The following is a 230,686-nucleotide window of genomic DNA, read 5'->3' as shown; positions in this document are numbered from 1 at the left end:
CCAAAGTTCCGTTATTAACGAGGATTTATCAACAAAAACCACTCTAAGGTATGAAAAAAGTGCGTAGTATTGGTCCATTCCTGACCAAGCTAATGGTGACAGGAATCCTGCTAAGCGCAGGATGGGCGTGTAAGGACGATGATCCCGTCAATCCCAAGACGATTACGGATGTGGTGTTCGATAGTCCCGATTTCACTATCCTGGGTACCGCTATTCGGTACGCCGGGATGAGCGATGCGCTCAAGACGCAGGATTTGACATTCTTTGCTCCCAACGATGCGGCTTTTAAAGCGTCGGGCTTTGCCGATGCGGCGGCCATTACGGCGCGGCCTGCCGCCGAAATACGCGAAATTCTCAAATACCACATCATCGGTACCGCCCTGACGGTGGATCAGCTGGAAGCTCAAGGTACCCCCTCCTACCAGAATCTGGCGATGAAGCCTACCTATATCACGCGCAACTCGGGCGGTGTTTTGATCAACGGAGTGCGCATCACGACACCCAACATGAAGGCCGACAATGGCATTATCCATGTGGTGGAGCGGCTACTGATGCCTCCTACAAAATCTCTGTTGGAAATTATTCAGAGCAATAGCGATCTTACTTTTTTGCTGGCGGCGGCTACCCGGGCCGCGCAGACCAACCCAACCCTTGGTAACGCGCTGTCCTCGCCCCTGAGTACCTACACGCTGCTGGCTCCTTCCAATGCGGCGTTTATGGCGGCGGGCTTCACTTCGACGGCTTCGTTCAACGCCGCCGATCCGACTACGCTGGCGAATATTCTGCTGTACCACGTGCTGCCGGGACGGATTTTCTCCAACAATTTTACCAGTGGTACCCTGACGACCGTATCCACCAAGACTATCAAAGTGGATGTGAACAACGGGGTCAAAATCACCGGCAACAAAAACACGGCCCCCGCTACGCTCACCCAAACCAACCTGCTGGCGACCAACGGCGTGATTCATATCATTGACCGGGTACTGATGCCGTAACCATTCACTAAGATTTTTCAACATAAAAATCCAATCACGGCAACCCGTGGCTCGCTTTTTATGTTGAAGAAGGTACAAAGCGTTTGAATGGACAGTGAAGTGTAGCAAACATGAAAGGTAAAAAGAGGATTTGGTTGCGGTGGGTGCTGGGCATCCTGATTATTGCGTTGATAGGTTCCTGGTGGATGGCGCAGCGGGTCGATTTTCGCACCAGCGACAGCGAATTGACGGCGCTTTTTACCGCCAAATCCATGCCGATCAAAATTCATCGCTACAAAGTCGAGAAACGCACGGTACGATTCGTAGAGTTCGGACAGGACAGTCTGCCGGTCACGATCCTGGTGCACGGCGCTCCGAGTTCATTGAGCTTCTTCAGTTCGCTTTACTCCGATACCTCAGTTACTAACCATACTATGCTCGTGGGCGTGGATCGCCCCGGTTACGGCTATTCTGATTTTGGTCAGTCTGTGATTTCCGTCAAAAAACAGGCGCATTTTCTCCAGCCTCTTATCGATCACTATGCCCGGCAAGGCCGCAAGGTAGTGCTGGCGGCTTCTTCGTACGGAGGCTCGGTGGTAGCCAAGCTGGCAATGGACAATCCCGATGTAGTGTCGGGCATTCTTTTCATTTCGTCGTCTCTGGCCCCCGGCCAGGAATATACGTACCCCATTAGCTATGTCATCGACTCCCCTTGGTTTGGCTGGTTTTTCCCGACTATTCTGCGGGTAGCTAACGATGAGAAGCTACATCACCAAAAAGCGTTGGAAGATATTCAGGACGGCTGGGAGCGCATTCGGTCACGAATCATTATGCTGCACGGCAATGCCGATCAGCTTATTTATTTTTCCAATGCCGAATATGCCCAGAAGCATTTGATCAACGCCGCCTCGTTTACGCTGATTCCGGTAGAAGGAATAGGCCATACACTTATGTGGGATCGCCCGGAGCTGATTCGGAAAAGTCTGCTGGAATTGATCAGAAAACCAAAACTAGAGCACCTGGCCGGGAAGTAAACGGTGCCGATTCTGGGAGTCATAAGCTTAGGTCAGAGTCTTTTGCTCATATATACAAAAAGGGTCTGGATTCAATCGAATCCAGACCCTTTTTCACTTATAGACCCTCTCTTGTTCTAAAACTGCTCGGTACCCGAAAAGAAGAAATTCCCTTCGATCGTGGCGTTTTCATCAGAGTCGGAGCCGTGGATGGCATTGGCCTCAATGGACTTGGCAAATAGCTTACGAATCGTTCCCTCGTCGGCATTGGCCGGGTTGGTGGCACCGATCAGCGTCCGGAAATCAGCTACGGCATTGTCTTTTTCCAGGATCATGGGTACAATGGCACCCGACGACATGTACTTGCAAAGGTCGGCATAAAAGGGCCGTTCCTTGTGTACTGTGTAGAACTCGCCGGCCCGTTCGGGAGTCAATAAAGTCTTCTTCAAAGCCACAATACTGAAACCCGCTTCTTCAATCATTTTGATGATCGCCCCCGTATGGTTTTCGGCTACGGCATCGGGCTTAATCATCGTAAAAGTTCTGTTCCCTGACATATTGAATGCAAAATTTTATTTGGCCGCAAAACTAACCATTTTCCCCATAAAACCGACAACAGGTCGCAAATCCCAACAGTTTTGTTAATTTTGTGCGCCCATACTGAACCGCCCGGCGGGCGGGCGGGGTGGCTACTCTCATCAGGCAACTTTTTATTTGCGCTGGTCTTTTACTACAAATTCTTGTGAATCAACCTTTTGACGCACTACGCGCTGTATTAGCTTCTCCCCAAAAAGTCGTAATCACGATGCACCGCGACCCTGATGCTGACGCCATGGGGTCTTCACTGGGCTGGGCGTTGTATCTGGAAAAGAAAGGGCACCAGGTGAGCGTCATCAGCCCCACCGACATCGCTTCCAACCTACACTGGTTGCCCACGGCCGACCGCGTGCTGGTGTTCGAAGGTACCAACGCCAAAGCCCGCGAATGCCGGGAAGTGATTCAGGAAGCCACATTGGTGTGTTGCCTTGATTTTTCGGCTATTTCCCGTCTGAAGGAATTGGGACGCTGGGTCAATGAGTCCACGGCTACCAAATTGCTGGTGGACCACCATATCGAACCCGAACCGTTCGCCGATATTATGCTATGGGATACGGGTGCGGCCGCCACGGCGCAGTTGATTTTTGAAACCATCCGATACCTTGACGGCACAGCAATACTCGACGTCCCAATGGCCGAGTGCCTGTACGCAGGCATTATGACCGACACAGGTTCGTTCCGGCACGGAAATACCACTCCTGAGGTACATCTGGCGGTTGCCGAACTCATGCGGACTGGTCTGGAGATCAATAAAGTGCACCGGATGATTTTTGATAACTCGCCCCTGCTGCGCATGAAGCTGCTAGGCCATGTGCTGAGCAATCGCCTACAGGTACTTCCTGAGTACCGGACGTCCTACATGACTCTGACCGCCGCCGAATTGGAAAAGTACAAATCGGGCACGGGTGATACCGACGGTATCGTGAACTACGGCTTACAGATAGAAGACGTGGTGATGACGGCCCTATTTATCGAACGGAAAGGGGAAGTCAAGATCTCGTTCCGATCATTTGGGGATTTTTCGGTGCGGGACCTGGCGAGTGCGCATTTCAATGGTGGCGGCCACCGCAATGCCTCCGGGGGACGCACGACGCTTTCTTTGCAGGAAACGGTGGATCAGTTTCTGAAATTTCTGCCTTTTTACAAAGCCCAGCTCCTGAGCGTGGAGAAATGAGGCGTTTTTTTGATTCCTTTGCACAAAAATCGGAGGATGCACGTTATAGGTAGTATTATTTCGCAATCAACTCAAAATCACTAACTACTCTATTTTATATTTAACCAGAAACCAATGAATCTTAAAACAATCGGCTTTGTGCTGGGCATCTGCATCCTGGCCGCCTCCTGCAATCAGCATCGGGTACAGGTAACAGAGAATGGACTAAAATACCAGTTTCATGAGCAAAACGAAGATGCACGCAAAGCCAAAATGGGCGACATTATGTCGTTTCACTTGGTCCTTAAAAACAGCGAGGACTCCGTGCTGCGCGATACCTATAAAGAAAATATGCCCGTGAAGCTGGTACTTCAGCAGCCTCCTTTCAAAGGTAGCTTTGAAGAAGGGCTGGCCATGCTGGCCAAAGGCGACAGTGCTACCTTTTTTGTGAGCGCTGACACGCTGTTTGCCAAGATGATGCAGCCTATGCCTCCTATGGTTAAAAAAGGTACTGACCTGGCATTTACCGTAAAAGTACTGAATATCCAGACTTCCGAAGAATTCCAGAAAGATCAGGCCGAGCAGGGAGCTGCCCAGAAAGGTATCGATGCCAAAACCATCGATAAGTACATCGCTGACAACAGTCTTCAGGGCAAAGCGCAGAAAACAGATTCGGGCCTGGCTTACGTGGTGCTGTCGCCCGGCTCGGGCCCTACCCCTAAGCAGGGTGATGTGGTGAAAGTCCACTACACCGGCAAACTGCTCGATGGTAAGGTTTTCGATAGTTCTATCAATAATCCACAGACCCAGGGCCAGCCCATTGATTTCCGGGTAGGGGTAGGTATGGTGATTCCCGGCTGGGAAGAAGGCATCATGTCCATGAAGAAAGGCGAAAAGCGCATGTTGATTATTCCCTCGGGCTTGGCGTACGGAACCGAAGGGTCAGGGCCTATTCCTCCCAATTCCGTGCTGCTTTTCGACGTAGAATTAATTGATTTTTCCACTCCGGCTCCGGGTGATAACTCGGGCATGCCGCAACAACCGGGTGGCCTGCAATAGGCTTCGCCCGTAGCGATATTTATGAACGCAGCAAATAGATACGGTTGGCTTGTGGCGATTGGCGTTCTCCTGGGTGCTTCTCTAACGGCCTGTAAGGAGGCTTCGGATCCGATCGGTGATGAGAAGAGAATCCAGAACGATGAGGAAATCAAGGCTTATCTATCCACGAATGACATTTCGGCCCAACGTACTCCCGAAGGCCTGTACTACAAGGTAGTTTCGAAAGGTACCAGTACCCAAAAACCCGTCATCGGTGATGAGGTTCGGGTTACGTATATAGCGCGGCGCCTGGATGGTGTGCTGGTGGATAGTAGCGAAATAAGCCTCAACAAGCCCGTTCGGGCCGTTTATGGCATCAGTAAGATTCCGTTTTTGTCCGATCAGGCGATGAGTCTCCTCTTTGAGAAACCCCTACTTACCGAGGGCGATTCGGCTATTCTGTTTTTGCCTTCGTATCTTAGTTATGGAGCCACAGGTACTCTGCTGTTTCCAGCTTATACCCCTGTACGGCTCGAAATGAAGGTAGTGTCTATCCGCACTGAAGCGGAGCAGATAGACGATTTTGTGAAAGACCATTCCATTCTGATCACCGAAACTACCGAGAACGGACTGCGATTTGGCAAAACCCTGTCGCGGCCTGATTCCGCCGAAATTAAAGATGGCAGCGTGTTGCAGGTGAAATATACGGGGCGTCTAATGGATTACACGGTTTTTGACTCGGGTACCCTGAGCGTCACCGTCGGAAGCACCAGTCTGGTAACGGGCTTTACGCAGGGTCTGCTGAAGATGCGGGCGGGCGAAAAAGCCAACTTACTTTTTCCATCCACTCTGGGCTATGGTACCCAGGGAAGTAGCCCTTCCATTGGCCCATTTGCCCCCTTGTACTTCGAGGTAGAGATTGTGTCCAAGACCAAGTAATTCGCATATTTTTTTTGTAAAAGAGGCTACTCACCGGGTGGCCTCTTTTGCTTTTGTTTCAAGTAAAAAAACTGTCCTATGCAACTTTGCTTTGCTACAAATAACGCCCACAAACTCACCGAGATTCAGGCCTTGCTGGGTTCGGATTTCGAGTTGAAAACCCTCGCCGACATTGGTTGCCTCGAAGAAATTCCCGAAACCCAACCTACCATTCCCGAAAACTCCCGTCAGAAGGCCGAGTACGTGTGGGACAACTATGGCATAGGTACCTTCGCTGATGATACGGGTCTGGAAGTATACGCGCTCGATGGGAAACCGGGCGTCGATTCGGCCCATTATGCGGGTCCGCAGCGCAACGCCAACGATAATATCAACCGCGTGTGGGAGCAATTGGCCGCTACTGGCCACACCTTTCCCACGCCGGCGCGTTTTCTTACCGTCATTACGCTGGTGGTAGAAGGTATCTACCACCAGTTTGAAGGTACCGTAGAGGGTACCCTCATCAACGAGAAACGTGGAGGCAACGGATTTGGCTACGATCCTGTCTTTGTGCCTGAGGGCCATGAACGGACTTTTGCCGAAATGAGCCTGACCGAAAAATCCCAACTCAGCCATCGGTCTCGGGCATTTGCCAAGCTGGTGGCGTTTCTACGGCAACGGTAGTTTGTATAAACGGGTTTTTATAGCCAAATTAGGCACCCTACCTAGCTTTTCCCCAACTTTTTAAATCCCTGCATCATGTCCAAATTCAAGTCCGAAGACTTTCGCTACAATGGCGATAAAAAATTCAGCCTGAAAAAGGTGGATACCAAGATTCCCGACCTCTACGAGGACAAGGACGAATACAAAAAGATGCTGGAGGATAACGCCGACGAACTGGACGAACTGCAAAGCATGATGTACGCTCACAATCGCTATGGTTTGCTGGTGATTCTTCAAGCCATGGATGCGGCCGGTAAAGATGGTACCCTAAAGCGGGTTTTTGCGGGTGTAAATCCCATCGGTGTAAGAATACACTCGTTCAAGCGGCCCAGTGAAAACGAACTGGGGCACGATTTCATGTGGCGGAGTTCAGTGCTGTTACCGCAGCGGGGTACCATTACGGTGTTTAACCGCAGCTATTATGAAGAGGTACTGGTCGTAAAGGTACATCCCGAAATAGTGACCCATGTGCAACGCCTACCTGCTGAACTCACCGAAGATCTGGATAAACTCTGGGAAAATCGCTACGAGGACATTAAGAATTCAGAGAAGTACCTCTACCACAATGGTATCCGGGTAGTGAAGTTTTTTCTGAATGTATCCAAAAAGGAGCAGGCCGACCGCCTGATCGCCCGCATCGAAGATCCTTCTAAAAACTGGAAGTTCGAAGAAGGAGATGTGAAAGAGCGCGAATCCTGGGATTCGTACATGGAAGCATTTGAGGAGTGTATCAACGCCACCGCTACCGAAAAAGCACCGTGGTACGTGATTCCGGCCGACGACAAGAAGAATATGCGGATTATCGTAGGACGGATCATCACCGAAGAAATGAAAAAACTGGATATGCGGTATCCCGAAGCCGACGAAAAACGCCACGACGAGTTGCAGGGTTTTATCAGTGTCATAAAATCCCAGAACAACGACTAATAAAAAAACGCGGACGGCGCTTTGAGCGCCGTCCGCGTTACTATTCAGATACTTTATCGGTTATTCACCCTTAGCGAATTACGAAGTTACCTCCACCAATCCGGTACCCTTCGGCGTACAGTTCGACGCTGTACTTACCAGGCCGGAATTGCGATGTGTTGTCATACAGCATCTCCACTTTCTGGTTGTTATTAAGGTAAGCAACCGACTCGCGGGAAGTGAATTTCGTCTCCTGACCGTTTACTTCGAACTCACCAGAACCTGTGGCATCATCGGCCAATACGGCTCCGTTGGGATCCAGTACCCGCACATAGATATCCTTCGTTTCCTGACGTGTCAATGGGTTTTCAGGTAGATCGAACACCAACTTGATTTTGTCGACACGCTTCGCTTTGTAGGCGTCGTCATCACGGGTTTTACCCTTCGAAGTTACCGCCAGAACTTTCAAATTCTGTGCTTTCAAAGCAGCAGCACGATTTACTTTCTCCGATAGCTCCTTGTTCTGAGCCGTATAGGTCATTACGGAATCCGCCAGCTCGGTTTGACGTTGCACGAGAGTCTGACGCTCGGTCTGCAGTGAGCCTACCTGTACGTTCAGCGAATCGTTTGAAGAAGCCAACATTTGGTTTTCTTCGCGTAGTTTGGCAATTTCGGTATCTTTCTCAGCCAGGAACGTTTCGTATTCCTTGATCTTGGCCAGATACTTGTTTGTTTCCACTTTCTTACTCCGCGAGAGGGCCAGTTTATCAGCCTCAAGCTGTGCTTTCATTTTGTTAAGTTCTTCTACATCACCACCTAGTTTCTCGACTTCAGCGATTTTCATGTTCAACACCGTCGAAATGGAATCCAGTTTAGTGCGTGTTGAAGCTACTTCTCTTACTTTTTCCATTACTGTTGCTTCCTGATCCGTAAGTTCAGCCCTCTGCTGAAAAAACAGGAAACCTAACGCCGCTACGGCAACCGCCAGGATTGCGACAATCACCCACGCCGTACTTTGCTTTTTCTGTTCTTCGGTTTGCATTTTGATTTACGTTTAGAGTTAAAAATTAAAGAAAAAGTGTACAGGTCTCATACATCCTCATTCGCTGTTTGGTTGGTTAACTCTTTCGTATACGTTGGATTTGAATTATTATTTTCTGAACCGGCAATTATATAGGAAGTATAGTTTTAGAGGTCCTTCTCTCAATCTTACTTGGCCACACTGAATTGCCTGATCATGGACTCTCATTATAAAAGATCATACCCACACAAAATTTTTGTGAAATTTACTTTCTATCACCCAAGACACTAATAATCAGACTTTTAAAGTGGGATTTCTGCTTAAAACGAAATAAAAAACATAGGCCATTTGTCAAATTATGGCCAAAATTATTTCATTTTCGTTTCCAAGGCATGTAGAATATGATCCCCAATCTGTACATTTTTGGGGTGGAAAAATTATTTTTTTACCGTTTCGGAATATAATTTTCCCTAATTTCCATAAAGTTTTTGAGCGGCCTCCTCGTATTTATCACCTTTGATCCATTGCGGTACCTGACTGCGATCGGCGATCAAACGAGAGGCGTAGGCATAGGCCTGGCAGAATTTAAGCAGGTAGTCAAAATCGATGGTCTCTGGATTATCGGAAGCCTGGTGGTAATTCTTCATCAAATCGGCATCAAAAGTCCGGAATCCGGGCGTAATTGTGGGCGCAGGAATTCCTTTAATAGCAAAACTCACATTGTCGGATCGATCGAATAATCCCTGCTCAGGTGCCGGATCGGCCACTACATCCAATCCAAAAGCTTTGCTGGCTGCTTCGATTTCTGCCCGTGCCCCCGTGCGATCCAGTCCGATCACCGCCAGAATACTGGTATCATTATAGCCCGCGCCGTCGGTATTGAGGTTGAATACACAGTTTTTGAGGGGTAACAGCGGATGACTGGCGTAATACTTACTGCCCAGAAGACCCACCTCTTCGCCCGTCAAAGCTACCAATACTACCGACCGCTTCGGTGGGTTCTGCGCCAGCGCTTCGGCAGCAGCCAACAGCGATACGGTGCCAAAGGCGTTGTCGCGCGCGCCATTGAAAATGCTATCCTCGGGCGTATAAGGCTGACCGCCCTGCTTACCCACGCCTACGTGATCATAATGCGCCGAAAGCAGTACATACTCGTTTTTCAATTTGGCATCGGTACCTTCGATGTAAGCCACTACGTTGTACCCATTGACCGTTTGCACCGGGCGCCCATCCGTTTGGAAACGAACGTCTGACGCCACACGCAGGAGCTTGGTGAACCTGGCCTCTTGCCCGTTTACCCAGGCATGCGGCAGCGAAACGGGGGTACCTTCAGCCGCCAGGGCGATGCGATCGCCTGAAAAATATTTGGTCACAAAATTCCAGGGAACAGGAGCCTTGAATAATTCGATTATGGCTACGGCTCCCTTTTGGGCAGCCAGTCTTCGTTTCTCATTTGATACGCTGATAATTTCCGACGGTGTGGTGGCATCCGGTGAGCCGCTTTGCACCAGCACAATTTTCCCTTTCACGTCCAGCCCTTTGTAGTCGTCCCAGCTTTTGGCTGCATCTTCCAGTCCAAAACCTGCATAGACCAACGGAGCACGCACATCCGTAGCCTTACCCGACATCAAAATCCAGTCTTTTTCCGAAAGCAACGTATCGTTTCCTACGTATAAGGTACCCTTCTGCAAAGCGGCCATCTTTTCTAAAGGTACAGCTTGCATATAAGTAGACTGCCCCGGCACGGGTCGCAGGCCGTAGCGTCGAAACTGCTCGGCCACGTAACGGGCGGCTACAAGATTTCCCGGTTCGCCCGTGCGGCGTCCCATCAGTTCGTCCGAAGCCAGAAACCGCATGTGCGCTTCCAACTCACTTTTTTGGAGAGAAAATTCGGGCAATGTGTTTTTCTTTTGCGCAAAGCCGGGAATCAGAAGAGCCAGAAGGAAGAGAAGAGGTAAAAGCTTTTTCATACTGAGAGATTGGCTTTTAAATGACTTGATATGACCTTAGTGTACCTCAGCCTGCACATCAAAAAGCTTGCGGTCACTGATCACCAATTCCTGGAAGCCTTTGATTTGGTAGGTAGCCACGCGCCATTGACCTGAATTTTTGGCGCAGTGCATTAACAGGTTCTTTTCGGACTCAAATAATTTGTTTTCGGCCAGAATCCTGGCTTCAATCAGGGCAGGTTGTCCATCGGCCTGATCGAGTACTACCTTTAGATAACGAACAGGCAGGTCTTCCTGAGTTTGAATAGTATACTCATACGTCAGCGAATCGGGTCGTGCAATGGCGTAGCTTTGTCGATAGGCGGGCTTATTGATGTCAGCCTGCACAAAAAGTTCCAGCTCTTTCTCCCAGTTCACTTCACTGGTGCTACGCTTTTCCTGACCATTACCCACCACCATCGTTTTTTCCACAACGGGTTTTTGCTGGTTCAGTAGTTGAATCTGACTTTGAATAAAGCCCTTTATATCATAGTAAACGGCGGGCTCATCATGCTTTTCGGCGGGTGTTTGGCAGGATGCAAGCATCAGGAGTATTGCAAAGCCCGCCGTTCCGAAACGGAGCAAGTCTTTCACTTTTCCAATCGGTTTGGAATCAAAAATGGGTAGTCGCACGGTATATGAAAAGTAGTTTAAAAAAATCAGAGAGCCGATTTGGCTCTCTGACTAAGCTAACACCTGAAAAAGCCGGATAGTTTACAGTAGGCTCTCACCCGCCATTTCTCCGGGTTTAGGGATACCCATCAAGGCTAGAATGGTAGGTGCCACGTCGGCCAGCTTACCGTCGTGAATCGGTTGGGAATAGGTACTATCCACCAGGACGCAAGGTACCAGATTGAGAGAGTGGGCCGTGTTAGGCGAACCATCGTCATTGATCATATAGTCGGAATTACCATGATCGGCAATAATAATGGACGAATAGCCATGCGCCAAACCTGTCGTCACTACAGCTTCGGCGCATTGATCCACGGTTTCGGCCGCTTTTACGGCGGCTTCAAAAATACCCGTGTGACCCACCATGTCAGTATTGGCGAAGTTGAGGCACACGAAGTCCACCTCTTCCTGTTCCAGTGCCGGTACAATGGAATCGCGAATGTCCCGCGCCGACATTTCCGGCTGCAAATCGTAGGTAGCTACCTTGGGAGAAGGACAGATCATCCTGCTTTCGCCCACAAATTCTTTTTCCCGCCCTCCCGAAAAAAAGAAGGTCACGTGGGGGTACTTTTCGGTTTCGGCAATGCGAATCTGCTTCTTCCCTGCTTTTTCCAGTACTTCTCCCAACGTATTGGTCAGGTTGTCCTTATCGAAAATAACCCCTACGTTCTGAAACGATTCGTCGTAGTTGGTCATCGTAATATAACGCAGATTCAGTTTGTGCATATTCTGCTCATGGAAATCGCGTTGCGTCAAAGCTTCGGTAATCTCGCGCCCCCGGTCGGTCCGGAAGTTGAAGCATAGTACCACATCACCATCCTCGATGACAGCCACGGGTTCGTTCTGTTCCGTGACGGCTACAATCGGCTTGATAAACTCGTCCGTAACATCGTTGGCATAGGAGGCCAACACGGCCTCCATCAGCCCGCTTTCAGGTACCTGCGCCCCTATCCCGTTTACCATGGCATCGTAGGCCAGCTTCACCCGCTCCCAGCGCTTGTCGCGGTCCATGGCGTAGTACCGGCCCGTGATGCTGGCGATTTTGCCGGTTGTAGTAGCCATGTGTTTTTGCAAATCCTCCAAAAAGCCCAATCCGCTCTTCGGATCGCAGTCGCGGCCATCAGTAAAAGCATGCACAAATACATTGTCCAGTCCGGCCTGATGTGCGAATGTACAAAGACCTTTGAGGTGATTGATGTGCGAATGTACCCCCCCATCCGATACTAAACCGATAAAGTGTACCTTCTTACCCGTAGTTTTGGCGTAGTCAAAGGCGTTGGCCAGAACGGGTTCCTTCGCCAGGGAGCCATCCTCGACGGCCAGGTTTATTTTTACCAGATCCTGATACACGACGCGCCCGGCCCCGAGATTGGTATGCCCCACTTCGGAGTTACCCATCTGCCCATCGGGTAGTCCCACCGCCAGGCCGCTCGCCTGTAGGGTACTGTGGGGGTACCTTTGCAAGATACTATCATAGAAGGGCGTGTTGGCAGCAAGAATGGCCGAGCGATTTTCCTCGCCCTGCTTGGCAATGCCCCAACCGTCCAGGATAATCAGTATGACTTTCTTATTCATCGTTTCAAATTATTTTTTTCAATTATAAATTCTAAAAAGCGGGTTCCGCAGCGCTCTACAATCCGATATACTTCTTCAAAAAAAACGATATCTTCGTAATAAGGATCCGGGACACTGAAATGCTCCCGTGGGTCCGAGGCTTGCACTTCGGAATCGAATTCCCGGTACAGAAATAACCGATCTTCGGGGAAATAAAATCCACTGCTACGGTAGCTTTGATTGCGGATATCCTCAAAGTTGGCCTCATCCATGGCCACGATATAATCGAAATTATAGAAATCATCACCCGCTAATTTCCGGCTTCTGTGCGTTAGTACCAAACCCTTTTCCTGCCCTATCTGCCGTATGCGGCGATCGGGTAAGCTACCAATGTGGTAGGAGGCGGTACCCGCCGAATCGCATTGAATGTGGGTTGAGAGACTCGCCTGTTGTATCAGGTTATTGAAAACAATCTCCGCAAGTGGCGATCGGCAGATATTCCCCAAGCAGACAAAGAGTACCTTGATCAATTGAAAGTTGAAACCGGGTCGCCGGCGATTGAAAGTTGAAAATGCGGAATTTCACGAATGGAGCCACTTCTTTGCTCCGAGAATAACCGCGTCCTTACTTTAATTTCTCAATAGACTGTCCGTTTTCATCCACGATTACGTACACATCTTCTGTAGGTTTGCGCATGAGGTACTTTTCCCTGGCCCACTTTTCAACCATGGCCTGATTGCCGAATACTTCCTGCCGCTCTTTCTTTACCAACCGCACCTGTTCCTGATAGTACAACCGGTCCTGCTCCAGATCCTTCATTTTTTGCCGATTGCTTAGCACCACAAAGATGTTGTTATCGTCAATAAACACAACCCACACCACCCAGCCCACTAAGGTGGCTATGTAGAAGTTACGCAGGTAGCGCATCAGGCGCAGAAGCCAGTAGGGAAGTCGGGCCATTTTCTGGAGGTAAGTTGATGGATAGCTACGAAGCGGGTTCTATTATTGGCACAATCGTGAAGTACATCTAGCTCAGGCAGAGTACCCTATTAAAAAACCGGGACACCAGGCCCCGGTTTTTTACTCGAACGGTTTAAAACTTCAAACCTGGGAAGTAGGCGGTTTCGCCTAGTTCTTCCTCGATGCGAAGTAGCTGGTTGTATTTCGCCATGCGGTCAGAACGCGAAGCCGATCCCGTTTTGATCTGTCCGGTGTTCAGGGCAACGGCCAGATCGGCAATAGTTGAATCTTCGGTTTCGCCCGAGCGGTGCGACATGATATTCTTGTAGCTGTTGCGCTTGGCCAGGTTTACAGTATTGATCGTTTCGGTCAACGAGCCGATCTGATTCACTTTGATCAAAATCGCGTTGGCGATTTTCTGATCGATCCCTTGCTGCAAACGGTCCACATTGGTCACGAACAGGTCGTCACCGACCAACTGACACTTGCTACCGATACTTTCAGTGGTTGCTTTCCAGCCGTCCCAGTCGTCCTCGTCCATGCCGTCTTCGATCGAAATGATGGGGTACTTACTAACCCAGTCAGCCCAATAGCCCGCCATTTCGGCCGAGGATAGTTTGCGTCCGTCAGATTTTTTGAAGTGATAGACACCATTTTCGTAAAACTCGGAAGAAGCCGCATCCATTGCAATAAAGATCTCTTCACCGGGTTTGTAGCCCGCTTTTTCAATCGCCTGAATTACAATTTCAATCGCTTCTTCGTTGGATTTGATATTGGGTGCAAAACCGCCTTCGTCACCGACATTGGTCGAATATCCTTTGCTTTTCAGTACTTTCTTCAAGGTATGGAACACTTCCACGCCCATGCGGAGGGCATCAGAGAACGTATCGGCTTTGGCCGGCATTACCATGAATTCCTGGAAGTCGATGGAATTATCGGCATGGCTACCACCGTTCAGAATGTTCATCATCGGCACGGGCAGCGTGTTGGCGTTGGTACCCCCGATGTAACGATAGAGGGGTAGGTTGGCTTCCTGCGCGGCGGCTTTGGCTACGGCCAGCGAAACACCCAGAATGGCATTGGCACCCAATTTTCCTTTGTTGGAGGTACCATCAAGCTCGAGCATGATCTTGTCAATAAGGTTCTGCTCGTAAACCGACAGACCGATCAGTTCGGGATAAATAATATCGTTGACGTTCTCTACTGCTTTCAGTACGCCTTTGCCGACATACACTTTATCGTCGTCGTCACGCAATTCTACGGCTTCGTGCTTGCCTGTGGAGGCGCCGGAAGGTACGGCGGCACGGCCCAGATAGCCATTTTCGGTACGAATATCAACTTCTACTGTAGGGTTTCCTCGTGAATCCAGAATTTGTCTGGCGTGTACTGACTGAATAGTACTCATGTGCAGCTTTGGGTTTGTATGGGTAAATGGTTAATTTTAACAGAACAAAAATAACGTAAAATATTGGGAACCGACATGAAACTCCTGAAATGCATCATATTGCTCATGCTGACGTTGGCATCCCTGGCCGGAACTGCCCAAACGCCCCTATCGGTTGAAGCCTTTGATCAAAAACTCGCCGGTGCGCCACAGGGTCAGCTCTTGGATGTTCGAACACCCGCCGAGTACGTGCAGGGACACCTACCCCGCTCTTCTAATTTTGATTTTCGCGATCCGGTCTTTGTGCAGAAGATAGCAACGCTGGATAAAGACAAACCTGTCTTCGTCTATTGTCTGTCCGGTGGCCGGAGCGGACAGGCCGCCAAGCTATTGGCTCAGAATGGTTTTAAGGAGGTATATGATATGCAGGGGGGTACCTTAAATGGTCAGCGGCCAGTATGCCTTCCGAGAAAAACGAGGGTACCTCGGAAGTTCCGGCAGGAATGAGCCAGGATGAATTTCAGAAACTGATTGCCTCGACCCAACCCGTACTCATTGATTTCTTTGCTCCCTGGTGCGCCCCCTGCAAGCAGATGGCACCTACCCTGGAAAAGCTTACGAAAGAATACGCGGGGAAAGCAACCATCAAAACGATCAATTACGACGACAATAAAGCTCTGGCACGAAGCCTACAGGTCGATGAAATCCCAGTTTTTCTTCTTTACAAAAATGGGATGTTGCTGTGGCGAGGAATGGGTCTAATGCCGGAGAAGGAGTTTCGTGAGGTGATTGATGGGGCTTTGTGAGGACATATTGGAGTCAGGTGTTTCCACCTGACTCCACTGCTATTATCAAATCAAACTTCCTTACGCCTCGGCCAGCAACCGCGCGAACTCATCGAACAGGTACCTTGAGTCATGGGGACCGGGCGATGCTTCGGGATGGTACTGTACCGAGAAAGCCGGACGATCCTTGCGGCGGATGCCTTCGATGGTCTTATCATTGAGATTCACATGCGTTACCTCCACATCGGGGTGATTCAGGATTTCGTCAGGATTTACGGCAAAGCCATGGTTCTGGGAAGTCACTTCGCATAAGCCCGTAATAAGATTCTTAACAGGATGGTTCAATCCCCGGTGTCCGTGATGCATCTTGTAGGTAGAGATACCACTCGCCTCGGCCAGCAATTGATGACCCAGGCAAATGCCAAACAGGGGTTTGTTGGATTCAATCATTTCCTTTACCGTTTCCACAGCGTATAGCATCGCAGCGGGATCGCCGGGGCCATTAGAAATAAAGAACCCATCCGGCTGCCATTCCATGATTTCGGAAAAAGGCGTTTGGGCGGGAAATACCTTGCAGTAGCAGCCGCGCAGAGTCAGGTTTTGCAAGATGCTTTTCTTTATGCCGTAATCCATTACCGCAATGCGCCAGCGGCTTTCCATTTCGTCGCCCACAAAGTAGGGTTCTGTGGTACTTACTTCGGAAGATAATTCCAGGCCGGCCATGGAAGGTACCTTTCGTAATTCCTCCATCAGTTCATTCTCATCCAGTATTTCAGAAGAGATGATGGCGTTCATAACGCCTTTTTCGCGCACATGACGTACCAGGTGACGGGTATCCACATTGCTGATCCCCACAATATTGGCACGTTCAAAGTACTCCTGTAATGAAAAGTCGGCAGTATACCGAGAGTATACATTGGAAAAAGTATTGCATACCATTCCCTTGATTTTCACATAGCTTGACTCTTCTTCACTGTTGAGCTGTACCCCGTAATTCCCGATGTGTGAGGTGGTGTTCACCACAATCTGACCGTAGTACGAAGGATCCGTGTAGATCTCCTGATATCCGGTCATACCCGTATTGAAGCAGATTTCTCCGCCCGCAGTTCCCTTTTTTCCCAAGGCCAAGCCCCGGTAGGCCGTGCCGTCTTCCAGTAGTAATAAGGCTTCTTGTGTTTCAGTCATATTCTATCGGTACAAAAGTGTAGTTTTCAAAAGTAGTAGTTTATACACAAAAAAAGGGGTTAAACGAAAACGTTCAACCCCTTTTATCAATTGCTTACAATCATTTCTGATTTCTGTTCTATCAATTTTCTCGTCCTCCGTCCAATTCGTCCTGCCAGGCTTTCAACTCATCCCATTTACCATCTGCCGCCAATTTGGCTTGTTGTGGCCAGGTTGCGGGATCATGCGAAGCAAATTGTGAACCTGCCTGATCCAGAATTTCGCGAATGGTTTCCGGCGTAGAATCAGCTAATTTGGCGAAAGTATCAACACCTGCCTCAGTGAGTACTTCGGCAATTTTGGGTCCGATTCCTTCTACTTTTTCCAGGTCATCCGCTTCGACAGCATTCTCTTCCTGGACAGCTACTGGCTCAGCTTTGGTGGTTTCTTCCACGACAGCGGGGGTACCCTCTTTCGTTTCGCTAGATGCTTTTGCTTCGGTTGTCTCAGCGCTGTCAGCTTTCTTACCACCTCCCCGACGGCTCCGACGGGTTTTGGCAGGCTTCTCGGCAGTGGCCAGTAGCATGGTTTCGTTGAAGTCAACCAACTCCATGATACAAACGTCAGCTGCATCTCCCTGGCGGGTACCTAGCTTCACAATACGCGTGTACCCTCCGGGACGATCCGCAATTTTGTCAGCCACTACGTTGAAAAGCTCTTTCACTGGTTCTTTGTCACGCAGATACGAGAAAACTACCCGGCGGCTGTGCGTGGAGTCATCCTTTGATTTGGTCAAAAGTGGCTCGACATACTTGCGCAGGGCTTTGGCTTTAGCCACTGTCGTTTCAATACGTTTGTGCAAAATCAATGAACCTGCCATGTTCGATAGCATGGCATTGCGATGGGAGGCCGTTCTTCCTAAGTGGTTAAATTTCTTTCCGTGTCTCATTTTTCTAATTATGTGGCAGCTTCGAGCGGCGGTTGTAACGCGCTACAGAACACATGCCGGTTTGACCTTATTTATTACTCCTCATCGAGGCGGTACTTACCTACTTCCATACCGAAAGTAAGCCCTTTTTCTGATACCAGTTGTTCTAATTCCGTCAGTGATTTCTTGCCAAAATTGCGGAATTTCATCATATCTGAAATTTCGAGCCTTACCAAATCACCCAATGTTTTTACATCGGCAGATTTCAGGCAGTTGAAAGCCCGTACGGAAAGGTCCAACTCAGCCAGTGAAGTTTTGAGTAGTTTGCGCATGCGCAGCATTTCCTCATCCACCTGATTATCCTCTTCGGCTTTCTGTTTCTCAAACGTCATCGTTTGATCCGAGAAGAGCATGAAATGCTGGATCAAAATATTGGCGGCTCCCTTAAGTGCTTCCTCGGGATGGATCGAACCGTCAGTTTGAATGTCGATCAGCAGACGCTCATAGTCGGTTTTCTGCTCAACCCGCGTGTTTTCAACACTGTATTTTACATTCTTAACGGGTGTATAGATTGCATCCATTGCCACATGGCTGAAAGGCAGTTCATTGGCACGGGGCTCATCGGCTGGTACATATCCACGGCCTTTATCCACAAGCAATTCCATCTCAAACTCTTTCTTGTCGTCAAGATGGCAAATTACCTGATCAGGATTCAGAACCTGGTAGGAACTCGTAAATTTACCTATATCCCCCGCCGTAACGACAGACACATTCTTCAGGTTGACCGTTATACGGTTTTCCACCAGGTCAACCACTTTCTTAAAGCGAACCGTTTTCAGGTTCAGGATGATTTCTGTAACATCCTCCACGACCCCTTCTATGGTCGAGAATTCATGAAGCACCCCGGGGAACTTCACACTCGTAATGGCGTATCCCTCTAATGACGAAAGCAGGATCCGACGCAACGCATTTCCAATCGTTACGCCATAGCCTTTTTCCAAGGGTTTAAACTCAAACAACCCGTGAAAGTCGTCGGCTTTTTCCATTACGACTTTATCAGGCATTTGGAATGCTAATATTGACATAGTCTTTGTTTACTTTTTGTGTAGTAAATGACGATTGATCAGGTCGTCGTTACCTTTGCGATCGCAAACGTTTCCGCTAGTGCGGGTACAAGGATGCCCCGGACAAGCCGGGGCTATGTATATAAGTAAGAAGCGTGCTCTTACTTCGAGTACAATTCAACGATGAGTTGCTCGTTGACATTTTCAGGGATTTGGTCGCGTTCGGGGTAGGTAATGAACTTACCCGTCATTTGCGATCCATCCCACTCAAGCCAATTGAATCGTTTTGCAGAGTGACCGGACAAACTATCTGTGATCGCTTCTAATGATTTGGATTTTTCCCGAACCGTTACAGTCTGACCTGGGCGGAGAGTATATGAAGCGATATCTACGATTTCGCCATCCACCATAACATGCTTATGACCGACGAGCTGACGGGCAGCACGGCGCGTGGGAGCGATACCCAGACGAAATACGGTATTGTCGAGCCTTGCCTCACACAGCTGAAGCAGGTTTATACCCGTGATTCCATCTTTTACCGCAGCGCGGTGGAAGATATTTCTAAATTGTTTTTCCAATACACCATACGTGTACTTCACCTTTTGTTTCTCCATCAGCTGGAGCGCGTATTCCGATTTTTTGGAACGACGCCCCCGGCCATGAACGCCGGGTGGGTAGTTTTTCTTATTGAGCGCCTTACTGGTTCCCATCACGGGTTCACCATAACGTCTCGAAATTTTTGCCTTAGGACCTGTATAACGTGCCATCTTATGATTTTAAAATATTACTGCTACTAATTGGATAACCCCAGTTCCTAAATTATCAATTGGGTAACAGCTACTGATTAAACTGATTAAACTCTTCTGCGCTTGGGAGGGCGGCATCCATTATGTGGCAGGGGGGTAATATCCCGAATGGACGATACTTCGATACCGGTATTCTGAATCGTTCGGATAGCTGACTCACGTCCTGAACCAGGTCCTTTCACAAATACCTCAGCCTTCCGCATACCTAGGTCGTAAGCAACCTGAGCGCAGTTTTGAGCGGCTGTTTGAGCTGCGTAGGGCGTATTTTTCTTTGAACCACGAAAGCCCATCTTCCCAGCCGAAGCCCAGGAAATCACTTGCCCATTATTGTTCGTAATCGAAATCATAATGTTGTTGAAAGTAGCCTTGATATGTACCTGGCCCACCGATTCAACTACCACTACTCTCTTTTTTGCCTTGTCTTTTCTTTTATTCTGTGCCATTGTGCTATGGGTCTATTGTACAAGCGTGAAGCCACGCTCATGGATTATTTCGTAGCTTTCTTCTTGTTTGCAACCGTCTTACGCTTGCCTTTCCGTGTACGCGAGTTATTTTTGGTACGCTGTCCACGTAGAGGTAAGCCTTTCCGGTGACGAAGTCCACGATAGCAAGCAATGTCCATCAGCCGCTTAATGCTAAGCTGCACCTCTGATTTTAGTGCACCCTCCACTTTGTATTCGCTCGCAATAATCGAACGAACTGCGCCTGATTCTTCATCAGTCCAATCGGATGCTTTTTTCTCCAATGGAACTCCTGCCTTCTCCAAAATAGTCCGGGCGGCGCTACGGCCAATTCCGAAGATATAGGTTAGGGCGATTTCGCCTCTTTTACGATCGGGAATGTCTACTCCTGCAATACGTGCCATAATTCTTATCCTTGTCTTTGTTTGTACCGAGGATTTTTTTTGTTGATTACGTAAATCTTGCCTTTGCGGCGGATTACCTTGCAGTCGTCACTGCGTTTTTTTACAGATGCTTTTACTTTCATGTTTATTTAGGATGTTCGCTTAATAGACAAGCGATGTTCTCAAACGGTTATTTGTAACGATACACAATGCGTGCTTTGGTTAAGTCATAAGGAGACATCTCCAATTTGACCCGGTCGCCAGGCAAAATTTTAATATAGTGCATCCTCATTTTACCCGAGATATGCGCTATTACTTCATGTTTGTTTTCCAATTGAACCCGAAACATTGCGTTTGACAATGCTTCAATGATTACGCCATCTTGTTCAATGGATGCTTGTTTGGCCATTAGTTTATTTCTATAATTCTATTTTCAGGAAGCATCCACCATTAGACTAGTGTTTGCCGTTACTTGTTCTATATACTCGAAGGTTGTCAGAATTTCGGCTTTTCCTTTTCTGACTGCCACCGTATGTTCAAAATGCGCTGACGGCTTGCGGTCCGTAGTCCGTATGGTCCACCCGTCCTTTTCTTGTACTACACTTTTCTTCCCCAAATTGATCATAGGCTCAATTGCGAGCACCATGCCTTCTTTGAGTTTGATTCCCTTACCACGTTTTCCATAATTGGGAACCTCCGGGCTTTCGTGCAAATTTTTGCCAACGCCGTGTCCTACAAGCTCCCTAACTACCGAGTAGCCATATTTTTCAACGTAGTCCTGAATGGCGGCTCCTATATCCCCTATCCGCATCCCATCAAACGCCTTTTCAATTCCCAAATAAAGCGATCTTTTCGTTCGTTTTAATAGGGCCAATACCTCATCAGATACTTCACCTACCGGATATGTATAGGCACTGTCGCTATGGTATCCGTCAAGCTTTACCCCACAATCAATCGATATAATATCGCCTTCACGTAATTCATAGCCACTGGGGAATCCATGCACTACTACTTCATTAACCGAAATGCACAGTGAAGCGGGAAATCCATTAAACCCTTTAAAGGATGGGCTTCCCTTATGATCTCGGATATACTCTTCGGCTACGGTATCCAAACGCTTTGTAGTGACCCCGGGCTTTACCCACTTTGCTACTTCCGCGTGCGCTTTCCCTAGAACTAAGGCGCTCTTTTTGATCAACTCGATCTCCTGATCCGTTTTCAGGTAGATCATAGCTTAAACGGCTAAGCTTTCAGTCCGGCCTTTGATCCGACCTGACTTCATTAATCCCTCGTAGCGGCGCATCAGCAAGTAGCTTTCGATTTGTTGCAGGGTGTCCAAGACAACCCCTACCATAATCAATAAAGAAGTACCTCCAAAAAATTGTGCAAATGAACTCGTCATTCCCAATAAGCTGGCAAAGGCGGGTAAAATGGCTACCAACGCCAACATAATTGATCCTGGAAAAGTAATTCGATCCAGAATGGTACTGATGTAATCCGAAGTTTGCTGTCCAGGCTTAACGCCGGGGATAAAACCACCGCCCCGCTTCATATCATCTGCAATCTGCTGGGGATTGACCGATATGGCCGTATAGAAAAACGTGAACACTATGATCAAAACAGCAAACAACAGGTTGTATTGCCAAGTAGTATAGGTAGCAAAAGCAGTAGCTATATTACTAGCAAAATCACTGTTTTCGGCAAACAGACCAGCAATCGCGGCAGGCAAAAACATCAATGCCTGCGCAAAAATGATGGGCATTACGCCGGCCGCATTAACTTTTAGAGGTAAGTATTGCCTCTGTCCTACCCCAACGGCCCGATTGCCTACAACCTGCTTAGCATATTGGATAGGTACCCGGCGAACCGCTTGCGTAAGCATTACCGCTCCCATAATAACAAAGTAGAGCGCTACAATCTCTAAAACAAATATCAGTATCTGGGCACTTCCCCGAGAAGAAAATTCTTGGTAAATAGCACCCGGAAAACGCGATACAATGCCGATCATGATTAGCATTGAAATGCCATTTCCTACACCCTTGTCAGTAATTCTTTCGCCAAGCCACATGCAAAACATGGTACCGGCAATCAAAATAAAGATGGACGATACAGTGAAAATACTCCGCGAAACCAGCAGCGCTTCGTCGGGTACCGTTGTGCTCAAATACGTAAGTCCTTGGGCAAAAGTTACAACGATAGTCAGAACCCGGGTAATTTGGTTGAGTTTCTTGCGACCCGACTCTCCCTCCTTCTGCATTTTCTGGAAGTAGGGCATTGCCATCGTCAATAGTTGAATGGCAATTGAAGCTGAAATGTAGGGCATGATACCCAGAGCGAAAATTGACGCTTTACTGAAGGCACCTCCCAAAAAAGTATCCAACAGCCCGAGTAATCCCTGGGTCGATACGCTCATCAAGTCGGGCTCGATGCCAGGCAACACCACATAGGACCCCAGACGGAACACCGTAATAAACAAAAGAGTATTGAGAATGCGAGTTCTCAATTCCTCAATTGAAAAAATGTTCTTAATGGTATCGAAAAATCGTTTCATAAGAAAAGTCTTATATGACCTGGAGTCTGTTCAAATGGTAAAACCGGCAAACTTCGCCAGATTATAATTTGACTGCTTTTCCTCCGGCCTTTTCAATCGCTTCGACGGCACTCTTGGAAAAACCGTGGGCATGTACCTCAACGGCAGAACTCACCTCACCTCGGTTAAGGATTTTGATCAGATCGTTCTTACCAGCCAGTCCATTGGTACGAAGCGTTTCTACATCTACAACGTTACTTCCTACTTTTTCCACCAATTCCTGAATTGCATCCAGGTTAATGGCTTTGTATTCCACACGGTTCATATTGGTAAAACCAAATTTAGGAACACGACGCTGTAGGGGCATTTGCCCGCCTTCAAAACCACGCTTGCGGCTGTATCCCGAACGTGACTGAGCACCTTTGTGACCGCGGGTAGAAGTACCTCCACGTCCTGAACCAGTACCGCGACCTACTCGCTTATTATTCCGAACTGATCCAGTCGCCGGTTTTAATGAACTTAGATCCATAACTAATATATCTTTTAAATTTCTTCTACTTTAACCAAATGGCTGATCTTGCGGATCATTCCCGCAATGGAATCGTTGTTCTCTTTTTCAACCGAACGATTGATCTTGCCCAAGCCTAACGCTTTTACGGTGCGCTTTTGTCTCTCCGGACGGCCGATCGTACTTCTAACCTGAGTGATACGTACTTTTGACATGATTGCTTAAAATTGGGATAGGATACTCTGACGAGCTTACCCGTTGAATACTTTTTCCATCGTTACACCACGCTGGAAGGCTACTTGATGCGGAGCCCGCATCTTCATGAGGGCATCGATTGTAGCCTTCACCACATTGTGAGGGTTTGAAGAACCCTTCGATTTGGCTAACACATCATGAATACCCGCGGCTTCCAAAACGGCACGCATGGCACCTCCGGCAATAACACCCGTACCGGGAGCTGCTGGTTTAATGAGCACAAAACCACCACTGTATTTTCCTTCCATTGCATGGGGAACGGTAGTTTTGAGCAAAGGAACCTGGAAAAGGTTCTTTTTGGCATCGTCAATCCCCTTGGCAATTGCATCGGTAACTTCATTGGCTTTACCCAGCCCATATCCTACCACACCTTTACCGTCACCTACTACCACAATGGCAGAAAAGCTGAAACGACGACCTCCTTTTACAACCTTGGCAACACGGTTGATCGCGACAACGCGCTCTTTAAGCTCTGATTCATTGACCTTGGTAGGCCGATTGAGATTCTGCATAATCGTTTATCTTAGAATTTAAGACCACCCTCGCGGGCTCCGTCGGCCAATGCTTTCACTTTTCCATGGTAGAGATATCCGTTACGGTCAAATACAACCGCCGAAATCCCTGCCTCAATCGCCTTTTCCGCGATTTTTTTACCTACCAAAGCCGCAGTTTCAACATTGGTATTCCATTTTTTCTCACCGAGTTCGTGGGAAGAAGCACTGACTAAGGTTATGCCTTTCTCATCATCAATCACCTGCACATAAATGTTGGTGTTGGAACGAAATACCGACAAACGGGGCCGTTCTGCACTACCATTTACTTTTTTGCGAATGCTATATTTGAGGCGTTGTCTTCTGTCTGTTTTTGCCGTCGCCATTATCTATATCGTATAAACTGTTTAAAAACTTTCCTTACGGAATTGCACTATTTCTTAGAGGCAGCCTTTCCTGCTTTACGACGGATTTGCTCACCCACAAACCGGATTCCTTTTCCTTTGTAAGGCTCGACTTTACGCATTGATTTGATTTTGGCGGCCACTTGACCAATCAATTCCTTATCGATTCCTTCCAGGATCACTTTGGGGTTCTGACCTTTCTCAGTGACCGTAGATACCTTAATTTCCTCGGGAACAGCCATGAAAATGCTGTGTGAGTACCCTAAGCTCATTTCCAGAACATTGTTCGCAGAAGTGGCCTTATAACCTACACCTACGATCTCGAGTTCCCGACGGTACCCTGTGTTCACCCCAACCACCATATTGTTGATTAGGGACCGATACAGACCGTGAAGAGCTTTATGGCGCTTTTGCTCCGTAGGGCGTTCTACCTTCAGTTCGTTACCTTCAATATTGATGGACATATCGCTGTCCACTTTCTGTGTTAGGGTTCCCTTCGGACCTTTCACAGATACCACATTGTCGTCGTTCACCGAAATGGTAACACCGGCAGGTACCTCTATTACTTTTTTTCCTATTCGTGACATTTCTATCTGGGATTTACGATTAGTACACGTAACACAACACTTCTCCCCCTACGTTCATTGTCCGGGCTTCCTTGTCGGTCATTACTCCCTTTGAGGTAGAAATGATTACCGTTCCTAAACCGCTCAAAACACGAGGAATCTCGGTAGAACCAGAGTATTTACGGAGTCCAGGCTTGCTGACCCGCTGGATTTTCACAATAGCGGGCTGTTTGGTTACGGGATTATATTTCAGTGCTATCTTGATAGACCCCTGAGGGCCATTATCGTCAAACTTATAGCTTTGAATGTACCCCTTTTCAAACAGTACTTTCGTAATTTCTTTCTTTATGTTGGAAGCAGGTATCTCAACAACCCGGTGCTTCGCCTTGATGGCGTTTCTGATTTGAGTCAGATAGTCTGCTATGGGATCCGTTACCATTTTAGTGACTTGTTTGAGCACCACTCAAAAAGGGGTGCAAAGTTAAGTAATTGAAATCAGAATTGAAAGGGTTATTACCAGCTTGCTTTAGTGACACCTGGAATTTTTCCCTGAGATGCCATATCGCGAAACAAGACCCGTGATATGCCAAACTTGCGCATGTACCCACGGGGCCGGCCGGTAATTTTGCACCGGTTGTGCAGGCGTACAGGTGAAGAGTTGCGGGGTAGCTTGTCCAATCCGACCCAATCACCGGCTTCTTTCAACTTAGCGCGCTTGTCGGCATATTTGTCCACCATCCGCTGCCGCTTTCTTTCCCGGGCTTTTACTGATTCTTTTGCCATTGTATATAAATATCTTTATCTTAAAACTATTGGTTGTTTTTCGCAGCGTTGGTGAAGGGCATGCCCAAGGCTTTCAGCAATTCGTAGCTTTCCTCATCCGAGTTGGTAGAAGTCACAAAAGTGATGTCCATTCCCGTGATTTTATTGACTTTATCAATACTGATTTCAGGAAAGATGATTTGCTCCTTCACACCAAAGGTGTAGTTTCCCCGACCGTCGAATCCTTTATCGCTGATTCCTTTGAAATCACGTACCCGGGGCATTGCAATCGCCGTAAGGCGGTCCAGGAATTCATACATGCGGTCACCGCGAAGAGTTACCTTCGCACCAATGGGCATGTTTTCCCGCAATTTGAAGTTAGAAACTGCTTTCTTCGAAATTGTAGCGATCGCTTTCTGACCCGTGATGAGTCCGAGTTCTTCTACTCCGGTGTCTACCAATTTCTTATCCGCTACTGCCGCCCCGATCCCCTTATTGAGAACAATTTTGGTAAGGCGGGGTACCTGCATCACAGATTTGTACTGAAACTTTTCTTTCAGCTGATCTTTTACTTCGTTTTCGTATTTTTCCTTTAATCTGGGAGTTGCCATCTTGATTTTGACACTTGTTAGTGGATTTCCGACCCACTAGGGTTGATATATAATTTGACGCCTGTCAGCAAACGCGTTTAGATAAACTTGTCTGTCTTCTTCGAAAAGCGCTGTAGTTTGTTGTTATCGTTCAGGCGGCGGCCAGTGCGGGTCGCCTCACCTGTTGCAGGGTCGATAAGCATCAAATTGCTGATATGAATGCTGCCTTCACGCTTTTCTATACTTCCCTGAGGATTCTGAGCATTGGGCTTCAAATGCTTGGTAATCATGTTGGCCCCTTCTACAATAGCCCTTTCCTTACTTACCAGTACGGAGGTTACTTTACCCGTTTTTCCTTTGGAATTGCCGGCAATTACCTTCACCGTATCTCCTTTGCGGATATGGAATTTCGGCTGCATTTTTTTCTTATTTTCCATCTTTACTTTTCTTTATTCAGTTCAGAGAACGTGGGCTTGCCGTATAAAATTAAAGAACTTCCGGGGCCAGAGAGACGATCTTCATAAATTGCTTCTCACGCAATTCACGGGCTACGGGGCCAAAAATCCGTGTTCCCCGCGGCTCATTGTTAGCATTCAACAACACCGCTGCGTTGTCTTCAAAACGAATGTAGGTACCATCCTTACGGCGGATTTCCTTCTTTGTGCGCACTACAACTGCTTTGGAAACCGTACCTTTCTTCATATTGCTGGAAGACAGGGCGGCTTTCACCGTTACGACGATCTTATCGCCTACTGAAGCATAACGCTTGCCAGTTCCACCCAGCACCCGTATTACGAGTACTTCCTTGGCTCCGCTATTATCGGCTACGGACAATCTTGATTCTTGCTGTACCATTATTACTTCGCTCTTTCAATGATTTCTACTAGTCTCCAACGCTTATTCTTACTAAGCGGACGGGTTTCCATTACACGGATTGTATCTCCAATCCCGCACTGGTTGTTCTCATCATGCACCATGAGTTTGGTAGATTTTTTCATAAATTTACCATACATAGGATGCTTCACCTTACGTTCAACCGTGATCACGCAAGACTTTTCCATCTTGTCGCTTACTACACGGCCCACACGTTCTTTCCGTAAATTTCTTGTCAGTTCCTCCATGATTTCTTTCGCAGCTGATTATTTCTGTTGGGAAGATTTTACCGTTAGCTCTGTCAGAAGGCGGGCGATTTGCTTACGCGCTGCCCGGATACGGAGTGGATTCTCAATAGGAGAAACCGCGTGGGCAAACTTCAATCTCAACAAGCGTTCCTTCTCCTGGGCGATCTGCTCTTTTAACTGGTCAGCAGAGAGATCTCTTATTTCTTGATTCTTCATTGGTTGGTCAATTTGTATAGTTCAGAAATCCTATCTGAATAGCTGCTATTCCTGGTAATCGCGACGAACGATGAATTTGGTCTTGATCGGCAGTTTCTGTGCAGCCAGGCGAAGCGCTTCATTGGCTGTATCAAGGTTTACACCAGCGGCTTCAAAAATAATCGTCCCGGGCTTCACAGTGGCAACCCAATATTCGGGTGCACCTTTTCCCTTACCCATCCGTACTTCTGCTGGTTTCTTGGTAATGGGTTTGTCTGGAAAAACCCGAATCCAGACCTGGCCTTCGCGTTTCATAGCGCGCGTTACCGAAATACGGGCAGCTTCAATCTGACGAGCGGTCAACCAGCCTGGCTCAAGGGCTTTGATAGCAAATGATCCGAAGGAAATCTGGTGACCACGGGTTGCGATTCCGTTGAAAGCACCTTTATCTTTCTGCTGCTTACGAAATCTGGTTCTTTTCGGCTGTAACATGAGGTTCTAATCTATTAGTACCAGCGCCCGGCGCTGTATATCGTTCTATTTACTTTTTCCTACCTGTATTGGCACCGCCCCGATCATTACGGTCATTACGGCCACCTCCACTACGCTTCCGGCGGTCGCCACGGTCGGCACCTCCCCGATCATTGTCACGTCCACGACGATCACCACGTTCACTACGGTCACTCCGATCGGCCTGAGCAGTCGCAGCGCTTGGTGTAAGATCCTGCTTACCGTAAAGCTCTCCTTTGAAGACCCATACTTTGATCCCAATTTTTCCGTAGATAGTCTGGGCTTCGGATACGGCGTAGTCAATATTGGCACGTAAAGTATGTAGCGGAATACGACCTTCCTTATATTCTTCAGTACGAGCCATTTCCGCTCCTCCCAAACGACCCGACAAGCGAATCTTAATACCTTGTGAACCTACCCGCATAGCTGATGAAATAGCTTGCTTCATGGCTCTACGGTAAGAGATACGTGCCTGAAGCTGCTGGGCAATTGCCTCACCTACTAGTTTGGCATCAATTTCGGGGCGCTTAATTTCGTAAATATTGATCTGAACGTCCTTGCCCGTAATTTTTTTGAGCTCTTCTTTGATCTTATCTACCTCGCTACCTCCCTTACCGATCACAATACCCGGGCGGGCTGTGTGAATGGTAAGCGTAATACGCTTCAGGGTACGCTCGATCACTACTTTGGAAATCGAACCTTTGGGGATACGCGCCTGGATGTAGTTGCGGATTTTTTCGTCTTCAACTAACTTGTCAGAGAAGTCTTTTCCACCATACCAGCTTGAGTCCCATCCTCTAACAATGCCCAGTCTCAGACCTATTGGGTTTACCTTTTGTCCCATTCTAATTTCAGATCGTTTATGATTCAGTATTAGTTTCTTCCGCTTCTACAAAGTCAGTCTCTGCTGAAGCATCGTCAATGATAATCGTGATGTGGTTGGACCGCTTCCGAATCCGGTGCGCGCGTCCTTGGGGAGCGGGGCGAAGACGCTTCAGCATCCGGCCTCCATCCACAAATATTGTTTTTACATAAAGATCCGCGTCTTCGATTTTGGCATCCTCATTGCCCTGTTGCCAGTTGGCAACTGCTGAAAGCAGTACCTTGTGGAGAATCGGGGCGCCTGAATTAGGCTGAAATCGTAAAAGGGCCAAAGCTTTGCTGACTTTCTGACCGCGAATCATGTCGGCTACCAGCCGCATTTTGCGAGGCGAGGTAGGTACATTTTTAAGAATTGCTCTTGCTTCCATGTTCTTTCAATTTAGCCTTTCCGGACCAGATGGACGGATGTGGCAGTCAACAAAGTTTAACGTCTTCCCTTATCTTTTTTCGCTGTATGGCCACGGAAGTTACGGGTCGGGGCAAATTCACCCAGTTTATGCCCTACCATGTTCTCAGTGACATACACAGGGATAAACTTATTTCCATTGTGGACGGCAAAAGTATGTCCGATAAAATCGGGGGAAATCATAGACCGGCGTGACCATGTCTTAATGACCGATTTACGGGTTGCATTGTTCATCGCCTGAATTTTATTATCAAGGCGATAGTCTATATAGGGTCCTTTTTTTAATGAACGTGCCATGTAGCTATCTTACTTTTTACGTCTGCTAATAATCAGTTTTTCAGAATGCTTGTTACGCTTCCGGGTTTTGAGCCCCTTCGCGAACTGTCCGTTGCGTGAGCGCGGCTGGCCACCCGAAGCACGTCCCTCGCCACCACCCATCGGGTGATCTACTGGGTTCATGGCTACACCACGGACACGAGGACGACGACCCAACCAGCGTTTGCGACCCGCTTTACCCAAATTCACGTTCATGTGCGTGGAGTTGGACACGGTACCTACCGTGGCTACGCAGGCCGACAGAATCATACGCATTTCTCCAGAAGGAAGGCGTAGTACAGCATACTTGCCTTCCCGCGCTACTAACTGAGCGTATGTTCCGGCTGACCGGGCAAACTGCCCACCTTTACCCGGAGTAATTTCTATATTGTGGACAATCGTTCCGATTGGCATAGCACTCAATGGAAGCGCGTTTCCTACTTCAGGGGCAACACTAGCGCCAGAAATAATTTTCTGACCTACATTTAATCCGTTGGGAGATAGAATATAACGCTTCTCTCCGTCCTCATACTGCACCAGCGCAATCCGAGCGGAACGGTTAGGATCGTATTCAATTGTCATCACCTCAGCTACATCCTCAAAACGATTACGCTTGAAGTCAATAACCCGATACATGCGTTTGTGACCACCACCAATGTGGCGTGCAGTACGATGTCCCTGACTATTACGACCACCCGTCTTTTTGATGGGCTCGATCAGGCTACGTTCGGGCTTTGAAGCTGTAATTTCCGTAAAGGCGGGAGCCACGCGAAAACGCTGTCCTGCACTTGTTGGTTTTATTTTTTTAACTGCCATTGCTATATGCTCGTCAATGTTATAAATGCGTCAGCTATTTCTACACCTCACCGTAAAGATCAATGATCTCACCTTCGGCCACAGTAACAATAGCTTTCTTATACGTTGATGTTTTGCCCGAGATGAATTTGCCGGATGAGATACGGGTTTTAGTTTTTCCGATGCAACGCATGGTATTTACGCTTTCAACGGTCACTCCGAACATTTTCTCAATGGCTTTCTTAATTTCAAATTTGTTCGCCGTTTTTTCTACCTCAAAGGCATATTTCCGCAGGGCTCCCTGAGCGGTTACCTTTTCGGTTATAATCGGACGTTTAAGTACGTTCGTCATTGCTTATTTGTTCAAAAGAGTTTCCAATACATCCAAAGCAGGGGTGCTGATCAACAGACGGTCCGCGTGCAAGAGTTCATAAGTATTGACCATGTCGGCCGTCATAATCCTGGTCTTGGGTATGTTACGTCCAGACAGGTATACGTTCTTGTCGGCAGCACCGAGAATCAGTAGCGTTTTCTGTCCTGTCACGGAAATTGCATTCAGAAACTCCAGATAAGACTTTGTGCGCGGCGCATCGAACGTAAATTCTTCTACAATCGAAACCGAGTCGGCCTGGGCTTTCGCAGCCAAAGCCGATTTGCGAGCCAGTACTTTGACTTTCTTATTCAGCTTGAAGCCATAGTCACGGGGACGAGGTCCAAAAATCCGGCCGCCACCTACAAATACAGGCGATTTGCGGCTACCCGCCCGGGCACCACCCGTGCCTTTCTGACGCTTAAGTTTGCGGGTTGAATAATTAACCTCGGCGCGTTCCTTGGATTTGTGGGTACCCTGGCGCTGATTGGCCAGGTACTGCTTCACATCAAGGTAAACGGCATGCTCGTTGGGCGTGATACCGAAGATCTCTTCCGATAAGGTGATTTTCTTACCGGTATCTTCTCCTTTTATATTAATTACGGACAGTTCCATCGGTATTATTTCTCAATGATTACAAATGAATTCTTTGAACCGGGGACCGAGCCGCTGATTACCAAAAGGTTTTGCTCGGGAATAATTTTCAAGACGCGCAGGTTCTGAATTGTTACGCGGTTGCCACCCATGCGGCCCGCCATGCGGATACCTTTGAATACACGGGAGGGAAATGAGCAGGCACCAATTGAACCTGGGTGACGAGCCCGGTTGTGCTGGCCGTGCGTTTGTCCACCTACCCCGCCGAATCCATGGCGCTTTACAACACCCTGAAATCCGCGACCTTTCACTTTTCCTACTACATCCACAAATTCACCCTCCTGGAAAATATCCTGGATTGTCAGAGTCTTACCCAATTCGTGTTGCTCAGTGAAAAACTTGAACTCTACCAATTTTTGTTTGGGAGTCGTGTTGGCAGCTTTGAAATGACCCAGCATGGGTTTGGTGGTGTTCTTTTCTTTCTTCTCACCAAATGCCAACTGGAGGGCCTCATAGCCATCCTTTTCTTCGGTTCTTACCTGTGTTACGACACAGGGACCAGCCTGAATTACCGTACATGCCAGAGCCTGCCCGTCAGCATTGTACAAACTGGTCATTCCGATCTTCTTTCCTATTAAACCAGACATCTTTTATTGTTTTAAAATAGCAGGATTAAACCTATTTTTTGAAACGGACTGCAAAGTTAGTAAAAGGAATTAAGTATCCTAACCGCTTCTTGTTATATTTTTCTGATTTTCAATAAAAAAGGTCAGATGTACGTGGCATCTGACCTCAATCAACGTTGGCAAAACTAGTTTAGGGCATAATTGTACCCTTTCCAACGAGAAGAACTCAGATGTGGTTTCCAAAGCTTACGGACCTTCACCCGACCAATATGTCATTCATCAGCAGAGGGGACTTCCCCTGCACAAAACTTCCTTATACTTTAATCTCTACATCAACGCCGCTGGGAAGCTCCAACTTCATAAGAGCATCTACCGTTTTAGCGCTCGACGAAAAAATATCCACTAATCTCTTATATGTACAGAGCTGGAATTGCTCACGCGATTTTTTGTTTACGTGAGGTGAGCGCAGCACTGTGAACTTTTCCTTCTTCGTCGGTAAAGGGATAGGGCCGCTTACTACGGCTCCGGTAGCCTTCACCGCTTTTACAATTTTCTCAGCCGATTTGTCAACCAAATTGTGGTCGAATGATTTGAGCTTGATGCGAATTTTCTGATTCATTGTCAGTTTTTATAGAGTGGTTCATGAAATCTGCCGTTCCCGACGAGCATCCAAAGTATGAAAGAACCATTTACTTCACCGATGGATTGTTTTTTATTTATAATACTTAGCAGGACCATTGGGTCCTGCTACCTTTTTCTATATTAAGCATTCACTGCGCCACCTTTGGCCTTGCTAATCACAGTCTCAGCCAGGTTTTGTGGAATGAAGTCATAATGCGAGAAGGTCAAGCTGGCTGTGGCACGTCCCGATGTAATAGTACGAAGATCCGTTACATAGCCGAATAACTCAGACAGAGGTACATCAGCTTTCACAACCTGTGAACCCGCTTTAGTGTCCATTCCCTTCATAATACCCCTACGACGGTTTAGGTCACCTGTGATGGGTCCGGTATATTCTTCGGGTGAAACAACTTCTACGGCCATAATAGGTTCCAGCAATTTAGCACCCGCCTGGCGTGCCGCCTCTTTGAAGCCAAGCCGGGCCGCCATCTCAAAAGAAAATGAATCAGAATCCACATCGTGGAAAGACCCGTGGAAGAGACGTACCTTCATCGAATCCAGTGGATAACCCGCCAAAGGACCATTTTTCATGGCTTCATCAAAGCCCTTCTGAATCGAAGGAATAAATTCACGGGGAATGACACCACCCACAATGTTGTTTACAAATTGTAGGCCTTGTTCTTTCTCCTTGCCATCTTCCGGCTCATCGCGAGGGCCGATCTCGAAAGCGATATCCGCGAATTTACCACGACCACCCGTTTGTTTCTTATACACTTCGCGGTGTTCAAAGTTTTTAGTCAAGGCTTCCTTGTAAGCTACTTGAGGAGCTCCCTGATTTACTTCAACCTTGAATTCACGACGCATCCGGTCAATGATAATTTCCAGGTGAAGCTCGCCCATACCCCGAATAATGGTTTGACCCGTTTCTTCATCGGTATTTACCTGAAGCGTAGGATCTTCCTCAATTAACTTAGCAATGGCGTTACCAAATTTATCCTGATCAGCCGTTTTCTTAGGCTCGATTGCATAACCGATTACCGGCTCAGGAAACACCATGGATTCCAGTACAATTGGGCTTTTCTCGTCTGACAGGGTATCTCCCGTTTTGATATCTTTAAAACCTACTACTGCACCAATGTCTCCAGCTTCCAGGCGATCAATTTGATTCTGCTTGTTAGCGTGCATCTGAAAAATACGAGAGATACGTTCTTTGTTTCCCGAACGGTTATTCAGCACATACGAACCTGATTCCAAAGTCCCTGAGTAAGAGCGAATAAAGCAAAGACGACCTACGTAGGGATCGGTAGCAATTTTGAAGGCCAGAGCGCAGAAGGGATCCGTTCCCACCGGCTTGCGGGTGACAGGTGCCTCAGTACGGGGATCGGTACCCGTGATCGTACCACGGTCTAGAGGTGAGGGAAGAATCGCCATCACATAATCCAGCATCGTTTGTACACCCTTATTTTTAAACGAAGAACCGCACAACATAGGCACGATCTTCATGCTAATGGTGGCTGCGCGAAGAGCCGCCAATATTTCGTCTTCTGAAATTGAAGCAGGATCATCGAAATACTTCTCCATTAATGTGTCGTCGAATTCGGCTACAGCTTCGAGCAATTTCTCGCGCCATTCGGTAGCTTCTTCGATCATATCATCAGGGATAGGTACCTCAGTAAAGGTCATTCCCTTATCTTCCTCGTTCCACTCGATACCCCGGAAGTTCACCAGATCCACCACACCCCGGAAGTTTTCCTCGGCACCGATGGGTAATTGCAAGGGAACGGCATAACTTCCCAACATCTCTTTTACCTGCGCACAAACCGCCAGAAAATCAGCACCCGAGCGGTCCATTTTATTGACGAATCCGATACGAGCTACATTATAATTGTTGGCCAGGCGCCAGTTCGTTTCCGACTGCGGCTCTACCCCATCCACGGCACTGAACAGAAAAACCAGCCCGTCCAATACCCGAAGGGAACGGTTTACTTCCACCGTAAAGTCTACGTGGCCGGGGGTGTCGATAATGTTGATGTGATATTTCTCATCACGGTACATCCAGTCTACAGTAGTAGCTGCCGAGGTGATTGTGATACCACGCTCCTGCTCCTGCTCCATCCAGTCCATAGTAGCAGCACCGTCGTGTACCTCACCGATTTTGTGGCTTACGCCTGCATAGTAGAGGATACGCTCCGTCGTCGTCGTTTTACCCGCGTCGATGTGGGCGGCAATACCAATGTTCCTGGTTAATCTTAAATCACGTGCCATGCTGGAAGTGAATTGTTTTTATGTCTGTTGCTAAAAGTATTTCGGCTGAAAACGTGCAGATTATGCTGCTTCGTACGCACTTTCCCAAAAATGAGAGCGCAAAATTATGGTATTATTCTTCCAAAAGCAATACACTGTTTTTATTTTTTTGTAAAATCCCTTTTCCTGACAAAGTGGGCATACGTTCCTGGAATTAATTTTCCGTAGCAGCAAGAGTTATCCAATCATTTCTCCAGTAACCAAACATTACCATTTATATCACCAAACCCAATAATACCCAATTCAGCGCTAAAATAGAGTACATTGACATCCCAGTCGAACCGGTAGGATACGTTTGTTTTATTACCTGTCAAGCGTCCGCTCGATATTTTCTGAACATTCCGAACCTGCTGATTGCCGATTTGTAAGGTTACGAGTTCAGTCTTATCATTCAGGTCTATGGGATAAACGGGGCCAATCTCGTTCCACTCCCACATTTTCATCTTCGAGGATAGTTTGGCAGGTGACGACAAGTCGGGCTTACCAGAAGCACTCAAAACAGATGGCCTTTTCTGATAGTTGATTACCCATTCGTTGATTTTACCATCTAGGTTTTTGAACGTAATCAGTCGCTCGTCGTATTCGTAGTATTTGGATGCGTAACCACCAAAGAAGCCCATTCCCACCGTATATTCACTTTTCTGCTGAACAACATCCTGCACCTGATAAGTCCGGCTTGGCGCAGTAGAACTATTGAATACTAAAATCCTACCCTTTTGGTAGTTGATAAATGTTTTTGTGTCATTTTTATCAAACCTCAGATAAGGGTACCCTGAGTCAACCGTATTGGTACAGCTACTTAACAAAACACTTATCAAAATAGTGAGGCCTGTTTTTTTGTCCAGAAGAAACCAGTCAGTTTTATAATTGGCAATTGCACTGTAACTAGTTCGTTTAGCAATTTCGTCCTCTGCTTCGACTTTAAGGGTTAGCAATGTCATAGCTGGTTCTGTTTTTCATCCAAATATATGTAATATAGAGCTTGTAATTATCTGACACTTAGGGTAAACTCCCCAAGCAATCTTACCTATTTAATCAGCGAGCAGTTCGTTTTTCTTACCTATTTGCCCGATCACCTGTTGCCTTTTACCAATAATAAATTCTTTTGTGGGCTACAAAAACAAAAAAAGCCCGCTCCAAATCGAAGCGGGCTTTCCGTATTTTTTCAAAAATTCTTTTCCTAGAAACGGAAGTGTGAGAACGCTTTGTTAGCTTCCGCCATACGGTGCGTATCGTCCTTCTTCTTCACAGCGGCACCCTCTCCTTTGGAAGCCGCAATGATTTCGGCTGCGAGACGGTCCATCATCGTTTTCTCACCGCGCTTGCGGGCATAACTAATCAACCACTTCATACCCAGCGACTGCTTGCGCTCGGGGCGCACTTCGGTTGGTACCTGGAAAGTAGCTCCACCCACACGGCGGCTTTTTACCTCCACACCGGGAGTTACGTTGTTCAATGCCTTCCGGAACAATTCCAGGCCGTTTTCACTGGTTTTCTTTTCCACGAGCTCGATGGCATCATAGAAAATCGTAAACGCCGTACTCTTCTTACCATCGTACATCAGGTTATTGACGAACTTGGTCACCTGCACGTCACGAAATTTCGGGTCGGGCAGGATGTATCTTTTCTTTGGTTTGGTCTTTCTCATTACTTCAAAAATTTTTAAGTGAGGTTTCGTTTTGCAACTCATTCATCCCGCCGCATAGGCCCGGATTACTTCCCTTTTATATCAAAGAATATTTCCTAATAAAAAGTCGAGAGCGTTACTATGTTACTTCTTCTTGCCTCCTTTGGCGGGTGCAGCAGCTGGCTGACCTGGCTTGGGACGCTTGGCACCGTACTTGGAACGACGCTGCTTGCGGCCATTCACACCGGAGGTATCCAAAGCTCCCCGAATGATGTGATAACGTACCCCGGGTAAATCTTTTACTCTTCCCCCACGGATCAGCACGATCGAGTGCTCCTGCAGGTTGTGGCCTTCACCGGGAATGTAGGCATTCACTTCTTTCTGGTTGCTCAGGCGCACCCGGGCTACCTTACGAAGCGCCGAATTGGGCTTCTTGGGCGTCGTGGTGTACACGCGGGTACACACCCCGCGACGCTGCGGGCAGGAATCCAAAGCCGGAGATTTGGATTTCCACGTCATTTTCTCTCTCCCTTTACGGACTAACTGTGAAATAGTAGGCATTTAACGATTTGATTTTGAACGGCTAATCAGCCCTTCGTTTTTGTAAATACAGTATTTTTGAAAAAATCGGACTGCAAAAGTAAGCATCTGGCAATGATTTCCAAAAGGTACCTTCCAATTATTTTACGAAAAGAGCTCATCCCGCCGGATGGTTGTAGTATTGTACTTATCTGGCTAGTACCGGCTGTGAAATTTGATTCCGCTGTCGTACCCGGCCAGTAATCAGCTTATCGGCCAGATGGCGGCTCTGGAATGATTTTATTCGCCTCTTGCCGGTATCTTTTTTCTATTCATGAACCAATTCCTTTGAACCCCAAAAAGTATGTCATCAACCAACACCCCTATTACCGTCGCGTATGGCGACGGCATCGGTCCTGAAATTATGGACGCTACCCTCCGCATCCTCACTGCTGCCGGTGCGCGCATCGAACCCGAAGTAATCGAAATTGGCGAAAAAGTATATAAAAGTGGTAGTAAGGCCGGTATTCAACCCAGCGACTGGGAATCATTGCGCCGAAATAAAGTTTTCCTCAAAGCCCCCATTACCACCCCACAGGGCGGTGGCTACAAAAGCCTGAATGTCACAGCCCGCACTACACTGGGGCTGTTTGCCAACGTGCGGCCATGCATGGCCTACTCGCCCTACGTCGAGACCAAGCACCCGTTGCTGGACCTAGTGATTATCCGAGAAAACGAGGAAGACCTTTACACCGGAATCGAGCACCGGCAAACCAACCAGATGTACCAATGCCTGAAGCTGATTTCACGGCCCGGCTGCGAGAAAATCATTCGCTACGCATTCGAGTACGCCCGCGCTTATAACCGCCGGAAGGTCACGTGCCTTTCGAAAGACAACATCATGAAAATGACCGACGGGCTTTTCCATCGGGTCTTTGACGAGATAGCGGCAGAATATCCCGACATTGAAAAAGAACACTGGATCATCGACATTGGATCGGCCCTACTGGCCGACGAGCCGGAGCGCTTTGGCGTGATCGTGACACTGAATCTATATGGCGACATTATATCCGACATCGCCGCCCAGATCGCCGGATCGGTAGGGATGGGCGGCTCGGCCAATGTCGGCGAGCAGTGCGCCATGTTCGAGGCCATTCACGGTTCGGCGCCCGACATCGCCGGGCGCGGCATCGCCAATCCATCGGGTCTGCTTAACGGGGCTATTATGATGCTGGTGCATATCGGGCAGGGCGATGTGGCCGCCAAGGTGCACAACGCCTGGCTCAAAACCATTGAAGATGGCATTCATACCGGGGATATTTACCAGGAAGGGGTAAGTAAGGAACGGGTAGGTACCCAGGGCTTCGCCGACGCCATTATTGCCCGCCTGGGACAAACGCCCGAACATTTCAAGACTATCAGTTACGCCGCCGCTCCCAAACCCATTCACATCACATCCGGGGCCGAAACCCGTCAAGAAAAAACTCTGGTAGGCGTGGATATTTTTCTGGATTGGACCGAAGGTACCTCACAACAACTAGGTGATGCGATTTCGGGTTTGGAGAATTCTCCTCTGCAACTCAAAATGATCACCAACCGGGGTGTCAAGGTATACCCCGATGGGGTACCCGAAACCTTCTGCACCGATCACTGGCGGTGTCGTTTCATCGGCCAGGAAGGCACCGAAGGAAGTATTGATAAAAAAAGCATCTGGCAGCAATTGGCACTTTTGAACGAACAGGGTTTCGATACCATCAAAACCGAAAACCTCTATGCCTTCGACGGTAAGCCAGGCTATTCGCTGGGAGCAGGCGAATAACGGGAAAGTGTAAAACGAAGCATGCTTCCGACTTGGAAGCATGCTTTCTATAAAAACCTCAGGTAAAAACGGCCATCGGCTGATTGTCAGTTACGGCTTTCAATTTTTTATAAAAAATATCGTTAGTCCATCGTAGAATTTTCTTTCCCAACGTTGTTTTAGTAGTATTGTCTTCGGGATAATTCCAAATTCTCCTTAATAGCTATGCATTTGCGCAAATATTTTTCCTTCCCTATCCCTATGAATACGTTAAGTCGCCACGCAGCGGGGGCATTGATTTTGGGACTCTGCTTTGTTTTGCAAGCCTGTAACCCCACGATGCAAGCCTACAAAAATGGTGTCAAGAAATTTGAGAATGGCGAGTACGACCTAGCCCTGAAGGACTTTCAGAAAGCTGCCGAAGGTAATTATGAGTCCGCCCAAACCAACTACCTCATCGCCGAGTCGTACCGGTTGTCCAATCGCTACCGCGAGGCAATTCCTTACTACCAAAAGGCGATGGAGGCCGGAGCTACCGATCCCAACGCGCGCTTCCAGTATGCCTACGCCCTAAAAGCGTCCGGTCAGTACGATGAGGCCCGGCAGCAGTTTGCCCAGTTTACCGAGAACGAAACAGCCAACAAAACGCTGAAAGAGCGGGCCGCCCGTGAGGTAGAGACCCTAAAAATCACCGATCGCATCAAGCAAAAAAAGGCGGAGGTCACAGTGCTCGACCTACCCTTTAACACACCAGGAGCCGAGTTTTCACCCGCCGTCCTGAACGGAGAATTGGTCATGTCGGCTTCCAAGAAGGAGAAGATTTATAAAAACAACGGACAGGCCATGCTGGGCCTTTATAAAATAAAAATCGGCGAGCAGCCCAGCGAAGCCAGCGGTAGCCCTACCCTGTTCAGTTCCAGCATTTTTGCGGAGGAAGCCAATGAAGGCTCTCCGGCTTTTTCACCCGATGGCAAAACACTGGTGTTTGCCCGTGGCAATACCGGCAAACGTAAAGGTACCCTGGATGTAGATTTGTACCTCAGCCGGCTGGTCAATGGACAATGGACCGAGCCCAGCTACCTACCCATCAATGATTCGCTGGCCTGGGATGGCTCTCCCGCTTTCTCGCGCGATGGCAAGACGATTTACTTTGCCTCTAACCGCGCCGGCGGTGCCGGAGGTATCGACTTGTACCGGACCAATATGGATGCCTCAGGGCGTTTCAGCAAGCCTGTGAATATGGGCAAGGACATCAATACCGCCGGGGACGAAATGTTCCCCTATGTTTCGCCCGACAACAAGCTATACTTCTCTTCCGATGGGCATCCCGGTCTGGGTAAGCTCGATCTTTTCGTAGCGACGCGCTCACAGGGCGTCATATCCATCGAGAATCTGGGTATTCCATTCAATACTCCACAGGACGATTTCGGGCTGGTGTTCTTTGAAGATACGGACAATGGTTTTTTTGCTTCTAATCGCGAAGGTGGGAAGGGTGATGACGACATTTATTTCTTCTCGAACCCCGTAGAAGAAACACCTGACTCGACGATTCTGGCGCAGAACGACCCCACTAACCCGATGAATCCCAATAATCCGAACTACATCAAGGGGCAGCTCAAAGTAGTGCGGTATTTCCTGGAAGGTACGGTCCTGACCAATAACACTGCCTCTACTCCCATCGACTCAGCGCGAGTGCGTATCCTGTCCGATAGCGCGGATGTGGAACTGGCCGAACTAACGACGGGCGATCAGGGTACCTTTGGAAAATACAAATTGGAAGAAGGCAAGGATTACGTGCTCTTGGTAGAAAAGAAAGGGTACATCACCAAACGTGAGCCGTTCTCGATGGATGGCCGGAGCATTCCGCCGATTTTCCTGAATAAGGTTCTGACCGATACGACCTACCGTGTGACCGTGCGGCTGGACGATCTGGAATTGAACAAGACCTTTACGCTGGAAAATATTTACTACGATCTAGACAAATACAACATCCGTTCCGATGCTGCCGTGGAGTTGGATAAACTGGTGCAGATTCTGAAAGATAATCCGACGATCAAAATCGAGCTTGCTTCGCACACGGATGCCCGCGCCACCGACGCCTACAATGATAGACTCTCGCAGCAGCGGGCGCAGTCGGCGGTTAATTATTTGATTTCAAGAGGTATCGATGCCGACCGCCTAACCGCCAAGGGCTACGGCGAGCGGCAACTTATTGTCCAGAATGCCAAAACCGAAGAAGAACATCAGCGCAACCGCCGCACGGAGTTCACAGTGTTGAGCTACTGATTCAGAGGCAATTCTTTTTGTGGAAAAAAGCAGCCCCTGTCGGAAACGGCAGGGGCTGTTGCTTTTCCACTTATCTATTTTTCACAAAAGGCACAGATTTTTTCATTGACCTAACATATTCTTCCATCACCAGCCAACTCTTCACTCAAAATGAATTTACGGTTCTTAAAATACATTCTACCTTTTTTTTGCGCCTTCATCCTCAGTTCCTGCGAAATATTCGGCCCTGGCCAGGGTATTTTCACTTCCCCGTCGCCCCATGAGCAGTACGCGAATTCGCTGAAAACCGCTAACCTCGATAAGACGGCTTTGGGTAGTTTGTGGCTAGCCGCCTCCGAGCGTTCGCTGCGTGATTCGCTGCTCATTACCCTGCCCTACCGCGAAAGCGGGTACTTTCCGGCGCAGTCGCCTTTTGCCCTGGGCTACCGGGTGCAGGCCGAGCGCGGCGATGTGTTGTTGATCGGCGTAACGGTGCAAGGCCGCGACCTACCCGATGTCGCAGATACGAAGGTTTTTGTAGACGTTTTTGAACTGGACGACCGCCAGAAGCTTTCGCGGGTACTGTCTGCCAAAGCCGATACCACCGGGCTGCGCTGGGAAGTAAAACGTAGCCGCATGCATCTGATTCGCATTCAACCCGAACTCTTGCGAAGTGGCCGCTATACACTTTCCATCACCCGCGACCCGTTGCTCGCCTTTCCGGTGCAGGGTCGCAACAGCAAACAAATCAGTAGCTTTTGGGGTGCCAATCGGGATGCCGGCCGGCGTAGTCATGAAGGCGTGGACATCTTCGCGCCTCGAGGTACCCCAGCCTTAGCTGCCATCGACGGTTACGTATCGCGGGTAGGTACCAACAACCTGGGCGGCAATGTCATTTTCCTTTCCGACCAATCGCACGGAATCAATCTATATTATGCCCATCTGGATAGTTTTAATGTAGCCCAGGGTAAACGCGTGCAGCTGGGCGACACGCTGGGGTTTGTGGGTAACACAGGCAATGCCCGCACTACGGGTACCCATTTGCATTTCGGCATCTACGAATCCGGCACCGGGGCTATCAATCCCTTCCCTTTCATTCGCCTCGGTCTGGGTGAACCTAACCAAAAACTTCCTGGTGCTGAAACACTCGGCGATACCGTGCGGCTCACCACAAACTCGAGTCTGAGGGTAGCGCCCAATAGCAAGGCTACTACCCTGGCGACTTTGGACAAAAACCAAATCGTGCGCGTGCTGGGAGGTTCGGCCGGATGGCTGCGGGTGCGCACGCCCACCGAAACCGAGGGGTACCTGTTGGCTTCGGCGGTCAGAGAGGTAGGTACCTCGCTTCGTCAGGCCAAAGTTGTGGCCCAAACGCCGGTTTATGATGAAGCCTACTCCGATGCCGCTGTCTATGAAGTACTAGCGGAATCCGCCACGCTCCCGGTGTTGGGTACCCATGGTAATTTTGAGCTGGTGGAGTTAAATAAAACCGGAGTAAAAGGCTGGATCAGCAAGGAATGAGTAATTTCGCGGCTTCTTATTCAATCTGACTAGTTTTTCATGGCCAATCGCATTCTGTACTGGTTTCGCAACGACCTGCGCTTACACGATAACGAGGGTTTTCTGAATGCTACCCGGAAAGCCGATGAGGTGATTCCGGTATTTATCTTTGACCCCCGGGTATTTGAAAAAACCTCGCTGGGCTTCCGCAAAATAGGTATTTACCGTACCCGTTTCATCCGGGAAAGTGTAGCCGTTCTCCGGACTATGCTACGCGAAAAGGGTGGAGAACTGCTTGTCAGAGTAGGCGAGCCCGAGCGCGTTCTGGCCGAAATTGCGGAACAGTACGACGTACATGAACTACACCTGAGCAAGGAAATCGCTCAGGAAGAAACCAATGTGGAATCATCACTGAGCAAACGGCTCAAAACGTTGAATATCGACATGGTTTTTACCTGGATGTCCACGCTATACCATGTGCGTGACTTGTCTTTCGGGATCAACAAACTACCGGATATTTTTACGGATTTTCGTAAGCAAATAGAAAAAAACACACCTGTCCGCCCCACGGCACCCGTCCCGGAGCGTGTCATCCTACCCACTGAGTACGATGCGGGAGAAATCCCTGATTTTACGGATCTGGGCTTTACAGAAGTGGAAATCAAGGTACCTGATGCACGGAGTGTTCTGGATTTCAAAGGCGGTGAAACGGCGGGCCAACGGCGTCTGCACGACTATTTGTGGGAAAGTGACGCCATCAGCACTTACAAAGAAACCCGCAACGGCATGCTGGGCGCGGACTATTCGTCCAAGTTTGCGGCCTGGCTAGCCCAGGGCTGCATTTCACCGCGCCAGATTTATGAAGAAGTGAAACGCTACGAAATCGAGCGTACTGCCAATGACTCTACCTACTGGCTGATTTTTGAATTACTCTGGCGCGACTACTTCCACTTCGTAATGCTGCGCTGGGGTACCCGCCTGTTCAAACCCTCGGGCCTGAAACTTAATAAAGACAAACGCTGGCGCCACGACCGCTCACTTTTCGAAACCTGGAAAACAGGCAATACGGGGGTACCCTTTGTGGATGCCAATATGCGCGAGCTGGCCGCCACGGGCTACCTATCCAATCGGGGCCGGCAGAATGTGGCCAGTTTCCTCGCCAATGGTCTGGGTATCGACTGGACCTGGGGCGCCTCCTGGTTCGAAAGTATGCTGATCGACTATGACGTGTGCAGCAACTGGGGCAACTGGAACTACGTGGCGGGGGTAGGTAACGACCCGCGCGGAACGCGCTACTTCAACCCCTATTTCCAGGCCACCCGCTACGACGAAAACGGCGATTATGTACGGTACTGGCTACCCGAATTGGCTAAGGTACCTGCCGAGAAACTTCATAAAGTATGGCAGCTGACGCCCGCTGAGCAACAGGAATATGGGGTGATGCTGGGAGAAGATTATCCCCGGCCGATTGTCGACGCGGAGCGGTGGACGCAGGAACCTACTTCCTGAACATAGCGGAAAAGCGTGCCTGAATGTTTGTAGATGTCCTGCAAGCATTTCCATAAATATTTTCCATATCCTCTTGCAAGTTTTTTGAGTTGAAAATCATTTTGGCAGTAACGTAAAGTCGTATTTTGTCTTTCCTCCCATCGTCACTATGCAACAGTCCCCTGTCTTGACATCGTTTTTGTAGATCAGCCAGTCATAGTAACTGTCAAGGAGCGACCTGTATTCAAAATTCAGCTGTACTCCTGCATAACTGTACCTTAAAGGCACGTCAACCACCAACTCGTACTCTCCTTTCTGGTTCGTATAGACTTTGTCAATTGGCAAACCTCCGAGCCATCCTTCGTATCCCTGCATACCTATGGTTACACTGTCAACGGGCTGCCCAGCCTGGTCGGTAACTTTACCGTATACCGTTGTTAGGCGAGCGACCTCTTTATTGCGGCAACTTTCGATGAGTAGTACTATTATAATTGGCGAGTAGGCCAATCCAATCTTACCAAGGAGTCTATGAATGGGATGCACACGTCCCCACGGAATTTGTCTTGGTTTCATAATAAGTAAAAGTTTAACTGTGGGAAAAAAAATCTTCCAATTAAAAAAGTAACTAAATATAGCACCTTTGCGATAAATTAATACTAGCGTAATAGAATACCGGCCAGCAACCCGTCATCTAAAAGTTAGCAAATACGCCCTCGTCCACTCATATAGGTGCAAGGGGACACAGCAAGGCCAGCGAACCAGTCATGTAGATTTGTGGCTAGAAATAGCTAGCTTTGGCTAATTTTGAACCAACGCTAACCTCTAACCAAAACTCAATCATGTCTAAGAGCGTCATTGTTATTGTCATAATTCTTCTAATCGGGGGCATGTTCGGCTGCAGTTCCTACAACGGACTGGTCCAGAAGGACGAAACGGTCAACGAAGCCTGGTCTAAGGTACAAAGCCAGTATCAGCGCCGCGCCGACCTGATTCCCAACCTGGTCAACACGGTCAAAGGAGCGGCCGATTTCGAAAGGGGTACCCTCACGGATGTTATCAACGCCCGCGCCAAGGCCACTTCCATCCAGTTGAATGCCGATCAGTTGACCCCCGAAAATATGCAGAAATTTCAGGCCGCGCAGGATCAGTTGGGCGGCGCGCTGTCGCGTTTGTTGGTATCCGTGGAGCGCTATCCCGACCTGAAAGCCAACCAGAACTTCCTGGAACTACAGGCCCAGTTGGAAGGTACCGAAAACCGCATCGCCGTAGCTCGTAACGACTTCAATACCACCGTGAAAGACTACAACCAATCCGTACGGACTTTCCCCAACGCCATCTTTGCCGGTATATTCGGCTTCCATGTGAAAGGCTTCTTTGAAGCTTCGCAGGCGGCTCAAAATGCTCCAACGGTACAGTTTTAAGTATCCTGACTAAAAAGGCGTCATTCTGCCTGCTACGGCGGTGTGGCGCCTTTTGTTTCCTAATCCCCAGAAATTCGCCATGTCCCCCACTCCACCTCTGTTTGGTAAAGAAGAACAAAAACGGATTGTCAGTGCCATTCAGGCAGCTGAGAAACGTACCTCCGGTGAAATCAAAGTACATATCGAAGAGCATTGTCCGGATGCCGACGTGATGGAACGCGCCAAAACGGTATTTGGCGAACTGGGGCTGCACACCACACAGCAACAGAACGGAGTACTGCTGTACTTGGCCTATGTTGACCGGAAATTCGCCGTGCTGGGCGACAAAGGAATCTATGAAAAGGTACCTCCTGATTTCTGGGAAAGTACTAAAGAAAAGCTCCGGGCGCATTTCAAAAACAACGAATTTACCGAGGGTCTGTGCGAAGGGATCGAGGAAGCGGGCCAGCAATTAAAGAAATACTTTCCGTACCAGTCGGACGACATCAATGAACTGCCCGATGATGTTTCATTCGGGTAACCCATAGCCATGAATAAATTCAGCCGTTTCCTTGTCTTTTTCCTGCTTTCTGCCCTGACGCTGACCGCCCAGGATATTCCGCCGCGCCCTAGTCCACCCAAACTGGTCAACGATCTGGCCAATCAGCTCAATGCCACCGAAGAGGCAGAGCTTGAACAAAAGCTAGTGGCCTATAATGACTCTACCTCCACCCAAATCGCGGTAGTGATTATCCCCACGGTGGGCGAGTACCCCATGGCCGATTACGCATTTAAGCTAGGTCGTGAGTGGGGCGTGGGACAGAAAGATAAGAACAACGGAATCGTGCTCCTGTGGGCTCCCGATGACCGCAAGGTGTTCATCGCCACAGGCTACGGCATGGAAGGGGCCATCCCGGATGCCATCGCCAAGCGCATCGTATCGCAGGAAATCATCCCCGAGTTCAAGAACAAAATGTACTACCGCGGCCTGGACCGGGGCGTGGATGCGATCATCCGTGCGGCGGCAGGCGAATACCAGGCCGAGCCCGCCTCGTCGTCGGATGGGGAGGGATTTCCTCTCGGATTTGCCATCATTCTGTTCATGATCATCCTGTTTATCATCCTGCGCAATCGTGGGGGTGGTGGCGGCCGGGGTGGACGGCGTTTCCGCAATACGGGTGGCCCGGTCATCTGGCCCTACAGCACGCACTCGGGCTGGGGTAGCTCCTCTGGAAGCTGGGGCGGCGGAGGAGGCGGAGGCGGTGGTTTCGGCGGCTTCGGAGGAGGCAGTTTCGGCGGGGGCGGCGCTGGTGGCAGTTATTGATTCAGGTAGAGGATGAGAGTAAACCTCTCATCTTATCGCTTTGATTATCAGCAATTTGATTTTAAACCGGCTCAAATCCGCCCAATTTAGGTTCCGATTGGTTTTGGTAGGCGTCATCCTCACGCACAGCTCTTCGCCTTTTCCTTTTTAGTTTATACCTTACGCGAAGAAACCCTAGCTTAGGGCAAGAGATCGGCTTACTATACGTTACAAGGAGAAGTGCATTTATCTACCAAATGACCCTTCTATGGAAAATAGGACCACAGCCAGTCTGTTGATTGGGTTTGTGTTGATGACGCTGATAGCGGCCGTATTCGGTTACCTGTATTACCACGAACGGGCTATTACGTCGCAGCAGGAAAAGGATCTGGAAACCCGGATTACGGATCTGGCCATCAGCGAAATGAAGCTGGATTCCATCTCCAAGCAGCTGGATCTGCGCATCGCCCAGGTACGTAAGTTAGGAGGTAGCGTAACCGAACTTGAAAAAATAAAAGCTCAACTGGAAGCCGACCGCTCGGCCCTCCGTAGGGGAAACAATTTCCTGACTGCCCGCATCAACGAGTACGAGACTTTCCTTACCAAAAAAGACAGTGAAATAGCCCGGCTCAGTGGTGAAAACAAAACCCTATCGAACCGAAACGAAACCCTGACAGTAGTCAATACTTCGCTGCTGGAAGAAAAGGAATTGCTCACCGATTCACTAACGGATGTCCTTTCGAAAGCGACCGACTTGGAAGCCAAGGTCAACATGGCCTCTGCCATGCGGGCACGCGGCGTGAAGGTGTATGCCATTTCGGCTAAAGGTCGCGTGCGGGAAGGGGAAGGCATAAAAGCCCGGCGCGTGGATAATATCCGGGTGGAGTTTTCGCTTGAAAAAAACCCTCTGACTGCCCAGGAAACCAAGCGCATTTATTTAAAAATTCTGGACCCGCAGGGCGCTACCCTGGCAGATGCCAGCCTGGGCTCGGGCGTATTTCAATACGCCGGTAGCGAACAAACCTACACCCTAAGTAAGGATGTATATTACTCCAACAGCGATCAGGAGGTGAGCATCCTCTACAACCGCACCCAGGAATTCCAGAAGGGTACCTATACCGTAGAGCTATACGCCGAAGGACAGAAGATCGGGACAGGTACCTTCTCGGTGAAGTAATCAGTGCGGCTGGGGGCTGGTAGCGCCTTCACCTACCACTTGCCGGGCAGCGTGCTTGGCGTCGTACACGACACACGGAAATCCAAACAAACACTTGTCTTTGATGATGTCGGCCACACCTTCGGGTACGTGGTCCTCCCAGGCGGGATCGCCGCTTTTTACCATCGCCAGCACCTGGTCGGTGGTCCAGCGCATGTGCTCCACGTTGTAGTCGCGGATATCCTCGATCTTGTCGTTAATCACCAGATACTGGTACAGAGGCTTGAGGTTGTCAGGTACCTGAAAATTGGCGCAGGTGTAGATCGTTTCATCGGCTCGGAGGGTAGGGTATATCATCAGCTTCACCTTCCGGCTGAACAGTGTAGCGAATGATTCCAGAATTCCCCCGCGCAGGTACGTATAATGCGTTTCGTCGAAAATATCTTGCAAACTCGGAATTCCGAGCAGCAGACCGATTTTCAGGCGGGTGAGTTCCGACAGGTAGGCCACCAGGTGGAAGTACTCGCGGTAGTTGGAAATCATCACCATATGGCCCAGCGAACATAAAATATCCACGCGGTCGAGAAAATCCTTTTCATCAATTTCCTCTTCGGACGAAGAAACCAGATTGCGCAGGGTGAGTTCTGAAACCATCAGTACCCGGTCCGGGTCGACGTCGGGTTCGGCCAGAAATTGCCGGGTACCGTTCTTGATCAGATCTATGTGTACATTTGTCACCGGACGCATGCGGCCACGCATCAGCAGGATATGCTTTTTATAAAAAGTTTCGGAGGGTTGAAGTACCCCCCATCGGCTCCAAACAATGCCGCGTTGGTGAAGCCATTCTTTACCAGATGAAGGCTCATAATGCGATTATCAACCTCCATGAAATCGGGGCCACTGAACCGGATCATGTCAATCTGGATGCGCTCGGAGCTCAGGTCGTCCATGAGCGAAAGCAGCAGCGTATCGGCGGACATCGGGTAATAAAAGCACCCGTAAATCAGGTTGACCCCGATGACGCCCAGCGCCTGCTGCTGCAGTACATTCTCGTCGTCGAGCATCCTGACGTGTATGACTACCTCATTGTAGGGTCCATTAGGTTTGAGCTGAAAGCGTAGCCCGATCCAGCCGTGGGCCTCGTTGGTTTTCTGGTAATTGAGAGCGACTACGGTATTGGCAAAAGCAAAGAATTGACTTGTTTCGCCCCGCTGTTCCGAAAGACGTTTTTCCAGCAGGCTGTATTCCTTCTGCAGCATCTTAATCAGTCGCGATTCGCACACGTAGCGACCGCTCTCCTCGGTACCATAGATGGCGTCACTGAACGTCATATCGTACGCCGACATGGTTTTGGCTACCGTACCCGACGCACCCCCGGCTTTGAAAAAGATGGCCGCAGTCTCCTGACCGGCCCCGATCTCGGCAAACGATCCGTACACGCGGGGATCGAGGTTGAGTCGCAGGGCTTTTTGCTTGGTACCTAAGGTTTTATCGTGCATGCCAGACATAGCGTTTAGGTCGTTGGGAGGTTGGTAAATATAAAAAAAATACCACTATCAAACGAAGTTGAAACCGGATAATGTGCATCCCATTGGAAAAATACCACACCAGTACCCGACAGCTCCAACTTTTACCGGGGTTTGGGAGTTTTAGGAAATAACCGCTGACTACCTGCCAGAAAGTAACAGCCTAAGCGCTATTTAATCAGGCGTATGACGAACAGGTACCTCTACTACAAATCTTATATGAAAAAAGTACTGCACACCTTTTTCCTGTCCCTGATGGTTCTTGCCGCGCAGGCACAATCCCATGCCCTTACCGACTTGAACCAGGGCCGTTTGAAAGTGCAAACCACGGGCATGTGGGTGTTGACGGGCTGGTCAGTGGCCAATCTGGCCTACGGCGGAATCGCCGCCGCCCGAACCGAAGGCAGTACCCGATACTTCAATCGTATGAATGTGTATTGGAATGTGGTGAATCTGGGCATTGCCGCGCCCAGCCTCATCAGTTCATTGCGCAAAAAGAACAGCCTACCCACTACCCTGGATGCAAGCATCGGCGAACTGCATTCCCTGGAAAAAACGCTGCTGTTTAATGCCGGCCTGGATGTAGCCTACCTCATGGGCGGCCTGTACCTGCTCGAACGGGCCAAGAACACACCCGATAAACACGATCGTTTCAAAGGCTTCGGGCAATCCGTTTTGTTGCAGGGTGGATTCCTGCTACTTTTTGACGCAACCAATTACCTGGCACTGCGCCAAAGCCACCGAAAGGCGGCAGAAATTCTTAAAAATGTGCAGTTTACGGGTCAGTCCGTGGGTGTAGTTCTAGAGTTCTAAGTCTTTTGATCCTGTCAGCGTCCACTCGCTAATTATGGAAGCCCAACCGCCCTACCTCTTCGTCTATGGTACCCTGATGCGGGGATTTGACAATCCCTTCGCCGCCCGGCTACGCGCCCATTCTGCCTTTATAGCGGAGGGATTTTTTTCTGGCAAATTATACCGTATAAGCTGGTACCCCGGTGCTCTTTATGAGCCGAAGGGTACCCTGAAAGTACACGGAGAAATCTATCAATTGCTTGATTTTCAAAAGCTCATTCGAGAATTGGATGAGTACGAAGATGTGAAAGAGATCGAATCCGAGAGCCTGTACCTTCGGCGTCAGGTACCCGTTCAGACCGAGAGTGGCGACGTTTTCTTGTGCTGGACCTACCTCTACAATCAGTCGCTAGCTGAGGCAACACCCCTGCCAGACGGAAGATTTACGGTTTGATTTTTGAAGCTACCTGCCCTACCCGCTCACCGATCAGCCGCAAGCCGTTGAGCGTCAGACTTCGGTCTATTTCTACAAATTCACCCTCCAGCGTATCGATGATGGACGATAGTCCACCCGTGGCTATGGCAATGCAGTCACCTTCCAGCTCGGCCCGGATGCGGCGGATCATGGATTTCACCAAACCCTCGTAGCCCAGCAGAATACCCGCCTGAATGGCGTGCACCGTATTTTTGCCAATGGCGGAGCGGGGCAGTTCGAGGGGTACCTCGGGCAGCTGAGCCGTATCGGTGAACAAAGCCTTCACTGCCGTCTTCAAACCCGGCAGAATTGCCACGCCCAAAATTTGTCCTGCTGAGGATACCGTCGTAAACGTGAGGGCCGTTCCAAAATCCACGATGACACAATTTTGGGGATAGCGCGCATAAGCTGCGACGGCATTGGCAATGAGATCGGCCCCGATCTCATGTGGGTGGTCAATGGCAATCTGTAGATCGGGATACACATCCGGGCCGACTATTAAGGGACTTGGGCCGAAAAGTGAAGCCAGCATGGAACGCAACACCGATGTGAGGTCAGGTACCACGCTGCCCAGTACTACTGTTTTTACATGGTTAGGGGCGATTCCCGCTTCCAGAAAATGGAGCCGAAGCCAAGATTCGTAAAAACCCGCCGATTCCTGCGACAGCGATCGCGTCCGCCATACGTGCAGTTGCCGGTCGTCCTCAAAAAGTCCAAATACGGTATCGGTGTTTCCGGCATCAACGGCTAGGAGCATTTTCCAGGAGTTTTTAGTTAAAGGCGACAAATTAGAGGATTTATAGCAATAAATTGTTGTCCAGGGCTCATTTTGGCCGGTACCTGTTTACACCCAAGGGGGTAGAAATCGCATTTCGCCCGTTACGCAGTCCCGATTGCTCCCGATTTTTTCCTTACTTTGTACGAATTGCCACTTTCCTCCTTCCACACCCCACTTCATCTGTTACTTATGTCCTTTACTGTTGAATTTAATTATGCGTTTTTTTGTGAAAAGATCGGTTTGTGCGGTTGGAATACTGTTAGGTTCAATAACGGCCCTATGGGCGCAGGCACCCTTGCCGGATTGGGAAAATCCGGAAATAATCAGTAAAAATACGGAGCGCCCCCGCGCCAGTTTTACCCCCTACCCTTCCGAGCAGGAAGCCCTGGCTGCCGCCCGTAATTCGGCTTTCGTCAAATCCCTGAATGGTACCTGGAAATTCAAATGGGTATCGCATCCTTCCAAGGTACCCCCTGATTTCTTTCAGCCAACTACCTCCACCGATTCCTGGGACAATCTTCCCGTGCCTTCCAACTGGCAGGTCGTGGGAGCCCGGGAAGGCCGGGCGTACGACCCGCCGATTTTCTCCAATATAAGGTACCCCTTCGAGGCCACACCACCCAAAATCACTGCCGATACTAATGCTACGGGCCTTTACCGTACCACCTTCACCGTACCGGCCGATTGGGAACAAAAGCCGCTGTTCCTGCATTTCGGCGGAGTGCAGTCGGCCTGTTCGGTATGGCTCAACGGCCAGCCCTTGGGATACCACGAAGATGGCATGGTACCCTTCGAGTTTGATATTTCGACTTTGGTGAAAAATGGCCCCAACACCCTGGCCGTTCAGGTAATCAACTGGTCGGACGGCAGTTATCTCGAAGACCAGGATTTCTGGCGGCTGTCGGGCATTTTCCGCGATGTGTACCTACTGTCGAGACCGCCGGTGCACATCAGCGATTTCGTAGTACAGACCGACCTGGACGACTCCTACCGGGATGCCAACCTGAAGGTAGGTATTTATGCCAAGAATTTTACCAAACAGGCTCAATACGGCTACCAGCTCATCACCACCCTGTATGATGCCGCCGGTGCCGTGGTGATTCCTGCCGCCCCCCGTACCATCGGCATGCTGGACCCGACAGGCGAATTGCCCATCCGCCTAGAACTACCCGTGCCGACGCCCCAGAAATGGAGCGCCGAAACGCCCTACCTCTACAAGCTGACCTTGCAGATCGTCAATCCTGATGGCCAAGTGATGGAGGCCATCAGTCAGCCCGTGGGATTCCGGGAGATAAAAATTACGGGCGGACAGCTGCTGGTAAATGGAAAAGCGATTTTGATCAAAGGCGTCAACCGTCATGAGTTCGACCCCGAAACGGGCCGGGTCATCAGCCGCGAAACCATGATCCGGGATATTACGCTCATGAAACAGCACAACATCAATGCCGTGCGTACCTCACACTATCCCAACGCAGCCGAATGGTATGACCTCTGCGATGAATACGGACTCTATGTTATGGATGAGGCCAATATCGAAACTCATGAATTATGGTACAAAAAAATTATCCTGGCCGACAAGCCCGAATGGAAGACCGCCTTCCTGGCGCGGGGCCGCGCGATGGTAGAACGTGATAAGAATCACCCCTCCGTAATCGTATGGTCGTTGGGCAACGAGTCGGGCAATGGGGCAAACTTCACCGCTATGGCCAACTACATCCGCCTGGCCGATCCCACCCGCCCAATCCACTACGAAGGCCGCGCCAACTACGGCCCCACGACGTTAAGCAGTTTCGATATTATTTCGGTCATGTACCCTACGACCGAAAGCATGATCGAACTCGTGAAGAAAGACCCGGAACGGCCGCTGATCGTGTGCGAATACGCGCACGGCATGGGCAACAGCTTGGGAAATCTGCAGGAATACTGGGACGTGATCGAAAGGTACCCTACCATGCAGGGTGGCTTCATCTGGGATTGGGTGGATCAGGGGTTGGCCCAGAAAACAGCCGATGGCCGTACTTACTGGAACCATGTCAACTACATCGACGGAGCTAACGCCGGCGATGGCCTGGTGAATCCTGACCGGACGCCTCAGCCGGAAATTAACGAAGTGAAGCAGGTGTACCAATACGTAAAGTTCGACCTGCCAGATACCCTGTCTTCCTCTCCAAAACCGATCAAACTGCGTAACGCCTATACTTTTCAGTCATTAAGTCCTTTCAAACTGGTGTGGACGTTGCAGGAGAATGGCAAGACGATTCAGGAAGGTACCCTCGCCAATCTCACTGCGGCAGCGGGCGAAACCCAGGAGGTGTCTATTCCTTACCAAATTCCGGCCACCCCGCCGCCGGGCGCCGAATATTTCCTGAACCTCAGCCTGCAACTGAAAGAAAAGACGCTTTGGGCCACCGCCGGCTACGAAGTGGCCGGAAATCAGGTACCCATCCGGGTTGCCACGGCGCAGCCCGAGACAATCAGCTACGCTAAAAACACCCCCTGCGGCTCACGTTGGTTCGGGGCAAGGGTATCACCCTGGTTGGCCAGCACTTCTCGGCTAGCTTCGACAAGAAAACGGCCCGTATGACTTCATTCAAATACAAGGGCCAGGAATTGCTCGAGAGCGGCCTGTACGCCAATTTTTTCAGGGTACCCACCGACAATGACGAAGGCGGGGGAAAAGAAAGCTACGCCGCGCGCTGGCGCGAAGCCGGACTGGATTCACTGAAGCTGATGGGGTCCGATTTGCGGGTGGAGAAAATAAACCCGCATGTGTATAAGGTAAGTCTGGTGAAGAGTTTACAGGGAAAAACGGGAGGCTTCCTGGTGAGCTCCATCTACACGGTATACGCTACGGGCGACATCCATCTGCAAAATACCTTCACACCCAGTGGTACCTGGCCTCCATTGGCCAAAATCGGTCTGAAATTCGAGATGCCCGCCCAATATGACCACGTACAGTGGTACGGACGCGGTCCCTACGAAACCTATGCCGACCGCAAGAGCAGCGCGAAAGTAGGAGTCTATGAGGGTACAGTAGATGAGCAGCATTTCCCCTACATCATGGCTCAGGAGAATGGGAATAAAACCGATGTCCGCTGGATGGCCGTTACCAACGCCGACGGACTGGGTTTGTTGGCTATAAGCGATTCGGTGTTCAACATCAGTGTGCATAATTATACTGACCAAGCACTATTGGCTGCCAAAAAGCCCGGAACACAACTTTCGAAAGATTCCGTCACGGTAGTCAATCTGGATCTGGCCCAGATGGGCCTGGGAGGCGATGACAGCTGGTCGCCCCGGGTTCATGATGCCTACCAGCTACCAGCACAGCCCTATAGTTACTCCTTTCGGCTCAAACCCATTGACCGCGCAGACGATATCTCGACCTTCGTGCATACCACTCTGCCCATTATCGCCCAGGCGATGAGTCCGGGTGTGGGTACAGAAACGTTGCCCGAAGAAGGAGAAGATGAAGCTACAGCGGCGCCTAGGCCGGCTACAAAAAAAGCACCCGTAAAGTACCCGGTCAAAAAGAAAACCTATACCAAACGCCGCTAATCGTCAGCGACCATACTAAGCGATGAGCCAGTCAATTTAATCTATCGCCTAAGGTACCTGCTTCACTTTGTAATGGCTGGGGTGCGTCAACGGATTCAGTACGGTAGGTCTGGGTCTGGAGCGTCTGAAGAACGTCCAACCCGAACGTGGGGCGTACTTGGGTGTTTAGTGGTAGTTTCTTGGCATGGGGCTTGCCGATGTACGTTTCACGATTCCAACGCGGGAGCTAGAGCGCCTGCCCGTCGATGTAGGTTGCATTTTTTTCGCCAGCCTCGCTTTATTAGGGTGCTTGTAATTGTGAACGGAAACCCCGGGATCTACTTTTACTCTCGACGACTCCTGAGCCCAACCATCCAGTCCTGCCACAACGAGCATGCAGAAGCTAGTGAAAAAAGTATGAAAAACCTTCATATAGATTTGCATTATTTATTTGAAAAATAAAATAATACCCAGCAATAAGGGTGGTTTCAGCAAATCTATGAAAATATTTTTTTAGCGGGAAAATCCTTATTTCAAGCCATTAAGGGCAAAAATGAGCGTAAATGGAAAGAAAAAGGGAAGGTTTATCAAATCGGTGATTCGGTAGAATACAAGATGAAGTGTTTAAACAAAAAACAGGATGGTTTTGCTTTAAAAACCACCGCTGTTTTGCGAATACATTTTTTTAGAAAAAATACCTCCAAGGAAAAAAACACCGGATAGAACGCGTATACCGCTTTTATTTTTACATTTAAGGGCACTTTTCTATCCTCCTCCGCCCTATGCCAACACCCTCTACGCCTTCCTCCCGTCTTCTTTCACTAGATACCCTTCGGGGTTTTGATATGTTCTGGATTTCGGGTGGTGAAGACATCGTCCATCTACTGGCCAAAACCACGGGTTGGGCCTGGGCGGTAACCCTCGCCGGCCAGCTTACCCATCCAGAGTGGAACGGCTTCCGCGCCTATGACTTGATTTTTCCCCTATTCCTGTTTCTGGCGGGGGTATCCACGCCCTTCTCGCTTGGCAGCCGCCTGGCGAAAGGCATTCCCCGATCGGAGTTATTGCGTAAAGTGGTACGAAGAGGTTTGCTGCTGGTGGCGCTGGGTGTACTGTATAACAACGGAATTTTCCGTACCGAATGGGCCAATATGCGCTATGGCAGCGTGCTGGGGCGGATCGGACTGGGCGGAATGTTTGCCCAGATCATCTACCTCTACTTCAATCCCCGTGCTCAATTTATGTGGCTGGCAGGTATCTTACTGGGCTATTGGGCCTTTATGATGCTGGTACCCGTACCCGGCTGCGAGGCCGGCAATATGACCATGGAGTGTAATCCGGCCAGTTACGTGGATCGCCTGCTCATGCCGGGCCACCTATACAAAACCATCCATGATCCCGAAGGGCTGGCGTCTACGATTCCAGCCATCGCTACGGCTTTGATGGGTATTTTTGCGGGAAATTTATTGCGTTCGGATATTTCGGCCATTACCCAAATTCGGAAGGTACTCTACCTGGCTCTGGCAGGGGTAGTAAGCCTGGGAATCGCCTATGCGTGGAATATGGTGTTTCCGATCAATAAAAACCTCTGGACCAGCTCATTCGTTTTGTGCGCCGGGGGTTGGAGTCTGCTGTTGCTAGCCCTTTTCTACGGCATCGTGGATGTACTGAACTGGCGGCGGTGGACGTTCTTTTTTGTAGTCATCGGCATGAATTCCATTGTCATTTATCTGATTGGCCATTTTATTGATTTTGAGTTCACGGCGGAGGCTCTCTTTGGGGGAGCGCTGAGCTTTTTCTCCGAGCCTGTGCGCATCGTGGGAGGCGCGGTGGCTTTTGTGCTCGTGCAGTGGGCATTCATGTACCTGCTGTACCGAAATAAACTATTTTTGCGTATTTAATCCCCTGTATGTCCATACTGGTTTCCCAACTTACCAAGCAATACGGCTCCCAAAAAGCCATCGACTCGCTGAGTTTTGAATTGCGTCCCGGCGAAATTGTGGGCTTTCTGGGTCCCAACGGTGCCGGCAAATCCACTACGATGAAACTGTTGACGGGCTACCTTAAGCCCACCGAAGGACGTGCCGTAGTTAACGGACATGACCTGGCCAACTCCGCCATGCAGGCACGCCGGGCCATCGGCTACCTACCGGAGCACAATCCGCTTTATCTGGACATGTACGTACGGGAATTTCTGCTTTTTGTGGGCAAACTCTACGGAATGAAAGGCAAAACCCTGAAACCGCGCGTGGATGAAATGGTGGAGTTATGTGGGCTAAGTGTTGAACAGCACAAAAAAATCGGGCAGCTTTCCAAAGGGTACCGACAGCGCGTGGGCCTGGCTCAGGCGCTATTGCACGATCCCGCCGTGCTGATTCTCGACGAACCTACCACCGGACTTGATCCGAACCAACTGACCGAAATCCGCAGTCTGATCCGTACCGCCGGTGCGGACAAAACCGTCCTTTTTTCTACGCACATCATGCAGGAGGTAGAAGCACTCTGTGATCGCGTCATTATCATTAGTAAAGGCAAGATCGTAGCGGATAGCCCGCTGACTACCCTGCGGCAGCGGGGTGAATCGCTAGAAGAGATTTTTCGGGTCCTTACGGCTTGATTTAGTTGACAGTAATGCCCTTTCACTAAGAAAGCCCATTCATATAGAATGGGCTTTCTTAGTATGGTAAGTAAGTAAAGAGCGTCAAAAAGGGTACCTATTTTCTGATAACGTAAACTATCAACCTATCGTCCGATCTCTTCGGTATAGCGGCGGGGATCGTAGCCTTTGGCAAACAGCGGGTACTGGTCGAAGATACGGCGTACTACATTGCGGTAGTAGTTGTTGGGATTGTCCTGCCCGGCATTGAAGAGGCCTGAGGCATAGCCACGCCATACCACCTGATCACTCTCGGCGTCGATCAGCGATACGATGAGGGTACCTTTGTCGAGCGCGTACTTGATAGGTTCGTAGCGGAAACCATCGTTTTCGGTATCTACCCACGTTTTAATTACCGGCTGCATGTAGCCCTGATAGCGTAGATTATCGTAAAAAATACCATAATTGACCAATAGGGTAGGTTTTTCAGCAGTCAGTTTATATCCCCGGGCCTGCATCTGGCGCCGGATGGATTCGTATATTTCCGTACAGAGGTTATTGGTATCCCGTTCACATTCCAGAAATGTGTAGGTAGAGTAATCCTTGAAATTGGTCTCATAGCTATAATCGTGTTCCACGAATACTTTGCGACCAAATGAGCAACCTGCCAGGATCAAGGTAACCGAAACAGCAGCAATGAGTGTAATAGACTTTACCATATGTTTCCTTAAAATTTACAGAATGAACAATTAAAACATGAAATATAGATTATTAAACCGTAATAGTCAACACATTACCCTCACTATTTACAAAAACCTGCCCTGGGGTTTAAAGGCCCATGTAGTAGCTGATAGCCCCCTGCATCGCTTTGGGAGACACTACAATGTCGTATGCACAATTTCCGGCACCTTTTAGCAACGAAAAACGCACTTCTCGATCGCGGTTCTTTTTATCCTGACGGGTGAGGGAGACTATGGCATCCATGTCGGAGCGCTGGATGTCGGCTTTACCAAAAACCGAAAATACAAACTCCTCTATCTGGTCAAGTGTTTCACGATCAATCATTTTTTTTCGAAAGGCCAGATAGCTTTCCATCACCATGCCCACCGCAATCGCCTCCCCATGCAGCAGTCTCTGCTTCGGCGGTTTACCCAAAAAATGAGTTTCCACCGCATGGCCCAGGGTATGGCCGAAATTCAGAATTTTACGAAGCCCTTTCTCGGTTGGGTCCTGGGCAACGATCTTCTTTTTGATTGCTACGGAATGAGCAATCAGATCGGACCAGTCCTGTTCGTCCATATCTCTAGTACGAATCTCGTCCCATTTGGCAAGATCGGCGATCAGGCAATGCTTCACGACTTCGGCAAAGCCCGAACGTAATTCACGCCAGGGTAGGGTTTCCAGGAATACTGGATCGATCAGCACGCGTTTGGGCTGCGTAAACACCCCCAGATGATTCTTGAACCCGTGAAAATCGATACCTAACTTTCCACCCACACTGGCATCCACCTGAGAGAGCAGCGTCGTGGGCACTTGAATAAAATCTATGCCACGCTTGTACACCGCTGCGCAGAAACCACCCATGTCGCCTACTACACCACCCCCGATATTCAGCACCAGCGCGTGCCGGTCCAGTTCGGCCCGGGTCATAGCGGTCCAGATTTTCTCACAAGTAGTCAGAGTCTTGTTCGCTTCGCCCTTGGGTACACTTACGACAAAATGCTTCGGAAGGTTGCCTTTCAGACGATCGTAGCAATACTTTTTGGTGTTGCTGTCGGTTATAACCAGTATTTTGGAGTAGTCACTTCCTTGCAAAAATTCCGTTAAGGTACTGACAATGGGTGCGATACGTACTGAATCGTTCATGAATGTAGCGTAAAAAAAGAATGGAAGATAGGGGTCAAAGATACGAGGGTTGTCTTGAAGTTGACGGTTGGACTACTGGCAACTCCCCAACTTTTGCGTACTTTTAGGGTTTTATTTTGTAGAATTGTTTTTCTGATTTTTTGGAAAAACTGAGGATCAGGACGAAAGTGAATGAGTCAGGTATGGGTATCAGCGTCATCATTCCTACCTACAACGAAGAAGAAAACATCGGCCGCTTGATTGATGAACTACAGAAGTACGGTGGGAGGGAGTTGGAGGAAATTATTGTTGCCGACGCGCCGAGTCGGGACCGAACGGCACAGCGGGCCGAGCAGGCCGGAGCACGGGTCATCGTATCGGAACAACCGGGCCGGGCTTTTCAAATGAACGCCGGTGCACGGATTGCCCGGGGCGACGTACTCTACTTTGTGCATGCGGATGTCCGCATCCATCCCGACTACGTCCTGGATATCCGGCAAGCCCTGAACGAAGGTTATACGCTTGGCTGTTATCGCTACCAGTTCGATTCGCCGCGGATGATCCTGAAACTGAATACGTTTTTTCAACGGTTCGACCGCATCTGGTCACGGGGAGGCGACCAGACGCTGTTCATTACCAAAGCCGCTTTTGAGGAATTGGGCGGATATTGCGAGCAACACCGGGTCATGGAAGACTACGAATTCATCATCCGGGCCCGGAAAAAGTACCGTTTCAGAATCATTCCCAAAAATATCATCGTGTCGGCTCGCAAGTACGAGAACAATTCTTACCTGCGGGTCAATTATGCCAATGCGGTAGTCATGTGGATGTATTTCCGGGGTGCACCCCAGCAGAAACTCATCGATACGTATAAGTCTCTGATCAACACAGATAAATACGGCATCAAGCCAGCCGATGTATCAAAGTTACCGACTTGAAAAAACTTTTTGTGGTATTATCCTATTCCCCGAGAACGATACACGATGCATTCGACCAACTATTACGACACGTTCATTGAAGTAGCCGACGACTGCCCAACCGAAGTGCCGGAGGTACCTTTGGCAAAAGGTGACAAGCCTACATCAGCTACACGACAATTTGAGATGATCGGCCGGAACCCCTATCGATTTACTTCCGACGAAGTTCTTTTTGCTGTCTATGCTGAAAAACATGACCTGGCAGAAAGTGAAAAAGAAGAAGCCCGGTCCGATTTTTTTTCAAAGGGGCAACCCTGCTTGCGGGCTTCGCCTTTGCCAAAACGATACGGCTGGGGTGTTCATAGCAACTCCGAGGGCAAAATAGCCCTCTTTGCAGTCGACTCCAGGGAATATGAAATACTGGTAAAAGACCCGAGCCTTAAGCACGTGAAAGCCATGCGCTCACAAAGAACATAAGGTACCCTACCCTATTCTGCCAATGTATGCGTAGGGTCCTTCCTTAAACCTGTAAACTCTCCACTATTAACATTTCAACTTTCAATTAAATGACCCTTCCCCTTATTTCAGCCGTTCAGCAAGTAGGTGTCGGCGTGTCCAACGTTTCGGAAGCCTGGCAGTGGTACAGGCGTGTCATGGGTTTCGACGTACCCATTTTCAACGACCAGGCTGAGGCTAAACTGATGATCGATTACACAGGCGGTAAAGTGCAGAGTCGCCATGCCGTCATGGCACTCAACATGGCGGGTGGCGGGGGATTAGAAATATGGCAGTTTACCAGCCGTACCCCACAGGCGTGTGCGTTCCAGCCTGAGCCGGGCGATCTGGGCATCTACGCCATCCGTTTTAAGGCTCCGGACGTAACTAAAGCCTACCACTGGATGCAGCAGCAGCCTAACGCCCGCGTGGAACCTCTGGGAAAATTTCCTGATGGGCAGGGTTTCTGGGGAATCGATCCCTACGGCAACGCCTTCCAGATTACCGAAGATTCGTCGTGGTTTGGCCGTACGGACAATCCCATAGGCGGCGTGGCCGGGGTAGTGATGGGGGTATCGGATATGGATCAGTCGCTGTCTTTTTATCAAACCCTGATGGACCCCTGCGAGATCGTATATGATAAAACGGATGTCTTCGAAGACATACCGGCTTCGGTACCCAACCAGCGCTTCCGTCGGGTGGTACTGCGCAAAAAGGTAAGTGCCCACGGCGCTTTCAGCCAGCTTCTGGGGAATCTGCATGTCGAACTGCTACAGGCACTCGACCGCGAACCCCGCAAGCTCTTTGCCGATCGCTACTGGGGCGACTGCGGCTTCATTCATGTTTGCTTCGACACGCTGGACATGGCGGCCCTCAAGAAACGGCTCTCGGGTAACGGGTACCCCTTCACGGTAGACAGCGGCGGCTCGTTTGGTATGGAGTCGGCGGCGGGGCGGTTTGCCTATGTGGAAGATCCCGACGGTACACTCATCGAACTAGTCGAAACGCATAAGCTGCCTATCCTGAAAAAGATAGGCTGGTACCTTGATTTGCAAAAACGCAAGCATCAGCATCCGCTGCCCAACTGGATGCTGCGCATGATGAGCCTGAACCGGGTGCGCGACTAGCGGGAATGGTCGTTTCTGTACCGGTTGCCAGCCAGCGCAGTCAGCGGAAAACCGACAAAAATGGCCAGTCCGGCCATCCAGCTGGTAAAAGCTCCCACTATCAGCGCCAGCAGACCAATCAGTATAGGGTAGGTATACATCAGGAGTCCAAAAAGCACGGAATCATAGAAAACGGTTCCCCTGGTTTTCTGGGCTACTCTCTTGGTGTAAAAGCGATAAATCGGCCGGTTAATAGCCCGGCCCACTACGCCCAGCCCCTGCAGCAACGCATTTCCCCGTGGGCGTGGACAGACGGTCAGATATTTTTCCAGTTGACGGGCCGATTCATCGGAGGTAGCTTTTTGGGGTACCTCCAGGATGGTTTGCCGCATCCGCTTGGTGAGCAACGCGTTGAATTCGCGCAGCCATTTTTCGTATTCAGCGGGATCGGTCTGAATGTGGCGGGATTCTATTTTGTCGCCAAAATGCAGCACCACGCGCTTGTTGGTACCCCGGAAATGCTCGTAGGTAAGGCCCGTGGGTAGTACAGCCATCGAATGCAGTGCTGCGTCGTCGCCATACCAGGCCTGGTAGGCCATGCGGGCGGTACCTTTGCCCAGAGGACGCAGATTCCACTCGTTCACACAGATGCCTTCCGAAAAAATGATCACCGTGCCGTTGCGCTTCATTACCGAAAAGCATTCCTCCACGGTCGCATCTATTTTTCTTAAATTCTCCCGCCCTTCCGAACCCCGGAAAACAGGAATCAGATTGATTGCCCGCAGCCAGTAGGCCGCTTGTGATTTGCGGAACACATCGCCCCGGGTAAGTGTATAGATCGGCTGTGACAATACTGCCCCAATCACGACGGCATCGAAAAAAGAGCCGGAATGATTGGAGGCCAGCAGCACAGGTTGTCGCTCAGGGACGGCACCCAGGTTAATTACACAAAGTTTTCGCAAAAAAAGGGGTAAGCCCAGCCGTACGAGGAAACGGGAAAAATAGAAGAACAAGCGAAATGAGGGTTAATATTGAAATAAAGCAACCAAACTACGGTTTTTTAACGTATGTTTAAAAAGGATTCACGCCAATTTTAATGTCCTCTCCTTTTCGATCACTCTAAAAACTCCGTATTGTATGAAAACCTATTATGATCCCGAAGACCTCAAAAAGTTTGGCCAAATCGCTGAGTTTCAGAAACCACTGGCCGATAAGTTTTTTGCCTATTACGGTGAGGTATTTGCGGAAGGGGCATTAACCGCCCGCGAGAAATCGCTCATTGCTCTGGCCGTAGCCCATACCGTACAATGCCCCTACTGCATCGATGCCTACGCGGTGGACACGTTGGAAAAAGGCTGTACCGAAGAAGAAATGATGGAGGCCGTGCACGTGGCTGCCGCCATTCGCAGCGGTGCTTCCTTGGTACATGGCGTGCAGATGATGAATAAAGTGAAAGAACTGTCCATGTGAAAAGGATCATCGGATCGTTGACTTTCGACGTTTGATCATCTGGTCATACACCATCTGATTGAATTTACCTGATCGAAAACCGAACGTCGTATAAATCCTATTTTCAATTAACCCCGCCAAATGAAGAGCTTACACGCCCTACATCACCAGCTTTCGGATACGGCTACCCAAATCGAGATTCTCGAAGAAGGTGTCGGTCAGAAACTGAACCTCCCGCTGTTTCAGGAAAAAATGGCGACAGCAAACCTGTTCCCGCTCAAGCCTACCCAACTCGAGATCTTTCAGGTCAATCTGGGATATATGTGCAACCAGGTATGCAAGCACTGCCACGTAGACGCCGGACCCGACCGTAAGGAAATCATGACCCGCGAAACCATGGAGCAATGCCTGCGCGCCCTGGCCGAGTCGGATATTCCGACGGTGGACATGACGGGCGGCGCGCCTGAAATGAACCCGCACTTCCGCTGGTTTGTGGAACAATGCCACGCCCTGGGACGACATGTGATGGTACGCTGCAATCTGACGATCATTGTCGCCAACCCCAAGTACCACGACCTACCCGAGTTCTACCGCGACCACGGCGTGGAGGTAGTGAGCTCGCTCCCTTTCTACAATGCCGACAAAACCGACCGTCAGCGCGGTACGGGTGTGTTTAAGGATTCGGTGCGGGCCTTGAAAATGCTGAACGCCGTGGGCTACGGCATGGAAGGTACCGGGTTAAAACTCAACTTGGTTTATAATCCGGCCGGGGCTTTCCTGCCCGGCAGCCAGGAGAGTCTGAAGCGTCAGTTCAAGCGCGTACTGCGCGATGAATTCGAAATCGAGTTCAACGATTTGTACGCCATTACCAACATTCCCATCAGCCGCTACCTCGACTACCTGATTTCGTCGGGCAATTTCGAGGGGTACATGGAGAAACTGGTCAATTCTTTCAACCCTGCCGCCGCGCAGGGCGTCATGTGCCGCAACACCATTTCGGTCAGCTGGGACGGGTACCTGTTCGACTGCGACTTCAACCAGATGCTCGAGCTGCCCGTGGCCTCACCCGCCCACCAGCACATCCGCGATTTTAACGCCCGCGCTTTGGCCGAGCGCGACATCGTCCTCAACCAGCACTGCTACGGCTGCACCGCCGGTGCGGGATCAAGTTGTGGCGGAGCGACAGCGTAAGTGATCTGATATTTTTGAAGGTGTAATCCCCGGGAAGAATCTTTTTCGGGGATTTTTAGTATTACGCTATGGGGTACCTTTACGGCTCATCCTACCAGGACTCTTGCAGCCTAGGTACAAAAAGGCTAACTTCCGCCCCTTAAGAACCAACGACCCTTTCTCCTGATGAAAAAATTCCTCCTCTGGACGGGCGGCCTCGTGGCCATGCTGGCCGTGGGCTACGCTGCGGGACCCGACGTACCCGACGCCGAGCTAGACCCTAACCTACCGACCGTCACACAGAATCCTACGGAACTCGAGGCCGAAATCAATCGCTCCGAAGCCGCCATTCCCGATCTAAAGCCCGACAACGAAGCCCGCATCGTGTGGGCTGATACTGCAAATAAGCAGAAAACACCGTACTGCATCGTCTACATTCACGGTTTCGGGGCAAGCTGGGCGGAGGGCGATCCAGTTCATAAGAATTTGGCGGCAAGGTACGGAGCGAATCTATACCTGGCGCGCATGCATGATGCGGGCATCAGCGACCCCGACGCCTTCGACGACCTGACGCCCGAGAATTTCGTGGCCGGGGCCAAACGCGCCCTGGCCATCGGCAAAGCGCTCGGCGACAGCGTGATCGTGATCGGTACCTCAGCGGGTGGGTTACTGACGGTGTACCTGGCCGCCACGCATCCCGAAATCAAGGGCATCGTGCTGTACTCACCCTGCATGGCGGTGTATAATTCCACACTCAAGCTAGCTACCCGGCCTTGGGGGCAGCAGATTCTAAGCGGTGCTGTGGGTGAACACCGCGTCAGCGAATATGAGCCGGAGCGGAGCAACTACTGGCTTAAAAGTTATAGTACTCATGGCCTGATGACCCTGCAACAGACCATGGATGCCGTATCACGGCCAGAGGTGTACGAGAAAATAAAAATGCCGGTGTTCCTGGGCTACTATTACAAAAACGACGACGAGCAGGATAAGGTCGTTTCCGTGTCGGCTATGAAGGAAATGTTTCCCCTGCTGGGTACCCCCGACAGCCTGAAAGTTGAACGCGCTTTTCCCGAAAGCGGCAACCACGTCATTGCCTCGCGCCTTACTTCGCAGGATTGGAAGGGTGTGCAGTACGCCACCGAGCAATTTTTTGATAAAGTACTGAAAATGGAACCCGTAGGTACCTCTCGCTAAATTTGATCCATGAAAAGTACCCTCCGTGAAGCTCAGGCTCTGCTCACTGCCCAAAATCGATTTGCGGAGGTACTCCGGCACGGCAGTATGTCGGTCGAATGGTACGCGCCCATCGGCCACGATCCGCAGCAGCCGCACGAGCAGGATGAACTATATGTCGTGGTCAGTGGCTCTGGTTCATTCCTGAATGGAGAAGTGACGCAGCCCTTCGGCCCGGGCGATGTACTGTTTGTTCCGGCGGGGGTAGAACACCGCTTTCTGGATTTCACTCCTGACTTCGGAACGTGGGTTATTTTCTATGGTCCCCAGGGTGGAGAGAAAGGACAGGAGTAGTTTTCCCTACCAAAAAGCCTTTACTTTGCAGTCGGATTAAGGCCCGAAAAAGGCACGGAACCTAGTGGCTCATCATTCATCATTCATAACTCATTATTAAGAATACATGGCTTACGGCTTACTTAAAGGAAAAAAAGGAATTATATCCGGGGCATTGGACGAAAACTCCATTGCCTGGAAAGTGGCTTTGAAAGCGAAGGAAGAAGGCGCTACCTTCACCCTTACGAATGCTCCCATCGCTATGCGCATGGGCGCTATCAACCAACTGGCCGAACAGTGCGATGCTAAGGTGATTCCGGCCGACGCCACCGTGGTGGAGGATCTGGAAAAACTGTACACCGAATCGATGGATGTGTTGGGTGGCAAAGTGGATTTTGTGCTGCACTCCATCGGGATGAGCCCCAACGTGCGGAAGGGGCGCGAGTACAACAACCTTAACTACGACTGGTACATGAAGAGCGTGGACGTGTCGGCGATGTCACTCCATAAGTTCCTGCAATCGGCCGAAAAGCTGGATGCCATCAACGAATGGGGATCGGTCGTGGCGCTGTCGTACATTGCGGCTCAGCGGGCGTTTCCATTTTATAACGACATGGCCGATGCCAAGGCTATTCTGGAAAGCATCGCCCGTAGCTACGGCTACCGTTACGCCAAATCCAAGAAGGTACGGGTCAACACCATTTCGCAGTCACCTACCCCTACTACCGCGGGCACGGGCATTGGGGGCTTTGACTCCTTCTTTGAATTTGCCGAAAAGATGAGTCCGCTCGGAAACGCCACCGCCGACGACTGCGCCAACTACGTGATTACGCTGTTCTCCGACCTGACCCGCATGGTCACGATGCAGAACCTCTATCACGACGGGGGCTACTCGACCACCGGAATTTCCGAAGAACTGATGGCGATGATTCAGGGAAAACAGCAGTAGCCCGATCCCTTAATCTTTTGATTAAATTATTGAAAAGCCCCGCCAAAAGGTGGGGCTTTTTCGTTTTCTGTATGGCCTGAACCCCGGCAAATCAAATACTATTCAGTCCGTTCGTCCGTTTGGCATTGTAGATTCGCGAGCCGACCCGTAGTTTTGTCATCATCAACGCTAACCTGCTGTACGCATGAAGTTTCCCTCTTTTCCACCACTCTTTGTTTTGCTTGTTTTGGCGTGTCTGGTTTCCGCCTGTAATTTTTTTACGACCGAGCAAACCACCACTTTACCCGATGCACCCGTTCATACGCTCATTTTTCTGGACAAAACCCAGAGCGTCAACGTCAATCAGAACTTCGTCCAGGCCAAATACCGCCAGGCGCTGAACGAGCTTGTGGTAAACAATATGAAGAACAAAGGCGACAAGCTGGAAGTATACTTTATTCACGAGAACACATCCAAAGCCAGAGCGCTTTCCTTAACCGTACACTCTGAAAAAGAAGGGCTTGAAAACGCCAATGCCACCGATCGTGAAGCAATCGAAACGGCTTTTCAGATGGCTCTGCAACGCGAACAAGGGGTTTTTCTCAGGCAGGTACTTTCCAAGCTCAACCAGCAGAACACAGGTACCTCCAACCAAGCCACGGATATTTGGGCGAGCCTGCCTATCATCGCTAAAGCGGCCCAGGATGGGGCGCAGGTACGGGTATACTACTTCAGCGATATGATCGAGAGTGTAAAGGGCTCCGACCGTCGTGATTTCCATCACCTACCCCCTGTCGACGATGCACAAGCCGAAGCCTGGGCCAAAGCCGACGCTAAAAAAATGGAGCAATACGCCCTAGGTACCCCCGAAGTCACGGTCGTGTCGCCCTTTGAACCTACCGCCTCCACCAAAGAAAACAACCCCCACGTAGCTACCTACTGGCAGACGCTCTTTCAGGAGTTGGGCGCTATGAGCGTAGAGGAGTTATGATAGGGTACCTTTGAGGCAGGTTCAGCCCGGCCGGATAGACAAAGGCGGCGTTGGCCAGGAAGGGAAGCCCAGCAAGTGCGCATTCGAAACTTCTGCGGTGCCAGCCAAACGGCGCATTAAGGGATCGGAATATTTTAAGAAAAAGCAGGTAGATCTAACTGCTTTGCTTCGCGTCAGGTAGGGTCAAGCCGGAAAATAGGGTCAGGGCTAACAGGCTCATGAGTACCAGCCTTACCAGGCTCAACGTTTCCCATAATGAAGCCCGTGCGGTAAGGGATGGATTTGCTGCTTCGGCCAGCGGAGTGCCGACGATCTCCATAAGCTCAGGGACAAAATAAAGCGATGTAGCCAGCAGGATAACCAGGTACCCTGAAAACGGTATCAGAATTGCCCTTCTTCGATCCGTTTTCCAATGAACTACCAGAAGGATGATGAATAGCACAAGAGTAACGGGATGAATAAGCATCCAAAAGGCACCGGCATCTAATCCGTATTCTCCCTGGAACATCGTCAGGGAAAGCGGAGGAGCCGCACTCCATTGAGGTACCACGGCCAGATGTTCGTAGGTTCCTGCGCCAATTACAATAGCAAAAGACAGGCAGGTAAGGCTGTAAAGCAGGGTTTTGTAGTTCATAAAGGATGTATTGTGTTAGATCTTTTATCGGAAATTTTTGCCAGTACCCTTGGTATGAGCCGCATAGAATTCTGCGCTGGCACAAACTCCTGCCGGTACTTATTGATCAGGAACGACGTGTATATAACTCCGTTCAGGTTTTGGCAGACTGGCAGCTTATCCTGTCGTCCGTGGTGTGGGTAATGGTGTACAATTCCTGGATAACAAGTTGAAAATCAATTTTCATTTTGTATTTTTAAGGATAAAGGAAGCGATTGGACGTGGTGATATATTGGAAAAAACGGACAATTTGTTCTATGAAGAATGAAATCTTTTCTCCTCCCCGGCACTTACAGTCTTTTATCAAAAGGTACATCCGGCATCAGGTCAGCCATGAAGAAAGGTGCCTGATTTTCCCCGCCGGGCGCCTCTGCCTGCCTGATCTCACAACAGGCATGGCCATTCACCTTGCCCACAAAAGGCATTGGCGCATCAGGCCCGATGGTGCCGTGATGGATCAGCCCCTGTTCAATGCCAGAGGGTACTACAAAGAACCTATCGTGTACAATACCGATACCGGCGTGGACATCCTGGCTATCGAATTCACTCCCCTCGGCATGAGCGCGGCCTTCGGAGAGGCGTGTGAAGAGCTGAATAACTATACGGTGGATGCGGGACAGTTCTTTCCGTCGGAAATCGCCCGCCTGGAAGACGTACTTCTATCGGAAGCCGAAACGGCCGTGAAAGTCAGCAGCCTGAACCATTTTTTTACGGAACTGATCCGGCCCAAAGCCGAAGTCCGGCGTGCCGCCAATCTTCTCGGTGCCGTAGAAAATTACAGGGGTTTATTATCGGTGCGTGACTTGGCCCGGGAGTTGTGTATGTGCGAGAGAACCCTCAATCGCTTTTTCCACGAATACGTAGGATTGAGCCCCAAACTGTATCTGAGGCTATCCAGGTACCGGCGGGCGCTAGAACAGATTAAGTCTCAGGAAGACAAAAGCTGGTCAGAAATCAGCTACCAGCATCAATACTACGATCAGGCTCATTTTATCAATGAGATTAAAAAATTTACCGGAAAAACACCTTCCGAGATCCGGAATGCTCCAGGTTTGCTGCTGTAATATCAGAAATGAATCAAGGGGTACGAGCAGTACTACTTTACTCCTTCCGCGCCCCCACTTGAAACCGCCCCGGAATGGCACGGTAGGCAATGGGCTGTAGGGGTGTCAGCCCCACCGCCCGTTGCCAGGCGTTGATCTCGGCCATCGACCAGTTGCCCGAGGTACTTGTCAGGCCAAAGAATAGGTCGGTGCTGCTGCCTACCAGTTCGGGAGCTGCCGCCGGGTCAGGGCGAATGAATTCGTTGATGATGAATACCCCGCCGGGCCGGAGTGCTTTTGCTACTTTTTGGGCCACGAGCTTGTTCTGTTCTTCAGTAAAATGGTGCGCTACACTCGACATCAGAACCAGGTCATAGGTACCCTCCGGCAATGAATCGTTCAGGATGTTACCTACCTGATGAACCACGTGGTCGCCCATGTTTTGCTTGGCCAGCAGCGGAGCAGCTTTTTCCACCGCCCCCGGCAAATCCAGAATCATAGAATAAAGGTGGGGGTACCTTCGGCATGTTTCCACCGAATGCAGCCCATGCGAGCCGCCAATGTCCAACATCTGGGTAGCATTTCTGGGCAGGGGTACCTTACGGGCAAACTCCTGGGCTTCGGCCACAGCGCCGCCCCACATGGCCCGCTGGTAGAGTTCCCACTCTTCGGACTGAAAGGTGTCGTGGTACTGTAACCCTTTCCCAGTCCTGAGGTACCCTCCCATCTTTTCCAACCACGGCCACACGACGCGGTTGTTGTAAATGGCCAGATCGCGCACCGTATTGGGGCTGCCGGGTAAAATCCATTTGTGGGTAAGCCGGGTGAGCGTGTATTTGCCTTGCCTATAGCGCAGGTACTTAACGGAGGCAAGTACCCCCAACAACTGGCCGGTAGGTCGTGCATTGAGTCCGCATTTTTCCGCCACCAACTCGGCCGTATCGTACCCTTCCGCAATGGCTTCAAAAACACCCGCATCCACCGCTTCCAGCACCGCCCGGCTAATTACCGGGAACACCTGGGCATGCAGTAGAGGAATGGGTACCAGGTTTAGTTTTAGCGCGACCCATTCCAGTAGGTTTTCGGGGAAAATACGGAGTTGCATCAGCCGGCCCAGTTTTCGCGGTCGAGGCTGCGGTACTGGATCGCCTCGGCCAGGTGCTCGATTCTGATGTCGTCGCTGTCGGCCAGGTCGGCAATGGTGCGGGATACTTTCAGGATGCGGTCGTAGGCACGGGCCGACAAGCCCAGTCGATCCATCGCCGTACGCAGCAAGGCACGACCCGCATCGCCAATCTCACAAATTTCCTTGACCATTTCGGGAGGCATCATGGCATTGGAATAGATTTCATTGCGGTCCTTGAACCGTTCCGTCTGTCGTTCGCGGGCTTTGATGACGCGCTCCCGGATGGCGTCGCTGCTCTCGGATTTGCGATTGGAAGAAATCTGATCGAACGAAACGGGCGTCACTTCCACGTGCAGGTCGATGCGGTCGAGCAGCGGGCCGCTGATTTTGTTGAGGTATTTCTGTACCACGCCCGGTCCGCAGACGCACTCTTTTTCGGGATGATTGTAGTAGCCACACGGACAGGGATTCATACTGGCGATCAGCATGAAATTAGACGGGAATTCTACGGCCATCTTGGCTCGCGAAATACTGACCTTACGCTCTTCCAGCGGCTGCCGCATCACTTCCAGCACGGTGCGCTTGAACTCGGGCAGCTCGTCCAGAAAAAGTACCCCGTTGTGCGCCAGGGAGATTTCGCCCGGCTGCGGAAAACTGCCGCCCCCGACGAGCGCCGCGTCGCTGATGGAGTGGTGCGGGGCACGGAAAGGGCGGCGGGAAATCAGGGTAGAGCGTGCGCCCAGTTTTCCGGCTACCGAATGGATTTTTGTCGTTTCCAGCGCCTCTTGCAGCGACAGCGGCGGCAGAATGGACGGAAGCCGCTTGGCCAGCATGGTTTTACCCGCGCCGGGCGGACCGATCATAATGGCATTATGTCCCCCGGCGGCCGTAATTTCCAATGCCCGCTTGATGTTTTCCTGTCCTTGCACGTGCGAGAAATCGGCCTCGTAGTCGTTGACGGTATTCATAAAAATATCGCGGGTATCTACCACCAGCGGTTCAATGTCGCGCTTGCCCTCGAAAAACTCCACGGCCTCCTGCATCGTCTGGACACCGATCACATCCAGTTTGTTAACGATAGCGGCCTCAGGAGCGTTTTCGGTCGGTAGGATAAAACCCTTCTTGCCCTGTCTGCGAGCCTCGATGGCAATGGGGAGTACTCCTTTGATGGGCCGCAGATTACCATCGAGCGACAATTCACCCATGATCACATAGTCTTCCAGATTCCGTTCGCATTTGATCTGTTCCGAGGATTCCAGTACGCACAGTGCAATGGGTAGGTCGTAGGCCGAGCCTTCCTTCCGCACGTCGGCAGGGGCCAAATTGACCACCACCTTCTGGCGGGGCATCCGATAGCCGGAGAATTTAAGGGAAGCTTCCACACGCTGCTCGCTTTCCTTGACGGCACTATCGGCCAGACCTACCATGAAGAAACGTAGTCCCTGACTGACCGTGACTTCGATGGTAATCATCGAAGCATTGACGCCATAAACCGCACCGCCGAAGGTTTTGGAAAGCATAAGGTGTAGAAGAAAATTGATTAGGGGTACCTGCAAAAATAGAACAATTTATGGCAATCCCGCGAAAGTTTACAAACGGGCGTTACGGGGTCTCAGGCAGCGACGAGAGCCTGAAACTAGGTACCTTGCCGGTATACGCTACGACTTGTCCCGCAAATCCGACAGGACGATCACAATCCCGGCCATACTCGAAACCACGAATAAAATAGTGGCGATCAAAGTCAGGTACCCGCCCGACGGTGTCGGAGCCTGTTCACTGGCAACGTAAAAATTATTCTTGAGCAACAGCCAGAGCAGATTTCCCACGCCCAGCAATAGCATGAGAATGTAGACGACCAGACTTAGTTTCGCTTTCTGTGGTGATTTTTTCATGGTTCAAGCATCTCCAAAGGAGGTCTGGAACATTTACCTATGAATAAAATACATTCCAAAGGTACATCATTGCGGCTACTTCATTTCGCAATCCTCCTTTCAGGTTTTTGAAAGACATCTTCAAAGAAAGGATGGGAGTCCCCATTGCTGGAAACTCCCATCTTTGTTGTGCACCTACCTTGCTTGATACGACCTACCCCACGATCGAAGTAGAGAACGGCTGGTTATAGTGCCGCTTGCCGGTGTTTTTGTAAAGTGCATTCGCGACTGCGCCAAACACGGGAGGAAAGGGCGGCTCGCCCAGCCCGGTTGGGTCGATGTCATTTTCCACAAAGTGCACCTCGATCTTCTGAGGGGCTTCATTGTGACGGATGATGCGGTAGTTATTGAAGTTTGTTTGCTCGGCCGAGCCGTTCTTATGGGTCAGAGCGCCATACAATGCGTTGCCGATTCCGTCGACCACCGCGCCCTGCACCATATTTTTGGCGGAATCTGGGTTTACCACGATGCCGCAGTCCATGGCACTGAACACACGCTCTACATAGGGCTGCCCGTCCCGCGTCACCATATCGACCACATGGGCCGCGTAGGAGTTATGGCAGAAATACGCGGCAACCCCACGGTTGTACTTTTCATTTCCTTCCTTGTTCCAATTCGACTTGTCCCGCACCAATGTCAGTACACCGGCGTAGCGGTCGGGATCGTATTCATTGTTTTTACCAACCGGATTTTCCTTGGCCCGTTTCAAGAGTTCGAGCCTGAATTCGATCGGGTCTTTGCCCATGGCCTCGGCCAGTTCGTCCAGAAACGACTGCTCGGCGGCGGCGTTGAAGTTGGAGCGTGGTGCCCGGAAGGCCCCGATGGTTATATTGGACGGAATCTCCCATCCTTCGGCCAGGTAGTTGTCCACCGCCCCGGCGGGGAACCGATTGGCGTGTATGGGATGCTCCGGTATCCCGCCCCCTTTCACATGGAAAGCAATTAGGTTTTTATCGGCATCCAAAGCGGCCCGGTACGTGGCCGTGTACATGGGGCGGTAGATCCCATAAGTCATGTCATCTTCCCGCGAGTAGATCAGTTTGACCGGCGCTTTGACCTGTTTGGAAATCAACGCCGCTTCGTAAATATATTGGCCGTAGGCTCTCCGACCAAAACCTCCCCCCATCCGGGTCATTTGAATTTCAATCTTATCGGCTGGCAGGTTCAGCAATTTTGACAGTGTAGGTTCTACCCAACCCGGTGCCTGCAATGGCCCGGCCAGCACCGCTTTTTCATCCGTCACATCGGCGAAGAAATTCATCGGCTCCATGCAGTTATGGGCCAAAAACGGCGCGTTGTAGGTACGTTCGATCACCTGAGCCGCATTTTTGAAGGCCGTTTCGGGATCGCCGTCTTTTCTTAACTGTTGCGCTGGTTTCTGGGCATACTCCTGCATTTTTTTAAGCTGGGCGCTGGTGCTTTCAATTCCGCCCGGCACAATAACCTCCCTTTTACCGCCCCGCCCCATCATAAAATCCTTGGTATCGCCGGCAGGCTCCCACTGAGCCACCAGCTTTTTGCGGGCACTCATTACTTCCCAGGTGGTAGCGCCCACTACGACCAACAAATCGTTGAACGTGCGGGTATCGAAACCGCCCTGCTCGAAACCTTCTTCATACAATTTCATTCGGAAAACATCCTTGATGCCCGGCATTTTGAGCGTTTGCGAAGCATCGAACGATTTGAGCTTCATCCCGAAGGCCGGCGGATGCTGAATCATGGCGATCAGCATGCCGTCAGCCCGGTAATCCAACCCAAAGAGGGGCTTACCGGTGACTATTTTTTGGCCTTCAACGTTTTTCTTCGATTTCCGTACGATCGAAAAGCCTTTGGGGGATTTTAGGATGATTTCTTTGGGTACCGCCAGGGTAGCTGCCTTGCCTGCCATTTCGCCATATTTCGCTGACTTGCTGCTGGAATGATGCAATACACCGGCTTCGGCCGTAACTTCACCGACAGGTACCCCCCAGGTTTGGGCGGCGGCTTCGCACAGCATTTGTCGGGCGGCAGCCCCTGCTTCCCGAAGTGGCTTCCAATACATCCTGACCGAATTGCTCCCCCCCGTAAATTGGGGTCCTAATTTCGTGTTGTCGTGCGGCCCCATTTCCACCACCACATCTTTCCAGTCCACGTCCAGTTCCTCGGCGATGATCATCGGGAGGGAAGTCATGACGTTCTGCCCGAACTCAGGGTTTGGGCACATGATTTTGATGACGTTATCGGGTGTGATTTTGATGTAGCCCGTGAGTTCTGACCACTGCTCGGGTAGGTTCAGCTCCACCATTTTTTCGGCGGCCTTCGCACTTGACAGCCAGCTAAAGCTGAGCATCAGCCCGCCACCGGCCAGCGCCGACGACTTCAGAAAGGACCGCCTATTATAAGTTGTTTTTGTATTTTCCATGAGTCGATAGTTCGATTAAGGTTAAGGAATGACCGCCGGGATGGCTATGATTTGGCGGCGGTTTTGATCGCCTCCCGGATGCGCAAATAGGTACCACAGCGGCAGATGTTGCCACTCATGGCCGAGTCGATGTCCTCATCGCTGGGAGTAGGGTTGCCCTTCAGTAGTGCTGCCGCGCTCATGATCTGGCCGCTCTGGCAGTAGCCGCATTGGGCCACGTCGTGTTCGAGCCAAGCCTGCTGCACCGGATGGTCGCCCTTTTCAGATAAGCCTTCAATGGTAGTGACGGCCTCATCGCCCACCGCCGAAACGGGCAGCTGGCAGGACCGTACCGCCGTGCTGTTCAGGTGTACCGTGCAGGCGCCACACTGGGCAATACCGCATCCGTACTTGGTGCCGGGCAGGTCGAGGTGATCGCGCAGGACCCACAGCAGCGGGGTGGCCGGGTCTGCTTCGACGGAGCGGGTTTTTCCGTTGATTTTCAGATTATATTGAGCCATATCTTTGGTTTTTGAATTGTGTAAAATACAAAAAAAATGGAAAAGGGTAGTTAATGCCTATCAAACCAAAGCCTACGGAATTCAAACAATTGACATCCTTCGGCAGGTACCTGCGCAAATGGGATGGATCAATTATCATGGAACTCCGAAGCGACGGTTCGCCTGTATTCGTTGGGCGATTGCCCGGCTCTTTCCTTAAAAAAGCGGCTGAAATGCTGAGGGTACTTAAAGCCCAGTTCAAAGGCTACTTCATTAATGGTTTTGCTCCGGTCAAAGATCCTTTCCTTGGCAATCTCCATCAGTCTGGACTGGATATATTCCTGGGCGGAACGGCCCGTTTCTTTTTTTACCAGATCGCCAAAGTAATTGGCCGATAGATTTAACTGATCAGCGCACCAGGCCACGGAAGGCAAACCAATGGTTTGTGGTTTATCGGTCCGAAAATACCCGTTCAATAAATCTTCAAAGCTTTCCAAGGTACCCTGATGTACGTTGTCGCGGGTGATGAACTGGCGGTCGTAAAAACGGATGCAGTAGTTCAGAAACAATTCGATGTTGGATACGATCAATCTTTTGCTGTGCTTGTCGACGCCCTGCTCCAATTCGTATTCGATTTTCGAAAAGCACTCCAATACCAATCGCTTTTCCCGCTCCGACAAGTGAAGAGCTTCATTGGACTGATAACCGAAGAATGTATAGTCTTGCATGTGGCCACCCAAGGCGGTGCCGTACAGCAGATCGGGATGAAAAACCAGCGCGAAGCCTTTGGGTTGATACGTCTTACCGTTGCTGTCAACGCTAACTACCTGCCCCGGTCCAATGAATACCAAGGTACCCTCCTGGTAGTCGTAGGTATGCCGCCCGTACCTCAGGTCCCCGCATTTCACCTCCTTTAGAAATACCGTATAAAAGCCAAAGTACATATTGGAAGCTTGCCTCGGGCTGGCCTTCGACAGATCCACGACACTCACCAGCGGATGCAGCGTTTCGTTGTTGTTGAAGGTATTATAGTCGTTGATTGTCTCGAACCGATGTAGGTTATCCATAAACATATTTGAATTAACTAATTCAAAGTTAACGCTTTATTCATTACTTGATGGTTGAGCCACCCCGAATCAGTAATCTTGGTAGAACAATCCGTAATCTGTATAAGGTAGGGATAAACAATAGGTAGGACCTTTGCAATGAAGTCTTCGGTGTACGAAGACAAGAGTATTCTTCAACTCTTCTTAAAACACATTCATTATATGCAAAAGCGAACATTAGGTACCAGCGGCCTAGAAGTATCGGCGCTGGGTTTGGGTTGTATGGGACTTAGCTTTGGCTACGGTCCTGCTACCGAAAAGCAAGAGGCGATAAAGCTCATTCGGACGGCTTTTGAACAGGGCATTACCTTTTTTGATACCGCTGAAGTCTACGGACCTTTCACTAACGAAGAGCTGCTCGGCGAAGCGGTGGCCTCCTTCCGGGATCAGGTAGTTTTGGCTACTAAGTTTGGATTCAGACTGGAAAATGGAAAATCAACGGGTGTGGATAGCCGACCCGAAAACATAAGAGCCGTGGCCGAAGCCTCTCTATTACGCTTGAAAACCGACATCATTGACCTATTCTACCAGCACCGGGTAGATCCCAATGTACCGATTGAAGAAGTAGCCGGGGCCGTGAAGGATTTGATTCAGGAAGGCAAGGTCAAGCACTTTGGGTTGTCCGAAGCCGGTGTCGGCACCATCCGCCGGGCCCACGCGATTCAGCCTGTTGCGGCCCTGCAGAGCGAGTACTCGCTCTGGTGGCGGGAACCCGAACAAGAGATACTACCAACGCTGGAAGAGCTGGGCATTGGCTTTGTGCCCTTCAGCCCGTTGGGCAGAGGCTTCCTGACCGGGAAAATCGACGCCAGTACCTCCTTCGACAAAACCGATTTCCGCAACACCGTACCCCGTTTCTCGGAGGAAAACCGGAAATCTAACCAAGCATTGGTAGATTTGCTGGGCAGAATGGCCGAAGAAAAAGGAGCCACCGGAACCACGGCCACCCCCGCCCAGATAGCCCTCGCCTGGCTGCTGGCGCAAAAGCCTTGGATCGTGCCGATTCCGGGTACCACCAAGGTACACCGCCTGGAAGAAAATATGGGTTCCGTTCATATTACCCTTAATGCAGGTGACCTCCATGCCATCGATGAGGCTCTGGCAAAGATTGATATACAGGGAGAGCGTTATCCCGAGCAGGCGCAAAAAATGATTGACCGGTAGACAGAAACTACTTTTATGTCATGATACACTTCAAAGCAAAGCGAGCTACCGATACTAGTAGCTCGCTTTGCTTTTTTAGAATTTGACTGCCCTACTATCGAAGAAGCGAATGGCTGATTATAGAATTACTTGCCGGTAGCTTTGTTCAGGGCATTGGCCAAAGATGCGAAAACCGGTAGATAAGCGGGTTTGCCCATGCCCGTGGGGCCGATTTCGTTCTGTCCAAAATCCACCCTGATTTCGGAGCAAATAGTAGGTGCTTTATAGTACCTCTTGTGTCCCGGGCCAGTAAGGGTACCTAACAAATTTACAACATAATCAGCAACTTAGACGAGGGCGTTATGGCTCATCCTTTATTTTGGTAGGTAAATCAGTGATTTGTATACGCGTCGTTGGCAGGGTACCTTACAGATGCATCGGAATAGAAATGTACCTCTACTCATCAGAAATGATGTGTGGTACGTTAATTTCGTGGGACGTCGCTTTCCGGTGGCCTGTTTCAATACACTTGTTTTTGCATGAGCATGGAATTTTTCGTCAATAAGCACTCGATCGTGCGGCAGATCTGGGGGAAGAGTGATACCATCCTTTTCATATTTGCCGGAGCATCGGCCGAGTTTGCACTCAGCAAGGCCGTAGACTGGCTTTACTTTACCGGACGCCTACCCAGCGATCCCCTGGGCAGGCTTTTCTCGACGGTTTCGTACGCCCGGGTTATTGTGTTTTCTGAGCGACAAGCCGCCCTGCGCGCGATCGATACCATGGCGGCCATCCATGCCGGCGTAGAAGCAAAGCGCGGGATGAGCATACCCGACTGGGCCTACCGGGATGTGCTCTTCATGCTCATCGACTACTCGATCCGGTCGTTTGAAGTGCTGGAACGGCAACTGAGCAAGGTCGAGAAGCAGGAAGTCTTCGATGTCTTCTACAGGGTAGGTAGCCGCATGGCGTTAAAGGATCTCCCCCTAACTTTCGACGCCTGGGAAACTATGCGCCACGAACATCTGCACCAGAACCTACAGCACAGCCACTACACGGCTGATCTGTTCAGCCAGTACCGAAAACATCTGGGCGCGGTGCGTTACAGGCTTTTGCTGGAAGCACAGATTCTGGTGGTACCGCCAAGGGTGCGCCAGTTACTCGGCTTCCGGAAAATCTCCCTCTTAAACCCTCTGCTTGGCGTTTATAAATTGAGCAGAAACATGAAAGTCGATTGGCTGATGAAATCCCTGATCCTGCCCCCAAAATACAAGGATGTAATCCGGGCCCTGGATCAGGTACCTGCTGGATAGCATCCACTTATGGAGGTACCCCAATCGGTTCCATCGAGCAGCCACTACCCCTCCAAGGTACCCCACTGCTGATGCATATTGAAAAGGAATCAATTTGAGCTTACGAGTGCAAGCCGTAGTGTCCACGGACGAACAGGAATGTTCGTAAGCGGACACTAATTTTTTGTATTCATTTCACAATCGGCTGATAATCAATTAAAAACCATTCTGGCACAGCGTTGGTAAATGAATAGACAGGAAGCAGTCGGAGAAACCTACCTCTTCTTTCTGTTCCTGAAAAACTATTTAACGTACCAATTTTATCAAAACCAGTAAAAAAAAAAGCCATGAAAACTGTAAAACACATCCTGACCGCCACCATGTTCGGCCTTTTCCTGAACCTGACCGGAACCGCCCACGCTGCTGATTCCCGGACGGATTCATCCACCGCCCAGCCCGAAAAAGCTTCCTTCCAGGTAGCCATGTATCAGGTGATCAATTCCTTGAAAATGAACGTACGGATCGAAAAAAAGGGAGCCGAAAAGATTACTGTCAAAATCTTCGACAAGCAGGGTATCGTCCTGTACACGGATATTCTTGGCAAAAAGCAGCACAAGTATGCCCGCACCCTGAATCTATCCGAATTGGGGGACGGCGAGTACAGTCTGGTGGTCTCAAACGGCACTGAGGAGGTGGTGAAAGAATTGCGTCTTTCCACCAAAGAACTCTACCAAATGCCCGAGCGGCTACTGGTAGCCGCAAACTAGTTGCACAGGTACCTGCCCAGGCAGGATGCACAAAGAAAACAACCGCCAAAAGCGTCCATGCTTTGGCGGTTGTTTTTGTTTGGGCCGGTTAGCCGGACTGTTAGCTGTGTTTTGGTAAACAGATTTTTTAAGTCGAGCCTGGGTACCGTCAAAAGGAACCTTAGTAAGGTCAGATTTCCTCAATGGCTTTGAGGAAGCGTTTGCTTAGTTTTGAGATATCACGAGGTATGCGCTTTGTATTGACATTATTCCAATAAAACATGCTGACCCTGAAAAATAACGCTACGGTCAAGTACCCAGTCCCTATCCTGCACAGGCCAGCTGCGCTACCTGGAAGGACGGGCCCTTTCGGGACGCAGGGCGATGAAAAAGGCAAAACGATGCAAAAGCAAATTCTGAAATCGTAGCTGGGGGAGTAAGAAGATGTAGGTTGGTAGCGATGATCTGAGTTTTCCTTTTTTGTTCAGAATTTCAAGCGTCACTTCCAACCATTTTTCCTTTGTAGCTATCCTGAGGAAACAGGTTCAATCCCATCGTATCCAATTTTCCTTCAAGCCATGCAAAAGCTTCTATCCATTTTGTTACTGCAACTGCCGCTTTTTGTTTGTTATGGGCAAAAGACAGAAATTTCTGTTCAAATACATTCTGGTTTTTCTACCTATGGAGGAAAATCGGCTACTGCTACTCCATCCGTTTTTATAAATGACACGGGTCCCCCCTTTTACTTGATTGATTCTCCCTATGGCAAAAAAAGTGAATTTCCTTACGGATTTGCCCTACAAGCGCAGCGTCTATCAAGTAAAAATTTGCTTTTGGGTATAAGAATGGGGTACGATAGGTTCTCGACTATTTCTCATTTTGACAGCTATGGAGCCATGGGAGGTAGGTCGAGCGTTGAGGATGGAGAAGTCAATCTACAAACCGATTTGTTATGGGCGAATCCGTATTTTGGCTATCGTTTGCCAGTCAAAAATGTTCGCCTAGATATAACGGCTGGCTTCAATGTAGGATCAATATTGAAAAGTACCTACATCGTCAGTTATGAAAATCAATCCGATTTTTTTGAGAAGCAGGTAGATAATTACCGCATCAATACCAAAATGGATTTCGGCCCGACCGCCGGAGTATCCGCTGAATATAAAATGGTTGGGATACAGGCATCTTACTGCTACGGTCTGGTCAACTACATGAGGGGGTTGGAATACTTGCCCAACGCTCAGGCTTGGGTTTACTCGCGTTATTTGCGATTGGGGATGTCCTATAGGGTTAAGTAAAATACCGCATCCATTTTCCTTGAACTTTGTATTCCATAGGCAGTAGGTTTCAGGCTGGTAGCTTCGATTTCAAATTTATGGAAAATAAAACTTGCCTGTCCTGGATGGTACCAGGGAGCCAGACTACTGAAGTAAACTAGGCGAGGCCGCAGTTAAAGACTGCTATCTATGGTCTATACGCAATCTTCCTTGGGAAGACATACGCACAACGCCAATCACTACGAACTACGGGTTTTATATTCGCCCAATAACGCAGATATGGGTTTTGCTACTACTCTTTTGCAGGGGAAAGCAACGCTATGCCGGAATCAGATTCACTGTTCTGTCGCTGCTCTTGCCTGAGAGCCCATGCATCCACACAGGGTGCTGTGTCGGCCGATTATCCAATATTCACTGACCCAACCACTACCAGACTATGAAAAAGGACCCAAAGATTGACTCCCGTGACGACGTGAAGCCCTCTGAGGGCGAACGCAAATACGGAAATGTAAAGTTTGCCGACCAAACCAATAAAAAGTATCCGATCGATACGCTTGAACACGTCCGGGCGGCCTGGTCGTACATCAACCACCAAGACAATGCGGCAAAATAGGATGCCGATGAGGTCAAAGTTATCAAGGACAACATCCGTAAAGCCGCACGGGAGCACGGCGTTGCTATTGAGGCGGACTGAAGGACTGCGCTTGGCGGCAGGGCCGTGTAAGGCTGAGCAACGAGTGACTTGAAGGGTGGATTTACGTCTACCAAAAATTCAGTCATGCAGTCTGACAAATATCGTAATGTTTCTCCATAAGCTTCGCGGCAAATTTCAGGCAGGCGTCGATATCTTCGGGCTCCAGCGAAGGGTATGCTTCGAGTATGTCTTCCTTGCTGTCAGCCGCGCTCAGGTATCCCAGAACTGTTTGCACCGTAATTCGGATACCTCTTATGGTGGGCTTACCATTACATAAGTCTGGATCAATAGTAATCCGGTCAGCGATGTATTCCATAGGGAATGGGTTTCAGGCTACTCGTTCGAATTTATGCAAAGATAGCGAAACTTGGGTGTCCTAAATGACATCTGGACATCCAGAAGATTATAAAGATGAGGCCATGTTTGGTTAAGATAGGGTTTTACTTTTGCGAGTATTCGCGTTTGCAACGTAGGCAGCCTTATGCGCGGATCGCACGGTCGGCCGCTGCCATTGCAAACGGGAGGTGATTCAACACTGATTCTAAATCGGGGTTAGCGAGGGGAAATGTTCTTTCATTTCCGGAGTGGCATTGGCCCGGAGGTCGAGCATCATCTGTTTTTGTTGGAGCGCAATGGGCGTTTTCCGCCACGGCGAGGTTGTGATCAATAGGGAAACATCCTAAACCAGCGATGTTCTTTTTCTTTTTCTATAAAATGCCCAATTAGAGCATGCGCCTGTGAGGGGAAATCTGTTCTTTGATGGCGAATAAGGTCCCCCCATATCGTTTTAGTGACTTCCGTACTTGGTGTTGTATCACTGCTTTTTAGATGGATTATTCTGTCTCTCAACTTTTGTAATGTATCATACCCATTCCATTCTTTTAATTTTGTAGGCGAATCTACCTTAAATATATTTGGTAGTACATCCTTTAATTTTTCATTAAGACTAATATATCTTTCGGTCTGTTCTTTTTTGTAGCTTTCTGTGAATCTATTGTCTTTCTTTTTAGGATGATAAATAAAATCTTCTGGAATGCTAGTATTTGCAAACGCTTCTATCGCTGAATAAGAGAAAATAATTTGCGTCATCATTATCTCGAAGAAATCAATCAGAACCCTTGAATTTTTTTGCCACTTATAATCCGACACTTTCATAAACAGTTCATCTTTACAGACTTCTACTACTTGTTCTCTTGCCTGCAAAGCCAAATTTAAGAATATAGCCGGGCTTGAAGGTAGAATAAAATTCAAGGTATCATCTCCTACTTTCTCTTTTGTATAAGCAATGGCTGAATTTTTAGTATATGCATTTGCCACCAGAACTCTTGGATCTTCGATAACAATACCCATTATTTCTTTGTCCAAAATATTATCTTTTTGTACTTGCTACTTTCAGCCTTTCTAACTGAGCATGCTGTACGTATATCTTCTGAAGGGAAACTACACACCAAATATAAAAAATGTCCGACAACCCCACTTAATCGTGACATCATAGATCATCCTTTCCCTATTTTTTCCCAAACAACGCCTTGAAGCATTTTGCATCGCTGTCTTCCTCGCTTTCGGTGTAGAACCGATCTAAGAAACCACCCGCGCCGCTCCAGACGGTTTGCATGATGCCGGTGAAATGTTCTTTCATTTCCGGGGTGGCATTGGCCCGGAGGTCGAGCATCATCTGTTTTTGCTGGAGCGCAACAGGCGTATTCCGCCACGGCGAGGTCGCTACATCAAGGCCCTTCATGGCAAAATAGACGGCGGTGGGGTCCGGTCGCTCGTAGTGCCAATCGCAGATCATGACATCTTTCGGAATCATATCGATGGCGCGGTAGGTGTTGTTATAACTGGCTTCCCAAAGACCAATTCCGGTCGTTTTGCCGTCGATCAGGCGGTCGCCCCAAATCCACAACCTCCTGTTTTTCAGCGCCAGATGATTGCGGATTTTGGTCAGTTCACCGGCAAATAGTTCGGCTTTGTCACGTCCCTGGCAGCGGGGACAATCTTCGTGGCCGATATAAAATACTTCGTCCATGCCGGCGTGAAAGGCATCGGCTTTGAACGCCGCGACGATCTCGTCCATGACCTCGAAAACTACCTTGTGTACGCCCGGATGCAACGGGCAATAGCTTTTGCAGTACAAGTCGTCTTCATTGGGCCACTCGTAGTTTTCGGGTAGTTGGATGCCCGGCGTTTCGTCAAATTCAGGATAGACTTCCAGTAATTTTCCAAGCGTAGAATGCCACGACTGATGCCCCAATAAATTCACCTGCGGAATGATGGCGATGTTGTGTTTTTGGCAAGCGGCCACCATTTTATCGACGTCGGCCTGCGAAAGGCCGTTTTCCTGGGCCAGTTCAGGGTGCGTTTTGTACTTGAAATTGTAATCTACCCGCAGGATGAGCGTGTTAATATTTCGGGGAGCGAGTTCTTCATTGATAAATTTCACGAACCGATCCACGTTTTCTTTTTCCGGGGCGGCAATGGCAAGACCCCGTACCGGAAAGGTGTCTTGCGCATAGGCAAACAGGGAAAACAGCACAGAAAGGACCAGCAGGGTAATTTTTTTCATCATCATAATTTTAAGCGAATGTTTATTTTGGCTAGTAAGGCGGCAAAGGCAATCATACTAAACGCCCACACGACCGAACCGAGGACCGCCAGCCAGGGCGAGTCATCCTGTTTGTAAAGTAACACCTGAAAGGGTAAAGCCCAAAGCAGGTAGTAGATTATATCGGGCGCCAGATAGGTACCCAGTGAGTTTTGACCCGCCGGTTTGAAAACTGACAGCAGACCCACCTTATTTTTTACGTCAATCACATAAAAAAGCAGGGCGAAAAGCAGCAGACTTATGCCGGTACAAAGCATGGCCCAAGTAGAAGTACCCCCAATCTTGGAAATGATAAACCACCGATGCAGCACGGCCGCCAATACAAAACTGATCACGGCCATCCCCAGGAGGTACTTCAGCAGGGTCGATGGAGTGTGTTGAAATTTCTTCAACAGAATCCCCACGACTAGGCCGGAGATCACAATCAAAGGAATGTTTCCGTCCAGAATCACGCCAACTATTGGCTTCAACGGATTCAAAAAATCGGTTAGACCTAAGCCAGAAGCTATATTCAACCCTAGGAAGGTTGTCAGTACCAGTACCGTAGCCGTAAGATTATCTTTGAAGCACAGATACGTGATGGCTGCCGCAAAGTACCCCCAACCGATCAGGCCTAAGATGCCCCACCAACTTGTCCGGATGAAGGTCGGATTTTCGGCGGTGCCGCCCCGGAATACGACCGCCAGAAAAATGAGCAGCGCGATGCCCACGTACTTCAAGTAACGGAGTTTGCTGCCTTCGGGGTAGTTGTTCCAGATCAGAAAGACCGCCACGTAGCCGGAGACGATCCAGACCGTTTTGTTGATTCCGGTGAGTTCGGCGTTGAAGTTTTCGGAGGCGTTGACCATAAAAACGCCGATAATCAACAGGCTCACCGTTCTGATGACAATGTGAGCAAGCAACTGTAGGGTAGTTTCGTTTTTCTTTTCCCGTGCCTTGAAAGCCAGCGGAATGGATACCCCCATCATAAACAGGAAACCGGGAAACACCCAGTCGGCTAAACCCATGCCGTCTACGCCTTGTGCCACATGTCCCAGCCATTGGGGGACGCCGGGAATATACAAATCATTGACGAACAGCATCAAAAAGAGGGTCAGCCCTCTCATGATGTCGATGGATAAAATTCGTTTGGTTTGGGTCATGTAAGTAGGAGAATTGGGGAGGAAAAGGGCTATTTCTTTGCCGCCGCTCGGCTAGCTTTTATCTTTCCAGATTCTCTTTGCTCAGTCGTAGTTGGAAATGACCGTAATGGGATACAGCGGAAACTTGCTATCATCTGACAAAACCGTAAAGCCCGTGCTGGCAGCTTGGGCAATGATGGTTCGATCGAACGGGTCTTTGTGATTTTCAACCGGTTGAATTTCGTAGTAACGCTGAGCGTGTTCAGGCGTAATAATCAAGATCTGTACCTCTAATTCGGTTAGACCTTGATATAGGAAAGTAGATAAAGGAATATTTAAATTGAAATCCTTGGGCTTTGTCTCATACAGTTGCGCTATTTCTATTAAGCGAAATCGCACTTAAGTACTTTATCGTATTTGGGTTTTCAAGAATTCGAGTGATCGATTTTCCTATTTTCTCAGATTTCATGTAAGCCCATATGAAGATGTGCGTATCCAAAAGATAGCTTTTCATCTTTCTATATCTTCAATAAACAACGTGTCGGATACATACCCAAGGTGCCGACCCGTACCTAGTTCGATTTTCTTCTTAGGGTCTGGCTTTCTGATCGTAGCCGCTGGTTTATTCGCTGGCTTCCTGGTAGTTTTTTTAGGTTCCTTAATCATGGAATTCACATTTTAGTTGACGTATCACTCAAACGTCCTGAACTTTCAATTGGTTGCTGGTCAATTGCTGTGACCAAATATACCAAATTATTCCTTCGCACTGAGACGTGCTGAGCCAACCTACTGCACCGTCACCTTCCCTCCCCCCGAGTAGCTCCGGTACTCGCCCTGGTACATCGCATCCGCCCCAACGGGACCGACGGTGAAAGTACCTTTCGAAATGACGCGAACCTGGTAGTAGAACGTCTGCTCGCGGGCGGTGGCGGTGGTGAAGAAATGGATGCGGTCATCTCGGATGTCGAAGTAGTCGGGCGTGGCGGCGTTTTTGATCCAGGGCATATCGCGCGGCTCGGTCAGGCGCGGGTTTTCGATCTCGAAAGCAGCGGGCAGCAGGTCGGTCACCACTACATTTTCGATGGGCAGACCGCTGGTGCTGGCCACACTCACTTTCACAACGATCAGGTCATTTTGTTTGATACTACCCGCGCTGCTGCCGTTCCGGGTCAGGTACTGCCGCCGCACGCGCAGGCCATTGTCTTCTTCTACGTAAGTGCCCGTAGCCGATTGGCCTTCGGTCTGCGAAAACCAGTACAGATCGCCTTTGCCCTGGGTTTTCACCGTTAACTTCTGGTTCAGAATATCCTTCGCCAGACTCAGTTCCTTGCCGTCGAACGTGGCGAGTTGCTTGCCCTTACTGGCGACGGTAGCCGTAACGGTAGAGCCGGAGGTACGCTGGGCAAGTTTGCCAAGCGCCAGCACGGCGAAGCCTGCTTCCTGGGTGTTGAGGTAAGAAGCCGACACCACGGCTTGGGACAACTGACGTGCCAAAGGTATAATCTGGTTATTGTCGGGGGCGGTTTCCAATAGGGTATTCAGCACCAGCCCCAGATTACGGAGCGGTGAGGCGTAACTACCCCCGAAAGTGTCAGGCGCGTTGTCATTCTCGTACCTCGCGGGCAGCAGGGCTGCAAAACTGCGGGAGTCGCCAATGAGCTGGAAGGCTCCGGCCAGCAGGTAGCGGGCGTCGGGCGTGAGTAAATTGGGGTTTTGCTTGTAGTAGTTCATGGCCGGGCGGTTGGGCTGGCCTACGAGCGACAGCACGTAAAGCGAATACAGGCTCTCACGCTGCGCCTTCACGGCCTTGATGGTACTGCCGTCCTCCGTGGCGACGGGTACCTCTTCGGTGGCGGTGGTACCTGTCTTGGCCGTGAGGTACTCAATGGCGCGGCTCATGGTTGCCCCGTTCACCTCGAACCCGGCGCGGTGCGCTTCTTCCAGAAAATGCACCGCGTAGGCCGTTACCCACCAGTCTTCGCGCGAGGCACCGGGCCACATCGCCAGGCCGCCGTTGTAGAGTTGCTGGGTCTCGGTCTTGCGAATAGCCTGCTGCACGTTGGTGGCGGGGTTAAAATCACTTTCACCGTTACGTACCAGGTACACCGGCGCGGCCATGGCTTTGGTGAGGTCGGCAAAATAGATTTGCGGAAATGCCTTGGAAAGCGTCTGTTCCAGGCAACCGTAGGGGTACCCTAGCAGGGTGGACAAAGCCTTGCCACCGCCCTGCACCAGCGGCGAGCGGCTGAATGTCACCTGGGCACGCGCCGTGCCGGGCAGGTAGCTGTGGTTCAGGTCGACGGTACCCGTTTGGCCAGCTGCGATAACACCCGATTGGCTGGTTTTGAGCAACGGTGAGGCCGGGCGCACGGTCAGGTTGGTTTCCTGCACAAAGGTTTCACCAAAGGCGCCTACTTTCACCGTGATTTTACCCTGACCGATACCCGAACCCGCTTTCACGCTGAACAGCGCCCGCGCTTCCTGGCCTGCCGGGATGGTGAGTCTTTGCACGGACTTATCGCCGGCCGCCAGCGGGCCGCTGGTTTGCAGCGAAATGGTCATGGTAGCGGCTTTTTTCTCGGTATTGCTCACGTTTACGGGTAGCAGCAGTTCGTCGTTGGGACTTAGGAAACGCGGCGCGCCCGTGCTGATCACTACCGGGTCGGCCACTTTCATGTTGGCCGAGGCCGAGCCGAAGGCGTCATCCTTATAGGCTACGGCCATCACGCGCAGGTCGCCGCTAAATTGTGGAATCGCGATGTCGAAATTAGCCTCACCGCTGCCATTGGTGGTCAGAATACCACTCCAGAACGTGACGAGTTCGGTACGGCCGTTGCTAAGCGGATTGATGCGGCGTTCGAGGTCGTATCCGTCACCACCCACGCTGGACGTGGTCGAGAAAGTGAGTTCAGGAAAAAGAAAGGCATACAAATCGTGGCTGACGACTTCGAGGGCACGTTTCTGGTAAAAATAGCCGTGGATGTCGGGCGTGCGGAAATTCTTGATCTGTAAAATCCCCTCATCCACCACCGACACCGTCACCTGTGCGTTGGCCGCGGTTTTGACTCGGATCTGCTGTTTTTTCTTGGATCGTGACTGGGTGGCGGCGGTAATCGTTACGGGCAGGGTACGGTCAGGCGCGGCGACGGTAATAGGCGCGAAGCCGTGCGCTACCGTCAGCGGCAAGTCCGACGCATCGAGCGGACGGATAAGCGTGGCCGTGATGTAGACGTTGGGCAAATGCTCCTCTTTGAGCGCGAGCGTCAGTTCGGCGGCTTTCTTCTCGGTGTTCAGTACGTGATGTTCCAGTAGGTGGTTTCGCTCGATGGTCACCAGCAAGCGACCATCGAAGGGCGTTTTGAACAAAATTTTGGCCTTGTCGCCCACCTGGTACTTTTCCTTATCGGTCTCCATCAACACCCGGCCCTCGGTACTCACCTCGAAAGACGAATACTCCGTGGAGCCGTAGCCATAGGCGTAGAAATTCGTGGCCGCATAGTGTTCGGCCCCCGGACGCCGCACCCGCACTTCGTACTCGCCCGAAACGGTTGGCACGTATCGGAAGGTACCTTTGCCGTTACCCAAGTTGAGGGTATTGGAATATACCATTTTCTCCCGCTTGCGCGAAGTGTAGCGCAGTTGTTCGTTCTGCTTTTCGACCACCGTCTGGTACTCGATACGGACAACCTCCACCTGTGCGGCGACGTTTTTCTGTAGGGTACCCTGGCTATTAACCCCGATGATTTCCACCGGAATGGGGGCATTTGTACTGACGTAGTAACTGGGCAGCCGGATACCGAACAGCGTGTTCTGCGTGAGTACGTCGAAGCGTTGCAGACGGTTGACGGGTCGCCCGTTTTCGTCGAAGACGGTCACGTACACTTTGCCTTCCAGCAGGCCGATGTCCTTATATTGCGCCGGAATAGGAATGCGCTCGGTGGCTTGCCCCTGCGCATCGGTGACTCCCTGCCGCTGCTCGCGCTCGAAGGTGGTTTCGGCGGGTATGTCAAAGCTGAACGCGGGAAAATCAGGAGCGGAAAATGCTTTCCGACTCCACTGAATGGCCATTTCGTAGTTGCGACCCGCGGCGGGCGGACCGAAAAGATTCACGGCGGTGGCCGTTAGCGCGACGGTTTCGCCGGCTTTGTACTGGGGTTTGGCCCCGCTCAAAGTTACCTTGATGCGATCGGGCATGAATTCCTCCACGCTCACGGGCTGCGACGCCAGCAGCAGGTCGTTGGCGTTGTAGACTTCCAGCTGGTAGGTACCCGTCAGCGCCGAAGCTTCCACGGTCACTTCCGTTTCGACCGCGCCCTGGGCGTTAGTGGTTTTACGCCAGGTACGGTACTCGCGACCGTTGGGCGTGACAAGTTTTATTTTGAGGGGAATTTCGTTGGGTGTTTCCCAGCGCTGCGTTCGCAGCACTGTATTGAAATGGAGGGTTTCGCCGGGGCGGTACATGTCGCGCTCGCCGTAGATGAACGCCATCAGGCCGGCGGGATTGTCGCGGTGGCCCTCCACCTCATAGCGAGAGGTTTCGACGCGGGTATCTTCAAACAACAGATAGTTGAAATCCTCTTTCGTGCGGGCCGTGATCATCGCCATCTTGAAGCCGGGGGCTTTCTCGCTCAGCTTCTCGAAGTGCGCCACGCCGTCACCATCCGTTTCGAGGGTGTAGACCGACTGGTTGTTGCTGCTCACGAGTGTGATTTCCACGCCTTTCAGCGGCTCGGTGGTTTTGATGGAATTGGCAAAAACCCAGACCTCATCCTGCCCTTCCTTAGCCACCAAACCAATGTCTGAAATTGCCACGAGTTTCGTCGATCCCAGGTAGGCTTCTTCTTTGGAATGCACTGACACCAGATACACGCCCTTACGGCCATTGTCATCGGGAAGGGCGACGTTCAGCGCCGAAATCCCCTTCTGGTGGGGCAGATTTTCGGTATCGACGATTTTATTGACGACGACATCACTGTAAAAGTTCTGGTCATCATCGCTGTAATTGTAGGTACCCGTCTGCGCCCATTCGTCGCCTACATAGTCGTAATTTTCGTAGCGATTATTACGGACGTAGCTCAGGATATTATTCTCATACACCTTGGCAATTTTGACCTGTACCTTAGGCACGTTCACGATCTGTACGCCGATATTCCTGGCTCCTTTGGGCGTAAGATACACCGCTTTTTTATGGGTAAAAGAAATCCCGGCGGGCATTTTGCCAAAAAACAAGTCACGCGAAACCTCCTCTTCCAACGATGGCCCGAGGGTACCTTTCAGATTGGTGGTCAGTTTCAAAACGTAGGTATCCGTCTCGTTAAAATCGCCGCGCAGCGTAAAGCCATTTTCGGTAGCTTCGGTTTTGGTCGCAAGCGCCGGGTCGAGACCGTAGCCTGTATTGATGCTTTCGGGAGTAAGTTCCTGAGTGGTCACCACGCGGACAAAAGCTTGGTTATTCTCGAAGCCTGTCTGCACGTCGGCCACTTCCAGGTGCAGCGGCGAGGGTAGGCTCACGGCGCGTTCCAGCGGCTCGGGTGTTGTATAGTCGTTATCCCGGATCTTTAATCCCTTGTCAATCTGTACCGTCATCGGAATCGGATTGTCGTCGGCCGTACCTGTTTGAGTGAGGGCCACGGTCACGTTCCGGCCGTCAGACGAGGGTAGCACGCGGAAGGTCGTGGATTTGTCGCGCAGACTTAGTTTCAGTCGCTCCGCCACCGCCTGCGGCTCCACGGGATAATTAAACGTCAGCCGCAGCCGCGCCTCGGGGCGACTACTCTCCGTCGAGCGCGTCCACCAGCTTTGGAGATCCATGAGCTGGAGGTAGGGAGTATGAAAATCGACGTCCTCGTCGTCTACGTCATATTTTTTATCTTTCTCAACATGAGTGAGCAATTCATCCGTCAGTTCTGCTTTATAGTTCGTCGCCGGGGCGAGTGCCGCTACGGGCGAAAAAACCAGTTCGTTCGGGGCCGTCCATTTGAACTTGCCCCGCACGGCGGGCGAGAACCTGACGTACTGCGTGGAATCCCAGATCCCCAGGCGGCTTTCCTGCACCAGATCTTTATTAAACGTAAAAACCAGGTTCTGCGAAAGCTGCACTTCGTCGGTGAAGTTCTTGCCCACGAGATGGACTTCGTTGAAGGAGGAGCAGGCTGCGACCGTTAAGAGAAACAGTAAAGATAAAGCGGAGGCGAGGGGTTTGGGCATTTTTGGGTAAAAGGTCAATGGTGAAGGGTTGAGGGAAATTGGCGGGGTGAATATAAAGATTTGGAGGATCATTTAAGCAAAAAGTAGTCCCTCACTGGGGCCGCGCGTGTCAAACGCATAGTCAGCCAAACCATCTACTTCGGTGGGAAACCCTTATAAATATCTCCGCGCGAGGCAACCGTCACTGCAATCAGATCAGGATTGAGGTACTCCACACCTATACGCCACCCTCCTATTCTGATCCGATAGTAATTCTGGCCTTTCTGCTGGCCTTCCATATACTTATAGTCGACTCCAGCCGATTCAAGAGAATCAGCTTGTTGTAGTTTGTCAAAAACTTCCTTGAGTTGTTCTTGACTTTTAGGCGGCAACCGTTTCGCCTCTTTGAGAAATTTCTTACGATAGATTATTTCCATCCCATTTGTTGGTAGAAATCTTTATGCGAAATAGTCTCGTCGTCTTTTCTCGCATTCATTTCCTGAACCATCAAATAATCGGTAACATCTTCATTATCGATCACTTCAACAATACGTTTCATTTCGGCCAAAGTGAACGACTTACGGCTTTTTTTGGCTGAAAAATTAGCCGGACTCATGCCTATTTTGCGGGCAATATAATCGTTTCGGTAGCCTGATACCTCGATAATCTGGCCGATGTTGTTCAACAGTTCTTCGTAGTTGTTAACAATTCCGGTGACCATATTTGATTATTTTTAATTTCTCTGTAAAGTATACTCTACAAATATACAAGACAATGTGTATGATTTGAAAGGGTTTTACCGATATAAGGTTGCTGTCTGAACCGTTACATCGTGGGCGTAAACTGCACACCCGCCAGCTTCCAGGCGCCGCCCTGCCGCACGCAGACCGCCATGAAACTGATCTGATTGTCGAATTTGTAGCCCTGCAGGGTACCCCTTGCGTTCCAGGTACCCGTGACAATCCCGGCCTCGCCATAAAGCCGGGCGTACGTGCGCGACACATTGCCGCTTTCGATAGCGATGTAGCCACTCGCCACAGCCTCGGCCAGCGTATTTCCATCCACCAGACTTCCATCGAAACTAACCATCGCATAATCTACAGTAAGCAGCGATCGCAGCGCAGACGCATCTTTTGCCAACAAAGCCTCAAAAAAAGCCTCGGTACATTCGGTAGGAGTATTGGGAGGGGTACTTTGCCGCGCCAGGGTACCTAGCGCGGTCAACATCAGTACCCATACGGGGAAGATCTTTTTCATAGAGGATTATTCAATACTATATTTTAGTAAAAATGGCGGATTGCCTCATCAAAACGAAAAAGTGCTTACTACCTTTTGCCACTCAATCAGATATTCCCAGAGTTTTTATGAAAATGTTGGGTAATTTATTATGATAGTCAGTATTTTAGTGTGATAATATAATCCATTACGGCTGTGCGTATGAAAAAGACTTTACAACGTGTATTAGTAGTGTTGCTGATTATCCTCTCAGGGAATGCTTTTGCGCAGAGTCCGTGGCGATTGAGTGTTTCATTGGGTCCTTCCCTTTCCTACAACACACTATCTTCCGACCGGCCCCTGCCCAGCGGAAAATTCGAAGCCCCCGACCGCTTCGGGGCGTCGTTCGACCTGAGCGCCGAACGCAGCCTGACCCCCAATCTGTCGCTGCGCATGGGCATCCGCACGGCCAGCCTCAAGGTAGGTACCCGCACGCAATTCATCGCCCGTGACTCCACTACCGGGGCGGTCAACGGCTGGGGCCGCAACGATGGCTACACGCAGTTTTCTCCGGCCAATCTCAATGTGGGCTTCACCTACAATTCCAAACTACTGTGGCGTCGGCTCATCCTCACCGCCGGGGTCGACGGCAGCTATATCATCAACCGCTTCGATGGCTACGTGCGCGAAAAAGACGACCGCAAAATAGATGGCCACTGGCCAGGCGATGTGTACCAGTACGAACTCGAAAGCGCCCACACCCGCAACAATGGGCTGGCTGTCACCTTCCGGACGGGGCTGGATTATAAACTCGGACAGTACCGTTCGCTCACCGTGCAGGTACTGTACAATCAGGGTTTTCGGGACCTTTTTCATATATCCACCAAGGAGCTCGACCTCAATGGTGTGAACTATCAGGCCAATGTCGTGAGCAAAGGTAGCTACCTGGCCCTGCAAATGGGCTACAAGCAGAGCCTGCGCTGGAAGCGATCCGGCAATTACATGAGCCCTTACAACACGCCTCTGACCGGCAAGCGGTCCAGCAACCGCCCTGATTTTACCGCTGGAACGGCCATGGTGGGCGTCTCGGGGATCGGTATCCCGTACCAGACGGGGGGTACCTTTGCCAACGTAGCCGCCCGGGGTGGTATTTTCGTGTCGGAACGGGTACTGCTGGGCGCCGTAGGCTTTGGCGCATACTCGACCATCGTGCCCATCGAAGCTCCGCTGACGGGCTGGGCGGCCGGACCCATGGTGCGGTACCACATCAGCACCACGGCTTTTTCGCCCTTCGTGGAGGCCGCGTACCTCATGGGGCAGGAAAGCGGGCAGACCTACCGGCGGGGCTGGCAGTTTGTGGCGCTTATGCCAGGCATCAGTTTTCGGCTTAGCCGTCACGTGAAGGCCGACGTAGGCGTGTACATGTTGCGGCCTACCTACCCCGTGTCGGAGAATGCGGTGATTTCGTTGCCGCAGCTGGGGCTACACTACTCGTGGTGATGAAAGGAATTTCTCAGGAATCGATACCTTTTGATCCTATAGTTCTACAGATTAGAAAACACATCGCCCCGCTCACCTTTATTAGTTGAAGTCTTGGAGGAAAACCTGCCCGTCCAAAAAAAGATAAAAAGTTCGGAAAAGTTCGGGGCGCTCATTCGGGAGCGTTGGCCGGAATATATTCTGGAGATTGTCGTCATTATTCTGAGTATCAGTATTTCGTTTGCCCTGGATGAGTGGAAAGACAACCGACGCAGGCAGGAATTGGAAGAACTGTACCTGAAAGAATTAGCCGAAGACATCGCTTCGGACATGAACCAGTTAAAGGAAGTAGTCGCGGAAACCCGGCTGATTGTCCAGAAAACCGAATCCCTCTCAAAACTCGGTCAGGAAGGTACCTCCCCTGGCTATGATCAGTTTGCGAAAGACGTCCGGTTCATTTTCAAACGGCCCCGCTTTGTGGCGCGGGATGCTACTTTCTCCGACCTAAAAAGTACAGGCAATATGCAGGTAATCAGTAGCTTTCCGCTTAAAAACGCGCTGTTCGACTATTACAGTCACTATACATCGGTCGTGCTGATAGAAGCTGCCGAAGCCGAGGCATCCAATTCCCTGCTGGGTCCTTATATATTGAGGCGGCTTCCCCTGGGGAACACCAGTGACGAAAACCGAAAAGGTACCCCAACCGCCATATCTCGTGAAGTTGAATTTCAAAATCTTATACTGGTCCGCCAGTCTACCCGGCAGGAGCTAATGGCTGAATACGAAGATTTGCTTACCGAGGCCGGGCGTGTCGTGGATTTGAGCAAAACCCGGGCAAAATAAGAATGGATAATCGTTGTCCTCTTTTGTTTTCTCATACAGCGAAGGGTACCCATTGAAGCATTTTTGTATCTTTTGTGAATTAGTAATTATTCCCTAACTTTATCTATATTCTGTTTCATAAGTCGATTCAACAAATGAATAAGCTTATTCTGGCGATGGGATTTTGCCTACTGTCCTGCTCTTTTACCAAAGCGCAGGTAGCTACCTATAAAAATTCGGTACGGGCAGGTATAGATTACATGAGTCTGGATGCTCCCGATGATTTAGGGTACCGGGCACGCCTGGGATATGCCCGACATATCGGGAACGATCGGCTGGTGTTTGGGGTCAATCTTGGCTACTTAAAGGTTCGAAATTGGGAACATATCGCCAATATTTATACTGCGAATAATTATTCGATCGAAGGTCGTCCCCGCGAACGGGTGACTGCTGATGTGACCGTTTCTTTTGATTTCCTTAAAAACCAACGCCACGCTCTGCGGATAGGAGCCGGACCTTCAGTCTGGTACCGAAAAGACGACCGCTTGCGGAGTGCTCAGTATATCGTTTTTGAAAACGGTACGCTCACGGATGTGAAGACTCAGTGGGAAAGATTCGACGAATTGAACGTAGGCTACAATCTACTGGCCGAATATGAATACCTTATTACTCCTGAAATTTCGATAGCAGGGCGGTTTGGTGTAGCTAATCTAAGAAGGTCGGGCATCAGTTCAGTATTTGGCTTAGAGGTAGGCTATCGGTTTTGACGTTCCACCCCAGGCTATTTTTCTAATTCAGGGTAGGATCGGTAGGATAGTGGGCAATGGAACGGTACTTGCCGCCCATGTCTTTGAGAACTTCGCGCCAAAACCCCTCCACAGGCGTGGAAAAAATCAATTCGGCCCGCCCCTGGGTGACGTACCAGGCTTTTTGCTGCAGTTCACCTTCCAGCTGCCCGTCGCCCCAACCCGAGTACCCCACAAAAAACCGGATATCGTCATTGGAAAGTTGATTCATATTCAGTAGCGTTTTCGCATTTTCGAAGTCGCCCCCCCAGTACACGCCATCGGTGATTTTGCCCCCGCCCTCGATCAGATCGGGGCGACGGTGGATGAAGTGTAGCGTGTTTTTTTCCACCGGCCCTCCCAGGTAGAGCGGAACATCCTGGTAAATGGTTTCTTCCAACACATCGCCCAGCATGACATCCGTGGTCTGATTCAGCACAAACCCAAACGAGCCGTGCGCGTGGTGATCACAGAGCAGAATCACGCTCCGGTCAAAATTGGGATCACCGAGGAAGGGCTCGGCGATCAGCAGTTTTCCTTTCGAGATAGGCATAACGGATGACAGGACGATTGGAGACAGAGTTGGTTTACCGGAGGTAATATAATGTGAAATTTTCGGGAATTGAAAACCTCTTTTCCTTTTTTCCACGAAAATTCCTCACTAAAATTGTCCCGCCGCTTCACATTCGCCAGAGAAATTCATTTACTAAGTACCCCCCATAGACAATGCGCGAAAAATTTTGGTGGCTGTTTGGAAAAATGCTGGACGGAATGGAATGGCTGCGTCACAAAGTCGTCAACCAGGAAATCCGGACGATTACGTTGCAGGCACTTCCCTTCTGGATTGCCTCCCTCGTGACCGGTATTGTGGCAGTAGCCTACGAGCGGCTTTTCGTACTTTTCGAGCGCGCCGGTCGGCTGTTGATCGAAGACGCACCCTGGCTCATTTTCATTACGGCGCCTGGTTTTTTCGTATTATCGTGGTGGCTGGTGTACCGCTACGCGCCTACTGCCCGGGGGAGCGGTATTCCGCAGTTGATGGCCTCCATCGAACTTGCCAATCCCCGGCAGGACAAGCGGGTAGATCGGCTGTTGGGCCTCCGCATCGCCTTTGTCAAGGTAATCAGTAGCTTGAGCCTGCTGCTGGGCAATGGCGCCATTGGTCGTGAAGGCCCGACGTTGCAAATCTCCGCGTCCATTTTCCGGTTCGTCAACCGCATCCTGCCCGACTACTGGCCCAAGGTATCCAAGCGCATCATGCTCGTAACGGGTGGTGCCTCCGGACTGGCGGCCGCGTTCAACACGCCCTTGGGGGAATTGTGTTTGTGGTGGAAGAACTCACCAAGACCCATATCACCTACTTCCGCACGGCGGTTTTTGCTTCGGTCATCATCGCCGGTATGACCGCCCAGGCCCTGCTGGGGCCTTATCTGTACTTAGGGTACCCTAAGGTCACGCCGGTGGGTATATCCTTCGTGGGGGTGGTGTTGCTGGCCGGTGCGCTGGCAGGATGGGCCGGCGCGATGATGGCCCGCCTGCTGCTGCTGATTGGAAGCTGGAAAAACAAGATCGTGACCAACCAACGCCAGCAAATGATCTTTGTGGCGGGGGTAGGTCTGGTATTCGCTTTCCTGATTTATTTTACGGGCACCGAGTCGGGAGGTAGCGGAAAGGAGCTGATGAACCACCTGTTGTTTTCGGACAACAAGCACACCGAGTGGTACGAGTTTCCGGCGCGGTTCATCGGGCCGATCCTGAGCTACCATAGTGGTGGCGCGGGGGGTATCTTCGCCACCTCGCTCAGCGCCGGAGCCACCCTGGGTGCCGGACTGGCCGGACTGCTGGGCGTGGCGGCTACCAATTATAATCTGGTGATTCTGGTGAGTATGGTAGGGTACCTTACCGGCGTTACGCGCTCGCCCTTTACCTCAGCGATTCTAGTACTCGAAATGACCGACCGCCACAGCGCCATCTTCTATTTTCTACTGGCGGCTATGATCGCCAATCTGGTAGGGTACCTGGTCGAACAGAAATCATTTTACGAGCAGGCGAAGGAACAGTTCATGGAGCCTTCGGTGAAGGGGTAGGGCTAAACGCTGTGGCGTCAGGTGGAAATACCTGACGCCACAGCAACCTTGTCTAACCACCTACCGCTTTTTTCGTTTCCCCCCCGAGCTCTTCCGCCCACGCGGTGCGGGGATCGACGACCCTACCTTTCCACCTCCCCGGGAAGAGGATGAACCTCGCGATGAGGTACCCGAACTACGGCCACCCGACCTGCCTGAACTCCGCGTAGCTTCAATGCGGCGGCTGCGCGTGTGCGAATCGGGACTGTCGGCCAGAAGCAGATCCATACTGCGGCGGGCGAGGTTGGTGTCCTTCACCCGCACCTTCACGGTATCGCCGAAGGTGTAAATTTTCTTGGTCCGCTGACCGATGAGGCGGTAGTTTTCTTTATCGAGTTCGTAGTAATCATCGCCCAGATCACTCATGCGAATCAGACCCTCGGAGGCCGTTTCAGTGATTTCAACGAAGATACCGAAGTCGGTGACGCCCGTGATAATACCATCGAACACGCGGTCAAGCGCCATGGTACTCATGTACTCCACCTGCTTGTACTTGATGGAGGCACGCTCGGCCTCAGCGGCCATGCGCTCGCGCTCGGACGAGTGCTTGCAGGCTTCCTCGTAGGGCTCGGGATTGGGCGATTCGCCGCCGTCGAGGTAGTGTTGCAAAAGACGGTGCGCCATGACGTCAGGGTAGCGGCGGATGGGCGATGTGAAGTGCGAGTAGCGCCGGAAGGCCAGACCAAAGTGTCCCAGATCTTCGGTAGTATAGCGGGCCTTAGCCATCGTGCGTACGGCTAGCGATTCGATGAGGTTCTGCTCGGGCTTGCCCTCCACGTCTTCCAGCATCCCGTTCATAGACCTGGCGATTTCCTTTTCCTCGTCGGTATTGATTTTATAGCCTAGCTTGGCCACAAACGTGGCAAAACTTTTCAGCTTTTCCGGGTCGGGCGCTTCATGCACCCGGTACACCATTGTGTTCTTGTTCTTACCTTTGGACAACCCATAGACGTACTCGGCCACGCGGCGGTTGGCCAGCAGCATGAATTCTTCGATGAGCTTGTTGGAGTCCTTGCGTTCTTTCTGGTAAATCCCCAGCGGCTTGCCTTCGTCATCGAGAATAAAGCGGACTTCCACGGTTTCGAAGTTGATGGCTCCTTTTTTAAAGCGCTCTTTCCGCAGAATTTTAGCCAGATTATTCAGTAAATCGAGAGCTTCGGGGTAGTCGCCTGCTCCGGTTTCGATCACTTCCTGCGCTTCTTCATAGCTGAACCGGCGGTCGGAATGAATGACCGTGCGACCAAACCACTCCTCTACCAGCTTGCCACGCGTGGTCATCTCGAATACCGCCGAAAAGGCCAGTCGATCCTCGTTGGGACGTAGCGAACACAGACCATTGGAGAGTTTTTCGGGTAGCATCGGCACGGTGCGATCCACCAGGTACACCGAGGTAGCGCGGCGATAGGCCTCCTTCTCCAGCTCAGTATTGGGACGCACGTAGTAGGCCACATCGGCGATGTGGATGCCAATTTCGACATTGCCGTTGTCAAGGTACCTTAGCGACAGCGCGTCGTCGAAGTCCTTGGCGTCCACGGGGTCGATGGTGAAGGTAGCTACCTCGCGCATGTCACGCCGCTTTTCGATTTCCTTTTGCGGTATTGCATCGGGGATGGCTTCGGCCTCGCGCTCTACATTAGGCGGAAAATGTATCGGCAGGCCAAATTCGGCCAGGATCGCGTGCATTTCGGCGTTATTGTCGCCGGCTTTACCGAGTACCTCGATGATCTTCCCCTCGGCTTTGCGCGTACGGCTGGGCCACTGCTCGATGCGAGCGATGACTTTGTCGCCATCGTTGGCGTCCTTGAGGTCTTGCAGTGGAATGTGGATGGGATCGTAGATTTTCCGGTGATCCGGTTCTACCAGGGCGTACTTAGGCCAGATTTCGATGACGCCCACCACTTCGGGTCGACCGCGCTCGAGTACTTCAGTCACGCGGCCTTCGAGCCGGGTACCCCGTGCGCGGCCGTCGCTGAAAATCTGCAGCTTGACGATGTCCGTGTCCATTGCCCCCTTCAGGTTTTCGGTTTCTACGTAGATATCGTCGTCCTGCCCTTCGACGGCCACAAACGCGAAATTTTTATTGACATGATCTACCTTACCAATCAGACCCGCTTTGGTGGTATCGGCGGTTGCACCGTAGGTACCATCGGGGTGTTTGAGGAGCTTGCCACCCTCTTGCAGTTCGTGCACAATTTCGTCCACCAGGCGGCGGAGTTTCTTATCACCCGCCCCAAAATGATCGTGGATGTCGGGCAACCGAAAAGTATTTTCATTATTCATTTCAAAAAACGTGGCGATGTCGGCCTTCAGGCCGTCCACGAACGACAGCAGAGTACGGGGCGGTTTACTGCCGGTACTCTTGTCTTTATGTTCCCTGTTTTGGGATTTGTTTGATCTCATATTTTAGCTAATGGCTACTAGCTTATAGCGGGTAGCCTTTTAAAAAAAATAATTTTAGAATAGCCCAACAAAAGCGGGCCAATAGTTGACGGCTTCTTATTTCAGGGACAGCCAGAAGCCCTGCTGCTTATTTATTTTTGTTTAAAGTAAAACGGGGGTACCTGCGAATCTACAGGAAAACTGAAATTCTGCTTTTAATTTTCAGAATACCCTTTTTCACTCCACCCGAATGATGTTCTCATCGGCGACGGCCTTCTGGCAATGGAGGCCCAGGTACACCTGAGCCAGTACCACCACGTCTTCGCGGCAATAGCGGCTTATTTTTTCAAGGTCGTTCTCTTCGTAAAATACGGGCGTCACCTGCCCGCCGCTCATTTCGTCTTTGCTGCTCGCAATACCAAACACGGCGGCTAGTAAATCCAGGGACGTGTAATTTTTGTAATCACCGAATTTCCAGAGTTCCAGCGTATCCTGATGCAGGATTTCCCACGGCTTCTTACCGGCCAGCTGCATGGCCCGGGGTAGCGCAATCCCATGAATCAGCATGCGTCGACACAGGTAGGGGAAATCAAATTCCTTGCCATTGTGCGCGCATAGGATCAACTGGTCGGCGGGGTACTTCTCTATAAGCGCTTTGAAATCCCGTAGCAAGGTGGCTTCGTCGGTATTGGCAAAGGACCGGACTTTAAAGGAAAGTTCGTCACGTTCGTTCCAAAACAACTGCCCGAAACCAATGCACACCACCCGGCCAAATTCGGCGTAGATGGCCCCCTGTCCGTAAAACATTTCGGCATTGGTACGCTGATCGTCGCCCTTACGTAGTTTGTCCGCTTTTTTGTCCCAGAGCTGCTGCATCCGCTCGTCCAGTTGATCGTAAGCCGGGTGAGAGGCGACGGTTTCGATGTCGAGAAAGAACAAATTACGAATGCGGCGACGAAATTCTTCGGTCATAAGAGGGCTGATGGCTATTGGCTAATAGCTTTTTAAATCCTTTCTAGGAACTCCATCCCCGGAATTCCATTCTGGATAAGATCATATACAAAAGCTACCAGCCATCAGCTAATGGCCATTGGCTTTTTAAAAAATTATTCATGCAACACCCCCACCAGTCCCAGCGGTTTTATTTCGATCAGGTTGTCGGGTACGATGCTGTCTGGCACGAAGATAAACTTTTTATCGTAAACCTGATTTTCGATGAAGTAGCTGACCCAGTACTGGTTGGTCAGGTGAAAAAGCTCCGGCATGATCGGCTCCACGATGACGTGGCCGCCCGGAGGTACCTCCGGGAAAAAGTGCCGAAGCGTGGAGGTTTTCTGATCGGCGTTACTTTCCAGGCTACCGTACCCTTTGGACGTCACAAAAACGTTGGTGATGGTTTGCGCGTTTCGGTTGATCAGCGTCACGTGCCAGGCCTCGGCGCTGAGTTCATTGATCGTACGCACAATAGCGACCTGAACGCCCTCGACGGGCAGGAATGGAATATCTTTTTTCATTTTTAGTAGGTTCCAAAGCAGAAAGGGAAATAATCAGTTGCCCAGGGTTTCGGCCTTGAGATGGGTACTATCCTCCATGGGTGAATGGGAGATAAGTTCTAACCCGAACAAGGTTGCCAAATGGTTTTTTAGTTTTTCCGTTACTTCTTCCAGGGGTACCTCCCTTCCCAATTTTTGCTGCATGGAGGTAACGGCTTTGTCATCGATGCCGCAGGGAATGATGTTTTTAAAGTAGGTCAGATCGGTATTCACATTGAGAGCGAAGCCGTGCATGGTCACCCAGCGGCTGGCCTTAACGCCCATGGCGCATATTTTTCGCGGATCTTTTTGTGTTTCGTGATCGAGCCACACGCCCGTAAGGCCTTCGATGCGCCCGGCATTAATGCCGAAGTCGGCCAGGGTCAGGATAATGGCTTCTTCGAGTGTCCGCATGTAGCGGTGAATGTCAGTAAAGAAATTGTCCAAGTCCAGAATGGGGTACCCTACCAGCTGGCCGGGGCCATGGTAGGTGATGTCGCCGCCCCGGTTGATTTTGTAAAATGTCGCCTGTACTTCTTGCAAACCGGCTTCGTTTAGCAACAGGTTTTCGGGTTTCCCGCTCTTGCCCAGCGTGTATACGTGCGGATGTTCACAAAAAAGGAGGTAGTTGGGCGTAGGCGTTTGGTGTTCGGGCAACGCACCCCGGTTGGCGATCTTGATGGCGACGATCTCGGCGAAGCGCTCTTCCTGATAGTCCCAGGCTTGCTGGTAATCGAGCAGGCCCAGATTCCGAACGTAGCTTCGTTTGTTTATTTTAGAATTCATGAAAGGTATCTCGTAAAAACCGTAACCGGAAGCTCCCGCTAGGTTTCTACGGCTAATAACACTATTTTGGATCAAAAATGTTCAGATGGCTACCCATAACGACACCGGGCACTGGGGCGAAGAACGCGCCGCGGAATTTTTGCAAAAGGAAGGGTTCAGGATCGTTGTCAAGAACTACCGCCACCGTCACGCGGAAATCGATCTGATTGCCGAAAAAGACAAGCTGCTGATCTTTGTAGAAGTGAAAACTCGTAGCGGCACGGGCTTCGGCATGCCGGAGGAATTTGTGAACTACACCAAAACCAGGCTCATCATGAAAGCCGCCGAGCAATACATCTTCGACAACGACTGGATGTTCGACGTGCGCTTCGACATCATCTCAGTACTGATCCTGCCCAATGGAAACCTGAACATCCGGCATATTAAGGATGCGTTTTGTTAGGGAATTGGGCGAACGGTCAAATAGCTAAGGGGATATCTATTAAAGAACATCGTATAACCCTTAACCTTTCACCGTTTAAGCCAGAATCAAATTTTCCTTTCCAACAACCTCACGATCTTCTCCAATCCGTCAGCGTCGTCCTGGCTGAAATCATCCAGTAGGTCACTGTCTACATCGAGTACCATCGCCACGGTACCATTCCGATTGAAAACGGGTACCACGATCTCGGATTTGGACGCCGAGCTACACGCAATATGCCCCGGAAACTGTTCGACGTCCGGAACGATGATCGTTTCGGCCCGCGTGTAGCAGGCCCCGCATACGCCCTTGTGGAAGGGAATCCGAGTACAGGCAATGGGCCCCTGAAATGGTCCCAGCACCAATTGTCCTTCTTTCACTATGTAAAAACCTACCCAGAAAAAGCTAAACGCTTCTTTCAGAGCGGCGGCCGTATTGGCCAGATTTGCGGTCAGGTCGCTTTCGGAGATTACCAGAGCTTCTAGTTGCGGGTACAGCGCGTCATAGAGCTCAGCGCGGCTTGTGGCGGTGGGAAGAGCCAGTGTTTCGGCCATTATTGTTTCAAGCCCTTGATGTAGGCAATACTGATGGGTACGTATTCCAGTTCTTTGTTGCTTTCGTCTTCAATGAAAAAGTGCTTGATCCCAATCTTCTTGGCGGTACGAATCACTTCTTCCATGGCTACCTGCCCGCTACCTAATGGTACATCGTTTTCGGCGGGGGTACCTCCGGTCAGATCACCCTTTACGCCCTTTTTGAGGTCTTTGAGGTGCATCAGCTTCCATCGGTTGGGGTACTTATTGAGCAATTTCACCGGATCGCCGCCGCCAAACTGCGTCCAGAGTACATCCATTTCGAAGGACACATACTTAGGATCGGTATTCTGAATGATGTAGTCCAGCAGGGTACCATCGCCATAGGGCTGAAACTCGTAGCCATGGTCATGGTAGCAGAATGTGATTCCGCTTTCCTGTAGCACCTTACCCGCACGGTTGAAATCCTCTACGGCTTTTTTGGCGTTTTCGAGCGTGAAGTTCCCCTTTTCGTGGGGTATCCAGGCTACCATCACGTACTGGGCACCCAGCGTTTTGGCCCGTTGGGCTACTTCTTCCGGCGATTTCACCAATTCCTCATAACCCGCTCCGGTAGACGGAATGCTGATTCCCCGGTCGGCGCACATCTTCTTGAATTGTTCGGGCGTGTACCCTTTTGGCGCGCCACCTTCGATTTCAGTAATACCCAGCGACTGGATGCGGTCGAGGGTACCTTCGACGTCTTTTGGAAAATGAGCACGGTAGGTATAGGCTTGCACGCCCAACGGGAAAGTATACAACGGCTTGCCTTTCTTCTGGGCCAGTGCTTCGGGTAAATTTGTAAAAAGCAGCACCAAGGCCAAGGCAGCTAGTACTAAGGTTATCTTTTTCATGAAATCAAGGGATTTGATGGAATAGCAATTTGGTTATTGTTTCTTTGCCCCTGCAAGATAATCCAGTAAGAATCGCCAAACAAAAAAGTTGCAAACTCATGGCCGATAGCCGTTCACCTGCCCATCATCGTCACATCCTGCTCATGAATGGGCCCGACCACAAAGGGTTGATCTACCTCGTGACGCGGGTGCTGTTTGAGAATAATCAGAATATCATCAAGAATGACGAGTACGTGAGTCCGTCGGGGCGGTTTTTCATGCGGACCGAGTTCGAAGGCGATGCCGATCTCACCCAACTGACTCAGACCCTAAACAAAGAACTACCCGAAGGAATCCAGATCCGGATCAATCCCAAAAAGAAAAAAGACATTGTCTTGTTGGTCACCAAGGAACACCACTGCCTGGGTGAACTGCTGATCCGCTATGCCTTCGACGAGCTGGACGCCACGATTCAGGCTGTGGTGAGTAATTATAATGTACTACAACCGCTAGTAAGCAAATTCGGCATTCCGTTTCACTACATCGCACATGAGCACAAAAGCCGGGAAGAACATGAGGAGGCAATCCTGCGGACTCTTGACATCTACCAGCCCGAGTACTTGGTGCTGGCCAAGTATATGCGGGTGCTTACACCCGGTTTTGTGACGCAATACAGCAACCGAATCATTAATATCCACCATTCTTTTCTGCCCGCCTTTATGGGCGCCAATCCTTATCGACAGGCTTACGAACGGGGCGTGAAAATCATTGGCGCTACGGCGCATTTTGTGAACAACGACCTGGACGAAGGGCCGATCATTGCGCAAGACGTGAAGGAAGTAGACCATCGCCTCACGGCTACCGATATGGCTACCCTGGGCCGCGATACCGAAAAGCTGGTACTCTCGAAAGCGCTCAAGTTGGTTTTTAACGACCGGGTGTTCATTCAGGATAACCGGACGGTGATCCTGTAGGGTACCCTACTTCTTTGCCCGTTCGGCTTTCCGCTCCTGCCGCTTTTCCTTCCGTTCTTCTTTGCGTTCTTCCCTTTTCTTGCGGCGATCTTCCCGGTACAATTGCCAGGCCTCTTTTACGCTGAGTGTATTGTCGAATGTGTCGGTCAGGGCGCTTACGTAGGCATTGCGCAACACGCCGATCAGCACGGGCCAGAGACTGGTCTTGATCTCGCCCACTGTACCTTCCAGTGGAATGCGCGTCGCGACCTGATCTTTTACTTTGTTTTCCAGGATCTTGTTACCTCCCTCGGCGATCAACTCACGCACAAACTTCGTGACCGTGCGGTTGTCGCCCTCGTTCCACTCGAAGATCTGCATATCATGCGTGAGGGGCTTAAGGTACCCCTGGATGTTGCCGTCCTCCATTTTCATCTCACTCACCAGGTCCAGGGTACCTTTTTCAAAGTCAATGTTACCATACCGCGTGGCTAGGGCGTTGAGTTTGGTAAGCTGTAGGTCGTTGACTTTCAGGTTATAATTAAAATCCGGCGTTTTCTTCAACAGCTGCATATCGGCATCGAACGTCATGGTACCCCCATAGCCGGGCAGATCGCCCGATGCCCGCACGGGCGAGGGTAACTTATTTCCGTTGTCGATCACGTTACGAATATTGGCAATTTCCAGCTGAAAGCTTTTCATCGAAAGATCAGTACTGGGCTGAGAAACGACATTGGTCAGATTGATGGTACCATCCACTACCACGAAGCGGTTGATGTTGATGGGCAGCAGGTCTTTGATTACCTGCGTCCAGTCGTTTTCGGTACCTGTCTGGCTCGCCGATTCATCCTTACTAAACGCAAAGTTGATTTCGGGTCGGTAACAGGTTACCTCAGCCACCAATTTGCCCTTGAACAGCGCGTTCCATTGTACGGATAGATCCATTTTGGGAATCATGACAAAGGGCTGTTCTATCTTCCCGTTGACCTTGCGGATGTTGATGCTATCGATCTGGTAAGCACCTCGATATAAGGCAATATCTACATCGCTGACGTGCCCGGTATAGCCATCCATATCGGCCAGAGTTTTGTTCACATAGCGAAGTACAAAGTAGGGTAGCAGCAGCCGGGCAATGATCAGTACGACTACAATTCCCAATAATATCTTTACGGATTTTTTCAAAGCAGTTCGTTTTGTAAAAGATAAGAGTCCCCAAAAGGTACTCCGGTTCCAACCCGTACGCGTCAAAAGAATGATGCCAGCGAACTGACTTTCTGTAAGGCGTGTCTTCGTAAAAAGTATTTACAGCAAAACTGTACCCCAGGCAGGTACCTTCAATTAGCAAGAGAGGCCGATTGATTGATTCAATCGGCCTCCGTTTTTTTATAAAATCTCCGTTACGGTTTCTTGCGCTTCAATGCCAGATCGTGGGCCGTATCGTAGTACGAGCGCAGGTTGGTCCAGTCGAACACGTCGGAGATATTCTCCACGCGGTTGCGCTGCATAATGCGGTCGCGGCGCTGCATTTTCACGAATTTGAACAGAATATCGGCCATCTGGTCGGCGGCCTGGGAGTAATTCTGGGTCTTGCGGTTGATGACATAGATACCCCGGTTCTCGTAGTCACGCATGATCTGCATAATATAGTCGCCGAAGCCCGACAAATCGCTGGTAACGGTAGGTACCCCACGCACCACGCATTCGAGCGGGGTGTAGCCCCAGGGCTCGTAGTAGCTGGGAAAAACGCCCAGATGACAGCCCCGCACAAACTGACCGTAGTCCAACCCGAAGAGCGGATTGGTGGACGACACGAAATCGGGGTGATAGACGATCTTGACGCGGTCGCGCTCGTTATTGACGAGGTTAGCCTTACGGCAAAAATCCGTAATACCGTCCTCCTGCTTCAGATCGTGCGTGACGAAAGCGGGTAAGGCTTCGGTTTTCCACGATTGAATGGTGCGCCGCAGCCGCAGCCGCCAGTACTCGTCGACAAACTGGTTGAGGTCGGGCATACGGTGACTGGTACCCGAAGCCGTAGCCAGAAACAGCTTTTCACCTACCTGCTTCTCGATGGCCGTACAGGTTTCCTGCAATTCGTCCAACACCGCCCGTGAATGCAGCACATCGGGATTGATGGAATAGTAGGGCTGCTTGGTGACAATGAACATTACGACGGTCATGTCGGAGCCCGACTGGATCATGCGCCAATTGAGACGGGCCAGCGCTTCGAGCGTCAGATCATAGCCCTTGTTGCTGAACTCGTACCGGCCCGAAGTAAAGAAATACAGCGTATTGTCCAGGTCGAAGGAATAGCTGGGAAAGAAATGGCCCAGCACGAATTCATGGATTTTCTCCTTGTACTTGAGATGCAGATTCTGAAATTCATGCACGGCCTGAAAGCGCATGACATTGAGTCCGTTAGGCGTCACCAGATCGGGAATTCGGCCCAGGAATACCTCACACTCCCGGGCGGTTACGTCGCTCACCGTAGTCAGCACGTGTGCATTCTGAGCCGCCTGCCGTTCGAAGGAAGCCTGCGTCACGATGCCATAGTGACGGGCTTCGTGTTCCCAATCGAAGAAGGGGAGTTTGTTATAAAATCCCTCCACATTCTGGGCCAGGTACCTACCCAGCATGGTAGCGTGCGTGGTGAAGGTGAGGGCGATCTTGACATTGTCGCGGCGCAGGCCGGGCAGCCCGCTACTGGCCATCCATTCGTGGAACTGGGCACTGATGTCCGCCTTCTTGGCGTATTCTGCAGAGAACTCCTGAAGGAAAATCCGCACCATATCCCCGAATACAATCACCTGATTAACAAGCTCCTCCGTGTCGATGGTCGAAACCCGGTGCTGCTCCCAGAGATTGAATTTTATCTGATCCAGCAGGTGCATCGAGCCCGCAATGTCAAACAGAATCACGCGGGGTTTCCCTGTCACCAGCCAATAACCGTACTGTACACCATAGCCCATCTCCCGCATTTTGCCCACAATACGACCGGCCGGGGAATCATCGAGGTCGGTAATGGGTTCAAACTCAGAGGAGGCCCGTTGGGGAAAATAGGGGCCCAGAAGAAAGTAATCCTCGTTCCATTTCTCCACCATAGCAGGTACCTTGGTTCGGATCACGGTATAAATCCCGCCCACCTGGTTGCATACTTCCCAGGCCACTTCAAAGAGGATACTTTTCTTCGGTTTTTTAACTATTGTTTCCAAGTTAGGGTATAGTTAGTTATTTCTACGGTTCGGATTGAAAGGTACTATTTTTCATTAAAATCACAAACAATTGGCTATTTACCGTGAAAATTAGAAAAAAGTCCGATTTGCCCACCAAAGTATGCCCCACCTGCGGACGGCCCTTCGCCTGGCGGAAAAAGTGGGAAAACTGCTGGGAAGAAGTAAAGTATTGCAGTGTACGCTGCCGACGGGTACGTTCTGGCCCACAAAAGATCCACCCTGAGTAAGGAGGTACCATGGTCGGCGTTGCTAAATTCGCCCACTTCGCTCACGGGAATTGGGCTAAAATCCGTTACTTTGAAAATTGAACCAACGCCTGATCTGCATCTCTGTGAAAAAAGTCGGTTTCGGAATCATCCTGTTTTATCTGTTTTTTCAGGGCCTCACGGCCTGTCATGCTCAACCCGAAACGCACGACGAGGTACCTAGCCCCCCCAAGCGCGAACTGCGGGCGGTGTGGGTGGCAACCGTGGACAACATCGACTGGCCCAGCCAGAAGAACCTGACTCCCGACGTGCAGCGACAGGAATTCACCAACCTGCTCGACTTCTACAAACAGGTAGGCATGAACGCCCTTTTTGTGCAGGTGCGCGCTGCGGGTGACGCCTTCTACGCCAAAAGTACCGAGCCCTGGTCGGAGTGGCTCACCGGCGAGCAGGGCCGGGCGCCGGTTCCTTTCTATGATCCCCTGGACTATATGATTCAGGAGTCACACCGGCGGGGCCTCGAATTCCACGCCTGGCTTAACCTCAACCGACTGGTGCACCGGTCTTCCACCAGCGTATCGGCCCAGAACCTGAGCCTCACCCACCCGGCCTGGATTCTCAGCTACGACGGAGCCAAGCTGTTCAACTTCGGCCTGCCTGAGGTTCGGCAGTTCATCACCGACATGACGGTCAACGTAGCTCAAAACTATGACGTCGACGGCATCCATTTCGACGACTACTTTTATCCCTACGCCGTAGCCGGACAAACCCTGGATGATGAAGCTACCTTTCGGAAGTACGGGCAGGATTTTGCCAGTAAAGCCGACTGGCGACGCCATAACGTGGATGTGTTGATCAAGCAAATTCACGATGCACTGACCGCCGTCAAACCCCGCCTCAAGTTTGGCATCAGCCCGTTCGGAGTATGGCGCAACCGGCGCGACGATCCGGGCGGCTCCAATACCACCGGGGGCCTTACTTCGTATGACCATATGTTTGCCGATACCCGGAAATGGATTCAGGAAGGCTGGATCGACTACATCGCCCCTCAGGTGTACTTCTCTTCGGGATTTGCCAAGGTACCTTTCCGGAATCTGGTGGACTGGTGGGCCGATAACCATTTCGAGCGCCACTTGTATGTAGGACAAGCCGCCTACCGTGTGGGCTACAAGGATAAGGACAAAACCTGGCAGAACGCTTCGGAACTTCCCGATCAGGTACGGTATGCCCGTACGAGCGGAGCCGACGGCAGTATTTTTTTCAGCTCCCGCTCCCTGAAAGCCAATGCCCTGGGTTTTGTAGATTCGCTGCGCACCGAATTGTTCCGGTTTCCAGCTCTGGTACCTTCCATGCCCTGGAAAGACAATGTCCCACCCCTGAGCCCACGCCACCTGCGGGCCACAACGCATCCGGGCGGGGTAGAGCTTTTGTGGAATGCCCCCGAACTGGCCGCCGATGGTGATTCGGCGTGGTACTATGTTGTATATCGATTCGAGCAGGGGGAAAAACCCTCGGCCCACGATCCACGCCGGATTGTGGGCCTGTGCCATGAGGGGCAGCGGTTCGTGGATCGCACCACCAAGCCGGACAAAAAATACCTGTACTATGTTACGGCTGTCGACCGTCTGCATAATGAAGGGCGTCCCATCGGTCCTCTGCGACTATGGATACACGAAAATCGGTTGCAGCGGTATGAAAACGAAGTATCAGAGAATTAATGCTTTGGTTTTAGCCTAAATCCTACCTCGTATGACCCTGGATGAATTAAAGGATGCTTTCACCCGCACCATGCAGGTATATATTACCGCACTGGACCGCTACACGGATGAACAGTTTGCGGCAAAGCCCGACGAACAAGAATGGTCGCTGGGGCAGATGTACGAGCACTTATACGGTGCGAACACATACTTTTTTCTGGCCAATGTGAAGCGATGTCTGGAACAACGTAAAGGACAGGAGGGCGGCGAAATGAACGCGAATGGCCAGAATGTTTTTAAGTACAACAGTTTCCCTCCCATCAAGGTCAAGGTACCCGAAGCCGTGCGCGGGCCTGAGCCTGTGGCCAAAAGCCGAGAGACGTACAAGGTACTCTTCAAAGGTACCCTGCGCGACGGGTTGGCCTTGGCCGATGCCGCCGCCGCTGATGCCGGTATCTACAAAACCCAGCATCCGGTGTTTGGCTGGATGAATGTGCTGGAATGGTTTCAGGGCATGGAAACGCACGCCCGGCATCATTTCCGTCAGCAGAAAGAACGGGAAGACTGGCTGGGGATAACGGTGGTCTGAAAAATTCAATTCCCGCACTTTATTGAAACTCCTCCATCACTTCTCCGACCGAACGTACTTCTTCAAAAAAGGATAAAATTCGGGTAAGGATACCTTCCACCACGGCATCGGGGCACGAAGCTCCGCAGGTAAGTAGAATCGTGAGGGGTACCTTGTCGGGCAGGTAGCCTTGGGTCGTAATTTCTTCTTTCTGGTGCATATCAAAATGCCGGATGAGGGTACGGTCCAGAATTTTATCTGCGGAGGTAATGAAATAGGTAGGTAGCTTGCTCTCGCAAAGCTCTACGATATGCGAAGTATTGGAACTGTTGTACCCCCCGGCTACGATGGCCAGATCAGCCGGATGCATAAGCAGCGCGTACGTAGCATCCTGATTATCATTAGTAGCATAGCAGAGTGTGTCGCGGGTATTGGCAAAATGCCCGTCCATCTCGGCGGGAAGCAGCTGGTAGTGGCGGATCATCACCTGCTTGAGGTAATCGGCGATGCCCTGCGTGTCGGATGCCAGCATGGTAGTCTGGTTCACGACGCCGATGCGCTTGAGGTCACGCGCCGGGTCGAAATTTTCGGAATATTGGCCTTTAAATTCCTCGTAAAATTGTTCTCGGGTACCTTCGCCGGTGATGTAGGTACCTAAGCGCTGGGCCTGCTCCATATTTTTGACTACTACGGTCGGCGCGGCTTCTTTGCTGTGCGAAAAGGTAGCGCGGGTTTCTTCGTGCATCGGCTTGCCATGTACCACCACGGTATATTCCTTCTCACCGATTTGGGTGGCGCGGTTCCAGACTTTCTCCACAAACGGGCAAGTCGTATCGTAGCCATACGCGTCGATCCCGATTTCTGAAAGCTTATTCTGGATTTCTACGGTCGTGCCGAAGGCAGGTACCACCACCACATCGTCGGGCGTCAATTCTTCCCAGGGAATGAGCTGATTTCCTTTGGTATCCATCAAAAAACGTACCCCCCGCTCCTGTAAGTCAAGGTTGACGTCGGGATTATGAATCATTTCGCTCAGAAGAAAAATACGCTTGCCGGCGTTTTCGGATATAGCCCGGTAGGCAATTTCAATAGCGTTTTCTACGCCGTAGCAAAAGCCGAAATGCCGGGCCACCAGAAAGCGGACAGGGCCGAAATCAAGTACCGTAGGGTGAAGTCGCGCTTAAGCTTATCGCGCTTACGACGGTATTCCTTGATGGGCGAAATAATATGGCTCCGGTAAAAATCCGGTATGTCGAAGGCTTTCATTCAGTTGATAATGGACGGTGGACAGTGGACAATGGTTTTGCCCACTGCAAAATGTTGGTTGCTGACAAAGGTACGTCCGCTTTGAAAACAACACACGCTTTGGGGGCTTTGTTCGCGGATGCTTTGAAGCAGAGTTAGGCTATTTCTCAAAAAATTTACGTACCTCGTGCAACTTACCGCACTGGGTAGCGGTCTTTGATTCAGAACGTTCAAAAACTAAACCTTCCGTTTGGAAACAAAATTGTACACCGACCGACACGTCGACTTGGTGGAACGCTGTAAACTCGGTGAGCGCAAGGCGCAGCACGAGCTATACAGGCATTATTCCAAAGCCATGTTCAATGTCTGCATGAGGATGCTGAATCACATGGGGGAGGCAGAAGATGCCTTGCAGGAAGCGTTTGTAGATGCTTTTACGCACATCCATCAGTTCAGGCAGCAGTCTACCTTCGGAGCATGGCTGAAGCAGATTGTGGTAAATAAAGCCATCAATCAATTGCGAAGCCGGAAAATGCAATGGATCCAGCTGGAAGAGTGGCAGGCCGCCGACGGGGAACTGTACGGCTCGGAAGATGGCCATGACGAGCACGAAGACTCGGTGTACGAAGTGGAGCGAATCCGCCACACGATGCAGCAGTTACCGGAAGGGTACCGCGTGGTGCTGACCCTGTATTTGTTCGAAGGATACGATCACGAGGAAATTGGAGAAGTGCTGGGAATCAACGAAGTAACTTCAAGAACTCAGTACATGCGGGCCAAACGGAAATTACTGGAATTGATGAAATAGGAGTTCTGGCACAAAGTTCCAGAGGTACATAGGCAATAAGTAATTTGTATGATGGTTTTATCGAATGACTTTAAAGCAAATTTTTCAACAATTCAACCAATACACCTATCAACGATTATACAATTTGACCCAAACATTTACTTTTTAACGAGTGATTGACCATGAAAAAGTCTTTTGATAAGAAGGATCGGCTGGAGCGGTTTGTGCGCGACAACCGGGAGGATTTCGATATCCTGGAACCGGACGATGCTTTATGGGGACGCATTGCCGGGCAACTCGGCTCGGAACCCGTATCAGAGCAGACGGTTCCCCTGAAAAAAACAACCCGCCCCCGCAGCTGGGGCAGTCTCTACTTCGACTGGCGCATTGCCGCGGGCCTGATTTTGGCCATAGGAATATCCTATCTGGCGTACCTCAATAAAGAATTCGGCGTCACCCGCGATCCGCAGGTAGCCCTGAATGTACCGGCCTACGCCCGGGAGTTCACGCATTACAACGATGCCATTCAGGAAAAGCGAGCCGAACTGATTCGCCTGACGAGCGATAATCCGGAATTGTACCAGGAATTCTCGACCGATCTGGACCGCCTGGAAAAAAGCTACGGAAATCTGCGCTCGGAGCTACCAAAAGCTCCCAACCAGGAAGCCCTGATCCAGGCCATGATCCAAAACCTGCAATGGCAGATCGATCTTTTGAATCAACAATTGACTATTCTTCAACGTATCAAACAGGCTGACAAACGCCATGAAAATAAGAGCATCATTTAGTACCATGCTGCTTGTCCTGGGTACCTGGATGGTAGCGCAGGCCGAGCAGCCCAAGTTGATCGAAAAGCGAAAGAGCGTGGTAAAAGTATATACCGTCGACTCGCGCGACCAACTCTCGGTAGATAATCAGTACGGCCAGGTAAAGATCAACCTGTGGGATAAAAAAGAAATACGGGTAGACGTGTCCATCACGGCCAACGCCCCCACCGACCAGCGGGCTGCGGACTACCTGAATGCCGTCACCATCAGCGAAAAACGCGAGGGCAATGTCATCACGCTTCGTACGCTGATCGACCGTAGCCAGTTCGGGTCCAGCAACTGGAACTCCTGGCGTAGTAAGCCCGGTGAGAAAAACTCCATTCAGATTGACTACGTGGTCAATATGCCCAAATTCAATGCCCTCATTGTCAGGAACAAATTCGGTAATACGGATATTCCCTGGTTCCAGGCACCCCTGACGGTACAATCGCGCTACGGCAATTTCTCAGCTGAGGATTTGGGTAATGCCAGTAATACCATCGAGGTAGCCTATGGAAAGGCCAAAATAGGCAAAATGGATGGCGGTAAAATGGAGATACGCTACTCTGATTTCGATCTAGATCAGGCGCGCACACTGCTACTGATCAACAAATTCGGTAAGCTTACCATTGGGGAAGTAGGAAGCTTGGAAGCGGATATAGACTATTCGGGGGCTACGATTGGCCGGGTCAATGAATCCTGTAAAGTGAACCTCAGCTATTCGGGTAACTTCCAGGTCAATCAGTTACCCCACTCAGCCGAAAATGTGGACATTCAGGCCGCCTATTCGTCGGTCGTATTGCCGGCCGAGTCCAGCCAGTTCAATGTGACGGTTACGCACGGTGATTTCCGCCTGCCGACCAACCTCAAAGTAAATTTCACCAATCAACCCAGTAAGACCGACTCGTACCGTTCCACCAAGCAATATTCAGGTACCGTAGGCTCAGGTACGGGTACTATAATCAAAGTAGTATCCACGTTCGGTGATGTGCGATTGAAAGATTGATTTCCGGTTGGACATCGGCCTAAGTATACAGGATTCCAGCTTATGAAAGCCTTACACAGCCAACGGGGTACCCTGAGAATTCTCAGGGTACCCCGTTGTTTTATTAAGCAGTTGTCACTCTTTTAATTGAGGAATCCAGTGGAAGCGTAGTAGGGGGTGCTGGCTTTTTTCTCATTTCTCTTATCAATCACTACCCCGGTCACCGCCCCGGCTCCTGCACCGGCGACAGCACCTATAACGGCACCTTTAACCCGGTTGTTCTTGGAAACGACGGCACCCGTTACGGCGCCTACTCCGGCCCCGATCAAAGCGCCCTTCACGGGAGTGCTCATGCCTTTTTTCTTCTTTACTTCGGAAGCAGGCACGGTTTCAGTCGTAGGTGTGGTTTTCGCTGGTTTGTAAGCGTCGTTGTCCGATGAAGTCACGGGCGCTTGCGAGGTCCATTCGTTGTCCACTTGCTGGGTTGCCCGTGCGTCTTTGGGCAAAGTACCATTCAGGTAGGCGTTGCTATTTCCAAGTGCGGCCAATTGGGCAGGAGTCAATCCTTCCTGCTTGGCTTTTAACAGCTCCATCTCATAATTAAGCTTCATGATTTCGGTCTCATGCTTGGCTTGCAAAAGTTCGTTCTTGAGCTCAGCACTCGTCTGATTTTCAGGATTCGAGTTGTTGACTCCGTTACAGGCAAACATCATACTGGCAACTACGGCTATTCCGATTAGATTTTTCATGGTTTCTTACTTTTGGGCTCCCTCGTCCATTCCGTTCTCACGAAACGGCGGTTAGAGCGGGTGAAAATTAATCACTATGTGCTCCTTTTTGGTTTTATGTGATGCACAGTGGTTAGAGAGAAAGCGTGGAAAGAGGTTTAATCCTGTATATAAAATTTATACACGCATTTTCAAAAAGGTACCCTGATCCGTTCCATAACCCCAAAAAAAAGATTCATCGGAAATAGTTTTCCGATGAATCTTTTATAGACTTAGTATGCGGCGGAAGATACTAATTAGCCCCGTCTGGCTACTGTTTTTCTACTTTATCCAGTTCTTCCCACGTCCAGGCGCTAGTTCTACCGTTCGTTTGGGCCCGCACACGTTTCACATCTGCGGGAGTTACCAGTACACGTTCCAAAAACTGAGGTGAAACGCGGGGGATGCCATTCCCGGCATTAGCCAGGTCGTAACGGATGTAGCTCAGTACCGAAGCGATCCACTCGTCGCTGTTGGCTCCCATGGGCGGCATCATATCAGGGTAGGTTTTCCCGTCGACCGGGCCGGTCAATCCATGCAAAAGAATTTTTATCTCCTCATCCTTTTTACCCGTCAGGCGGCGGAAATTTCCCGACAGCACCGGGGCCAGATTCGTGGGGGTACCTTTGCCATCAGGACCATGGCAGGTAGCGCATAGCGACTTAAAAGTGGTAGCCCCATCGAGCACCATTTTCCGGCTGGCCGCGTCCAGGGCGCCAAGCCGTGCTCCGTAAGTACGGATGGATTCATTCTTGACGAGGGTACCCTGCACGCCCGCCAACATTTCATTGGCTGGATTTTTGGCCAGCACTTCGTCCACGATAGCTTTGGTCTGAGGCGCTTTAGAATAGCCCAGCGACAGCAGCAGCTGGGTGAGCACATCGTAGCTGGGATCATTTTTTAGAGTAGCCAGTTTAGTCAGCACCTCGGGGTCATTCTTTTTGATAAAGGGTTCGCTGTTCCATATGGCCGCCTTACGCAGCTGGGCGTCGGGCGACTGCATCAGCGTAAGCAGTAGCTCTTTATCCAGTGCCTCCAGACCTTCGAGTGTCCACAGGGCGTGAAGTTGTCCTAAGGGTGAAGGAACTTTGTCTAAGGTACCTTTCTGACCTAGCGCCATTTGTCGCAAAGCGGGTACCACTGATTTATCAGCCCGAATCACCAGTTCTTTCTGGGCGTTGTCGCGCCACCAACCGTTGGCATGGTCGAGGTACTTGACCAGTTGAGCGGGTGATTCGTCCAGCATGTGAGGCTTGGGGCCCGGCTTCAGTCCATCGTACACCAGCCGATAAATCCGGCCCCGCTGCTTATTGTTATCCAGGCCCAGGCGCTGAATCTGGGGCCGTAAGTAGCTGTCTTTTCCGGTCCAGGTAGCTTCCTGGATGATGCCCCGGTTCATGTCTACCAAGTACAGGCAACCGTCTGGTCCAGTGTAGGTATTCACCACCCGGAAATTCATATCGCTGGAAGCAATGAATTCTTCCTGCTCGTAAACATTTTCCAGGGTCGTTTTTCCCGCTTTATCCACAACCCGGGCACGGCGGATAATCCGGGCAACGGGTTCGCTGATCAGGTAATCGCCCACCAGGGTTTTGGGAAGGCGGTCGCCCCGAAATATAGACTGTCCATTGCCAGCCGTAAAGTGATTCAAAGTGGTGTCGGCGCGGAGCCGTTTCACGCCGCCCTGCACATCCGGGGTCTTGATAATAGGCCATACGGGACTAAACGTTTCTTCGTCGTAAGCATCCCGGAAATTGAGCTGCCCGTAGGCGGGGTTGATCTGAAATCCGATGCCGGCGTTCTCGCCTCCACCCTGGCTAAAAAACAAGCGTCCGTAGTTGTCATGCGCCAAGCCCCACTGACCAATGTTCCCTCCGATCAGCGAATCGGCCTGAATCATGCCGTTCTTATACCGAAACCGTACCGGGTCCACCGTGACATAGATCCAGTTGTCAAGGTTCCAGTCCAGCCCGCTGCGCTGGTGTTCCATATTTCCCGGAGCCTTCCTACCTACCTTATATACATGCCGTTTTTGATCGGCCACGCCATCGCCATTCGTATCTTTATAGGCATACATATCGTACGTGTCGGTTTCATTGACCAGTAGTTCGTGCCCTACACACAGTAGCATGCGGGGAAGCATGAGCTTGTCAATAAACACCGAACTCTTATCCATTTTGCCGTCCCCGTTCGTGTCCTCCAGCAGCATGATGCGGCTTCGGGGTTCGTGCTCGTCGGTACCTTCCACATCCTGCATGTAGGTTTCCATTTGGGCTACGTACATGCGGGCATTGCCATCCCAGGCAATCGCCACGGGCTCGGTGACCATGGGTTCACTGGCCACCAGTTCCAGATGGTACCCCCTGGGCAGCCGAAACGAGCGCAGACTTTGCTCAGGCGTAAGCGGAGCCGGTGAAGGGTTATCGTCCACGGTGCGGGGCGTGGCAAAGCCCGACTCAGGCAGTACCTGCTGGTTGGCCGAGGCCTGCCCGGGTGTACGGGCGGTTCGCGTACAGGTAACGATCAGAAAGGAGGCGAGTGCCAGGGTACCTATCAGCCGGAATTTATTTTTCATACGATAACACGGGGATGAATGTCAGACTTTTGTGAGCAATGCAAGAGACACAAGATCATTAAGGTTTGACCCTGGCGCTTAGGAAAAAGGTAGAGACCTGTATTTTTTACCTTTTCCCTGAGAATCAATTTTTACGAATATTTCTACCTGAATCTTTATGAAAAAATACCCCTGCACGTAGGCCTGTGTCTGGCATTTTTTATCCTTCACTCCCAAGCCGCCCTGGCGCAATCCAGGAGCCTTTTTAATGGAAAAGATTTGAAAGGCTGGCACATGGATGTCCCTGAGATGGACAAAAATACCGGTGCGCGGACGCCCTTTATTGTACGGGATGGGATGCTCGTGAGCCTGGGAACGCCCGGCGGGCATTTGATCACCGACGCTACTTACCAGAACTACCGGGTCGAGATAGAGTACCGCTTCGCGGGTACCCCGGGCAATTGTGGCGCGCTGGTGTTCGTGTCAACGCCGCGCGCATTGTACGACATGTTCCCGAAGTCGATCGAAGTACAAATGATGCACACTAATGCGGGCGATTTCTGGTGTATTCAGGAGGATATTGTGGTACCCGATATGGAAAAACGCCGCGGTCCTAAAGAAAAGTGGGGCGTCAACGGAGATAAGCTACGCCGCATTCCCAACCTGACCGACGGTTCGGAGAAACCCGTCGGAGAATGGAACAAGCTCACAATCGAGTGTCTGGGCAATTCCATAAAAGTATGGGTAAACGGCGATTTTGTGAATTATGGCTACAACGCTACGGCTAACACCGGGCACTTTGCATTGCAGTCGGAGGGGTCGGAAGTAGAATTCAGGAAAGTAATGCTGACACCGATTAAAAAATTGTCCGATTCGTAGGGTACCCAGGTTTTCGTCCCTACGAATCGGATCGAAGTATTATCAATTAATTCTCGATAGCGAATGTCATGATCCTACCCCCGCTATAATCAAGAAGGTAAAGTTCATTCTGTTCATCCACGCCAAAGGCAGACAATGAGCTGCTCTTTTCCACTATGAGGCTGTTCTTGGCCTGCGCCCCATCCGCAGTTTCCAACGCCCAGATCCGGCCACTGGCATAATCGCCATAGATGTATTTCCCTACCAGACCAGGTAGTTTGGAACCCCGGTATACGTACCCACCCGTGATTGAAATGTCGCCATTGGCATGGGTGTAATCCCATACCGGATCAATCAGCCCGGATTCCTTACAGTCGTTCTTGGGGTTAAAGCATTCGTCTGCTTCCTTAATGCGCCATCCGTAGTTACCACCTTTTTCGATGATGTCAATTTCCTCGATGGCATTTTGTCCTACATCACCCGCCCACAGTTTTTTGGTAGCGGGGTCGAAACTGATGCGCCACGGATTACGCAGGCCGTAGGCATATATTTCTTCCCGCGTACCGTCGGTCTTTCCTCGGAAAGGATTATCAGCCGGAATCCCATAGGTACCTCTGTCAGTAGCATTGACATCCAGCCGCAGGATTTTGCCGAGCAAAAGTCCCAAATTCTGAGCATTATTTTGGGGATCGCCACCACTACCACCATCGCCCGTCGACACGTAGAGGTACCCATCCGGTCCGAAATGTACCGACCCACCGTTATGATTAGAGTAAGGCTGTGCATACGTTAGCAAAATGGTTTCGCTTTGCGGATCGGCTACACCACTGGCCGGGTCATTAACTTTGTAGCGGGCCACGACCGATTCGCGGGGATTATCGCGGGTATAGTTTACGAAGAAGTACCCATTGGTCTTGAAGTTGGGATGAAAAGCCAGTCCCAGCAATCCCATTTCGCCACCGCTCTTCACCTTATTCTTTATATCCAAAAATAACGTGGACGAAGTAGGTTTCTGGCCGGCATCGAAAAAACGGATCGTGCCGGCTTGCTCCACTACAAACAGTCGGTTGCTTCCATCTTTGGCGTTAACCAGTTCAACGGGATCATTGAATTTGAGGCCCGGAAAAGCTTCGGTTACCTTATACGTGGCCGCTCCAGAAGGATCTGGCGTAACTACATTGCCCGATCCGTCGTCCTGGCTGTTCCCGCAGGCAATCAGCAGAAAGAAAGCGGACAGGGCTATTGATTTTTGAATGGATAATATCATGTCGATTGTGTTTTTTCTTGATAGTAAGGTTTTTATCAAAACGATTAGGCGGAGCGATTGTTTTGATTTGACATTCAGATTGTTTCTTGTGCTTTCTGCCTGAAAGATGTACTTGTATGTTCTGTTTCCTGTGGATTTGCCTGGATAAATGCGGTAGAATTTCTTACTATTCATGCTAGGTAAAAGTAGGTACCTTTGAAGGCAAAGCGAAAATCCCAACTTCTCACAATCATGAAGTACCTCCTTTTGTTTTACTGTATAATAAGCGTACCCAGCCCTATGGCCCAAGTTCCCTTTGACCTGCAAGGCCACCGGGGGTGCCGGGGCCTGATGCCCGAAAATTCCTGGCCCGCGTTTGAAAAGGCGCTGGAATTAGGTGTGACCACCCTGGAAATGGATGTGGTAATTTCAAAAGATGGGCAGGTCGTCGTATCCCACGAACCGTATTTTATGGCCAGTTACTGCCTGAAACCTGACGGATCGCCGATTGAAAAAGGTGAGAAAATCAATCTGCATACCTTGACGTATGGAGAAATAAAAAAATACGATACTGGCTCCAAGGGCAATCCCGACTTCCCGAAACAGAAGAGAATCGAGACCCATAAACCCCTGCTCAGTAAAGTGCTGGCTAAGGCCGAAGCTTACTGCCGTACCCATGGTCGACCAGCTGTGAACTATAATATCGAAATTAAAAGCGAAGCTTCGGAGTACGGGATTTCACAACCACGGCCTGCCGAATTTTCGGAGTTGGTATATCGTGTAATCAAAGGCCAGGTACCCCTGGAAAGGGTTACCCTGCAAAGTTTTGATTTTGAAGTATTGAGATATTGGCAAAAGCAGGTACAGGTCGGAAAATACGGTAAAGTCAAATTAGCGGCTTTGGTTTCCAATTTAAAAGGCATCGAAACCAATCTGGAAAGCCTGGGCTTCACACCTGCCATTTACAGTTCGTATTATAAACTGCTTTCAGCGGATAAAGTCAAACGATTGCACGAAAAAGGGATGCTTGTGATTCCATGGACAGTCAACGATATTGATGCCATGAAGGAAGTGAAGGCTATGGGGGTCGATGGACTCATCACCGACTACCCCGACCGTTATCTTAAAACTTTCCCTTAAGCAGTACCTTGCTCGTCAGCAACGCAGGTTCGGTAGGGGTACCCCTACCGAATCACCATCACCGACCCGCGTAATAGATCACGCTTTCGATCGGGATAATATTCGCTACCGTAGGTGATCACGTAGGGGTAGGCGCCTGGCTGTACCTTCAGGCCTTTGTACATTCCATCCCACCTTTTGTTGACATCATTGGAGGCAAAAATGACTTCTCCCCAGCGGTTGTACACTTTTATCTCAAAATCCGTGAAGAACTGTCCGAATACGTCAAACTGATCGTTGCGGCCGTCACCATTGGGCGTAAAAGCGTCTGGTACGAAGATACGCGGTTCGCAACGGTCCACTACTTCGGTAGTGTCGGCCAGCGTACATCCTTCGATATTGGTAGCTATAACCCGGTAGGTACCCAGGTTGCTGACCGTGATGCGGCTCGTGGTGTCGCCCGTAGCGGGCCAGAAATACCGCTGGTTGGCTGGGCCGCGGCTATCGAGTACCACTTCACCATTTTGTTCGACGCACAGCGGCGATTCGGGTGCCAGGTTCAGCGTAGGTGAAGGTAGGAAAAACAGCCGAATGGTATCGCGGCCACTGCATCCGGCCAGCGTGGCCGTAACCGTATAGGTACCCGTAAAGCGGGGCGTAATGCTGGCCGTAGTTTGTCCGTTGGACCACAGGTACTGCGCTTCGCTGACCGTGCTGGCTACAAGTTGGAAGGTACCATCGTAGCACAGAGTCGTGTCGGGTCCTAGTCGTACCTGCGGCGCGGGCTTGATGGTCACGGTGCGGTTGGCCGAAGCTACACACCCCTGATTAGAAACAAAGTAAGTAACGGTCTGCTGGCCCAGCAAGCTATCCGCCGGTGTATACAGCCCCAGCGAATCTACCCCTGGTCCCCGCCAGAAGCCATTGGTTGGCGTTGAGCCCGTCAGGCGTTGGGGGCGTTGGTTAGAACAGAACTCCAACGCGGGGCCTACACTTATTACGGGCTTAGGACTGAACTTCACCTGTACATCGTCGGTGCCATTGCAGCCGTTTTCGGTGTTGGTTACGGTAAGGGAATAGGTACCTGCCTCGCGGACCACAAGGGTACGGGTCGTAGAGCCATTGCTCCACAGGTACTGGTTGCCCGCAAAATCGTTGGCGCGGGGCGCTAGCTGAATGGTGTCGCCAACGCATTTTCCCCGGTCCGGACCCAGCAATGCCAGGTTATCCTTATCCAGCCCTACCTTGATTCCGGTTTGTGAAAAGGTACATCCTCCGGCATCGGAAGCCTCAAGACTATAGGTACCCGCCTTCAGACCCATAGCAGTTTGCGTGTTGCTCACTACCCTACCCGACGCATCGAGCCAGCGGAACGTGGTGGGCTGTCCGCCCGTCACGTTAAGGCCAATGGAACCCGAATCGGGTTGGGTACAGGCAGCATTATCCACCAGCGGACTCATTTTTAGGGGATTAGCCGCTGAGCGCAGATTGAATGACGTATCGGTGGTACAGGCCAGTGGATTACCACTCACCCGCAGCAGATAGCTACCTTCGCGCAAGCCGGTAATCTGCGGCGCATTGCCCAGCGAAGTGCTATCCGGCCGCAGCCAGGCGTAATTATAGGTACCTGTCGGCGTAAGCGAGGTGACCTGTATACGACCGTCGGCCGTAGTACAACCCGTGGGCGGCAGCAAGTCGGCACGGATGCGAGCGCGGGGACGCGCCACGACCTGAATCGTATCTTCGTTATAACAGTCGTTACCGTTTTTCACTTCCACAAAATAGCTACCCGGCTGCCGCACCGTAATAGCCCGGGTACTTTCTCCCGTGCTCCACTTGAACTCCCGCCAGGTCTGGCCAGGGGCCGTCAGCACAATGGTACTATCGTTACAGACTGTCGTGTCGGGGCCCAGCGAGAAATCGGGTGGGCGGCGAATTGTCAACTCCACCGTATCGGCACTAAAACATACGCCTTGCGGGCCGTTGGCCGCAATAGCTACATACTGTCCGGTCTGAGTGGCACTGAATGTTTTCTCTCGCCCTACGGGTCGGCCATTGTAAACCCACACAAACAACTCAGCATCCACGTTGGCTTCCAGTTTGATACTTTTGCGGCATTCGTCTTGATCTGGCCCCAGATCAATGGGTTCGGGCGTAGCAAATATCTCGACCTGCTGGAAGAAAGTCGTGTCTTTGCACTGGTTCACAGCCCGCAGACTCACATTATAAATTCCGGGTTCCTTGTAGGTGTGTGAAACCTGGGTCTGCTTACCATTGACGGGTGCACTCCCATCGCCAAAATTCCAGGTATAGGTATCCTTGATCGGGTCACAGAGCGGGCTGGCCTGGAACATGGTAGGTGCACCGGTACAGAAGCCATCGGCTTGAAATCCGGGTCCGTCGTTTTGCTGGGTAAAGTTCTGCACCAGACTGGGTAGTCCCAGATTACTCTTCTTCCCGCCCAGACTCACTCCATTCAGTTCATACATCACAGTGCTAGTCGAATTCTCTTCGGGCTCGCCGATGACCGCTAGGTAATCGCTGCCGTCTACGGCCATGTAAATCCGACCATCGGAACCGATCTGTAAGGCGCCAAATTTCTGGGTTTTGGTACTATCAATGACAATCCTCGAATCGGCGATCAGGGATGAGTCGCCCAGAGTCAGGTCGAACTGCACCAACTTGGAAGCTGTACTATCCCCATCACCCTGATAGGACACGTACATTTTTTCTCCACTGGGCGAGAACTCGATCCCGTAGGCCTTGGGCGGAGCCGGACCTAAATCGATGGTCCGCTCATATTTCATTTCACCCGTCGAATCCGAAAAAGTAAAGATTTCTACGTAGTTGCGCGGCGGACCGGGCACAATCACGGCCAAACGGCGTTCGCCCGTGGTACTGTCGGCGGGCGAAAACTTCATGTACCCCTCCCCTTTGGCCTTAGTGTCATGCGCCATGCCCAGGTCAAAACTTTTTTCCTCTGTCAATCCGCCCGCCGTAGCATGATACACGCGGAAGGTGTTATTACCAAAATCGTGCGATACGACCCAGTACGTACTGTCGCGATCGTTACGGACCGAAGCAACCCGTTCCGTAGTCGTACGCTCCAGTACCGTGTTTTGTTCTACAATCGCACCCTTGCCATTGTCACGGCGCATGTCTACCACGCTTATAGTAAGAGCTTTGGTAGAATCATCAATATTGGTAGTAGTGAATATATTATACAGATACTCACACCCCTTACAGGTAGGTTGTGGCACAATCAACGCCGATTGGGTGGAATTAGGGCTACCCTTAAGCGGCGTACAGGAGTCTGCTAGACACTGCATTTCCTTGCCATCACGGTCATAGACCTTGACTCCGTCGGTATAGAAGAGTAGTTCACCCTTGGAGTTGGCAATGGAGGAGGTACCTTCGGGTGTTTCGAGTTTACCATCTGTAATGGCTGTGGGGGTACCATTGGCAAAGTCAAGCCCGGCGTTGGCGCCAAAAAACCACTTGGCCCCCTGCTGCTGGGAAGGTTCCAGGCAAATTTTGACATTGACACGGTCCTGGATCTTACAACCATTGGGCAGAATCACCTCCACCGAGTAGCAGCCCGAGCTGTCTATTTCCAGCGCCTGGGTGGTATCGCCTTTAGGGTACCAGATGTATTTGGCACCAGCAGGCCCGCTTCCCCCGCATAGGGATCGAGCGTGATAGTCTGGCCGGGACAAATGGTAGTATCGGTTTTCCAATTCTGGAAAGAGGGAGGAAGTTCGCCGACTTGGATAGGTACACTCAGGCTGTCTATTCCCCCGTTTTTCAGAGTCCTTACCACTTTCACCGTGTAGGTACCGGGGGTTTGGTAGGCATGGCCTGCATTGCGGGTAGTGGCGGTGTTGTCCTGGCTAGCACCATCACCAAAGTTCCATTGCCACGCCACAGCCGTACTCAGCGTATCGCTGAAGGTAGTGACGTCATCCTCACACTCAGGGTTGAGCATACACTGGTTTTTCACCACGAAAGGAGTCTGCGCCTGGGCCGTACCCAGCACGGTTCCCATCAGGACGGCGAAAATCCAAAAAAAATGTTTTTGTATATTATAAATCAACCTCATCGTTCGTTACTTACTCGCAAACCCGCGCACATAGACCTACCTTTAACACAAACAGCATAGTTCTAACGAAAAATAATTTTTAAAATTTTACGCTGTATATTGACAAGAAAAAACCCGACGTTTGACCATTATTACGCAAAGTGTGCCTGTTTTGTTGCTTTCCAGATGATATTCGCAAACCTCACGATTTTTAGCTGACAATCTTCAGCCCACCTCTGTATATTATGACCAAGAAACTTCTCCTGTTCCTATTCCTGACCCTTATTAGCTTAAAAGGTTGGAGCCAGGATCCGCAATTTTCGCAGTTTTATGCTAACCCCTTGTATCTCAACCCAGCCCTGGCGGGTGGTGCCCTGGCTCCCCGCCTGACGGTGAACTACCGCAACCAATGGCCTGCTTTGTCAGCCAACTTTGTCACGAGTTCGTTCGGGGTGGATAATTACTTCTCGCGCTTCAACAGTGGCGTGGGCGTGTATGTGCTTTTAGATAGTCAAGGACTGGGCAACCTGAAATCTACCGAAGTAGGCGCACAATATTCGTATCAGCTCCAGCTCAACGACGAAACTTTTTTACGGTTAGGCCTACAGGGCGCCTACGCCACCCGCACGCTGGACTACTTTGGCCTGACCTTCGGCGACCAGTACAACAATGGCGGCTTTACGGGTAATCCCACTCAGGAACCTCTGTTACAGAACGGTCTCCCGCAGGTTTCTTACGCCGATTTCTCCACCGGCGCAATGGTCTATTCCGACTGGTACTGGGCGGGTCTTTCGGCTCACCACATCAATCGGCCCAACCAGGCTTTTTCCGGGCTGGAAACGGCTCCGCTTCCCATTAAGATTAGTTTTCAGGGCGGCCTGCGAATTCCTTTTGCTGGCTATACCTTTCTGGGCAATGAAATTGACCGGGAAAAAACCATTTCACCGGCTGTCCTCTACAAAAAGCAGGGGAAGTTCGACCAACTGGACGCAGGGTTGTATGTGACCTATTCACCGGTAGTGTTCGGTGTCTGGTACCGGGGAATACCCGTGAAAAAATACGCCGAGAACATCAACAATCACGAGTCGCTGATTTTTTTGGCGGGTTTTCGGCAGGATAAATTTTCCATCGGGTACAGCTACGATGTGACCATATCCACGCTGGGGGTAGGTAGTGGCGGCGCCCACGAAATATCGCTGTCCTACATTTTTGAGCCCCTGGAAGGCAAGCAGCGTCCCAAACGCCGGAGCAAGGAGCTCTCATGCCCGAAATTTTAGACCTTGCTGCTGACTTTTCTGTAATTGCACATCAGATTTTTATTAACCCCACAATCAATCAATCCGCGTAAAAATGAAAAACAAATTACTTCCCCGACATCTGGCTTTTTTCCTCTCCTTCGTGCTACCTTTTCTGCTTTTTTCATTAACCACTTCCGCAAGACCTCCCAAAAAAGAATACTACGAGTTAAAAATCTATCATGTCAAAGGTCCGCAGATGGCTATGATGGACACCTACCTTAAAAATGCCTATATCCCGGCGGCCCACCGGGCGGGCATCAAGGACGTGGGCGTGTTCAAGGCGGCGGACTCCGATTCGCTACTGTATGTACTTACCCCGCTCAAATCGTTGGATCAACTGGCTACTTTTTCTCAGGCGCTGGAAAAGGACAAAACCTATCAGGCCGATGGCAAGAGCTACATTGAATCGGAATTCAAAGAACCTGCTTACCAGAAGTTCGAGACGATTGTACTGGAAGCTTTTGAAGGTGCGGAACAGCATCGTAAACCCAATCTGACCGCTCCGATGAGCCAGCGCGTATACGAACTCCGCAGCTACGAAAGTCCTTCTGAAAAGCGGCATTTAAATAAAGTGGATATGTTCATCAAAGGCGGTGAAATTGGCATCTTCAACAAGCTGGGTTTCAATCCCGTATTTTTTGCGCGGGTCATAGCCGGCAGCCACATGCCCAACCTGATGTATATGACGACTTTTGAAGACAAAGCTTCGCGCGACGCGCATTGGAAAGCGTTTGGCAGTGATCCCGATTGGAACAAACTGAAGGTGATGCCTGAGTACCAGAACAACATGAATTCACCGGTCATTTTTTTCCTGCAACCAAAAGATTATTCGGATATCTAGATAGCTGCGGAGGTGGTAAAGTATTTACCACCTCCGCAGTCTAATTTCTCTTTTATGCCTCTGATCAAACCTGTACGTGGAATTCAGCCCGCTTTCGGCGAAGCCTGCTGGTTGGCCGACAATGCCACTGTGGTGGGTGACGTGATGATGGGTGAACACTGTACCGTATGGTTCAACGCTGTGGTGCGGGGCGATGTGAACAGTATTCGAATAGGTGATTATTCCAACGTCCAGGACGGAGCAGTAATCCATTGCACCTACCAGCGCTTCGCCACTACCATTGGAAACTACGTGTCCATCGCACACAATGCCATTGTCCACGGTTGTACCATCGAAGACCATGTGCTGATTGGTATGGGGGCTATTGTCATGGACGGAGCAGTAATCGGTACAGGCTCGATCATCGCCGCCGGCGCCATTGTGACACAACATACCCAAGTCGAACCGGGCAGTATCTACGCTGGAAATCCGGCCCGTTTTATGAAGAAAATTACGCCCGAACTGGAAGCGATCATTGACCGTACGGCGATGAATTACGTAACGTACGCCGGATGGTACCAGTGATACTTTGGACTTAGTGCATCAGACAAACTGGTCCCGGGTACTCAGAATTCCTGCTTGCGGGCGTTGAAGTACCCCTTGACGACGGTAAAGGTAGTAATGGCTAAAAAGAAAAGGATCACATACTGTACGTAATCCACGATCCAGGGAAAGCGCTCACCGAACAGGTACCCCCCACCCGTAAGTCCCAGAATCCATACCGTGCCCCCAACGATATTGTACGTCATAAATCCCGGCCAAGGCATCCGCACCAGTCCGGCCAGGATGGGTGCGAAAGTACGGACGATGGGCAAGAACCTACTGATAATGAGCGTACGGCTCCCGTACTTATCAAAGTATTTGCGGGTGGTTTCGATATTCTTTTTCTTGAAGAAAAAGGATTCCCGCTGGGTTTCGAGGCGATGCCCGAAGAATCGACCGAACAGGTACCCTACCAGCGATCCGAGGATTGCGGCTGAAATCATGCAAATCAGCAGCAGGGAAATCGGTACATCCAGCGTGCGGGTTCCACAAAACACTCCCGCCAGAAAAACCAGGTAGTCACCAGGCAGGAAAAAGGCAAAGAACAGGCCATTCTCGGCGAAGACAATGAGCGTAATGACCACCAGCCCCCCGGTACGGATGATTTCTTCGGAATTGAGGATATACTGGAAAAAATCGACGATGGCGTTCATGGAATGGTGGTTGGCTGATAGCTTTTGGCAATCGGCTTCTTGAAATCTTACTACCGGGAGAACTTCAAATAACAGCACAAATTGTCAGCTGTCCACTTTCAATTGCCCACTGAATGCCAAATCTACGCAATTTCTGAAAGTTCCAGCCAGCGCATTTCCTTTTCGGAAAGGCTTTCGGTGATCTGTTCGACCTCCAGCGCCCACGCCATGAGTTCTTCGTGTGAACCGCCGTTACTCAGTTTCTGAACCAGGATAGCCTTCCGTTTTTCCATTTCGGGCATTTCTGTTTCCAATTGTTCCATCTCGCGCTGCTCCTTGAAGGATAGCTTCCGTTTGGATATTTCGGTAGGTTTCGGGACTGCGGCAGGTAGGGGTACCTCTTCTTTTTCTTTGGGTTTGGAAGTAGAAACGGTGCGTCGTCCGGTAGTCTCCTGTTCTTCGAGCCACAGGCGGTAGTCGGAGTAATTGCCCGGAAAGTCGCGGATTTTTCCTTCACCCTCGAATACAAACAGATGGTCAACCAGTTGATCCAGGAAATACCGGTCGTGGGAAACGATCATCAGGCAGCCGGGAAAATTGGACAGGAACTCTTCCAAAACATTCAGGCTACTGATGTCCAGGTCGTTAGTAGGTTCGTCAAGAATCAGGAAGTTGGGTTCCTTCATCAGCATCAATAGCAGCTGCAGACGGCGTTTTTCGCCCCCACTAAGCTTTTCTACGTAGTCATACTGCTTGGATGGGGTGAACAGAAACGTTTCCAGGAATTTCGAAACCGTTACGGTTTGTCCCGTCCCCAGACGCACTACGTCCGCGACTTCCTTGACCAGATCAATGACCCGCTGGCCCGACTCAAATTCCAGATCGGATTGGGTGTAGTGGCCAAACTGAATGGTGTCTCCCCGAATCACCTGACCGTTGTCGGGACGTACCTCGCCCGTAATCATTTTGAGCAAGGTAGTCTTACCCATGCCGTTGGGCCCAACGATGCCAATGCGGTCGCCTTTGCGGAAGGTGTAGACAAAATTGTGGATCAGCTCGCGGCCGTCGTAACTTTTACCTACACTCTGTAACTCAATAATTTTGCTACCCAGCCGAGTGGAGCGCACGTTGAGTTCCAATTGATTGTCGTATTTCTTTTGGCTGGCTTTATCCTTCAAATCCTCGAAGGCATCCACGCGATACTTGGCCTTGGTACCCCGCGCTTTGGGCTGCCGCCGAATCCAGTCCAGTTCCTTGCGCATCAGATTGCGGGCCTTATCTATCTCGGCGGCCTCCACTTCTTCGCGTTCCGATTTTTTTTCCAGAAAATAGGCGTAATTACCCTTGTAGGTATAGGCTGAGCCGTGGTCAAGTTCCAGCACGTTGTTACATACCTTATCCAGAAAGTAGCGGTCGTGCGTGACGACCAGCAGGGTGGTGTTCTGGGTATTCAAATGATTCTCCAGCCATTCCACCGTACTCAGATCCAGATGGTTGGTCGGCTCGTCCAGAATAAGCAGGTCAGGGTCTTCGAGTAGTACCTTGGCCAGAGCCACCCGTTTACGCTGTCCGCCCGATAGGGTACCATAGCGGGCATCTACGTCGTGGATGCCCAACCGCCCCAGAATTTCCTTGGCCTTCGCTTCGAAATCCCAGGCTTTCAGATGGTCCATTTCTTCCAGGATTTCAGTCAGTGCGTCGTTGTTGCCCGTGGCCAGAGCCTGTTCGTAACGCTTGACAGCGTGGGCGACCGGATTGGATGAAGCAAAAATTACCTCAATAACAGGAAGTTCTTCATCGAACGAAGGGCTTTGGTCGAGGTACCCTACCCGAATGTCCTTACGCAGGCTTACTTCCCCCTCATCAGGCGGCATTACGCCCGCCAGAATGTTCAGAAAGGTAGTTTTACCCGTACCATTGGTACCAATTAAGGCCACCTTGTCGCCCCGGCTCATGCCAAAAGTGACGTTCTTGAAAAGCCATTTATCGCCAAAGGACTTGGCTATGTTTTCTGCCGAAAGGTAGTTCATGTATGCAAGAGAGAGTGGACCGTTGTTCAGGGAAAAGGATGACAAAAATTAATTCATCAAATGTCTCACCCAACCGTCCTATTTAAAAAATCATCTAGCCGGCAGCCCAAGCTACCCGCTCTTTTCTCGTGCGCAAAGGTAGGATTCATCCGCTTCAAAATAGGATATTTGACTTCCAGCATGAACTTTATTTGGTAAATAATGGGTACTTTAGCGTTTCTTTGTCCTTTATTAAGTTTTGTTGGTATCGAATAAACTCCTTGCCTGGCAAACTTGACTCTCAAAGTAAAATACGTTTCCGAATTATAATTTATGCGTTTCAAGTATGTAGTACTCGGATTGGTGCTTATGACCGGTTCCGATGTTTTTTCTCAAAGCAAACCCGCCAATTACAGCCAGAAAATCCCCGGTACTAACCAGGAATACGGAATGGTGGCCATTCCGGCAGGCGAATTCATGATGGGTAGTCCGGCCACAGAAGCAGGACGGAATGAAGACGAGGGCCCGCAACACAAAGTAAAGCTGGACGGTTTCTGGATGGGCTCGCACGAAGTGACATGGGACTTTTACGATTTATATGCTTTCAAAAATATGGAAAAGGAAATGGCCGCCCGTTTTCCTGATCCCGAAAAGAGCATAGCCAAGACCGATGCCAGTACCCGGCCCAGCCCTCCTTACGTGGATATGTCGTTCGGGATGGGTCGAGCAGGTTATCCGGCCATCAATATGACACAGTACGCGGCAATCAAGTTCTGTAAGTGGCTGTACGATAAAACGGGCGTGTTTTACCGTCTGCCCACCGAAGCCGAATGGGAATATGCCGCCCGGGCGGGTACCAAAACGGCTTATTCCTTCGGGAACGACCCAGCCAAACTGGGAGAGTACGCCTGGTATAAGGACAACAGCGACGGAGCTTACAAACTTATTGGCACCAAAAAGCCCAATCCCTGGGGCTTGCACGATATGCACGGCAACGTGATGGAATGGACGCTGGACCAGTATATTCCTGACTATTATGCTCAGAAAGCCAAGGGCGAGGTGAAAGATCCCTATGCGCCCGTTACGGAATTGTACCCTACTTCGGTGCGGGGAGGTTCGTGGGATGACGAAGCTGCCGTGGCCCGCAGCGCGGCCCGTACGCCTTCCTCTCCCAGTTGGAAAGTGCTGGATCCTCAACTTCCCAAGAGTGAATGGTGGATGACGAGTGCTTCTTTTGTGGGTTTCCGGCTGGTGAGGCCTTTCAAAACACCCACCGCCGCCGAAATAGAGGCATATTACAATCCGCCCTTGATTGAGGATTATTGAGTTAACCGTTGAATTTCCTGTACTTCTAATATCAGTTTGTATTGTATTCTTAAACGCTTAAACGTATAACCAATATTATGGAACAAAAACGACGCGAATTTCTAAAGGCTTCGGGCTTACTGGCCGGAGGAATTGCCCTGAGCCCCTTTACCTCCTACGGATTTAACAGCCAGGTTGACGATATGATCAAAGTAGCGCTGATCGGCTGCGGAGGACGTGGAACGGGTGCGGCGGCACAGGCACTGAGTACCAAGCAGAATGTGAAGATCGTGGCAATGGCCGATGCCTTTCGCGACCGCCTCGAAGACTCCTATAAAAGCCTGACCTCGAAAAAATACAAGGATATGGCCGGTAAAACGGTAGAGGGAACTGCGAAAGTAGACGTACCCGATAGCCGTAAGTTTGTAGGCTTTGATGCTTACAAAGAGGCTATGGCACTGGCTGATGTGGTGATTCTGGCCACACCTCCCGGCTTCAGGCCTTACCACCTGGAAGAGGCCATCAAGCAGGGCAAGCACGTATTTTGTGAAAAACCCGTGGCTACCGATGCTCCTGGCATTCGTAAGGTACTAGAAGTAGCCGAGATCGCCAAGAAGAAGAAACTGAATATCGTGACGGGCCTACAGCGCCACTACCAACCCAACTACCGGGAAGCCATCAAGCGTATTCAAGATGGTGCCCTGGGCGACATTGTGGGCGGACAGGTTTACTGGGTCAGTGGTGGTGTGTGGGTGAAGGATCGCCTACCCAGCATGACTGAGATGGAATATCAGATGCGTAACTGGTACTACTTCAACTGGCTGTGTGGCGACCACATCGTGGAGCAACACGTACACAATATTGATGTAGCGAACTGGGTAAAAGGCGGCTATCCGGTTCAGATCCAGGGTACGGGCGGCCGGGAGGTACGTGACGGTATTAAGTACGGTGAAATATTCGACCATCACTGCCTCGATCTGGTTTATGAAGATGGCACGACTATTTCGAGTCAATGCCGCCACTACGAGGGTACCTATAGCCGTGTTGATGAGGCATTTGTGGGTACCAAGGGCCGCATTGATAGCTTTGCGAATAACAATACGGTACTGAAAGACTACAAAGGCGGTGTTATCTACAAGCACGAAGGAAAAGGCGATGGCAACCCGTACCAGATTGAACACGATGAGCTGTTTGATGCGATTGCCAAAGGTGAATACAAATTTGCTGACGCCGAGCGGACTGCCAAGAGTACCATGACCGCCATCATGGGCCGTATGGCTACTTATTCGGGCAAGCTGATCAAGTGGGACGAAGCCTTGAACTCCGATATCAATCTTTTCCCTGATAAATTGGCCTGGGATGCCAAGCCCAAGGTACTGCCGGACGAAAATGGCTTTTATCCTGTTGCTGTACCGGGTAAAACGCGTACAGTATAAGCTTTGTATTTTCCTTCTAAAAGAGCCGAAGCCCTATGTGCTTCGGCTCTTTTTTTATTTCAGGGTATCCCAGGAACTGACTTGGTTTCCGTTGGTTTCAAGTAACCAAACCCTCACATTTGAAAATCGGCGTATGATCCGCTTGCTTTTCCTGATTCCGGCCACACTGAAAGCCGTGGCCAGCGCATCGGCATAGGTACCGTTCGGCGCAATGACCGTCGTTCGGACGTGATGGCGCAGTCCGATTCCGGTTTTTGGGTCCACGATATGCGAATAGCGTACGCCGTCGTGTTCCAGAAATCGGTAGGTACCTCCCGAAGTCGCCACACCTACATTTGACACTGGTATTACTGCCGTTGAATCTGCTGATTTTCCCGAATTAATCTCTACCTCCCAGCCATGTCGACCCGGAGGCGTCCCGGCAAGTGTTATATCTCCGCCAGCATCGATCAGAATCGCCTCTATTCCCAGTTCCTTTATACCTTGCACGGCTTCGTCGGCGGCGAAACCTTTGCCAATTCCACCCACATCAAGCCGCATATTGGGGCGAACCAGCCGGACGGATTTCGTGCGGGGTCGCAATTTGACATATTGATTGCCGACTGCCTTTCGGGCTTTCCCGACTTCGCCTTCATCGGGGAAAAGCCCTCTGCGCATGGCGCGTCGCCAGAGCTGCACCTCCGGACCTACCGTTACATCAAAGGTACCCCGCGTCTTTCGGCTAATTTTTTTTGAAATGGAAAGTACCTCGTACAAATCGTCACTTACCGCCACCCATTCCCCCGAGCCCGACCACGCCGAAAGTCGGTTGATTTCACTGCCATCGCGGTAGTCGCTCAAAATTTCATTGAGGTCCTCAATGCGGGTAAAGGCCCTTTGGGCGGCCCGATTAGCCAGGGAATCGCTGCTGGTGTAGAGTACCAGGCGAAAGGGTGAACCCATTAGTCCTTTTTCAAATTCGTAGCGTTTTTCCTGTCCATAAACCTGAACCGGAAAGTAGATTGCTATAAAAAAGGTACTTATAGTTAGAAAACCGAAGAAGCGAGCCATTTTCGCATTTGTCCACAAAGCACACCCAGGAGTGAAGCTAACCATTTTCAACGCATCGATTATTCTGGCAATCGGCCTGATGGTGGTGATCATTGGTGCTTTTTTCAAAATTCAGCACCTACCTTCCGCCAATCACATTTTATTGGGCGGACTAACCATTGAATTTTTGGGAACCGTGTGGTTTGTCCTGAGCCTGTACTGCCGCCGGAAAGATCTGTGATCTTACAGCTGGGTAGCCTTGTGCCGCATATAAAAATCAGCTATTACAAGCGCCGCCATCGCCTCAACAATAGGCACTGCACGGGGCACTACACAGGGGTCATGCCGTCCTTTTCCCTGTACCTTTACGGCTTCCCCCGCTTCATTAACGCTGTCCTGATCTTGCATAATCGTAGCAACAGGCTTGAAAGCAACCCGGAAATAGATATCTTCACCGTTCGAAATCCCTCCTAGTATCCCCCCGGAATTGTTAGTTTTGGTGCGTACCTTACCCGTTTCGTCAGTATAGAAGGCATCATTATGCTCCGATCCGTATAACTCTACTCCCGAAAAGCCACTGCCGTATTCAAATCCCTTTACGGCGTTGATACTCAGCATGGCCTTCCCTAGGTCGGCGTGTAGCTTGTCAAAAACAGGTTCACCCAGACCGGCGGGGGTACCCTGTATCACGCAGGTAACCACGCCTCCTATTGAATCGCCCTTTTTGCGAGTCTCGTCGATATAGTCGTACATCCGTTGCGCCATCTCGGGATCGGGACAGCGAACGGCATTTTCCTCAGTTTGGGCGAGATCCATCTCCTGATACGTTTTCTCCAGCCTTAATTTACCTACCTGCGAAACGTAGGCATTGACGCTGATGCCCGCGTGTTGCAAAATCATTTTGGCTACGGCTCCGGCCGCTACGCGGGCCGCCGTTTCCCGGGCCGAACTCCGCCCGCCCCCCCGGTAGTCGCGGAGGCCATACTTCGCCTGGTACGTGTAGTCGGCATGGGAGGGACGAAACTGCGTGGCTATGTGCGAATAGTCCTTGCTACGTTGATCCTGGTTCCGGATCAGTAACGCGATGGGGGTACCTGTGGTTTTTCCCTCAAATACACCTGACAATACTTCAAACTCATCTGCTTCACGTCGCTGCGTGGTAATTCGCGATTGGCCGGGTTTGCGACGGTCCAATTCATACTGGATGAAGTCTGTATCCAGTGCAATTCCGGCTGGGCATCCTTCCAAAACCACCCCAATTCCTACCCCGTGCGACTCGCCGAAGGTGGCTATTTTTATAATTTTTCCGTAGGTACTACTCATTTGATTTATTTTCTAAGAATCCACCCCATTATGCCCAGCAATATCAGAACCACGCTATTGGTTAGTGTGCGGATCATATCCTGGTAGTCGACGTATGATTCTGTGGTATCCAATTGTTCAACATTTTCGTAAACCAAACGTGCGTTAGCATCCAATATACTTGCTGACTGCATGTCTTCTCCGGCCACTGTAATGGTTTTAGAAGACCGTAATGTGTCATATCGGGCGGTGGAAGGATTGAAATATATCCATTGAAAGAAACGGCCCAACGGATAGGTACCTTTCTGCTTCGCCACGATGAAGTAGTCAAAGGTTTTTTCCCCGCTGACTCTTTCATAGCTTCGTTGTACGGTCTGATTCATATCAGGTGGATAAAAATCGAATGCTTTTACCAAGGGTACCTCAGGGGCCGTAATTGTGGCTAGATTTCCTCGGCCTGCAATAGTAAATAGGTAGCGTAAACTTTCACCCGAAGCCAAATTTTCTTTCGTCAGTTGTTCTTTTAGGGTGTACTCCCCTACCGCTATCTGGTCTTTTTGGGGATGTGGAGGCAGCGGCTTTACTACGACCCGCGAGGGCTTGGAGGAGAAGGTCTGTATGCCTTTATCTTTTAATTTTCCGGTCACACTAGCATCAGTCACCAGCATTTTAAGGCTTACAGCTGGAAATGACACATTTTGCACTGTGAATGGAAACAACATCGCCTGATACATCTGATATTCGGTGTATCGTCGGCCCCTAATTATTACCTCTTTTTGTATAATTTCATCAATTCCAATATTTTCCTCCCAACAGGTTGCAGGACGAAGGCGTTTCAGAATTGGCTGTAACTGACTGTTCAACTGATAAAACTCCATCTCAATTGGAGTATTTTTGGCCACATAGAGAGCTAATCGTAACGAAAATCCTTCCTTCAGATATACACTGGCCCGTGATGCTTTTGCTTGCAAAAACACATCCTCTGCTGCCGGCTCCTCTGAGTTTACTGTTGATTCGGTCTCTTCGATATCTAATTCGGATGTTTTTTGTTCCTCTTTCCCTTTTTTAAAGGTTAATGTTACCCCTTCGGATTTAAACTTAGTCCCGTCCACGATCACGCTGAATTCTGGCAATGTGTACTTACCTTCCCGTAAGGCAAAGTATTGTTGGCTGATGGTCTGGATAATAACTATTTTCCCCCCCACACTATTGGTGGTGCTCGTAGCAGAAGCACTTCGTTTCTCCAGGCCTTCCAAATCAGGAAAGGTAACTGTGGGGCGATTTGCGTGGTTTTTTACAATTATAGTAACTATAAATGGCTGATCGAGTGTCAGGTTTTTTTCCCCTGTCTCCACCTGCACATCGGCCTCTGGCTGGCGTTGCGCCCACGCCGGTAGGCACCACAGAAATATACTAATGAAAGCATATACTTTCATTCTGCTATCACGTTTTATACTATGGGAGGAAGCCCAATCTAGTTTTTGATTTGATCTTTCCTTCTTTATCCTAAACCCCAAAACTAAGTAATACTATGGCCTCTATGTTAGAATACATTAAAATAATTCTACAAAAAGTAAGCTTTGATCGCCGATTGTTTGAGAAAGAACTTCGTAAAGCTATTCGAATGCTAATGCCTGATGAGGTCAAGCGATTGAAGTTATGGTGCTATGAACGATTCGGAACTGTTCATTTGCCGATCCTTAATACTTGTTTCGTCATAGCTAATCCTTAATTTTTTTGTTATTATAATCCTAAAAGCGAAAAGCCCCGGAACATTCCGGGGCTTTTCGCTTTTAGGATTATAATACTTTATTTACCGGTTTTCGGTGTGATGGCTGCCGGTTCTGACATACCGAGTGCATCTTTAGCTGTTTTGTTTTCTGGATCAACTACCAACAACTTTTGCCAGTAGGATTTAGCTTTGGCTTCATCCTTGACCGAAGTCTGATAATAGTAAGCCAGGTAACTATACACCTGTTTCAAATAGGCCTTGTAGTTGCCAGATGGATCTTTCTCAGCTAATTCAGCAAACTTCTCATAATACGGGGCTGAAATGCCTTTGTCAATATTCTCCTGACGATCGTAGGCATTGTATAATGAACTTCCCCGCCAGTAGTAGTTATATGGCCAATCCGGCAGCTTTGCAATTCCCTTAGCAAAGGTAGAGTCGGCCTGTAAGTAGATTCCTTTCTTTGTCATTGCTAGACCCGCACTATCTAAACTTGCATATTCGGCGGGCATTTTCGCCTTTGCAGCAGAATCTAGCGGTACACCCGCTGAATCAGGTACTGTAATGAGCTGAGCTCCTTGGAAATAAGCCAACCCTTGCTGGAAATAATCGTTGGTTGAGGCCTTAGCCGTATCTAGTCCAATTCCCTTTTCGTAAGCTTTGGCCGCTTTCAGGTAATCCTTATCCTTATAATAGGCAGCGGCAATTTCCTTGTAGGTTGTAGCTGCTTCAGCAGCACTTGTATCCATTTCAGCACCTTTCATCAGATACTCCATTCCCTGCGGAGTGTATTCCTTATCCGTAGCCATTTTATTATAAGCACGGCCCAGGTACTTATAATCGTCTGGAACGAGTTTACGGGGATTCCCGTCCTCATCTTTTCCCTGCGGATACACCTTAATAAACTCCTCAAGATTTTTAATGGATTCCTCCATGTTATTTGTCTTATAATATGCCCAACCATACATCCGCTTGGTGATCGGGTTGTCAATTTTTCCCTTTATGCTTTCCAGCAGTTCCAGAGAACGGGCATACTCATCAGCAGTAAATGCGAACTGGGCAGCACGAAGTACTGTTTCAGGATCGTTGTTACCACTTTTCTGAATATAAAGATCAAAGTTTTCCGCCGCCCGCTTGTATTGCTGCGCCAGAAAATATAACTCTGCCAGATCCTTATAGGCTGGAGCAAATTCTGGATCAGCTTCTATGGCTTTCTTATAAAAATCCAGCGCTTGATTGTAATTTTTACCCCGAAGGTAAATCTGACCAATCCGGTTGTTAGCAAGAGCATAATTCGGTTTGGCCATCAAGGCATACTCATAGGCCGTTACAGCAGGGCCCCCTTCGTTACGCTTCGAAAGTACATCACCTTTAACAATGTAGGCGTCCGCTAACTTGTTATCTCGTTTGACAGCTTCGTCCAACAAACGGATCGCTTCCGCGGGGTCGCTGTTCTTATCGAATAAGGTATACGCCTCACCCGCCCGGAAAAGGACATTGGCATCTTTGCCGCGTGTCTTTTTTTCCGCATATTCTATCATTTCTTTAGCTTTGGCTACATCACCTTTGCCCAAGGCGACTGTTGCAAGCCCCACCTGATTGAGGTAGCTCTTGTCATCAACAGCTAATCCTTTTTCAAAAGCCTTTTGAGCTTCATCAAGTTGGTTGGTGCGAACGTAGTAGTACCCTAGGTTATAATAATTATCGGCAGAAGGGCTACTCTCAGCCAGCTTGGTAAACACCTCCTTGGCTTTCTCCGGACGTTCCGAATTCAAATAACCAAAGCCTTCTTCGGGTGTTTGGCTAAACGCGAACGTTAGCGAAAACAGACTCAAAGCAAGCGTTGCTGCTATGTTTTTTAATTGAGTGTTCATTTCTTAATCAGGTTGAAACAGAGATTAAAATTTGGTTTGTACTAATAAACATCTTCCAAAGATAATAAATTGTAGACCAACCCTAAAAATTTTGTTTGGTCTGAACCTCCACATCTCTGGGGTAAGGTATCGTCGGGACGAGTCCCATTTTCTCAATCACTAAGCCCCCTACATCCCGGGCAATGTATGTCATCAGGCCTCCTCCCAGTCCCGAATATCCTTCTCTACTAATTATATAAATAAATCGGGCCAAGGGGTAAGTGCCTACCCTAAGGTCGCGTTGAAAGGGCTGTCCATAATCCTGAATTGAAGTCGGATTCTCCTTTTCAGAAACTCCCATCACCCGAAGCCCTTTTGAAAGTTCCTGACTGCGTATGGCCTCTCCATCACTGATCCAATTGACCCCAATAAATCCAATAGCCGAACGATTTTCTTTGACAAAGTCAATAACTTTCTCATTCGAATTGGAAGTATAGAGCGGTAGTTTAGTGACATCCTTGACTCCAAAACGTTTAAGCATATAGTCCAGATTACTGGAATTGGCATGGTCAAATACCAGGGTAATGGGTCCTGACTGGCTACTTCCCCGCAACTGAGACCAATCTTTGATTTTTCCGGTAAATATTCCCTCTAACTCTTGTATGGTAATGAGACTATCTTGGTTTGCTTTCCCAATAATTAGCGCAATCCCGTCAATAGCTATTTTCTGTTCCTTCAGGGTACCCTCCTGTTGATTGATTATTTCCCTTTCCTCCTTTTTGAGTTCCCGGCTTGTAATAGCCAGTCGGGAACTGTCCCGTAATAATGAAAGAATTGCTTCCTGCTCGGGCTTATAGCTTACATTGAAATGGGCATCAGGATATATTCCCTCATAAGCATGGGTAAGTGAAGCCACCAATGGCCGAAAGGACTCATCGGCTGACACGCTGATTGTTCCCTGCCGGGGATTATCAAGGTTACCAGATGAACATGCCATCAATAAAAACCCGCTTCCTATGACTACTCCCAGAAGCGTCCCAAACATATTTTTCATAGCTCTTTTCTTTATTCTCTTCTAAACTCCCGTGCCCGATAACCCCTATAGATTCCGTAGGCAATGAGCGCTACGGCAAAGACGTACCGGTAAACACTTCCCGTTGGTAGAAATCTAAAAGACAAGGAGGAGGCGATCAAAAAGATCCCTCCTCCTATGTAAACCAGAGCCATGAACATCGAGGCAATAAATCCTACTTCCTGATGCACCGGTCTTCTATTCATGCCTACTTATTCGAGTTGGAAACTGATGGGGAGATTGTACTTAACCCGCACTGGCCGACCCGACTGTTTTCCGGGTTTCCATTTAGGCATTGTCTTCACTACCCGAATGGCTTCCTCGTCACATCCAAAACCCAGTCCTTTCAAAACCTGTACATCCTGGATACTTCCGTCCGTATTTACCACAAACGTGAGGAATACTTTCCCCTGAACGTTGGCTCGCGAAGCAGCACTTGGATATTTAATGTTCTTACCCAAGTACTTATACATTTCCTGGATACCTCCCGGAAATTCAGGATTTTGCTCTACCACGGTAAAAATTTGTTCTTCTACCTTGGCCTCTACAACCGTACCCTTACTAGGAGCTGCGACCGCTTCGGGAGCGATAATAATTTCCTGAGCGTTGATATCCCCTTCCTGGGTTTTTTCAGCAGCTACAGCCACTTCCAGTTTTTCCACCGTTGGGGGTGGCGTTTCAATGGGTACCTCTTCGTCTTTCTTTACTTCAGGTGGAAGAAACTTCACAGTTTCCACCTTAGGTTGTTCAACAGGCGGCGGTGGTGGTGGCGGCGGCTCGGCAGGGTCAATGGGAGGGGGTGGAAGGTTCATCAAATCCACATTCACCATTACCTCTTCCTTGTCGTCATCAGCCAGGAATTTATCCACCAATGTAGGGGCAAACATCGCTAATATAAAGATGGAAGCTCCAATCAGGGTAGCACGATTGATTACACCGCGGTACTCCTGACGCAGGGGATACGCACCGTACGCCTTATTTCGATTGGCAAACACTATATCATCAAGTGTTGCATTCGGGCTTATTTCTGCCATGGCGTTTGAATTAAAATTATTTTTTGTTTGAACTGATTTTACTTATCCTCCGGTCTGGGAGTAACCTTATCTCCCAGAATTTTCTTTTCTGAGTCCGTCAGGAAGTCCACCATCGCATACCGCTTGGTCTTCGTAATGGCCATTTCATCCAGAACATCGACTACATTCTTGTAAGTTGATACTTCCGTAGGCTTGATTACCACCACAAACGGCAAATTTCCTTCGGCATCTTTTTCATTCTGAGAATTGATCCGCGTCTGAGATTTGAAAATCGCATCCCGCAACTCAGTACCAAAACGAACCGTTTTTAATTCGGTTGCCGCTTTGTCGTCATCAGCCGCAATTCCATCCAGTAGGAACACATCATCATTACGTCCCAGGAATATGGTCAGTACCTTGGATGCTTTCAGGGGTTCTGTTTCCTGCTCCTTTTTATCTTCCTGCTTATCAGGCACAGTAAGCGTCATGGAAGTCGGCTTGCTCAGGGTTGTGGCCAGCATAAAGAAAGTAATAAGCAGGAACCCTAAGTCCACCATGGGCGTCATGTCCACCCGGGTTGACAATTTTTTGGCCCTTACCTTACCATCACCTTTGCCTTTCCCACCGCCCGATTCTACTATTTCTGCCATCTTTTTTAACTTTTAAGGTGAAAACCTCGCGTAATTTTTACTGATCGGATCTCCAACCCGCAGGGGTTCCTCTCCATCGGTGATCAGGTTGAAACGATTGATATTCTGCGATTGCAAATTCAACAATACGTTTTTAAACGTCGGAAACTTCGCCGAATTGTCCCCTTTGATCGCGATGCGAAGTTGTGGATTTGCCTTACGGGCTGCATATACCCAGTCGGCCAGTTCACTTACTCCCGTTGAGTCAGTCGGAATACCCGGCTGCTTCACCGTTCCCATTTCGGGGGATGGAAGATCCAGCCATCCTTTCAATTGTGCCAGCGGAAATCCGAAACTCGCTTGATTGGAAAACTTCTTCTTCTGTTCATCCGTAAAAGTCAAGCCTTTTGTTTCGGCGATGTTGTTCAACATCGTAATTCGATCAGGCTGGGCGTCTACACCAAAAAATACTTCTCCTTCATTTCCGATGCTGATCATCATGATATTGTCATCGGGTACCTTAATAGAGGAAATAGACGATGGCGTATCAATTTCTGCTGCTTCCTGCGATTTGAACGTGGCGGTCATGATAAAGAACGTTAGCAGCAGAAACGCTACGTCCGTCATCGCCGTCATATCAATCGTAGGCGGATGTTTCTTTGGTCTTACTTTTGCCATGGCAATATATAAGTTTTTATTATATTAACGAAACAATACTATTAATTATTTTACTTTATTAATAGTGAGCGGCAAAATTTTGCTGGATGCTCATGCTGATTTCGTCAATACTATAGGTAAGATCATCTACTTTGCTGTTCAGGTAGGCATAGGATATAGTAGCAATGGCCGCCGTACCGATACCCAGACCTGTGTTAATCAAAGCCTCAGAGATACCCGTTGCCAGAGCAGCCGAGTCGGGAGAGCCGGAAGCACCCAACGCAGCAAAGGCCTTGATCATACCGATTACCGTTCCGAGCAGAGCGATCAGTGTTGAAGCTGAGGCAAGCGTAGCGATAATGGTAAGGTTCTTTTGCAGCATGGGCATTTCGAGCGTTGTGGCTTCTTCGATCTCTTTTGAGAGGGCAGCCATTTTTTGCTCTTTATCAAGTACTGTATCTGTAGTCAGTAGCTTGTACTTTTCAAGGCCTGTTCTGATTACATTTCCAACCGAACCTTTCTGCTTGTCGCACTCACGGATAGCCTCATCAATTTGGTTCTTATCCAACAAGCCCCGCACTTTACGAACAAAAACGTCTACATTCGAAGTTCCGCTTGCTTTGCTTAGGGTAATCAAACGCTCGATCGTGTAAACTAACACGATCAGGAAACAAGTCATCAGGATAGGTACGATGGGACCGCCCTTGTACACAATGCCATAATAATCGCCTGGCTTGGGGCCTTTTTCATGATCGCCGTCGATAAAGTGATCCGGTGCTCCCAAAACAAAAATGTAAATACACAAGGCAATCGCAAACAGCAAAGGTATCACCCATGCAGGATTCAACACTCCGCCTTTACCTTGTTTCTTCGGTGCTGCGGCTGCTTTAGGCGCCGGAGTTGTAGCTTTCTTTTCCATCAGACTTACTTTTAAAGGGTTAATTGAGATTTTGGTTGTGAGTTAATAAAAAGTTTTGAGTAAATGCTTTTTGGTAAAATAAAATTTCGATTAAAGTTAAAAAATGTACCGTTGCAAAAGTATGGGTTTTCCTTCTAAAAAAAAGCAAGCTATGTTTCAGTTTTTTTTATTTTTTTTAAAAACTCGAATATAAAATAGTATTTTTCTATTATTTTGTGCCTGGTTATTTATTGATAAAATCACTATTAAAACACTCTAAAACAATTAGTTACCTTGTTCAATAAACAATTGATCAATTTGTACTATTATTCACATACTCACCAGAAACGTCCTGCCTATGGACGTAAAAGGAGCGGAAAAATAGAGTCTTACCAACACAAAAGCAAATTTTATTTGGAACCGATTCATTAATAATCAAAGTATCACCTAAAAGCTTAATTCACCGGTCTTTCTACTTGCCCGACATCCCAGATCGAACCAAAATCTTAGTGTCCTCCCAGGTGTTTTTTATTTAAAGAATAGCTGCTCTTAAAACCTTTACCTTACTCCTTTGTCAGTCAGTACCCTACCCGTTTTACGACTGTCAATAAGTAGCCGAACATTTTTTCGAGCAAGAAGAATAAGATGAATACAGGACGAAATTTTCCGGTCCTACCCCGCAGGAGTCTTTTATCTGGATAATTGATGCAGGTATGTGTGCACGCTACAAATGACAAAATATTGTCTAAAAAATAGTCTTATCTGGAAATAGCTGGAAGCCCTATTTAAGCTTGTCTGTACAATTAATATCTTTTTAGTGTTTTTTAGGATTATATATTTTTACATTTTGTATTTTTGTGTCATAAATATATTTTACTTTTGCTATAACTTAGCGCACATATAAAATACAGATGACGATCATGAAAGAAGCTGACAACTCAATCCAAGACCGCCTCAAGCAGGTGTTTGATGCCTTGGGCATCACTATCTATCAGATAGCGAAGGATTTGGATGAAAATTCATCCAAATTCTATAATATCCTGAGCGGCCGGGCTAAGCCTTCTTATGACACGATCATCGGTATTCTTAACTATTATCCCCAGGTGAGGGCTGATTTCTTGCTCCGGGGCGAAGGGCCCGTGCTGAATGAGGGCGACTATTCCAATGCCCATCCAACTCCCCAGGAAACCGCCTACGTGGACGTACCTTTTGTGCCCGTAAAGTTTCACGCCAGTTTTGTGGAAAGTTACTCAGAAGGATACCGGTTTCAGGACTTGGATTCCTGTCGGGTTAGTAAAGACTTGGTTCAGAATCTGCGTGAGCCCGTCGTGCTCGAGGTGTCGGGCAATAGTATGAGCCCCCAACTGGTACATGGTGCGCGTGTGCTGGCGGTACCCATTGATACGGGCGACTGGATTTACCAGTCAGGTGGGGTATTTGCAGTGATTTACCGCGATTTTTTTGTGGTGAAGCGAATTCGGGAAAACGATCTTTTGACTAAACATTACCTCACACTCCATTCGGACAACCCTATGGGCGGGAGTGTCACGGTACCTTCCAACGAAATCCGGGGTATCTGGCGTGTGGCCAATATTGTGAGTGCGCCCGTAGAATAGGGACTCCAATGCCATCTGAGCATCGAACTGGCAGGCCGCTGGTTCGATGCTTTTTTTTTAACTTTGGGTTTTGCACAGGAGTAAGGGCCAATACGCCCCCCTCCGGAATCCGGATTGGAGAACATCTATGAATGATTACTTATCGAGTCTGAACGAGCCCCAACGCCAGGCCGTCATGCACGGCGAAGGCCCCCTGATGATAATTGCCGGGGCTGGTTCAGGAAAAACGCGCGTACTTACGTTTCGAATTGCCCATCTGATTGAAAATGGCGTCGATCCATTTCGGATCCTGTCATTGACGTTTACGAATAAGGCTGCCGCTGAGATGCGCCACCGCATCGAAACCAGTGTGGGTTACGAAGCCCGGAACATATGGATGGGTACCTTTCACTCGGTATTTGCCAAAATCCTGCGGATCGAAGCCAGGTACCTGGGTTATAACAGTAATTTTTCCATTTACGATACCGACGACTCAAAGTCATTGCTACGCAGTATTATCAAGGAGTTCAACCTGGATGATAAAGTCTACAAGGCCAATGCTGTATTCAACCGCATTTCGGGCGCCAAGAACCGCTTGGTATCGCCGGACGATTATCTGAACAACAGCATAATCCAAGCTGATGACAATGCGGCTCGCATGCCCGAAATCGGCCGCTTATACAAAGCTTATAGCATACGCTGCTTTCAGGCCAATGCCATGGACTTCGATGATCTGCTGTTCAATACGAATGTCTTGTTTCGCGACTTTCCCGAAGTACTCTACAAGTACCAGCACAAGTTCCAGTATGTGATGGTCGACGAGTTTCAGGATACCAACGTCTCGCAGTACCTCATCACACGGAAACTCTCGGCCGTTCATCGCAACATCTGCGTAGTAGGCGATGATGCGCAGAGCATCTATGCATTTCGGGGAGCCAACATCGAAAATATCCTCAATTTCGAAAAGGACTTTCCTGATGTGCGCACCATCAAGCTGGAGCAGAACTACCGCTCCACCCAGACCATTGTCAACACAGCCAATTCGGTAATAGCGCGCAACAAAGCACAGCTGCGTAAGGAGGTTTTTACTGAAAATGACGAAGGTACCCTGATTGAGGTGGTGAAGGCCAACTCCGACAATGAAGAAGGAAGGCTAGTGGCTACCTCCATTTTTGAGGAGAAAATGCAGCACGGTCTGCGCAACAACGATTTTGCCATTCTGTACCGGACCAACGCCCAGTCGCGGGCTTTTGAAGAGGCCCTGCGGCGGCTGGGTATCAAGTACCGGATCGTGGGGGGCCTGTCGTTCTATCAACGAAAAGAAATTAAGGATTTGCTGGCGTACCTGCGTTTTATTGTCAACCAACAAGACGAGGAGGCCTTCAAGCGGATTATCAATCTGCCTAAGCGCGGAATCGGTGATACTACGGTTGCTAAAATTGCCGTAACGGCGGCGGAGAATCAGGTAGCGATCTGGGATGTGGTAAGTAATATCCACCAGTACGTCAGTGGGCGTGCCACGGCTCCGGTCGAATCATTCTCGACCTTGATCAAAAGCTTTATGCTTATGATCGATCAGGGCCGGGATGCCTTCGAGGTAGCTACGCACGTAGCCAAAACCTCGGGCATCCTGCGGGAACTCTACGAAGATAAAACCGTAGAGGGGCTGTCGCGCTACGAAAACGTGCAGGAATTGCTCAATGCCATCAAGGAGTTTGTCGATAATCCTGAAAATGAAGACAAAACCCTGGGTACCTTTCTACAATCCGTAGCGCTGCTCACCAATGCCGATGAACCCGATGAAGACGGCGACAATGACCGCATTACGCTGATGACCATTCACTCAGCCAAGGGATTGGAATTCAGGAATGTGTACGTAGTTGGTCTTGAGGAAGATCTTTTTCCCAGCCAGATGATGCTCGAAAGTCGGCAGGATCTGGAAGAAGAGCGGCGGTTGTTTTACGTAGCCATCACCCGGGCCGAGCAGAAACTTACTTTCTCCTACGCAGAAAGCCGTTACCAGTGGGGCCGCCTGAAAATGTGCGAACCGAGCCGTTTTCTGCTGGAGGTGGATCAAAGGTACCTTAATACCTCTAAAGCCACCCGTCACATTGCCGAGCGCGAAGTACAGCCCAACCCCATGGGCTTTCTGAAAAATATTACAAAGAAAACCGCTCCCGTACAGACGGCGGCCACGGCGCATACGCCCTCACCGGATTTTACGCCCAGTGACACTTCGGGTCTGGTCGTGGGGCAGCGGGTCGAACATCCTAAGTTCGGATTTGGGGTAGTAAGCAAGCTGGATGTTAACGGCACCGATCGTAAGGCAACGGTGAAATTTGAAGGGATAGGTGAAAAGACCCTATTACTGAGCTTTGCCAAACTGCGGATTATGGAGTAGTTTGCCGGGACTGCGTAAATTTCATACCTTTTAATCTTTACCTGTCAGGTTTCAGTATTCATTCAAATTACCAAATTATGCTAAGTGATAACGACCTATCCCAAATAAAAGAGCGCGGCAGTAACACAGACCTGGTTCAGGAGCAAATCCAATTCTTTAAGGACGGTTTCCCGTTCCTGCATTTATCCAAAGCAGCGACCGTTGGGGATGGAATCATACGATTGACCGATCAGAAAATCGACGAAGAAGTACGGCTTTTTGAATTGCGGGCAAACCAGGGGGACATTACACTGCTCAAATTCGTGCCCGCTTCCGGGGCCGCAACCCGGATGTTCAAGTCGCTGTTTGCTTTTTTAGAGGAAGGCAAAAGCGACAAATCTGTGGAAGAGTTTTTCGAAAAGCTCGAATCTTTCGCTTTTTATGAAGATCTTAAAGAAGTTTTGACCGCCGACCATCACGATATCGCTACCGCCGACCGAACTGCCATTGCCGACTATTTTCTGACTGAAAAAGGCTTAGGGTACGGGAATTTGCCCAAAGGGCTGCTTAAATTCCATGCGTATCCCGAGCGCGCCCGAACTCCGCTGGAAGAGCACCTCACCGAAGGGGCTCTGTACGCCAACGCGGGCGGGCATGTCTACCTGCATTTCACGGTGTCGCCCGAGCACCGCGACAAGTTCGAGAAATTGGTAGTGGAAGTACTGCCTGACTACGAAAGTAAGTGTGGCATAAAATATTTCGTTTCATTTTCGGAGCAAAGGGCTTCTACCGATACGATCGCAGTCAACAAGGACAATACCCCTTTCCGCGAAAAAGACAACAGCCTTCTCTTTCGACCCGCAGGACACGGTGCCCTATTGGAAAATTTGGCGGTTCTGGAAGCCGATGTGATTTTTATAAAAAACGTGGACAATGTGGTACCCGACCATTTGAAAGATACCACCGTCACTTACAAAAAAGCCTTAGCCGGGGTACTGCTCGACTATCAGGCGGCTATTTTCAGTTATCTCGAACGACTTGATGAGTCTGTGGATGCGGCCCTTCTTTTGGAACTCGATGAATTTTTCCAGGATGAGTTGTGCGTACGGCCACCTCAGGAATATCAGGGCTGGAATACGGAAGAACAGGCAGCCTACTATCGAAAAAAACTGGAACGCCCCCTGCGCGTCTGTGGCATGGTACCCAATGTGGGCGAACCGGGAGGCGGCCCCTTCTGGGCCACGAATGCCGATGGTTCGGCATCGCTTCAGATCGTAGAGTCCGCGCAGGTGGACATGGACAGCACCGAACAGAAAGCCATATTTCAGCACGCCACGCACTTTAACCCGGTGGATCTGGTGTGTGCCATAAAAGATCGCCATGGCAATACCTACCCCCTGCGCAAATTCCGTGATCCAATGACGGGCTTTATTTCCAGCAAGTCCAAGGATGGCAAGGAATTGAAAGCTCAGGAACTTCCCGGACTATGGAACGGCGCAATGGCCGATTGGAACACACTGTTTGTAGAGGTACCCCTCATCACGTTTAACCCCGTCAAGACGGTCAACGACCTGCTACGGGAACAGCACCAGTAAGCTTTTCTTAGTTGACTTTTCACGAAAAATGCCGAAGGGGATCGATCCCCTTCGGCATTTTTCGTGAAAAGCGACAAGGTAGGGTACCTTAGTCTTCATCAGCTACTTTTATTGAAACAAGGCTCTGTAAATTTTCAAGAACCCCCTCCTGAAAACCGGGAAGATGCGATAGGTCGGTACCCCATAACTCAGCGTCGGACAGAAGGGAACTGACAAGGCGTGGGTAGTCAGTTCCATGTTCTTTATACAGTGCCTCGAAATACGGGGCGGCATCGCAGCGAATAGGGTACCTTACTCCGTTTCTTTCTCCAAAAAAAGATTTTCCGTCGGTTTCAACGGGTTTCATGAAAAGTATATACGCCGCAAATCCTTCGGCCATGCGAGCAGGTAGAGCACCGAATTTTTCATAGTGCGAAAGCAGGGTAGGTACGTTTCGCATTTTCATCTTGGCGGTGTACTGTACTGTAATGTCGATTAGCTGGTGCTTGATGTAAGGATTGCGAAAACGATCCAGAACTTGCCGTCCAAAGGTACGGGCGCGTTCAAGATCCACTTTGTACGGAATGGCCGGCGCCAGTTCGTTCAGCGTGAGTTCAGTAATGAAGTGTTCCAGCTCAGGATTCTCCATACTTTCCCGTACCGTATCCATGCCCGACAGAAAGAACGACGCTACGCTGAAAGTGTGGGAGCCGTTGAGCAGCCGCAATTTTAATTCGCGATGCAGATCGATGTCAGGCTCTATAATCACGCCCGCATCCGCTTCGGCAAAATTAAGTACTGAGCGAACCTGCGGACCGCCTTCGATGGCCCAGAGCCGGTACGATTCCGACATGATCAGCAGTTCGTCCTGGTACCCCAGCGTGTCGGTCAATTCCTTCTGCGTTGCTTCGTCGGGTAAGCCCGGCACGATACGGTCTACCAGCGAACTACAGAAATGATTGTGTTCGTTGAGCCACTGTATGAAATCCTCACCCAGGTTATGGCGGCGCGACTGCTCCAGCACGATATCGCGCAGTTTTTTTCCATTGTCCACGACTAGTTCCGTAGGTACAATCACCATACCACTCTCGGGCGAACCATTAAAAGTACGAAACCGCTCGTGTAGGTAGGCTGTTAGTTTTCCGGGGAACGATTCGGGCGGTGAGGCCTTAAGATCATCCTCGACCAGTTGGATACCTACCTCAGTGGTATTCGAAATTACGATCGTAATTTCAGGATTCCGGGCGCAGGCCAGTATTTCATTCCATTCGTTCCGGGCAGACAGTGTGCGGCTGATGGCCGAATTTATGAAAGTCTCCTCCACGGCTTCTCCCGCCTCTACGCCCCGAATGCAATGGGTAAACAGATCATCCTGATCCTTGAAGGCGTCTACCCCACCCCGGTCGGTCGACTTGACTACCACGATCCGACCGTTGAAGATACTGTTTTTGTTGGCCTTATCCACAAAATAGTCGGGTAGGCCCCGCAGCAAAACCCCCGTTCCAAACTGGAGTATTTTTTCGGGCAGTGCTGCCAACCGTGCATAATCAGGGTACAGCTCCGTTCGTTGGGACAAAAATTGGGGGGTAAGTTGAGGAAGACTCATGGTATTTAATCGGTTAGCAAATGGAAGGTCAGTGAATACAATCACCTGATCGTTGTACAGGGTAAAGGACGGCAGAATTTTCCTGTAACCCCTAAAATAGCAGGGAGGCATCCGCTAAGATGCCTCCCTGCTGCCAAAAGCCCTGTAAACTAAAGTACCGTAACAGGCATTGGCGCGTAGCTCATGCTTTCTTCTTTCTCCTTTTTTTCTTCCGGGAAGACAAACCGCATGGGTTTTGAAACGGTCTCGGGCAGCAGTGCTGCAGCTAAGACCTCATCCACGGTATCTACATAATGAAAGGACAAGTCCTTGATGTAGTCGGCGTGGACTTCGTCCACATCTTTTTTATTCTTGATACATAAGATTATTTCCTTCACACCCGCCCGGCGCGCCGCCAGGATCTTTTCCTTAACCCCACCCACGGGCAGTACCTTGCCGCGCAGCGTGATTTCGCCCGTCATGGCGATGAAAGGCTTTACGCGGCGCTGCGTAAAAATCGACGCCATTGAGGTGAGCATGGTAACACCCGCCGACGGACCGTCTTTAGGTACGGCTCCGGCCGGTACGTGTACATGCAGATCGTAGTGATTGAACACCCGGTAATCGATACCCAGGCGTTCGGCGTGCGCTTTCAGATACGAAAGCGCCGTTACTGCCGATTCCTTCATAACGTCCCCAAGTTGGCCCGACAGCGTAAGGCCCCCTTTGCCCCGGCTGAGGCTGGTTTCAATAAAAAGAATTTCTCCCCCTACGGAAGTCCAGGCCAGGCCGGTCACTACTCCGGCAATGTCGTTATCCTGATATAGGTCTTTATCAAAAATCTCAGCTCCCAAAAATTTCTCGATCTGATCTTCTTTCACCGTTTTAAGGTACTCCTGCTCCATCGCGATAGACTTGGCTACCTTGCGCATGAGGGTACCTACCTTCTGCTCCAGATTCCGTACGCCCGATTCGCGGGTGTAACCTTCAATGATCTTTTGCAGGGCCTTGTCGTCTACACGTACATTGGTGGCTTTCAGGCCATTTTCCTTGCGTTGTTTGGGCACAAGGTACTTCTTGGCGATCTGAAGTTTCTCCTCCATCGTATAGCCCGTCATCTCAATGATCTCCATGCGGTCGCGCAGGGCCGGATGAATAGGTTCCAGGGAGTTGGCGGTAGCAATAAAAAGCACGTGGGAAAGATCGTATTCTACTTCCAGGTAATTGTCCGTAAACGATGAATTCTGCTCAGGGTCAAGTACCTCAAGAAGAGCCGAAGCGGGATCACCCCGGAAATCGGAGCTAACCTTGTCAATTTCATCAAGGATAAAAACCGGATTGGACGAACCGGCGCGCTTAATATGCTGAATGATTTTGCCAGGCATTGCACCGATGTAGGTCTTGCGGTGTCCACGGATCTCGGCCTCATCGTGCACGCCACCCAGCGCCATACGGATATATTGCCGATTAAGGGCTTTGGCCACTGATTTGCCCAGAGAGGTCTTACCAACGCCGGGAGGGCCATACAGGCACAAAATCGGGGCCTTCATATTGTTTTTCAATTTCAGAACGGCCAGGTACTCCACGATCCGTTCCTTTACTTTTTCCAGTCCGAAGTGGTCAGAATCGAGCACTTTCTGTGCGCGCACCAGATCAAAATTATCTTTGGTGTACTCATCCCAGGGTAGGTCTACCAGAGTTTCGAGGTAGTTGAGCGTTACGGGGTACTCTGGCGCCATAGGGTTGATACGCTGCAGCTTATTGATTTCCTTATCAAAATGCTGCTGCACACTCTTGGGCCATTGCTTCTCCAGCGCCTTGATGCGCAGGTCGTCCATCTCGCGCTCGGGACTATCGATGCCCAGCTCGTCGTGCAGTACCTTGATCTGTTGCCGCAGAAAATAGTCGCGCTGCTGCTGGTCAATGTCAGAACTGGCTTTGGACTGGATTTCCCGTTTCAATTCCAGCATCTCGATTTCCCGCATCATGTATTGAAGCAGCAGATTGGCCTGCTTATGGCCGTTGGTTTCTTCCAGCAGCTTCTGTTTGTCGCCCACCTCCACATTAATGTTCGACGAGAGGAAATGAATCAGAAATACGGGGCTTTCGATATTATCCAGGGCAATGCGGGCTTCCTGCGGAATTTCGGGATTGAGCCGCATAATGCGGTGCGCCCCATCGCGCAGGGAATTCAGCAATGCTTTGGATTCTTTACGGTTGGCCAGGGCAAAAGAGTCATCGATCCCTTCGATACGGGCCGTAATGAAGGGGTCTTCCCGGATGATTTCCCTGATTCGAAAGCGTTGACGCCCCTGCACAATGATGGTAACATTGCCGTCGGGGAGGGTGATCATTTTAAGAATATGAGCTACCGTACCTACCTTATACAGGTCATCGGCGCCAGGATCTTCTTTATGAGGTTTTGCCTGCGTGACCGCGCCCATAATGCGCTGATTGATGTCAGAATTACGGTAGATCTTCTTCACCAGCCGGATGGCCTTCTGACGAACCACTGTAACAGGAATCACCATGCCCGGAAAAAGTACGGTATGACGGATTGGCAGAATGGGTAGTTCGGCGGGCAGATCAAGCGGTTCTTCTGAACCATCCGGTCCACCAATGGGAACAATTTCCAGACTGTCCAGGTCCGAATCGGATACTAGTAAACGACTGTAGAGGTCTGAGTTTTCAAAATTCATAGGCATTCTGTCAGTGTGACAGATTTCTTTCCCAATTTACAAAAAAAATAAAAAATCGTAGGGTTATGCGTTGGTAAAATACCTATACCAACCAGAATTTGTCAGGAGAAAATGCAAGGATGAAGTATAGCACAGATGATTGAAGGAATTGCTTCCGTTCAAACTTTACAGCCAAAATCAATCCAAAACGAATTACAAGGCCTGAACGGACTGGCTTTTCTTAAAAAGGTAGGTCTTTCGTTCTTCTCCCCACTTCACATTGACCATATTGACCTGGTCGTCAAATGTTTCCATTAGTAGGTCATGTCGCAATACCCACCCTTCGGGATTACCGGAAAAGGGTACCTCCAAATACAACCAGGTAGCATCGGCTTCTTCTTCTTTTCCAATGTACTGAAAAGCCCGGAGCCGTCGGTCGGGGCCGGCCAACGCAAAGTGTTTGCGCAGATATTGCTCCAGGTAGCTGTTATTCTGATCGTCATTCCGGAGTACGAAGCGTCGGTTGTCATTGGCCAGGGAAAGTCCTTTCTCCAAATCGTCGGTATAGGCGCGTACGCTTATTTCCAGGCTTTTTTGAGCAGCATCGTAACGCATACGCGTTACACTAACATGGTATTCGTGCTTCGTGCGGGCTGACATCAAAAGTCCCGACACAATGATCAACCCGCAAAAAAGAATATATGTCTTCCTTTTTCGTACACCCATTATTAAAATATGGCTTTCCAGACATCATTGAATATAGCGAACGCCATAATACCCAACAGCAGCACCATTCCTACCTTCTGGGCATTTTCCAGAAAAGCATCCGAAGGCTTCCGGCCTGAAATCATTTCATACAGTAATATGACCGAGTGGCCCCCATCCAAAGCAGGAATCGGTAGAGCGTTCATAAAGGCCAGTACCATCGACAATAACCCGGTCAGGAACCAGAACCGTCCCCAGTCCCACACTCCACCAAACATCCGTGCGATTCCAATTGGACCGCTAAGTGCCTTGGAAGCTGATACTTCACCCCGGAATATTTTCTTGAAGCCCTTGATGTTATTGTACACCACCCCAAAGGCATCCTGCGTACCCACCACAACCGCTTCGGGGAACGTGTAATCTATGGTGCTGTAATTGAGCTCACTTTTGGATCGGAACCCAATGGTACCATCCTCCATGACCGGCACGGGAATCATCACATTGCTCCCGCTCCTCTGCACAGCCAATGAAGCCGTGGTACCTTTAAGGGAATCCAGTGCCTGCTGCAACTGATGAAAATACCGGATGGGCTTTCCGTTAATGGCCACGATGCGGTCACCTGCCTTTAAGCCCGCTTTTTCGGCTGGTAAGCCTGCCACAATTTCGCCAATGCTGAAGGGCTCAATGGGCCGGATGAAGCTGCCGCGCTGCTCGGAATCCGAAAGTTGCTCAATAAAACTATTGGGTACATCGATGTCTACCCGCTCACCGTTACGATCAACCGTATAGTAGCTATTGCTGCCCAGGAATACATCGGAACTTATGACTTCGTTGTAATTCTTGAAATCTTTTCCGTTTACAGCTACAATCTTGTCACCTGTGCGGAGGCCGATTTCCTGCGCCAGCGGACCGGCCACGATACCGTACCGGTTCATCTCTTCTTTGGACAGGAAACTATCTCCCTGCTGGTAGGCAATGGCAATGAAAATAACAATGCCCACCACGATATTAACGATGATTCCCCCAGCATAACAATCAGCCGCTGCCAGGCGGGCTTAGCCCGGAACTCCCACGGCTCTGGTTCGTTGGTCATCTGCTTGGTATCGAGCGACTCATCGATCATGCCGGATATTTTCACAAAGCCTCCCAACGGAATAGCTCCTATGCCATATTCGGTTTCGCCCCGCTGAATACTCCAGATTTTGGGCGGAAAACCAATGAAGTACTTTTCGACCCGCATGCCGAACATCTTGGCCGTCAGCAAATGGCCCAGTTCATGTAATCCTACCAAAATAGACAACCCCAGTATGAGTTGTCCGGCCATTATTACTATTTCCATGTATATCAGTAGCGTAAATGAATGGGAATCAAATCCCTGCGTTAACTATTTTCAAGGTACCTCTGAGAAATAAACCGCAAAGATACACAAAAGGTGTCGCTAACCCCGCATCTTTTTGGATTTACGCAGGATGATATAGTAGCCCCATCCGTAAACGAAAAGCTTTTGCAAAGCCGTACGTAATCGCATGGGTAATTTGACCCATTGTCGGCCAGCATGGCTTACTTTTCGCCGATCCACACTTCCAGCTGTCCAAGCGAAACTTTGGCGTTGGAAATGTAAGTGACAGGAATTTCCAGCTTGGTTTGACCCTCTTTGTCTTTGACCAAAACCGTTAGCAAAAGATTTCTGACTGCTTCGGCGTTTTTCTCGTCCTGGGGGTGAAAATATTTGATCGAGGTAGGGAACCGGGGCGGTAGGTTTTTGGACTGGATCGCAGGGACAATGGCGCCTTTCTCTTTCAATATTTTTAGCAGTTCATCCGATGCCTGCCGCCTCGTCGCATCCTGAATATAGATGATGTAGCCGAAAAAAGGGGTTGCAGAAATCGCTTCCTGCTTCTTAAGACTGTACTGCTGTGCCTTGGCTTCGTATACCACGGTCGGCCTATCGAGTGCAATCTCTGATGCCGGCGAAGGTACCTCGCCCGGATCTTCAAGTGAGGCATTCTCCGTACCATTTTGGAGACGGCTTCTGTTCTGAAATCTTCGTATTCGGGTAGTCGGCCGCTCAATTACTGGTACCGAATCTACAGTCTGGACAAAATCGCCCGATGCGGAAGCCGCCTCCGGTTCGGCCACGGAAGCCGGGATCGAATCGACCTCTAACAAAGACATCCGCCAGGCATCCAGTTCATTTTTGAAAGTAGTGAGACTTGCCTTTTGTTCTTCCAGCACGACATTTTGCTGGGCTAGTTTCTCTTTGGCTTCTGTAAGCTTTCTGTTGCTTGCGCGGAGCCGGTAGAATAGGTACACCATCCCGACCACACACATGATCGCGAAAATCAGAGAGAAAACGCTCTGTCTTTTCATGGAGGCAATTTCACTGAGAAGCTCTCGCTTTACTTCTTCCGAGTAGTTCAGCTCTTCCTTCATCTTGGGCAGGGTTTAGGCGAATAGTTTCATTCTCCGGATTACTTCGTCATCGGCCAGTACGGAGTTCAATTCTACGGTTTTATACCGCTGCTGGTTCTTAAGGCCGAAGTACGACGAGAAGACCGCCGCCAGCCCGACGAAGGAAAGTACGTAATCGTGTATAAAAAAAACGGCATACACCAGAATTGAGATACCCAGCAGACAGAGCACCAAAATAAGGAAACTCATGGCTTTGTCCCAGGGTGAATTCCCCACAGCGAGGTCTTTTCGGGTGGGGCTGGCCAAGCGGATTTTCCACCATTCCTGCCGGTCAATTTCCTGCTGGTACTTTTCTTTGACAAATAATTCCCATCGATCGCGATCCTCTTCTGCTTCGGTGACCAGCCCCCGCCACACGATGGGCTCGGTCGATACAGAAGCAAAATGGTCGTGCTTCCATTTCAATTCGTTCAGGCTGTGCTCAAAGGCACCACGAATGGTGTAGGTCGTAGTGGCGAGGGCCTTATAAAATGTTTCGGCAAATTCCCGGGCTACTCCGTCGCTTACTTTTCCTTTAGTAGCCACCACGATTTTGACGTTATTGTCAAAAAGCAGCTTAACCTGGTCGTAGGTAGCGCAACCGTTCAGTACCACCAGTTTGAGATTCTGTGCCTCGCCCAGCAGGCCGGCGAGCCCACGGGCGTTGCTGGCGCCATCCTTAAAAAGAAGGTGCTGGCTCATGGCGTGGCCGCTGAAATGAAAAATAATGAGGCGATGCTTGTAGTTGCGGATATCCTCGGCCACCTTGTCGCCGTCGGCACTACCCCGCGCTGGAAAATCTACTTCAAAGTACCGATCCGAACCCTCTTGAATCTGGTACTGCTCCCAGGCTTCGGCAATGGATTCGTACTCGTCTTCCAGGAATTGGAGATAGTCTTTCTCCGTATCTCCACTTTGGGCGAAATAGGACAAAACGACGGGGCGGTACATGGCGATGTTTTTTTATAACCATCTTCGACCTCATTCTCAGCTCATTAATCTGAGAATGAGGTCGAAATAAACTGGTCTGGCTTAGGGGTACCTTCTAAACTTCATAAAGCATGGTGGTATCGAATTTACCCTAAAAATCCACCTGTTTCCGAACCTGCTCAATCTCGCGGATAAATTTGTCCCCCACCAGTTGAAATCCCGGATTGGTCGGATGGATTTCGTCAAACCAGGTATTGCGGTCTACCAGACCGCGCGTGTCCACAAAAGTGACCTTCCCTTTGAATTTCGGTTTGCTGACGAGATCGGTGAGCCGCCGGGCAAACTCGTCCAGAATGAAGTGGATCAATTTTTCCCGCTCGTCCTGCGGACCGATCTTTTTGGCAATCATGTGTTTGCCGCTCCAGCTCTGTTTCTTTTTATTGGCGGGATTTTCGGTATCCACCGGAATAATAAAGTCGTAGCAGTGCACCATGATATGCAGATCCTTATACCGATCCAGCAGCTCGGTGAACATGTCGTCGTACTGGCTAGACAGCGTGGCCATGGTGTCGAAGAATTTCTCGTTCAGGTACCTCTTGGGGGTAGCATCGGCTGGATCGGGTACCTCGCGCAGGAAGAACTGAAATTCATCACCCAGCACGTCATTACCGCCGCCACTCACCAGGAAAACTTTTGCCCCTTCTTCTTCAATCGCATCCAGGTACTCTTTTTCTTTACATAATTTTTAAGCGTATCCCCAGCCTCAGCAAAGCTGCGGATGGCGTAGCATTTGTAGAGCTGATCGAGCGTATCCTGCAACAGAATGGGATACTGAAACCACGAATCCCCCTCGGCCACGATGCGCAGGCGGGCGGGATCTTTCTTGAGATTCCGGTAACGCTTGCGGCGCTGGGCCGTTTCAACCTGATTACCCAGCCAAAGTTTGATATCGTCGAACAGATTCCTTTCGTCTTCAGGTACCACCAACCCTTTTTTCAATTTCCAAATGATGGGTTGCCCGGTTGCGTCCGATTCCACGTCGCAGTAGAGCCCGGCGGCGAAGTAGGCGGTTTCGTCCCAATCGAGCAGAGCTTTCAAGGTAGTGGCCGGAATGTGGTTGAACATCGGGTTTCTGAACACCAAATTCAGGGTTTGGGTACCCCAGCCAGAGAATTCGAGGGGTTTGTCTTCTTCTGTATCAAATCCTCTTGTCCTGTCTTTCAGATCTTTCCTTCGGTCACCGCTGGTCAGAGGCTTGGGCAATTCTTCCAGCGTGAGGGCTTCGGCGACGAATTCCTTAGTACTGATGATAAATTTTAGTGCTTCCTCCGTTTGGGGCCAGTTATATTCCCGTTCGACGGTACCCAATTTGAGGTTGATACGGTCTTTACCATTAGGCCCTAGGAATAGCGATTTGCCCGCTTCCAGCAGCTGTACCCGCTGGGGCAGAAAATCCAGAAAGCACTGGAATTCCTTGCTGAGGTAGGCGGCGCAGAAATACAAATCCTGCGCGGTAGCATTGGTGACTTTGATCTGAATGGTACCTTTCCAGTCGTTACCAACCTTTTCGTAATCCAGTTCAGCAGTGTCGTTGGCTAGGTTGATGGGCGTAGAGGTACCGTCGGCCTGTATCCGGCTCAGTTCAACGGTAAGCGGCTGGACCGGAAAATCTGAGGGTTTATCCTCATTTTTCAAGTTTTTGATAAAATGCCAGCGCGACACGTGTTGTAAATTGGCAAGCACCGATGTGGTGTCCTTGGTACCCTCATCCTGTACGTATTGAATCGGGCGGATCAGTGGCCGGTAGGGATCACCAGGCCGGGTGAGGTACATTTCGCCGCTGCGTATGTGCAGTGTATAATCGGCCGGTTTAGCCTTCCCAGAATCTTTCTCTGCTTTGGCCTCTTTTTCTCCCCCGAACGAAAATCCGCCGCTGGCATTTTTCAGGAGCTCGTCGGTGAGCTCATTTGCCTCTTTGAGGGTACCATCGTGGTTCTCCACTTCGAGTACCAGTTCCTGCGTCAGGAGGCCCGCCACTTCGGCTTTGTAGATTGTATCGTCGTCCAATCCGATTACGTTAAGCAGTGTATAGTCCACAAATACACCTCCTTTGCGTACTTTGGCCTTGAACGTTTTTTGGAGATCGTCCGGATCAAACAAAGTAATATCAGAGGTGGATTTTACGCCGTGAATGGCCCCCACATTCAATTGCCAGGTACCATTTTTGTCCTGAGTGCCTTCGCAGATCATTTTCTGCGGGTCGATCCGGCGGTTCAGAAATCCTGCGTTCAAGAGTTTCCCGGCATTAGTGGGCAGGTACACGCGAGGCGTTTGCTCGAAGCCCGCCCGCATATATTGCCGGATACGGCTGCGCAGGGTATTGTACGAAATATTCCCGCCGCTATCGGTAAGCATTTTGAGCAGGGTTTTGGTAAAAACGCCCTCTCGGGCGATCTCCAGCGCCACTTGATCCGACTCACAGGCGGCCATCTGCACGTGGGTACCCTGAGGCAGAAAATCGGCGGGCTTCTTCCCATTCACCGAGTCCTTTTTAATAGTGTCGCTGAACAAAAACTCATCCCAGTCCCGTTTGGGAAAGGCATTACCCGCTTTGTCGGTGACCCGGCGCTCGTTCCGGTCGGGGTAGTTGGCTTCGGTGGCGCCCGCGTTGCGGGTGTTATCACCCGAGTGGCAGCAATCGAAAATCGTGACGATGTGGGCTTTGGTTTTCTCCGATAGCTCGTGGATCAGGAAACGGAGCTCCTTATCCGTAAGCAGAAACTGGGACGTCTTCGTGGTACCCCCGTCATAGCACACAATGCATTCCAGAGCGTCATCCGTTTCGTCCCAGATCGCATCGGCCGTTTCCTGGGTACCGTGGCCTGAGTAGTAAAATAGTACGGTATCGTCCTGGTCTGCCTGGCTCAGAAAGTTTCTGAAACCCTCGGCCACGCCCTGTCGGGTCGCGTCAGCATCAGTGAGTTCTTCAATTATGGCATCAAAGTCCGTATTCGATTCGAGGTACCTTCGCACCGCCGCGACATCGTTGAGGCAGCCCCCTAGTTTTCTCACCCGGGCGTAGTTGTTGATGCCCACCAGCAGCGCGTATACTTTCTTTTTTGAAGCCGTACGGTCGTCGTCCAGTACTGGTTTTTCGTCGTAGTCGTTGGGATTGTAGCCTTCATTGTCGGTAGCTTCCTCCTCAGGAGCTGTTATTTCCCGACTCGCGGGGAATTGTGCTTCGATTTCCTCTTCCGAAGTTAGTATAGTACCCATTCCCCGAGCAACGGAAGTTTCCTGAACCGAGCGGGCAAGGTAGGTGGGTACCTGTACGCCAGTAATGACAGTTTTCCAGTCGAAAGCCGGGCCGATGTCCCACTTGCCGCTGCTACGGTAGTTGATGTGCGAAACAATTCCTTTGAAATTGACTACATCCGAATTCGTAGTATAGCGTTTCTCGGGCGGTAGAAACTGCCGGGGAATATTGTACTTCGCCGTAAGGTACCTTAGCAGGATGATCAGGCTGTCGAGCTGCTCGGGCGTGTAGCTGGCGTAGTGACTTTGCTCACGGAAGGGATGGTCAATTTTGGTATAAGCCTGGGTGTTGGCCAGCGAAGTATATAGGTCCACGGGGCCAATTTTGCCGGTATTGGAATCTCTGAGTCGAGAATAGATCGTTTCCAGATTTCCGTCCTTGGGCATCAAAAATCCGTAGTTAGACAGCTCTATGCCGATCGTAGCCTTGTCCTGCGCATTGCCGGTACCCGAGTTGCCCACCCCTGCCCCCAGATGCCCCGACCAGAATTTGGAGGGAAACAATTGGTAGATGGTACCATCCCGGGCAATGACGAAAGGTACCGACACATGGCGGCCCTGCTGAGTTAGGGTGAGCATGTCTGAACGGACGTTGCCCGCTGTAAAGTGCAGGACAATGCGTTGCTTGGGATGCGCCGACTCGTAGTAGTAATCGCTTCGATTGGGTTTAAACAGGGTACCTTTCAGAGTCAGGTTTTCGCCGGGAACGGGCAGGGAAAAAGGTTTGAGCGCGGAAGCGGCTTCCGTACGGAAGCGATCCTCGATCTGGGTAAGGGTATCGAAGCGCATGGGGAAGGTAGGTTCAGGAAGTTTATAAGGATTTAGGAAAAGAAATTTACAAAGAATCCCAGGATCCGCTACCAAAAACTTAGTAAGCGGTTCTAATAAGCCGTTTCCGCCGCAGGTACCTTTTAAGCACAAAAAAAACCGGAAGCAAACGCCTCCGGTTTTTCAACAATCTGACACCAAATATAAAGGTCGTTGATTATTTCGCTGTATCGTAATCCGTGTTTTGCGGATCGAAGTTGGCCCAGGTAGCAGTCCAGTCGGTGGTATTGAAAGCACCGATATATGGCGCGGCTTCAAATCCTGAGGGCAGCGTAACACCGCCCGTCAGCAGCGGTGAGCCTGCCTTGGGAATGCCAACGGGACGAACAGAAATGCTGTTGAAGTTGGAATCCAGCATCAGGTCGGCTACCGAAGTGTATACTTTGTTTTTGTTCGCGGCCGTGTTGAAGAGGGTCTCGTCTACGCCATCAAACATTTTAGTAGCACCTTGCAGGGCAATACCCTGCAGTACCAACTTGCCGCTTTTATAATTGTCAACGGAAGCATTTTGCAACAAAACACCTATTTTGTAAGGAGCAGAAAATACACTGTTATAAACTTTCAGTTCCGAACTGCGGCGCAGGCGAAGAGCAGTATTATACTTTGAATCGAGGGTACCAGGAGCAATGGTAGCCGTTACGTTCGCAAACTTAGCCGCAGTTTTGGGCATGGCCTCTGTACCCGTAGCATCATTGTCTGATTCGAAGGCATTAGAGTCACCCGCCTGATCGGCTACGGCCGGATCGCGAATAATCAAACCGTACTGAACCATACCGCTATAGCCGTTGTCTGTATCGAAGTCATCATCCAGGCCACGATAGGCGATCAAGTGCTTCGCATTCACCGTACCACCGAACCACTCGTAGGAGTCGTCACCGCTGTATGAAACCTGTACATAATCGACCGTCGTGCCAGAACCCACGCCACCGAAAGTAAGGCCGTTGATTTCTTTGTCAGTCTCGAAAGCAATGCCCGCAAACTCGATGCGCACGTACTTCAATGAACCAGAATTGTCGGCAGGATCGGTTCCACCAAATTCTGAAATATTTTCTCCCTCAATCCTTGCATCGGCCTTGTTGACCGGTGCCTTACCCAGCAGGACCAATCCTCCCCAGTCCCCGGCAGCACGCTGTCCTTTAGCCTGGTTCGAGGTAAAAACAATGGGCTTATCAACTGTACCGTTCGCGATGATTTTCCCGCCCCGCTTCACGATAAGCGAACCCTTTGAAGACTTTTCTCCCTTAATGATGGTTCCAGGCTCAATGGTCAGCGTGGCACCATCTTCCACATAGACAAATCCCGATAAAATGTACTGATTTCCAGCCGTCCAGGTGGTGTTGGTTGTGATGCTTCCTGAGATTGTAGAAGGACCCGTCGGGGTAGGATCCGGATCGGGGTCCGTACCTTTGTCGTTACAGGCGGTGAAGCCGGCGACCAGTGCGCCAAAAATAAATACCTTAATTAAATTCGTTACCTTTTTCATACTTCATTTTCTAGTTTAACAATCTGACTATTTGTGTATTGACTATTTAAAGATTGGCACATCAACAATTCCAATATTCTGACACTGTGCCTTTGGGTTATTAAAATTTATAGCTCAAGCCGATCGTGGAGTAGGTACCCCGGCGGTAGGTCTGATAGGTATCGTCCTGCGAGGTAATCTTCTGATCGAGATTACTGTCCTGAATCAGGCGGAACCGTTGATTCAACAGATCCTGAATCCCAATTTTTAATTGCAAGTGCTCACCCAGGGCTTTGATGATGTTCAGGTCGATGACATTGCGGGGCATTTCGTATACCGTGGGCTGTACTTCCTTGTCGCCCACCAGGAATATGCGCTGACCGACTACATTATAAAGTGCATTGATCTGCCAGCCCCGGTTGACATCGTTGTAATAAATTCCCGCGTTAACCAGGTAGGGCGACTGTCCCTGCAACGGACGGTTATTATCCTGGGACGCAAAGCCCGTCGTTACGTTACTTTTGATCAGGGAAGCATTTAACAGCAACGTGAGGTTATCCACAAAGCTGGATGAAGTCAAAGCTTTCAACGACTTACGAATTTCCAGTTCGGCACCCACTGCATACGCTTTCTGCGCGTTGTCCACCGTGAAAGCCACTCCCGAGCCCGCATATAAAACTTTTGTCTCGATGGGGTTGGTAAAGTATTTGTAAAAACCGGCCAACGAAATCACCTCGCCATCTGAGGGGTAGAATTCGTAGCGCAAATCCGCATTCTGAATCGAAGGTGTTTTCAGATTAGGGTTACCTACCCGTGACACGTCGAACGCAAAGTCATAGTAGGTGAACGGGGCCAGTTCCCGGAATTCGGGACGGTTCAGCGTGATGCTATACGCCAGACGCAGCAGGGCTTTGTCCGTCAGGTTGTAGGCCAGGTTGACCGAAGGAAGTGGTCGGAAAATGGGGTTGTCCACATCAACAGCTACCCCGGAACCGCGCAGGCGGCTCTGCAATTGCTGGCGACTGAATTCAGCCCGAAAACCAACTGAGGCATTGAATTTGGGCGTAAATGGGTAGTAAGCCCCTACATAACCCGCTGCCAGTACACTTTGGGCGTCATACTTGTCGTCATAATTGGTACGCTCGGCGTAGTACAGCTTGTCAAGCGCAATATTGCCGGGGCTGAACAACTGGTCGAAGGGTAGGTTGAGTACCTCTTGCGATGTACCCCCGGGATTGGTCAAGTTGAACCAGCGGGCCTGAAAAGCACGGTCCTTATACTCACCATAAGCACCCGCCCGCAGCTTGATGTCCATCTTGTCGTTGTCGGCGTAGCCTTTACGACGCACCCGGTGCTCAATATCGGCCCGCAGGGAAGACGTGTATTCGTTCAGTGTGGAGTAGAAACGGGCTCCCCGGGTAAGGCTGGCGTTGCTGCCGGGTACTATTTCCACTTTGAAAGGATCATTGGTACCGATGTCGCGGCTCGATACGAAGCGACGAAAATCCGGCTCCTCGCGGTGGGTGTAGCCGAAGGCACCCGTCCACTTTATTGTCGTGGCATCCGACACATCGTGCGTACCGCTCAGCTGTCCGCTGTAAATACTTTTGGCCTCGTAACGGAAGGCGTAGTTTTCTACATCCCGGCCATTTTCCTGGCTGTATCCCTGACGGAAAATGGTTTCCTTGTTGGTAAGCTGGTTGAACAGGTTACGGAATTCAATCTTGTTATTAGGATTCAGAATCAATGCCCAGTTTGACATCGCCCCCAAGCGTACATTTTCCGTATTGAACTGATCGTTGTATTCCGTTTGGATAGGAGAACTTTTGGTAGACGTATTGAAGGCCAGGTACCTGTACTGATCCGTATTCAGCAACTGATGCGTGTTGGTGTAGCTTATATTGTTAAAGGTGGTAAGAGTTTTATCACCCACGTACATTTTGCGGTTGTAGCCCAGCGAAAGGCGCAGATCGGGGTTGTTGCTGATGGTACTTACATTATAGAAGTCAGGCAGATTTCGGAAAGCCCGCAGGGTACCCTCAGAAGGCCGGTTTTCATTTAGGAGCGTGGAGGTGGTTGGGAAAGAAGCCGGTAACGTCCGGTCTCCGGCGCCAAACCCAATGATATCACCGGAGGTACCTTTGTAGCTAAGGGCATTTTGAAAGGTAGTTCCAGCCCGGTAGCTGCTGGCGATGCTCAACGAAAGTCCATTCTCGTCGGGAACCGTTTTGGTGTAAATCTTGATCACGCCACCCGCAAATTCGCCGGGTAGCTCGGGAGCACCCGATTTGTAAATCACCATGCGGTCGATGGCCGAGCTGGGAATCAAATCGAAGGAAAAGGATTTTACGTCCACTTCGGTCGAAGGTGTAATGGCATCGTTGAGCATCACAGTATTGTAGCGCTCGTTGAGGCCGCGAATAATCACGAAGCGATCGTCCTGAATGGATACGCCTGGTACGCGGCGAATGACCTGCGAAGCATCGCGGTCCTGCGATTTCTGAATCTGCTGCGCCGAAATCCCCACGGCCACCTGCTCGGCTTGCCGGATCTCGGTGATGACCGACACATCGGTGAACGTCTGGCGCTGGCCCACGATTTTAACTTCCGACAGCGTGGCCACGTCCTCTTCCAGGGTACTGTTGATCAGTACGGCCTGATTGGGATACACCGTCACCTCTACTTCCTTTGGCTTGTAGGATACGTAGCTGATAACAACCGTGTGACTGCCGGTGGGTACATTGCGAAGTTCGAAGTTGCCTTCGATGTCGGTGGAGGTACCTACCGGAGGGGTGGTGCCTTTGAGTACGACGCTTCCGCCGATGATGGCCTCTTTGGAGTTGGCGTCAAGAATAGCGCCTTTGATGGTTCCGGTTTGGGCGAAGGCTGCCACGGAAAGCAGCCCAAGGAACAGGGTTGAGAAGAAATGTTTTTTCATGTTGGGTGTCAGTGTACTTATGTTTTCGCTGCAAAAGTACACTGGCAATATTACCCCAATATTACGCCAAGGTTATGGATGAATTACATATAGGTTATTCGTATAAATTATTGGAAATCAATAATTTATAATTTTTAATCAAACAAATTTTAATTTGCTAATTGGGCGGTAATTATTACTTTTCGAGTGGCATGCTAATAGAAAATCTTATAAAAATTTGGTCTACTCCACAATTCCGTTTCCAGTTTTTTTGAAGGGTTTTTCCACATCATGCGCATAGCCATTGATCACGACGTAGCGAACCTTTCCGTCCTTTTTTAATACAAAGGTAGCGGTGTCGCCGAGGTCGGGGGCAGTGGTGGGAGCAGAGGTACCCCGGAGGATATGGAAGGGCTGCACCGTAAAGTACAGGCCCAGATTTCGTGAAGGTGTTGTACTTGACTGTACGGTCAGGTAGGTATAGCCCTGTTTCCAGAGTGCGACAGGATTAAGCTTGGCCGCCTCGCTGATGTTTTTCAAGGGAGTCGGATACACTTTGCCCCGCTCCATAAGGTACCCTTCGGCATTCAATTCCTCCGAACCGTAGTGGGTCGAAAGATCGCCGTATTCCTCTACTTTGCTATATGTGAAGAATTTAGTAGCATTGGCGTAGTTGACTTCATTACGGTTAATTCCCAGATCCGTCTGGTAGGTTTTGGTACCCTGCTTCACAGTCGCATTGCGCACCAGCAGATCAAACAAGTAGCGGCCGTTTTCAGGAATCTGATAATAATCATCGCGGTTTTCGGCAGCCAGGGTACCATCTGCTACGGCCGATAGACCCGACAAGATCGCCACGAAGTTCAACTGCCGGATGTACTGCTTCTCGGGATCGCCCAGGTACCCCCCCGATTCAATCAGGATCAGCGTGGTACCCCACTTCTGCACATTATCACCAAAGGCGCGAGGCTCGTGGTCGTCAGCATAACGCGCTACCTGACCGGGAATGAACAGCTGCAGCAGGCGGTTCATCCGCACGATCATCTTCATGGATTTCTCCCGCACGGGGTTGATGTTCCGGTCGTAGTCGTAGGCGGTAGCCAGGAAAGAGATCGTGGCGACCTTGGGGCTGCGCCCGGCGGAGTAGCGCGGGCTTTGGTCGTGCAGATTGAAGCCGAATTCGGGTTTCAGGGTTTGTTGCAGCTCTTTCAGGATACGTCCTTCGGGGGTTTGCAGGTAGAGGGCGTCACGGTTCATATCGATGCCCTGGGCGGTGCGGCGCTGGTAACGTTCGGCCCCATCGGGATTGAGCATGGGCACAATATAGAGCGTGGTACTATCGAGCAACTGCTTTCTCAAATCCTCAAAGCCATCGTTTTTGGCTTCCAGAAAATTGAGAATATCAAAAATCGCCATCGTGGCCGTCGGTTCATCGCCGTGCATCTGCGTCCACAGCAGGGCGGTATGCGGACCGTGGCCTACCTTGATCATCGTGATTTCCCGGCCTTCGAAAGACTCCCCTACTTTCGTGACTTCGTACAGCGGGTTTTCCCGCCGGGACTGGATCAGAGCCTGTACCTCTTTGTGCTTGAAGCGGCGCTGGGTCAGGGTACCTTCGCGGTAGGAGTCGTGGGCTTTGTGCAGGCGCTGGGCCAGCGGAATGGGTTGAGCCGAAAGCATACAGGATATGGGTAGGACGATAAGTAGAGCGAGCGGTTTGATCATGACGCTATTTATTTCTGCAAAAATAGGGGCTATTTAACTTTAAAAAACCGGCCGGACCCAAGGGCGGAAAGAAATCCGCGCATCCTGATGTCTGCCCGGTTCCTTATTTTCAATAGAATATGCCGACCTTTGTAAAAAAACAAAGCTCTTAAATGGGGAGCAGCAGACTATGAAGATTGATTTTAAAGATATTATTCTATTCGAAAACGACGATTTTCTGATCGTCAATAAACCTCACAATCTGGCCACTCTGGACGAGCGCACCGCCGACCGCGGGGGTAGCCTATTGCGTCTGGCCAAAGACTATAATCCTGACCTACAAGCCGCCCACCGACTGGATAAGGAAACTTCGGGAGCCCTGGCTTTTGCCAAACACCGCGAGGCATACCGGCATCTGGCCATGCAGTTTGAACACCGAGAGGTTACCAAGCGCTACCATGCCGTAGTGAATGGCATGCATAACCTGGATAGTGTGTCGGTGTACCTACCCATAGTGCAACTCAAAAGCGGTACGGCCGTGGCGATTGATCGCGTCAAAGGTAAATTGGCCGAAACCATATTCAACACGCTGAAAGTGTACAAAGGCTATACATTGGTGGAATGCATGCCCATCACGGGCCGGATGCACCAGATTCGGATTCACCTTTCCTGCCTGAAAGCCCCTATCGTCAACGATCCGCAGTATGGCGGCGAACCGATCTACCTGTCCAGCATCAAGCGAAAGTTCAACCTCAAACAAGGTACCGAAGAACAGCCGTTGATTCAGCGCGTGGCGTTGCACGCGCATTCACTATCGTTTTTCCTGATGGATGGGGAAGGGATTCGGGTAGAAGCGCCGTACCCCAAGGATATGGAGGTATTGGTGAAGCAATTGGATAAGTGGGGAGCGTAGGGTGAGGGCTTTTTAGAAACCAGATGACGAGGTAATAATTAAATAAATCAACGAAACAATAATGCCGGCCAGGAATGTCACAATGCCCAGAGCAGTGCCAATGATAGCCGCAGTCTCACCAGGAGATGCAATCCGTTGCTTTTTGATTTGGCCGAAGGAGACAAAACCCATTACCATCCCAGTTGTACCTACCGCACAGCCTGCGATAAATAGCCAAATTGGGGCTGATAGAACCGTAGTGGATATAATGGCAAAAAAACCAATCAACCCTAATGCAAGTGAAAGTTCTCCCAGATTTTTGCCTTTGTATGCTTTGGGCTTGTTTTCTTTCTGACGAGCTATAGATGTCGACTGCACTTTCCCGAGCCTGTTTTTTCCTTTCCCAATGAAATTAGGGGGTTTTCTTCCCTCCTCATGCACCGCAGAAACAGAAAAATAGTCAGCCGAAATGCTTTTTACTGTATCTGATTCTTTCAGAAGCGTCGCAGTCGTCCGCACTTCGGCCGAAGCGGATAACGATTCTGGTACAGGGAAAGCCTCTACACGCTTATCTTGGGCAAGGTATGCCCCGCCATTTGGAATGCTAAAATACTCTTTTCGGTGACAAGCTCCCAACACAGCCAGGAAGAACAGTAGTAAAGTCAGATTTCTCATAAAAAAGCTGCGTACTATGCGTACCAACAGAAGGTAATTAGTATGGGTTGTACTATGAAAACAAGCTGACCTTCTAATCCAGCTTAAATGCAAAAAAAGCGCCGCTAGGGTTTTAGCGGCGCTTTTTGTTTGAATCTTTTGCCTGATCAGAACTTCAAGGCTAAACCGAGTTTTACAGCTGAAACTCCGTAGCCTACCTCGGCAAAGGCACCCAAGTTAGGCTTGAAATAGTACTTGCCGCCTAGGTGGATGCCAAACAAAACCTGGTTACCGTAAGCATTGTTATAGTTCCCAATGTAGCCCGTATCATCTTTGAAGCTCGAAATATAGTAACCTAGTTGTACGCCACCATATAAGTCAATCTGGTCATTATTGAGGTTTAACAGTTCATTTACATGGTAAGAACCACGTAGGGCAATCGGCATGAAGGTGTAACGCCACTTATAACCTACATAGCCATAATTCCAAGTATAATAATCGATTTGTGCACCAACGCTAATTTGGTCGGTTACCCCGTACTCAAACGAGGCTCCGATGGGCAGGCCACCGCCATAATAGCCGTTAAGTCCAATTCCCAAATTAAGAAGTTTGTCGCCTTGAGCATACTGGGCATTGGCAGTACTACATGCCAATAGGGTTACGATGAAGAGAGAAGAAAATAATTTTTTCATGATCAAATAGATTAACGTGAATTATAAATATTGATGCAAATTAATGAGTTTCTTTTCAGCCCTCAAAAACCAGGAAGGTGTTAATTATTATTCGGTAAGGAATCGTACATAATCATGCTCTATGAACGAGTAAAAATACGAAAAGCCCCACAGCTTGCAAGGGTATAACCTTACATACTTTATATTTATACTCGTCACTCAGCCACTAAGATGCATGAATTCGCATAGCCCTTACCCGTCCGTCCCCCCCCGCCCGGATGACGAACTAATCCGAAGCTGCCGCACCTATTTCGAAATTATGGAAAAGCGCCGCTCTCTGCGATTCTTTTCGGATCATCCGGTGCCGAAAGCGGCTGTCGAGCAGATTCTTATGACAGCCTCTACCGCACCTTCGGGTGCCCATAAGCAGCCCTGGACTTTTTGTGCGGTGAGCGATCATGCAATAAAACGGCAAATCAGACTAGCGGCCGAAGAAGAGGAATACCGCAGCTACCACGGACGTATGAGCGCAGAATGGCTGCGCGACCTGGCCCCGCTGGGTACCGACTGGCACAAGCCTTTCCTGGAAACCACCCCGTGGCTGATCATCGTATTTCGGCGGATTTATGAATTTGGGGAAGGTGGGAAGAAGCAGAACAACTACTATGTCAATGAATCGGTAGGAATCGCCTGCGGATTTTTGCTGGCCGCCATTCATCAGGCCGGGTTGGTGGCGCTTACGCACACGCCCAGTCCGATGGATTTCCTGACGAAAGTACTAAACCGGCCCGCTAATGAAAAACCTTATCTGCTGATACCCATAGGGTACCCCGCCCCGGATGCTACGGTACCTGATCTCATCCGCAAGCGCAGTGACGAGGTGATAGTCTGGTATGAATGAGGAAGACGGGAAAAAGGGTGAATGGTCAATGTCGTATTTTTATTCCCATTGACCGTTCACCCTTGACTTTTCTCCCAATCCTAAACGAATTCCGGCTTCAGTTTCTCTTTGAAGACTTTCTTGAATTTTTCCACCTTGGGCGCTACCACAAAGGCACAGTACCCCTGGCCGGGATTGTTGATGAAATAATTCTGGTGGTAGGCCTCGGCAGGGTAGAAGGTTTCGGCCGGTGAAATTTCCGTAACGATCGGATTTGAATAAGCGCCCGATTTATCCAACTCTTTTACAGCCTCTTCGGCGAGCTGGTGCTGGCCTTCGTTGTGGTAGAAAATAACCGACCGATACTGGGTACCTACATCGTTGCCCTGGCGGTTGAGCGTGGTAGGGTCGTGGCTGCGGAAAAAAGCTTCGAGCAACTCGGCGTAACTGACCTGATTGGGATCGTAGGTAACCTGTACGCATTCAGCATGGCCGGTCGCCCCGCTGCATACCTGTTCGTAGGTAGGGTTTGCGCGCTGTCCGCCCGAATAACCCGATACTACCTTATGTACCCCCTGCATGGTTTGGAAAACGGCCTCGGTACACCAGAAGCAACCCGTACCGAAGGTGGCGACGCTGAGGTCGCTGTTGGTTTCGTTGTTCATATATTTCTGTTTTCAACGCAGACACCGTTTTGAAGGGTGTCCGTGTTATCGTAGTTTTGTTAATTGTTAAATAACCATTCGGCCGGAAAGAAAGTTTTCCAAGGTACCCTCCCCTTAGCCAACCCTTCATGTACCTCTACGTAAAATCACTGCACATCATTTTTATCGTGAGCTGGTTCGCAGGATTGTTCTATATGCCACGCCTATTTGTGTACCATACTGAAGCCAACGACCGTCCCGAAACGGAGCGCCGGGTTTTGTTTGGGCAGTTTGTCAAAATGGAGGGTCTATTGTTCCGGGCGATTATGGTACCCGCCCTGTGGCTCACCCTCATTACAGGTACTACCCTGCTCTATCTGATGCCCGAGTGGCTGAGTCAGGGCTGGATGCAGATCAAGCTGGGGTTTGTGGCGGGGCTGGTAGGGTACCACCTGTATACCCGAAAACTCCTGTACGAATTGAAGGCCGAACAGTTTCGTTTTTCGTCCTTGCAACTACGACTCTGGAATGAGGTGGCTACCATATTCCTGTTTGCCATCGTTTTTTTGGTTATCTTAAAAAGTACCGTTCAATGGCTTTGGGGGGTCGGTGGGCTACTTGTTTTTGCGGTGCTCATCATGAGCGCAGTGCGTCTGGCGAAGCGGGCAAGAGAGAAACGGGATATTGAATAGAAAAGGGAACCTCTTTGTGATTTTATCCAAATAAAAAAGACGGGCAAGATGGCGACCGTCGCTCCGACCGCCCTACAAACAAAAGCCTTCGCTTTCGCGAAGGCTTTTTAACTTTAGAAGTGTGACGGAGGCGAGACTCGAACTCGCATGTCCGCAAAGACACACGCCTCTGAAACGTGCGTGTCTACCAATTCCACCACTCCGCCAGATTCCCTATTGGGGCCACAAAGATAAGCGCATTGGTTTTATTTGTGCAAGTGTTTTGTCGAATTGTTTATGCGTAGGTTTACTAATCGCGTCTATAAAGTCGGGTATGAATAGGCATTAGCCTCATTATTACCATGATTACCTGTTGCTTTGGAGAAACGGCCTGTATGGTGTCTGGGGCAGCTGTCCACTTGACCCACTCGAACATCCTCGAATGAATCCTACTATACTACCACCCGCTCGTGCATTTCGGGAATGTGAATGCGGCCGAAGCCTTCGCGCTGGAGTTTCAGTTTGAAACTCGTCTGCGTGTCGTACTCCCCGTGTACCAGAAAAAGCTGATCTACCCGCGCCGCATCCTGGCAAGAAAGAAAATCAATCATTTCGTTGTAGTCGCCGTGGGCTGAAAACGATTCCAGGGCTTGAATATGGGCTTTCACTTCGTACTCCTGCCCGAAAATATTGACATGTTTCTCGCCCCGCTTCAACTGCCCCGCCAGGGTATGGGGAGCAGCGTACCCCACAAACAAAATTGTGGTCGAAGGTTTTTCGATGTTATTCTTGATGTGGTGCTTCACACGCCCGGCCTCAGCCATGCCCGACGCTGAGATGATAATGCAGGGCTCGTCGCGGTCATTGATGGCCTTGGAATCGGCCACATCGGAAATATAGTGGAGATAAGGGAACGCAAAGGCATCACCGTCGCGCTCGATGTAATCCAGAATTTCCGGATTGAAGTACTCTTCATTGGCTTTCATCACCGCCGTAGCCTTGATGGCCAGGGGGCTATCGATATATACCGGTATGCGCGGTAGTTGACCCGCGCTGGACAGGCGGTCCAGGGCATAGATTAGTTCCTGAGTCCGATCCACAGCAAAAGCGGGTATGATCAGTTTTCCCCGGTCTTCGACACAACATTTGTACACGATGCGTTGCAGGTGCGCCTGCAAATCGGGCTGGGCCTCGTGTAGGCGGTCGCCATAGGTCGACTCGCAGATGATGAGGTCAGCCTGTGGAAAATCGTCCCACTTGCGCAGGATTTTGTCTTCGGGCCGGCCAATGTCACCCGTAAACGTCAATTTCTTGAAGGTACCCCCATCTTTAATATTCAGATTCACCGCCGCGCTGCCGATGATGTGGGCAGCATCGGTAAAAAACACATCGACTTCATCCTTTCCCAGTTGGAAATTTTGGCCGTAGCGTACAGGTTTGAACAAATCCAGCGCCCGCTTGGCATCTTCGGAATCATAGAGCATTTCCAGTTCTTCCCGTCCCTGATGGCGACGGCGCTTATTGATGCGTTCTACGTCCTTTTCCTGAATATAGGCGCTGTCCATAAGCATGATTTGGCACAAATCCGCCGTAGCTCCCGTGCAATAAATCGGGCCCTTAAACCCCTGCTTCACCAGCCGCGGAATAAGTCCACTGTGGTCGATGTGGGCGTGTGATAGCACGAGATAGTCGATTTCCGAAGGGTTGAATCCGAAATGCTGATTTAGTTCATCGGTTTGAATACCCTGAAACAGGCCGCAGTCCAATAGAATTTTGGTACCTTGATCGGTGGTGATGAGGTGCTTGCTACCCGTTACCATACGGGCCGCACCATGAAATTGTAGCTGCATTTTCAGTGTTGGGGTTTAGAAGTGAATTTATTTATGGGGTACATAGCGGCAAAGGCAAAAGGTGAAAGGTGAAAGGTAGGATGGTACATAAAAGTTTTCTTGCTTTGGTACTCGGTTACTTTGTGCCTTTGTTCCCTTCTGGCTGTGCCTCTTTGGTATCCTTCTCCTCGGGAGCCTCCGCCAACACATACACCCCATTAAGATTGCGACCCTGCTCTTCATAATCCAGACCAAAGCCAACCACGAAACGGTTTTCTATTACGAAGCCTACATAGCGAGTATCCACTTCTTCACGCATGGCCTCGGGCTTATGAAGTAACGTAGCGATTTCTACACTGATCGCACCCTTACCCCGGAGTTGAGCGGTGAGTTGGGCCATCGTGAGGCCAGTATCGACGATGTCCTCCACAATCACCACGTGCCGGTCCTGCACGGACTCTTCCAGTCCGATAATTTGCTTGACCCGTCCCGACGACTCCATGGTTTCGTACGACGAGAGCCGGACGAAGGTAATCTCACTGGGAATGGTCACGTACTTGAACAGCTCGGCGGCGAACAGAAAGGCGCCTTTCAACACCACCACAAACAGAGGACTCTTATCCTGGTAGTCTTCGTTAAGTTCAGTGGCCAGTTCTTTGATCCGCCGCTCCAGCTCGTTGGGATCCAGAAAGGGTACAAAGGTTTTATCTTTTACAGTAATCATAGACGATTTGGGCGTGAAGGGCCAAATTAACCCATTTTTTAAAATTAGCCCCTACGACAAACGGAAAATACCAAACCTGCGTTACTTTGGGACAGATTTTTGAGTTTGATTTTATGCTAAAAAAAAGCAATCCATATCCCCTGATTTTCTTGTTTTGGCTGGTACTGGCTCTGACTCCCGGCCGGGCTCAGCTTTACTCGGCCTCCGACCTCGACAAGAACTACGATATGCTGCTGAAAAACCCCGGCGTGCAGATCGAAGCAACCGAGGCCATCAATTTGCTCTATAACTACAAGTTCAGCGAGGCGGAATCCGAGTTCCGCTGGTTGAAGTACCGGTACCCCCACCACCCCATGCCTCAGTTTCTAATGGGATTGGCCGACTGGTGGAAAATTGTCCCAAATACGGACAATACGGCCTACGACGACCGTTTTCTGGCCCGCATGGATTCGTGTATTTACCTGGCGGAAAAACTTTACGAACAGAAAGAATACAAGGTGGAACCGGCTTTTTTCCTGGCAGCGGCCTATGCTTTCAAGGGGAGGCTATACGCCGAGCGCAAGCAATGGACGAAGGCTACCTTTGCGGGAAAGAACGCGCTCAAGTACCTAGAGAAAAGTAAAGGGTACGGTGAGCTGAGCCCGGAGCTATTGTTTGGCGACGGCATTTATAATTATTATTCCGAGTGGATACCTAAAGAGTACCCCCTGCTGAAACCGGTGCTGATTTTCTTTCAGAAGGGAAATAAGAAACTGGGTATCCAGCAATTGGAAAAAGTAGCCAATAACGCCTTTTATACCCGCGTAGAGGCGAGGTACTTCCTGCTGCAGATTTACAGCCTGGAAAATCAGTACGGCAAAGCGTATGATATGGCCAAGTATATGTGGCAGACGTTCCCGGACAATCCCTACTTTGAGCGCTATTTTTGCCGCTCGGCTTTTGTAACGGGCCATTCGAGCGAGGCGCGTCAGGCGGCTCGTAATATGCTGGACAAAATCGAACGTGGCCTGCCCGGCTACGAGGGCGTAAGTGGTCGGAACGCCGCCTACGTACTGGGTTATTACAGTTTCAACTACGATAAAAATTACGAAGAAGCGGCCAACTACTACCAGAAGGCCATCAACTATTCGGTTCAGACCAATTCGCTGGATGCTGGCTACTATGTGTCGTCGCTGATCGGGCTGGGTAAGATCGCCCAGGAAAGGAAGAATCTGGATGAAGCGCAGCGTTACTATAAGCTGGCCTATGATAAGGCCGACCGCAAGTCGAGCCAGCACGATGAGGCTAAGAAAGCCATTGACGATTTGAAAAAAAACCGTCGGGAGGATCGGCGCAGCCGCCGCCGCAAATAATAGAGCGATACAGAAAACGCCCCGCTCTCGGACCGAGAGCGGGGCGTTTTTATTACATCCGAGTGATCTTACCTTCTTATATTAAGGCAAGGGAAGTGTTTTGCTTTCCTTAAAGGTAGATAGAATTACCATCGTCTGTGTATTGGCCACTTCCTCGATCTCGTTGATCGTTTCAAGCATCAGTTTTTGGTAAGTGCTGATGTCCTTTGAAATCACTTTGATCAGAAAATCACCCGTTCCGGTAATGTGATGGCATTCGATGATGTCAGGAATCGAATTGACTTTTGCTACAAAAGAATCGGTTACCACTTTTTTGTGACCGACTAAGGAAATCTGCACAAAGGTACTTACCCCCAGCCCTACCTTTTCGGGATCCAACTGAGCATGGTAACTCTTGATGATACCTGCATGTTCCAGTTTTTTAACACGTTCGAGCGTGGGGGCAGGAGAAAGTCCGATTTCTTTAGAAAGCTGCGCGTTAGTGATTTTGGCGTTAGATTGGAGTATTTCCAGTACTTTACGATCGATCTGATCGAGTTTCAAGTTAGATGACATTGCTTTGCAACGGATTATAAGGAGCCCTGAAATGAACGCTGCAAAGCTACTGAGTTTTCCGAAGATTATTACAAATAAATAGGGGAATTTTCTTAAAGCATAAAATTATCGTGGGCTAAACCGGACTTTCACCTACAATAATTAGGTTTCATAATTTTTTACTTCTACTTCCCCCGGCCTCTTCTCAGACCGCGTAGCTTTCTATTTTTTTCAGAAAGTCCTGGTAAGTAGCCCTGATCCCTTCTTCAATTCCAATCGAATGTTTCCAGCCCAATCCGTGCAGTTTGCCTACATCCATCAGCTTGCGTGGGGTACCATCGGGCTTGTCGGTATTCCAGTGAATCTGCCCTTCATACCCTACCACCTGCTGGATCAATTCGGCCAAAGCTTTAATGGTAACATCCTCACCGACACCAATATTAATCAGTTCGGGCTCGTCGTAGTGCTGCATCAGGAAATAGCAGGCGTCGGCCAGATCATTGGCGTGCAGGAACTCGCGCCGGGGCGATCCGGTACCCCATAGTTCTACAAAGGGTTTTCCCTCTACTTTGGCCTCGTGAAACTTCCGGATCATGGCGGGTAGCACGTGGGAATTGTTCAAATCATAATTGTCGTTGGGGCCATACAGATTAGTAGGCATCACCGAAATAAAATGGCTGCCGTACTGGCTGCGATAGGCTTCGCAGAGTTTGATACCCGCGATTTTGGCGATAGCGTAGGGTTCATTGGTGGGTTCGAGTAGTCCCGTCAGCAGGTAGTCTTCCCGCAGGGGCTGGGGAGCCAGTTTAGGGTAGATACATGACGAGCCCAGGAACATCAGTTTCTGGACACCTACCCGATGTGCACTGTCGATGACATTGTTCTGGATTTGCAGGTTTTCCAGCAGGAAGTCAGCGCGGTAGATATTGTTAGCCATGATGCCCCCTACCTTGGCCGCGGCCAGAAAAACGTACTCGGGGCGCTCCTGGTCGAAAAATTCACGTACAGCCGACTGTTCACGTAAATCAAGTTCGGCCGAAGTACGGACCACGAAGTTGGTGAAACCTTCCGATTTCAGTTTTCGGTGAATGGCCGAGCCCACCATGCCCCGGTGGCCAGCGATGTAAATCTTAGCGTTCTTTTCCAAGGTGTTTTATTTTTGTAGCTGATAGCTTTTGGTTTTAAACGATTCATTGGACCATCAGGTTCGGGACAAATATACCGCCCCTTGCGTTATGATGGGATAAAAGCCAAAAAGTCTAATCCCGGAAAAGCGTGAGGTGAGGTACCCCTGACTCTGAAAACAAGTGGTAAAGGTATTTGAAAAAGCGTTTATTCGGGATAAGTTTATTTATTTGTGAATCAATAACATCACGCTGGGTTCGTTACAAGTTAAGAAGATCAAAAGCTCATAGAACGCACAACCATGATACAGAAAACCGCCCTCGGGGTGTGTATTTTGTGGATCAGTCTCCTGGCCAATGGCTGGGCGCAAACCGAAAAAAATAAGAAATCGGCCAAAGATCGCCTGCAGGGTACCCAGGCGAAAACGGACACCCTGCGCGAAAAACTATTGAAATCCACCGGAATCGACGCCCAGTTGCCAGGCTTGGACCCTTCGGCAAGCCTATCGCTGCCCGGGGGAAAAGGCAAGTCGGCCAGCCTCTCCCAGTTGCTGGGTGAAACCATTCCCGACCTGGGACTAAAAGCCAAGGAATTCAAGAGTCGCCGCTCAGAACGCCGCCAAAGAGCCAAGAAAGGGCGGCTGGCACGGGTCCAGTATGAAGGCATTCCGATGGAGGATGTCCAGGTAAAATACGGTAGCAGCGACCGGGCCACCATCGAGAGTTTTCACGTCCTGAAGGAGTATAAGCCCATCAGTGACTACGTGCGCGATATCCGCTGGTACGATCCGAAAACGAAGGCTCTCAAATCGGCCGTCATTAAGGACAAGGAACGCGCGCTCCCTCTGCACGGACCGTACAAAAAGTATGTCTCGGGTAACTTGGTGGAGGAGGGGTACTATTATATGGGCGTTAAGGATGGTCGCTGGGCGCGCTACGACACCAAATATAATCTGCTCGATAAGTCACACTGGTACCGGGGATTTCCGGCTGAATCGCGAATTACCTACTACGATTCGGCCCACACCAAGATCAAGGAAGTAGTTCCTATACAATTTGGTATTATTGACGGCGATTATTTCTCTTTTTACGACGAAGGCCAGTTGATGACCTACGGAAAATACGATTCGGGCCAAAAAGTAGGGCGTTGGATCGACTATTATCAGTACCGGCGCCAGCGCAAAAAAGAAACCCAGTATCCCAAAAGCCGCTGGGACGATGCGTTTGACCCCTTCGTACTGCGGGAGTGGGACGATAAAGGAAAACTCCTGTACGACTACACCAAAGACCCGCGCGCTTCTGCCGAAGTGGATGATCAAAACTGATTTGCCGCTGGCCACTACGGACACATTCCCGGAAATCTTTCCTACTTTTGGCCCTGATTTTTCGGTACGCTGACGTCCCTTTCATGGCTTTCCCATCCCCCATTTCCAATTCCCTCCTAAAACAAACGTGGCTCGCAGTCTTACTTTGCATGCTGCCCATTGGGCTGTACTTTGGGATCTTTGCTGAACTGGCTCTGAATGTCAATTACGTTGCCTTTGACGATATACTGATACTAGGCGTTATCCCGGGATTTGAAGAGGCCTCTTGGCTCGAACGCTGGCAGCGCCTCACCGATCCTTTTCCTGAGCATCGGCTTATTTTCTCCCGTTCTCTGGTACTGGCTTCCTACTATCTATTCGGAAAAGTCAATCTGGTGAGTCTGATGGTCATTGGAAACCTATGCTGGTTGGGCTGTGCGGGTGTATTCTATGCGGTTTTCCGTCGACTAAAGCTTTCACTCTGGTACTTTGTGCCGATCGTCTGGATTTGGTTCACGATCCACTCTTTCGAAAACATGTTTTGGGGCGTAAGCTCACTGTGTAATTTCGGCGTGCTGTTTTTTGCCATGCTAGCCTTCTACTTCGCTACCTATGCACCGGATCGTCTTTTTGTAGCGCTTCTTTTCGCGTTGCTGGCCACCTATAGCTATGGCAACGGCATTGTGGTTTTCGCCATTATCGCGATCCTGCTCTGGATCACCGGAAGGCGGAAAGACTTTTTCATTACCGTAGGTGTGACCATAGTAGTGGGCGTTATCTACTTCGCGGGCTTTCCCCAAAAGACCGACAGCCTCGATATTTCTGATATGCAGCAGGTGAAGGAGGGCATAGCGGGTTTCTTTGGTTTTATTGGGTCCATTGCTGCCCTGGATGCCTATACTACCGATCCTATTCCGCTGGCTCTGACGGTAGGGGCGGGTATCTTGATCATCATCACTTTTCTGCTGCTTCTCCGTCGGAAGCTTCTACCCTTGTTCCATGCTCTGGTAGGTAGGCCTCTCCCACTTAGTCCGATGGGGCAGTTTGCGCTGGCCATTTTCATCTTCATTGCCATTACTTCTTTTGCCGTGGTGTACAAGCGCATTCCGCTGGGAGGTTTTGAGTCTTTATTCAAAGGTCGCTACCGAATGTACACCGCCCTGGCCCTGGTTGCTTTGCATTTCGGGGCTTTGGCCTGGCTTCTTCCCGCCCGGCGCAGGATGTGGGCTATAGTAGCCATTCCCTTTACAATCATCCTGAATCTGGCGATCCTGTATGTCAATTTCGCCGTTGCGGTCAACAGTCGCCGGGCCGCTATTATCCAGGAATTCAATACCCGTTACAATGCCGACTGGCTGGGTCTGAGTATGTTCGAGATGGATCAGGCGCATTTTGAAAAAATCCGCAGCTACTATCAATCGGCGGACCCACTAGCCGAAGGCTGGAACCCCCGCGCGGCAACCACCACCCTGCCCTGCGTGGGAAATTACCCCTTGGACACGCTGTTTCAGTACAAGGAAGCCATCCACGCCTATGCCATGAAAAATTTTGTGGAGGCCGAAAAGAACTATACCGACGGCCCCTATATGCTACTCAAATCCGCTACCCATGTGTATGCGTCCGCTCCCGACCAGTTTGCGGTGCCCCTCCAGACATTTCTCCGCCGGCTCCGGTATTTTGCCCGGGGCTTTGAGGGTAGCTTTCATCAGGATACGGTCGAGCCCGGCGTGTATAAAATTTACGTGCTGATTCGGCAAGATGGCAAAAACAAGCTTTATTGTACGGGCAGGGAATGGGTGGAAGAATAAACGATCGTAGTTGCGTTCAGAATATTTTGAAATAGGTACTCAATCATCTGCATATCACCGCCGTAAAACTCTTCGTGACCGGCCAATTCAGTATTTATCGTGTAATCCCGTTAGTATCCGGGCCACTTCTGTCCGTATTTCGGCGGTCGGGCGTACAAAGTTATTATTCATAAAACTGAAATACAGTAGCTTCCCTTTTTTCGTAATCAGGTACCCACTCAGGCAATAGACATTGCTGAGACTACCCGTTTTGGCGTGAACGAAGGCTTCCTGCCCTTTGAACATCGACCGTAGGGTACCCGAACTTCCTCCGGCCGGGAGAATATTGAAAAGCCTGTCCTGCGGGATCTTTTGAGAAATTTTTCCGAGCAGGGCAATCATGGTGCGGGGGGTGAAAAGATTGTAGCGCGAAAGTCCCGATCCATCCCGCCACACGGGACGGTCGGGCAGATCGCCCAGGATATTCAGCTGGGCGTGTTCGATAGCCTGGGTCGTGTTGAGCGGGAGGCCATGAGCGGCAGCATAGAGTAACATCGTCTGCTCAGCCATCATGTTGTCGCTCACGAGCATCATACGCCTGTAGAGCGAGTCGGAAGGAATGCTATGCACTGTTTTCCAGGAACCGGATTGTTCTTCATCGGTCAATCCTACCTTTTTCTGCAAAGCGTAGGACAAAAGCTCGGCGGTTAGCTGATTTGACGTGCGGACGGGAATATCCTGTTCCAGGCCAGCGGGCAAGGCGTTGAGCGAGCGGCGGAAATGATTGTAGTACCGGTCGCGTACCAAGCCTACTACCGTTGTATCCAAATCCAGCGAATCCTGCCAGAATTCAGGCTGTACCCGTACATACAAACCCGAAGGACTGGTGAAACGGGCAATGTTGCCGTACATGGGCAGCGACGAGCGTTCGGCTTGGTAGTAGTCGTTGTAGTCATCCCACGACCAGCCCGGCCCGTAAGTGGGGTTGTCGGTAAGGGCGGTCGAGAATAGCAGTTTCTCTTTCCTGTTTTTCAAAAAATCGACCACCGCGCTGGAAGGTAGGTCAGGGTGCAGTAGTGAAGGGTCGCCCGTACCCCGGAAAACGAGTGCGCTGTCCCGAAGCTGGTATTGCAGCCCTGGAATAGAATCGCCCAAAGCCGTCAATGCGGCGTAGAAACTGAACAGCTTGGTGTTGGAAGCGGGCGTGAAGTAGTGATCGTCCTGGTAGGCGGCCAGCGTTTTCTGCTTCGCCGGATCATAGACCGATATCCCCACATGGTGCTGGGAAAGCACGGGTGAGGTTTTTACTTCTTTGTGAATATAATGAGATACGGAACAACCGGACAGGCACAGGGTCGAGAGAAAGAGCAGGCGAACAGAATTATAGGAAAACATATTGTTCATACTTTTAGGGAAAGTTTGGAGTAAAGATACAATTTACAGCCATTTGGCTCATACGGGCAGGAGACCCGTACTACATTTTACAAAAAAATGACCAACCTGCATGCCATTTTGAAACAATACTGGGGCTATGATACCTTCCGGCCTGTGCAGGAGGAAGCCATGCGGTCGGTGCTGGAAGGTAGGGATACGCTGGTGCTGCTTCCGACGGGTGGGGGAAAATCGCTCTGCTTTCAGGTACCTACCCTGGCACGGGAGGGCGTATGCATCGTGGTCACGCCGCTGATTGCCCTGATGAAAGATCAGGTAGAGCAACTTAAAAAACGACACATTCCGGCGGCAGCCATTCACGCAGGCATGAACCGCCACGAAATCGATATCACGCTCGACAATTGCATTCATGGGAATCTGCGCTTCCTCTACGTGTCGCCCGAGCGACTACGCACCGACATCATGATCGAGCGCGCCAAACAGATGAACATATCATTGCTGGCGATTGACGAAGCCCATTGCATCTCGGCCTGGGGCTACGATTTCCGCCCGGCTTATCTGCTCATTGCGGAGTTCCGGACTTTGCTGCCCGGGGTACCTGTCATCGCTTTGACAGCTTCGGCTACGGCGGAGGTACAGGCCGATATTCTGGACAAGTTGGAAATGAAGCAGGGTCGGGTATTCCGGCAGTCATTTGCCCGGGAGAACCTTTCGTACTCTACCTTTCCCGAAGAAAATAAGGAACGCAAGCTGCTGCAAATCCTCACCAACGTACCGGGTACCTCCATCGTGTACGTACGTACCCGCAAACGCACCCAGCAGATAGCCGAGTGGCTGACCCGGCAGGGAATCCGGGCCGACTACTACCATGCGGGGGTACCCTATCGCGACCGCACCGAGAAACAAATGGCCTGGCAGCGCGGGCAGACGCGCGTGGTGGTGGCCACCAATGCTTTCGGGATGGGCATCGATAAAGCCGATGTACGTTCAGTCGTGCACCTGGACCTGCCCGCGAGTCTGGAAGCGTACTATCAGGAGGCGGGCCGGGCCGGGCGCGATGGCCGTAAAGCGTATGCTGTGGCGCTATATAACCACAAGGATACGGACGATCTCAGTCAGGCTGTGGAGCGGAAGTACCCGCCCATCCAGACGCTGCGCCGGGTGTATCAAGCCCTGGCTAACTACTTTAAACTGGCCGTAGGAGCCGGAGAATTTACGAGTTACAGCCTGGATATACATGAGTTTACAGGTACCTTCGGCCTACAGGTTTCAGAAACACACTATGCGCTCAAACTGCTGGAAGAAGAAGGATTTCTGCAACTCAGCGAAGCGTTCAATGATTCTTCCAAACTCCATTTCCTGGTAGACAACCGACAATTGTACGACTTCCAGATACGCTACCCCGACTACGATCCGTTCATAAAATTAATCCTGCGCATGTACGGGGGCGAACTGTTCACCGAATATTTGCGGATTTCGGAAGGTGAGATAGGACGGGCTTACTATGCACCACTCCCGGAAGTGATGCAGAAATTGCAGTTTTTGCAGGAGCGCGACATCATCGATTACGAAAAGCAGCGCGACAAACCCCAACTGACGTTTCTGACGCCCCGGTTCGACGCGGAGCTTTTAACTTTGAATGTGTTTGACATCGAGAAGAAAAAAGAACGGGATTTGCGTAAGGTAGCGGCGGTGGTACACTACGCCCAACATCCGTCCCAGTGCCGGACCCTACTGCTACTCGACTATTTCAACGAACACGACGGCCGCCCCTGCGGCGTCTGCGACAACTGCCTGAAACGGCAAAAAGCCGAGAATGTTCATGACCAAACGGAAGAATTGACCCAAAGAGTGGTGGTACATTTGCACAATAACGGCCCCACAGCCCCACGCTCGCTTAGCGACGCGTTTGATCACATGCCTGAAAAACAATTATTGCAAGTCGTACGAAAGTTGATCGAACAGGAAACCATTCAGTACGACGCGCAGGGAAAACTAGTACTTAACGCAACCCGGCTTTCATGAAATTCAGCCATTCCCCTTTACTTGCCCTACTCACACTACTTCTGAACATATCTGTCAGCCAAGCGCAACAGGTACCCGGCCTGTCGCTCAGTAACTACGGTGGGCTCTACCGGGCTACGCAGAATCCTTCGGTGCTGGGCGGCTCACGCTACAAGTGGCAGGTCAACCTGGTCACGGCGGGCAGTACCATCAACAATCGCTACTTTATTTTCTTTGGCCGCAATTCCTATCTGTACCCCCTGCTGGTACCCCATTCTACACATGAATTATACGGGCGTTCCCGGACCATGGGTTCCATTACGGCCGCTGGGACGCCTACTGCTTACAGTCCCCTGCACGTAGCGAGTGAAGTTCGTTGGCCGTCGGTGATGTTTTCGGTAGGAAAAAACCACGGTTTTGCCTTTCAGGTCAGGTCGCGGGGTTTTGTGCAGGGAAATAATATCCCGCAGGCCATCCGCACGATGTACTACAGACGGCTTGATACACCCGCGACGCCTACGGCTTCGGGTACCTGGGGGGATTTTGACCTGAGTCAACAGAATTTTTCGGAGGCCAGTGCGTCGTATGGCTTGCAGCTGATAAACCTGCGCGCCCACAAACTCAAAGTTGGGGGTACCCTCAAGCGGGTATTCGGTGCACGGGCCGGGTACCTGCAAGGCTCGGTGGATGCTTATGAAATCCGCCAGGTAGATGGCGGCGATGCCGACGAGAAAGAATTGGTTCTGAACAATTTCTCGTACGAAAGCGGGTACACTCAGCCTAACCAGTCGTGGCGGCTGGGCGATGTATTAAATGGGACCAAGTACGGTACCGGCTGGGGCTACGATCTGGGCGCTACCTACGAGTTGGGCTCACACTGGGGTAGGTTGGAAGAGGACGACGATGCCCGGCCGGGGTACCTGATCCGTTTTTCGGCCTCCATCACCGACCTAGGCAGCATTCACTACCAAAGCCCCGACAGCCGGGTGGTTTCGGGAAACGAAATCAGGACGGTGATCGATCAACAGCAGCTCGAAACCCTAGGCAATGAGGGAGCGGATGGTTTCGCCAGTATTTTCCCCGGCCCTACTGAAACGATTCTAAAGCAGGACGCCCACCTACCCACCACGCTGCACTGGGACGTGGATGTGCAGTTGGTCAAGTCGTTTTATATTAATGTCGCCAAAGTCCAACGGTACGGCGATGCCCCGCAGAGCCCGCTGGACCTTACCCAACCCGATGCGTTGATTATCACACCCCGATTCGAAAACGAGGATTCGGATTTTTCGCTGCCGCTGACCTTCATGAAGGGAAACAAATATGTGTCGATGGGCGCCCTGGCGCGGTTTGGCCCCTTTCACCTGGGCTTTAGTAACCTCAACGGCCTGCTCAATCGGAAAGATCAGGACGCTACCCGGGCTACTTTCATGTACATGGGATTTTCGGTGTGGAAGTTCAAGGATCGGAAATTGGGCATAAAAAAACGCTGGCAGCCTTTTGAAGGTCGCCAGCGTAACAATGAATAGTTTCCTGAATCAGATCAGCGTCCTCACGGGAGCCACCAGATAGGAAACGATATTTTGGCTTATGGATATGAAGCGCGCATTAAGGGGTGCCCATTCTTCCACTTTTTCGTTGGGCGAAAACAGAGAAACCAGCTTTTCGCTCAGGATTTTTCCCTGGCTGCTCACAATGCGCACGATCCAGCGTGCCACATGTTGAGAGAAAGAGGCCGCTGCACTTTCGGGCTTTAGGGCTGCCTCCTCCTCCGCTGACTCGCTCACCGGGCAAGAGGCAGGTTTCACTACGGTGGGTTGGGTCGTGAATTGCAATGGTAGTGCCTGTGACTTGGAAACGGTTCTCCGGGTCTTGAGCATCTTCTGCGCCACGAGCATGTTGTGGGAATACCCCGTAGCATTCACCTGAAGACTAATTATCATCAATACGAGTACTATTTTCAATGCTTTCATGCCAGTATATTTATAGAGTTGAAGGGTAGTATAACGGATCGCGGTAAAATGACAGTACAAATATATATACTTTCTAAGGTATCTTGCAATACATAGTACCTTGTTTTTTATTATTTTTTTGAATTCGGTCAAAAAAAGTACTTCCGGAGCAACCATCGATACCCACAAACGGACAGAATCCGCAAACCATTTCGATCGGTTCTGTTTTATTTGAGTGCTTTCAGCTAAGGGATGTAAATTTCATGAAAAGAGTTGCATTATGGAAGTTAAAAAAGATTAAATAGTTGTGCAGGCGGATGAACCAGCCTAAAAAACGGATGAACCGAAGCAGGCAGTGGAAAAATCCCTGAAAAACCACACTTACCTGTTGAACAACATACGCTGTCCTTTAACCGATTCGTGGAATGTACCTGCTTCGTACGCCAGGTGCCCCGATACAAAGGTGTGGGTTACCCGCGAGTGGAAGGTCGTCCCCTCAAAAGGTGACCAGCCGCACTTGGCGTACAGGGATTCTGGTAGTACCTCGGTGGTTTGCTGCATATCCACCAGCACCAGATCGGCATGGTAGCCTTCCCGGATGTAGCCCCGTTCCTGAATTTGAAAGCAGTCGGCCACGGCGTGGCTCATTTTTTCCACTACCCGTTCCAGAGGTACCTTGCCCTGGCGCACAAATTCCAGCATCACATGCAGCGAGTGTTGTACCAAGGGTAGTCCTGAGGGCGCCTGCCAGTAGGGTTGCGCTTTTTCCTCGGCCGTGTGCGGGGCGTGGTCGGTGGCAATGACGTCGATGCGGTCGTCGAGCAAAGCCTTTAGAATATCGTCTTTGTTGGGCAACGCCTTGATGGACGGGTTACACTTGATTTTGGTACCCCACTCCCGGTAATCTTCCGCATCGAACCACAAGTGGTGCACGCAGGCTTCGGCAGTAATCAGTTTGGGTGAGCCATCAGAGAGCAGGATTTTGCCATCGACCCGATGCCCAATTTCAAACAACCCAGTTTCTACACCCGTCGAAATATGCAGAATATGCAGCCGGGTACCTTTTTTCCTGGCCAGTTCTACAGCAAAACCCGACGATTTGAGGCAGGCGTCCTCATTGCGTACGATGGCGTGAATGTCATAGGGTACCTCATCGCCGTATTTATCCCGAAAAAATTCCATCCGCTGCCGCACGGTAGGTTCATCCTCGCAGTGGGTAGCAATGAGGCAGGGCGCATCGGCAAACAACTTCTCCAGCACGCTCTGCGCGTCCACCAGCATATTGCCCGTCGATGAGCCCATGAATATTTTGATACCACACACGCGCTGCGGATCGGTGCGCATCACCTCGTCGTAATTGTCGTTTGAGGCTCCCATGTAGAAGGAGTAATTGGCTAGCGACGTTTGGGCGGCTATTTCGTACTTGTCTTCCAGAAGCCGTTGGGTAAGCGCATTCGGGACTGTATTGGGCATTTCCATGAACGAAGTGGTACCTCCGGCTACCGCGGCACGGGCTTCAGTCGCAATGGTAGCTTTGTGAGTCAGGCCCGGCTCCCGAAAATGTACCTGATCGTCGATGACACCCGGCAACAGGTACCTGCCCTGCGCATCGATCACCCGGTCGGCAACGACATGCTGCAGATCGCCGATCCGGGCAATGCGACCGTTTTGGATCAGTACGTCGGTTTCGCGGATGCTGCCCTCGTTGACGAGGCGGGTATTGGTAATCAGTGTGGTTTTTGTAGCCATAAAACTTGTTATTTTAGTATTTTAAGTAGCATAACTGCAAATAAGGTATATTTTTGCCAGTCAGGACTTAACTAACTTAACCAAAACGCATCGCATGAAAGCAATTGGAATCGTATTGGCCATCATTGGGATTGGCATGTTGATCTTTAACGGATTCAATTACACCAAAAAAGAAAAAATTGTAGACATCGGCCCGGTTGAAATCAATGCTGACAAAGAGAAGTCGGTAGGGTGGCCTACCTACGCTGGAGCCATCGTGCTTATTGCCGGTATTGGCCTGGTGGTTCTGGATAGCCGAAAGAAATAAAAATGGGAAAGTAAAAAGAAGCGGGAGGAAGGGTAGGTACCCTTCCTCCCGCCTTTGTTTTCACCCGTTCATTACCTGTGCCACTTCCTTAGCGAAGTAGGTCAGAATGGCCCTCGCTCCGGCCCGCCGTATGCTCATTAGATTTTCCAGCATGGCCCGTTCGCCATCGATCCAGCCGTTTTGGCTGGCGGCTTTGATCATGGCATATTCGCCCGACACATTGTAGGCCGCGATTGGGATGTCAAAATTATCGTGCAGGGCTTTTATAATATCCAGATAGGCCAAGGCAGGCTTCACCATCAGAAAATCAGCTCCTTCGTCAAAGTCGAGTTGGGCTTCCACCAGCGCCTCCCGCGCGTTGGCCGGATTCATCTGATAGGTCTTCTTGTCACCAAAGCGAGGGGCTGAGTCCAATGCGTCGCGGAAGGGGCCGTAGTACGCGCTCGCATATTTAGCCGTGTAAGCCATGATGCTCACATTCGAATAGCCCTCGGCGTCCAATAGTCCGCGCATGTAGCCGATACGGCCGTCCATCATGTCGCTTGGCCCCAAAATATCGGCTCCGGCTTTGGCCTGCGCCACAGCCATCCTGCCCAGAATCTCCAGCGAAATGTCATTGATAATTTCCCCGTTTTCCACATAGCCGTCGTGGCCATCGCTGCTGTACGGATCCATGGCCACGTCGGTCATCAGCGTGAGGTCGGGGAATTTATCTTTAATGGTAGCCAGCGCGGTGAGGTACAGGGTACCTTCCCGGTGGCTTTCGCTGGCGTGCTTATCCTTTTTGTCTTCCGAATAATTGGGGAAAAGACAAATAGCCTTGATACCCAAATCCGTCACTTCCTTTATTTCTTCCAGCAAAGTATCCAGCGAAAACCGGTAGATGCCAGGCATGGACTTGACTTCGCTTTTGAGGCCGGTACCTTCCAGCACAAACATGGGAAAAATCAAATTCGATACAGAAAGCGTCGTTTCCTGAATCATCTCGCGTATAGCGGCCGTACGGCGGTTGCGCCGGGGCCGGCGGGGTAGGTGTATCATTTCAGTGGAAAGTTGATAGTAATCCGTTGAAAGTTTATGAAAAGTGGTGTTCGAAAGCTAAAAACCCTCAGCAACCCACTATCCATGGCTTTCAACTTTCTCAATAGCTTGGTTTAAATCGTCAATTAAGTCTTCTATATCTTCAATACCGACACTCAGGCGAATCAGGGTATCCTTCAAACCCGCCTTGAGGCGTTCTTCTTTGGGAATGCTGGCGTGAGTCATGCTGGCCGGATGGGTACATAGCGATTCCACACCACCCAGGGATTCACCCAATGAAAACACCTGCAGGCTTTCCATGACGATGACGGCTTCTTCGTACACATCGCCTTTCAATTCGAAAGAAACCATGCCTCCGTAGCCGCGCATCTGGCGCGTGGCCAGGTCGTGGCCGGTATGGGTCGGCAAACCGGGATAAAACACCTTCCCTACTTTCGGATGTTCGTGCAACCATTGGGCTATTTTTGCCGCATTTTCGCAGTGGCGCTGCATCCGGATGTGCAGGGTTTTCAAACCACGCAGCACCAGAAAACAATCCTGAGGCCCCGGTACAGCCCCGCTGGCATTCTGGATAAACGCTAGTTGGGCGGCCAAGTCGTCGTCGTTCAGTACGAGTGCTCCCATCACTGTGTCGGAATGACCACCCAGGTACTTCGTTACGGAATGCATCACCACATCAGCCCCTACGTCCAGCGGATTTTGCAGGTAGGGTGTAGCAAAGGTATTGTCTACCACCGTCATGATGTTCTCCGCGCGAGCAAGGGTAACTACGGCTTCGATGTCGATGATTTTGAGTAAGGGATTGGTTGGCGTCTCGATCCAGATCATCTTGGTATGCTCCGTTATGGCCGCACGCACCTTCTCTACGTCGGTCATATCGACAAATTGGAACTTCAGTCCGAACGGCTCGAATACCTTTCGCATGATGCGGTAGGTACCCCCATACAAATCATTGGTGGCGATGATTTCATCGCCGGGTCGGAACAGTTTCAGTACGGCATCCGTTGCCGCCAGGCCGGAGGCGTAGCAAATGCCATGCTTGCCATTTTCGAGCGCAGCCAGTGCTTTCTGTAACGCAGTGCGGGTGGGATTATGTGTACGAGAGTACTCGTAGCCCTTATGCTTGCCGGGACTTTCCTGAACGTAGGTGGAGGTTTGGTAGATGGGCGTCATGATGGCGCCGGTGGTGGGGTCAGGTTCTACGCCTGCGTGTATTGCTTTGGTTCCGAATTTCATAGTATAATAGGGACAAAGGTTCAAAGGCACAAAGTGACGTTGGCTATTGGACGCTTGATTTTCGATTTTCCAAGCGTAAGTCCGAAGTGTCCCTGCTAAGCGTCGAATATCCAACATCCTCTTTACTATCTTTGCACAAAACTACGAAAAGCGCTTTGCCCAGTCCACTTTTAAAGAAATATCCGCTTCCTATTGTGCTAAGTACAGCACTTGCCGTTATGCCCTTGCTAACCAGCTCACTGCTGACTGCCTGGGCGGTAGGCTACGAAAGCTTTTGGTCGGATTTATCGCTGGGGGGATGGCTGCTGGTCACCCTGGCCCTAAGCCTTACTTCGGCTCTGGCCCTCACGCCTCCTACATTTCTGGCACTCGTATACGGCTATTTCCTGGGTTGGACCGGGCTGCCTTTGCTCTTTCTACTCAACCTGGGAGCTATCGGATTGGTTTATTTGATTGGCAAAAAGCTCATTCCACTTTCTTTCCTGGCCCAGTTGCAACAGGCCTATCCAGCCGCGGCCACGCTACTGCTGCGCTTTCACGAAAATCCGATCCGGTTGATCTTCTTTACCAAATTGTCGCCCATGCTACCCTTTGCGATCACCAATCTGGTTTTCACGATGGCTGGCGCGCGGCTCCCACAGATGTTGCTCGGGGGTACCCTGGGCATGATTCCGCGCACGGCACTGGCTATGTGGATAGGTACCCAGGCGAAAGAAATCAGGTACCTGCTGGATCATCCTAACGAAGGCATCGGTGCCAAATTACTCATCATTGCCCTGGTGCTGCTGTCTACGGTCGGTATCGGGTGGTTTTTCCGAAAAAGGTAGTGTAGCTAGACCGACACTTGGCGTCTCACCCATCGAGACAATTTCCGTTTAAATTGGAAGATGTCTTGCTTATACTTTGGCTTTTTGTCAGGACGGGCGGCTCGCCCGTACGACATCGAGATAAGCCGCCGCCCTCTCTACCAAGTGATTGTGGCCGCATTCCAAAATTACGAACCGTGCCGGTGGCAGTAATTTCGAAAGTACCTTCAGCCGTTCCGGCGGAAAGAGAGTATCGTATTTTCCCGCGAATAGCCACATTTCAACCCCATTCGCTTCAAGCACTTTTTGTAAAGGCCCAATTGAAAATGACAGTTCACGCAGGCTCACCCAGGTGCGGTAGAGGCGTTTGCGTTCTTCCGGGGTATCCAGCATATAGCGTATGAAATACAGCAGATTTTTAGGAATAATCCGGAGTCGCCGGGCTGTCTCCGCCACGGCAAAAAGTGGCCGGGGATTACGGACTAATTGCCGGAAAATCCAGCGCGCCGGCGCGAAGCGCGTTGCCAGCGCGTAGAGCGGGTGCTCCACCACGCCATCGGGGGCCATGAGCAACAGACGATCGGTCAACTCAGGAAAGGCTTCGGCCGTAGCCAAAGCGTACCTACCTCCCAGACTGAAGCCCGCCACATCGAAACGGCTAATAGTATGGGTAGTGATAAAATCCTGGATGAAGTTTTTCCAAAGTACCTTGGTTAGAATGTCATCGTCTGAAAAATCGTCTTTACCGGATAGCCCATGGCTTTGCCCATGAAAAAACAGATCGAAAGCGTACAGAGTATAGTAGTCGCCCAGGTGTACGGCAAACGCGTCATAGCATGCATGGCCGGTTTGTCCCGCCCCGTGGAAAGCTAGCAGAATGTTTGGGCCCTGACCCAGACGGTCGCAGTGTAGGGTAAGTTTGTTCAAGTAGCCATTAGCTAACGGCCATTAGCTAATGGCTCTTGATGGATGAAAACTAAGACTCCATCAAATAGGCTTTGATGAAATCATTGATCTCGCCGTTCAGCACGGCATCGGTATTGGAGGTCTGGTAGTCGGTGCGGTGGTCTTTCACGCGGCGGTCGTCGAGGACGTAGCTGCGGATTTGGGAGCCCCACTCGATCTTGCGCTTGGAAGCCTCCACTTCGGCGCGGGCTGCATTACGCTTCTCCAGTTCGATCTGGTAGAGGCGTGATTTCAACAGCCGGATCGCCACTTCCTTGTTCATCAGCTGCGAACGCTCCTGCTGGCAGGCGATTACAATCCCCGAAGGCTTGTGGTGCAGCCGCACAGCGGTTTCGACCTTATTCACGTTCTGACCACCCGCGCCACCGGAACGGTAGGTATCCCAGGTAATGTCCGCCGGATTGACATCGATCTCGATGTTGTCGTCGGCGAGCGGGTACACATACACCGATGTAAAGGAGGTATGTCGCCGGGCGTTGGAGTCAAAAGGCGAAATGCGCACCAGACGGTGTACTCCATTCTCGGATTTGAGGTTGCCGTAGGCGTACTCACCCTCGATTTCCAGCGTCACCGATTTCACACCCGCCACATCGCCATCCTGCAAATCTACCTCGCGTACCTTGTAGCCGTTTTTCTCCGCCCACATGATGTACATCCGCATCAGCATCGAGGCCCAGTCCTGCGACTCGGTACCTCCGGCCCCGGCGTTGATCTCGATCACAGCGGGCAGGTCGTCGCCCTCCTCACCCAGCATCTTGCGGAACTCGATCTCTTCGAGCTTCGTCGTTAGTTTTTCGCCTTCGGCGTCCACGTCAGCTTCGGTAGCTTCTCCGGCTTCGTAAAATTCCCAGATCGTGTCCAGATCGTCACGTCGTTGGGCGAGTTCCTCATAACCGGTAGTCCAGAATTTCAGACTCCGGATTTCCTTCATCACCTTTTCGGCGCGCTCCGAGTCGGTCCAGAATTCCGGCTGGGCGGTTTGCAATTCTAATTGTTCGAGTTGGCTTTTGCGATGACCGTAGTCAAAGATACCTCCCCAAGGCCTCTACACGGCCTTTCAAGTCTTTCGCTTGATCTTGTGTCATGATAATTGAAAAAGAATAGTTGGGAATTGAAAAAGCGGCTTTGCTGTTTTCAATTTAATTCTAAAAACGGCAAAGGTAGTAATTTTTGCGCTAGGATTCAGAGGGGTACCCCCTGCGCTTTCCCGCAAAAAAGGCTTATATTTGCGTCGTTTTTTTGCAAAACCTCTCATACCCAAACTAACTAAAAAATGGCTCAAACATATGACGTTATTGTGTTAGGCAGCGGTCCCGGCGGCTATCCGGCGGCCATCCGTGCCTCGCAATTAGGACTGAAAGTGGCAATCGTAGAAAAAGAAAGCCTGGGCGGTATCTGTCTGAACTGGGGCTGTATTCCCACTAAAGCCCTGCTCAAAAGTGCGCAGGTTTTCGAATATATCAAGCATGCCAAAGATTATGGCATCAATGTCGGCGGTGAATATTCAGCCGATTTTGCGGGCGTGATCAAGCGCAGCCGGGGCGTAGCCGACGGCATGAGCAAGGGTGTGGCTTTTCTGATGAAGAAAAATAAGATCGACGTCATTATGGGTTACGGCAAGGTGATCGCCGGTAAAAAAGTCGAAGTGACGGACAAAGAAGGCAAGAAGACTGAGTACGCTGCTAGCAAGGGCGTGATCATCGCTACGGGCGGACGGGCCCGTGAACTGCCTAATATTAAAATCGATGGCAAGAAAATCATTGAGTACCGCAAGGCCATGAGCCTCGAGAAGCAGCCCGAATCCATGCTGGTGATCGGCTCTGGCGCGATCGGTGTTGAGTTTGCTTTTGTCTATGCCAGCATGGGCACCAAGGTGACAATCGTAGAATACCTGCCCACCATGGTACCTGTGGAGGATGAAGACGTATCGAAAGAGCTGACCAAGCAATACAAGAAAATGGGAGTCGACGTGTATGTCAACTCTTCGGTAGAAAAAGTGGACACGAGCGGCAAGCTCTGCAAAGTGACCGTAAAAACGCCCGACGGTGAGAAAAACTTCGAAGCCGAAGTGGTACTGTCAGCGGCGGGAGTCGTGTCAAACATCGAGAATATCGGTCTGGAAGAGCTGGGCATCAAAACCGAGCGCGGCAAGATTGTGGTAAGTGAATGGTACGAAACCAACGTACCAGGCTACTACGCCATCGGCGACTGTACGCCCGGCCCGGCACTGGCGCACGTAGCAACGGCCGAAGGTATTATCTGTTCAGAAAAAATCGCCGGCCACAAAACCGAAGCCCTCGATTACAACAACATACCCGGCTGTACCTACTGCCAGCCTGAGATCGCCTCCGTCGGTCTGACCGAAAAGCGCGCCCGGGAAGCCGGCTACGACATCAAGGTAGGTAAGTTCCCATTCATGGCTTCGGGCAAAGCTTCGGCGGCAGGCGCTAAGGAGGGCTTTGTGAAAGTGATTTTCGACGCCAAATACGGCGAGTGGCTGGGAGCGCACATGATTGGCGCCAACGTCACCGAAATGATCGCCGAGGTAGTGGTTGCGCGCAAGCTCGAAACGACTTCGCACGAAATCCTGCGCTCGATCCACCCCCACCCCACCATGTCGGAAGCCGTGAAAGGTGCCACGGAAGCCGCCTACGGCGAAGCAATCGATTTGTAGGCACAGCGTTTTTTATCTGATTTTGACCTACGCCTCTTCCGGAAATTATCTGGAAGAGGCTTTTTTAAATAAGGTACCCTGGCTGTCGATGAATAAAACTACCTACCCTTGGAATTAGCCGCATTCTACCTTTTTGCTACCCTGGCGATCGGATCGGGTGTCTTCATCCTCCTCACCCGGAACCTTATGTACGCTGCTTTTGCGCTGTTTCTGGCGCTGCTGGGTGTAGCGGCGCTGTTTGTGCTGGCGGGAGCCGATTTTCTGGGCGTTGTGCAGCTCATGGTGTACGTAGGCGGAATACTGGTGCTTCTCATTTTTGGGATTATGCTGACGCGTACGGCGGATCGGACCGAAAATGCCCAAACGCCTAATCGCGTGGTGGTCGCACTGGGCCGGCGTGTGGGGGGCGTGGTGGTAGGTATAGGGGTATTCGGCATTTTGTGGCTGGTGATTGTGCAGGCACACTTTAAGCTCGACGGTGATACGCTCAACAGCCGCTCTACGATACGTACCTTAGGCGTAGAATTGATGACTACGCATCTTTTACCCTTTGAAATAGCGGGCATCCTGCTGCTGGTGGCCCTGGTAGGTGCCGCGTACTTAGCTTTAAACCGCGATCCATCCTGATGCACTCCACAATTCAACTGGTTCATTTCCTGGTCGTAGCGGCCGCTCTTTTCAGCCTTGGGCTAGCTGTGGCCGTGACCAAACGCAACGTGATCGGTATTCTGATCGGCCTTGAGCTGATGCTCAATGCGGCGAATCTGAATCTCATTGCGTTCAGTCGGCACGACCCCATGCTGCTGCGGGGACAGCTGTTTGCACTATTTGTGATCGTGGTTGCCGCCGCCGAAGTCACCGTGGCGTTGGCTATCGTGCTGCGGGTGTACCACCACTACGGTAGTATCGATCCGGATCAGATCAGTGAGTTGAAGCAATAGATTTCGGGCGGGCGCAGGCACCGAGTGGCAAAGAAAAGTCAGATTATTCATAGAAACCATATCCTTTTAGCTACCTGAATTCCCCACCATTTTTCATTTTCAAGTATTCATTTTGAACCTGATTTTCGCACTACTGGCATTCATTATAGGCATGGCTACAACCGTGCAGGGGGGCGTCAATTCCCAGCTTAGGGTGGCGATTGGAAATCCTTTCCTGGCGGCCATCGTTTCATTTTCGGGCGGACTGACGGTATTGGTTCTTTCTTTCGTTTTATTCAACACCTACCCCCTACCTTCGGTAGAAACACTGCGGCAGGTAAGTTGGTGGAAGTTCATCGGCGGTGCTTTTGGGTCTCTATACGTGTTGTCCGTAATTTTCATCGTCCGCGACCTGGGCCCGGCCAACATGCTTGCTCTGGCCGTAGCTGGCCAACTGATCGCCGCCATTGTCATCGATCACTACGGTTGGCTGGGATTTTCGGTGCAGACAGTCAGTCCGTTGCGCTTGCTGGGCGTAGCTTTTTTGGTAGTGGGGGTGTACTTGATTTTGAAAAACTAAGGGAAGGTTTTTTAATTGTTGAACTGTGTAATTGTTGATTTGGACACCAGCAATAAGAATAACTGTCAAAAAGATCAGGCTAAAACAGCTTACAAATCAACAATTATACGCATATACAAATCAACAAACATGGACATCCACTACCGCATTTACCCTACCTTACTCAATACCTTCGCCTGGTTTCAGAAAGGGTACCTTACCGAGCAGGAACTGCTGGACCGCATCAACCGGGTACCTATTCCTCAGACGGAGGCGCAGGCCAAAGGTGTTTCGTTTGAAGAGGCCGTTATCAAAGGTACCAACGAAGAACATTTTGATCCTGAGGTACTTCGCAAAGCCCGCGCCCTCCTACCCCGGCCCATGACCGAAACACAGGTGTACTGCCAGCACCAGCTCGGTGATGTGCTGCTGTATGGGTACGTAGATGTAGTGGGCAAAACGCTGGCCGTGGACCTGAAAACGACCGGGCGTTATGTACCGGGACGTTTTACACACAATCACCAGAATTTTTATTTGTTAGCTTTGAAACCCAAAGGAGTACGCACCTTGCGTTATGTAATCACCGATTTTCGGGAAGTTTATCAGGAAAACTATGACCTGAATATGGATTTTTCGGTGCAGGAACAACAAATCCAGCTCTTTCGTGAATTCCTCGAAGTACATCGGGAGGCAATTACCGATGGGAAGATATTTAATGAGACATGACATTCGACCAGCTTACCCAGTGGATTGGTTTTTCCAGTAAAGTTTCTTTATTTATGAATGATATTACCTGGTAGTAAAAGTCAACGTCGAATGTCAACTAGTCGAAAAATACTCTATTTCCTTTTCCTCCTTGCCGCCCTGGTCGGTATCAACTGGCTGGCTTCGTTCGTATCGGTACGCTGGGACCTGACCGAAGACCAGCGCTACAGCGTGTCCGACGCTACGAAGCGGCTACTGCAGGACCTGGATCGTACCATCCACGTGTCCGTGTACCTGGCGGGCGACTTTCCGCCCGGCTTCGAGCGGCTGGAAAGCGCCACGCGCGAAACGCTGGAAGAATTCAAGACCTACGCCGACGGCAAGCTGACCTACCGGTTTATCGACCCTTCGGCCGCCGCTACGGAAGAAAAACGGGGCCAACAATACCAACAATTGGTGAACGCCGGCTTGATTCCGACCACTCTATTCGATAACGAGCAGGGCAAGCGTACCGAAAAACTGATTTTTCCGGGTGCCATCGTGGAGGCCGATACCCTGGCGGTACCGGTGCAGTTGCTGAAAGGTAACAAGAGCAGTTCATCCGAAGAGCAACTGAATCAGTCCTATGAGGGCGTAGAATTTCAACTGGCCTCTGCTATCCGTCAGTTGATTCCAGCACCGCGCAAAAGGATAGGGCTGGTGGTGAGCCATACCGGGGCATCGCCCGCCGGGTTTTCGGACTTGATTGCTACATTGCAGCAGAAGTATGATGTATTTCTGGATGTGAACAACCCTGCCTCGTACGAAGGCCTCAATGCACTACTCGTGCTAAAACCCGACCAGCGGTTTACGGATGATGAGAAATATAAACTGGACCAGTTTGTGGTAGGTGGTGGCAAGGCGTTGTTTTTTGTGGATGGCGCCAAAGTGGATACGATCAGCCCCGAAGGTACCTACGCCCAGCCACTGGACCTGAACCTCAGCGATCTGTTTTTCAAGTGGGGCGTGCGCGTCAACGCCAATTTGGTGAAAGACCTCAACAGCGCAAAAATCCTGCTTAATGTAGGTAGCATGGGCGAAAAACCGCAACTTCAGCCGCTGCCGTGGCGTTTTTACCCTTTGCTCAATCGCTTTGGCAACAGTCCCATTACCCGCAATATCGACGCCGTATACACGCGGTACCTCAGTTCGCTCGATACCGTGGGCGGCGCGGGCGGGATACGCCGGACGCCGCTGCTGATGACTTCGCCTTATACCAAAAACCTGACAGCCCCCCTGCTGGTAGCCTACAACGAAGCCCGGCAACAGCCCGAACCGAGTGAATACCGGGGTGGCATACAATTGGCTTCAGTATTATTGGAAGGTACCTTTACCTCAATATTCCAGAACCGTATTCTACCCGACGATCCCCGTAAGGGTACCTTCCAAGCATCCGGTTCGAAAGGAAAAGTACTACTTTGTGCCGATGGCGACGTGGTAGTCAATGATTTTGATCTGCGCCGCAATACGCCTTTTCCACTGGGCTATGATCGCGTTTCGCAGAATATTTTTGGCAATAAAGACTTCGTACTTCATGCCCTCGACTACATGCTTGATCCCAACGGACTCATCACGGCCCGTTCCAAGCAGATCAGCATCCGCCTGCTGGACAAAATTCGCGCCCAGGCAGAGCGTACCCGCTGGCAGTTCCTGAATCTGCTATTACCGATCGGACTGATCGGACTTTTTGGAGCGGTACGGTACGGACTACGGCGCCGAAAATTCGGACGGCAGGCATGACGGGTCGGTAATTTTTCTTACTTTTGTTCATTACGGGTCAAAATCAGATCACGGCCTGTTCCCTCTGCTCAACCCTATACTCTCATTCCAAAAAAGCAATTGCGTCTTATGAAGTTTGTTGTCTCTTCCTCGGTGCTTCTCAAACAGTTATCGGCCATCAACGGGGTCGTTTCTACCAATCCCATTGTGCCTATTCTGGAAAATTTCCTGTTCCGACTGGAAGCCAATACCCTCACCGTGACGGCGTCTGACCTACAAACGGTGATGATTACCGAAATCGAAGTGGAAGGCGGTGATAAGGGGGCGATTGCCGTACCCGCCAAGCTGCTGTTGGATACGCTGCGCGGCCTGCCTGAGCAACCGATTACATTCAACGTTGATGAAGAAACCTTCGGTACTGAGATCGTATCAGACAACGGGCGCTACAAACTTTCCGGCGAGAACCCCATTGACTTTCCCAAAACGCCCACCGTCAATCGCGGGCAGGCGGTCGATTTTTCATCCAATGCCCTGGGAACAGCCATTGCCAACACCATCTTTGCCACCAGTACCGACGATTTGCGGCCTGCCATGACGGGCGTATTCGTGCAGATCGGTACCGAGAACGCTACTTTTGTGGCTACCGACGGGCACCGTCTGGTACGCTACCGCCGCACCGACATTCAGTCGTCGGCTGATACCTCCATGATTATCCAGCGTAAGGCGCTGAACCTGCTCAAATCCTGCCTCCCCTCCGAGGATGTACCGCTGAAGGCGGAGTTCACAGCTTCCAATGCGTTTTTCAGTTTTAACAACATCCGTATGATCTGCCGTCTGATCGACGAGCGGTTTCCGGACTACGAAAATGCCTTGCCGACCAACAACCCTAATACGCTCACGATCAACCGCATGGAAATGCTGAACTCGCTACGGCGGATTTCGATTTACTCCAACCGTACCACGCACCAAGTACGGCTTAAAATGGCACCAGGTACCCTGTCCATTTCCGCCGAAGACCTCGATTATTCCAACGAGGCCAACGAAAAACTGATGTGCGAATTCAATGGTGACCCGATGGAAATTGGTTTCAACGCTAAGTTCCTGATAGAGATTCTGAGCAACTTGGTGTGCAAGAACATTACTTTTGAACTCTCGGCTCCTAACCGTGCAGGCCTTATTATTCCGGTAGAGCAGGAAGACCACGAAGATATTCTGATGCTGGTTATGCCGGTTATGCTGAACACTTACGCTTGATTTAGCGCATCATGATTTGATTTTGATTTATTTCATTAGTCCAAGCCAATATTTCAAGAGGGACAGCCAATTCGGCTGTCCTTTTTTTGTGCCAGACTAGTTTACAGGCTTACATTTTTCGGACACATTTTTAAATATCATTTTTTCTTTGAATTTTTGTATGTCCTTTTGGGTAAAAAAACGAATTTCAAAACCGATTAATCGCCTACCTATCGAGTGAAACGTGTACTGATTCTTGGAACGCTATTCCTGCTGATGCTGAATACACTGGGTTACTACCCCGTGTATCTGGCTATGCAGTGGAAGGCTCAGACCGAGATGAAGTCGCGGCTCGACGCGCATCTGTTCGAAGAAGACGAACTTTTCACCATTAAAATCCCCATCGGGCTTCCCTACTGGACCGAAACCCGCCAGGCTCCCGAACGCATCGACGGCCAAATCGAGTACAACGGCGATTTCTACAAACTGTATAAGCAGGAAGTCATCGCCGATACCCTGGTGGTGCTAGCCGTCAAAGATCATTCTGAAAAGGCCCTCTTCACGGCCCTAACCGAGTGGGTTAAAATCACGGTGACCGGCCTACCGGGTACCTCCGAAAAAGCAGCGGGCCAGGTAAGTCATTTGATCAAAGAATACTTTGCCAACCAGCACCAGACCTACTTTTACCTCTACGACTGGCTGACGGACCAGGCAAATCTGCCTGATTTCATTTCTTCGTCTCCTTCCGCCTATTTAAAGGTACCCAACCCTCCTCCCGATCTGATTGGGTAATTTTTCCTGGGATAACTACCTCCTTTTCATTCGCCTGATTGAGGCGTGAGAAGGGGTCGTTCAGTTGACCGTATCCGGTGCGGTGCGGTCCGAACGCACGTTTCCTACTCTTCCAAAATTACTTCTGGTTTTACCCAATCTTTTTCTGAATCATGAAAACGTTATTCTATTCTCTATTCATTACTTTATTAACTACAGCCGCCACATTGGGTCAGGGCTGCGTGGCGGTGCGCCACATGAGCTGCGCGACGGGTGGTGCTACCTCATCGGATCTTTTCGCCCAAAAACACGGCAAATGGCAAGTCAATACGGGCTACCGCTATTTCCGTTCGTTCCGGCACTTCCGGGGTGATGTGGAAGAACACGAGCGGATCGAGAACCATACCGAAGTCGTGAATTTATCCCATGCCTTCGATCTGGGCATTAGTTTCCAGCCCACTACGCGGCTTTCCTTTTCAGTCAACCTACCCGTACTGCACAACGACCGCTCTTCCCTGTACGAGCACTACGGCAACAGTCTCACCGCCAATCCCGAACAGAAGCGGTTTCATACCCAATCGGCGGGCATAGGCGACTTGCGCGTGTCGTCGAGCTATTGGCTGGTCGATCCGATGAAGCTCAAAAAATACAACGTGGCCCTGGGCGTGGGCATCAAGCTACCTACGGGCAACTACCGCGTAGAGGACGATTTTCACAAACTGGATAAAGAAAATCAGGACTACCTGTTACGCAAGCCCGTGGACCAATCCATTCAATTGGGCGATGGCGGTGTAGGCTTCAGTCTGGAAGGGCAGGGGTACTGGCAGGTAGGTAAGACGACCTCGCTCTACGCCAACGGATTTTATCTGTTCAACCCGCGCGAAACCAATGGCGTCAACCGCTCGCCCGGCAGCGACCCCAATCCTATAGACGGGTACTTTTCGGTAGCAGATCAGTTTGCTGCCCGCGCGGGCCTCAACCAATCCCTACCCTTTGCCAAAGGGCTTTCCCTACTTCTGGGCGGACGTGTGGAGGGGGTACCTTCTCATGATTTGATCGGTGGGAGCCGGGGCTTCCGGCGGCCGGGCTATATCGTGTCGGTGGAGCCAGGCGTAGCCTACATGAAGAATGGCTTTTCGGCCGCTGTGACGGTACCCGTGGCACTCTATCGCAACCGCACCAAAAGCTACTCCGATTTGCAGGACCCCACCGGCCAGAAACACGGCGACGCCGCCTTTGCGGACTATTTGATTTCGGTAAACGTGAGCCGCTGGTTCTGAGAGTCTGGTACCTTGCCTCCACTTGGGTTCTCCTGCCTGAGGAAGGCGGATAATGACTCCAATCAAACTATCATCATTTCTATGTACCTACGGATTGCCCCACCAAGGGCGAGAATCCGTAGGTACATAGGCTATTTTCTTACTGAGACTTATTCCTTAAAATATATGATGGAAAGTAAACGCGTTCTAATGACCTTCTGCCTGCTTTTTGCGGCATGGGGCGCTCTTATTCCTGCCCAAGGCCAAACACCCAGTGACGCCATCATGATGCCCGCCAGGAATGCCTGTTTATTGGCCAACTACAACTACGGGCAATTTGATCAATACTGGGAGGGTGACCGCCTGCGCGGCAACCTCACCATAGCCACGGTGAAGCGCACCACGGTGCTGCCGATGGTGGCGGTAGGGATTACCGATAAGCTGAATTTATACGCGGGGGTACCCTATGTCAAAACCCTGTCCACCGACCCCAACGGCGGGAAGTTTGCCGGAGCCCAGGGCTTCCAGGATCTTGGACTCGCATTGAAATATGAGGTCTTGAAAAAGGTGACTTCCAAAGGCGAGCTTTCTGTGCTGGGTACAGTGGGGTACTCTACGCCTATTACCAACTACCTGCCGGACTATATGCCATACAGCCTGGGCTTTGGTGCGCCCGAGGTTGCCTTGCGGGGAATCGTTCAGTACAAAATGGCGCAAGGCCTGTACTTCCGGGCGGCTCTGGCGCATTTATGGCGAGGCTATGCGGAAGCGGAGCGGGATTACTACTACAACAATGGTAGCTATTATACTTCCTGGATGGATGTACCCAACGCCTGGTCTGCCGAAGGCATACTGGGAGCCTGGCTGCTCGACTACTCGCTCCGGATCGAGCTTTCTTACTCCAATCTAAAATCAACGAGCGGGGATGATATCCGGGCTTACAATGCGCCGCAGCCTACCAACAGGGTAGTCATGGGGCAAGCGGGTCTTATGGCGCAGTACTATCTTCCTCCGGCCAAAAAACTCGGTGTATTGGTGTACCATAATCAGGCTCTGACTGGCCTGAACGCTCCAAAAATCAAAAACTTTGGTGCAGGCATCACCTATCAGTTCAAATTCTTATAAGGAAAAAATACACGATATGCTTTTGCGAAAAATAAAAACGATCCTTTTCCTGGGCGGGATATTGCTTCTTGTGTCCTGCGAAAAGGAACTTCCCACTTTTCTGGAATACCAGAGCTATGCTTTCTCGGAAAACGACGAAGCAGGGGGTACTTGGAAACCTATTCTCATCAGTTCGGGAGCAGCTATCTCGCTGGATGCTCCGAAAAGTACCACTTCCTCCGAATATCAGGCTGAATTAGCTGATATGAAGGCTGCCATGGGGCAGATGACGAGCGAACAACGGCAGTCCGTTTCCTACTGGACCAGCAACCCCGTGACCCGCTGGAACGAGATTGCCCTGGAACTGATTGCCAAGTATAACCTGATACCCGGCTACAACGAGGATGGTACCTACACGCTGCCTAGTCCTGCTTCTCCCGAGGGTCCACCTGCCTTTCCTTTTGCCCATCCGCCGTACGCCAGTCGTGCGCTGGCGTACCTTTCGGTGGCACAGTTTGACGGTCTGGTATCGGCCTGGCATTACAAGTATGCATACAAAAGAGCGGCTCCCTACCAACAGGATGCCGATATCGACTATGCTTATGAGCAAAGTACGATTCCCTCGTATCCCTCCGATGGGGCGGTAATCGCTGCTGTATCGAGAGAAATTTTGTCAGTTATGTTTCCTCTGGAGAAAGCCTATCTCGAGCAGCGCGAGGCCGAACATCTGCAAAGCCTGGTACTTTCGGGCGGGAACGTAGCCAGTGATGTGGAAGCCGGCATATCGCTTGGCAAAAAGATTTCTTCCCTGGCTCTGGCCCGCGCGGCTAACGATGGTATGAAAAACGCCCAGGCGCCCAAGGCCGTTTCCGATTCCATAAAAGCGGCTGCTTTCACCCGCTTTGGCTGGCAGTGGGATAATCTTGAACTACCCACGCGGCCCGTCGGCCTGACGCCCTTATTTGGAAAGGTGAAAATGTGGAATGTGCCGAACGTACTGGCTACGAGACCGAAAGCCCCACCCGCCCTGGATTCGCCGGAGTATCTGGAGGATGTCAGAATCCTTAAAGATTATGCGGCTCATGTAACGGCTGAACGACGACGAATAGCCAATTTTTGGCAGGACGGCCTGGGTACCTACACCCCACCAGGGCATTGGAACCGCTTTGCCCGTGACTTTATAGTAAAATACAAAATGAATCCTTTGAGGTCGGCCCGTACTTTCGCCTACATGAACATGGCTATCATGGACGGGGGAATAAGCTGCTGGGATGCCAAGTACTATTACCATTACCCCCGGCCTATTCAGATGATTAAAGGGTTCAAGACGATAGCGGGCACGCCCAATTTTCCAAGCTATACTTCCGGACATAGTGTGTTTTCGGCGGCCGCGGCGGAAGTGTTGGCGTACATATTTCCCCAGGAGGCCAGCTTGGTGAGGGGATGGGCCGAGGAGGCGGCCATCTCCCGGGTATATGGCGGTATTCACTGGACTTTCGATGCCACCGTCGGCACAGAGCAAGGGAGGGACGTGGCACGGTACACGGTCAATGTGGCCAAGGCTGACGGCGCGGATCAGTAGTTTAGTCCGTAATTGAGGAAACCACCCGCAAACGAATTTAGTAGCTATCCGGCTTTGCGGATTATTTGATTGCCGTCAATGTGAGCCGGTGGTTTTGCGATAAGAAGTGTTCAATAACATAGATTTCCAGTTCCAACGCTGTCAGGGTTTTGTACCCTGACAGCGTTTTTTTATGCAGTTGGTACGAAAAAATGACTGATTTAAAGCAAGCAAAATTCCCTTCAAAAAAAACTCTATACATTACAGGAAAAATTGATCTCCTTCGAGAACAAAGCTTCCGTTTCGGGAAAGCTTAAAAGATTACTGTCCATTGTCAACCGTCAACTGTCAACTAAAAATTCTTCTCTTTGGCCTCACGCTGCTTACAGGTAGCGTTTCCGCCCAGCAACGTCCCGTCGTAAAATACACGGTACGCGATGGACTGGTGCAGAATCAGGTACTCTCGCTGCTTAAAGACAGCCGAGGCTACGTATGGTGCGGTACCTGGTACGGCCTCAGTCGCTTCAACGGGGAGACCTTTGAGAATTACACCGAGGCGGAGGGTTTATGGAATGGAAGAGTAACCAGGCTAGTTGAGGATAGCGATGGTTTTATCTGGATTTCAGGCGATAACGATAAACTGGCCTGTTTCGACGGTAAGAATTTCAAAAAATTTAAACTACCAACCCCTAACTACAAAGGTCTCCATTTCTACAGTAAAACGAAAACCATCCGGATGTGGGAATCAGAAAAGCAGGAGCTATGGGAGGTAAAGGGTGATACGGTATTACCCATTCGGCTGTCCAAATTCCCCAAAAGTGATGAGCAAATTGTATATTATCATCCTACAACCGATACTTACTTTCTTATTCACAACCGACAAGTTGTCAGTTATCGAGAAGGAAGGACGACGAGGCTCACTAAGCAAGGAGAATGGGGAATTGAGGGTATCACTCATGGTGATGTACACATCCAGGAAAGTTTACCCGCTGGAAATTTACAACGCTACGTGTTCCGGCACGGGCAGCTTATTCCATTTCTGCACGTTGCGACAGAAGATTTTTCCCTAACGGAATCCTTGCCCTACCCCTATGTGTTCACTAGCAATAACGCACTCTACTATCTACCTCCTCATTCCCGGCAAGCTGAGCACATTGGTGAAAGTCCTCCTGGAATGGGTAGGCTTACATTTCTAAACCAGAAAACTTCCTCAATCCTCTGGATTCCGACGGAAAAGGGACTATGGGGTTTGATGCTTACCGGATTCAAAAACTTTAAAGACGGGGAGGTACCCTACGCATGGAGCGTAGTAGAGGATAGCCAAGGCAAGATGCTTTTTTTGAACTATTGGAAAGGAGTGCAAGAATTCGACGAAAAACAGCTACGTTTCATCCCACAAAAAGATTACTTCCCCAAAGCGATAGCATCCTACAAACCCCTAAATATAACCCCCGCTCCTGACACATGGTACTACCGCGCCCTTCGCGATCAGAATGGCTACTGCTGGTTACCGGATGGTTCTGGCCCCTACCGTTACAAAGACGCTAAGTGGGATTTTGTTCGGAAGGGCCGTAGTAGTATGGCTTTTTGCATTGCCGAAGATATAAAACGAAAGAAAATAGTCGTAGCCAGCTTCAACTATTTCTATACCATCGACCTAAATGCGCCCTTTCGTACCGACTCCATTAGGGGGGGTCGAAACTATTTGAGGGGTTACTGATGTGTACAGTTGTGTCCCCCAAGGGAGAGTACTGGTTTTCGGGGCGGGGCGTAGATCGATATAATCCTGATACGAAACAATTCACTACCTATACCTTCGAAAACGGAAAACTTCCGTCAACAAGCTTCGGTATTCTGTACTTTGACTGGAATGGAACCCTATGGGCGGGTGGTAAAGAAATCTTATGCCGTTATGATCCCGTTAAAGATCGTTTTGAAAAGGTATTTGATTTTAGGTTCAATAAAATGTTACAGTTCGTCGAACAGATCAATCCTACCCACCTTTTGATCGGCGATATGCTGAATGTATATGTCCTCAATCTAAAAAAATTCAACGAAACCGGAACCGTTGATATCAAGACCTTTAACCATCACAATGGTTTCATGGGCATGGAGCCGGGCCAATTGGGCAGCTACCGCGATTCCAAGGGGCGCATCTGGATCACGTCCGGTTCGGTGTTGTCGGTACTCGATCCTAAACAGCTCGATCTAACGACCCACCCGCTGCGTACGATGATCGCCAGCGTCAATAAGCGTGGGGTATCGTTCATCAGGCCCGGGGAACTCGTGGAGGTACCCGAAGGCGAAAGCATCATCAATATCAAAGTCGAAACCCTGGGCGACGACAAGCCCTATAACTCCCAGTTCAGTTACTGGCTGGAAGGCGACATGGACGGCTGGACCGACTGGCAGGAGCAACCCCTCATCACACTTAACAACCTTTCCAACGGTATTCATACCCTCAAAGTGCGCTCTCGCTCGGGCGATTTCAATGCCCATGAAGCCAGCATCGCCACGCTACGCTTCAGCACGAAGGTACCTATCTGGAAATCACCTGATTTTTATCTTTACACCATCATCGCAGGATTAGCGCTGCTCACCGCCCTGGCTTCGCTACTGGCCGTTGGCCAACGGCGCAAAAGGAAATTGCTCCAGCAGCAGAATCGCCTCGAAGAGCGTGACCGCGCTATGCAGTTGCTACAGGCGCAAACCATTCAGTCGCAAATGAACCGCCACTTTACTTCCAATACGCTCTCGGCCATTCAACGGCTCGCCCTGACCCAGCAGGGCGAGCGGGCAAGCGACAATCTGGTAAAAATGGAACGCTTGACCCGTGCCTACCTCGATGACTCCATTTTTAAAGAGGGCGAACCCAATCCATTCACCAAAGGAATCCTGCTGACGCGGGAAATATACCTTTTGAAGTTATACGTGGAGCTTATGCAATTGCAGTATGAAGACCGCTTCGATTTCGTTCTGGACGTACCCGCCACGCTCGATACTGACGATTACAAGCTACCACCCTTTCTGATTCAGCCTTTTGTTGAAAACGCCATCAAGCACGGTCTGCACCACCGAACCGAGCGCGGCCTGTTGCGCGTGGAGTTCCGGGGAAAAGCTGACGAGGTGCTGCTATGCCGCATCGAGGATAATGGCATTGGCCGCGTGGCCGCCCGCCAGATTCAACAACAGATGCCCAAAGATCACGATTCCGTTTCAACCGAACTCCTGAAGCAGCGGATTACCCTGCTCAATCAGCTCGGCTACGCCATCTATTTCGAAATCACCGACTTACCCCAGGGTACCTTAGTAGAGATTCGAGTGGGTTATAAATAAAAAGAAAGTACGTATTTGCCACATTTCTTATTTCATCCCTACACGTCATTCTATAACTTGTACTCTCCCTCTAGACATCCTCATGTTAAAAACCTACATCGTTGAAGATAACGCCCTGGAACTGGCCAACGTGCTGGATTTTCTGGCCCTGAAATGCCCGCAGGTCAAGGTTGTGGGTACCTCAGGAGAGATGGAATCAGCTTACGTGGGCATTATCGAGACGCGGCCCGATCTGCTTATTTCCGACATTCAGATCATCGGCGGGCTGTGCTACGATTTACTCAAACGCTTGAAAAAAGTGGATCGACTCAACGAGCTGCGCATTATCTTCATGACTCGCTTCCGGGATTTCGACAATGCCAAACACGGCTACGAATATTCGCCGCTCGCTTTTCTGGAAAAACCCTTCACCGCCGGGGAATTGCATGAAGCCGTCGATAAGGTAGGGCAACCCAGGGAAATCCCCCAGGCCCGGCAACAAATGGAGCTTTTTCTGGAATTTCTCAGTAACCAGGCTCATCCCGGACAACGCCTTACCGTAACGTTACTAAAAGGCGCACTGCAGTTGGTGGATCTAAACGACATCGTCTATCTGGAAGCTAACGGAAGCATGACCGATCTCTACCTGAAAGACATCCAATCTCCGCTCGTATCGAGCCGTAACCTAGGGCATTATGCCGCTCTGCTCCATTCCAACGGCCAGTTTTTTTCCATCAGCAAAAGCATCCTCATTAACCTCACCCACCTCGACCGCTACGACCACAGCGAGAAGCGAATCGTATTCCGACATTCGGCGCGACATGTGTATGCATCCCGTAGTGGCGGCCAGGAATTGCGGCAGTACCTTCTGCAGAATCCCCAGCCCAAGGCCCAGCTCCCCGACCCGGTAATATCCTTTTTTAGGAAGCTTTTTGGATTAAAATAGGAGCAGTTTGTATCATAAAAAGACAGTTCATACGAAAAATGAACCGATAGCGAGCTTGCTTTCTTGATAAAGAATGGTAAAGGGTAGTTTTAGGGATCACCACCATTCCCCTCACTCTATGCAGGCACGCTCTACTCTCCCCAAACCAGTTGTCCCCCTCACCATCGTCCGCCCGCTGCTGCCCGCCGGATTGTTGCTCCCCTTTCCGCATGGCAAGTGCTTCGTTCCCGCCGACCACATCCTGGCCCTCAGCGGCGAGCGCAACTATACCCGCTTTCACTTCCGCGATGGAGGTACCCTGCTCTACTCCCGCACGCTGGGCGAGATGCTCACCCGCCTACCCGCGCATTCCTTTGAACGCATCCACCGCAGCCACGCCGTCAACCGACAGTATATCCACACCATTTCTGAAAACGGCGTCGAGTTGGTGGATGGGAGTGTTTGGGGGGTGAGTAGGAGGAAAGGGAGGAAGAAGGAACTCGTGGGGGGAAAGAAAATCAGATTTTCTTGATTGCCCAAAAAAATATTTACCAAAATATTACACTAATTCTTATGTATAAGTACGCTATACTTTTTTGCCTAGTTGGTTTTTCGGCCTTTGCTCAAGCTCCTACGATTGTTTGGGATAAAACCTTTGGAGGAGATAGTAACGAATTTGCCAGCTCAATAGTAACCACAAGTGATGGGTATTTTATACTTTCAGGTACTTCCATATCAAACAAATCAGGAGAAAAATCAGAGGATAGAAGAGCTATTAATTATGGATATGATTATTGGATTATAAAAATTGACCAAGATGGAAAAAAAATATGGGATAAAACTATTGGTGGGCCAGGAGGTGCTCCAAAAAATAGCAGTTTACAAATGGTCGCAACAAATGATGGAGGAGTCATATTTGCTGGTGATTCTGATTTAAATTCATTATTTGATAAATCAGATAACTCAAAAGGTGAAGATGATTATTGGATATTTAAACTTGACAAATATGGCAATAAGATCTGGGACAAAACATTTGGAGGAAATAGTATAGAATGGGCTTTCTCAATTGTAGCTACCACTGATGGTAATTTTGTAGTAGGTGGACGATCTAGTTCGGATAAATCAGGAGATAAAACTCAACCACTAATTGGCCCTATTGATTATTGGCTCGTAAAGATAGATCCCAATGGCAATAAAATCTGGGATAAAACTATTGGAGGTTCGGGAGTTGAATATTTCACAAGTATGGTTTCAACTAGTAATGGAGATCTAGTGATATCTGGAACTTCTAATTCAGACAAATCAGGAGATAAGACAGACGATAGTAAGGGTTCACTCGACTATTGGATTGTAAAATTGGATATAGATGGAAATAAAATTTGGGATAAGACGATTGGAGGTAGTGATGGTGAAACCAATCCAATAGTAAAAGTTGATCCTACTGGGGGTTTTATAGTAGCTGGAAATTCCTATTCTAATAAGTCAGGTGACAAAACTGAAAATAACAGAGGTGCCAGTAGTTATTGGATTGTTAAATTAGACGATAGCGGAAAAATAATTTGGGACAAAACGCTCGGTAGTTATAATCACGGTGGAGCGCAAATTTTTATATCCTCACTAATTTCTACTCTCGACGGGGGTTTTGCAATTACTGGGTCACATAATTCAGGCGTATTTAGGGACGATTCCAATTCCGGATCCTGGATAATAAAAATGAGCAATAGTGGACAGGTTGAATGGGAGAAATCTCTTAACGGAGGTTATAATATGTCCATGATTCAAACCAATAATGGGAACTTTGCGACCAACGGCACTAGTGGTACTGACTACCGAGTAATTATATTAAAAAATGAAGTACCCACACAGACTATCACTCTTTCAACTACCCTCCGTTTCGGCGGCGGCCTAAGTACCCTCAACGTAGATACAGGCTATAACCTCACGGCTTCGCTCAAAAACACTAGCAGCACCACTTGGCAGGGCGATATTTATTTGAAAGCAAATAATGGCACACCTACGCTGCTGCAAGCCAATCAAGGCATTGGTGCCGGGAGTACGCTCGATCTCAACGGCAACTTCCAGCCCCAAGCGGTGCAAATCGGGGCAAATGTCCCTATCGAGTTGCTTACCAAGCAGGGCAGCGGGGATTTTGTGCGGGTGGCTACGGTCAACGGCACGGTCAATCCGGTGCTGGTGAATATTGAGGCGGCAAGTACCGTCCCCGTAGTGCGGGTGCCATTCATTCGGCTTAACACATCGGAGGTTAGCCCCGGCGGCACGGTACAGGTTATGGGCGGGAATTTTGAGCCAGGTACCTCGGTGACGCTGGGCAGTACCCCCCAAATCGAAGGCGCAACATACCCGAGCCAAATGGTCGCATCGGATGGCAGCATCAATATCAATTTTACGGTTCCAGTTACCTACCAAGACCGCTACCTCACCCTCGTGGCCAGGGATACCAAGCAGAATAATCCAGGTGCCTCGATATCCGTGGTACAACCGAAAGAGGTGGCTACGCTAAGCATTGTAAGCCCCGACAAAGAAAATGCCACCATCGAAATTATCCCAGGGGGCGAAGTAGCCATCCAGATCGCCGACAAATTATTGAAAGGTGCTGCCTATGCCCAAAGTGGGGCCTCCCGGAAGTACCGCTACGAAATAGGCTATCGGTTCACGGGAGGGGCTGACCCTAATGCGTTTACGCTGTTATACCAAATGTCCGAAAATTCCGGCTTACTCAACTCCGAGCTTAGGGAAACCATCCGGGTGCCGATGCCCACAGCTCACTTCGGCACCGGTACACAAGGGAATGGCTGGCCTCTACAGTTCATTGTTCGGGATATGTATGACAACCAACGGATAGCCGAAAGCCCGAAGGTATATGTCAAAGTTGTGCCGAGTATTAGTAAAGTGTCCCTTAAATGGGACAGGAGTTTTACGCCCATGCCCGCTACCGACCCGATAGGCATAGCCGCCGATGGCGTGGCCCGGATATATTTGGTAGTAGAGAAAACAAACTCTTCAATCGGCAGTCCGATACAATCAGTCAACCTTACTTTATTGAATTCTGAAAGCGGCAACGACCCCGCCAATTTCAACAATGGAGCATGGCTGGGCCGGGTCAAGTATGCCACTCAGCAGAATAACAACCAATACAGCGAAGAAGCCAACGACCTCTCAACGATTTCGGCTCAAAAGCTAACCCCCAATTCAGATGGTAAGTACTGGTTCTGGTACGTCGCCCCAGACGATTTCATGCGCGACGGATTGCCAGCGGCTGCAGACTATTCCAATGAAAGTGAGAGGTATGTCGATGTTAAGGTTACGATTACTTACGCTGATGGGTCTGTCGAGCAATTGATCAAATCTATTCAAATTGTGCGACCGCCTTTGATGCTGGTGCATGGGTTGAATAGTGATTCAGGTGCTTGGGACAAATTCAAACTGATAAGTGGTACTGACTATAAGCTTTTCAAAGGCAATATTTATAAAGTCAATATTCAGTCTAATGGCCCATTTGATGTAAATGCTTTAGGCATATTAGATGGCACAATTATCGGAAGAGAAAATTCTATTGGTGGGGTTCTTGAAAAAACCAGAGCAGGTGGTTATGTAGCCTCACAAGTAGATTATGTTTGCCATAGCATGGGTGGATCAGTACTAAGAACCGCAATAGATAAATTTAGTTCTAAGTATTACGGCAGTAATTATTTTTACAAAACATATCAAAAAGGTTCAGTAAACAAGGTTATCACTATAAATACCCCTCATGGAGGATCGCCTTGGGCAGACTTAGTTGATGGCATTGTTCCCCTGCTCCCTTATACTTTCAATAAACCTTTATCATATGCATATTTGGCGGCATTAGAATATCAAGATAAGTACAGTGCATATCATTTCATAAGTAACTTTATTAAGCCAGATGCAAAAAGCATTTCCAAAAAATGCAATATATTTATTGATCCAATTTGCTATTACTCATTTGAACCAAGTTCAGCTATAAAAAACTTGCAAGTGATTGGAGGAAATGGGGGTATTGATTTTAAGGAATTTAATTTACCTACTCATATAATTACGAGTGATTTTTTGCCTGGTCAAACACCAATACCGGACTTTGAAAATACAATTATAGATATTGAAAATTTAAACTCACAGGTTCAATTTCTATATAAGATATTTAGTTATTTTAATGAAGGCTCTGAAACTTCATTGCCCCCGCCACTTGATGATGTTCTTTACAAGTTTAAAGAACTGCATCCAAGAATTGGAGTAGTAGAGAAATATTTAACTGCACCTGAAAAGGCACTTTATGTCTTAAAGCTTACAGAAGCATTTATGCTAGTTGCTACTAGGTACAGCAATTGGTGGGATGGAGACATAGTGGTCCCCCTAGTCAGCCAACAAGCTAAATTAAGCCCGAATTCACCGCAAATTTCACACTTTTCAGATAACAATCTGCTCAAAGCAATGCTGAACTACAATCACATTTCAGTTACTGATCAACTCCCTATATCTAATAAAGTGAAAGAACTCTTAAATAAAAGGGTTAACTCTGAATTTTTCGGCTCACTACCAAGTAATACCAGGCCACAAGCAGGAGGTCGCCAAGCTGCTCCTGAAACTGTGAGCAAGTCGCTAATGAATAATTCAACCTCTAAAAAGGTATACAGAGAGGAATTTAATAGAAACAAAATCAATATTACTAAGCCATTCTCGAATGAAATGCTTAATGCGGGAATGCAATTTTCCATAGAGGTTAATTTATCAGATTCTACTAATTTGAAATCTGTGATTGTAAATTTTCAAATACAAGAAATTGGTGACACACTTCAAAAGAAGAAACATTTATTTTCAATTTCGTCAGAAAAGGGTATTTCGCATCAAGAATTAATTCTAGCAAAAGCATCCTACGTCAAAGGAGACACAACTATCTGCTATTTTGATACATTAATAGTGAACATCAAAAATGATGAGAGGTTATTAACATTTAGTGTATCCCCAGAAGTGAAATCTATTGCAAATGAAGTAAATTTTAGGCCAAATTATCAATTACAATATCCAACGTTCATAACGCAGATTCTAGATCCAGTAAAACTCAACGTTTCCATCTCCAACCCCGCCTGCCTAACCTACAACGCCCAAACGGGCCAATTTAAAGGCATTCAAAAAGGTGAGGCCGTAGTCATCTTCACCTACGATGGTACGTTCAAGGACACCATGTATGTAGCCGTGGGCGGCGGCGGGGAGCCGTATCCGCAGCAAATCCAAACGGCAAATGTTCCTGTCATAGGTAATGGCACGGTCTGCACAGGGGCTACCATTTTGGTGCCTTTCACTACTTCGGGCGGTGCTTTCGATGAGGGCAACCAATTCATCGTGCAGCTATCGGATGCCACGGGCGAGAACTTCACCAGCCTGGAAACTACGGGTACCAGCAGCCCTCTATCGGCAAAAATTCCGAATGGCCTGGCTGATGCCGATACCTATAAAGTGCGGGTCGTGTCGCTGTCGCCGCCTGTGTTGGGTAGTGTGGCGGCGCAAACCTTAAAAATCAGAAGTTGCGCAACGCAGGGTACCTTCACCGTCACCGGGCCTAATGTACTCTGCCAAGGTGAAAGTGTAGCGCTCACTGCCGATGGCTGCGCGGGGACGGTGAGCTGGTCTGATGGCAGTACTACAACATCAATAACCGTTAGTCCTACGGCTACTACTACTTACTTCGCCACCTGCACGGTGGGGAGTGAAAAGACCGTGGCCAGTATTTCGCCCATTGTCGCACCCACCATTACCATCTCATCCAACGAGGGTACCTGCTTCGACGGCAACGTGATTCTCACCGCCAGCGGTTTACCCAGCGGTGGCAGTCTGCTCTGGAAGCGGGATGGTACTCTAATTCCAAGTGCCACCACCGCGACTTACCAGGCTACCCAACCCGGCACCTATACCGCTGAGCCGCAAGCCGAAGCTTGGACCTGGCAAAACCCACTACCCGACGGGGAGGATTTTAACGACATTCATTTCGTGAGCGACCTGGTCGGCATCGCCGTGGGTAACAAAGGCAAGATTGTGCGTACCACGGATGGTGGAGACACCTGGAACGTAGTATCCTTTGCCGGGAAAGATGACTTAAAATCTGTCTATTTTACCAGCAGCACGGTAGGCTGGGTTGCCGGGTCCTTTTCCTCCACAATATGGAAAACCACCGATGCCGGGCTAACATGGAGTGACGTCAACTTAGGGGGACTTTATCCAGTCAATGATCTATTTTTTACTGACCCTAACAACGGATGGCTTTTGTCCGCGAATGGTGCCGTAGTTCGCACAAACGACGGAGGCCTTACCTGGACACCCTACACCACAGGTACTGGAACGGGCCAGAGGGTGCACTTTACCAGTTATTTGGTAGGCTGGATGGTCGGATACAATGGTGGGTTAGCCAAAACGACCGATGGCGGTGTAAACTGGACTCAGATTAGTTCAGGAATCGGCACGAACAGTTCGTGGAGCGATGTTTTTTTTGTGAATCCGTCAATAGGCTGGATAGCAGGGTACGGCGGTGCCTTGTATAAAACCGTTGATGGAGGGAACACCTGGAATAATATGATAGGGGCATTTTCTACCAATACCTATTTCAAGGCTATCTTTTTCAGCGATGTAAGCCATGGAACGCTACTCACATCGCAGGGTATTTTCGTGACCTCCGATGGCGGTGTCAACTGGTCTTCTACGGTGTCACCTCCTACCTATACCGCCGCAATTTATATGTGGGACGCCACCAAAGCCTGGATCACGGGCCGAGCAGGACGGATTTTAAAAGGTAGCCAAGGTCCAACTTCATATGAGTGGAAAACGACCCTGGGACAGGGTACAGTTGCCGGAGAAGGTGACTATGGTAAAAGCACACTGGACTTTGCCGATAAAAACATCGGCTGGGCGGGAACCACTTCAAATTTCTTGACGAAGACGGTAAATGGAGGAAAAGTTTGGACAAAAACTACGCTATTTGGTGTAGTTGCACTGGATTTTTTAGATCAAAATATTGGCTATGCCGTAGCCGCCGGAACGAATACGCCCAAAGCCATCTATAAAAGTACCGATGGGGGTACCTCCTGGATAAAACAATACGATCTGGGGTCCAGCTATTTTGAAAGTAAGATTCACTTCATAGACAGTAATACAGGCTGGGTATCAAATCAACAGAGCCTATACAGGACGACGGATGGAGGAATTTCATGGAATAGCAGCAATCTTCCTGATCTCATCAATTCTCTCTTCTTCACGAATGCTTCTACGGGATACGCAGGTACTGGGTTTAGCGGTCAGTTGGCCAAAACGACCGATGGTGGTGTAACGTGGTCCATTGTAGGCTCATTAGATAGCGGCCCTCTATATAATATCTATTTCATTAATAATAGTACAGGGTGGGTAAGTGGAAATACCGCAAAAAAAACAACAGATGGGGGCGCTACCTGGAATGACTTTATAGTAGACGGATCTCCTCTGGGTCGTTCAGACCTTAGTTTCTCCGACCCTCTTCATGGAGTAATGCTGGTATCCAATTATGGAGCCGAAGGACACTATTATTTTAAAACTCAGGATGGAGGTTCGACATGGACTCGTGCTTCGATCCCAACCCGAATTTATCCCGATCGTATTAAAACTACTGGCCCGGATAACGCTTGGGTAATGAACAACTACGGTGCTATCATGTACTACTCTGCTTCTGCCAGCTCATGCTCTTCGAACGCCATTACGCTAAGTAGCGCTCCAGCTGCACCTACCGTTTCTTCCGCAAACATCAACAGCGGCCAAACCGCCCCCTTAACTGCCACTAACTGTGGCGGTACGGTCAACTGGTACAGCGTTGCCTCGGCAGGAAATATTGTAGGGACAGGAACGAGCTTTACCACCCCCGTGCTTACCACAACGACTACCTACTACGCCAGTTGCACGGTGAATAACTGCGAAAGCACCTCGCGCGGCAGTGGTACAGTGACGGTAAACGGTACTACAAGCGGTGAAATTTTCAGCATCAAAACAGGCAGTTGGCATGATCCCAGCACTTGGGATTGTAATTGTGTTCCTAACAATACACATATCGTTGAGATCAAGGCCAACCATACCGTGACTGTCAGCGCAGCGGATGCTAACCTAAAAGATTTGAAATCAAGCAATGGAAACTTGAATTTCCAGAATCAGCGAAAGCTATGCTTCGGGTGCAATTAAGCCGGGCACTTCCATTACATAAAAACCAAAATCCCGCTATCTTCGCGGAATTTTGGTTTTTGTAGCCTTTCGTTTTACGCATGAAGCACCTTCTATCCATCCTCCTAACTTTTTTCACAACCTACCTTTCCGTAAACGCCCAATCTTTCACCATCGAAGGTCCGGAAACCATCTGCAAGGGTACGCCAGCTACCCTTACAGTAACGGGCTGCGCGGGGGCGCTCCAATGGTCTACGGGTGAGACTACAGTTTCCATCACTATAAGGCCCACCGCTTCTACGTTGTACTCAGCTACCTGCACAGAGGCCGGAAGCAACCCCACACAAGTGACTCATTCGGTCGGCGTTTTTCCCACCCCTACGCTGACGGCCAGCACACCAAACCTCTGCTCCAACGAGAACGTGGTATTGAGCACCAACACTACCGAGTATACGCATAATACGGTGCTTTGGAAGCGCGACGGCCAGCCCATCGTTTCGGGCGGAGGAGCGTACGTGGCGAACGAGGCCGGAAGGTATACCGTCGAGGATAACATCACGCCCGGTATATGGGTACCTTACCCAGCAGTACCAACAGGTACATTGTACCGGACATTTTCCTTTATTGATGAGAATAATGGCTGGGCCATTGCGGGCAGGCAAAAGATAGTCAGGACCGATGACGGCGGCCAAAACTGGACAGAATACACCACTGCGCTGAACCTGGCTACCGGCGATAGCCTGGTCGATATGACGTTTGCCGACGCATCTATGGGCTGGGCCTGCGCGGGAGGGAAAATAATCAAAACCAGCGATGGTGGGGCAACCTGGAGTATTCAATATGCTGATAATGGATTGCGCATCTATGATCTTTTCTTTTTGGATAATCAGCAAGGCTGGGCGGTTGGTGGGTTCGACGCCGAAGGGTACGGCTATTTCGACCGAAGTGCAATCCTTAAAACAACCGATGGAGGGACCACCTGGCAACGTACCAATTTCCAACGGAATCATGTAGTTTTCAGTAAAACGCAGTTCGTTTCAGCTACCGTCGGCTGGGCAATCAGCAACAGCTTCAATGGCGGTATCTATAAAACCACCGACGGCGGCATTAGCTGGATTTCCCAAACCCCTTGGTTCTCCCAATCCGGAACCTCTGTATCATTGACAGATTTGTACTTCCAGGACACCAATAACGGTTGGGTGATTGGAACACAATACCTGGCCAAAATCAGTAATGGAATGATGGCCTGGTCAACCATGAATTATTCCATGTTCGAGTACGTCGGGGCTCCCTTTGCAGTCCATGCAGCGAATGACATCGTGTGGGTACTTGAATCAAATATTGCTTACTATTCAGTTGATGGTGGCATGTCCTGGAACCGCAGCTACCACGGATACCCTAACGGAAGCTACATTACCGCTGCGTTTCTGTCTTCGGGCAAAATCCTCATGGCGAGCAAAATAGGTACCTTAACAAAGTATCTGCCCAAGACGCAATCATGCTTTTCGTCAGTCACCATCCTACCCACGCTGTCCATCCCGAAGATTACACCCTCAATAACAGCAGCTCTGTGCGAAGGCGAGAGCATCACGCTTACAGCCAGCGGATGTAGTAGTACGCTGAGTTGGTCTACTGGAGCCACGGAAGCGGCGATCTCTGTAACGCCCACCGCGACAACTAGCTACACGGCCTATTGCGAAGGTGGCAATGGCTGCCACAGTACGGCCTACCAGGGCGTTGCGGTAATACCCAGAGTGAAACTCGATACCGCTTCCGCCGCTCCCTGCTACCGCCCGGAGTTGACTGCTACTCAGGTCTGGGCCAACATGGATGTGCGGTGGAAGAAAAATGGGCAATTGCTTGATTATCGCGATATTGGTCCTTACGTTTCCCGCAGTGAGGGTACCTATACCGCTGAGGCAGAAGTCGCAGGCGCCTGGCAACCGCAAGCGCCAACCCGAAGCAGCACTTACCAGGAGCCAAAATACCCCAATAACTACCTGCAGGAGGTCCAGTTTGTCAATGACAGCACGGGCTTTATTGTAGGGGCTGGTAATCAGTTCTTGCGCACAACGGACGGGGGCAAAAACTGGATCGCATCCAAAATCCCTGCCTCTGGTGATCGGTACTACAGCTATCGTATGTCCTTCATCGACGCCATGCAAGGCTGGATAATTGGGTCATACAATGATATGGAATGGTATGGAGAAGTGCTGTATACTTCCGATGGTGGAATAAATTGGGGTAAATCTAACTTAGGTGCGCCTGGAAGCGGTATTTTTTTTGAAGATGTCTTTTTTGTGAAAACGCTTGTTGGTTATCCTGCTGGATGGGCAGTGAGCTACGAGGGCCAAATAGTAAACTCCATTGATGGAGGCTATTCTTGGTCACCACAAACGAGCAACACCTCTGCGCGCCTGAAAACCCTTTTCTTCTTGGATCACCATACGGGCTGGGTGGGCGGCGCCAACGGTACCCTACTCACCACTGTCGACGGTGGCGGTACTTGGGTACACCGGACTATTGCCAACGTTCCCAATTTTCAGTCGCTCCAATTCCTTGATGCTTCTAAAGGCTGGGCTGTTTCAGAGAATACCAGCAACGGCTTATACCATACTCGCGATGGAGGCACCACCTGGAATCAGGTACCTGTGGATACCAGCCATGAAATCTACCTCAAGAAAGTACAATTCCTGAACGACAGCGTGGGATTCGTGCAGAGCGACAGGTTCATCCATGCTACCACCGACGGTGGGGCCACCTGGAAGAAATCGTACCACCATCTCAACGCGGAAGGCATGTCCTTCACCGACGCCACCCACGGTTGGGTAATTGGTAATAGCATCATGACCTATGTGCCTGCACCGTCAGCCTGTATGTCCGATCCGGTGACGATACTACCCCAATCCATTGTGCCGCTGACCACGCTGGCCTCCGGGAGTTGGGACATGCCCGATGTGTGGAGTTGCGGCCAGGTTCCCACCGCACTGGATGCCGTGCGCATCAACGCCGGGCATACCATCACGCTGCCTGTGGACTACGCGGGCAAGGCGAAAAGCATGGAACTGGGCGGAAATCTGGTGCAGCAGGGCAGCTTGCAGGTAGGGCAGCAATGATTTGCAAAACAGTCTGAAAAAAGCTCACCTATTCTTATCTCAAATGCTCAACAGAGGATTTGAATCAACCAATTATTCCTTATTTTTATAGGAAAAAACATAAATCCCTCACCATGAAAAATTTTATATCCACACTTTGTATTTTATTATTGACGTTCGGCATTCAGAACGCCCAGGCACAGTTCACCATCAGCGGTCCGGAAACGATCTGCACCGGCACTCCGGCCACCCTCTCCGCCGCCAATTGTGGGGGTACTCTGAAATGGTCCACGGGCGAAACAACGGCCAGCATTACGGTCAGCCCTGCCGTCACCACTACCTACTACGTTACCTGTACCGTCGGCAGCAGTACCGCCACCGCCAGCCTGTCGCCTATTGTGGTACCGGGGCTTCAGCTGAGCTCCGACGTAGGTACCTGCCTCAGCGACCGGGCCACGCTCAGCGTACCCGGTGTACCCATCGGCAGCAACCTACGCTGGGAAAAAGACGGCGTACCCATTCCGGGTGCAGGCAGTAACACCTACACCGCCACGCAGCCGGGTACCTACACCGTCAAGTCCGACATTCCGACAGCCGCCTGGACGTGGCAGAACCCGCTGCCCGACGGGGAGAATTTCAACGACATTTACTTTGCCACCGACCTGCTGGGCATGGCCGTAGGTGACTACGGCAAGATAATGCGCACAACCGACGGCGGTCAGACGTGGAGTCGGGTAGTATATGCCGATAAATTTGATCTCACTTCCGTTCATTTTACTGGCCCACTGACGGGCTGGATTACGGGGCGTGAAAACGTAGTGCTCAAAACATGGGATGGCGGGCTGACATGGAGCCGGATTTATCTCAATAGCAACTACCAGAATTTGAGCAAGGTCTATTTCGTCGATGCCGATCACGGTTGGATCCTTGACCGCAGCATCGGTGCTATTCTGAAAACTACCAACGGAGGATATACCTGGGATGTCACCAGTACATTTAGTAATACTTATATACAGGATTTCTACTTCGCCGATGTCTCAAACGGTTGGCTGACAATCGGTAATGAAGTCAAAAAAACCACCGATGGTGGCAGCAGTTGGAATACGGTTCTAACCGCCAGCGAGTATGGGCAATTCTACAAGGTATTCTTTACGAATGCGTCGGTAGGCTGGGCGGTGGGCCGGCGGGGCCTTCACAAAACGACCGATGGTGGCAGTACCTGGACCGACCATAGCGGTGCCGTACCTTTCGGAATTGAGTTTACGGATGTCCATTTTGCCGATGAAAATAATGGCATCGTCGTTTCCGGACAGGGAATTTACCGTACGACCGACGGAGGAAACTCCTGGAACCTAACCGATTCCCCCTCCATCAACGCCCAGGCCGTATTTATGCGCTCAGCCCAAAAAGCCTGGGTGGCCGGTTGGCAAGGCAGACTGCTTACGGGCAATGAAGGTACCTCTCCCTATCACTGGACCATTTCCCTGGGTCAGGGACTCGGTACGGGTTTCGGAGTTTATCGGGCCGGGTTGGATTTTGTCAACAAAGATGCGGGTTGGGCCATCAATTCTGAAGAATTTCTGATGAAAACGACCGACGGGGGCAAGGTATGGATTAACACCACCCTTAAAGATGTGTATGATGTTGATTTTGTGGACGCCAATATCGGCTATGCCACGGCGAAGGGCCAGGCTCCTTTTCCGGCCTCTATCTACAAAAGTACCGATGGCGGGAGAACCTGGACTACTGTGTACAATTTTCCGGCTGACTATTCTCCACAGGTACAGTTTGTGAACAGTTCGGTGGGCTGGGCCATTAATTTCTCTCAGGACATCTACCGAACAACCGATGGTGGTGCTTCCTGGACCATCTCTCCCGTAGGTTTCAACGTGACGCATATGTTCTTTACCGATGCGAACAATGGCTGGGTAGCAGGGTACAACGGCAAGCTGTCCAAAACCACCGATGGCGGCCTGAACTGGACCAGCGTGAATGCCGGAATAAATATGATTGGGCACATTTATTTCAAAAACAGCCTCGAAGGCTGGATTACGGGTACCCCTACCCGAAAGACAACGGACGGCGGGGTTACCTGGACCGATCATTATGTCAATGGAAACCGGTTGAATTTCACCGACCTGGATTTTGCCGATGCCAATACGGGCTTGGCGCTCGCTTACAACCCCAATAACAATGGCGGCCTGACCTCCTACCGGACTTACGACGGCGGGGCTACCTGGCTACAAGTGACCATTCCCAGCCGTACTCAATTTGGCAAAATTAAACTTGCCGATGCTTCCAATGGCTGGATCGTCAGTGGTCAGGGTACGATCATGCACTATGCGGCGCACACTCCCACTTGTTCGGCAAGTATCGTTTTGCAGCAGTCGACTCCTGCTCCCTTAGTAACGGCTTCCACGCACAACGCGCTTTGCGAAGGCGAGAGCATCACGCTCACGGCTGGCGGATGCCCCGGCGGAGGTACTTTGAGCTGGTCCGATGGCAGCACGGGTTCTACGATCACGGTAACGCCTTATTCTTCCACCACCTACACGGCATTCTGCGATATTGGGAACGGATGCAAGGGCGCCACCTACACGGGCGTAGCGGTGATCCCGAAAATCAGGTTGGATACGGCTTCTACGGCTCCGTGCAATCGGCCGGTTTTAACGGCTACCAATTTCTGGCAGGGGATAGACCTTCGCTGGCGGAAAGATGGCACAGTTGTTCCTGATCAATTTGGCCAACGGCTCTCGGCTGCTACCCCCGGCAGCTATACTGCCGAACCGGGTGTAGCCGGAGCCTGGTCTTCGCAGATAGGTCGATTCACAAATGATTATTTAAATGACATCACTTTTGCCAACCCGACGATTGGTTATACTGTAGGGTTTTCAGGAGTGATTCTGAAAACTTCCGACGGAGGTACAAGCTGGAAGACACTGCCCAGCGGTGTCACTACCGATTTTTCCAGGGTTGTGACGGCTTCGCCGCAGGTAGTATGGGCTTTTGGAACGTACGGAGGGTTGGTCAAAACAAATGATGGCGGAAATACGTGGATAGAGCAGGATCTGGGCAATATAAGCAATTTTATCGATCTGTCTTTTGCCAATGAGAACGTGGGCTGGGCACTAAGCAGTGCTGGTGCCATATACTATACCCCCAACGGAGGCAAGAACTGGATATTTCAAACTGGTGATGCCTCCCAATCCTATCGGGCAATTCACGCCGTCGACGCCAGCACTGCATTTGCCGTGACATACAGCAAAATTTCCAAAACAAGAGATGGCGGCACCAGCTGGATTACGGTAGATTCTCCTGATAACAGGCCCCTAAGCGATGTTTACTTTACCGATGCTAACCACGGATGGGCCGTCGGCAGCAACTCGGTTATCATTCATACTGCCGATGGTGGCATCACTTGGTTAGTTCAAAACCCTGCCCCTAGTCCTCTGGGTTATTGGTACTTCGCGCAAGTCCAGTTTGTAGATAACATGAACGGATGGATTAAGGATTTCAATAACTATATCCTGGCAACAAGCGACGGTGGCCAGACCTGGAAAGTCATGCCTGGTCTTAACAATTACAGCCCTTCGCTGGCTCAGCGTTTTTTCATGAAAACTCATACTGAGGGATTTATCGTTGGCTACCAAAGCCTACTGGCCCAGACTATGGATGGGGCGGTTACATTCCAGAAAGTAGGAAATGCGTTGCAGAACAAAATATTGAACAGAATACAGTTCGTCAACAACGATACAGGTTTTGCGGTGGGGGCGGATGGCCATTTATTAAAAACAGAAACCGGAGGAAAGAATTGGCAGATAAGCACCATTCCGCATACCGGGTCTTGGTCAGTGACCGATGCCTTTTTCGCTGATGCCGCGCACGGCTGGATAATTGATATTTCGGGAATTATGTACCGGACTTCTGACGGAGGCTCGACCTGGACGCAATCTCAGCTCACAAACTCTTCTTCCTATTTAGTGGGACTGTATTTTATCAATTCGACAACAGGCTGGGTAGTAGGCTCTAATGGCAAAATACTCAAAACGACCGATGGAGGAATCAACTGGACATTACAAACGAGTAATACGACGAAATACCTGACTAATGTATTCTTTCTCAATACCAATCAAGGATGGGCGATGGGTAATCAAGGAGCATTTCTTGTCACCACCGATGGCGGCACCACCTGGACTCCCAGAGATATCGGCTATTCTAACTCCAACCTTCCACTTCGGTCCATTTTATTCACTAGCCCATCTAACGGTTGGCTGATTGTTTCTCCCCACAACTTGTTACATACCACTGATGGTGGGCTTTCCTGGCAGGAAGTATACCCGGACAGAGAGTTCAGATATTCAGTAACATACAAAGTACAGTTTGTTAATGAGAGCACGGGATTTCTGCTAAGAGATCGGTTCGTTTACGTTACCAAAGATGGGGGGGTACCTGGCAAAAAACCTATCAGTACAACAATCACCTCGATATGTCTTTCACAGACGCCACCCACGGCTGGGTGATCGGTGAACTTGGCAGTATTTTAGCTTACCACCCGGCCGCCGAACCCTGTTTTTCAGCTCCGATAGTGGTGGAGTCGCAGAGCATCGCTCAGCTCAGCACCCTCACCTCTGGCAACTGGAATTCGCCTGCGGTCTGGTCGTGCGGTACCATACCCACTACTCTCGACGACGTGCGGATCAACTCAGAGCATACTATCACGCTTCCTGCGGGCTATTCGGCTGCTTCGAAAAGCATCGAGTTGATGGGAAAAATACAGCAGGATGCCAATACCCACCTACGGCTGGGACAGGAGTAGGATACCCTACTTCTTCTGTTTTCCCCGCCCGATAACGATATGCTTAATGGAAACGAACATCGTGTGCCAGATCAGGTTGAAAAACGATTCATCACGGGCTCGCTCTACGGTGGCTTCTCCCACGCGGGCGGGTCGGTTTTCGCGCGGGTTATTCTCATTCAGTACGATATTATTGACGACCTGCGACAGGAACGAGCGTCGCTTCATCTTGCCCGTATCGTCATCTACTTTGAGTACGGCCACTTTGAGATCATCGTACAGCATGTGCATGACGATGGATGACCGAACGTTGCTAGCGTTGATTTTGAAGTTCAGCTTGGATACCCGCCCTGACGTCACCGACGCGCGGGCAAGCGCTTCCGAAATAAGGTTTACCCGCTTCATATCGAAGCCGTTCATGGTACCTCCACAGGCGAAATCACCCACCCGGGAGGCCAGATTGAACACGAAGTAGGCGTTTAACTGTCCCGTGTTCATGAACCGGGTACGGACCTGGACGCGGCAGGTGGGGTTGCGCTTGATCCAGGCCGAATCGTTGGTCAGGTTGGTAATGGTACCATGCGTACCGTCAAAAAACAAGGTACCCCGGCGTCCTGTATTGGGATTCAGCTCACCGTACAGTACCCGGGTGCTTTTGAGGTACACCGTTTCGAAACCGACCTTGAGTTTGGATTTCAGCAGTAGCTGGTGCGGATAGTAGTAAGTCTCTTTGTTTGGATCGGGTGGATACCGCTTGTCTTTATCGATATCCATGAGCCCCGCATTGATATACAGTTTTTTGGCAAATAGCTGACGATTTACCAGGAAGCGCTTCATATCCACCTGGGTAGCCTTAATGTTTTTGAATTCCAGATCGAGCCGGTCCGTAGCATACCCTGTTACCCGGCTGAACCGATTTTTGGACAACAGTGGCTCGTATAACACGTTTTTGACCTGTAGGGTACTGTCGCGCGTAGAAAGGCTCAGTTCCTGCATTCGGAACACATACTGGGCATTGCCCGATGGTAATTCCAAGCCCTCGGCCTTCAGTACCATGTTCTGAGCAAAGAAAATCCGGCTCGAATCCTTTCCCGAATCCTCGTCCAGCAAGAAATCCGTTACGTCCAGATACAGTTTTTTCAACTGGCTCTTTTGGGGCCTCTGGGTTGAATCCTGCCGGTTCTCGTAGGTAAAGTCCACATTGTCCAGATTAATCTTGTCTATCCGAACGGATTTTAACACTTTGCTGATCAGCTCGTAGGGCGACTTGCTGGGTTTATTGTCATTGTAAGCCTGTGGATTGTGGACAATATAAGCCACAGGTTGGTCGATCAGAATGGTGTTGATCGACAGTGATTTGTGTAGCAGGAGCTTGATAAGCGCCACACCGGACAGCCGCACCCGGTTTGCCTGCAGGGCAAACTGATTGTTAGGTGCTTTTTGGCGAGCCAGCAGACTCTGATACACCGTTGAATCAGGCGTGAGTTTCACACCCCGCACCTCGGCATTGCCAAGGGGGAGGTTGATGCTAATGTCGTCGTAGGTAATCCGATACAAGCTGTCTGACGCATCCACCACGGATCTTTTCAGAGCGGCGTCAAGCTCACTTTTGAAGTAGGTGGGAAGCCAGAGTGAAATCAGAAAACCTATAAAAAATAACCCGCCCACCAGGCCCACCAGCCATAGGATCCATTTCAAATAAGGCGACTTTCGGACTGCTTGCATGGTGGAATAGGAAAGCTATAACGTGAACGGGTATACGCTAAAAATCCGTGCCATCAATCCCAGACTACCTCCTTTACCTAACAGCCCTCGGGTACCGCAACCCCACAGCACCTGCGCTTCCGGTGGCTAAGCTACTGATTGATAGTTTGACGGAGCGATTCCTTGCACTACTTTTGCCCGATGGTAGGGATTGTGATTTTTTTTCATACCCTTCCAACCTTTTCATCATGAAGAGAATCATGGTAGTGTCGGCAAACAGACAACGCGGAAAAACGGCGGACCACGGTGGATCGGCATCATCCCTAAATCCAGAAATACTACGAAGCACCCCTACCTTCGGATGATTGAAAATGAACAAGAACTGGTAAACGGCTGCCGAAGGCGCGACCGACTGGCCCAAAAGCGTTTGTACGATACGTTTGGGGGAAAGATGTTCGCCTTGTGTCTCCGCTATGTCAAAAACCGGGCTGATGCGGAAGACGTATTGCAGGAAGCCTTTATAAAGATTTATGAGAACATAGATGCCTTCCGGGGCGATGCCCCGTTGCAGTACTGGATCAAGTCCATTGTGGTGAATACCGCGCTGAAACACATCCGCAAGCAGAAATACATGGTAGAACTCGACGAAGTTCATACCTATGACAACCAGGTGGCCGGCCCGGAGTTTACACTGGCGGGCTTTCAGATGCAGCAACTTATGGAGATGATCCACGAACTGCCGCCCGGCTGCCAGACGGTCTTTAACCTGTATGCCATTGAAGGCTACCAGCATAATGAGATCGCCGAGCTAATGGGCATCTCGGAAGGTACCTCCAAATCACAATATTCACGGGCTCGCGGCCTGTTACAACAGAAATTGAATAAAGAACAACGGTTCGACAATGAATCCATCAGAAAACCCCAAATTTGAGCAGGAGTGGCAGCGGATGTTCGAGTCCGCCAGCGAAACACCCCCGCTTTCGGCCTGGGAGGCCATAGAAAAGCATCTTGATGAAAAAGAGGCCGTCGTGATCCCACTGGTGTGGTGGAAAAACCCGAAGGTACTTTACGCCGCGGCCGCGGTAGTGGCATTGCTTCTGGTGAGCTGGCCCGTTTTACGGAATAGCCCCGACTCCGGAGCCTTGGAAAATCGCGGCGAGGTAGCTACCCGTTCGGCCCCAGCAACCGATTCGGCTCCTGCAGGTATTGGCAACGACAAGTACCTTCCATCCGAACAACGGGCCGATGCGTCAGAACCCGAAGGCGGCCTCCCCAAAGGTACCCCATCTTCGGACCGTGTGGCCACTTCGGAAAGGAAACGAAACGAGCTGGCAGAAACAACGGTGGCTTTGGAAGCGGAGCGCTCTGCGTCTGAATCCAACCGTTTAGGAATCGTCAAACCCATTACCCCTGCTCTAACTCCAGACCCCTTGTCTGGGGAGAGTACCCCGCGACCATTGCCCCGGAAGAGAATACTTTCGTGACCTCGCCTACCCTCATTGCCCTGACCAAAAGCAGCCGGAAAAATGCCTCGCAGGAGGTAGACCAAATCATTACTGGTAGCTCCACTGCCCCGCTGCGGACTCCAGCCCTCACGCGTTCCATTGCCTTGCTGACACCCGTTGGGCCTTCCGAAGTGGATGTGTACATGCAAAAACGTTATATGCATTACCGCTATGATGTAGTCGAACCTACGCTCCCGAAACGTTCGCGTGCTCGGGAATTGTGGGCAGGTCTGGGCATTATGCCTGCTTCGTTCAATCCGCAGGTGAACGTTACGTCATCTCCTATGGCTTTTACGAATGCCAACGCAAGCCGGCAGGCGCTGGCCAGTACCAGCAAAGCCCGGCTCTCGTACGCGATGCAGGTACAGGGTGGCAAAAAATTGTCGAAACGCTGGTCGGTCGAAACGGGCCTGAGCTACCTACAGGGTAATTCAACCTTTGAGAGCGACGGCTACGTCCTCAACGCCTTCACCAGCCGCAGTGCCAATGTACTGGAGGATGCGCTGCTTTCCAGCAGTAATTACGCAAATAGCGCCGTCCAACAGCCTGGTTTCGCACCCAACTTTGACAAGAGTTCTGCCTCTTACATTGATCTCGACCAGCGTACCAGCAACGATTACCGCTATGTGCAGGTACCCGTGCAAGCGGGCTATACGCTCAATCCCGACGGGAAAATGAATTATACCGTGCTGGCTGGGGTTGTGGGTAATTTGTTTTTGCAGAACGAGATTCAGTCGGCACAGGGGTATAGTTTTAAAAATACCGCCGACGATGGTCTGTACCGCTCGCTCAACTGGTCGGCGGCCACCGGGCTGCGGGTCAACTACCGGATGTCGGATCACTGGAACGCCAGCCTAACGGGCTCCTACCAAAAAGCCATCGCCTCTATTCTGCGCGACAGCCCTACCCTCGACTCGCGTCCCCGGTTGTATGGCATGGCATGGGGCGTCCAGTACATTTTTTAAAAAATTTCAATCCCTTTCCAACGTTTTTAATACATACGGTATCTCTTAGACAGAGATTCGCCATTTGATCCCCAAAAGTCGAATGGCAAAAGCGAACACCAAAAATAATTTATTAGCCATGAAACAAGTTATTGCCCTGGCCGGAGCGGCACTTTTCAGCCTTTTCCTATGGCAATGTAGCAGCGACGGTATCAATCCCCCGCAGGGAAAGCCCGTGGAGGTTTCGCCGCAAATCGCCGCCCGCACCACCGATTTTGCCTTTGATTTTTTCAAGAAGGTACAATCTAGCCAGC

At 50.2% G+C, this 230,686-nt stretch carries 208 protein-coding genes, 1 tRNA gene and 5 pseudogenes (1 of these 214 cut by a window edge); 96 read left to right on the top strand and 118 right to left on the bottom strand.

What is annotated here, in order from left to right; genetic code table 11:
• Positions 1–50: 50 nt before the first annotated feature.
• Positions 51–995 (top strand): fasciclin domain-containing protein, encoded by a 945-nt coding sequence (locus GBK04_RS14470; RefSeq protein WP_152760827.1) that lies wholly within the window; start codon positions 51–53, stop codon positions 993–995.
• Positions 996–1,105: 110 nt separating this feature from the next.
• Complete coding sequence (locus GBK04_RS14465; protein WP_152760825.1) at positions 1,106–2,008, top strand: alpha/beta fold hydrolase; 903 nt, start codon at positions 1,106–1,108, stop codon at positions 2,006–2,008.
• Positions 2,009–2,124: 116 nt separating this feature from the next.
• Here the strand turns inward: GBK04_RS14465 and GBK04_RS14460 are convergent, their stop codons facing one another.
• A complete protein-coding gene (locus GBK04_RS14460) occupies positions 2,125–2,544 on the bottom strand; it encodes a nucleoside-diphosphate kinase (RefSeq protein WP_152760823.1) in 420 nt (139 codons plus the stop codon).
• A 185-nt stretch (positions 2,545–2,729) separates the two neighbouring features.
• Here GBK04_RS14460 and GBK04_RS14455 point away from each other — a divergent pair, with 185 nt between their 5' ends.
• The 5 genes from GBK04_RS14455 (at position 2,730) to GBK04_RS14435 (ending at position 7,343) form a co-directional block, all read left to right on the top strand.
• Positions 2,730–3,758: a DHH family phosphoesterase gene (locus GBK04_RS14455; RefSeq protein WP_373330984.1), complete on the top strand. Its 1,029-nt coding sequence runs from the start codon at positions 2,730–2,732 to the stop codon at positions 3,756–3,758.
• A 114-nt stretch (positions 3,759–3,872) separates the two neighbouring features.
• Entirely contained in the window at positions 3,873–4,796 is a 924-nt protein-coding gene (gene bamJ, locus GBK04_RS14450) for a BamJ family beta-barrel-assembly machinery protein (protein ID WP_152760821.1), read from the top strand.
• A gap of 21 nt (positions 4,797–4,817) precedes the next feature.
• Complete coding sequence (locus GBK04_RS14445) at positions 4,818–5,714, top strand: FKBP-type peptidyl-prolyl cis-trans isomerase (protein WP_152760819.1); 897 nt, start codon at positions 4,818–4,820, stop codon at positions 5,712–5,714.
• A gap of 78 nt (positions 5,715–5,792) precedes the next feature.
• Complete coding sequence (locus GBK04_RS14440; protein ID WP_152760817.1) at positions 5,793–6,377, top strand: non-canonical purine NTP pyrophosphatase; 585 nt, start codon at positions 5,793–5,795, stop codon at positions 6,375–6,377.
• 75 nt (positions 6,378–6,452) lie between these two features.
• Positions 6,453–7,343 carry a polyphosphate kinase 2 family protein gene (locus GBK04_RS14435; protein ID WP_152760815.1) on the top strand — a complete coding sequence of 297 codons (891 nt, stop codon included), beginning with the start codon at positions 6,453–6,455 and terminating at the stop codon, positions 7,341–7,343.
• Between the two features lie 70 nt (positions 7,344–7,413).
• Here the strand turns inward: GBK04_RS14435 and GBK04_RS14430 are convergent, their stop codons facing one another.
• The 7 genes from GBK04_RS14430 to eno all read right to left on the bottom strand — a co-directional run bounded on the left by GBK04_RS14430 (position 7,414) and on the right by eno (position 14,922).
• Entirely contained in the window at positions 7,414–8,364 is a 951-nt protein-coding gene (locus GBK04_RS14430; RefSeq protein ID WP_152760813.1) for a DUF8428 domain-containing protein, read from the bottom strand.
• Positions 8,365–8,813: 449 nt separating this feature from the next.
• On the bottom strand, positions 8,814–10,313 hold the full coding sequence (locus GBK04_RS14425; protein WP_152760811.1) for a M28 family peptidase: 1,500 nt from the start codon (positions 10,311–10,313) through the stop codon (positions 8,814–8,816).
• Positions 10,314–10,349: 36 nt separating this feature from the next.
• A complete protein-coding gene (locus GBK04_RS14420) occupies positions 10,350–10,964 on the bottom strand; it encodes a hypothetical protein (RefSeq protein WP_152760809.1) in 615 nt (204 codons plus the stop codon).
• Between the two features lie 81 nt (positions 10,965–11,045).
• Complete coding sequence (gene gpmI, locus GBK04_RS14415; protein WP_152760807.1) at positions 11,046–12,578, bottom strand: 2,3-bisphosphoglycerate-independent phosphoglycerate mutase; 1,533 nt, start codon at positions 12,576–12,578, stop codon at positions 11,046–11,048.
• The gene (locus GBK04_RS14410) at positions 12,575–13,087 is read right to left on the bottom strand and encodes a low molecular weight protein-tyrosine-phosphatase (RefSeq protein WP_152760805.1); all 513 of its coding nucleotides are present in this window, start codon (positions 13,085–13,087) and stop codon (positions 12,575–12,577) included. The genes gpmI and GBK04_RS14410 overlap by 4 nt, the downstream gene beginning before the upstream one ends.
• 94 nt (positions 13,088–13,181) lie before the next feature.
• Entirely contained in the window at positions 13,182–13,517 is a 336-nt protein-coding gene (locus tag GBK04_RS14405; RefSeq protein WP_152760803.1) for an FtsB family cell division protein, read from the bottom strand.
• Positions 13,518–13,650: 133 nt separating this feature from the next.
• The gene (gene eno / locus GBK04_RS14400; protein WP_152760801.1) at positions 13,651–14,922 is read right to left on the bottom strand and encodes a phosphopyruvate hydratase; all 1,272 of its coding nucleotides are present in this window, start codon (positions 14,920–14,922) and stop codon (positions 13,651–13,653) included.
• Positions 14,923–14,997: 75 nt separating this feature from the next.
• Here eno and GBK04_RS14395 point away from each other — a divergent pair, with 75 nt between their 5' ends.
• Together GBK04_RS14395 and GBK04_RS14390 are read left to right on the top strand one after the other, a co-directional pair.
• Entirely contained in the window at positions 14,998–15,408 is a 411-nt protein-coding gene (locus GBK04_RS14395; RefSeq protein WP_152760799.1) for a rhodanese-like domain-containing protein, read from the top strand.
• Entirely contained in the window at positions 15,360–15,707 is a 348-nt protein-coding gene (locus tag GBK04_RS14390; protein WP_152760797.1) for a thioredoxin family protein, read from the top strand. The genes GBK04_RS14395 and GBK04_RS14390 overlap by 49 nt, the downstream gene beginning before the upstream one ends.
• A gap of 60 nt (positions 15,708–15,767) precedes the next feature.
• Here GBK04_RS14390 and carA read toward each other — a convergent pair whose 3' ends face one another.
• The 35 genes from carA to rpsL all read right to left on the bottom strand — a co-directional run bounded on the left by carA (position 15,768) and on the right by rpsL (position 37,525).
• Positions 15,768–16,871: a glutamine-hydrolyzing carbamoyl-phosphate synthase small subunit gene (gene carA, locus GBK04_RS14385; RefSeq protein WP_152760795.1), complete on the bottom strand. Its 1,104-nt coding sequence runs from the start codon at positions 16,869–16,871 to the stop codon at positions 15,768–15,770.
• Positions 16,872–16,992: 121 nt separating this feature from the next.
• Positions 16,993–17,742: a 50S ribosomal protein L17 gene (rplQ, locus tag GBK04_RS14380; RefSeq protein ID WP_373330983.1), complete on the bottom strand. Its 750-nt coding sequence runs from the start codon at positions 17,740–17,742 to the stop codon at positions 16,993–16,995.
• Positions 17,743–17,873: 131 nt separating this feature from the next.
• Positions 17,874–18,863 (bottom strand): DNA-directed RNA polymerase subunit alpha, encoded by a 990-nt coding sequence (locus GBK04_RS14375; RefSeq protein ID WP_152760791.1) that lies wholly within the window; start codon positions 18,861–18,863, stop codon positions 17,874–17,876.
• Positions 18,864–19,003: 140 nt separating this feature from the next.
• Positions 19,004–19,609 (bottom strand): 30S ribosomal protein S4, encoded by a 606-nt coding sequence (rpsD, locus tag GBK04_RS14370; protein WP_152760789.1) that lies wholly within the window; start codon positions 19,607–19,609, stop codon positions 19,004–19,006.
• 86 nt (positions 19,610–19,695) lie between these two features.
• A complete protein-coding gene (rpsK, locus tag GBK04_RS14365) occupies positions 19,696–20,091 on the bottom strand; it encodes a 30S ribosomal protein S11 (RefSeq protein WP_152760787.1) in 396 nt (131 codons plus the stop codon).
• Positions 20,092–20,135: 44 nt separating this feature from the next.
• Positions 20,136–20,513, bottom strand: a complete 378-nt coding sequence (gene rpsM, locus GBK04_RS14360; RefSeq protein WP_152760785.1) for a 30S ribosomal protein S13 — start codon at positions 20,511–20,513, stop codon at positions 20,136–20,138.
• 5 nt (positions 20,514–20,518) lie between these two features.
• Entirely contained in the window at positions 20,519–20,635 is a 117-nt protein-coding gene (gene ykgO, locus GBK04_RS14355; protein WP_152760783.1) for a type B 50S ribosomal protein L36, read from the bottom strand.
• Between the two features lie 47 nt (positions 20,636–20,682).
• Positions 20,683–20,901, bottom strand: coding sequence for a translation initiation factor IF-1 (gene infA, locus GBK04_RS14350; protein WP_152760781.1), 219 nt, complete (start codon positions 20,899–20,901; stop codon positions 20,683–20,685).
• Between the two features lie 24 nt (positions 20,902–20,925).
• The gene (gene map / locus GBK04_RS14345; protein WP_152760779.1) at positions 20,926–21,723 is read right to left on the bottom strand and encodes a type I methionyl aminopeptidase; all 798 of its coding nucleotides are present in this window, start codon (positions 21,721–21,723) and stop codon (positions 20,926–20,928) included.
• A 3-nt stretch (positions 21,724–21,726) separates the two neighbouring features.
• Complete coding sequence (gene secY / locus GBK04_RS14340) at positions 21,727–23,043, bottom strand: preprotein translocase subunit SecY (protein WP_152760777.1); 1,317 nt, start codon at positions 23,041–23,043, stop codon at positions 21,727–21,729.
• A gap of 61 nt (positions 23,044–23,104) precedes the next feature.
• A complete protein-coding gene (gene rplO, locus GBK04_RS14335) occupies positions 23,105–23,551 on the bottom strand; it encodes a 50S ribosomal protein L15 (RefSeq protein ID WP_152760775.1) in 447 nt (148 codons plus the stop codon).
• 14 nt (positions 23,552–23,565) lie between these two features.
• Complete coding sequence (gene rpmD, locus GBK04_RS14330) at positions 23,566–23,745, bottom strand: 50S ribosomal protein L30 (RefSeq protein WP_152760772.1); 180 nt, start codon at positions 23,743–23,745, stop codon at positions 23,566–23,568.
• Between the two features lie 36 nt (positions 23,746–23,781).
• Complete coding sequence (gene rpsE, locus GBK04_RS14325; RefSeq protein ID WP_152760771.1) at positions 23,782–24,297, bottom strand: 30S ribosomal protein S5; 516 nt, start codon at positions 24,295–24,297, stop codon at positions 23,782–23,784.
• An 11-nt stretch (positions 24,298–24,308) separates the two neighbouring features.
• On the bottom strand, positions 24,309–24,662 hold the full coding sequence (gene rplR, locus GBK04_RS14320) for a 50S ribosomal protein L18 (protein ID WP_152760769.1): 354 nt from the start codon (positions 24,660–24,662) through the stop codon (positions 24,309–24,311).
• Between the two features lie 47 nt (positions 24,663–24,709).
• Positions 24,710–25,267, bottom strand: coding sequence for a 50S ribosomal protein L6 (gene rplF, locus GBK04_RS14315; RefSeq protein ID WP_152760767.1), 558 nt, complete (start codon positions 25,265–25,267; stop codon positions 24,710–24,712).
• Positions 25,268–25,286: 19 nt separating this feature from the next.
• On the bottom strand, positions 25,287–25,685 hold the full coding sequence (gene rpsH / locus GBK04_RS14310; protein WP_152760765.1) for a 30S ribosomal protein S8: 399 nt from the start codon (positions 25,683–25,685) through the stop codon (positions 25,287–25,289).
• 74 nt (positions 25,686–25,759) lie between these two features.
• Positions 25,760–26,029 carry a 30S ribosomal protein S14 gene (gene rpsN, locus GBK04_RS14305; RefSeq protein WP_152760763.1) on the bottom strand — a complete coding sequence of 90 codons (270 nt, stop codon included), beginning with the start codon at positions 26,027–26,029 and terminating at the stop codon, positions 25,760–25,762.
• A 26-nt stretch (positions 26,030–26,055) separates the two neighbouring features.
• Complete coding sequence (gene rplE / locus GBK04_RS14300) at positions 26,056–26,619, bottom strand: 50S ribosomal protein L5 (protein WP_152760762.1); 564 nt, start codon at positions 26,617–26,619, stop codon at positions 26,056–26,058.
• Between the two features lie 77 nt (positions 26,620–26,696).
• Positions 26,697–27,035 (bottom strand): 50S ribosomal protein L24, encoded by a 339-nt coding sequence (gene rplX / locus GBK04_RS14295; protein ID WP_152760761.1) that lies wholly within the window; start codon positions 27,033–27,035, stop codon positions 26,697–26,699.
• Between the two features lie 49 nt (positions 27,036–27,084).
• A complete protein-coding gene (rplN, locus tag GBK04_RS14290) occupies positions 27,085–27,453 on the bottom strand; it encodes a 50S ribosomal protein L14 (RefSeq protein ID WP_152760758.1) in 369 nt (122 codons plus the stop codon).
• A gap of 2 nt (positions 27,454–27,455) precedes the next feature.
• A complete protein-coding gene (gene rpsQ / locus GBK04_RS14285; protein ID WP_152760756.1) occupies positions 27,456–27,719 on the bottom strand; it encodes a 30S ribosomal protein S17 in 264 nt (87 codons plus the stop codon).
• A gap of 18 nt (positions 27,720–27,737) precedes the next feature.
• On the bottom strand, positions 27,738–27,935 hold the full coding sequence (gene rpmC / locus GBK04_RS14280) for a 50S ribosomal protein L29 (protein ID WP_152760754.1): 198 nt from the start codon (positions 27,933–27,935) through the stop codon (positions 27,738–27,740).
• A 45-nt stretch (positions 27,936–27,980) separates the two neighbouring features.
• A complete protein-coding gene (gene rplP, locus GBK04_RS14275; RefSeq protein WP_152760752.1) occupies positions 27,981–28,406 on the bottom strand; it encodes a 50S ribosomal protein L16 in 426 nt (141 codons plus the stop codon).
• A 49-nt stretch (positions 28,407–28,455) separates the two neighbouring features.
• Entirely contained in the window at positions 28,456–29,268 is an 813-nt protein-coding gene (rpsC, locus tag GBK04_RS14270; RefSeq protein ID WP_152760750.1) for a 30S ribosomal protein S3, read from the bottom strand.
• A gap of 16 nt (positions 29,269–29,284) precedes the next feature.
• Complete coding sequence (gene rplV, locus GBK04_RS14265) at positions 29,285–29,674, bottom strand: 50S ribosomal protein L22 (protein ID WP_152760748.1); 390 nt, start codon at positions 29,672–29,674, stop codon at positions 29,285–29,287.
• 56 nt (positions 29,675–29,730) lie between these two features.
• Positions 29,731–30,009, bottom strand: coding sequence for a 30S ribosomal protein S19 (gene rpsS / locus GBK04_RS14260; protein WP_152760746.1), 279 nt, complete (start codon positions 30,007–30,009; stop codon positions 29,731–29,733).
• Positions 30,010–30,018: 9 nt separating this feature from the next.
• The gene (rplB, locus tag GBK04_RS14255) at positions 30,019–30,843 is read right to left on the bottom strand and encodes a 50S ribosomal protein L2 (RefSeq protein WP_152760744.1); all 825 of its coding nucleotides are present in this window, start codon (positions 30,841–30,843) and stop codon (positions 30,019–30,021) included.
• Between the two features lie 40 nt (positions 30,844–30,883).
• The gene (rplW, locus tag GBK04_RS14250; RefSeq protein ID WP_152760742.1) at positions 30,884–31,174 is read right to left on the bottom strand and encodes a 50S ribosomal protein L23; all 291 of its coding nucleotides are present in this window, start codon (positions 31,172–31,174) and stop codon (positions 30,884–30,886) included.
• A gap of 3 nt (positions 31,175–31,177) precedes the next feature.
• Positions 31,178–31,807 carry a 50S ribosomal protein L4 gene (gene rplD, locus GBK04_RS14245; RefSeq protein WP_152760740.1) on the bottom strand — a complete coding sequence of 210 codons (630 nt, stop codon included), beginning with the start codon at positions 31,805–31,807 and terminating at the stop codon, positions 31,178–31,180.
• 5 nt (positions 31,808–31,812) lie between these two features.
• On the bottom strand, positions 31,813–32,433 hold the full coding sequence (gene rplC, locus GBK04_RS14240; RefSeq protein ID WP_152760738.1) for a 50S ribosomal protein L3: 621 nt from the start codon (positions 32,431–32,433) through the stop codon (positions 31,813–31,815).
• A 292-nt stretch (positions 32,434–32,725) separates the two neighbouring features.
• Positions 32,726–33,031 (bottom strand): 30S ribosomal protein S10, encoded by a 306-nt coding sequence (rpsJ, locus tag GBK04_RS14235; RefSeq protein WP_152760736.1) that lies wholly within the window; start codon positions 33,029–33,031, stop codon positions 32,726–32,728.
• A 143-nt stretch (positions 33,032–33,174) separates the two neighbouring features.
• A complete protein-coding gene (fusA, locus tag GBK04_RS14230) occupies positions 33,175–35,298 on the bottom strand; it encodes an elongation factor G (protein WP_152760734.1) in 2,124 nt (707 codons plus the stop codon).
• Between the two features lie 224 nt (positions 35,299–35,522).
• Entirely contained in the window at positions 35,523–36,278 is a 756-nt protein-coding gene (locus GBK04_RS14225) for a hypothetical protein (RefSeq protein WP_152760732.1), read from the bottom strand.
• A 239-nt stretch (positions 36,279–36,517) separates the two neighbouring features.
• On the bottom strand, positions 36,518–36,985 hold the full coding sequence (gene rpsG / locus GBK04_RS14220; RefSeq protein ID WP_152760731.1) for a 30S ribosomal protein S7: 468 nt from the start codon (positions 36,983–36,985) through the stop codon (positions 36,518–36,520).
• 123 nt (positions 36,986–37,108) lie between these two features.
• Positions 37,109–37,525, bottom strand: a complete 417-nt coding sequence (gene rpsL / locus GBK04_RS14215) for a 30S ribosomal protein S12 (RefSeq protein WP_152760728.1) — start codon at positions 37,523–37,525, stop codon at positions 37,109–37,111.
• A 322-nt stretch (positions 37,526–37,847) separates the two neighbouring features.
• Here rpsL and GBK04_RS14210 point away from each other — a divergent pair, with 322 nt between their 5' ends.
• The 4 genes from GBK04_RS14210 to GBK04_RS14195 all read left to right on the top strand — a co-directional run bounded on the left by GBK04_RS14210 (position 37,848) and on the right by GBK04_RS14195 (position 44,555).
• Positions 37,848–39,302, top strand: a complete 1,455-nt coding sequence (locus tag GBK04_RS14210; RefSeq protein ID WP_152760726.1) for an NADP-dependent isocitrate dehydrogenase — start codon at positions 37,848–37,850, stop codon at positions 39,300–39,302.
• A gap of 240 nt (positions 39,303–39,542) precedes the next feature.
• The gene (locus GBK04_RS14205; protein WP_444544417.1) at positions 39,543–41,567 is read left to right on the top strand and encodes a CHU_0125 family OmpA-like outer membrane integrity protein; all 2,025 of its coding nucleotides are present in this window, start codon (positions 39,543–39,545) and stop codon (positions 41,565–41,567) included.
• 150 nt (positions 41,568–41,717) lie between these two features.
• Positions 41,718–43,067 (top strand): peptidoglycan DD-metalloendopeptidase family protein, encoded by a 1,350-nt coding sequence (locus GBK04_RS14200; RefSeq protein ID WP_152760724.1) that lies wholly within the window; start codon positions 41,718–41,720, stop codon positions 43,065–43,067.
• 39 nt (positions 43,068–43,106) lie between these two features.
• Complete coding sequence (locus GBK04_RS14195) at positions 43,107–44,555, top strand: DASH family cryptochrome (RefSeq protein ID WP_152760722.1); 1,449 nt, start codon at positions 43,107–43,109, stop codon at positions 44,553–44,555.
• 96 nt (positions 44,556–44,651) lie between these two features.
• Here the strand turns inward: GBK04_RS14195 and GBK04_RS14190 are convergent, their stop codons facing one another.
• A complete protein-coding gene (locus tag GBK04_RS14190) occupies positions 44,652–45,107 on the bottom strand; it encodes a hypothetical protein (RefSeq protein ID WP_152760720.1) in 456 nt (151 codons plus the stop codon).
• A gap of 266 nt (positions 45,108–45,373) precedes the next feature.
• Here GBK04_RS14190 and GBK04_RS14185 point away from each other — a divergent pair, with 266 nt between their 5' ends.
• The 4 genes from GBK04_RS14185 to GBK04_RS14170 all read left to right on the top strand — a co-directional run bounded on the left by GBK04_RS14185 (position 45,374) and on the right by GBK04_RS14170 (position 48,414).
• Entirely contained in the window at positions 45,374–45,955 is a 582-nt protein-coding gene (locus GBK04_RS14185) for a LemA family protein (protein WP_152760718.1), read from the top strand.
• Between the two features lie 79 nt (positions 45,956–46,034).
• Complete coding sequence (locus GBK04_RS14180; RefSeq protein ID WP_152760716.1) at positions 46,035–46,475, top strand: TPM domain-containing protein; 441 nt, start codon at positions 46,035–46,037, stop codon at positions 46,473–46,475.
• A 9-nt stretch (positions 46,476–46,484) separates the two neighbouring features.
• Positions 46,485–47,258 (top strand): TPM domain-containing protein, encoded by a 774-nt coding sequence (locus GBK04_RS14175; protein ID WP_152760714.1) that lies wholly within the window; start codon positions 46,485–46,487, stop codon positions 47,256–47,258.
• 247 nt (positions 47,259–47,505) lie between these two features.
• The gene (locus tag GBK04_RS14170; protein WP_152760712.1) at positions 47,506–48,414 is read left to right on the top strand and encodes a DUF8428 domain-containing protein; all 909 of its coding nucleotides are present in this window, start codon (positions 47,506–47,508) and stop codon (positions 48,412–48,414) included.
• Here the strand turns inward: GBK04_RS14170 and GBK04_RS14165 are convergent.
• Positions 48,415–49,892, bottom strand: a pseudogene (locus GBK04_RS14165) (TonB-dependent receptor). It abuts the gene before it with no gap.
• Positions 49,893–50,138: 246 nt separating this feature from the next.
• Between GBK04_RS14165 and GBK04_RS14160 the strand changes: the two are divergent.
• Together GBK04_RS14160 and GBK04_RS14155 are read left to right on the top strand one after the other, a co-directional pair.
• Entirely contained in the window at positions 50,139–50,732 is a 594-nt protein-coding gene (locus GBK04_RS14160; protein ID WP_152760710.1) for a DUF6992 family protein, read from the top strand.
• A gap of 34 nt (positions 50,733–50,766) precedes the next feature.
• Positions 50,767–51,165 carry a gamma-glutamylcyclotransferase family protein gene (locus tag GBK04_RS14155; protein WP_152760708.1) on the top strand — a complete coding sequence of 133 codons (399 nt, stop codon included), beginning with the start codon at positions 50,767–50,769 and terminating at the stop codon, positions 51,163–51,165.
• Here the strand turns inward: GBK04_RS14155 and GBK04_RS14150 are convergent.
• Positions 51,155–51,943: a type III pantothenate kinase gene (locus GBK04_RS14150; RefSeq protein ID WP_152760706.1), complete on the bottom strand. Its 789-nt coding sequence runs from the start codon at positions 51,941–51,943 to the stop codon at positions 51,155–51,157. The genes GBK04_RS14155 and GBK04_RS14150 overlap by 11 nt on opposite strands.
• A 247-nt stretch (positions 51,944–52,190) precedes the next feature.
• Here GBK04_RS14150 and GBK04_RS14145 point away from each other — a divergent pair, with 247 nt between their 5' ends.
• The 4 genes from GBK04_RS14145 to GBK04_RS14135 all read left to right on the top strand — a co-directional run bounded on the left by GBK04_RS14145 (position 52,191) and on the right by GBK04_RS14135 (position 58,118).
• Positions 52,191–54,548, top strand: coding sequence for a glycoside hydrolase family 2 TIM barrel-domain containing protein (locus GBK04_RS14145; RefSeq protein WP_373330982.1), 2,358 nt, complete (start codon positions 52,191–52,193; stop codon positions 54,546–54,548).
• Positions 54,545–55,522: a beta-galactosidase small subunit gene (locus GBK04_RS30645; protein ID WP_373330981.1), complete on the top strand. Its 978-nt coding sequence runs from the start codon at positions 54,545–54,547 to the stop codon at positions 55,520–55,522. Before GBK04_RS14145 ends, GBK04_RS30645 begins: the two co-directional genes overlap by 4 nt.
• A gap of 761 nt (positions 55,523–56,283) precedes the next feature.
• Positions 56,284–57,402 carry an acyltransferase family protein gene (locus GBK04_RS14140; RefSeq protein ID WP_152760704.1) on the top strand — a complete coding sequence of 373 codons (1,119 nt, stop codon included), beginning with the start codon at positions 56,284–56,286 and terminating at the stop codon, positions 57,400–57,402.
• Between the two features lie 8 nt (positions 57,403–57,410).
• On the top strand, positions 57,411–58,118 hold the full coding sequence (locus GBK04_RS14135; RefSeq protein ID WP_152760702.1) for an ATP-binding cassette domain-containing protein: 708 nt from the start codon (positions 57,411–57,413) through the stop codon (positions 58,116–58,118).
• A gap of 125 nt (positions 58,119–58,243) precedes the next feature.
• Here GBK04_RS14135 and GBK04_RS14130 read toward each other — a convergent pair whose 3' ends face one another.
• Together GBK04_RS14130 and aroB are read right to left on the bottom strand one after the other, a co-directional pair.
• Entirely contained in the window at positions 58,244–58,816 is a 573-nt protein-coding gene (locus GBK04_RS14130; RefSeq protein ID WP_152760700.1) for a DUF4136 domain-containing protein, read from the bottom strand.
• 109 nt (positions 58,817–58,925) lie between these two features.
• Complete coding sequence (gene aroB, locus GBK04_RS14125) at positions 58,926–59,963, bottom strand: 3-dehydroquinate synthase (RefSeq protein ID WP_152760698.1); 1,038 nt, start codon at positions 59,961–59,963, stop codon at positions 58,926–58,928.
• Positions 59,964–60,103: 140 nt separating this feature from the next.
• Here aroB and GBK04_RS14120 point away from each other — a divergent pair, with 140 nt between their 5' ends.
• The 3 genes from GBK04_RS14120 (at position 60,104) to GBK04_RS14110 (ending at position 62,481) form a co-directional block, all read left to right on the top strand.
• Positions 60,104–60,880, top strand: coding sequence for a TIGR04283 family arsenosugar biosynthesis glycosyltransferase (locus tag GBK04_RS14120; protein WP_373330980.1), 777 nt, complete (start codon positions 60,104–60,106; stop codon positions 60,878–60,880).
• Between the two features lie 45 nt (positions 60,881–60,925).
• Complete coding sequence (locus GBK04_RS14115) at positions 60,926–61,336, top strand: DUF6157 family protein (protein ID WP_152760696.1); 411 nt, start codon at positions 60,926–60,928, stop codon at positions 61,334–61,336.
• An 89-nt stretch (positions 61,337–61,425) separates the two neighbouring features.
• Positions 61,426–62,481 carry a VOC family protein gene (locus GBK04_RS14110; protein ID WP_152760694.1) on the top strand — a complete coding sequence of 352 codons (1,056 nt, stop codon included), beginning with the start codon at positions 61,426–61,428 and terminating at the stop codon, positions 62,479–62,481.
• On the opposite strand, the gene GBK04_RS14105 is transcribed toward GBK04_RS14110, so the two are convergent.
• Positions 62,478–63,422: a 1-acyl-sn-glycerol-3-phosphate acyltransferase gene (locus tag GBK04_RS14105; protein ID WP_373330979.1), complete on the bottom strand. Its 945-nt coding sequence runs from the start codon at positions 63,420–63,422 to the stop codon at positions 62,478–62,480. The genes GBK04_RS14110 and GBK04_RS14105 overlap by 4 nt on opposite strands.
• Before the next feature lie 175 nt (positions 63,423–63,597).
• Between GBK04_RS14105 and GBK04_RS14100 the strand changes: the two genes are divergently transcribed.
• From GBK04_RS14100 to GBK04_RS14075, 6 genes are all read left to right on the top strand, one after another.
• The gene (locus tag GBK04_RS14100) at positions 63,598–63,930 is read left to right on the top strand and encodes an arsenosugar biosynthesis-associated peroxidase-like protein (protein WP_152760690.1); all 333 of its coding nucleotides are present in this window, start codon (positions 63,598–63,600) and stop codon (positions 63,928–63,930) included.
• Positions 63,931–64,050: 120 nt separating this feature from the next.
• On the top strand, positions 64,051–65,100 hold the full coding sequence (gene arsS, locus GBK04_RS14095; RefSeq protein WP_152760688.1) for an arsenosugar biosynthesis radical SAM (seleno)protein ArsS: 1,050 nt from the start codon (positions 64,051–64,053) through the stop codon (positions 65,098–65,100).
• A gap of 165 nt (positions 65,101–65,265) precedes the next feature.
• On the top strand, positions 65,266–66,273 hold the full coding sequence (locus GBK04_RS14090; RefSeq protein WP_152760686.1) for an alpha/beta hydrolase: 1,008 nt from the start codon (positions 65,266–65,268) through the stop codon (positions 66,271–66,273).
• A 9-nt stretch (positions 66,274–66,282) separates the two neighbouring features.
• Positions 66,283–66,606, top strand: coding sequence for a cupin domain-containing protein (locus GBK04_RS14085; protein WP_152760684.1), 324 nt, complete (start codon positions 66,283–66,285; stop codon positions 66,604–66,606).
• Positions 66,607–66,712: 106 nt separating this feature from the next.
• Positions 66,713–67,534, top strand: coding sequence for an enoyl-ACP reductase FabI (locus tag GBK04_RS14080; RefSeq protein WP_152760682.1), 822 nt, complete (start codon positions 66,713–66,715; stop codon positions 67,532–67,534).
• Positions 67,535–67,718: 184 nt separating this feature from the next.
• On the top strand, positions 67,719–68,504 hold the full coding sequence (locus GBK04_RS14075) for a hypothetical protein (RefSeq protein ID WP_152760680.1): 786 nt from the start codon (positions 67,719–67,721) through the stop codon (positions 68,502–68,504).
• A gap of 154 nt (positions 68,505–68,658) precedes the next feature.
• Here the strand turns inward: GBK04_RS14075 and GBK04_RS14070 are convergent, their stop codons facing one another.
• Positions 68,659–69,138: a hypothetical protein gene (locus tag GBK04_RS14070; protein WP_152760678.1), complete on the bottom strand. Its 480-nt coding sequence runs from the start codon at positions 69,136–69,138 to the stop codon at positions 68,659–68,661.
• A 296-nt stretch (positions 69,139–69,434) separates the two neighbouring features.
• Here GBK04_RS14070 and GBK04_RS14065 point away from each other — a divergent pair, with 296 nt between their 5' ends.
• On the top strand, positions 69,435–70,241 hold the full coding sequence (locus tag GBK04_RS14065) for a helix-turn-helix domain-containing protein (protein ID WP_152760676.1): 807 nt from the start codon (positions 69,435–69,437) through the stop codon (positions 70,239–70,241).
• Between the two features lie 37 nt (positions 70,242–70,278).
• Here GBK04_RS14065 and GBK04_RS14060 read toward each other — a convergent pair whose 3' ends face one another.
• The 6 genes from GBK04_RS14060 to GBK04_RS14035 all read right to left on the bottom strand — a co-directional run bounded on the left by GBK04_RS14060 (position 70,279) and on the right by GBK04_RS14035 (position 77,224).
• Positions 70,279–71,325: a methyltransferase gene (locus tag GBK04_RS14060; protein WP_152760674.1), complete on the bottom strand. Its 1,047-nt coding sequence runs from the start codon at positions 71,323–71,325 to the stop codon at positions 70,279–70,281.
• On the bottom strand, positions 71,325–72,866 hold the full coding sequence (locus GBK04_RS14055) for a YifB family Mg chelatase-like AAA ATPase (RefSeq protein ID WP_152760672.1): 1,542 nt from the start codon (positions 72,864–72,866) through the stop codon (positions 71,325–71,327). The genes GBK04_RS14060 and GBK04_RS14055 overlap by 1 nt, the downstream gene beginning before the upstream one ends.
• 138 nt (positions 72,867–73,004) lie before the next feature.
• Positions 73,005–73,238: a hypothetical protein gene (locus tag GBK04_RS14050; protein WP_152760670.1), complete on the bottom strand. Its 234-nt coding sequence runs from the start codon at positions 73,236–73,238 to the stop codon at positions 73,005–73,007.
• A 193-nt stretch (positions 73,239–73,431) separates the two neighbouring features.
• Entirely contained in the window at positions 73,432–75,678 is a 2,247-nt protein-coding gene (locus GBK04_RS14045) for a xanthine dehydrogenase family protein molybdopterin-binding subunit (protein WP_152760668.1), read from the bottom strand.
• Positions 75,679–75,722: 44 nt separating this feature from the next.
• Positions 75,723–76,178 (bottom strand): (2Fe-2S)-binding protein, encoded by a 456-nt coding sequence (locus GBK04_RS14040; RefSeq protein ID WP_152760666.1) that lies wholly within the window; start codon positions 76,176–76,178, stop codon positions 75,723–75,725.
• Between the two features lie 128 nt (positions 76,179–76,306).
• Positions 76,307–77,224: a helix-turn-helix domain-containing protein gene (locus GBK04_RS14035; protein WP_152760664.1), complete on the bottom strand. Its 918-nt coding sequence runs from the start codon at positions 77,222–77,224 to the stop codon at positions 76,307–76,309.
• A 201-nt stretch (positions 77,225–77,425) separates the two neighbouring features.
• On the opposite strand from GBK04_RS14035, the gene GBK04_RS14030 reads away from it, so the two are divergent.
• The 6 genes from GBK04_RS14030 to GBK04_RS14005 all read left to right on the top strand — a co-directional run bounded on the left by GBK04_RS14030 (position 77,426) and on the right by GBK04_RS14005 (position 82,331).
• A complete protein-coding gene (locus GBK04_RS14030; RefSeq protein WP_152760662.1) occupies positions 77,426–78,427 on the top strand; it encodes an aldo/keto reductase in 1,002 nt (333 codons plus the stop codon).
• A gap of 518 nt (positions 78,428–78,945) precedes the next feature.
• The gene (locus GBK04_RS14020; protein ID WP_373330978.1) at positions 78,946–79,719 is read left to right on the top strand and encodes an oxygenase MpaB family protein; all 774 of its coding nucleotides are present in this window, start codon (positions 78,946–78,948) and stop codon (positions 79,717–79,719) included.
• A 326-nt stretch (positions 79,720–80,045) separates the two neighbouring features.
• Entirely contained in the window at positions 80,046–80,465 is a 420-nt protein-coding gene (locus GBK04_RS14015; RefSeq protein WP_152760658.1) for a T9SS type A sorting domain-containing protein, read from the top strand.
• 260 nt (positions 80,466–80,725) lie between these two features.
• Positions 80,726–80,872 (top strand): hypothetical protein, encoded by a 147-nt coding sequence (locus tag GBK04_RS30640; protein WP_373330977.1) that lies wholly within the window; start codon positions 80,726–80,728, stop codon positions 80,870–80,872.
• A gap of 150 nt (positions 80,873–81,022) precedes the next feature.
• Positions 81,023–81,739 carry an outer membrane beta-barrel protein gene (locus GBK04_RS14010; RefSeq protein WP_152760656.1) on the top strand — a complete coding sequence of 239 codons (717 nt, stop codon included), beginning with the start codon at positions 81,023–81,025 and terminating at the stop codon, positions 81,737–81,739.
• 415 nt (positions 81,740–82,154) lie between these two features.
• On the top strand, positions 82,155–82,331 hold the full coding sequence (locus tag GBK04_RS14005) for a DUF6582 domain-containing protein (protein WP_373330976.1): 177 nt from the start codon (positions 82,155–82,157) through the stop codon (positions 82,329–82,331).
• 163 nt (positions 82,332–82,494) lie between these two features.
• Here the strand turns inward: GBK04_RS14005 and GBK04_RS14000 are convergent, their stop codons facing one another.
• From GBK04_RS14000 to GBK04_RS13960, 9 genes are all read right to left on the bottom strand, one after another.
• Entirely contained in the window at positions 82,495–82,728 is a 234-nt protein-coding gene (locus tag GBK04_RS14000; protein ID WP_152760654.1) for a DUF433 domain-containing protein, read from the bottom strand.
• Positions 82,729–83,075: 347 nt separating this feature from the next.
• The gene (locus tag GBK04_RS13995; RefSeq protein WP_152760652.1) at positions 83,076–83,777 is read right to left on the bottom strand and encodes a hypothetical protein; all 702 of its coding nucleotides are present in this window, start codon (positions 83,775–83,777) and stop codon (positions 83,076–83,078) included.
• Between the two features lie 142 nt (positions 83,778–83,919).
• Positions 83,920–84,984 (bottom strand): family 20 glycosylhydrolase, encoded by a 1,065-nt coding sequence (locus GBK04_RS13990; RefSeq protein ID WP_373330975.1) that lies wholly within the window; start codon positions 84,982–84,984, stop codon positions 83,920–83,922.
• Positions 84,981–86,159: a DUF5009 domain-containing protein gene (locus GBK04_RS13985; RefSeq protein ID WP_152760650.1), complete on the bottom strand. Its 1,179-nt coding sequence runs from the start codon at positions 86,157–86,159 to the stop codon at positions 84,981–84,983. The genes GBK04_RS13990 and GBK04_RS13985 overlap by 4 nt, the downstream gene beginning before the upstream one ends.
• 81 nt (positions 86,160–86,240) lie before the next feature.
• Positions 86,241–86,537, bottom strand: a complete 297-nt coding sequence (locus GBK04_RS13980; RefSeq protein WP_152760648.1) for a type II toxin-antitoxin system VapC family toxin — start codon at positions 86,535–86,537, stop codon at positions 86,241–86,243.
• Positions 86,538–86,924: 387 nt separating this feature from the next.
• The gene (locus GBK04_RS13975; protein ID WP_152760646.1) at positions 86,925–92,345 is read right to left on the bottom strand and encodes an alpha-2-macroglobulin family protein; all 5,421 of its coding nucleotides are present in this window, start codon (positions 92,343–92,345) and stop codon (positions 86,925–86,927) included.
• 134 nt (positions 92,346–92,479) lie between these two features.
• The gene (locus GBK04_RS13970) at positions 92,480–92,761 is read right to left on the bottom strand and encodes a type II toxin-antitoxin system RelE family toxin (RefSeq protein WP_152760644.1); all 282 of its coding nucleotides are present in this window, start codon (positions 92,759–92,761) and stop codon (positions 92,480–92,482) included.
• Complete coding sequence (locus GBK04_RS30635) at positions 92,752–93,045, bottom strand: hypothetical protein (RefSeq protein ID WP_373330974.1); 294 nt, start codon at positions 93,043–93,045, stop codon at positions 92,752–92,754. The genes GBK04_RS13970 and GBK04_RS30635 overlap by 10 nt, the downstream gene beginning before the upstream one ends.
• A 104-nt stretch (positions 93,046–93,149) precedes the next feature.
• A complete protein-coding gene (locus GBK04_RS13960) occupies positions 93,150–93,581 on the bottom strand; it encodes a nuclear transport factor 2 family protein (RefSeq protein WP_152760642.1) in 432 nt (143 codons plus the stop codon).
• Positions 93,582–93,761: 180 nt separating this feature from the next.
• Here GBK04_RS13960 and GBK04_RS13955 point away from each other — a divergent pair, with 180 nt between their 5' ends.
• The 3 genes from GBK04_RS13955 (at position 93,762) to GBK04_RS13945 (ending at position 96,607) form a co-directional block, all read left to right on the top strand.
• On the top strand, positions 93,762–95,039 hold the full coding sequence (locus tag GBK04_RS13955) for an outer membrane beta-barrel protein (RefSeq protein ID WP_152760640.1): 1,278 nt from the start codon (positions 93,762–93,764) through the stop codon (positions 95,037–95,039).
• A 93-nt stretch (positions 95,040–95,132) separates the two neighbouring features.
• Positions 95,133–95,861 (top strand): hypothetical protein, encoded by a 729-nt coding sequence (locus tag GBK04_RS13950; protein WP_152760638.1) that lies wholly within the window; start codon positions 95,133–95,135, stop codon positions 95,859–95,861.
• 134 nt (positions 95,862–95,995) lie between these two features.
• Positions 95,996–96,607, top strand: coding sequence for a hypothetical protein (locus tag GBK04_RS13945; RefSeq protein WP_152760635.1), 612 nt, complete (start codon positions 95,996–95,998; stop codon positions 96,605–96,607).
• Positions 96,608–96,629: 22 nt separating this feature from the next.
• On the opposite strand, the gene GBK04_RS13940 is transcribed toward GBK04_RS13945, so the two are convergent.
• Complete coding sequence (locus tag GBK04_RS13940) at positions 96,630–97,178, bottom strand: YqgE/AlgH family protein (protein ID WP_152760633.1); 549 nt, start codon at positions 97,176–97,178, stop codon at positions 96,630–96,632.
• 173 nt (positions 97,179–97,351) lie between these two features.
• Here GBK04_RS13940 and GBK04_RS13935 point away from each other — a divergent pair.
• Positions 97,352–98,712, top strand: a pseudogene (locus GBK04_RS13935) (chloride channel protein).
• 60 nt (positions 98,713–98,772) lie between these two features.
• Here the strand turns inward: GBK04_RS13935 and rnr are convergent.
• The 4 genes from rnr to lipB all read right to left on the bottom strand — a co-directional run bounded on the left by rnr (position 98,773) and on the right by lipB (position 103,448).
• On the bottom strand, positions 98,773–101,151 hold the full coding sequence (rnr, locus tag GBK04_RS13930) for a ribonuclease R (RefSeq protein ID WP_152760631.1): 2,379 nt from the start codon (positions 101,149–101,151) through the stop codon (positions 98,773–98,775).
• Positions 101,152–101,367: 216 nt separating this feature from the next.
• The gene (locus tag GBK04_RS13925) at positions 101,368–102,102 is read right to left on the bottom strand and encodes a 3'-5' exonuclease (RefSeq protein WP_152760629.1); all 735 of its coding nucleotides are present in this window, start codon (positions 102,100–102,102) and stop codon (positions 101,368–101,370) included.
• A 134-nt stretch (positions 102,103–102,236) separates the two neighbouring features.
• Complete coding sequence (locus GBK04_RS13920; RefSeq protein ID WP_152760627.1) at positions 102,237–102,644, bottom strand: hypothetical protein; 408 nt, start codon at positions 102,642–102,644, stop codon at positions 102,237–102,239.
• A 33-nt stretch (positions 102,645–102,677) separates the two neighbouring features.
• A complete protein-coding gene (lipB, locus tag GBK04_RS13915) occupies positions 102,678–103,448 on the bottom strand; it encodes a lipoyl(octanoyl) transferase LipB (RefSeq protein ID WP_152760625.1) in 771 nt (256 codons plus the stop codon).
• Positions 103,449–103,533: 85 nt separating this feature from the next.
• Between lipB and GBK04_RS13910 the strand changes: the two genes are divergently transcribed.
• Positions 103,534–103,890, top strand: a complete 357-nt coding sequence (locus tag GBK04_RS13910) for a YraN family protein (RefSeq protein WP_152760623.1) — start codon at positions 103,534–103,536, stop codon at positions 103,888–103,890.
• Positions 103,891–103,976: 86 nt separating this feature from the next.
• Here GBK04_RS13910 and msrC read toward each other — a convergent pair whose 3' ends face one another.
• Positions 103,977–104,462 (bottom strand): free L-methionine (R)-S-oxide reductase MsrC, encoded by a 486-nt coding sequence (msrC, locus tag GBK04_RS13905; RefSeq protein WP_152760621.1) that lies wholly within the window; start codon positions 104,460–104,462, stop codon positions 103,977–103,979.
• On the bottom strand, positions 104,462–105,334 hold the full coding sequence (locus GBK04_RS13900; protein ID WP_152760619.1) for a sugar phosphate isomerase/epimerase family protein: 873 nt from the start codon (positions 105,332–105,334) through the stop codon (positions 104,462–104,464). The genes msrC and GBK04_RS13900 overlap by 1 nt, the downstream gene beginning before the upstream one ends.
• Positions 105,335–105,432: 98 nt before the next feature.
• On the opposite strand from GBK04_RS13900, the gene purU reads away from it, so the two are divergent.
• Positions 105,433–106,287, top strand: coding sequence for a formyltetrahydrofolate deformylase (gene purU, locus GBK04_RS13895; protein ID WP_152760616.1), 855 nt, complete (start codon positions 105,433–105,435; stop codon positions 106,285–106,287).
• 6 nt (positions 106,288–106,293) lie between these two features.
• Here the strand turns inward: purU and GBK04_RS13890 are convergent, their stop codons facing one another.
• Together GBK04_RS13890 and GBK04_RS13885 are read right to left on the bottom strand one after the other, a co-directional pair.
• Positions 106,294–107,514, bottom strand: a complete 1,221-nt coding sequence (locus tag GBK04_RS13890) for a DUF748 domain-containing protein (RefSeq protein WP_444544416.1) — start codon at positions 107,512–107,514, stop codon at positions 106,294–106,296.
• A 149-nt stretch (positions 107,515–107,663) separates the two neighbouring features.
• On the bottom strand, positions 107,664–109,478 hold the full coding sequence (locus GBK04_RS13885; protein ID WP_152760612.1) for a glycosyltransferase family protein: 1,815 nt from the start codon (positions 109,476–109,478) through the stop codon (positions 107,664–107,666).
• Positions 109,479–109,561: 83 nt separating this feature from the next.
• Between GBK04_RS13885 and GBK04_RS13880 the strand changes: the two genes are divergently transcribed.
• The 3 genes from GBK04_RS13880 to GBK04_RS13870 all read left to right on the top strand — a co-directional run bounded on the left by GBK04_RS13880 (position 109,562) and on the right by GBK04_RS13870 (position 111,991).
• Positions 109,562–109,726: a DUF2256 domain-containing protein gene (locus tag GBK04_RS13880; protein ID WP_373330973.1), complete on the top strand. Its 165-nt coding sequence runs from the start codon at positions 109,562–109,564 to the stop codon at positions 109,724–109,726.
• 104 nt (positions 109,727–109,830) lie between these two features.
• A complete protein-coding gene (locus GBK04_RS13875) occupies positions 109,831–111,423 on the top strand; it encodes a glycoside hydrolase family 10-like protein (RefSeq protein WP_373330972.1) in 1,593 nt (530 codons plus the stop codon).
• Between the two features lie 31 nt (positions 111,424–111,454).
• On the top strand, positions 111,455–111,991 hold the full coding sequence (locus GBK04_RS13870; protein WP_152760610.1) for a DinB family protein: 537 nt from the start codon (positions 111,455–111,457) through the stop codon (positions 111,989–111,991).
• 19 nt (positions 111,992–112,010) lie between these two features.
• Here the strand turns inward: GBK04_RS13870 and GBK04_RS13865 are convergent.
• Positions 112,011–113,236: pseudogene (locus GBK04_RS13865) on the bottom strand (4-hydroxy-3-methylbut-2-enyl diphosphate reductase).
• Positions 113,237–113,465: 229 nt separating this feature from the next.
• On the opposite strand from GBK04_RS13865, the gene GBK04_RS13860 reads away from it, so the two are divergent.
• From GBK04_RS13860 to GBK04_RS13850, 3 genes are all read left to right on the top strand, one after another.
• Complete coding sequence (locus GBK04_RS13860; protein WP_152760608.1) at positions 113,466–114,023, top strand: RNA polymerase sigma factor; 558 nt, start codon at positions 113,466–113,468, stop codon at positions 114,021–114,023.
• A 161-nt stretch (positions 114,024–114,184) separates the two neighbouring features.
• A complete protein-coding gene (locus GBK04_RS13855) occupies positions 114,185–114,790 on the top strand; it encodes a hypothetical protein (RefSeq protein WP_152760606.1) in 606 nt (201 codons plus the stop codon).
• Positions 114,768–115,814 carry a hypothetical protein gene (locus tag GBK04_RS13850; protein ID WP_152760604.1) on the top strand — a complete coding sequence of 349 codons (1,047 nt, stop codon included), beginning with the start codon at positions 114,768–114,770 and terminating at the stop codon, positions 115,812–115,814. Before GBK04_RS13855 ends, GBK04_RS13850 begins: the two co-directional genes overlap by 23 nt.
• 122 nt (positions 115,815–115,936) lie before the next feature.
• Here the strand turns inward: GBK04_RS13850 and GBK04_RS13845 are convergent, their stop codons facing one another.
• Together GBK04_RS13845 and GBK04_RS13840 are read right to left on the bottom strand one after the other, a co-directional pair.
• The gene (locus GBK04_RS13845; RefSeq protein WP_373330971.1) at positions 115,937–116,542 is read right to left on the bottom strand and encodes a YMGG-like glycine zipper-containing protein; all 606 of its coding nucleotides are present in this window, start codon (positions 116,540–116,542) and stop codon (positions 115,937–115,939) included.
• Between the two features lie 289 nt (positions 116,543–116,831).
• Positions 116,832–119,135 (bottom strand): PVC-type heme-binding CxxCH protein, encoded by a 2,304-nt coding sequence (locus tag GBK04_RS13840; RefSeq protein ID WP_152760602.1) that lies wholly within the window; start codon positions 119,133–119,135, stop codon positions 116,832–116,834.
• A gap of 183 nt (positions 119,136–119,318) precedes the next feature.
• Here GBK04_RS13840 and GBK04_RS13835 point away from each other — a divergent pair, with 183 nt between their 5' ends.
• Entirely contained in the window at positions 119,319–119,993 is a 675-nt protein-coding gene (locus GBK04_RS13835) for a 3-keto-disaccharide hydrolase (RefSeq protein ID WP_373331454.1), read from the top strand.
• Between the two features lie 46 nt (positions 119,994–120,039).
• Here GBK04_RS13835 and GBK04_RS13830 read toward each other — a convergent pair whose 3' ends face one another.
• Positions 120,040–121,239 (bottom strand): PQQ-dependent sugar dehydrogenase, encoded by a 1,200-nt coding sequence (locus GBK04_RS13830; RefSeq protein WP_152760600.1) that lies wholly within the window; start codon positions 121,237–121,239, stop codon positions 120,040–120,042.
• A gap of 279 nt (positions 121,240–121,518) precedes the next feature.
• On the opposite strand from GBK04_RS13830, the gene GBK04_RS13825 reads away from it, so the two are divergent.
• The gene (locus GBK04_RS13825; RefSeq protein ID WP_373330970.1) at positions 121,519–122,358 is read left to right on the top strand and encodes a glycerophosphodiester phosphodiesterase family protein; all 840 of its coding nucleotides are present in this window, start codon (positions 121,519–121,521) and stop codon (positions 122,356–122,358) included.
• A gap of 44 nt (positions 122,359–122,402) precedes the next feature.
• On the opposite strand, the gene GBK04_RS30630 is transcribed toward GBK04_RS13825, so the two are convergent.
• Positions 122,403–126,053: a T9SS type B sorting domain-containing protein gene (locus GBK04_RS30630; protein ID WP_373330969.1), complete on the bottom strand. Its 3,651-nt coding sequence runs from the start codon at positions 126,051–126,053 to the stop codon at positions 122,403–122,405.
• Positions 125,945–126,382, bottom strand: coding sequence for a PKD domain-containing protein (locus GBK04_RS30625; protein ID WP_373330968.1), 438 nt, complete (start codon positions 126,380–126,382; stop codon positions 125,945–125,947). The genes GBK04_RS30630 and GBK04_RS30625 overlap by 109 nt, the downstream gene beginning before the upstream one ends.
• A 278-nt stretch (positions 126,383–126,660) precedes the next feature.
• Between GBK04_RS30625 and GBK04_RS13810 the strand changes: the two genes are divergently transcribed.
• The 3 genes from GBK04_RS13810 (at position 126,661) to GBK04_RS13800 (ending at position 129,118) form a co-directional block, all read left to right on the top strand.
• Positions 126,661–127,692: a PorP/SprF family type IX secretion system membrane protein gene (locus GBK04_RS13810; RefSeq protein ID WP_152760596.1), complete on the top strand. Its 1,032-nt coding sequence runs from the start codon at positions 126,661–126,663 to the stop codon at positions 127,690–127,692.
• Between the two features lie 73 nt (positions 127,693–127,765).
• Entirely contained in the window at positions 127,766–128,554 is a 789-nt protein-coding gene (locus GBK04_RS13805; protein WP_152760593.1) for an NIPSNAP family protein, read from the top strand.
• A 54-nt stretch (positions 128,555–128,608) separates the two neighbouring features.
• The gene (locus GBK04_RS13800; RefSeq protein ID WP_152760591.1) at positions 128,609–129,118 is read left to right on the top strand and encodes a gamma carbonic anhydrase family protein; all 510 of its coding nucleotides are present in this window, start codon (positions 128,609–128,611) and stop codon (positions 129,116–129,118) included.
• A gap of 41 nt (positions 129,119–129,159) precedes the next feature.
• Here GBK04_RS13800 and GBK04_RS13795 read toward each other — a convergent pair whose 3' ends face one another.
• A complete protein-coding gene (locus GBK04_RS13795) occupies positions 129,160–129,789 on the bottom strand; it encodes a DedA family protein (protein WP_152760589.1) in 630 nt (209 codons plus the stop codon).
• Positions 129,790–129,911: 122 nt separating this feature from the next.
• Positions 129,912–131,798, bottom strand: coding sequence for an ABC-F family ATP-binding cassette domain-containing protein (locus tag GBK04_RS13790; protein WP_152760587.1), 1,887 nt, complete (start codon positions 131,796–131,798; stop codon positions 129,912–129,914).
• Between the two features lie 312 nt (positions 131,799–132,110).
• Here GBK04_RS13790 and GBK04_RS13785 point away from each other — a divergent pair, with 312 nt between their 5' ends.
• Both GBK04_RS13785 and GBK04_RS13780 read left to right on the top strand, forming a co-directional pair.
• Positions 132,111–133,103, top strand: a complete 993-nt coding sequence (locus GBK04_RS13785) for a formylglycine-generating enzyme family protein (protein WP_152760585.1) — start codon at positions 132,111–132,113, stop codon at positions 133,101–133,103.
• Positions 133,104–133,180: 77 nt separating this feature from the next.
• The gene (locus GBK04_RS13780; RefSeq protein WP_152760583.1) at positions 133,181–134,518 is read left to right on the top strand and encodes a Gfo/Idh/MocA family protein; all 1,338 of its coding nucleotides are present in this window, start codon (positions 133,181–133,183) and stop codon (positions 134,516–134,518) included.
• A gap of 54 nt (positions 134,519–134,572) precedes the next feature.
• On the opposite strand, the gene GBK04_RS13775 is transcribed toward GBK04_RS13780, so the two are convergent.
• Positions 134,573–135,568, bottom strand: coding sequence for an FAD:protein FMN transferase (locus GBK04_RS13775; RefSeq protein WP_152760581.1), 996 nt, complete (start codon positions 135,566–135,568; stop codon positions 134,573–134,575).
• A gap of 31 nt (positions 135,569–135,599) precedes the next feature.
• Here GBK04_RS13775 and GBK04_RS13770 point away from each other — a divergent pair, with 31 nt between their 5' ends.
• On the top strand, positions 135,600–135,788 hold the full coding sequence (locus GBK04_RS13770; RefSeq protein WP_152760579.1) for a GldL-related protein: 189 nt from the start codon (positions 135,600–135,602) through the stop codon (positions 135,786–135,788).
• Between the two features lie 2 nt (positions 135,789–135,790).
• Here the strand turns inward: GBK04_RS13770 and aroC are convergent, their stop codons facing one another.
• The gene (gene aroC / locus GBK04_RS13765) at positions 135,791–136,870 is read right to left on the bottom strand and encodes a chorismate synthase (RefSeq protein ID WP_152760576.1); all 1,080 of its coding nucleotides are present in this window, start codon (positions 136,868–136,870) and stop codon (positions 135,791–135,793) included.
• Between the two features lie 5 nt (positions 136,871–136,875).
• Positions 136,876–138,285 carry a BatD family protein gene (locus tag GBK04_RS13760; RefSeq protein WP_152760574.1) on the bottom strand — a complete coding sequence of 470 codons (1,410 nt, stop codon included), beginning with the start codon at positions 138,283–138,285 and terminating at the stop codon, positions 136,876–136,878.
• Positions 138,286–138,380: 95 nt separating this feature from the next.
• Here GBK04_RS13760 and GBK04_RS13755 point away from each other — a divergent pair, with 95 nt between their 5' ends.
• Positions 138,381–138,581, top strand: coding sequence for a hypothetical protein (locus tag GBK04_RS13755; RefSeq protein ID WP_152760572.1), 201 nt, complete (start codon positions 138,381–138,383; stop codon positions 138,579–138,581).
• A gap of 77 nt (positions 138,582–138,658) precedes the next feature.
• Here the strand turns inward: GBK04_RS13755 and GBK04_RS13750 are convergent, their stop codons facing one another.
• The 6 genes from GBK04_RS13750 to GBK04_RS13720 form a co-directional block, all read right to left on the bottom strand.
• On the bottom strand, positions 138,659–140,452 hold the full coding sequence (locus GBK04_RS13750) for a tetratricopeptide repeat protein (protein ID WP_152760570.1): 1,794 nt from the start codon (positions 140,450–140,452) through the stop codon (positions 138,659–138,661).
• A gap of 82 nt (positions 140,453–140,534) precedes the next feature.
• Entirely contained in the window at positions 140,535–141,485 is a 951-nt protein-coding gene (locus tag GBK04_RS13745; protein ID WP_152760568.1) for a PstS family phosphate ABC transporter substrate-binding protein, read from the bottom strand.
• Between the two features lie 230 nt (positions 141,486–141,715).
• Positions 141,716–142,537, bottom strand: a complete 822-nt coding sequence (locus tag GBK04_RS13735; RefSeq protein ID WP_152760564.1) for an energy transducer TonB — start codon at positions 142,535–142,537, stop codon at positions 141,716–141,718.
• 38 nt (positions 142,538–142,575) lie between these two features.
• The gene (locus tag GBK04_RS13730; RefSeq protein WP_152760562.1) at positions 142,576–143,166 is read right to left on the bottom strand and encodes an ExbD/TolR family protein; all 591 of its coding nucleotides are present in this window, start codon (positions 143,164–143,166) and stop codon (positions 142,576–142,578) included.
• A 12-nt stretch (positions 143,167–143,178) separates the two neighbouring features.
• Positions 143,179–143,823: an ExbD/TolR family protein gene (locus tag GBK04_RS13725; RefSeq protein WP_373330967.1), complete on the bottom strand. Its 645-nt coding sequence runs from the start codon at positions 143,821–143,823 to the stop codon at positions 143,179–143,181.
• A gap of 58 nt (positions 143,824–143,881) precedes the next feature.
• Positions 143,882–144,721 (bottom strand): MotA/TolQ/ExbB proton channel family protein, encoded by an 840-nt coding sequence (locus GBK04_RS13720; protein WP_152760560.1) that lies wholly within the window; start codon positions 144,719–144,721, stop codon positions 143,882–143,884.
• Positions 144,722–145,620: 899 nt separating this feature from the next.
• Here GBK04_RS13720 and GBK04_RS13715 point away from each other — a divergent pair.
• The 3 genes from GBK04_RS13715 to GBK04_RS13705 all read left to right on the top strand — a co-directional run bounded on the left by GBK04_RS13715 (position 145,621) and on the right by GBK04_RS13705 (position 150,270).
• Positions 145,621–146,316 carry a S24 family peptidase gene (locus tag GBK04_RS13715; RefSeq protein ID WP_152760558.1) on the top strand — a complete coding sequence of 232 codons (696 nt, stop codon included), beginning with the start codon at positions 145,621–145,623 and terminating at the stop codon, positions 146,314–146,316.
• Positions 146,317–146,443: 127 nt separating this feature from the next.
• Positions 146,444–148,696 carry an ATP-dependent helicase gene (locus GBK04_RS13710; RefSeq protein WP_152760555.1) on the top strand — a complete coding sequence of 751 codons (2,253 nt, stop codon included), beginning with the start codon at positions 146,444–146,446 and terminating at the stop codon, positions 148,694–148,696.
• Between the two features lie 77 nt (positions 148,697–148,773).
• On the top strand, positions 148,774–150,270 hold the full coding sequence (locus tag GBK04_RS13705) for a DUF4301 family protein (RefSeq protein ID WP_152760553.1): 1,497 nt from the start codon (positions 148,774–148,776) through the stop codon (positions 150,268–150,270).
• A gap of 88 nt (positions 150,271–150,358) precedes the next feature.
• Here GBK04_RS13705 and GBK04_RS13700 read toward each other — a convergent pair whose 3' ends face one another.
• The 11 genes and pseudogenes from GBK04_RS13700 to GBK04_RS13650 all read right to left on the bottom strand — a co-directional run bounded on the left by GBK04_RS13700 (position 150,359) and on the right by GBK04_RS13650 (position 168,845).
• Positions 150,359–151,825, bottom strand: a complete 1,467-nt coding sequence (locus tag GBK04_RS13700; RefSeq protein ID WP_373330966.1) for a tagaturonate reductase — start codon at positions 151,823–151,825, stop codon at positions 150,359–150,361.
• 179 nt (positions 151,826–152,004) lie between these two features.
• Positions 152,005–154,533, bottom strand: coding sequence for an endopeptidase La (gene lon, locus GBK04_RS13695; RefSeq protein ID WP_152760549.1), 2,529 nt, complete (start codon positions 154,531–154,533; stop codon positions 152,005–152,007).
• Positions 154,534–154,725: 192 nt separating this feature from the next.
• On the bottom strand, positions 154,726–155,172 hold the full coding sequence (locus GBK04_RS13690; RefSeq protein WP_373330965.1) for a DUF6702 family protein: 447 nt from the start codon (positions 155,170–155,172) through the stop codon (positions 154,726–154,728).
• Between the two features lie 68 nt (positions 155,173–155,240).
• Positions 155,241–156,541, bottom strand: a pseudogene (gene rseP / locus GBK04_RS13685) (RIP metalloprotease RseP).
• 236 nt (positions 156,542–156,777) lie between these two features.
• Positions 156,778–157,650 carry a hypothetical protein gene (locus GBK04_RS13680; protein ID WP_152760545.1) on the bottom strand — a complete coding sequence of 291 codons (873 nt, stop codon included), beginning with the start codon at positions 157,648–157,650 and terminating at the stop codon, positions 156,778–156,780.
• A 12-nt stretch (positions 157,651–157,662) separates the two neighbouring features.
• Entirely contained in the window at positions 157,663–158,619 is a 957-nt protein-coding gene (locus tag GBK04_RS13675; protein WP_152760543.1) for a hypothetical protein, read from the bottom strand.
• A 130-nt stretch (positions 158,620–158,749) separates the two neighbouring features.
• Positions 158,750–159,280 (bottom strand): SGNH/GDSL hydrolase family protein, encoded by a 531-nt coding sequence (locus GBK04_RS13670; RefSeq protein ID WP_152760541.1) that lies wholly within the window; start codon positions 159,278–159,280, stop codon positions 158,750–158,752.
• Complete coding sequence (locus tag GBK04_RS13665) at positions 159,277–162,702, bottom strand: caspase family protein (protein ID WP_152760539.1); 3,426 nt, start codon at positions 162,700–162,702, stop codon at positions 159,277–159,279. The genes GBK04_RS13670 and GBK04_RS13665 overlap by 4 nt, the downstream gene beginning before the upstream one ends.
• A 196-nt stretch (positions 162,703–162,898) precedes the next feature.
• On the bottom strand, positions 162,899–164,224 hold the full coding sequence (locus GBK04_RS13660) for a beta-helix domain-containing protein (protein ID WP_152760537.1): 1,326 nt from the start codon (positions 164,222–164,224) through the stop codon (positions 162,899–162,901).
• Between the two features lie 100 nt (positions 164,225–164,324).
• Positions 164,325–167,141, bottom strand: a complete 2,817-nt coding sequence (locus GBK04_RS13655; RefSeq protein WP_152760534.1) for a TonB-dependent receptor — start codon at positions 167,139–167,141, stop codon at positions 164,325–164,327.
• Positions 167,142–167,363: 222 nt separating this feature from the next.
• On the bottom strand, positions 167,364–168,845 hold the full coding sequence (locus GBK04_RS13650) for a M14 family zinc carboxypeptidase (RefSeq protein ID WP_152760532.1): 1,482 nt from the start codon (positions 168,843–168,845) through the stop codon (positions 167,364–167,366).
• A 169-nt stretch (positions 168,846–169,014) separates the two neighbouring features.
• Between GBK04_RS13650 and GBK04_RS13645 the strand changes: the two genes are divergently transcribed.
• The gene (locus tag GBK04_RS13645; protein ID WP_152760530.1) at positions 169,015–169,737 is read left to right on the top strand and encodes an RluA family pseudouridine synthase; all 723 of its coding nucleotides are present in this window, start codon (positions 169,015–169,017) and stop codon (positions 169,735–169,737) included.
• Positions 169,738–169,749: 12 nt separating this feature from the next.
• On the opposite strand, the gene GBK04_RS13640 is transcribed toward GBK04_RS13645, so the two are convergent.
• Together GBK04_RS13640 and GBK04_RS13635 are read right to left on the bottom strand one after the other, a co-directional pair.
• Complete coding sequence (locus GBK04_RS13640; protein ID WP_152760528.1) at positions 169,750–170,391, bottom strand: hypothetical protein; 642 nt, start codon at positions 170,389–170,391, stop codon at positions 169,750–169,752.
• A gap of 146 nt (positions 170,392–170,537) precedes the next feature.
• Positions 170,538–171,062: a hypothetical protein gene (locus GBK04_RS13635; protein WP_152760526.1), complete on the bottom strand. Its 525-nt coding sequence runs from the start codon at positions 171,060–171,062 to the stop codon at positions 170,538–170,540.
• A 298-nt stretch (positions 171,063–171,360) separates the two neighbouring features.
• Between GBK04_RS13635 and GBK04_RS13630 the strand changes: the two genes are divergently transcribed.
• On the top strand, positions 171,361–171,942 hold the full coding sequence (locus GBK04_RS13630) for a nitroreductase family protein (RefSeq protein ID WP_373330964.1): 582 nt from the start codon (positions 171,361–171,363) through the stop codon (positions 171,940–171,942).
• 80 nt (positions 171,943–172,022) lie between these two features.
• Here GBK04_RS13630 and msrA read toward each other — a convergent pair whose 3' ends face one another.
• On the bottom strand, positions 172,023–172,586 hold the full coding sequence (gene msrA, locus GBK04_RS13625; RefSeq protein WP_152760522.1) for a peptide-methionine (S)-S-oxide reductase MsrA: 564 nt from the start codon (positions 172,584–172,586) through the stop codon (positions 172,023–172,025).
• A gap of 128 nt (positions 172,587–172,714) precedes the next feature.
• On the opposite strand from msrA, the gene GBK04_RS13620 reads away from it, so the two are divergent.
• Positions 172,715–173,257: a CopD family protein gene (locus GBK04_RS13620; RefSeq protein WP_152760520.1), complete on the top strand. Its 543-nt coding sequence runs from the start codon at positions 172,715–172,717 to the stop codon at positions 173,255–173,257.
• Between the two features lie 122 nt (positions 173,258–173,379).
• Here the strand turns inward: GBK04_RS13620 and GBK04_RS13615 are convergent.
• The 3 genes from GBK04_RS13615 to hpt all read right to left on the bottom strand — a co-directional run bounded on the left by GBK04_RS13615 (position 173,380) and on the right by hpt (position 175,789).
• Positions 173,380–173,463: transfer RNA gene (locus GBK04_RS13615), tRNA-Leu, on the bottom strand.
• 225 nt (positions 173,464–173,688) lie between these two features.
• A complete protein-coding gene (locus GBK04_RS13610) occupies positions 173,689–175,086 on the bottom strand; it encodes an MBL fold metallo-hydrolase RNA specificity domain-containing protein (protein ID WP_152760518.1) in 1,398 nt (465 codons plus the stop codon).
• Between the two features lie 115 nt (positions 175,087–175,201).
• Entirely contained in the window at positions 175,202–175,789 is a 588-nt protein-coding gene (gene hpt / locus GBK04_RS13605) for a hypoxanthine phosphoribosyltransferase (RefSeq protein ID WP_152760515.1), read from the bottom strand.
• A 113-nt stretch (positions 175,790–175,902) separates the two neighbouring features.
• Between hpt and GBK04_RS13600 the strand changes: the two genes are divergently transcribed.
• Positions 175,903–177,141: a tetratricopeptide repeat protein gene (locus GBK04_RS13600; RefSeq protein ID WP_373331453.1), complete on the top strand. Its 1,239-nt coding sequence runs from the start codon at positions 175,903–175,905 to the stop codon at positions 177,139–177,141.
• Positions 177,142–177,222: 81 nt separating this feature from the next.
• Here GBK04_RS13600 and GBK04_RS13595 read toward each other — a convergent pair whose 3' ends face one another.
• Complete coding sequence (locus GBK04_RS13595) at positions 177,223–177,696, bottom strand: Lrp/AsnC family transcriptional regulator (RefSeq protein ID WP_152760513.1); 474 nt, start codon at positions 177,694–177,696, stop codon at positions 177,223–177,225.
• Positions 177,697–177,880: 184 nt separating this feature from the next.
• Positions 177,881–178,822 carry a GDP-L-fucose synthase family protein gene (locus GBK04_RS13590; RefSeq protein WP_152760511.1) on the bottom strand — a complete coding sequence of 314 codons (942 nt, stop codon included), beginning with the start codon at positions 178,820–178,822 and terminating at the stop codon, positions 177,881–177,883.
• A 279-nt stretch (positions 178,823–179,101) separates the two neighbouring features.
• Here GBK04_RS13590 and GBK04_RS13585 point away from each other — a divergent pair, with 279 nt between their 5' ends.
• On the top strand, positions 179,102–180,124 hold the full coding sequence (locus tag GBK04_RS13585; RefSeq protein WP_373330963.1) for a toxin-antitoxin system YwqK family antitoxin: 1,023 nt from the start codon (positions 179,102–179,104) through the stop codon (positions 180,122–180,124).
• Between the two features lie 83 nt (positions 180,125–180,207).
• The gene (locus GBK04_RS13580; protein ID WP_152760509.1) at positions 180,208–181,911 is read left to right on the top strand and encodes a hypothetical protein; all 1,704 of its coding nucleotides are present in this window, start codon (positions 180,208–180,210) and stop codon (positions 181,909–181,911) included.
• An 87-nt stretch (positions 181,912–181,998) separates the two neighbouring features.
• Here the strand turns inward: GBK04_RS13580 and GBK04_RS13575 are convergent, their stop codons facing one another.
• A complete protein-coding gene (locus tag GBK04_RS13575; RefSeq protein WP_373330962.1) occupies positions 181,999–183,294 on the bottom strand; it encodes a D-alanyl-D-alanine carboxypeptidase/D-alanyl-D-alanine-endopeptidase in 1,296 nt (431 codons plus the stop codon).
• A gap of 87 nt (positions 183,295–183,381) precedes the next feature.
• On the opposite strand from GBK04_RS13575, the gene GBK04_RS13570 reads away from it, so the two are divergent.
• Together GBK04_RS13570 and GBK04_RS13565 are read left to right on the top strand one after the other, a co-directional pair.
• The gene (locus GBK04_RS13570) at positions 183,382–185,307 is read left to right on the top strand and encodes a RecQ family ATP-dependent DNA helicase (protein ID WP_152760507.1); all 1,926 of its coding nucleotides are present in this window, start codon (positions 183,382–183,384) and stop codon (positions 185,305–185,307) included.
• Complete coding sequence (locus GBK04_RS13565) at positions 185,304–186,812, top strand: DUF5723 family protein (protein WP_152760505.1); 1,509 nt, start codon at positions 185,304–185,306, stop codon at positions 186,810–186,812. The genes GBK04_RS13570 and GBK04_RS13565 overlap by 4 nt, the downstream gene beginning before the upstream one ends.
• Positions 186,813–186,821: 9 nt before the next feature.
• Here the strand turns inward: GBK04_RS13565 and GBK04_RS13560 are convergent, their stop codons facing one another.
• Both GBK04_RS13560 and GBK04_RS13555 read right to left on the bottom strand, forming a co-directional pair.
• Complete coding sequence (locus GBK04_RS13560; RefSeq protein ID WP_152760503.1) at positions 186,822–187,256, bottom strand: hypothetical protein; 435 nt, start codon at positions 187,254–187,256, stop codon at positions 186,822–186,824.
• Positions 187,257–187,616: 360 nt separating this feature from the next.
• Complete coding sequence (locus tag GBK04_RS13555) at positions 187,617–188,984, bottom strand: dihydroorotase (protein ID WP_152760501.1); 1,368 nt, start codon at positions 188,982–188,984, stop codon at positions 187,617–187,619.
• Between the two features lie 94 nt (positions 188,985–189,078).
• Between GBK04_RS13555 and GBK04_RS13550 the strand changes: the two genes are divergently transcribed.
• The gene (locus GBK04_RS13550) at positions 189,079–189,291 is read left to right on the top strand and encodes a hypothetical protein (RefSeq protein WP_152760499.1); all 213 of its coding nucleotides are present in this window, start codon (positions 189,079–189,081) and stop codon (positions 189,289–189,291) included.
• A gap of 60 nt (positions 189,292–189,351) precedes the next feature.
• On the opposite strand, the gene hemB is transcribed toward GBK04_RS13550, so the two are convergent.
• Both hemB and GBK04_RS13540 read right to left on the bottom strand, forming a co-directional pair.
• Positions 189,352–190,332, bottom strand: a complete 981-nt coding sequence (gene hemB / locus GBK04_RS13545) for a porphobilinogen synthase (protein ID WP_152760496.1) — start codon at positions 190,330–190,332, stop codon at positions 189,352–189,354.
• Positions 190,333–190,410: 78 nt separating this feature from the next.
• Positions 190,411–191,568: a cystathionine gamma-synthase gene (locus GBK04_RS13540; RefSeq protein WP_152760494.1), complete on the bottom strand. Its 1,158-nt coding sequence runs from the start codon at positions 191,566–191,568 to the stop codon at positions 190,411–190,413.
• Positions 191,569–191,786: 218 nt separating this feature from the next.
• On the opposite strand from GBK04_RS13540, the gene GBK04_RS13535 reads away from it, so the two are divergent.
• Positions 191,787–192,395, top strand: a complete 609-nt coding sequence (locus GBK04_RS13535) for a VTT domain-containing protein (protein WP_152760491.1) — start codon at positions 191,787–191,789, stop codon at positions 192,393–192,395.
• Positions 192,396–192,482: 87 nt separating this feature from the next.
• Here GBK04_RS13535 and GBK04_RS13530 read toward each other — a convergent pair whose 3' ends face one another.
• Both GBK04_RS13530 and prfB read right to left on the bottom strand, forming a co-directional pair.
• Positions 192,483–193,301: an alpha/beta fold hydrolase gene (locus GBK04_RS13530; protein WP_152760489.1), complete on the bottom strand. Its 819-nt coding sequence runs from the start codon at positions 193,299–193,301 to the stop codon at positions 192,483–192,485.
• A gap of 49 nt (positions 193,302–193,350) precedes the next feature.
• Positions 193,351–194,425 (bottom strand): peptide chain release factor 2 gene (prfB, locus tag GBK04_RS13525; RefSeq protein ID WP_152760487.1). Its coding sequence is split into 2 segments (ribosomal slippage): positions 193,351–194,364 and positions 194,366–194,425, totalling 1,074 coding nucleotides; the frame shifts between segments, so codons are not numbered across the junction.
• Between the two features lie 188 nt (positions 194,426–194,613).
• On the opposite strand from prfB, the gene lpdA reads away from it, so the two are divergent.
• The 19 genes from lpdA to GBK04_RS13430 all read left to right on the top strand — a co-directional run bounded on the left by lpdA (position 194,614) and on the right by GBK04_RS13430 (position 226,240).
• The gene (gene lpdA, locus GBK04_RS13520) at positions 194,614–196,014 is read left to right on the top strand and encodes a dihydrolipoyl dehydrogenase (RefSeq protein ID WP_152760485.1); all 1,401 of its coding nucleotides are present in this window, start codon (positions 194,614–194,616) and stop codon (positions 196,012–196,014) included.
• A 108-nt stretch (positions 196,015–196,122) separates the two neighbouring features.
• A complete protein-coding gene (locus GBK04_RS13515; RefSeq protein WP_152760483.1) occupies positions 196,123–196,641 on the top strand; it encodes an NADH-quinone oxidoreductase subunit J family protein in 519 nt (172 codons plus the stop codon).
• Positions 196,641–196,955 carry an NADH-quinone oxidoreductase subunit NuoK gene (gene nuoK, locus GBK04_RS13510; protein ID WP_152760481.1) on the top strand — a complete coding sequence of 105 codons (315 nt, stop codon included), beginning with the start codon at positions 196,641–196,643 and terminating at the stop codon, positions 196,953–196,955. The genes GBK04_RS13515 and nuoK overlap by 1 nt, the downstream gene beginning before the upstream one ends.
• Before the next feature lie 112 nt (positions 196,956–197,067).
• Complete coding sequence (locus GBK04_RS13505; RefSeq protein WP_152760478.1) at positions 197,068–197,514, top strand: DMT family transporter; 447 nt, start codon at positions 197,068–197,070, stop codon at positions 197,512–197,514.
• Positions 197,515–197,643: 129 nt separating this feature from the next.
• Positions 197,644–198,219, top strand: a complete 576-nt coding sequence (locus GBK04_RS13500) for a hypothetical protein (protein WP_152760476.1) — start codon at positions 197,644–197,646, stop codon at positions 198,217–198,219.
• A gap of 90 nt (positions 198,220–198,309) precedes the next feature.
• Positions 198,310–199,977 carry a gliding motility-associated ABC transporter substrate-binding protein GldG gene (gene gldG, locus GBK04_RS13495; RefSeq protein WP_152760474.1) on the top strand — a complete coding sequence of 556 codons (1,668 nt, stop codon included), beginning with the start codon at positions 198,310–198,312 and terminating at the stop codon, positions 199,975–199,977.
• A gap of 108 nt (positions 199,978–200,085) precedes the next feature.
• The gene (gene dnaN, locus GBK04_RS13490) at positions 200,086–201,210 is read left to right on the top strand and encodes a DNA polymerase III subunit beta (protein ID WP_152760472.1); all 1,125 of its coding nucleotides are present in this window, start codon (positions 200,086–200,088) and stop codon (positions 201,208–201,210) included.
• Between the two features lie 216 nt (positions 201,211–201,426).
• Positions 201,427–201,981 carry a hypothetical protein gene (locus GBK04_RS13485; RefSeq protein WP_152760470.1) on the top strand — a complete coding sequence of 185 codons (555 nt, stop codon included), beginning with the start codon at positions 201,427–201,429 and terminating at the stop codon, positions 201,979–201,981.
• Positions 201,982–202,133: 152 nt separating this feature from the next.
• The gene (locus GBK04_RS13480; RefSeq protein WP_152760468.1) at positions 202,134–203,240 is read left to right on the top strand and encodes a hypothetical protein; all 1,107 of its coding nucleotides are present in this window, start codon (positions 202,134–202,136) and stop codon (positions 203,238–203,240) included.
• 165 nt (positions 203,241–203,405) lie between these two features.
• Positions 203,406–204,344 carry a transporter gene (locus tag GBK04_RS13475; RefSeq protein ID WP_373330961.1) on the top strand — a complete coding sequence of 313 codons (939 nt, stop codon included), beginning with the start codon at positions 203,406–203,408 and terminating at the stop codon, positions 204,342–204,344.
• A 22-nt stretch (positions 204,345–204,366) separates the two neighbouring features.
• A complete protein-coding gene (locus GBK04_RS13470) occupies positions 204,367–205,905 on the top strand; it encodes a vanadium-dependent haloperoxidase (protein ID WP_373330960.1) in 1,539 nt (512 codons plus the stop codon).
• Between the two features lie 310 nt (positions 205,906–206,215).
• Entirely contained in the window at positions 206,216–207,604 is a 1,389-nt protein-coding gene (locus GBK04_RS13465) for a ligand-binding sensor domain-containing protein (protein WP_152760464.1), read from the top strand.
• Entirely contained in the window at positions 207,604–209,220 is a 1,617-nt protein-coding gene (locus GBK04_RS13460) for a sensor histidine kinase (RefSeq protein WP_152760462.1), read from the top strand. Before GBK04_RS13465 ends, GBK04_RS13460 begins: the two co-directional genes overlap by 1 nt.
• An 82-nt stretch (positions 209,221–209,302) precedes the next feature.
• The gene (locus GBK04_RS13455; protein ID WP_152760459.1) at positions 209,303–210,145 is read left to right on the top strand and encodes a LytR/AlgR family response regulator transcription factor; all 843 of its coding nucleotides are present in this window, start codon (positions 209,303–209,305) and stop codon (positions 210,143–210,145) included.
• Positions 210,146–210,263: 118 nt separating this feature from the next.
• The gene (locus tag GBK04_RS13450; RefSeq protein WP_373330959.1) at positions 210,264–210,656 is read left to right on the top strand and encodes a LytR/AlgR family response regulator transcription factor; all 393 of its coding nucleotides are present in this window, start codon (positions 210,264–210,266) and stop codon (positions 210,654–210,656) included.
• Positions 210,653–218,350 (top strand): YCF48-related protein, encoded by a 7,698-nt coding sequence (locus GBK04_RS13445; protein ID WP_373330958.1) that lies wholly within the window; start codon positions 210,653–210,655, stop codon positions 218,348–218,350. Before GBK04_RS13450 ends, GBK04_RS13445 begins: the two co-directional genes overlap by 4 nt.
• Before the next feature lie 80 nt (positions 218,351–218,430).
• A complete protein-coding gene (locus tag GBK04_RS13440) occupies positions 218,431–221,445 on the top strand; it encodes a WD40/YVTN/BNR-like repeat-containing protein (RefSeq protein ID WP_152760453.1) in 3,015 nt (1,004 codons plus the stop codon).
• A gap of 113 nt (positions 221,446–221,558) precedes the next feature.
• On the top strand, positions 221,559–225,944 hold the full coding sequence (locus GBK04_RS13435) for a YCF48-related protein (RefSeq protein WP_152760451.1): 4,386 nt from the start codon (positions 221,559–221,561) through the stop codon (positions 225,942–225,944).
• A complete protein-coding gene (locus GBK04_RS13430) occupies positions 225,911–226,240 on the top strand; it encodes a hypothetical protein (protein ID WP_152760449.1) in 330 nt (109 codons plus the stop codon). Before GBK04_RS13435 ends, GBK04_RS13430 begins: the two co-directional genes overlap by 34 nt.
• 6 nt (positions 226,241–226,246) lie before the next feature.
• Here GBK04_RS13430 and GBK04_RS13425 read toward each other — a convergent pair whose 3' ends face one another.
• Positions 226,247–227,944 carry an AsmA family protein gene (locus GBK04_RS13425; RefSeq protein ID WP_152760447.1) on the bottom strand — a complete coding sequence of 566 codons (1,698 nt, stop codon included), beginning with the start codon at positions 227,942–227,944 and terminating at the stop codon, positions 226,247–226,249.
• A gap of 340 nt (positions 227,945–228,284) precedes the next feature.
• Here GBK04_RS13425 and GBK04_RS13420 point away from each other — a divergent pair, with 340 nt between their 5' ends.
• From GBK04_RS13420 to GBK04_RS13405, 4 genes and pseudogenes are all read left to right on the top strand, one after another.
• Positions 228,285–228,854: an RNA polymerase sigma factor gene (locus GBK04_RS13420; RefSeq protein ID WP_152760445.1), complete on the top strand. Its 570-nt coding sequence runs from the start codon at positions 228,285–228,287 to the stop codon at positions 228,852–228,854.
• Positions 228,826–229,407, top strand: coding sequence for a hypothetical protein (locus GBK04_RS13415; protein ID WP_152760443.1), 582 nt, complete (start codon positions 228,826–228,828; stop codon positions 229,405–229,407). Before GBK04_RS13420 ends, GBK04_RS13415 begins: the two co-directional genes overlap by 29 nt.
• Positions 229,404–230,393 carry an outer membrane beta-barrel protein gene (locus GBK04_RS13410; protein ID WP_152760441.1) on the top strand — a complete coding sequence of 330 codons (990 nt, stop codon included), beginning with the start codon at positions 229,404–229,406 and terminating at the stop codon, positions 230,391–230,393. Before GBK04_RS13415 ends, GBK04_RS13410 begins: the two co-directional genes overlap by 4 nt.
• A gap of 82 nt (positions 230,394–230,475) precedes the next feature.
• Positions 230,476–230,686 (top strand): annotated as a pseudogene (locus tag GBK04_RS13405) (serpin family protein); it runs 1,036 nt beyond the window's last position.

This window comes from Salmonirosea aquatica (assembly GCF_009296315.1).
In the GTDB taxonomy this organism is placed as follows: Bacteria; Bacteroidota; Bacteroidia; order Cytophagales; family Spirosomataceae; genus Salmonirosea; species Salmonirosea aquatica.
This window is presented reverse-complemented; position numbering and strand designations above follow the sequence as displayed.

What these genes read in the sequence shown, in the direction of transcription:
- aroB (WP_152760698.1), bottom strand. Translation starts at nt 59,963, where the DNA reads ATGAACGATTCAGTACGTATCGCACCCATTGTCAGTACCTTAACGGAA.
- rplV (WP_152760748.1), bottom strand. Translation starts at nt 29,674, where the DNA reads ATGGAAGCAAGAGCAATTCTTAAAAATGTACCTACCTCGCCTCGCAAA.
- GBK04_RS13550 (WP_152760499.1), top strand. Translation starts at nt 189,079, where the DNA reads ATGAAAGCAATTGGAATCGTATTGGCCATCATTGGGATTGGCATGTTG.
- GBK04_RS14050 (WP_152760670.1), bottom strand. Translation starts at nt 73,238, where the DNA reads ATGAAAAAATCACCACAGAAAGCGAAACTAAGTCTGGTCGTCTACATT.
- GBK04_RS13565 (WP_152760505.1), top strand. Translation starts at nt 185,304, where the DNA reads ATGAAATTCAGCCATTCCCCTTTACTTGCCCTACTCACACTACTTCTG.
- GBK04_RS13640 (WP_152760528.1), bottom strand. Translation starts at nt 170,391, where the DNA reads ATGAGAAATCTGACTTTACTACTGTTCTTCCTGGCTGTGTTGGGAGCT.
- GBK04_RS13785 (WP_152760585.1), top strand. Translation starts at nt 132,111, where the DNA reads ATGCGTTTCAAGTATGTAGTACTCGGATTGGTGCTTATGACCGGTTCC.
- rpsC (WP_152760750.1), bottom strand. Translation starts at nt 29,268, where the DNA reads ATGGGACAAAAGGTAAACCCAATAGGTCTGAGACTGGGCATTGTTAGA.
- GBK04_RS13475 (WP_373330961.1), top strand. Translation starts at nt 203,406, where the DNA reads ATGATGGAAAGTAAACGCGTTCTAATGACCTTCTGCCTGCTTTTTGCG.
- GBK04_RS13500 (WP_152760476.1), top strand. Translation starts at nt 197,644, where the DNA reads ATGGACATCCACTACCGCATTTACCCTACCTTACTCAATACCTTCGCC.
- rpsM (WP_152760785.1), bottom strand. Translation starts at nt 20,513, where the DNA reads ATGGCACGTATTGCAGGAGTAGACATTCCCGATCGTAAAAGAGGCGAA.
- GBK04_RS13990 (WP_373330975.1), bottom strand. Translation starts at nt 84,984, where the DNA reads ATGATGATGAAAAAAATTACCCTGCTGGTCCTTTCTGTGCTGTTTTCC.
- GBK04_RS13960 (WP_152760642.1), bottom strand. Translation starts at nt 93,581, where the DNA reads ATGAAAAAGATCTTCCCCGTATGGGTACTGATGTTGACCGCGCTAGGT.
- GBK04_RS13555 (WP_152760501.1), bottom strand. Translation starts at nt 188,984, where the DNA reads ATGGCTACAAAAACCACACTGATTACCAATACCCGCCTCGTCAACGAG.
- GBK04_RS13900 (WP_152760619.1), bottom strand. Translation starts at nt 105,334, where the DNA reads ATGAAAAAGATAACCTTAGTACTAGCTGCCTTGGCCTTGGTGCTGCTT.
- GBK04_RS13440 (WP_152760453.1), top strand. Translation starts at nt 218,431, where the DNA reads ATGAAGCACCTTCTATCCATCCTCCTAACTTTTTTCACAACCTACCTT.
- GBK04_RS13850 (WP_152760604.1), top strand. Translation starts at nt 114,768, where the DNA reads ATGAAAATAAGAGCATCATTTAGTACCATGCTGCTTGTCCTGGGTACC.
- GBK04_RS30625 (WP_373330968.1), bottom strand. Translation starts at nt 126,382, where the DNA reads ATGGGAACCGTGCTGGGTACGGCCCAGGCGCAGACTCCTTTCGTGGTG.
- rpsG (WP_152760731.1), bottom strand. Translation starts at nt 36,985, where the DNA reads ATGAGAAAGACCAAACCAAAGAAAAGATACATCCTGCCCGACCCGAAA.
- rnr (WP_152760631.1), bottom strand. Translation starts at nt 101,151, where the DNA reads ATGAGATCAAACAAATCCCAAAACAGGGAACATAAAGACAAGAGTACC.
- GBK04_RS13645 (WP_152760530.1), top strand. Translation starts at nt 169,015, where the DNA reads ATGAAGATTGATTTTAAAGATATTATTCTATTCGAAAACGACGATTTT.
- GBK04_RS13825 (WP_373330970.1), top strand. Translation starts at nt 121,519, where the DNA reads ATGGCCCAAGTTCCCTTTGACCTGCAAGGCCACCGGGGGTGCCGGGGC.
- GBK04_RS14195 (WP_152760722.1), top strand. Translation starts at nt 43,107, where the DNA reads ATGGCCAATCGCATTCTGTACTGGTTTCGCAACGACCTGCGCTTACAC.
- eno (WP_152760801.1), bottom strand. Translation starts at nt 14,922, where the DNA reads ATGAGTACTATTCAGTCAGTACACGCCAGACAAATTCTGGATTCACGA.
- GBK04_RS14140 (WP_152760704.1), top strand. Translation starts at nt 56,284, where the DNA reads ATGCCAACACCCTCTACGCCTTCCTCCCGTCTTCTTTCACTAGATACC.
- rpsD (WP_152760789.1), bottom strand. Translation starts at nt 19,609, where the DNA reads ATGGCACGTTATACAGGTCCTAAGGCAAAAATTTCGAGACGTTATGGT.
- aroC (WP_152760576.1), bottom strand. Translation starts at nt 136,870, where the DNA reads ATGAGTAGTACCTACGGAAAAATTATAAAAATAGCCACCTTCGGCGAG.
- rpsS (WP_152760746.1), bottom strand. Translation starts at nt 30,009, where the DNA reads ATGGCACGTTCATTAAAAAAAGGACCCTATATAGACTATCGCCTTGAT.
- GBK04_RS13680 (WP_152760545.1), bottom strand. Translation starts at nt 157,650, where the DNA reads ATGAAGGAAGAGCTGAACTACTCGGAAGAAGTAAAGCGAGAGCTTCTC.
- GBK04_RS14000 (WP_152760654.1), bottom strand. Translation starts at nt 82,728, where the DNA reads ATGGAATACATCGCTGACCGGATTACTATTGATCCAGACTTATGTAAT.
- lpdA (WP_152760485.1), top strand. Translation starts at nt 194,614, where the DNA reads ATGGCTCAAACATATGACGTTATTGTGTTAGGCAGCGGTCCCGGCGGC.
- GBK04_RS14055 (WP_152760672.1), bottom strand. Translation starts at nt 72,866, where the DNA reads ATGCTTTCCAAAACCTTCGGCGGTGCGGTTTATGGCGTCAATGCTTCG.
- GBK04_RS14190 (WP_152760720.1), bottom strand. Translation starts at nt 45,107, where the DNA reads ATGAAACCAAGACAAATTCCGTGGGGACGTGTGCATCCCATTCATAGA.
- GBK04_RS14060 (WP_152760674.1), bottom strand. Translation starts at nt 71,325, where the DNA reads ATGCAACTCCGTATTTTCCCCGAAAACCTACTGGAATGGGTCGCGCTA.
- GBK04_RS14040 (WP_152760666.1), bottom strand. Translation starts at nt 76,178, where the DNA reads ATGGCTCAATATAATCTGAAAATCAACGGAAAAACCCGCTCCGTCGAA.
- rpsK (WP_152760787.1), bottom strand. Translation starts at nt 20,091, where the DNA reads ATGGCACAGAATAAAAGAAAAGACAAGGCAAAAAAGAGAGTAGTGGTA.
- GBK04_RS14210 (WP_152760726.1), top strand. Translation starts at nt 37,848, where the DNA reads ATGTCATCAACCAACACCCCTATTACCGTCGCGTATGGCGACGGCATC.
- rplB (WP_152760744.1), bottom strand. Translation starts at nt 30,843, where the DNA reads ATGGCAGTTAAAAAAATAAAACCAACAAGTGCAGGACAGCGTTTTCGC.
- GBK04_RS13460 (WP_152760462.1), top strand. Translation starts at nt 207,604, where the DNA reads ATGTGTACAGTTGTGTCCCCCAAGGGAGAGTACTGGTTTTCGGGGCGG.
- GBK04_RS14080 (WP_152760682.1), top strand. Translation starts at nt 66,713, where the DNA reads ATGGCTTACGGCTTACTTAAAGGAAAAAAAGGAATTATATCCGGGGCA.
- GBK04_RS30640 (WP_373330977.1), top strand. Translation starts at nt 80,726, where the DNA reads ATGCTGACCCTGAAAAATAACGCTACGGTCAAGTACCCAGTCCCTATC.
- GBK04_RS13585 (WP_373330963.1), top strand. Translation starts at nt 179,102, where the DNA reads ATGATACAGAAAACCGCCCTCGGGGTGTGTATTTTGTGGATCAGTCTC.
- purU (WP_152760616.1), top strand. Translation starts at nt 105,433, where the DNA reads ATGGCCGATAGCCGTTCACCTGCCCATCATCGTCACATCCTGCTCATG.
- GBK04_RS14015 (WP_152760658.1), top strand. Translation starts at nt 80,046, where the DNA reads ATGAAAACTGTAAAACACATCCTGACCGCCACCATGTTCGGCCTTTTC.
- rplX (WP_152760761.1), bottom strand. Translation starts at nt 27,035, where the DNA reads ATGGAAAATAAGAAAAAAATGCAGCCGAAATTCCATATCCGCAAAGGA.
- GBK04_RS14170 (WP_152760712.1), top strand. Translation starts at nt 47,506, where the DNA reads ATGGAAAATAGGACCACAGCCAGTCTGTTGATTGGGTTTGTGTTGATG.
- dnaN (WP_152760472.1), top strand. Translation starts at nt 200,086, where the DNA reads ATGAAGTTTGTTGTCTCTTCCTCGGTGCTTCTCAAACAGTTATCGGCC.
- GBK04_RS14155 (WP_152760708.1), top strand. Translation starts at nt 50,767, where the DNA reads ATGGAAGCCCAACCGCCCTACCTCTTCGTCTATGGTACCCTGATGCGG.
- GBK04_RS14225 (WP_152760732.1), bottom strand. Translation starts at nt 36,278, where the DNA reads ATGACATTGCTAACCCTTAAAGTCGAAGCAGAGGACGAAATTGCTAAA.
- GBK04_RS13845 (WP_373330971.1), bottom strand. Translation starts at nt 116,542, where the DNA reads ATGAAAAATCTAATCGGAATAGCCGTAGTTGCCAGTATGATGTTTGCC.
- GBK04_RS30635 (WP_373330974.1), bottom strand. Translation starts at nt 93,045, where the DNA reads ATGGTCACCGGAATTGTTAACAACTACGAAGAACTGTTGAACAACATC.
- rpsJ (WP_152760736.1), bottom strand. Translation starts at nt 33,031, where the DNA reads ATGAATCAGAAAATTCGCATCAAGCTCAAATCATTCGACCACAATTTG.
- GBK04_RS13660 (WP_152760537.1), bottom strand. Translation starts at nt 164,224, where the DNA reads ATGAAAAAGGTAACGAATTTAATTAAGGTATTTATTTTTGGCGCACTG.
- carA (WP_152760795.1), bottom strand. Translation starts at nt 16,871, where the DNA reads ATGACTGAAACACAAGAAGCCTTATTACTACTGGAAGACGGCACGGCC.
- GBK04_RS13455 (WP_152760459.1), top strand. Translation starts at nt 209,303, where the DNA reads ATGTTAAAAACCTACATCGTTGAAGATAACGCCCTGGAACTGGCCAAC.
- fusA (WP_152760734.1), bottom strand. Translation starts at nt 35,298, where the DNA reads ATGGCACGTGATTTAAGATTAACCAGGAACATTGGTATTGCCGCCCAC.
- rpsE (WP_152760771.1), bottom strand. Translation starts at nt 24,297, where the DNA reads ATGCAGAATCTCAATCGGCCTACCAAGGTCAATGAATCAGAGCTTAAA.
- GBK04_RS13620 (WP_152760520.1), top strand. Translation starts at nt 172,715, where the DNA reads ATGTACCTCTACGTAAAATCACTGCACATCATTTTTATCGTGAGCTGG.
- GBK04_RS13630 (WP_373330964.1), top strand. Translation starts at nt 171,361, where the DNA reads ATGGAAAAGCGCCGCTCTCTGCGATTCTTTTCGGATCATCCGGTGCCG.
- GBK04_RS13975 (WP_152760646.1), bottom strand. Translation starts at nt 92,345, where the DNA reads ATGCCCAAACCCCTCGCCTCCGCTTTATCTTTACTGTTTCTCTTAACG.
- GBK04_RS13940 (WP_152760633.1), bottom strand. Translation starts at nt 97,178, where the DNA reads ATGCCTATCTCGAAAGGAAAACTGCTGATCGCCGAGCCCTTCCTCGGT.
- GBK04_RS14395 (WP_152760799.1), top strand. Translation starts at nt 14,998, where the DNA reads ATGAAACTCCTGAAATGCATCATATTGCTCATGCTGACGTTGGCATCC.
- GBK04_RS13450 (WP_373330959.1), top strand. Translation starts at nt 210,264, where the DNA reads ATGCAGGCACGCTCTACTCTCCCCAAACCAGTTGTCCCCCTCACCATC.
- rplQ (WP_373330983.1), bottom strand. Translation starts at nt 17,742, where the DNA reads ATGCTATCGAACATGGCAGGTTCATTGATTTTGCACAAACGTATTGAA.
- GBK04_RS13810 (WP_152760596.1), top strand. Translation starts at nt 126,661, where the DNA reads ATGACCAAGAAACTTCTCCTGTTCCTATTCCTGACCCTTATTAGCTTA.
- GBK04_RS14440 (WP_152760817.1), top strand. Translation starts at nt 5,793, where the DNA reads ATGCAACTTTGCTTTGCTACAAATAACGCCCACAAACTCACCGAGATT.
- GBK04_RS14185 (WP_152760718.1), top strand. Translation starts at nt 45,374, where the DNA reads ATGTCTAAGAGCGTCATTGTTATTGTCATAATTCTTCTAATCGGGGGC.
- GBK04_RS13870 (WP_152760610.1), top strand. Translation starts at nt 111,455, where the DNA reads ATGACCCTGGATGAATTAAAGGATGCTTTCACCCGCACCATGCAGGTA.
- GBK04_RS13655 (WP_152760534.1), bottom strand. Translation starts at nt 167,141, where the DNA reads ATGAAAAAACATTTCTTCTCAACCCTGTTCCTTGGGCTGCTTTCCGTG.
- GBK04_RS13560 (WP_152760503.1), bottom strand. Translation starts at nt 187,256, where the DNA reads ATGAAAGCATTGAAAATAGTACTCGTATTGATGATAATTAGTCTTCAG.
- GBK04_RS14130 (WP_152760700.1), bottom strand. Translation starts at nt 58,816, where the DNA reads ATGGTAAAGTCTATTACACTCATTGCTGCTGTTTCGGTTACCTTGATC.
- GBK04_RS13775 (WP_152760581.1), bottom strand. Translation starts at nt 135,568, where the DNA reads ATGGCTCGCTTCTTCGGTTTTCTAACTATAAGTACCTTTTTTATAGCA.
- ykgO (WP_152760783.1), bottom strand. Translation starts at nt 20,635, where the DNA reads ATGAAAGTAAAAGCATCTGTAAAAAAACGCAGTGACGACTGCAAGGTA.
- GBK04_RS14465 (WP_152760825.1), top strand. Translation starts at nt 1,106, where the DNA reads ATGAAAGGTAAAAAGAGGATTTGGTTGCGGTGGGTGCTGGGCATCCTG.
- GBK04_RS14035 (WP_152760664.1), bottom strand. Translation starts at nt 77,224, where the DNA reads ATGGATAACCTACATCGGTTCGAGACAATCAACGACTATAATACCTTC.
- GBK04_RS13750 (WP_152760570.1), bottom strand. Translation starts at nt 140,452, where the DNA reads ATGAACACTCAATTAAAAAACATAGCAGCAACGCTTGCTTTGAGTCTG.
- rplE (WP_152760762.1), bottom strand. Translation starts at nt 26,619, where the DNA reads ATGGCAACTCCCAGATTAAAGGAAAAATACGAAAACGAAGTAAAAGAT.
- GBK04_RS14470 (WP_152760827.1), top strand. Translation starts at nt 51, where the DNA reads ATGAAAAAAGTGCGTAGTATTGGTCCATTCCTGACCAAGCTAATGGTG.
- GBK04_RS13800 (WP_152760591.1), top strand. Translation starts at nt 128,609, where the DNA reads ATGCCTCTGATCAAACCTGTACGTGGAATTCAGCCCGCTTTCGGCGAA.
- GBK04_RS14090 (WP_152760686.1), top strand. Translation starts at nt 65,266, where the DNA reads ATGAAAAAATTCCTCCTCTGGACGGGCGGCCTCGTGGCCATGCTGGCC.
- gpmI (WP_152760807.1), bottom strand. Translation starts at nt 12,578, where the DNA reads ATGAATAAGAAAGTCATACTGATTATCCTGGACGGTTGGGGCATTGCC.
- GBK04_RS13745 (WP_152760568.1), bottom strand. Translation starts at nt 141,485, where the DNA reads ATGAAAAATATGTTTGGGACGCTTCTGGGAGTAGTCATAGGAAGCGGG.
- lipB (WP_152760625.1), bottom strand. Translation starts at nt 103,448, where the DNA reads ATGAATTCTAAAATAAACAAACGAAGCTACGTTCGGAATCTGGGCCTG.
- GBK04_RS13985 (WP_152760650.1), bottom strand. Translation starts at nt 86,159, where the DNA reads ATGACCCAAACCAAACGAATTTTATCCATCGACATCATGAGAGGGCTG.
- GBK04_RS14010 (WP_152760656.1), top strand. Translation starts at nt 81,023, where the DNA reads ATGCAAAAGCTTCTATCCATTTTGTTACTGCAACTGCCGCTTTTTGTT.
- GBK04_RS14030 (WP_152760662.1), top strand. Translation starts at nt 77,426, where the DNA reads ATGCAAAAGCGAACATTAGGTACCAGCGGCCTAGAAGTATCGGCGCTG.
- infA (WP_152760781.1), bottom strand. Translation starts at nt 20,901, where the DNA reads ATGGCCAAACAAGCATCCATTGAACAAGATGGCGTAATCATTGAAGCA.
- rplR (WP_152760769.1), bottom strand. Translation starts at nt 24,662, where the DNA reads ATGGCGACGGCAAAAACAGACAGAAGACAACGCCTCAAATATAGCATT.
- GBK04_RS14045 (WP_152760668.1), bottom strand. Translation starts at nt 75,678, where the DNA reads ATGGAAAATACAAAAACAACTTATAATAGGCGGTCCTTTCTGAAGTCG.
- GBK04_RS14175 (WP_152760714.1), top strand. Translation starts at nt 46,485, where the DNA reads ATGAATAAATTCAGCCGTTTCCTTGTCTTTTTCCTGCTTTCTGCCCTG.
- GBK04_RS13415 (WP_152760443.1), top strand. Translation starts at nt 228,826, where the DNA reads ATGAATCCATCAGAAAACCCCAAATTTGAGCAGGAGTGGCAGCGGATG.
- msrC (WP_152760621.1), bottom strand. Translation starts at nt 104,462, where the DNA reads ATGGCCGAAACACTGGCTCTTCCCACCGCCACAAGCCGCGCTGAGCTC.
- nuoK (WP_152760481.1), top strand. Translation starts at nt 196,641, where the DNA reads ATGCACTCCACAATTCAACTGGTTCATTTCCTGGTCGTAGCGGCCGCT.
- GBK04_RS13945 (WP_152760635.1), top strand. Translation starts at nt 95,996, where the DNA reads ATGAATAAGCTTATTCTGGCGATGGGATTTTGCCTACTGTCCTGCTCT.
- GBK04_RS13920 (WP_152760627.1), bottom strand. Translation starts at nt 102,644, where the DNA reads ATGAAAAAAGATATTCCATTCCTGCCCGTCGAGGGCGTTCAGGTCGCT.
- secY (WP_152760777.1), bottom strand. Translation starts at nt 23,043, where the DNA reads ATGAAACGATTTTTCGATACCATTAAGAACATTTTTTCAATTGAGGAA.
- msrA (WP_152760522.1), bottom strand. Translation starts at nt 172,586, where the DNA reads ATGAACAACGAAACCAACAGCGACCTCAGCGTCGCCACCTTCGGTACG.
- GBK04_RS13420 (WP_152760445.1), top strand. Translation starts at nt 228,285, where the DNA reads ATGATTGAAAATGAACAAGAACTGGTAAACGGCTGCCGAAGGCGCGAC.
- GBK04_RS13675 (WP_152760543.1), bottom strand. Translation starts at nt 158,619, where the DNA reads ATGTACCGCCCCGTCGTTTTGTCCTATTTCGCCCAAAGTGGAGATACG.
- GBK04_RS13435 (WP_152760451.1), top strand. Translation starts at nt 221,559, where the DNA reads ATGAAAAATTTTATATCCACACTTTGTATTTTATTATTGACGTTCGGC.
- GBK04_RS14160 (WP_152760710.1), top strand. Translation starts at nt 50,139, where the DNA reads ATGAAAAAAGTACTGCACACCTTTTTCCTGTCCCTGATGGTTCTTGCC.
- GBK04_RS14205 (WP_444544417.1), top strand. Translation starts at nt 39,543, where the DNA reads ATGAATACGTTAAGTCGCCACGCAGCGGGGGCATTGATTTTGGGACTC.
- hpt (WP_152760515.1), bottom strand. Translation starts at nt 175,789, where the DNA reads ATGATTACTGTAAAAGATAAAACCTTTGTACCCTTTCTGGATCCCAAC.
- GBK04_RS13855 (WP_152760606.1), top strand. Translation starts at nt 114,185, where the DNA reads ATGAAAAAGTCTTTTGATAAGAAGGATCGGCTGGAGCGGTTTGTGCGC.
- GBK04_RS13955 (WP_152760640.1), top strand. Translation starts at nt 93,762, where the DNA reads ATGAAAAAGACTTTACAACGTGTATTAGTAGTGTTGCTGATTATCCTC.
- hemB (WP_152760496.1), bottom strand. Translation starts at nt 190,332, where the DNA reads ATGATACACCTACCCCGCCGGCCCCGGCGCAACCGCCGTACGGCCGCT.
- GBK04_RS13705 (WP_152760553.1), top strand. Translation starts at nt 148,774, where the DNA reads ATGCTAAGTGATAACGACCTATCCCAAATAAAAGAGCGCGGCAGTAAC.
- GBK04_RS13805 (WP_152760593.1), top strand. Translation starts at nt 127,766, where the DNA reads ATGAAAAACAAATTACTTCCCCGACATCTGGCTTTTTTCCTCTCCTTC.
- GBK04_RS13715 (WP_152760558.1), top strand. Translation starts at nt 145,621, where the DNA reads ATGAAAGAAGCTGACAACTCAATCCAAGACCGCCTCAAGCAGGTGTTT.
- GBK04_RS14460 (WP_152760823.1), bottom strand. Translation starts at nt 2,544, where the DNA reads ATGTCAGGGAACAGAACTTTTACGATGATTAAGCCCGATGCCGTAGCC.
- GBK04_RS13790 (WP_152760587.1), bottom strand. Translation starts at nt 131,798, where the DNA reads ATGAACTACCTTTCGGCAGAAAACATAGCCAAGTCCTTTGGCGATAAA.
- GBK04_RS13425 (WP_152760447.1), bottom strand. Translation starts at nt 227,944, where the DNA reads ATGCAAGCAGTCCGAAAGTCGCCTTATTTGAAATGGATCCTATGGCTG.
- GBK04_RS13925 (WP_152760629.1), bottom strand. Translation starts at nt 102,102, where the DNA reads ATGACCGAAGAATTTCGTCGCCGCATTCGTAATTTGTTCTTTCTCGAC.
- GBK04_RS14075 (WP_152760680.1), top strand. Translation starts at nt 67,719, where the DNA reads ATGAAGTTTCCCTCTTTTCCACCACTCTTTGTTTTGCTTGTTTTGGCG.
- GBK04_RS13730 (WP_152760562.1), bottom strand. Translation starts at nt 143,166, where the DNA reads ATGGCAGAAATAGTAGAATCGGGCGGTGGGAAAGGCAAAGGTGATGGT.
- GBK04_RS14390 (WP_152760797.1), top strand. Translation starts at nt 15,360, where the DNA reads ATGCCTTCCGAGAAAAACGAGGGTACCTCGGAAGTTCCGGCAGGAATG.
- GBK04_RS14115 (WP_152760696.1), top strand. Translation starts at nt 60,926, where the DNA reads ATGCATTCGACCAACTATTACGACACGTTCATTGAAGTAGCCGACGAC.
- GBK04_RS14070 (WP_152760678.1), bottom strand. Translation starts at nt 69,138, where the DNA reads ATGAACTACAAAACCCTGCTTTACAGCCTTACCTGCCTGTCTTTTGCT.
- GBK04_RS14135 (WP_152760702.1), top strand. Translation starts at nt 57,411, where the DNA reads ATGTCCATACTGGTTTCCCAACTTACCAAGCAATACGGCTCCCAAAAA.
- GBK04_RS13830 (WP_152760600.1), bottom strand. Translation starts at nt 121,239, where the DNA reads ATGATATTATCCATTCAAAAATCAATAGCCCTGTCCGCTTTCTTTCTG.
- rplW (WP_152760742.1), bottom strand. Translation starts at nt 31,174, where the DNA reads ATGACGAACGTACTTAAACGTCCGATTATAACCGAAAAGGTAACCGCT.
- GBK04_RS13600 (WP_373331453.1), top strand. Translation starts at nt 175,903, where the DNA reads ATGCTAAAAAAAAGCAATCCATATCCCCTGATTTTCTTGTTTTGGCTG.
- GBK04_RS13610 (WP_152760518.1), bottom strand. Translation starts at nt 175,086, where the DNA reads ATGCAGCTACAATTTCATGGTGCGGCCCGTATGGTAACGGGTAGCAAG.
- rpsN (WP_152760763.1), bottom strand. Translation starts at nt 26,029, where the DNA reads ATGGCAAAAGAATCAGTAAAAGCCCGGGAAAGAAAGCGGCAGCGGATG.
- GBK04_RS13570 (WP_152760507.1), top strand. Translation starts at nt 183,382, where the DNA reads ATGACCAACCTGCATGCCATTTTGAAACAATACTGGGGCTATGATACC.
- GBK04_RS13665 (WP_152760539.1), bottom strand. Translation starts at nt 162,702, where the DNA reads ATGCGCTTCGATACCCTTACCCAGATCGAGGATCGCTTCCGTACGGAA.
- bamJ (WP_152760821.1), top strand. Translation starts at nt 3,873, where the DNA reads ATGAATCTTAAAACAATCGGCTTTGTGCTGGGCATCTGCATCCTGGCC.
- GBK04_RS14110 (WP_152760694.1), top strand. Translation starts at nt 61,426, where the DNA reads ATGACCCTTCCCCTTATTTCAGCCGTTCAGCAAGTAGGTGTCGGCGTG.
- GBK04_RS14375 (WP_152760791.1), bottom strand. Translation starts at nt 18,863, where the DNA reads ATGTCAATATTAGCATTCCAAATGCCTGATAAAGTCGTAATGGAAAAA.
- rpsH (WP_152760765.1), bottom strand. Translation starts at nt 25,685, where the DNA reads ATGGTAACGGATCCCATAGCAGACTATCTGACTCAAATCAGAAACGCC.
- rplC (WP_152760738.1), bottom strand. Translation starts at nt 32,433, where the DNA reads ATGTCTGGTTTAATAGGAAAGAAGATCGGAATGACCAGTTTGTACAAT.
- GBK04_RS13575 (WP_373330962.1), bottom strand. Translation starts at nt 183,294, where the DNA reads ATGAACAATATGTTTTCCTATAATTCTGTTCGCCTGCTCTTTCTCTCG.
- rpmD (WP_152760772.1), bottom strand. Translation starts at nt 23,745, where the DNA reads ATGTCAAAAGTACGTATCACTCAGGTTAGAAGTACGATCGGCCGTCCG.
- GBK04_RS14425 (WP_152760811.1), bottom strand. Translation starts at nt 10,313, where the DNA reads ATGAAAAAGCTTTTACCTCTTCTCTTCCTTCTGGCTCTTCTGATTCCC.
- GBK04_RS13635 (WP_152760526.1), bottom strand. Translation starts at nt 171,062, where the DNA reads ATGAAAAAATTATTTTCTTCTCTCTTCATCGTAACCCTATTGGCATGT.
- GBK04_RS13910 (WP_152760623.1), top strand. Translation starts at nt 103,534, where the DNA reads ATGGCTACCCATAACGACACCGGGCACTGGGGCGAAGAACGCGCCGCG.
- GBK04_RS13970 (WP_152760644.1), bottom strand. Translation starts at nt 92,761, where the DNA reads ATGGAAATAATCTATCGTAAGAAATTTCTCAAAGAGGCGAAACGGTTG.
- GBK04_RS13430 (WP_152760449.1), top strand. Translation starts at nt 225,911, where the DNA reads ATGTCTTTCACAGACGCCACCCACGGCTGGGTGATCGGTGAACTTGGC.
- GBK04_RS13535 (WP_152760491.1), top strand. Translation starts at nt 191,787, where the DNA reads ATGCCCTTGCTAACCAGCTCACTGCTGACTGCCTGGGCGGTAGGCTAC.
- GBK04_RS13710 (WP_152760555.1), top strand. Translation starts at nt 146,444, where the DNA reads ATGAATGATTACTTATCGAGTCTGAACGAGCCCCAACGCCAGGCCGTC.
- GBK04_RS13755 (WP_152760572.1), top strand. Translation starts at nt 138,381, where the DNA reads ATGGCCTCTATGTTAGAATACATTAAAATAATTCTACAAAAAGTAAGC.
- GBK04_RS13690 (WP_373330965.1), bottom strand. Translation starts at nt 155,172, where the DNA reads ATGTCAGCCCGCACGAAGCACGAATACCATGTTAGTGTAACGCGTATG.
- GBK04_RS13735 (WP_152760564.1), bottom strand. Translation starts at nt 142,537, where the DNA reads ATGGCAGAAATAAGCCCGAATGCAACACTTGATGATATAGTGTTTGCC.
- GBK04_RS14405 (WP_152760803.1), bottom strand. Translation starts at nt 13,517, where the DNA reads ATGGCCCGACTTCCCTACTGGCTTCTGCGCCTGATGCGCTACCTGCGT.
- rplD (WP_152760740.1), bottom strand. Translation starts at nt 31,807, where the DNA reads ATGGAACTGTCCGTAATTAATATAAAAGGAGAAGATACCGGTAAGAAA.
- GBK04_RS13720 (WP_152760560.1), bottom strand. Translation starts at nt 144,721, where the DNA reads ATGGAAAAGAAAGCTACAACTCCGGCGCCTAAAGCAGCCGCAGCACCG.
- rpsQ (WP_152760756.1), bottom strand. Translation starts at nt 27,719, where the DNA reads ATGGAGGAACTGACAAGAAATTTACGGAAAGAACGTGTGGGCCGTGTA.
- GBK04_RS14435 (WP_152760815.1), top strand. Translation starts at nt 6,453, where the DNA reads ATGTCCAAATTCAAGTCCGAAGACTTTCGCTACAATGGCGATAAAAAA.
- gldG (WP_152760474.1), top strand. Translation starts at nt 198,310, where the DNA reads ATGTCAACTAGTCGAAAAATACTCTATTTCCTTTTCCTCCTTGCCGCC.
- GBK04_RS14020 (WP_373330978.1), top strand. Translation starts at nt 78,946, where the DNA reads ATGAGCATGGAATTTTTCGTCAATAAGCACTCGATCGTGCGGCAGATC.
- lon (WP_152760549.1), bottom strand. Translation starts at nt 154,533, where the DNA reads ATGAATTTTGAAAACTCAGACCTCTACAGTCGTTTACTAGTATCCGAT.
- rplO (WP_152760775.1), bottom strand. Translation starts at nt 23,551, where the DNA reads ATGGATCTAAGTTCATTAAAACCGGCGACTGGATCAGTTCGGAATAAT.
- GBK04_RS30645 (WP_373330981.1), top strand. Translation starts at nt 54,545, where the DNA reads ATGACTTCATTCAAATACAAGGGCCAGGAATTGCTCGAGAGCGGCCTG.
- GBK04_RS13580 (WP_152760509.1), top strand. Translation starts at nt 180,208, where the DNA reads ATGGCTTTCCCATCCCCCATTTCCAATTCCCTCCTAAAACAAACGTGG.
- rplP (WP_152760752.1), bottom strand. Translation starts at nt 28,406, where the DNA reads ATGTTACAGCCGAAAAGAACCAGATTTCGTAAGCAGCAGAAAGATAAA.
- GBK04_RS14100 (WP_152760690.1), top strand. Translation starts at nt 63,598, where the DNA reads ATGAAAACCTATTATGATCCCGAAGACCTCAAAAAGTTTGGCCAAATC.
- GBK04_RS13795 (WP_152760589.1), bottom strand. Translation starts at nt 129,789, where the DNA reads ATGAACGCCATCGTCGATTTTTTCCAGTATATCCTCAATTCCGAAGAA.
- arsS (WP_152760688.1), top strand. Translation starts at nt 64,051, where the DNA reads ATGAAGAGCTTACACGCCCTACATCACCAGCTTTCGGATACGGCTACC.
- GBK04_RS13760 (WP_152760574.1), bottom strand. Translation starts at nt 138,285, where the DNA reads ATGAAAGTATATGCTTTCATTAGTATATTTCTGTGGTGCCTACCGGCG.
- GBK04_RS14150 (WP_152760706.1), bottom strand. Translation starts at nt 51,943, where the DNA reads ATGCTCCTAGCCGTTGATGCCGGAAACACCGATACCGTATTTGGACTT.
- rpsL (WP_152760728.1), bottom strand. Translation starts at nt 37,525, where the DNA reads ATGCCTACTATTTCACAGTTAGTCCGTAAAGGGAGAGAGAAAATGACG.
- GBK04_RS13725 (WP_373330967.1), bottom strand. Translation starts at nt 143,823, where the DNA reads ATGGCAAAAGTAAGACCAAAGAAACATCCGCCTACGATTGATATGACG.
- GBK04_RS14065 (WP_152760676.1), top strand. Translation starts at nt 69,435, where the DNA reads ATGAAGAATGAAATCTTTTCTCCTCCCCGGCACTTACAGTCTTTTATC.
- GBK04_RS14445 (WP_152760819.1), top strand. Translation starts at nt 4,818, where the DNA reads ATGAACGCAGCAAATAGATACGGTTGGCTTGTGGCGATTGGCGTTCTC.
- rpmC (WP_152760754.1), bottom strand. Translation starts at nt 27,935, where the DNA reads ATGAAGAATCAAGAAATAAGAGATCTCTCTGCTGACCAGTTAAAAGAG.
- rplF (WP_152760767.1), bottom strand. Translation starts at nt 25,267, where the DNA reads ATGTCACGAATAGGAAAAAAAGTAATAGAGGTACCTGCCGGTGTTACC.
- GBK04_RS13480 (WP_152760468.1), top strand. Translation starts at nt 202,134, where the DNA reads ATGAAAACGTTATTCTATTCTCTATTCATTACTTTATTAACTACAGCC.
- GBK04_RS13840 (WP_152760602.1), bottom strand. Translation starts at nt 119,135, where the DNA reads ATGAAAAATAAATTCCGGCTGATAGGTACCCTGGCACTCGCCTCCTTT.
- GBK04_RS13780 (WP_152760583.1), top strand. Translation starts at nt 133,181, where the DNA reads ATGGAACAAAAACGACGCGAATTTCTAAAGGCTTCGGGCTTACTGGCC.
- GBK04_RS14180 (WP_152760716.1), top strand. Translation starts at nt 46,035, where the DNA reads ATGTCCCCCACTCCACCTCTGTTTGGTAAAGAAGAACAAAAACGGATT.
- GBK04_RS14430 (WP_152760813.1), bottom strand. Translation starts at nt 8,364, where the DNA reads ATGCAAACCGAAGAACAGAAAAAGCAAAGTACGGCGTGGGTGATTGTC.
- GBK04_RS13650 (WP_152760532.1), bottom strand. Translation starts at nt 168,845, where the DNA reads ATGATCAAACCGCTCGCTCTACTTATCGTCCTACCCATATCCTGTATG.
- map (WP_152760779.1), bottom strand. Translation starts at nt 21,723, where the DNA reads ATGATCTACCTGAAAACGGATCAGGAGATCGAGTTGATCAAAAAGAGC.
- rplN (WP_152760758.1), bottom strand. Translation starts at nt 27,453, where the DNA reads ATGGTACAGCAAGAATCAAGATTGTCCGTAGCCGATAATAGCGGAGCC.
- GBK04_RS13540 (WP_152760494.1), bottom strand. Translation starts at nt 191,568, where the DNA reads ATGAAATTCGGAACCAAAGCAATACACGCAGGCGTAGAACCTGACCCC.
- GBK04_RS13595 (WP_152760513.1), bottom strand. Translation starts at nt 177,696, where the DNA reads ATGTCATCTAACTTGAAACTCGATCAGATCGATCGTAAAGTACTGGAA.
- GBK04_RS14005 (WP_373330976.1), top strand. Translation starts at nt 82,155, where the DNA reads ATGAAAAAGGACCCAAAGATTGACTCCCGTGACGACGTGAAGCCCTCT.
- GBK04_RS14200 (WP_152760724.1), top strand. Translation starts at nt 41,718, where the DNA reads ATGAATTTACGGTTCTTAAAATACATTCTACCTTTTTTTTGCGCCTTC.
- GBK04_RS14085 (WP_152760684.1), top strand. Translation starts at nt 66,283, where the DNA reads ATGAAAAGTACCCTCCGTGAAGCTCAGGCTCTGCTCACTGCCCAAAAT.